Origin of the sequence: Agrobacterium sp. 33MFTa1.1 (genome assembly GCF_004328495.1) — a bacterium.
Lineage (GTDB): Bacteria > Pseudomonadota > Alphaproteobacteria > Rhizobiales > Rhizobiaceae > Agrobacterium > Agrobacterium pusense.
The window spans coordinates 2197672-2428357 of sequence record NZ_CP036358.1 but is presented as its reverse complement, the minus strand read 5'-3'; the positions used below and the strand labels follow the sequence as shown (position 1 = coordinate 2428357).

At 59.2% G+C, this 230686-nt stretch carries 204 protein-coding genes and 3 riboswitches (1 of these 207 cut by a window edge); of the genes, 123 read left to right on the top strand and 81 right to left on the bottom strand.

What is annotated here, in order from left to right:
- Together EYD00_RS12130 and cobO are read right to left on the bottom strand one after the other, a co-directional pair.
- On the bottom strand, positions 1-1389 hold the 5' portion of the coding sequence (locus EYD00_RS12130; protein WP_004444181.1) for a cobyric acid synthase. It extends 69 nt beyond the left edge of the window; 1389 of the gene's 1458 nt are visible here — the first part of the coding sequence; the start codon lies at positions 1387-1389; its stop codon lies off the left edge, out of view.
- Between the two features lies 1 nt (position 1390).
- On the bottom strand, positions 1391-2008 hold the full coding sequence (cobO, locus tag EYD00_RS12125; RefSeq protein WP_004444179.1) for a cob(I)yrinic acid a,c-diamide adenosyltransferase: 618 nt from the start codon (positions 2006-2008) through the stop codon (positions 1391-1393).
- 132 nt (positions 2009-2140) lie between these two features.
- Positions 2141-2357, top strand: a riboswitch (cobalamin riboswitch).
- 118 nt (positions 2358-2475) lie between these two features.
- Here cobO and EYD00_RS12120 point away from each other — a divergent pair.
- Genes EYD00_RS12120 through EYD00_RS12090 form a run of 7 tightly spaced genes read left to right on the top strand, consistent with a single transcriptional unit; the run spans position 2476 to position 10791 of the window.
- On the top strand, positions 2476-2901 hold the full coding sequence (locus EYD00_RS12120; protein WP_004444176.1) for a DUF1636 family protein: 426 nt from the start codon (positions 2476-2478) through the stop codon (positions 2899-2901).
- On the top strand, positions 2898-3935 hold the full coding sequence (gene cobW, locus EYD00_RS12115; RefSeq protein WP_004444173.1) for a cobalamin biosynthesis protein CobW: 1038 nt from the start codon (positions 2898-2900) through the stop codon (positions 3933-3935). Before EYD00_RS12120 ends, cobW begins: the two co-directional genes overlap by 4 nt.
- A gap of 2 nt (positions 3936-3937) precedes the next feature.
- Entirely contained in the window at positions 3938-7288 is a 3351-nt protein-coding gene (gene cobN / locus EYD00_RS12110) for a cobaltochelatase subunit CobN (protein ID WP_004444170.1), read from the top strand.
- Positions 7288-8640 carry a precorrin-3B synthase gene (gene cobG / locus EYD00_RS12105; protein ID WP_004444168.1) on the top strand — a complete coding sequence of 451 codons (1353 nt, stop codon included), beginning with the start codon at positions 7288-7290 and terminating at the stop codon, positions 8638-8640. Before cobN ends, cobG begins: the two co-directional genes overlap by 1 nt.
- A complete protein-coding gene (locus EYD00_RS12100) occupies positions 8637-9269 on the top strand; it encodes a precorrin-8X methylmutase (protein ID WP_004444167.1) in 633 nt (210 codons plus the stop codon). The genes cobG and EYD00_RS12100 overlap by 4 nt, the downstream gene beginning before the upstream one ends.
- The gene (locus EYD00_RS12095; protein WP_004444165.1) at positions 9266-10033 is read left to right on the top strand and encodes a precorrin-2 C(20)-methyltransferase; all 768 of its coding nucleotides are present in this window, start codon (positions 9266-9268) and stop codon (positions 10031-10033) included. Before EYD00_RS12100 ends, EYD00_RS12095 begins: the two co-directional genes overlap by 4 nt.
- On the top strand, positions 10030-10791 hold the full coding sequence (locus EYD00_RS12090) for a precorrin-3B C(17)-methyltransferase (RefSeq protein WP_004444163.1): 762 nt from the start codon (positions 10030-10032) through the stop codon (positions 10789-10791). The genes EYD00_RS12095 and EYD00_RS12090 overlap by 4 nt, the downstream gene beginning before the upstream one ends.
- Here EYD00_RS12090 and EYD00_RS12085 read toward each other — a convergent pair.
- Entirely contained in the window at positions 10758-11540 is a 783-nt protein-coding gene (locus EYD00_RS12085) for a cobalt-precorrin-6A reductase (RefSeq protein WP_004444161.1), read from the bottom strand. The genes EYD00_RS12090 and EYD00_RS12085 overlap by 34 nt on opposite strands.
- On the opposite strand from EYD00_RS12085, the gene EYD00_RS12080 reads away from it, so the two are divergent.
- Genes EYD00_RS12080 through cobM form a run of 3 tightly spaced genes read left to right on the top strand, consistent with a single transcriptional unit; the run spans position 11539 to position 13984 of the window.
- Positions 11539-12798 carry a bifunctional cobalt-precorrin-7 (C(5))-methyltransferase/cobalt-precorrin-6B (C(15))-methyltransferase gene (locus tag EYD00_RS12080; protein ID WP_004444158.1) on the top strand — a complete coding sequence of 420 codons (1260 nt, stop codon included), beginning with the start codon at positions 11539-11541 and terminating at the stop codon, positions 12796-12798. The two genes, EYD00_RS12085 and EYD00_RS12080, sit on opposite strands and share 2 nt — an antisense overlap.
- Entirely contained in the window at positions 12792-13214 is a 423-nt protein-coding gene (locus EYD00_RS12075) for a cobalamin biosynthesis protein (protein WP_004444156.1), read from the top strand. Before EYD00_RS12080 ends, EYD00_RS12075 begins: the two co-directional genes overlap by 7 nt.
- Positions 13211-13984: a precorrin-4 C(11)-methyltransferase gene (cobM, locus tag EYD00_RS12070; protein WP_034500022.1), complete on the top strand. Its 774-nt coding sequence runs from the start codon at positions 13211-13213 to the stop codon at positions 13982-13984. The genes EYD00_RS12075 and cobM overlap by 4 nt, the downstream gene beginning before the upstream one ends.
- Here the strand turns inward: cobM and EYD00_RS12065 are convergent.
- Positions 13939-15069, bottom strand: coding sequence for a cobalt-precorrin-5B (C(1))-methyltransferase (locus EYD00_RS12065; RefSeq protein WP_004444153.1), 1131 nt, complete (start codon positions 15067-15069; stop codon positions 13939-13941). The two genes, cobM and EYD00_RS12065, sit on opposite strands and share 46 nt — an antisense overlap.
- Before the next feature lie 57 nt (positions 15070-15126).
- On the opposite strand from EYD00_RS12065, the gene cobA reads away from it, so the two are divergent.
- From cobA to EYD00_RS12050, 3 genes are all read left to right on the top strand, one after another.
- Entirely contained in the window at positions 15127-15915 is a 789-nt protein-coding gene (gene cobA, locus EYD00_RS12060; protein ID WP_004444150.1) for a uroporphyrinogen-III C-methyltransferase, read from the top strand.
- A complete protein-coding gene (locus EYD00_RS12055; RefSeq protein ID WP_004444146.1) occupies positions 15912-17228 on the top strand; it encodes a cobyrinic acid a,c-diamide synthase CobB in 1317 nt (438 codons plus the stop codon). The genes cobA and EYD00_RS12055 overlap by 4 nt, the downstream gene beginning before the upstream one ends.
- 198 nt (positions 17229-17426) lie before the next feature.
- Positions 17427-18674 (top strand): cytochrome-c peroxidase, encoded by a 1248-nt coding sequence (locus EYD00_RS12050; RefSeq protein ID WP_004444144.1) that lies wholly within the window; start codon positions 17427-17429, stop codon positions 18672-18674.
- On the opposite strand, the gene leuB is transcribed toward EYD00_RS12050, so the two are convergent.
- From leuB to EYD00_RS12035, 3 genes are all read right to left on the bottom strand, one after another.
- Positions 18655-19767: a 3-isopropylmalate dehydrogenase gene (leuB, locus tag EYD00_RS12045; protein WP_004444142.1), complete on the bottom strand. Its 1113-nt coding sequence runs from the start codon at positions 19765-19767 to the stop codon at positions 18655-18657. The two genes, EYD00_RS12050 and leuB, sit on opposite strands and share 20 nt — an antisense overlap.
- 270 nt (positions 19768-20037) lie before the next feature.
- Positions 20038-20643 carry a 3-isopropylmalate dehydratase small subunit gene (gene leuD / locus EYD00_RS12040; protein ID WP_004444140.1) on the bottom strand — a complete coding sequence of 202 codons (606 nt, stop codon included), beginning with the start codon at positions 20641-20643 and terminating at the stop codon, positions 20038-20040.
- 161 nt (positions 20644-20804) lie between these two features.
- Positions 20805-21035 carry a hypothetical protein gene (locus tag EYD00_RS12035; RefSeq protein ID WP_004444139.1) on the bottom strand — a complete coding sequence of 77 codons (231 nt, stop codon included), beginning with the start codon at positions 21033-21035 and terminating at the stop codon, positions 20805-20807.
- 110 nt (positions 21036-21145) lie between these two features.
- Between EYD00_RS12035 and EYD00_RS12030 the strand changes: the two genes are divergently transcribed.
- Both EYD00_RS12030 and EYD00_RS12025 read left to right on the top strand, forming a co-directional pair.
- The gene (locus EYD00_RS12030) at positions 21146-22057 is read left to right on the top strand and encodes an HpcH/HpaI aldolase/citrate lyase family protein (protein WP_004444137.1); all 912 of its coding nucleotides are present in this window, start codon (positions 21146-21148) and stop codon (positions 22055-22057) included.
- Positions 22054-22260, top strand: a complete 207-nt coding sequence (locus tag EYD00_RS12025; protein ID WP_003505258.1) for a DUF1737 domain-containing protein — start codon at positions 22054-22056, stop codon at positions 22258-22260. Before EYD00_RS12030 ends, EYD00_RS12025 begins: the two co-directional genes overlap by 4 nt.
- A 19-nt stretch (positions 22261-22279) precedes the next feature.
- On the opposite strand, the gene EYD00_RS12020 is transcribed toward EYD00_RS12025, so the two are convergent.
- Positions 22280-22720, bottom strand: a complete 441-nt coding sequence (locus EYD00_RS12020; protein ID WP_003520258.1) for a metallopeptidase family protein — start codon at positions 22718-22720, stop codon at positions 22280-22282.
- Positions 22721-23053: 333 nt separating this feature from the next.
- On the opposite strand from EYD00_RS12020, the gene rplU reads away from it, so the two are divergent.
- The 14 genes from rplU to EYD00_RS11950 all read left to right on the top strand — a co-directional run bounded on the left by rplU (position 23054) and on the right by EYD00_RS11950 (position 35240).
- Positions 23054-23368 (top strand): 50S ribosomal protein L21, encoded by a 315-nt coding sequence (gene rplU / locus EYD00_RS12015; protein ID WP_003492690.1) that lies wholly within the window; start codon positions 23054-23056, stop codon positions 23366-23368.
- A gap of 40 nt (positions 23369-23408) precedes the next feature.
- Positions 23409-23678 carry a 50S ribosomal protein L27 gene (gene rpmA / locus EYD00_RS12010; protein ID WP_004444127.1) on the top strand — a complete coding sequence of 90 codons (270 nt, stop codon included), beginning with the start codon at positions 23409-23411 and terminating at the stop codon, positions 23676-23678.
- A 131-nt stretch (positions 23679-23809) separates the two neighbouring features.
- The gene (locus tag EYD00_RS12005; protein WP_004444125.1) at positions 23810-24442 is read left to right on the top strand and encodes a GNAT family N-acetyltransferase; all 633 of its coding nucleotides are present in this window, start codon (positions 23810-23812) and stop codon (positions 24440-24442) included.
- Positions 24439-25032, top strand: a complete 594-nt coding sequence (locus EYD00_RS12000; protein WP_004444123.1) for a GNAT family N-acetyltransferase — start codon at positions 24439-24441, stop codon at positions 25030-25032. The genes EYD00_RS12005 and EYD00_RS12000 overlap by 4 nt, the downstream gene beginning before the upstream one ends.
- Before the next feature lie 169 nt (positions 25033-25201).
- Positions 25202-26269 carry a GTPase ObgE gene (obgE, locus tag EYD00_RS11995; RefSeq protein ID WP_004444121.1) on the top strand — a complete coding sequence of 356 codons (1068 nt, stop codon included), beginning with the start codon at positions 25202-25204 and terminating at the stop codon, positions 26267-26269.
- Positions 26266-27435, top strand: a complete 1170-nt coding sequence (gene proB / locus EYD00_RS11990) for a glutamate 5-kinase (RefSeq protein WP_004444120.1) — start codon at positions 26266-26268, stop codon at positions 27433-27435. Before obgE ends, proB begins: the two co-directional genes overlap by 4 nt.
- Positions 27428-28714, top strand: coding sequence for a glutamate-5-semialdehyde dehydrogenase (locus EYD00_RS11985; protein ID WP_004444117.1), 1287 nt, complete (start codon positions 27428-27430; stop codon positions 28712-28714). The genes proB and EYD00_RS11985 overlap by 8 nt, the downstream gene beginning before the upstream one ends.
- Positions 28715-28756: 42 nt before the next feature.
- Positions 28757-29341 carry a nicotinate-nucleotide adenylyltransferase gene (locus tag EYD00_RS11980; protein ID WP_044459702.1) on the top strand — a complete coding sequence of 195 codons (585 nt, stop codon included), beginning with the start codon at positions 28757-28759 and terminating at the stop codon, positions 29339-29341.
- A 69-nt stretch (positions 29342-29410) separates the two neighbouring features.
- On the top strand, positions 29411-29899 hold the full coding sequence (rsfS, locus tag EYD00_RS11975; RefSeq protein ID WP_004444112.1) for a ribosome silencing factor: 489 nt from the start codon (positions 29411-29413) through the stop codon (positions 29897-29899).
- A 158-nt stretch (positions 29900-30057) separates the two neighbouring features.
- Complete coding sequence (rlmH, locus tag EYD00_RS11970) at positions 30058-30540, top strand: 23S rRNA (pseudouridine(1915)-N(3))-methyltransferase RlmH (protein ID WP_004444109.1); 483 nt, start codon at positions 30058-30060, stop codon at positions 30538-30540.
- A gap of 159 nt (positions 30541-30699) precedes the next feature.
- Complete coding sequence (locus EYD00_RS11965) at positions 30700-32097, top strand: murein hydrolase activator EnvC family protein (RefSeq protein WP_034500115.1); 1398 nt, start codon at positions 30700-30702, stop codon at positions 32095-32097.
- Complete coding sequence (locus EYD00_RS11960) at positions 32087-33415, top strand: S41 family peptidase (RefSeq protein ID WP_004444102.1); 1329 nt, start codon at positions 32087-32089, stop codon at positions 33413-33415. Before EYD00_RS11965 ends, EYD00_RS11960 begins: the two co-directional genes overlap by 11 nt.
- Positions 33416-33477: 62 nt before the next feature.
- On the top strand, positions 33478-34671 hold the full coding sequence (locus EYD00_RS11955; protein WP_034500116.1) for a divergent polysaccharide deacetylase family protein: 1194 nt from the start codon (positions 33478-33480) through the stop codon (positions 34669-34671).
- A gap of 56 nt (positions 34672-34727) precedes the next feature.
- Positions 34728-35240 carry an RNA pyrophosphohydrolase gene (locus EYD00_RS11950; protein ID WP_004444097.1) on the top strand — a complete coding sequence of 171 codons (513 nt, stop codon included), beginning with the start codon at positions 34728-34730 and terminating at the stop codon, positions 35238-35240.
- 32 nt (positions 35241-35272) lie between these two features.
- On the opposite strand, the gene bfr is transcribed toward EYD00_RS11950, so the two are convergent.
- From bfr to EYD00_RS11930, 4 genes are all read right to left on the bottom strand, one after another.
- Entirely contained in the window at positions 35273-35764 is a 492-nt protein-coding gene (bfr, locus tag EYD00_RS11945) for a bacterioferritin (RefSeq protein ID WP_004444094.1), read from the bottom strand.
- Positions 35730-36041 (bottom strand): (2Fe-2S)-binding protein, encoded by a 312-nt coding sequence (locus tag EYD00_RS11940; protein ID WP_004444092.1) that lies wholly within the window; start codon positions 36039-36041, stop codon positions 35730-35732. Before EYD00_RS11940 ends, bfr begins: the two co-directional genes overlap by 35 nt.
- Before the next feature lie 266 nt (positions 36042-36307).
- Positions 36308-37033 carry an acetoacetyl-CoA reductase gene (phbB, locus tag EYD00_RS11935; RefSeq protein ID WP_004444090.1) on the bottom strand — a complete coding sequence of 242 codons (726 nt, stop codon included), beginning with the start codon at positions 37031-37033 and terminating at the stop codon, positions 36308-36310.
- Between the two features lie 157 nt (positions 37034-37190).
- Positions 37191-38372: an acetyl-CoA C-acetyltransferase gene (locus tag EYD00_RS11930; protein WP_004444087.1), complete on the bottom strand. Its 1182-nt coding sequence runs from the start codon at positions 38370-38372 to the stop codon at positions 37191-37193.
- A gap of 243 nt (positions 38373-38615) precedes the next feature.
- Between EYD00_RS11930 and phaR the strand changes: the two genes are divergently transcribed.
- Entirely contained in the window at positions 38616-39191 is a 576-nt protein-coding gene (phaR, locus tag EYD00_RS11925; protein WP_004444083.1) for a polyhydroxyalkanoate synthesis repressor PhaR, read from the top strand.
- A 57-nt stretch (positions 39192-39248) separates the two neighbouring features.
- On the opposite strand, the gene EYD00_RS11920 is transcribed toward phaR, so the two are convergent.
- Together EYD00_RS11920 and EYD00_RS11915 are read right to left on the bottom strand one after the other, a co-directional pair.
- Positions 39249-40625, bottom strand: a complete 1377-nt coding sequence (locus EYD00_RS11920) for an MFS transporter (protein ID WP_004444081.1) — start codon at positions 40623-40625, stop codon at positions 39249-39251.
- Positions 40626-40729: 104 nt separating this feature from the next.
- Positions 40730-45490 (bottom strand): NAD-glutamate dehydrogenase, encoded by a 4761-nt coding sequence (locus tag EYD00_RS11915; protein WP_004444080.1) that lies wholly within the window; start codon positions 45488-45490, stop codon positions 40730-40732.
- A 541-nt stretch (positions 45491-46031) separates the two neighbouring features.
- On the opposite strand from EYD00_RS11915, the gene EYD00_RS11910 reads away from it, so the two are divergent.
- Positions 46032-46601, top strand: a complete 570-nt coding sequence (locus EYD00_RS11910) for a CarD family transcriptional regulator (RefSeq protein ID WP_004444078.1) — start codon at positions 46032-46034, stop codon at positions 46599-46601.
- A 71-nt stretch (positions 46602-46672) separates the two neighbouring features.
- On the opposite strand, the gene EYD00_RS11905 is transcribed toward EYD00_RS11910, so the two are convergent.
- A complete protein-coding gene (locus tag EYD00_RS11905; protein ID WP_064263777.1) occupies positions 46673-47176 on the bottom strand; it encodes a L,D-transpeptidase family protein in 504 nt (167 codons plus the stop codon).
- Positions 47177-47359: 183 nt separating this feature from the next.
- Here EYD00_RS11905 and EYD00_RS11900 point away from each other — a divergent pair, with 183 nt between their 5' ends.
- Positions 47360-48043 carry a response regulator transcription factor gene (locus tag EYD00_RS11900; RefSeq protein ID WP_004444073.1) on the top strand — a complete coding sequence of 228 codons (684 nt, stop codon included), beginning with the start codon at positions 47360-47362 and terminating at the stop codon, positions 48041-48043.
- Positions 48044-48165: 122 nt separating this feature from the next.
- Positions 48166-48621, top strand: coding sequence for a cyclic nucleotide-binding domain-containing protein (locus EYD00_RS11895; RefSeq protein WP_004444071.1), 456 nt, complete (start codon positions 48166-48168; stop codon positions 48619-48621).
- Positions 48622-48653: 32 nt separating this feature from the next.
- On the opposite strand, the gene EYD00_RS11890 is transcribed toward EYD00_RS11895, so the two are convergent.
- From EYD00_RS11890 to tesB, 6 genes are all read right to left on the bottom strand, one after another.
- Positions 48654-49457 carry an exodeoxyribonuclease III gene (locus EYD00_RS11890; RefSeq protein WP_004444069.1) on the bottom strand — a complete coding sequence of 268 codons (804 nt, stop codon included), beginning with the start codon at positions 49455-49457 and terminating at the stop codon, positions 48654-48656.
- A gap of 160 nt (positions 49458-49617) precedes the next feature.
- Positions 49618-50343, bottom strand: a complete 726-nt coding sequence (locus tag EYD00_RS11885) for a LolA family protein (protein WP_006698306.1) — start codon at positions 50341-50343, stop codon at positions 49618-49620.
- A 47-nt stretch (positions 50344-50390) separates the two neighbouring features.
- Complete coding sequence (locus tag EYD00_RS11880) at positions 50391-53054, bottom strand: DNA translocase FtsK (RefSeq protein WP_004444062.1); 2664 nt, start codon at positions 53052-53054, stop codon at positions 50391-50393.
- A 273-nt stretch (positions 53055-53327) separates the two neighbouring features.
- Complete coding sequence (locus EYD00_RS11875; protein WP_004444059.1) at positions 53328-54674, bottom strand: ammonium transporter; 1347 nt, start codon at positions 54672-54674, stop codon at positions 53328-53330.
- Between the two features lie 29 nt (positions 54675-54703).
- Complete coding sequence (locus EYD00_RS11870; protein WP_004444057.1) at positions 54704-55054, bottom strand: P-II family nitrogen regulator; 351 nt, start codon at positions 55052-55054, stop codon at positions 54704-54706.
- Between the two features lie 211 nt (positions 55055-55265).
- Positions 55266-56150, bottom strand: a complete 885-nt coding sequence (gene tesB, locus EYD00_RS11865; RefSeq protein ID WP_004444049.1) for an acyl-CoA thioesterase II — start codon at positions 56148-56150, stop codon at positions 55266-55268.
- An 86-nt stretch (positions 56151-56236) separates the two neighbouring features.
- Here tesB and EYD00_RS11860 point away from each other — a divergent pair, with 86 nt between their 5' ends.
- The 4 genes from EYD00_RS11860 (at position 56237) to fdxA (ending at position 61911) form a co-directional block, all read left to right on the top strand.
- Positions 56237-57451 carry a ubiquinone biosynthesis hydroxylase gene (locus EYD00_RS11860; protein WP_004444046.1) on the top strand — a complete coding sequence of 405 codons (1215 nt, stop codon included), beginning with the start codon at positions 56237-56239 and terminating at the stop codon, positions 57449-57451.
- A 458-nt stretch (positions 57452-57909) separates the two neighbouring features.
- Positions 57910-60993: a helicase-related protein gene (locus tag EYD00_RS11850; RefSeq protein WP_004444043.1), complete on the top strand. Its 3084-nt coding sequence runs from the start codon at positions 57910-57912 to the stop codon at positions 60991-60993.
- 4 nt (positions 60994-60997) lie between these two features.
- Positions 60998-61414, top strand: coding sequence for an RNA-binding S4 domain-containing protein (locus tag EYD00_RS11845; RefSeq protein ID WP_004444041.1), 417 nt, complete (start codon positions 60998-61000; stop codon positions 61412-61414).
- 158 nt (positions 61415-61572) lie between these two features.
- A complete protein-coding gene (gene fdxA / locus EYD00_RS11840; RefSeq protein ID WP_004444038.1) occupies positions 61573-61911 on the top strand; it encodes a ferredoxin FdxA in 339 nt (112 codons plus the stop codon).
- A 64-nt stretch (positions 61912-61975) separates the two neighbouring features.
- Here fdxA and holA read toward each other — a convergent pair whose 3' ends face one another.
- From holA to leuS, 3 genes are read right to left on the bottom strand one after another with little or no spacing between them, the layout of a single operon-like run.
- Positions 61976-63013 (bottom strand): DNA polymerase III subunit delta, encoded by a 1038-nt coding sequence (gene holA, locus EYD00_RS11835; RefSeq protein ID WP_004444036.1) that lies wholly within the window; start codon positions 63011-63013, stop codon positions 61976-61978.
- Positions 63014-63024: 11 nt separating this feature from the next.
- Positions 63025-63570 (bottom strand): LPS assembly lipoprotein LptE, encoded by a 546-nt coding sequence (lptE, locus tag EYD00_RS11830; RefSeq protein ID WP_006698300.1) that lies wholly within the window; start codon positions 63568-63570, stop codon positions 63025-63027.
- On the bottom strand, positions 63563-66193 hold the full coding sequence (gene leuS, locus EYD00_RS11825) for a leucine--tRNA ligase (protein ID WP_034500045.1): 2631 nt from the start codon (positions 66191-66193) through the stop codon (positions 63563-63565). Before leuS ends, lptE begins: the two co-directional genes overlap by 8 nt.
- Before the next feature lie 191 nt (positions 66194-66384).
- Here leuS and EYD00_RS11820 point away from each other — a divergent pair, with 191 nt between their 5' ends.
- Positions 66385-67044, top strand: coding sequence for a YggS family pyridoxal phosphate-dependent enzyme (locus EYD00_RS11820; protein ID WP_004444031.1), 660 nt, complete (start codon positions 66385-66387; stop codon positions 67042-67044).
- Between the two features lie 57 nt (positions 67045-67101).
- Here EYD00_RS11820 and EYD00_RS11815 read toward each other — a convergent pair whose 3' ends face one another.
- Entirely contained in the window at positions 67102-67803 is a 702-nt protein-coding gene (locus EYD00_RS11815) for a DUF1013 domain-containing protein (RefSeq protein WP_004444027.1), read from the bottom strand.
- A 230-nt stretch (positions 67804-68033) separates the two neighbouring features.
- Between EYD00_RS11815 and acs the strand changes: the two genes are divergently transcribed.
- Complete coding sequence (acs, locus tag EYD00_RS11810; protein ID WP_004444026.1) at positions 68034-69986, top strand: acetate--CoA ligase; 1953 nt, start codon at positions 68034-68036, stop codon at positions 69984-69986.
- 101 nt (positions 69987-70087) lie between these two features.
- On the opposite strand, the gene EYD00_RS11805 is transcribed toward acs, so the two are convergent.
- The 6 genes from EYD00_RS11805 to EYD00_RS11780 form a co-directional block, all read right to left on the bottom strand.
- Positions 70088-71095, bottom strand: a complete 1008-nt coding sequence (locus EYD00_RS11805) for a TRAP transporter substrate-binding protein (protein ID WP_004444024.1) — start codon at positions 71093-71095, stop codon at positions 70088-70090.
- Between the two features lie 39 nt (positions 71096-71134).
- Positions 71135-72412 (bottom strand): TRAP transporter large permease, encoded by a 1278-nt coding sequence (locus tag EYD00_RS11800; protein ID WP_004444023.1) that lies wholly within the window; start codon positions 72410-72412, stop codon positions 71135-71137.
- A gap of 4 nt (positions 72413-72416) precedes the next feature.
- Entirely contained in the window at positions 72417-72947 is a 531-nt protein-coding gene (locus EYD00_RS11795; protein ID WP_004444021.1) for a TRAP transporter small permease, read from the bottom strand.
- Between the two features lie 21 nt (positions 72948-72968).
- Positions 72969-74129, bottom strand: a complete 1161-nt coding sequence (locus EYD00_RS11790) for a fumarylacetoacetate hydrolase family protein (protein WP_004444019.1) — start codon at positions 74127-74129, stop codon at positions 72969-72971.
- Between the two features lie 195 nt (positions 74130-74324).
- On the bottom strand, positions 74325-75041 hold the full coding sequence (locus tag EYD00_RS11785; RefSeq protein ID WP_004444017.1) for a FadR/GntR family transcriptional regulator: 717 nt from the start codon (positions 75039-75041) through the stop codon (positions 74325-74327).
- 119 nt (positions 75042-75160) lie between these two features.
- Entirely contained in the window at positions 75161-76606 is a 1446-nt protein-coding gene (locus tag EYD00_RS11780; protein WP_004444014.1) for an FAD-binding oxidoreductase, read from the bottom strand.
- Between the two features lie 200 nt (positions 76607-76806).
- Here EYD00_RS11780 and denD point away from each other — a divergent pair, with 200 nt between their 5' ends.
- From denD to EYD00_RS11760, 4 genes are all read left to right on the top strand, one after another.
- Entirely contained in the window at positions 76807-77793 is a 987-nt protein-coding gene (gene denD, locus EYD00_RS11775; protein WP_004444012.1) for a D-erythronate dehydrogenase, read from the top strand.
- On the top strand, positions 77790-78692 hold the full coding sequence (locus EYD00_RS11770) for an NAD(P)-dependent oxidoreductase (protein WP_004444009.1): 903 nt from the start codon (positions 77790-77792) through the stop codon (positions 78690-78692). Before denD ends, EYD00_RS11770 begins: the two co-directional genes overlap by 4 nt.
- Before the next feature lie 9 nt (positions 78693-78701).
- Complete coding sequence (locus tag EYD00_RS11765) at positions 78702-80486, top strand: IlvD/Edd family dehydratase (RefSeq protein WP_004444006.1); 1785 nt, start codon at positions 78702-78704, stop codon at positions 80484-80486.
- 110 nt (positions 80487-80596) lie between these two features.
- Positions 80597-81571, top strand: coding sequence for a threonine ammonia-lyase (locus tag EYD00_RS11760; protein ID WP_004444004.1), 975 nt, complete (start codon positions 80597-80599; stop codon positions 81569-81571).
- Positions 81572-81582: 11 nt separating this feature from the next.
- Here EYD00_RS11760 and EYD00_RS11755 read toward each other — a convergent pair whose 3' ends face one another.
- Positions 81583-82686, bottom strand: a complete 1104-nt coding sequence (locus EYD00_RS11755; RefSeq protein WP_004444001.1) for an NAD(P)/FAD-dependent oxidoreductase — start codon at positions 82684-82686, stop codon at positions 81583-81585.
- Positions 82687-82913: 227 nt separating this feature from the next.
- Here EYD00_RS11755 and EYD00_RS11750 point away from each other — a divergent pair, with 227 nt between their 5' ends.
- Positions 82914-83057 carry a hypothetical protein gene (locus tag EYD00_RS11750; RefSeq protein ID WP_004443999.1) on the top strand — a complete coding sequence of 48 codons (144 nt, stop codon included), beginning with the start codon at positions 82914-82916 and terminating at the stop codon, positions 83055-83057.
- Positions 83058-83133: 76 nt separating this feature from the next.
- Here the strand turns inward: EYD00_RS11750 and EYD00_RS11745 are convergent, their stop codons facing one another.
- Positions 83134-84312, bottom strand: a complete 1179-nt coding sequence (locus EYD00_RS11745) for a M20 aminoacylase family protein (protein WP_004443996.1) — start codon at positions 84310-84312, stop codon at positions 83134-83136.
- A 564-nt stretch (positions 84313-84876) separates the two neighbouring features.
- Here EYD00_RS11745 and EYD00_RS11740 point away from each other — a divergent pair.
- Entirely contained in the window at positions 84877-93372 is an 8496-nt protein-coding gene (locus tag EYD00_RS11740; protein WP_034500048.1) for a glycoside hydrolase family 94 protein, read from the top strand.
- A gap of 524 nt (positions 93373-93896) precedes the next feature.
- Here EYD00_RS11740 and EYD00_RS11735 read toward each other — a convergent pair.
- The gene (locus EYD00_RS11735; RefSeq protein ID WP_004443992.1) at positions 93897-95663 is read right to left on the bottom strand and encodes a glucan ABC transporter ATP-binding protein/ permease; all 1767 of its coding nucleotides are present in this window, start codon (positions 95661-95663) and stop codon (positions 93897-93899) included.
- 334 nt (positions 95664-95997) lie between these two features.
- Between EYD00_RS11735 and EYD00_RS11730 the strand changes: the two genes are divergently transcribed.
- The 6 genes from EYD00_RS11730 (at position 95998) to EYD00_RS11705 (ending at position 104528) form a co-directional block, all read left to right on the top strand.
- On the top strand, positions 95998-96735 hold the full coding sequence (locus EYD00_RS11730) for a helix-turn-helix transcriptional regulator (RefSeq protein WP_004443990.1): 738 nt from the start codon (positions 95998-96000) through the stop codon (positions 96733-96735).
- A gap of 105 nt (positions 96736-96840) precedes the next feature.
- Positions 96841-100302 carry a pyruvate carboxylase gene (pyc, locus tag EYD00_RS11725; protein WP_004443988.1) on the top strand — a complete coding sequence of 1154 codons (3462 nt, stop codon included), beginning with the start codon at positions 96841-96843 and terminating at the stop codon, positions 100300-100302.
- Positions 100303-100424: 122 nt separating this feature from the next.
- Complete coding sequence (locus EYD00_RS11720) at positions 100425-101204, top strand: DeoR/GlpR family DNA-binding transcription regulator (protein WP_004443986.1); 780 nt, start codon at positions 100425-100427, stop codon at positions 101202-101204.
- 33 nt (positions 101205-101237) lie between these two features.
- The gene (locus EYD00_RS11715) at positions 101238-102428 is read left to right on the top strand and encodes an MFS transporter (RefSeq protein ID WP_004443984.1); all 1191 of its coding nucleotides are present in this window, start codon (positions 101238-101240) and stop codon (positions 102426-102428) included.
- Between the two features lie 120 nt (positions 102429-102548).
- On the top strand, positions 102549-103799 hold the full coding sequence (gene ispG / locus EYD00_RS11710; protein WP_004443981.1) for a flavodoxin-dependent (E)-4-hydroxy-3-methylbut-2-enyl-diphosphate synthase: 1251 nt from the start codon (positions 102549-102551) through the stop codon (positions 103797-103799).
- A gap of 66 nt (positions 103800-103865) precedes the next feature.
- Positions 103866-104528 carry a YiaD family glycine zipper/OmpA-like lipoprotein gene (locus EYD00_RS11705; protein ID WP_004443979.1) on the top strand — a complete coding sequence of 221 codons (663 nt, stop codon included), beginning with the start codon at positions 103866-103868 and terminating at the stop codon, positions 104526-104528.
- A 31-nt stretch (positions 104529-104559) separates the two neighbouring features.
- Here EYD00_RS11705 and EYD00_RS11700 read toward each other — a convergent pair whose 3' ends face one another.
- Complete coding sequence (locus EYD00_RS11700; RefSeq protein WP_004443976.1) at positions 104560-105474, bottom strand: polyprenyl synthetase family protein; 915 nt, start codon at positions 105472-105474, stop codon at positions 104560-104562.
- 174 nt (positions 105475-105648) lie between these two features.
- On the opposite strand from EYD00_RS11700, the gene mtgA reads away from it, so the two are divergent.
- Positions 105649-106359 (top strand): monofunctional biosynthetic peptidoglycan transglycosylase, encoded by a 711-nt coding sequence (mtgA, locus tag EYD00_RS11695; RefSeq protein WP_034500053.1) that lies wholly within the window; start codon positions 105649-105651, stop codon positions 106357-106359.
- Between the two features lie 15 nt (positions 106360-106374).
- On the opposite strand, the gene EYD00_RS11690 is transcribed toward mtgA, so the two are convergent.
- The gene (locus tag EYD00_RS11690) at positions 106375-107394 is read right to left on the bottom strand and encodes an aldose epimerase family protein (RefSeq protein WP_004443970.1); all 1020 of its coding nucleotides are present in this window, start codon (positions 107392-107394) and stop codon (positions 106375-106377) included.
- 76 nt (positions 107395-107470) lie between these two features.
- Positions 107471-108397: a homoserine O-acetyltransferase MetA gene (metA, locus tag EYD00_RS11685; protein WP_004443968.1), complete on the bottom strand. Its 927-nt coding sequence runs from the start codon at positions 108395-108397 to the stop codon at positions 107471-107473.
- Between the two features lie 84 nt (positions 108398-108481).
- Positions 108482-108558, bottom strand: a riboswitch (SAM riboswitch).
- 89 nt (positions 108559-108647) lie between these two features.
- Between metA and EYD00_RS11680 the strand changes: the two genes are divergently transcribed.
- From EYD00_RS11680 to EYD00_RS11645, 7 genes are all read left to right on the top strand, one after another.
- Complete coding sequence (locus EYD00_RS11680; RefSeq protein ID WP_004443967.1) at positions 108648-109301, top strand: thiamine diphosphokinase; 654 nt, start codon at positions 108648-108650, stop codon at positions 109299-109301.
- 4 nt (positions 109302-109305) lie between these two features.
- Entirely contained in the window at positions 109306-111132 is a 1827-nt protein-coding gene (locus EYD00_RS11675) for an ABC-F family ATP-binding cassette domain-containing protein (RefSeq protein WP_004443966.1), read from the top strand.
- 87 nt (positions 111133-111219) lie between these two features.
- Positions 111220-111612, top strand: a complete 393-nt coding sequence (locus tag EYD00_RS11670) for a VOC family protein (protein WP_004443965.1) — start codon at positions 111220-111222, stop codon at positions 111610-111612.
- A 45-nt stretch (positions 111613-111657) separates the two neighbouring features.
- A riboswitch (TPP riboswitch) is annotated at positions 111658-111768 on the top strand.
- A 37-nt stretch (positions 111769-111805) separates the two neighbouring features.
- Positions 111806-112819 carry a thiamine ABC transporter substrate binding subunit gene (gene thiB / locus EYD00_RS11665; RefSeq protein ID WP_004443964.1) on the top strand — a complete coding sequence of 338 codons (1014 nt, stop codon included), beginning with the start codon at positions 111806-111808 and terminating at the stop codon, positions 112817-112819.
- Between the two features lie 19 nt (positions 112820-112838).
- Positions 112839-114479 (top strand): thiamine/thiamine pyrophosphate ABC transporter permease ThiP, encoded by a 1641-nt coding sequence (gene thiP, locus EYD00_RS11660; RefSeq protein WP_004443962.1) that lies wholly within the window; start codon positions 112839-112841, stop codon positions 114477-114479.
- Positions 114476-115192 carry a thiamine ABC transporter ATP-binding protein gene (locus EYD00_RS11655; protein WP_004443960.1) on the top strand — a complete coding sequence of 239 codons (717 nt, stop codon included), beginning with the start codon at positions 114476-114478 and terminating at the stop codon, positions 115190-115192. The genes thiP and EYD00_RS11655 overlap by 4 nt, the downstream gene beginning before the upstream one ends.
- A gap of 254 nt (positions 115193-115446) precedes the next feature.
- Positions 115447-116961, top strand: a complete 1515-nt coding sequence (locus EYD00_RS11645) for a M48 family metalloprotease (RefSeq protein WP_034500057.1) — start codon at positions 115447-115449, stop codon at positions 116959-116961.
- Positions 116962-117012: 51 nt separating this feature from the next.
- Here EYD00_RS11645 and leuC read toward each other — a convergent pair whose 3' ends face one another.
- On the bottom strand, positions 117013-118422 hold the full coding sequence (leuC, locus tag EYD00_RS11640; RefSeq protein ID WP_004443956.1) for a 3-isopropylmalate dehydratase large subunit: 1410 nt from the start codon (positions 118420-118422) through the stop codon (positions 117013-117015).
- Between the two features lie 413 nt (positions 118423-118835).
- Here leuC and EYD00_RS11630 point away from each other — a divergent pair, with 413 nt between their 5' ends.
- Positions 118836-120113, top strand: coding sequence for an MFS transporter (locus EYD00_RS11630; RefSeq protein WP_004443953.1), 1278 nt, complete (start codon positions 118836-118838; stop codon positions 120111-120113).
- 47 nt (positions 120114-120160) lie between these two features.
- On the opposite strand, the gene EYD00_RS11625 is transcribed toward EYD00_RS11630, so the two are convergent.
- From EYD00_RS11625 to rplS, 3 genes are all read right to left on the bottom strand, one after another.
- Entirely contained in the window at positions 120161-120994 is an 834-nt protein-coding gene (locus EYD00_RS11625; RefSeq protein ID WP_004443951.1) for an amino acid ABC transporter permease, read from the bottom strand.
- Positions 120991-121788, bottom strand: coding sequence for a transporter substrate-binding domain-containing protein (locus EYD00_RS11620; RefSeq protein WP_004443949.1), 798 nt, complete (start codon positions 121786-121788; stop codon positions 120991-120993). Before EYD00_RS11620 ends, EYD00_RS11625 begins: the two co-directional genes overlap by 4 nt.
- Positions 121789-121911: 123 nt before the next feature.
- Complete coding sequence (rplS, locus tag EYD00_RS11615) at positions 121912-122451, bottom strand: 50S ribosomal protein L19 (protein ID WP_003505101.1); 540 nt, start codon at positions 122449-122451, stop codon at positions 121912-121914.
- A gap of 265 nt (positions 122452-122716) precedes the next feature.
- Between rplS and EYD00_RS11610 the strand changes: the two genes are divergently transcribed.
- Entirely contained in the window at positions 122717-123463 is a 747-nt protein-coding gene (locus EYD00_RS11610; RefSeq protein WP_004443948.1) for a sulfite exporter TauE/SafE family protein, read from the top strand.
- On the opposite strand, the gene trmD is transcribed toward EYD00_RS11610, so the two are convergent.
- The 5 genes from trmD to ffh form a co-directional block, all read right to left on the bottom strand.
- Positions 123445-124143, bottom strand: a complete 699-nt coding sequence (gene trmD, locus EYD00_RS11605; RefSeq protein WP_004443947.1) for a tRNA (guanosine(37)-N1)-methyltransferase TrmD — start codon at positions 124141-124143, stop codon at positions 123445-123447. The two genes, EYD00_RS11610 and trmD, sit on opposite strands and share 19 nt — an antisense overlap.
- Before the next feature lie 3 nt (positions 124144-124146).
- On the bottom strand, positions 124147-124713 hold the full coding sequence (gene rimM / locus EYD00_RS11600) for a ribosome maturation factor RimM (RefSeq protein ID WP_004443945.1): 567 nt from the start codon (positions 124711-124713) through the stop codon (positions 124147-124149).
- A 120-nt stretch (positions 124714-124833) separates the two neighbouring features.
- Positions 124834-125211 (bottom strand): 30S ribosomal protein S16, encoded by a 378-nt coding sequence (rpsP, locus tag EYD00_RS11595; protein ID WP_004443943.1) that lies wholly within the window; start codon positions 125209-125211, stop codon positions 124834-124836.
- A gap of 33 nt (positions 125212-125244) precedes the next feature.
- Positions 125245-125562 (bottom strand): chorismate mutase, encoded by a 318-nt coding sequence (locus tag EYD00_RS11590; protein ID WP_003505091.1) that lies wholly within the window; start codon positions 125560-125562, stop codon positions 125245-125247.
- 11 nt (positions 125563-125573) lie between these two features.
- Complete coding sequence (ffh, locus tag EYD00_RS11585; protein WP_004443941.1) at positions 125574-127145, bottom strand: signal recognition particle protein; 1572 nt, start codon at positions 127143-127145, stop codon at positions 125574-125576.
- A 325-nt stretch (positions 127146-127470) separates the two neighbouring features.
- On the opposite strand from ffh, the gene EYD00_RS11575 reads away from it, so the two are divergent.
- From EYD00_RS11575 to EYD00_RS11545, 7 genes are all read left to right on the top strand, one after another.
- Positions 127471-128541 (top strand): MBL fold metallo-hydrolase, encoded by a 1071-nt coding sequence (locus tag EYD00_RS11575; RefSeq protein WP_004443939.1) that lies wholly within the window; start codon positions 127471-127473, stop codon positions 128539-128541.
- Between the two features lie 110 nt (positions 128542-128651).
- Positions 128652-129551 carry a diaminopimelate epimerase gene (dapF, locus tag EYD00_RS11570; RefSeq protein WP_004443937.1) on the top strand — a complete coding sequence of 300 codons (900 nt, stop codon included), beginning with the start codon at positions 128652-128654 and terminating at the stop codon, positions 129549-129551.
- Complete coding sequence (gene mtaB, locus EYD00_RS11565) at positions 129548-130822, top strand: tRNA (N(6)-L-threonylcarbamoyladenosine(37)-C(2))-methylthiotransferase MtaB (RefSeq protein WP_004443934.1); 1275 nt, start codon at positions 129548-129550, stop codon at positions 130820-130822. Before dapF ends, mtaB begins: the two co-directional genes overlap by 4 nt.
- A 32-nt stretch (positions 130823-130854) precedes the next feature.
- Positions 130855-132291: a signal recognition particle-docking protein FtsY gene (ftsY, locus tag EYD00_RS11560; protein ID WP_004443931.1), complete on the top strand. Its 1437-nt coding sequence runs from the start codon at positions 130855-130857 to the stop codon at positions 132289-132291.
- A gap of 2 nt (positions 132292-132293) precedes the next feature.
- On the top strand, positions 132294-132944 hold the full coding sequence (locus tag EYD00_RS11555) for a septation protein A (protein WP_004443928.1): 651 nt from the start codon (positions 132294-132296) through the stop codon (positions 132942-132944).
- Positions 132941-133537 (top strand): DUF2585 domain-containing protein, encoded by a 597-nt coding sequence (locus tag EYD00_RS11550; protein ID WP_004443925.1) that lies wholly within the window; start codon positions 132941-132943, stop codon positions 133535-133537. The genes EYD00_RS11555 and EYD00_RS11550 overlap by 4 nt, the downstream gene beginning before the upstream one ends.
- A gap of 122 nt (positions 133538-133659) precedes the next feature.
- Complete coding sequence (locus tag EYD00_RS11545) at positions 133660-134841, top strand: GGDEF domain-containing protein (protein WP_034500065.1); 1182 nt, start codon at positions 133660-133662, stop codon at positions 134839-134841.
- Positions 134842-134855: 14 nt separating this feature from the next.
- Here EYD00_RS11545 and EYD00_RS11540 read toward each other — a convergent pair whose 3' ends face one another.
- The 5 genes from EYD00_RS11540 to ccmA all read right to left on the bottom strand — a co-directional run bounded on the left by EYD00_RS11540 (position 134856) and on the right by ccmA (position 137974).
- A complete protein-coding gene (locus tag EYD00_RS11540) occupies positions 134856-135461 on the bottom strand; it encodes a DsbE family thiol:disulfide interchange protein (protein WP_004443920.1) in 606 nt (201 codons plus the stop codon).
- Positions 135458-135631, bottom strand: coding sequence for a heme exporter protein CcmD (ccmD, locus tag EYD00_RS11535; protein ID WP_004443917.1), 174 nt, complete (start codon positions 135629-135631; stop codon positions 135458-135460). The genes EYD00_RS11540 and ccmD overlap by 4 nt, the downstream gene beginning before the upstream one ends.
- 3 nt (positions 135632-135634) lie before the next feature.
- Positions 135635-136396 (bottom strand): heme ABC transporter permease, encoded by a 762-nt coding sequence (locus EYD00_RS11530; protein ID WP_004443916.1) that lies wholly within the window; start codon positions 136394-136396, stop codon positions 135635-135637.
- Between the two features lie 74 nt (positions 136397-136470).
- Positions 136471-137130 (bottom strand): heme exporter protein CcmB, encoded by a 660-nt coding sequence (ccmB, locus tag EYD00_RS11525; protein WP_004443913.1) that lies wholly within the window; start codon positions 137128-137130, stop codon positions 136471-136473.
- 202 nt (positions 137131-137332) lie between these two features.
- The gene (gene ccmA / locus EYD00_RS11515; protein ID WP_034500067.1) at positions 137333-137974 is read right to left on the bottom strand and encodes a heme ABC exporter ATP-binding protein CcmA; all 642 of its coding nucleotides are present in this window, start codon (positions 137972-137974) and stop codon (positions 137333-137335) included.
- A 268-nt stretch (positions 137975-138242) separates the two neighbouring features.
- Here ccmA and acnA point away from each other — a divergent pair, with 268 nt between their 5' ends.
- The 3 genes from acnA (at position 138243) to EYD00_RS11500 (ending at position 142648) form a co-directional block, all read left to right on the top strand.
- Positions 138243-140936 (top strand): aconitate hydratase AcnA, encoded by a 2694-nt coding sequence (gene acnA / locus EYD00_RS11510; protein ID WP_004443908.1) that lies wholly within the window; start codon positions 138243-138245, stop codon positions 140934-140936.
- Positions 140937-141125: 189 nt separating this feature from the next.
- The gene (locus EYD00_RS11505) at positions 141126-141866 is read left to right on the top strand and encodes a DUF1223 domain-containing protein (protein WP_004443905.1); all 741 of its coding nucleotides are present in this window, start codon (positions 141126-141128) and stop codon (positions 141864-141866) included.
- A 389-nt stretch (positions 141867-142255) separates the two neighbouring features.
- Positions 142256-142648: a DUF2794 domain-containing protein gene (locus EYD00_RS11500; RefSeq protein ID WP_004443903.1), complete on the top strand. Its 393-nt coding sequence runs from the start codon at positions 142256-142258 to the stop codon at positions 142646-142648.
- 114 nt (positions 142649-142762) lie between these two features.
- Here EYD00_RS11500 and EYD00_RS11495 read toward each other — a convergent pair whose 3' ends face one another.
- From EYD00_RS11495 to EYD00_RS11485, 3 genes are all read right to left on the bottom strand, one after another.
- A complete protein-coding gene (locus EYD00_RS11495; protein ID WP_006698258.1) occupies positions 142763-143500 on the bottom strand; it encodes a Bax inhibitor-1/YccA family protein in 738 nt (245 codons plus the stop codon).
- A gap of 218 nt (positions 143501-143718) precedes the next feature.
- Positions 143719-146280, bottom strand: coding sequence for an ABC transporter permease (locus tag EYD00_RS11490; protein ID WP_004443900.1), 2562 nt, complete (start codon positions 146278-146280; stop codon positions 143719-143721).
- Positions 146277-146987, bottom strand: a complete 711-nt coding sequence (locus tag EYD00_RS11485) for an ABC transporter ATP-binding protein (protein ID WP_004443899.1) — start codon at positions 146985-146987, stop codon at positions 146277-146279. The genes EYD00_RS11490 and EYD00_RS11485 overlap by 4 nt, the downstream gene beginning before the upstream one ends.
- Positions 146988-147079: 92 nt before the next feature.
- Here EYD00_RS11485 and EYD00_RS11480 point away from each other — a divergent pair, with 92 nt between their 5' ends.
- Positions 147080-147730: an arylesterase gene (locus EYD00_RS11480; protein WP_004443897.1), complete on the top strand. Its 651-nt coding sequence runs from the start codon at positions 147080-147082 to the stop codon at positions 147728-147730.
- Positions 147731-147798: 68 nt separating this feature from the next.
- The gene (gene thpR / locus EYD00_RS11475) at positions 147799-148392 is read left to right on the top strand and encodes an RNA 2',3'-cyclic phosphodiesterase (protein WP_004443895.1); all 594 of its coding nucleotides are present in this window, start codon (positions 147799-147801) and stop codon (positions 148390-148392) included.
- Here thpR and EYD00_RS11470 read toward each other — a convergent pair.
- Entirely contained in the window at positions 148326-148802 is a 477-nt protein-coding gene (locus EYD00_RS11470) for a low molecular weight protein-tyrosine-phosphatase (protein WP_004443893.1), read from the bottom strand. The genes thpR and EYD00_RS11470 overlap by 67 nt on opposite strands.
- A gap of 58 nt (positions 148803-148860) precedes the next feature.
- On the opposite strand from EYD00_RS11470, the gene EYD00_RS11465 reads away from it, so the two are divergent.
- The 7 genes from EYD00_RS11465 to EYD00_RS11435 all read left to right on the top strand — a co-directional run bounded on the left by EYD00_RS11465 (position 148861) and on the right by EYD00_RS11435 (position 154679).
- Positions 148861-149166, top strand: coding sequence for a 4a-hydroxytetrahydrobiopterin dehydratase (locus EYD00_RS11465; RefSeq protein ID WP_004443891.1), 306 nt, complete (start codon positions 148861-148863; stop codon positions 149164-149166).
- Between the two features lie 51 nt (positions 149167-149217).
- Positions 149218-149598 (top strand): YkvA family protein, encoded by a 381-nt coding sequence (locus EYD00_RS11460; RefSeq protein WP_004443888.1) that lies wholly within the window; start codon positions 149218-149220, stop codon positions 149596-149598.
- Positions 149599-149894: 296 nt separating this feature from the next.
- Entirely contained in the window at positions 149895-150398 is a 504-nt protein-coding gene (locus EYD00_RS11455) for an invasion associated locus B family protein (RefSeq protein WP_003523183.1), read from the top strand.
- Positions 150399-150664: 266 nt separating this feature from the next.
- Entirely contained in the window at positions 150665-151837 is a 1173-nt protein-coding gene (gene rlmN / locus EYD00_RS11450) for a dual-specificity RNA methyltransferase RlmN (RefSeq protein ID WP_077987047.1), read from the top strand.
- 108 nt (positions 151838-151945) lie between these two features.
- Complete coding sequence (locus EYD00_RS11445; protein WP_004443882.1) at positions 151946-152899, top strand: ABC transporter substrate-binding protein; 954 nt, start codon at positions 151946-151948, stop codon at positions 152897-152899.
- Positions 152900-153006: 107 nt separating this feature from the next.
- Positions 153007-153888, top strand: a complete 882-nt coding sequence (locus tag EYD00_RS11440) for an ABC transporter permease (RefSeq protein WP_004443879.1) — start codon at positions 153007-153009, stop codon at positions 153886-153888.
- A complete protein-coding gene (locus EYD00_RS11435; protein WP_004443876.1) occupies positions 153885-154679 on the top strand; it encodes an ABC transporter ATP-binding protein in 795 nt (264 codons plus the stop codon). Before EYD00_RS11440 ends, EYD00_RS11435 begins: the two co-directional genes overlap by 4 nt.
- 38 nt (positions 154680-154717) lie before the next feature.
- Here the strand turns inward: EYD00_RS11435 and EYD00_RS11430 are convergent, their stop codons facing one another.
- Positions 154718-155365, bottom strand: coding sequence for a LysE family translocator (locus EYD00_RS11430; RefSeq protein WP_004443874.1), 648 nt, complete (start codon positions 155363-155365; stop codon positions 154718-154720).
- Positions 155366-155508: 143 nt separating this feature from the next.
- Positions 155509-156363, bottom strand: coding sequence for an SDR family NAD(P)-dependent oxidoreductase (locus EYD00_RS11425; RefSeq protein WP_004443871.1), 855 nt, complete (start codon positions 156361-156363; stop codon positions 155509-155511).
- Between the two features lie 313 nt (positions 156364-156676).
- On the opposite strand from EYD00_RS11425, the gene EYD00_RS11420 reads away from it, so the two are divergent.
- On the top strand, positions 156677-157900 hold the full coding sequence (locus EYD00_RS11420) for an argininosuccinate synthase (RefSeq protein WP_004443869.1): 1224 nt from the start codon (positions 156677-156679) through the stop codon (positions 157898-157900).
- A gap of 53 nt (positions 157901-157953) precedes the next feature.
- On the opposite strand, the gene EYD00_RS11415 is transcribed toward EYD00_RS11420, so the two are convergent.
- The 3 genes from EYD00_RS11415 to EYD00_RS11405 all read right to left on the bottom strand — a co-directional run bounded on the left by EYD00_RS11415 (position 157954) and on the right by EYD00_RS11405 (position 160164).
- Entirely contained in the window at positions 157954-159150 is a 1197-nt protein-coding gene (locus EYD00_RS11415) for a multidrug effflux MFS transporter (protein WP_004443867.1), read from the bottom strand.
- 5 nt (positions 159151-159155) lie between these two features.
- The gene (locus EYD00_RS11410) at positions 159156-159614 is read right to left on the bottom strand and encodes a MarR family winged helix-turn-helix transcriptional regulator (RefSeq protein WP_004443866.1); all 459 of its coding nucleotides are present in this window, start codon (positions 159612-159614) and stop codon (positions 159156-159158) included.
- 133 nt (positions 159615-159747) lie between these two features.
- Positions 159748-160164: a hypothetical protein gene (locus EYD00_RS11405; RefSeq protein ID WP_034500082.1), complete on the bottom strand. Its 417-nt coding sequence runs from the start codon at positions 160162-160164 to the stop codon at positions 159748-159750.
- A 171-nt stretch (positions 160165-160335) separates the two neighbouring features.
- On the opposite strand from EYD00_RS11405, the gene EYD00_RS11400 reads away from it, so the two are divergent.
- The 4 genes from EYD00_RS11400 to ppa all read left to right on the top strand — a co-directional run bounded on the left by EYD00_RS11400 (position 160336) and on the right by ppa (position 165776).
- A complete protein-coding gene (locus EYD00_RS11400) occupies positions 160336-162396 on the top strand; it encodes a M3 family metallopeptidase (RefSeq protein ID WP_004443862.1) in 2061 nt (686 codons plus the stop codon).
- Between the two features lie 150 nt (positions 162397-162546).
- On the top strand, positions 162547-164370 hold the full coding sequence (gene typA, locus EYD00_RS11395) for a translational GTPase TypA (protein WP_004443860.1): 1824 nt from the start codon (positions 162547-162549) through the stop codon (positions 164368-164370).
- Between the two features lie 209 nt (positions 164371-164579).
- Positions 164580-165086: a GNAT family N-acetyltransferase gene (locus EYD00_RS11390; protein WP_004443858.1), complete on the top strand. Its 507-nt coding sequence runs from the start codon at positions 164580-164582 to the stop codon at positions 165084-165086.
- 156 nt (positions 165087-165242) lie between these two features.
- A complete protein-coding gene (gene ppa, locus EYD00_RS11380) occupies positions 165243-165776 on the top strand; it encodes an inorganic diphosphatase (protein ID WP_004443856.1) in 534 nt (177 codons plus the stop codon).
- A gap of 6 nt (positions 165777-165782) precedes the next feature.
- Here the strand turns inward: ppa and EYD00_RS25910 are convergent, their stop codons facing one another.
- Both EYD00_RS25910 and EYD00_RS25905 read right to left on the bottom strand, forming a co-directional pair.
- Positions 165783-166088 (bottom strand): DUF167 domain-containing protein, encoded by a 306-nt coding sequence (locus EYD00_RS25910; RefSeq protein WP_004443852.1) that lies wholly within the window; start codon positions 166086-166088, stop codon positions 165783-165785.
- Positions 166085-166375, bottom strand: a complete 291-nt coding sequence (locus EYD00_RS25905) for a YggT family protein (protein ID WP_004443850.1) — start codon at positions 166373-166375, stop codon at positions 166085-166087. The genes EYD00_RS25910 and EYD00_RS25905 overlap by 4 nt, the downstream gene beginning before the upstream one ends.
- 244 nt (positions 166376-166619) lie before the next feature.
- On the opposite strand from EYD00_RS25905, the gene EYD00_RS11370 reads away from it, so the two are divergent.
- The gene (locus EYD00_RS11370; RefSeq protein ID WP_034500086.1) at positions 166620-167852 is read left to right on the top strand and encodes an MFS transporter; all 1233 of its coding nucleotides are present in this window, start codon (positions 166620-166622) and stop codon (positions 167850-167852) included.
- A 115-nt stretch (positions 167853-167967) separates the two neighbouring features.
- On the opposite strand, the gene EYD00_RS11365 is transcribed toward EYD00_RS11370, so the two are convergent.
- The 6 genes from EYD00_RS11365 to hemC form a co-directional block, all read right to left on the bottom strand.
- The gene (locus EYD00_RS11365) at positions 167968-168699 is read right to left on the bottom strand and encodes a glutamine amidotransferase (protein ID WP_004443845.1); all 732 of its coding nucleotides are present in this window, start codon (positions 168697-168699) and stop codon (positions 167968-167970) included.
- Positions 168689-169177 (bottom strand): tellurite resistance TerB family protein, encoded by a 489-nt coding sequence (locus EYD00_RS11360; RefSeq protein ID WP_004443844.1) that lies wholly within the window; start codon positions 169175-169177, stop codon positions 168689-168691. Before EYD00_RS11360 ends, EYD00_RS11365 begins: the two co-directional genes overlap by 11 nt.
- Before the next feature lie 14 nt (positions 169178-169191).
- Complete coding sequence (locus EYD00_RS11355) at positions 169192-170808, bottom strand: heme biosynthesis protein HemY (protein WP_004443842.1); 1617 nt, start codon at positions 170806-170808, stop codon at positions 169192-169194.
- A 4-nt stretch (positions 170809-170812) separates the two neighbouring features.
- Positions 170813-172258, bottom strand: coding sequence for a COG4223 family protein (locus EYD00_RS11350; protein WP_004443840.1), 1446 nt, complete (start codon positions 172256-172258; stop codon positions 170813-170815).
- A 73-nt stretch (positions 172259-172331) separates the two neighbouring features.
- Positions 172332-173072 carry a uroporphyrinogen-III synthase gene (locus EYD00_RS11345; RefSeq protein ID WP_004443839.1) on the bottom strand — a complete coding sequence of 247 codons (741 nt, stop codon included), beginning with the start codon at positions 173070-173072 and terminating at the stop codon, positions 172332-172334.
- Positions 173073-173076: 4 nt separating this feature from the next.
- Entirely contained in the window at positions 173077-174006 is a 930-nt protein-coding gene (hemC, locus tag EYD00_RS11340; RefSeq protein ID WP_004443838.1) for a hydroxymethylbilane synthase, read from the bottom strand.
- 73 nt (positions 174007-174079) lie between these two features.
- Between hemC and tsaD the strand changes: the two genes are divergently transcribed.
- From tsaD to EYD00_RS11315, 5 genes are read left to right on the top strand one after another with little or no spacing between them, the layout of a single operon-like run.
- Complete coding sequence (gene tsaD / locus EYD00_RS11335; protein WP_004443835.1) at positions 174080-175177, top strand: tRNA (adenosine(37)-N6)-threonylcarbamoyltransferase complex transferase subunit TsaD; 1098 nt, start codon at positions 174080-174082, stop codon at positions 175175-175177.
- The gene (locus tag EYD00_RS11330) at positions 175177-176160 is read left to right on the top strand and encodes an NAD(P)H-dependent glycerol-3-phosphate dehydrogenase (RefSeq protein ID WP_004443833.1); all 984 of its coding nucleotides are present in this window, start codon (positions 175177-175179) and stop codon (positions 176158-176160) included. Before tsaD ends, EYD00_RS11330 begins: the two co-directional genes overlap by 1 nt.
- A gap of 17 nt (positions 176161-176177) precedes the next feature.
- On the top strand, positions 176178-176471 hold the full coding sequence (locus EYD00_RS11325; RefSeq protein ID WP_004443827.1) for a YciI-like protein: 294 nt from the start codon (positions 176178-176180) through the stop codon (positions 176469-176471).
- 6 nt (positions 176472-176477) lie between these two features.
- Entirely contained in the window at positions 176478-176921 is a 444-nt protein-coding gene (locus EYD00_RS11320) for an EVE domain-containing protein (protein WP_004443825.1), read from the top strand.
- 7 nt (positions 176922-176928) lie between these two features.
- Positions 176929-177573: a class I SAM-dependent methyltransferase gene (locus tag EYD00_RS11315; RefSeq protein ID WP_004443822.1), complete on the top strand. Its 645-nt coding sequence runs from the start codon at positions 176929-176931 to the stop codon at positions 177571-177573.
- On the opposite strand, the gene EYD00_RS11310 is transcribed toward EYD00_RS11315, so the two are convergent.
- On the bottom strand, positions 177574-177942 hold the full coding sequence (locus EYD00_RS11310; RefSeq protein ID WP_004443820.1) for a hypothetical protein: 369 nt from the start codon (positions 177940-177942) through the stop codon (positions 177574-177576).
- A 305-nt stretch (positions 177943-178247) separates the two neighbouring features.
- Between EYD00_RS11310 and sdhC the strand changes: the two genes are divergently transcribed.
- The 16 genes from sdhC (at position 178248) to EYD00_RS11230 (ending at position 195235) form a co-directional block, all read left to right on the top strand.
- Positions 178248-178640 carry a succinate dehydrogenase, cytochrome b556 subunit gene (gene sdhC / locus EYD00_RS11305; protein ID WP_004443817.1) on the top strand — a complete coding sequence of 131 codons (393 nt, stop codon included), beginning with the start codon at positions 178248-178250 and terminating at the stop codon, positions 178638-178640.
- Between the two features lie 12 nt (positions 178641-178652).
- On the top strand, positions 178653-179033 hold the full coding sequence (sdhD, locus tag EYD00_RS11300) for a succinate dehydrogenase, hydrophobic membrane anchor protein (RefSeq protein WP_004443814.1): 381 nt from the start codon (positions 178653-178655) through the stop codon (positions 179031-179033).
- Positions 179034-179040: 7 nt separating this feature from the next.
- Positions 179041-180882, top strand: coding sequence for a succinate dehydrogenase flavoprotein subunit (gene sdhA / locus EYD00_RS11295; protein WP_004443812.1), 1842 nt, complete (start codon positions 179041-179043; stop codon positions 180880-180882).
- A gap of 15 nt (positions 180883-180897) precedes the next feature.
- Positions 180898-181677 (top strand): succinate dehydrogenase iron-sulfur subunit, encoded by a 780-nt coding sequence (locus EYD00_RS11290; RefSeq protein WP_004443810.1) that lies wholly within the window; start codon positions 180898-180900, stop codon positions 181675-181677.
- 204 nt (positions 181678-181881) lie between these two features.
- The gene (locus EYD00_RS11285; protein ID WP_004443808.1) at positions 181882-182424 is read left to right on the top strand and encodes a protease inhibitor Inh/omp19 family protein; all 543 of its coding nucleotides are present in this window, start codon (positions 181882-181884) and stop codon (positions 182422-182424) included.
- Positions 182425-182516: 92 nt separating this feature from the next.
- Positions 182517-183680, top strand: coding sequence for a cell division protein ZapE (gene zapE, locus EYD00_RS11280; protein ID WP_004443806.1), 1164 nt, complete (start codon positions 182517-182519; stop codon positions 183678-183680).
- A gap of 178 nt (positions 183681-183858) precedes the next feature.
- Positions 183859-184821 carry a malate dehydrogenase gene (mdh, locus tag EYD00_RS11275; RefSeq protein ID WP_004443804.1) on the top strand — a complete coding sequence of 321 codons (963 nt, stop codon included), beginning with the start codon at positions 183859-183861 and terminating at the stop codon, positions 184819-184821.
- A gap of 33 nt (positions 184822-184854) precedes the next feature.
- Positions 184855-186048 (top strand): ADP-forming succinate--CoA ligase subunit beta, encoded by a 1194-nt coding sequence (gene sucC, locus EYD00_RS11270; RefSeq protein ID WP_004443803.1) that lies wholly within the window; start codon positions 184855-184857, stop codon positions 186046-186048.
- A gap of 17 nt (positions 186049-186065) precedes the next feature.
- Entirely contained in the window at positions 186066-186968 is a 903-nt protein-coding gene (gene sucD / locus EYD00_RS11265; RefSeq protein WP_004443802.1) for a succinate--CoA ligase subunit alpha, read from the top strand.
- 176 nt (positions 186969-187144) lie between these two features.
- Entirely contained in the window at positions 187145-190141 is a 2997-nt protein-coding gene (locus tag EYD00_RS11260) for a 2-oxoglutarate dehydrogenase E1 component (RefSeq protein ID WP_004443801.1), read from the top strand.
- 53 nt (positions 190142-190194) lie between these two features.
- Positions 190195-191421, top strand: coding sequence for a 2-oxoglutarate dehydrogenase complex dihydrolipoyllysine-residue succinyltransferase (gene odhB / locus EYD00_RS11255; protein WP_004443800.1), 1227 nt, complete (start codon positions 190195-190197; stop codon positions 191419-191421).
- A 70-nt stretch (positions 191422-191491) separates the two neighbouring features.
- A complete protein-coding gene (locus tag EYD00_RS11250) occupies positions 191492-191905 on the top strand; it encodes an MAPEG family protein (protein ID WP_004443796.1) in 414 nt (137 codons plus the stop codon).
- 13 nt (positions 191906-191918) lie between these two features.
- Positions 191919-192560, top strand: coding sequence for a LysE family translocator (locus EYD00_RS11245; protein WP_004443793.1), 642 nt, complete (start codon positions 191919-191921; stop codon positions 192558-192560).
- 66 nt (positions 192561-192626) lie between these two features.
- A complete protein-coding gene (lpdA, locus tag EYD00_RS11240; RefSeq protein ID WP_004443790.1) occupies positions 192627-194033 on the top strand; it encodes a dihydrolipoyl dehydrogenase in 1407 nt (468 codons plus the stop codon).
- Between the two features lie 127 nt (positions 194034-194160).
- Complete coding sequence (locus EYD00_RS11235) at positions 194161-194661, top strand: cytochrome b (RefSeq protein WP_004443788.1); 501 nt, start codon at positions 194161-194163, stop codon at positions 194659-194661.
- Positions 194662-194740: 79 nt separating this feature from the next.
- The gene (locus tag EYD00_RS11230; RefSeq protein ID WP_004443786.1) at positions 194741-195235 is read left to right on the top strand and encodes a DUF2867 domain-containing protein; all 495 of its coding nucleotides are present in this window, start codon (positions 194741-194743) and stop codon (positions 195233-195235) included.
- Here EYD00_RS11230 and EYD00_RS11225 read toward each other — a convergent pair.
- Entirely contained in the window at positions 195213-196307 is a 1095-nt protein-coding gene (locus EYD00_RS11225) for a TraB/GumN family protein (RefSeq protein WP_004443784.1), read from the bottom strand. The genes EYD00_RS11230 and EYD00_RS11225 overlap by 23 nt on opposite strands.
- Positions 196308-196388: 81 nt before the next feature.
- Positions 196389-197336 (bottom strand): tyrosine recombinase XerC, encoded by a 948-nt coding sequence (locus EYD00_RS11220; protein WP_081859601.1) that lies wholly within the window; start codon positions 197334-197336, stop codon positions 196389-196391.
- Between the two features lie 121 nt (positions 197337-197457).
- Between EYD00_RS11220 and EYD00_RS11215 the strand changes: the two genes are divergently transcribed.
- The 8 genes from EYD00_RS11215 to fdhD all read left to right on the top strand — a co-directional run bounded on the left by EYD00_RS11215 (position 197458) and on the right by fdhD (position 206584).
- Complete coding sequence (locus tag EYD00_RS11215) at positions 197458-199674, top strand: primosomal protein N' (protein WP_004443777.1); 2217 nt, start codon at positions 197458-197460, stop codon at positions 199672-199674.
- An 81-nt stretch (positions 199675-199755) separates the two neighbouring features.
- Positions 199756-200142 (top strand): AGROH133_08824 family phage infection protein, encoded by a 387-nt coding sequence (locus tag EYD00_RS11210; RefSeq protein ID WP_004443775.1) that lies wholly within the window; start codon positions 199756-199758, stop codon positions 200140-200142.
- Between the two features lie 260 nt (positions 200143-200402).
- Positions 200403-200969: a F0F1 ATP synthase subunit delta gene (locus tag EYD00_RS11205; RefSeq protein WP_004443773.1), complete on the top strand. Its 567-nt coding sequence runs from the start codon at positions 200403-200405 to the stop codon at positions 200967-200969.
- Positions 200969-202498, top strand: a complete 1530-nt coding sequence (atpA, locus tag EYD00_RS11200) for a F0F1 ATP synthase subunit alpha (protein WP_004443771.1) — start codon at positions 200969-200971, stop codon at positions 202496-202498. Before EYD00_RS11205 ends, atpA begins: the two co-directional genes overlap by 1 nt.
- Before the next feature lie 31 nt (positions 202499-202529).
- Positions 202530-203408 (top strand): F0F1 ATP synthase subunit gamma, encoded by an 879-nt coding sequence (locus EYD00_RS11195; RefSeq protein WP_004443770.1) that lies wholly within the window; start codon positions 202530-202532, stop codon positions 203406-203408.
- A gap of 23 nt (positions 203409-203431) precedes the next feature.
- Positions 203432-204886, top strand: coding sequence for a F0F1 ATP synthase subunit beta (gene atpD, locus EYD00_RS11190; protein WP_004443768.1), 1455 nt, complete (start codon positions 203432-203434; stop codon positions 204884-204886).
- Positions 204887-205015: 129 nt separating this feature from the next.
- Positions 205016-205426: a F0F1 ATP synthase subunit epsilon gene (locus EYD00_RS11185; RefSeq protein ID WP_004443766.1), complete on the top strand. Its 411-nt coding sequence runs from the start codon at positions 205016-205018 to the stop codon at positions 205424-205426.
- Between the two features lie 342 nt (positions 205427-205768).
- Positions 205769-206584, top strand: coding sequence for a formate dehydrogenase accessory sulfurtransferase FdhD (gene fdhD, locus EYD00_RS11180; RefSeq protein ID WP_081859602.1), 816 nt, complete (start codon positions 205769-205771; stop codon positions 206582-206584).
- Between the two features lie 46 nt (positions 206585-206630).
- On the opposite strand, the gene EYD00_RS11175 is transcribed toward fdhD, so the two are convergent.
- The 5 genes from EYD00_RS11175 to EYD00_RS11155 form a co-directional block, all read right to left on the bottom strand.
- Positions 206631-208397, bottom strand: coding sequence for a methyl-accepting chemotaxis protein (locus tag EYD00_RS11175; RefSeq protein WP_004443763.1), 1767 nt, complete (start codon positions 208395-208397; stop codon positions 206631-206633).
- A gap of 323 nt (positions 208398-208720) precedes the next feature.
- Complete coding sequence (locus tag EYD00_RS11170; RefSeq protein ID WP_003504949.1) at positions 208721-209197, bottom strand: chemotaxis protein CheW; 477 nt, start codon at positions 209195-209197, stop codon at positions 208721-208723.
- Between the two features lie 166 nt (positions 209198-209363).
- Positions 209364-213524, bottom strand: a complete 4161-nt coding sequence (locus tag EYD00_RS11165) for a translocation/assembly module TamB domain-containing protein (protein WP_034500095.1) — start codon at positions 213522-213524, stop codon at positions 209364-209366.
- A 45-nt stretch (positions 213525-213569) separates the two neighbouring features.
- Entirely contained in the window at positions 213570-215495 is a 1926-nt protein-coding gene (locus EYD00_RS11160; RefSeq protein WP_004443756.1) for an autotransporter assembly complex protein TamA, read from the bottom strand.
- Between the two features lie 174 nt (positions 215496-215669).
- Positions 215670-215921: a YMGG-like glycine zipper-containing protein gene (locus EYD00_RS11155; protein WP_004443753.1), complete on the bottom strand. Its 252-nt coding sequence runs from the start codon at positions 215919-215921 to the stop codon at positions 215670-215672.
- Between the two features lie 369 nt (positions 215922-216290).
- Between EYD00_RS11155 and hemA the strand changes: the two genes are divergently transcribed.
- Positions 216291-217508 carry a 5-aminolevulinate synthase gene (gene hemA / locus EYD00_RS11150; RefSeq protein ID WP_004443751.1) on the top strand — a complete coding sequence of 406 codons (1218 nt, stop codon included), beginning with the start codon at positions 216291-216293 and terminating at the stop codon, positions 217506-217508.
- A 33-nt stretch (positions 217509-217541) separates the two neighbouring features.
- Here hemA and dxr read toward each other — a convergent pair whose 3' ends face one another.
- Positions 217542-218735, bottom strand: a complete 1194-nt coding sequence (gene dxr / locus EYD00_RS11145) for a 1-deoxy-D-xylulose-5-phosphate reductoisomerase (RefSeq protein ID WP_004443749.1) — start codon at positions 218733-218735, stop codon at positions 217542-217544.
- 187 nt (positions 218736-218922) lie between these two features.
- Here dxr and EYD00_RS11140 point away from each other — a divergent pair, with 187 nt between their 5' ends.
- The gene (locus EYD00_RS11140; RefSeq protein ID WP_004443746.1) at positions 218923-219621 is read left to right on the top strand and encodes a phosphatase PAP2 family protein; all 699 of its coding nucleotides are present in this window, start codon (positions 218923-218925) and stop codon (positions 219619-219621) included.
- A gap of 17 nt (positions 219622-219638) precedes the next feature.
- Positions 219639-220787, top strand: a complete 1149-nt coding sequence (locus EYD00_RS11135; protein ID WP_502685806.1) for an FAD-dependent oxidoreductase — start codon at positions 219639-219641, stop codon at positions 220785-220787.
- 26 nt (positions 220788-220813) lie between these two features.
- Here EYD00_RS11135 and EYD00_RS11130 read toward each other — a convergent pair whose 3' ends face one another.
- The 4 genes from EYD00_RS11130 to EYD00_RS11115 are packed head-to-tail and all read right to left on the bottom strand — an operon-like array spanning position 220814 to position 224710.
- Positions 220814-221737 carry an ROK family protein gene (locus EYD00_RS11130; RefSeq protein ID WP_004443741.1) on the bottom strand — a complete coding sequence of 308 codons (924 nt, stop codon included), beginning with the start codon at positions 221735-221737 and terminating at the stop codon, positions 220814-220816.
- Between the two features lie 3 nt (positions 221738-221740).
- The gene (gene nagA, locus EYD00_RS11125) at positions 221741-222913 is read right to left on the bottom strand and encodes an N-acetylglucosamine-6-phosphate deacetylase (protein ID WP_004443738.1); all 1173 of its coding nucleotides are present in this window, start codon (positions 222911-222913) and stop codon (positions 221741-221743) included.
- A complete protein-coding gene (locus tag EYD00_RS11120; protein ID WP_004443735.1) occupies positions 222910-223932 on the bottom strand; it encodes an SIS domain-containing protein in 1023 nt (340 codons plus the stop codon). The genes nagA and EYD00_RS11120 overlap by 4 nt, the downstream gene beginning before the upstream one ends.
- A 25-nt stretch (positions 223933-223957) precedes the next feature.
- Positions 223958-224710 carry a GntR family transcriptional regulator gene (locus tag EYD00_RS11115; RefSeq protein WP_004443733.1) on the bottom strand — a complete coding sequence of 251 codons (753 nt, stop codon included), beginning with the start codon at positions 224708-224710 and terminating at the stop codon, positions 223958-223960.
- A gap of 440 nt (positions 224711-225150) precedes the next feature.
- Between EYD00_RS11115 and EYD00_RS11105 the strand changes: the two genes are divergently transcribed.
- The 5 genes from EYD00_RS11105 (at position 225151) to EYD00_RS11085 (ending at position 230653) form a co-directional block, all read left to right on the top strand.
- Positions 225151-226332 (top strand): Gfo/Idh/MocA family protein, encoded by a 1182-nt coding sequence (locus EYD00_RS11105; RefSeq protein WP_004443731.1) that lies wholly within the window; start codon positions 225151-225153, stop codon positions 226330-226332.
- Positions 226333-226343: 11 nt separating this feature from the next.
- The gene (locus EYD00_RS11100) at positions 226344-227228 is read left to right on the top strand and encodes a carbohydrate ABC transporter permease (RefSeq protein ID WP_004443728.1); all 885 of its coding nucleotides are present in this window, start codon (positions 226344-226346) and stop codon (positions 227226-227228) included.
- A complete protein-coding gene (locus EYD00_RS11095) occupies positions 227225-228082 on the top strand; it encodes a carbohydrate ABC transporter permease (protein WP_004443724.1) in 858 nt (285 codons plus the stop codon). Before EYD00_RS11100 ends, EYD00_RS11095 begins: the two co-directional genes overlap by 4 nt.
- 38 nt (positions 228083-228120) lie before the next feature.
- Positions 228121-229353, top strand: a complete 1233-nt coding sequence (locus EYD00_RS11090; protein ID WP_004443722.1) for an ABC transporter substrate-binding protein — start codon at positions 228121-228123, stop codon at positions 229351-229353.
- A gap of 187 nt (positions 229354-229540) precedes the next feature.
- Positions 229541-230653: an ABC transporter ATP-binding protein gene (locus EYD00_RS11085; RefSeq protein ID WP_004443721.1), complete on the top strand. Its 1113-nt coding sequence runs from the start codon at positions 229541-229543 to the stop codon at positions 230651-230653.
- Positions 230654-230686 lie beyond the last annotated feature (33 nt).

Here is a 230686-nt window from a genome sequence, read left to right as displayed (position 1 = left end):
AACCGCATCCACCTGCGCATCATAGTTCAGGTCGGTGCCGCACCCGCCGAGACGCTCCAACCATGCGCCGCGCTGGCTATCATGAGCAAAGAGGCCGTGAATATAGGTGCCGAAGACACGGCCGTCGGGTGAGATGCTTCCATCGTAATGCCCGTCGATCGTCGAAAACACCAGATTGCCTGCTGCTCCCGTGGTCTCCCCGACATGCATTTCGTAGCCGGATAAACCAACACCATCAAAGCTCACGCCTTGAACGGAAACGAGTCGCTTGTCACCCGTCAAAACCGTCTCGACATCAAGCAGGCCGAGCCCGTCCACAGTCGCAGGTGATCCCTCGATACCGTCAGGATCCGCAACGGTTTTTCCGAGCATCTGGTAGCCACCGCAAAGGCCGAGAACGTAGCCGCCGCGGCGCACATGCGCCTTTATGTCGATGTCCAGACCCGCATCTTTCAGCACGGCGAGATCGGCAATGGTGGATTTTGAACCGCACAGCAAAACCAGCCGGCAATCGGCGGGAATGGTCTCGCCCGGCCGCACGCGGATCAGTTCCACGTCCGGCTCCATGTCCAGAGGGTCGAGATCATCGAAATTGGAAATGTGCGGCAGGATCGGCACGGCGATGCGGATCTTTGCGCCGGGTTTTCGCTCAGCCGGGCCGGAAAGACCGAGCGCGTCCTCAGCCGGCAGTTTCGTGGCATCGGAGAAATGCGGCAGAAGGCCTATCGAGGCCCAGCCTGTCCTTTTCTGAATTATCCGCATGCCGTCCGAAAACAACGCGGGATCACCGCGAAATCGGTTGACGATGAAACCTTCGATCATCGCCGCATCGTCAGGTTCGAGGACGGCTTTGGTACCGACAAGGCTGGCGATGACGCCGCCGCGGTCAATATCGCCGATGAGGATCACAGGCGCGTCAGCAGCTCTCGCAAACCCCATATTGGCGATATCATTGGCACGCAGATTGATTTCGGATGCGCTGCCCGCCCCCTCCACCAGCACCAGATCGGCCTGTTGTTTCAGGCGGTTGAAGCTATCCAGCACGCGCGGCATCAACCCGGCTTTCAGGTGCTGGTAATCGGCTGCCCTGGCATTGCCGGCGATTTTGCCCTGAACCACCACCTGTGCCCCGGTCTCGCTCTGCGGTTTCAGAAGAACCGGATTCATGTGGACAGAGAGGGGTACGCCAGCGGCCCGCGCCTGCAGCGCCTGTGCTCGGCCGATCTCGCCGCCGTCGGCGGTAACGGCCGCATTATTCGACATGTTCTGTGGTTTGAACGGCATGACGGATAGGCCGCGCCTGACGAAGGCGCGGGCTAGACCGGCCACCATCAGCGATTTGCCGACATCCGAGCCGGTTCCCTGAAACATCAGAACCCGTGCGGCCATGTCAGAATTCTATCCCTGGCTGTGCTTTCACGCCCGCCTTGAAATGATGCTTTACCAGCGTCATCTCCGTCACCATGTCGGCGGCGTCGATCAGCGGTTGCTTGGCATTGCGGCCGGTGACGATGATGTGCAGATCGGGCCGGCGGCTGGCCAGCGTCGTCACGACCTCGTCAAGCGGCAGGTAATCATAACGCAATGCGATATTCAGTTCGTCGAGTATCAGCAGGCCGATCGTCTGGTCAGCCATCAGTGTCACGGCTTCTTCCCACGCCTTCGCGGCAGCGGCAACATCGCGCTTCAGATCCTGCGTATCCCAGGTGAAGCCTTCCCCCATGGTACGCCACACCACCTTGTCACCGAACAGAGCCAGCGCCTGCTGTTCGCCGGTCGACCATGCACCCTTGATGAATTGCACGACGCCGACCCTGCGCCCGATGCCGAGCATACGCAACGCAAGGCCGAAGGCGGCCGTGGACTTGCCCTTGCCGGGGCCGGTATTGATCATCAGCAGACCTTTTTCGATGGTCTTTGCCGCGACTTCGGCATCCTGCACCGTCTTGCGGTTGACCATTTTCTGCCGATGGCGCTCGGCTTCGTTGTCGCTGATGTCGCGTGTCATCGCATATTCCTTCTTCACTCCAGCAGCCGGGAACTTATCCCTGCCCTTCGGAGCGGCGACTATACCCAATTTGCCGCACCCGGCAATGCGCGAGCCACGGGGGGCGGCATTGACCCCAAAGCCCGTTCGGCCTAAGGGTAAGGAACTGACGGTCTTTCCCCGGCAACGGGAAAAGCTAAGAGGGAACACGGTTCCACCCTGAAACGGGTCATTCCGTGGCTGCCCCCGCAACTGTAAGCGGCAAGCCCGCACCGTAAAGCCACTGGACCAGAGAGACGGTTCGGGAAGGCGGTGTCCGGGCGCTCATCGAGCCGCAAGCCAGGAGACCTGCCGCTTCAGGAAAAACGTCTACCGGGCGGGGTGCTCCGGTCAGTCGATGACGTCGAACAGCCGGTCTGTGCCTGTGCGCATACCGTTTTCGATATCCGCACCCCGAAGAATTTGACTCGGCGCGAGAACGATACGGTTTGGATATTTCAGCGACATCTTCATTTGCTGGTGGAAACGCGCAGGATGAAACGGCGTCCGGTGTGGTCGTTTTCGTTTGCCGAAGCTGTCGCGACGAAGCTGATCCCAGTGCCGAGCCACGTGCCGGCTCACGTCTTGCCGAGGCCGTCACCGCAGAGGCGGAAGCGTCCGGCATCGCGGTCCGTTCCGTCAATTGTCTCGCCAACTGCAAACGTGGCCTCAGTGCCGTGCTGCGCAGCGCCAATGGCTGGTCCTATGTGTTTGGCGGGCTGACACCCGACGATGCAGGGGACCTGCTGACCGGCGCGCGGCTTCTTTCTGCGTCTTCAGATGGCCTGATGCCCTGGCGCGGCCGCCCCGAACCATTAAAGCGCGGCATGGTGGCGCGCATTCCCCCATTCGATTTTACCGAGGAGAGATCATGAACAACCATCTGGACCGCGTTCCCTGCACCATCGTCACCGGTTTTCTGGGGGCGGGAAAAACGACGCTGTTGCGTGGTCTTCTGGAAAAGCTGGACGGCAAGCGGCTCGCAATCATCGTCAATGAATTCGGCGATATCGGTATCGACGGCGAAATCCTGAAAGGCTGCGGCATTGAAAGCTGCCCCGAAGAAAACATCGTCGAACTGGCCAACGGCTGTATCTGCTGCACGGTGGCTGACGATTTCCAGCCCGCGATCGAACAAATTCTCAGCCGCCAGCCGAAGGTGGAGCATATCCTGATCGAGACCTCTGGTCTTGCCCTGCCTAAGCCGCTGGTCCAGGCTTTCCAATGGCCGGCCATCAAGAGCCGCGTGACCGTGGACGCCGTCGTGGCCGTGGTGGATGGCGCCGCCCTTGCTGAAGGAAAGGTCGCGCACGACATGGAGGCGCTCGCTGCTCAGCGGGCCAATGACGAGGCGCTTGATCACGATGATCCGGTTGAGGAAGTTTTCGAGGACCAGGTCGCCTGCGCCGATCTCATCGTTCTCACCAAGGCCGATCTCCTTGATGAAGCCGGCCTCGACAAGGCGAGGGCGCATGTGCTCGAACATCTGCCGAAGGCGGCGAAGATCGTTGTGGCCTCCAATGGCGCCATCGACCCCGCCGTGCTGATCGGTCTTGGTCTTGCCGTTGAAGAGGATATCGAAAACCGCCGCACCCACCATGACGGTGAACTGGACCATGAGCACGACGATTTCGACAGCTTCGTCATCGACCTGCCGGCCGTAGCCGATCCGGAAGCACTGGCGGCGCGCATTGCCGAAACGGCTGCGGCTGAAAACGTCCTGCGCATCAAGGGCTTTGTCGAAGTTTCCGCCAAGCCCATGCGTCTGCAGGTGCAGGCGGTCGGAAGCCGGGTCAATCATTATTACGACCGCCCCTGGGCAGCGGGCGAGCAGCGCCGCAGCCGACTGGTCATTATCGGCGAAAAGGGCATCAATCGCGAAAAGATCGAACAGATGCTGGCCGCCTGACGATGCATATTCTTGCCACCACATCCTCGTCTCTTGACGATCTGATCGAGCCGGTTGACCTCAACCAGCCTCGATCGGATGTGGTGATGCTGTCGTTTTCGACAAGCGATCTTGCCGGGCTTGAGCAGGCGTGGCGACAGGCGGACAGTGTGCTCCCCAGCCTGTCCGCCGCAAACCTCGCCGAGCTTCGCCATCCCATGTCGGTTGACCTGTGGATCGAAAAGACGGCGGAGCATGCCACGGTCATCCTTGTCCGAATCCTCGGTGGAGCGGAACGCTGGCGTTATGGAGTTGATCAGCTTTCCAGCATGGCGCGCCGACGTGGGATAAAGCTTCTGCTTCTGCCCGGCGAATGCAGTGAAAGGGACGAAAAGCTCGAAGCGGCGTCGACCGTGGACACACACATCCTGGCATCCGTCCTTTCCTTTTTCCGCGAAGGTGGAAGAGAGAATATGGGTCGCCTTGCCGGTGGCCTCGCCGCTCTGGCAAGAGATGACGCATGGCCGATGATAGAAGCTGAGCCATTGCCGAAAGCCGGCTTTTATCGGCCGGGGGTGGGGGTGTTGGGGCAAATGGAGGCCTGCTCTGGCTTCCCGGCTGCCGCGCCCGTTCTGCCTATTGTCTTTTATCGCTCCATGTTGCTGGCTGCGGATGCAGCGCCGGTGGATGCGCTCTTTCACGCGCTTTGCGAGCGCGGTTTCTCCCCGGTGCCGATTTTTGTCAGCGGCCTGAAGGATGGCGACGCCCTTCGCTTTCTCGAAAAGGCGCTGAGGGATATTCAGCCGGCTGCCATCCTTGCTGCGACGGCCTTTGCCAGTCAGAGCGATGCCGATGGCCATACGCTGTTCGATCGGCTTGGCGTTCCCGTTTTCCAGGTCGCCATGGCGACGACCCGCCGCGACGGCTGGGCGGCGAATGCGCGTGGACTAAACCCGTCCGATCTTGCCATGCATATTGTGCTGCCTGAACTGGATGGCCGGATTTTCGCAGGCGTGATTTCCTTCAAGCAGCCTCGGACCGATGGCGGTATCAGTCTCGTAAACATGCCGGAGGCGGATTGTGTCGAACAGGTGGCAAGCCGCATCGCGGCCTTCCTGCGTTTGAAAAATACCTCGCCGGAGGAGCGGCGCATTGTCGTTCTGATGCCGGATTATCCGGGTGCAGCCCCGGGTCGAACCGGTTATGCCGTTGGTCTGGATGTGCCGCAAAGCGTGCTCGAAATGCTGCGAGATCTTGCTGATGCCGGCTATTGCGTCGAAGATATTCCTGAAACGGCAAGGGCGCTGCTCGATCGCCTTGAGCAGCAGAAAGCGACGATCGATCTTGCGGACTATCGAGGTTTTCTTTCGGGTTTGCCTGACGATGCCGCGGCCTCCTTGAGTGCGACATGGGGAGCTGCGGAAAGTGATGAAGCTTTCGCCGATGGCGGGTTTCGTTTTCGCGTCGCGCGTTTCGGCCAGGTCTTCGTGGCGCTTGCGCCGGACAGGGGGCGCAATGAGGACCGCCGGGTTGACTATCACGATCCCGCCCTGCCTCCGCGCCACGCGCTTGTTGCCTTCGGCGCATGGATGCAGCGCGTGGCATCCGCCCATGCCATCGTGCATGTGGGCGCGCACGGTACGCTGGAATGGCTGCCGGGCAAGACAGTGGCGCTTTCCCGCAAGTGCTTTCCGGAAATTGTCACTGGTCCGCTGCCGGTGATTTATCCGTTTATCGTTTCCAATCCCGGTGAGGCGGCGGTGGCGAAACGGCGCATTGCAGCCGTCACCATCGGCCATATTCCGCCGGTGCTGGTTAATGCCGGGCTTTCGCCGGAACAACTGGCGCTTGAACAGCTGGTCGACGAATATGCGCAGGCCGATGGGCTCGATCGGCGACGGCGCGACCGGCTGGCGAAGCTGATCATTGAAAAAGCGCAGGAAACCGGGCTTGCAACCGAGGCCGGCGTGAATACGAAGGACGATGCCGACGCCGCCCTCTCACGCATCGACGCCTTTCTCTGTGATCTCAAGGATTTTGCGATCAAGGACGGCCAACACATTTTCGGCCGATGCGCCGAAGGTGAGGCTGATCCTCTGAGACTTCAAAGCGCCCGGGCCGAGAAGGCGGCCTTGCTTGCCGCACTCGATGGCCGGCACGTTGCTCCCGGTCCTTCCGGCGCACCGGCACGGGGCCGGATCGATGTACTTCCCACGGGCCGCAATCTTTATGCAGCGGATCCGCGCACGATGCCGACGCCCACCGCTTTTGAACTCGGGCGCATGGCCGGCGAAGAGGTGCTCCGTCATCATCTGCAGAGCCACGGGGATTGGCCGAAACATCTGGTGTTCGATCTCTGGGGAAGTGCCAGTCTTCGCAACGGCGGCGAGGATGTGGCGCAGGCGCTGCACCTGATGGGAGCGCGGCCGATTTACGACGCCGGCACCGGCCGCGTGACCGGCATCGAGGTGCTGCCGCCGGCCAGCCTCGGCCGTCCACGCGTTGATGTGACGTTCCGCATTTCCGGCCTGTTTCGGGATATGTTTCCTGCGCTGATCGCGCTTCTCGATGCTGCCGCCAAGGCCGTGGCGCGGCGTGAAGAAGCGCCGGGCGACAATCCGCTTGCGGAAGAGGCGGCTCTGCTCGGTCATATACCACCGCGGATTTTCGGCTCTGCGCCCGGCACCTATGGTGCCGGTATTGAGGAGAAGCTCGCCAGCGGCAAATGGGACGAACGCGAGGAGCTGGGTAAAGCCTACTTAGATGCGGCAAGTCACGCATTCGGGGGTGCGGACGGGCTGGAGATTTTCGAGGATGCCGGATTTGCGCAGGCGGTGCGCCGGGCTGATCTTCTGGTTCACACCGGCGATGATCCCGGCCGCGATCTTCTGGACGGTTCTTCCGATGTCGCTTTCATTGGCGGCTTTTCCGCTGCCAAGGCTGCACTTGGAGGCGTTGCCGATATCGTGGCGCTGGATACGACCGATCCGGCGCGCCCACGGGCAAGATCGATGACACAGGCCCTGACGCGGGTGGTGCGGGCCCGGGCCGTCAATCCGCGCTTCATCGAAGGCCAGATGCGACATGGTCCACGCGGTGCGGCGGAGTTTGCCGAGGCGGTGGACCGGCTGGTCGGCTTTGCCGAAACCACCAATGCGGTGTCGTCATCGTTGATCGAAGCCCTTTACGATGCCTATTTCGGCAATGAAGCGGTGCGCGATTTCATCCTGCGCGAAAACCCGAAGGCAGCGCGGGTGATGGCGGAACGTTTCTTGTCCGCCCGCCGCCGCGGCCTGTGGCACAGTCGCCGAAACGCGGTGGATGCGGAGCTTGAAATGCTGCTTTTGCCCCGTCCGGAAAGGGTCGGCGCGTGATGACGGCCTTATTCAATCCCGTTCAGCCAGTCAGCCGCCGCGGTGCATGCCCGGCTCTCTCTGCACCCATGCCCACCGGCGATGGTCTCCTGTCACGGATCGCATTCGAAGAGGATATCACGCCCCTTGAGATGAAGAGGCTTTGCGATCTTTCGGATTTCCATGGCAATGGCTTGATGGACATTACCGCCCGGGGCAGCCTGCAATTTCGCGGTCTGTCGCCCGAGAGCGCGCGCTTTCTGGAAAAAGAGGTTCTGGCGCTTGGTCTACCGCTTCGCGATGGGCTGGCGGTTGAGGTTTCGCCCTTATCCGGTCGCGACGAGACGGAAATTGCCGATGGCCGTTCTCTTGCAGACGAGATTCGCCGGGAGGCAAAAGCGCTGGGGCTTGCTGAAAAACTCGCCGCCAAAATGTCTGTGGTGATCGACGGTGGCGGATATGTCTCCATGGGAGATTTGCTCGCTGACATCCGCCTGAAAGCACAGCGTCTGGAAGGGCAGGTCTTCTGGCGCCTGTTTGTGGGCGGTCCGGAAAGCAGCTCGGTGGATGCGGGGCTGGTTGGCGCCGGCGCCGCAGCTGGTGTCGTCCTTGAATTACTCGCGCTTCTGGCAAAAAAAGGTCCGCTCGCCCGCGGTCGCGATCTGGATCGGAAGATGATTGAAGCGATCTGCGGTGATCATCTGGTGGATTGGGCCGGAAGCGAGGCATCCCCGTCCTTCGTGCCTTTGGGTTTGATGGCCGCAGGCGGGGCCGGTTTTGCTGCAGGCGTCGCGCCTGCCTTCAGTCAGATCAAAGCCGCTGATATAGCGCGTCTCTGCGAAACGGCCGCCATGCTCGGTATTCAGTCTCTTCGGCCAGCGATAAATCATAGCCTGCTGTTTTTCGGTTCCCAGCGCGCGTGCGGCGCACTACTTGCAAGTGCCGGAACATCGGGTTTCGTCACGGCTGCCGGCGACGGGCGATCTTCCATAGCAGTCTGTCCCGGCGCTCCCGGTTGCGCGTCGGCCTTTTATCCTACTCACGAACTGGCTTCCTTTGCGGCAGGCGCTTGCGCCCCGCTGCTCGACGGTTCCGTGACCCTGCATATTTCCGGATGCGGCAAAGGCTGCGCCCATCCCGCGCCGTCGCTTCTGACCTTTTCAGGTTCCGATAATGGCATGGCTTTTTCGATTTTTGGCCGCGCCGGTGATTCGCCGGACGGCATTTTACCCTTTGCACAACAAAGAGCGGCGCTTTCGCGGCTTGCCCGTCTTTATGAAAAAGAACATAAGCCCGGGGAAAACGCCGCTGGCCTGTTTGCCCGTCTGGGCAGGCAGGCAATTGTCGCGGCGCTTCGACAGGATGACCGATGACCGACTATGACTATATTCGCGATGGCAATGCGATCTATGAGCGCTCCTTCGCCATAATACGCGAGGAAGCGGATTTGTCCGCTTTTGCCGAGGATCAGGCGGACATCGCCATTCGCATGATTCATGCCTGCGGGCTGGTTGAGGCCGCCGCCCATTTCCGTTTCTCCCCGGATTTTGTCTCTGCCGCGCGTGGCGCACTCCTTGCGGGCAAGCCCATCCTTTGCGATGCGGAAATGGTCGCCCATGGTGTGACGCGCGCGCGCCTGCCAGCCGCCAATGCGGTCATCTGCACACTTCGTGATCCGCGCACGCCCGACATTGCGAGGTCCATCGGCAATACACGTTCGGCCGCCGCGCTTGATCTCTGGGCGGAGCACATGGACGGTGCTCTGGTGGCGATCGGCAACGCGCCAACAGCCCTGTTCTATCTTCTGGAGATGCTCGAAAAGGGCGCGCCTCGCCCCGCCGCCATCATCGGCATGCCGGTCGGTTTCGTCGGCGCAGCGGAATCGAAGGATGCGTTGGAAGTCAGTACGCTCGGCATTCCCTACGCCATCGTCAAGGGACGCATGGGCGGCTCGGCCATGACGGCTGCCGCCGTCAACGCTGTTGCGAGGGCGGGCCTGTGAGCGCGGCTCTTTTTGAACATCGTAAGGGGAAACTCGTCGGCGTCGGCACCGGTCCCGGCGATCCTGAACTGCTGACGCTGAAAGCGGTGCGCGCCATCGAGGCAGCCGACGTTCTGGCTTTCTTCTGCAAAAAGGGCAGTAGCGGCAACGGCCGTGGTATCGTCGAGGCCTTTATCCGTCCGGGCACGCTTGAAATGCCGTTGGTTTACCCCGTCACGGTCGAAAGCGACAAGAACGGTGAGAATTATCGCGATGCGATCGCCCGATTTTTCGATCAGTCGGCGAAGGACATTGCAGCACATCTCGAAGCCGGCAGGAATGTTGCCGTGCTCTCGGAGGGCGATCCGCTGTTCTATGGCTCCTATATGCATCTGCATCTGCGGCTTGCGCCGTCCTATCAGGCGGAAGTCGTAGCCGGCATCACCGCCATGTCCGGCTGCTGGTCCATGGCTGGGCTGCCGCTGGTGCAGGGAGACGATATTCTGAGCGTGCTTCCTGGAACGCTTGCAGAAGATGTTCTTTCTGACCGTCTTTCCGGCACGGACGGGGCGGTCATCATGAAAGTCGGGCGCAACCTGCCCAAAATCCGCCGTGCACTGGAAAAGGCCGGCAAGCTCGAACAGGCGCTTTATGTCGAGCGCGGCACCATGGCCAACAGCCATGCAGTGCGGCTCATCGAGCGGGATGCTTCGCCTGCGCCTTACTTTTCGCTGGTTCTTGTACCTGGCTGGAAAACGAGGCCCGGCGCGGGTGAAGCACCATGACCGGCAAGCTCGTCGTCGTCGGACTGGGTCCCGGTAATGCTGCACAGGTGACGCCGGAGGCGCTTGCGGCTGTCGCGGCATCCGACGATTTTTTCGGCTATATTCCTTATCTCGACCGGCTGTCGCTTGGTCCCCACCAGCGCCGCCATGCCTCCGACAATCGTGAGGAAATCTCCCGCGCTGAACAGGCCCTTCGGCTTGCGGCCGAAGGTGGCAGGGTCTGCGTGGTTTCCGGTGGTGATCCCGGTGTTTTCGCCATGGCGGCGGCCATCTGCGAGGCAATCGAAAATGGTCCATCCGAATGGCGCGATATCGATGTTTCCGTCGTGCCGGGCGTGACGGCGATGCTGGCGGTGGCGGCAAGAGCGGGTGCGCCGCTCGGGCATGATTTTTGCGCCATTTCACTGTCGGACAATCTCAAACCCTGGGGAATCATCGAGAAACGACTGATCGCGGCGGCGCAGGCGGGTTTCGTGATGGCCTTCTATAATCCTGTCAGCAAGGCGCGGCCGCATCAGCTCGGCACGGCGTTTGACCTGCTGCGGGTGCATCTGCCCGGATCGGTGCCGGTGATCTTCGGCAGGGCGGCAGGCCGCCTGGATGAGCGCATACGGGTCGTGCCGCTATCGGAGGCGTCGAGCGACATGGCAGACATGGCGACCTGTGTCATTGTCGGTTCGGAAGAAACGCGTTTGATCGAACGTCCCGGAAAAGAACCGATCGTTTATTCGCCTCGTTTTTCGAAAAGAGAAAACTGATGGTGGATGGCGGTGAGCGCAGTCGCTATATCCGGCACCGTTACGCTTGTGGCGGCCGTGTCGTGCGACTGCCTCGGCCGCTCGATCATGATAACCGGCAGATGGAGTTGTCTGGCCGCTTCGATCTTGCCGTAACTTGCTGCGCCACCCGAGTTTTTCGATATCACGACCTCAATGCGGTTTTCTTCCAGCATACGGATTTCGTCCTCCGTTGCGAAAGGACCGCGTGCAGTGATGTAACGCGCATCCGGCAACTTCAGCGGCGGTTCCACGGGATCGACGCTGCGGATGAGATAGTTGTGCTGGGGCGCGGCCTCAAAAGGAAGAAGCTCCTGTCGACCGAGCGCCAGAAACACGCATCTGCCTTGGCCGCCAAGCGCGACGATCGCCTGATAGATGCTCTCGACACTTTGCCAGTTATCGCCCGGCTGAAGCTGCCAGGCAGGACGCGAAAGCCTGATGAGCGGAACGCCTGCTCGCTTCGACGCCTCCACGGCATTGGCGGAAATTCTGGCGGCATAGGGATGGGTCGCATCCACCAGAATATCGAAATTCCCGGCGCGGATGAAATCCGCCAGCCCCGCCGCACCGCCGAAGCCGCCACTGCGCATGGGTACGGGCTGTTCCACCGGGGAGATCGTGCGCCCTGCCATGGAGAGCAGGATACGATAGCTGGAATCTTCGCCCAGCCGGCCGGCCAGGAGGCGGGCATCGGTCGTGCCGCCAAGAATGAGTATGGAGCGTGTCATGACCTCTGAATATTCCGGAACGGGCAAGGCTTCCACCGAAAAGGAAGCAACGCGCTGGCTTTCCATCGTCGGCATCGGCGAGGACGGGCTTGACGGGCTCGGTAAAAATGCGCTGCGGGCAATCGAGGCCGCCGAAATTGTCTTTGGCGGCAAACGTCATCTGGACCTGGCCGCTGCGGCCATTCAGGGCGAGGCGCGGGCCTGGCCCGTGCCATTCGACGTGGAGATGAGGGACGTTCTGGCGCTGCGCGGCAGGAGGATTTGCGTGCTGGCATCCGGTGATCCATTCTTCTACGGTGTGGGCGTCACGCTTCTGAGAAACGTCCCTGTCCGAGAGGTTGCATCGTATCCTTCGCCTTCGGCCTTTTCTCTCGCGGCTTCCCGGCTCGGCTGGCCGCTGCAATCGGTCGAGTGCGTTTCGCTGCACGGCCGACCCATCGACCTTTTGCGGCCGCATCTCCATCCCGGCACCCGCATCATAGCGCTGACGTCGGACGAGCGCGACCCGGTTTTGATCGCAAAATTGCTGTCTGCCTCCGGTTTCGGCCGGTCGGAATTCACTCTGCTCGAGGCTTTGGGAGGAGAACGGGAAAGATCGCGCCGCCTCCCGGCGAGCGATTTCGCCGTTAAGGACGTCAATGCTCTGAATGTCGTGGCAATTGACGTTGTTGCGGATCAAGGCGCACGTATCCTGCCCTTTGCGCACGGACTTGACGATGGCCTGTTCGAACATGACGGGCAGATCACCAAACGCGAAATCCGGGCTGTGACCCTGTCGTCGCTGGCGCCACGCCGCGGCGAACTGCTTTGGGATATCGGTGCGGGTTCCGGCTCGATCGGCATTGAATGGATGCTGTCGCACCCCTCGCTCCGTGCCATTGCCATAGAGCAGCATCCAGCAAGGGCGGAACGCATAACGTTTAATGCCGACGTCTGCGGTGTTCCCGGGCTTGAGGTCATGATCGGTTCCGCTCCCGACGCTTTTGAAGGGTTACCCCGTCCGGACGCAATCTTCATTGGCGGCGGCGGCAGTGAAGCGGGTGTATTCGATGGGGCCGTGGAGGCATTGAAATCCGGGGGACGTCTGGTCGCCAATGCCGTGACGTTGGAAATGGAGGCAGTTCTGCTGGCCGCGCATGCGAGGCTCGGCGGTTCGATCGTAAGACTGGATGTGTCGCGGGCGGCTGCTGTCGGTTCAATGTCGGGGTGGCGTCCGGCTATGCCGGTGACCCAGTGGAGCTGGGTGAAGCCATGGTGATCGTGGCTGGCATAGGCTGCCGTAAGGGAGCGACGGCGGGGATGATCATCGCTGCCTTGCGCGCTGCCGAGCAGGATTTTGGCGTCAAGGCCGACCGTCTGGCAACTGCGCCACTTAAATCGCGGGAAGCCGGCCTTGCGGAAGCGGCGAAAACCCTTTCCCTGTCGCTCGAAATCGTCGCGCAGCACCGGCTTGACGCGGTTATCTCGAAAACGCTGACGTTTTCACGCGCAAGTTTCGAGCGGTCCGGTTTGCCGAGCGTGAGCGAAACCGCGGCGCTTGCGGCAGCGGGAGAGAATGCAAGACTGGTCGCGCCGCGGCTCGTACACGGCGATGTGACGGTGGCCATCGCAACCGCTGACGGTGCCGCCCCAGAGGATGGCGGCTGCGCGATCGAACATGGAGAACACGAATGACGGTTCATTTCATCGGTGCCGGTCCGGGCGCCGCCGATCTCATTACGGTGCGCGGGCGCGATCTTATCGCGGCGTGCCCGGTCTGCCTTTATGCCGGCTCGCTGGTTCCGAAGGCGCTGATCGACTATTGCCCGCCGGGCGCGCGTATTGTCGATACGGCCGCACTTTCGCTGGATGAGATCGAGGCGGAATTCATCGCGGCAGCAAGGGAAGGCAAGGACGTTGCACGGTTGCACTCCGGCGACCTTTCCGTCTGGAGCGCAATGGGCGAACAGATCCGCCGGCTGGAGCAGCTGGGGCTCGATTACAGCGTGACGCCCGGGGTTCCTTCCTTCGCCGCCGCCGCGGCAGCCTTGCAACGCGAACTGACGGTGCCGGAAGTGGCGCAGAGCCTTGTGCTGACGCGGATTTCCGGGCGTGCATCGAAGATGCCCGATGGTGAGACGCTGCAGGCTTTCGGCGCGACGGGCGCGACGCTTGCCATCCATCTTGCCATTCATGCCATCGGCAGGGTCGTGGAAGAATTGACGCCGCTTTATGGTTCCGATTGCCCCGTCGCCATTGTCGTGCTGGCGTCCTGGCCGGATGAGCGGGTCATTCGCGGTAGCCTGTTCGATATCGAAGGCAAGCTTGCGGCCGAGCCTGTCGAGCGCACGGCGCTGATCTTTGTCGGCCGTGGTTTGGCCTCGACGGATTTTCGTGAAAGCGCACTCTACAGTGCAGACTATGTACGCCGCTTCCGGTCTCCAAAGGAGGATGCGGCGGGCTGATGCGACGGGGTGGAGGCGGTGCGTCCCTTCAACGCGCCCTGGCGATCGAAAACCAGGATATCCAGTGCTATGGTCGGCGTCCTCAGCGCCGCCGCCGCGGTCACCCAGGCTTTTTCCGCAACGATCGCGCCAAGATCGATAGCGTTGCGATCGGCCAGCTGGAAAGCATGGGCGACGGTGTTGGCGCTGCGAATGGCGTCAGCGAGTTCCCCATCGCCACCTGCCTCCCCTGCCAGCGCCGCCAGCGCATCGAGATCGGCAAGACCTTTTTTGGAGTGCACGTCGAGCATCCCCTGGGCGAGCTTCGTCATCTTGGCGACGCCACCAGCAATCGTTACCCGTTCGACCGGGTGGCTGCGCAGATATTTCAACATGCCGCCGATGAAATCCCCCATGTCGATCAACGCGGTCTCGGGCAGTTCATACAGCGCCTGTCCCGCTTTTTCAGAGGTGTTCCCGGTAGCGCCGAGCACATGAGTGCAGCCGGTCGCACGCGCCACGTCAATGCCTCGCCAGATGGAGTGGATCCAGGCCGAGCAGGAAAAAGGGATAACGACGCCCGTGGTGCCGAGAATGGAGATACCTCCGAGAATGCCGAGTCTGCCGTTGAGGGTTTTTTCCGCAAGTTTCTCGCCGTCCCGAACGGAAATTTCAACTTCGAAATCAGTCTCCGCACCAGCCACCTCGTGAATGGCGGTTTCGATCATCTTGCGTGGCACGGGATTGATGGCGGGTTCTCCTGGCGGCAGGGGCAGTCCGGGCCGCGTGACGGTGCCGACGCCCATGCCGGCCTTAAAGGTGATACCGCTTCCCGGTTGACCGCGCCGCACCGTGCTTTCGATCAGCGCGCCGTGGGTAACATCAGGGTCATCGCCTGCATCCTTGATGACACCTGCGCGGGCGAAGTTTTCACCCTTTTCCTCGGTCGCGAGGGAAAATGCGGGCCTCGCGCCGCTTGGAAGTTCGACCTCGACAGGGTAAGGAAACTCGCCGGTCAGAAGGGCGGCGCAGGCCGCCTTCGTGGCGGCTGCCGCGCAGGTGCCCGTGGTCCAGCCGCGGCGAAGGGTCTTTCCATCCGTTTCCATATGAATTCCTATAGCCGGGACGGCTTTTTCCGTCATCGTTAAAAAGCAGCCAAGAGAATGTCGATACCGCAGATTTTGAACAGTATTGCCGCAAAAAGTCCGGCCTTCGAAGCGGGGCACGTCTGGCTCGCGGGCGCAGGGCCGGGCGATGTGCGTTATCTGACGCTCGAAGTGGTGCTGGCACTCTCCCAGGCCGAGATCATCGTGCGTGATGCGCTGGTGAGTGACGATGTAGTGGCGCTCGGTCCCCAGGCGGAGATCGTCTTTGCCGGCAAGCGCGGTGGCAAGCCCTCTGCGACGCAGGACGATATTACCGCCTCGCTGATCGATTTCGCCCGGCAGGGAAAAAAGGTGCTGCGGCTGAAGGGCGGCGATCCCTTTATTTTTGGCCGTGGCGGCGAAGAAGCGGAGGCGCTGGTTCGTGCCGGCGTTCCGTTTCGCATATTGCCGGGCATGACATCTTCGCTGGCGGCGCTGGCTTCTGCGCGTATTCCAGCCACGATGCGTGGGATCAGTCGCGCCGTGACGCTCGCCACCGGTCATGCGGCGGGCACGGAGGAGGACCTGGACTGGCTGGCGCTGGCAAAAACACAGGAGCCCGTCGTCGTTTATATGGGTCTGAAGAATATCGGCGCAATTGCAAAGCTTCTGATGCAGGGCGGACGTGCGGCAACGACGCCGGTCGCTGTCATCATGTCGGCGACAACTGAACAAGAGCGCATCTTTATTAGCAAGCTGGAAAGCATAGCTGGCGATGCAATGCGGGAAAATTTCGAAGCGCCGGCCTTGATCGTCATCGGAGAGATTGTGTCGATGCGCGAGCGGCTGGGAGTTTCGCAGGCATGACGGCGCGGGCGATCATCATCGGCGCAGCGCGCTCGGGATCCGGCAAGACCAGCGTGACCATCGGCCTGCTGCGGGCTTTTGCCCGACGCGGCATCAAGGTACGCGGCATCAAGACGGGACCCGATTACATAGACCCGGGTTTCCATGCCTTCGCCACCGGCTCGTCAGGTCTTAATCTGGATAGCTGGGCAATGAGGCCAGAGCTGCTGCTGCACCTGTTTTCACAGCACACGCAAGACGCCGATCTCATTCTGATCGAGAGCGCGATGGGCCTGTTCGACGGCATTCCGGTGGCGGAAAACCGTACCGGTTCGGCTGCGGATCTGGCACGGCTATTCGGCATTCCCGTGCTGCTGGTCCTCGATGTGTCCGGTCAGTCGCAGACCGCCGCCGCCGTTGCTCACGGTTTTGCCCATTACGATCCCGCCGTAACCATGGCGGCGGTGGTGCTGAACCGGGCCGGCAGCGAAAGGCACAGGCTCCTGTGTACGGAAGCCATCGAAAAAATCGGATTGCGGGTTGCCGGATGCGTGCTGCGCGACCCCTCCCTCATCCTGCCGGAACGTCACCTGGGTCTCGTGCAGGCGAGCGAACATCCGGAAATCGATGCACATATCGAAAGGCTCGCGGACGCGATGGAAAAATCCATCGATCTCGATGCCGTGTTGTCTCTTGCTGCACCGGTCGAGCTGCCTCCGGGTTCGAAAGCAGCAGCCATCGCGCCGCCCGGCCAGCGCATTGCGCTGGCGGAAGATGCAGCTTTTACCTTCCTTTACCCGCATCTCAAGAAGCACTGGCATGCATCCGGCGCCGAAATCGTGCGTTTTTCTCCGCTCGCCGATGAGGCTCCGGATGGGCGCTGTGATATCTGCTGGCTGCCCGGCGGGTATCCCGAGCTTTTTGCCGGAAAACTCGCGAATGCCGCTGTTTTCAAGGCCGGCATCACCCGCTTTGCCGCGACAAAGCCCGTGCATGGCGAGTGCGGCGGTTACATGGTGATGGGGGCGGCGCTGGAGGATGCCGATGGGGTGACCCATGCCATGACAGGTCTGTTGTCGCATGCCACCAGCTTTGCCACGCGCAAGATGAATCTCGGCTACCGGCAGGCAACAATTGCGGTGAATGGTCCGCTCGGATCGGCAGGGGAAGTTCTGCGCGGCCATGAATTCCATTATGCGCGGGTCATCGATCCCGGCCAAGACGCGCCTTTTGCTGAGATAGCCGACGGGCAGGGTCGCCCGCTCGGGCCTTCGGGCGGCAGGCGAGGCCTCGTTTCGGGCACGTTTTTCCACGCCATTGCCCGGGGCGTTTGATCCCGGTGCGGCAAAGTGGAGCAAGCTGTGAAAGTTTGTAGGCTCCGACCGTGAGAAAGTGTTATAGGGTCCTCTCAGAGGGCATGGAAAGACGGAAATACTTCCGGCGCTCCATGTTCCGTGAAGTCCGGCCGGAAGCCGTTCTGTCTGCCGCGGCCCGGATCTGCTATCGCGCATTTATCTCGAGCGTGCCTACCGATGACGAAACCCGGATTTTTTCTCTCCGCCGCTATGGCTGCATCCGTTCTGCTCGCTCCTTTCGGTGTCGGGTTCGATGGCGTGGCTGCTCATGGCGGCGAAGATTATGCGACGCTGGAAAAGCTCGGCGCGGCGCTCTTTGACGATCCCAATCTTTCCATGAACAGGACGATGGCCTGTTCCACCTGCCATATGCAGTCAGCCGGTTTTTCCGATGGACGGGAAAACGACAAGGTTGGGCGCGATGTTTCGCTCGGCGATGACGGTTTCTCACTGGGCGACCGCAACGCGCCGACCGCGGCCTACGCCCGGTTCTCACCGCCTTTCGGCAGGAATGCGGCGGGAGAGTATGTGGGTGGCCAGTTCTGGGACGGCCGCGCCTCGCTGCTGGAGGATCAGGCAGGTGGACCGCCGCTCAACCCCGTCGAAATGGGTATGCCGAACAAGCCCTCGGTCGTGAAGCGACTCAAGGAGAATCCGGATTATGTCGCGGCGTTCGGCACGCAGTTTGGCAAGGATGTTTTTGAGAACGACGACACCGCCTATGCCGCAATGACGAAGGCGCTGGCGAGCTTTGAGCGATCGGACGAGTTCTCGACCTTCGATTCCAGATATGACCGCTTCCTGCGTGGCGAGGAAAAGCTGACTGATCAGGAAGAGCTGGGGCGGGTTCTTATCTCCTCGACGCAATTCACCAATTGCAATACCTGCCACGAAATCCGGGGCGCCAAGGGTCTGGAAGACGGCCTCTTCACCAACCACAAATATTTCAACATCGGTGTGCCCGCCAATACACCTGTCCGGGCCGTAAATGGCTCGAAGCCGGGCGCAGTCGATCTTGGTCTTGCGCAGAATCCGATCGTCGCCGGTGATCCGGCTGAGCGCGGCAAATTCAAGGTGCCGACGCTGCGCAACGTCGCCGTGACCGGCCCTTACATGCACAATGGCGTGTTCAAGGATCTGCGCACGGTCGTGCTGTTTTACGTGAAATATAAGAGCAAGAAGCCGAGCCGTCAGATCAATCCTGAAACCGGCAGGGCCTGGGACGCGCCTGAGGTGCCTGAGAATATCGCCATGGCGGAACTGACATCAGCGCCGGCGCTGGACGACAAGCGGGTCGACGCCATTGTCGCGTTTCTGAAGACACTGACCGACAGGCGCTACGAGCATCTTCTTACGAAGGAAAACGGGCAGACGGCTATGCCGCCTGCCCAGCCTGTATCAAGCCTTACGCCGAAAGCGCCTTGAATTCGACAAGAACCGCATCACCCATTTCGGACGTGCCGACTTGGCGGCTGCCTTCTGCCATGATGTCGGCGGTTCGGATGCCCTTGTCGAGCACGTTTGCAATCGCTGTCTCGAGTTTCGTTGCCTCATCCACCATGTTGAACGAGTAGCGAAGGCACATGGCGAAGGACGCGATCATGGCGATGGGGTTGGCGATGCCCTTGCCGGCAATGTCAGGCGCCGAGCCGTGGACCGGCTCGTACATCGCCTTGCGTTTGCCGGTCTTGGCGTCCGGTGCGCCAAGCGAGGCGGAAGGCAGCATGCCAAGCGAGCCGGTGAGCATGGCGGCGACGTCGGAAAGCATGTCGCCGAAGAGATTGTCGGTGACGATAACGTCGAACTGCTTGGGTTTGCGCACCAGCTGCATGCCGCCGGCATCCGCCAGCATATGCTCCAGCTGAACATCCCTGTACTTTGCGGCATGGGTTTCGGTGACCACCTGGTTCCACAGCACGCCCGACTTCATCACGTTGCGCTTTTCCATCGAGCAGACGCGGTTGTCGCGGGTGCGGGCCAGCTCGAAAGCGACACTGGCGATCCGCTCGATCTCGAAGGTGTCATAGATCTGGGTGTCGATACCGCGCTTCTGGCCGTTGCCGAGGTCGATGATCTGCTTTGGTTCACCGAAATAAACGCCGCCCGTCAGCTCGCGAACGATGAGGATATCGAGACCTTCGACAAGTTCCGGCTTCAGGGAGGAAGCGGCGGCGAGTGCCGGGTAGCAGATGGCGGGACGCAGATTGGCGAAAAGTTCAAGATCCTTGCGCAGGCGAAGAAGGCCGGCTTCCGGGCGATGCTCATAGGGAACGCCATCCCATTTCGGGCCGCCGACGGCGCCGAAAAGGATAGCATCGGCGGCGAGCGCCTTTTCCATGTCCGCATCGGAAATCGCAACGCCATGGGCGTCATAGGCGGAACCCCCGACCAAGCCTTCGGAGACTGTGAAACCGGCACCTTCAGCGCTGTTCATATAGTCGATCAGCTTGCGGACTTCGGCCATGGCCTCAGGGCCGATACCATCACCGGGCAGAAGGAAAAGCGAACGAACTGTCATAGGAACCCTCCTTGGGCGGCGCGCCGGAAAACATCCAGAAGGGTTTTCGATGGCGGCGAGCACGGCGTCAAACTCGTTCCGTCCTGCATCTGCAAGGTCTTATTGCAGCCAGACGGGATCGGGGGCTTCTTATCTCTGCCTCAGGGGCTTTTCAAGCAAAGCAAAAGCCGATCCGGTACGGTTTTGTACGGGATCGGCTTTTTAGTCTTTTACCTTGACGCATTTTCCTGACGGGCCCGCTTGTGCGAATGCCCGACGTAGAAAGTGGGATCAGGCCCAGGGCCGCGCGGAGGCGTTGGTCTTTTCGAAGGTATCGATTGCGCCGCGATGTTCCAGCGTCAGGCCAATATCGTCGAGGCCATTCAGCATGCAGTGACGCTTGAACTCATCGATCTCAAAACTGATCGTACCGCCGTCGGGACCGCTGATCTCCTGACGTTCAAGATCGATGGAAAGAACGGCGTTTGATCCGCGCGATGCGTCGTCCAGCAGCTTTTCCAGGTTCTCCGGGCTGACGACAACCGGAAGAATGCCGTTCTTGAAACAGTTATTGTAAAAAATATCCGCAAAGCTGGTGGAGATCACGCAGCGGATGCCAAAATCGAGCAGCGCCCAGGGTGCGTGTTCGCGCGATGAGCCGCAGCCGAAATTATCGCCGGCGACGAGGATCTGGGCGTTCTGGTAGGCGGGCTTGTTCAGCACGAAATCGGGACTGGGCGAACCGTCTTCGAGATACCGGGATTCAGCGAAAAGGCCCTTGCCGAGACCGGTGCGCTTGATGGTCTTCAGATAATCTTTCGGAATGATCATATCGGTGTCGATATTGACGACCGGCATGGGCGCGGCAACGCCTGTCAGCTTGGTGAATTTTTCCATCTGTCGCTTCCCGTGTTTCCCTGAACAAAATCTGGCTCTGGCTAAAGCCGGCCGGAGTTAACTTGGGAAATACTGCAAAAATGGTCGCTTTAGAAGCGCAAACCCGCATTCATCGGTACGCCTTGCGCGCACCGCCGGTGCTTTTTCCGAATTCATCGACCTCAGAGATCGATAATCGTACCCTTACCATCGTTCCAGACGCGCATGTCGCGCTGACCGCGGGGCTTCACAGGGATCGGAGCCGGCTTCAGACGCGCGGACAGGAGGCGGGATGCGCTGAGAACCGCGAGCACGCCAATGAAAGCGACCGTAAGCGACGCCGTGAAAAGAGCGGCCATGGCCAGAATTGCAATGCCGGATGCGGCGATGAAAAACGAACGTATGCCTTGCATGATCCAAACCTTTCTTTCCAGACGAATGTGGGCCTTCTTCTTCCGGCTTGCAAGAGGATTCAGTGGATTGTCGGCTTGCAGATGTCACAAAAGCTTGACACAAGTGCGGCATGGTCAGTTTTTCCGAAAATATTCCTGTCCGACCGCGCCGTTCGCTGCTGTCCGTCCCCGCGATCAACGTCCGGGCACTGGAGAAAATTCGCGATCTCGATTGTGACGGGGTGATCCTCGATCTGGAAGATTCGGTAGCGCCCGACATGAAGGGCAAGGCGCGGGAGAATCTGAAAACCTTGTTTTCGGAAGCCCCTTTTTTCGGCGGCGAGACCATTATTCGCATCAATCCCCTCTCCACGTCTGAGGGGAGGGCGGATCTGCAGCTTGTTCTTTCCTGTCGGCCGAACGCAGTCTTGCTGCCGAAGGTGGAACAGCCGGCGGATATCAATGACGTGGCTGATCTTCTGGCCGAAGCAGATGCGCCCGAAGCCCTGAAAATCTGGGCGATGATCGAGACGCCGCTCGGTGTCCTGAACGCCGCCTCGATTGCAGACGCGGCCCACACGCCGGATGCACGGCTGGCGGCTTTTGTCATCGGACTGAACGACCTCCGCAAGGAAACGCGCGTTCCAGCGCTGACAGACCGCATGTATCTCGTACCCTGGATGATGCAGGTTGTGCTTGCCGCCCGTGCGTACCGTCTGGAAGTCATCGACAGCGTTTCAAACGACTTTCGTGACATCGAGGCCTTCGAAGCTGAATGCGAACAGGGGCGCGCCATGGGGTTCGATGGCAAGATGTTGATCCATCCTGCTCAGATCGAGCCGGCTAACCGGCGTTTCGCCCCGGACGAGACTGCGGTCGCGGAAGCGCGTGAGATCATTGCGGCTTTCGCAAAACCGGAATATGCGAAATTGAATGTCATCAACATGAATGGTCGGATGACAGAACGGCTGCATGTAAACCAGGCCGAAAGGCTGGTCGCCATGGCCGATATCATCGCACAAAGAAAGGTAAAAACGACGTGAAGGTCTATCGTTTCATCACCGGACCGGACGACGCGAAATTCTGTCACCGGGTTACCGAGGCGCTGAACAAAGGCTGGGAACTCGCGGGTTCGCCAAGCTATGCCTTTAATGCGGCAAGTGGCGTCATGCATTGCGGCCAGGCCGTGACCAAGGTGGTCGAGGGCAAGGAATACCATCCCGACATGAAGCTCGGCGAGCAGTAAGCAGTCATGGCCGCCCCGATCAGCGATCGGCGGCGGCCTCGTCGGCGCTTTCTTCAATCCGCTCCATGTCGTCATCAGACAGGCCGAAATGATGGCCAATCTCGTGGATGAGGACATGAGTGATGATATCACCCAGTGTTTCCTCGTTCTCGGCCCAGTAGTCTAGAATGGGACGTCGATAAAGCGTGATACGGTTTACCATCTCGCCCGTTTCCATGGTGAAACGTTCGGAGATGCCCCGGCCCTCGAAAAGCCCCAGGAGATCGAAAGGGGTTTCGAGCGCCATGTCTTCGAAGACATCGTCGGTCGGGAAATCGGCGATCTCGATGATGAGATCTTTCGTCAGTGCGCGAAATTCTTCCGGCAGGTGGCCATAGGCCTCGATCGCAAGCGATTCGAAGGCGGAAAGTGTCGGCGCATGGCGGTCCCGCCAATCGTCGGTCTGGTCTATGCGGGCCATTTCTGCTCCTTGTTGGAAGGCCCATATAAACACTTGCTGGACAAATTTCGAGACCTGACTGCCGCGCCTGCCGAAAAAGCATGAAATTCTTGGCGTTACAGTTACTTTTCAAGCCGTCTTCATCTTGACATAAACCGGCGTCTCGCGTAATCGGCACCCAAATTGATGGCGTAGTGCGCCTTCTTTTAAATACCGCCCTCAAAAAGGCGGCTTCACCGGCAGACATTCAAAGGGACATCCTGTCCCGACGGGTTTCTACCAAATTCCGACTGATAAAAAGACGGCCAGCTTGCTTAGGCGGGCAGAGCCGGAACGAACATGAAAGGATAAAAAATGTTCGCAGTCATCAAGACCGGCGGTAAGCAGTACCGCGTAGCGGCCGACGCCGTGCTGACCATCGAAAAGCTGGAAGCAGAGGCAGGCGCAACTGTAGAATTCACCGAAGTTCTCGTTGTTGGCGAAGGTGCCGACGCCAAGTTCGGTGCTCCCTTCGTCAAGGGTGCCATCGTCAAGGCGGAAGTTGTCGAGCACAACCGCGGCAAGAAGGTCATCGCCTTCAAGAAGCGTCGTCGTCAGAACTCCAAGCGTTCGCGCGGCCATCGTCAGCATCACACTGTCGTCCGCATCACGGACATCGTTGCTGCCTGATCGGCGCGACACGGGAAACAAGGTTTAAAGGAGAACTCCAATGGCACACAAAAAAGCTGGCGGTTCCTCGCGTAACGGTCGCGATTCCGAATCCAAGCGCCTTGGCGTAAAGAAGTTCGGCGGCGAAGCTGTCATTCCAGGCAACATTATTCTGCGTCAGCGCGGCACGCAGTGGCATCCCGGCGCCAATGTTGGCATGGGCAAGGACCACACGATTTTCGCACTGACCGCAGGTAACGTGAACTTCCGTACGAAGGCCAATGGCCGCGTATTCGTATCCGTGGCACCGAAAGCGGAAGCCGCAGAATAAGCCGGTAAGCGTCATATGCAGCCGGTGTCCCATCGACCCGGCTGAGGCGTATCAGGTTCAGTCAAGAAAACAGGGGAGATGGGGCACCACCCAACTCCCCTTTTTCTTTAACCCCAAGGAGGGACTGAACCATGCAAGCTGAATTGTTGAGGGTTGACCAATCACGGTCACCCGAGGAACGGCCGAGGCCCGATCGGTCGAGGAGCGATTGCCCCGTTTTACTGTCGCAGAGGCTGGTTTTGCGCAAGCCTCACGAAGAAGACATCGACGCCCTTGCCCATCTTGCCAACAATGCCAATATCGCGACCATGGTATCGCGTATGCCGCACCCCTACACGGCCAAAGACGCCGCGGATTTTGTGCGACGCTCCAAAGCTGGCGAGATTGGCAAGTGCGTCTATGCGATTACCCGCATGGACAATGGCGAGTTTCTGGGCTGCTGCGCGCTCGAACCCCAGGAAGACGAAAAGACGCTGGAGATCGGTTACTGGCTGGGGGAACCCTACTGGAACCGGGGATACATGACCGAAGCGGCGCATGCGCTGATCGACATGGCCTTTCGTACGCGTGAGATCGACCAGATCGATGCCCGTTGCCGGGTCACCAACATCCCGTCGCGCCGTGTCATCCAGAAGTGCGGTTTCCAGTTCCAGGGCTCCGGCATGGTCGGTTCGCTGGCGCTCGGTGGCATGGTGCCGGTCGAATGGTACAGGCTGGACCGCAAGACCTGGGTTTCGCTGAAGAGCTGGGGGGACATGGGATGAGCACGCTCGAACTGAGCCGCCGCCGGGCGGCCCCTGCGATAGCGCCGCCAGGCCCCTGCCCCGTGATCGAGACATCGCGTCTGGTGCTGCGCCCACAGCGCCTTTCCGATGCCGGCAGCATTGCGGAATCGCTTGGCGATTTTGCGGTAACGAAAATGCTGGCCCGCGTTCCCGCGCCTTACCACAAGCAGGATGCGCTGGAGTGGCTGGTGTTGCGCACCTCCGGCACCCTGCCTGACTGGGATTTCGCCATCACCAGCGGTGACGACACGCTGATTGGCGTCGTCTCGGTGGAATTGCGGCATGGCGAGTGGCATTTGGGCTACTGGCTCAACCGCTTCTACTGGGGCAAGGGTTACATGACCGAGGCGGTGGCCGCCGTCGTCGAGCGGTTCTTTCGCCGCATGCCGGGAGTGACCCTTCACTCCGGCGTGTTTGCGGATAACCCCGCCTCGCTGCGTGTGCAGGAGAAGCTCGGCTTCCGGGTGACCGGTTGTCACCAGATTTACGCCACGGCGCGTGCCGCCATGGTGGCGCATATCGACACGATGGTCACGGCTGAAGATTTCATTAAGCCGCATCGCATTTGAGGAGCATTACAAGGCCGGTTTGATCCAGACCGGCCTTGTCTCGCGCATGAGCTTCCCGCACGATAGTCTTTGACCTTGTGAAGAAGCGCTTGTATTCGAAACGACGATATTTTTGTTTGGCGCAGCACGATTGGTTGTTGTGCCCGCAAACCGACAGAACGGCAGTCCGATGAAATTTCTCGATGAAGCAAAAGTCTATATCAAGTCCGGTGATGGCGGCGCGGGTGCCGTGTCGTTCCGGCGTGAAAAATTCATCGAATTCGGCGGCCCTGATGGTGGTGATGGCGGACGCGGCGGCGACGTCTGGGTTGAGGTGGTCAACGGTCTCAACACGCTGATCGACTTCCGTTTCCAGCAGCATTTCAAGGCCTCGATCGGCCAGCACGGCATGGGCAAGACCCGCACCGGCGCCAAAGGTTCCGACGTGGTGCTGCGGGTGCCTGTTGGCACGCAGATTTTTGAGGAAGACAACGAGACGCTGATCGTCGACCTCACCAAGGAGGGCCAGCGCTTTCGCCTGGCCGCGGGCGGCAATGGCGGTTTCGGCAATGCCTATTTCAAATCGTCCACCAATCAGGCACCGACGCACGCCAATCCGGGTCTTCCGGGTGAAGAAAAGACGGTCTGGCTTCGTTTGAAGCTGATTGCCGACGCTGGTCTCGTTGGCCTGCCTAATGCGGGCAAGTCTACATTCCTTGCAACCGTGACGCGCGCGCGGCCAAAGATTGCCAACTATCCGTTCACCACGCTGCATCCGAACCTTGGTGTCGCGACCATCGATGGCCGTGAATTCGTGCTGGCCGATATTCCCGGATTGATTGAAGGTGCGCATGAGGGGGTCGGCATCGGTGACCGTTTCCTCGGCCATGTCGAGCGCACCCGCGTGCTTCTGCATCTCGTTTCCGCGCAGGAAGAGAAGGTCGGCAAGGCCTACAAGACCGTCAAAGCTGAACTCGATGCCTATGGTGGCGGACTGACAGACAAGCCGGAAATCGTCGCGCTGTCACAGATCGACGTGCTGGATGAAAAGGAACTGAAAAAGAAGGCCAAGGAACTGGAAAAGGCCTGCGGCCGTCCGCCGCTTCTTCTGTCCGCTGCCGCGCATATCGGCATGACGGAAGCCCTTCGCGCCCTTCGCGACATCATCGTGTCGGCAAGCAATGGCGGCGAAACCGCCCTTCCCGATCGGTCCATGCCGCATGAGAGCGAGGTCGAGGAAGAGGACGACCGCCTATGAGCCTGACGCGCAAGCCGCTGGGCAGCCACCACCGGATCGTCATCAAGATCGGATCGGCGCTTCTGGTGGACCGCAAAAGCGGCCTGAAGAAAGACTGGTTGGATGCCATCTGCGAGGACATCGCGGCGCTGAAGAAAAACGGTGCGGATGTTCAGGTGGTGTCTTCGGGCGCTATCGCTCTTGGCCGCACCGTGCTCGGCCTGCCTTCGGGCGCGTTGAAGCTGGAAGAAAGCCAGGCGGCGGCGGCTGTCGGCCAGATTGCGCTGGCGCGGGCATGGTCGGAAAGCCTGTCGCGGCATGACATTGTTGCCGGCCAGATTTTGCTGACGCTCTCCGACACCGAAGAGCGTCGCCGTTATCTCAATGCGCGCGCCACCATCAACCAGCTTCTGAAGATCGGCGCTATTCCGATCATCAATGAAAACGACACGGTTGCGACTACCGAAATTCGTTATGGCGATAATGATCGTCTGGCGGCGCGCGTGGCGACCATGACGGGCGCCGATTTGCTGGTTCTGCTGTCGGATATTGACGGCTTGTACACAGCTCCGCCGCATCTCGATCCGGACGCCAAATTCCTTGACACGATTGCGGACATCACCCCCGAAATCGAAGCCATGGCGGGCGGTGCAGCTTCCGAGCTTTCGCGCGGCGGCATGCGCACCAAGATCGATGCGGGCAAGATTGCCACCGCTGCCGGCTGTGGCATGATCATCGCGTCAGGCAAGACGCTCAATCCGCTCAAGGCCATCGAAAACGGTGCGCGCTCCTCATGGTTCGCGCCATCCGGGACTCCGGTGACGGCACGCAAGACCTGGATTGCCGGGCAATTGCAGCCCGCTGGCGAAATCCATGTGGATGCCGGCGCGGAAAAGGCCCTTTATGCCGGTAAAAGCCTGCTTCCCGCTGGCGTGCGGCAGGTCAAGGGCAATTTCGGGCGCGGCGATGCCGTTGCCATCATCGGCTCGGAAGGCCGTGAGGTCGCGCGCGGTCTCGCGGGTTACGATGCGGAAGAGGCACGTCTCATCATCGGCCACAAGTCCAATGAGATCGAGGCGATCCTCGGTTATGTCGGACGGGCGGCGATGATCCATCGCGACGACCTCGTCATGACCGGGGCCGCCGTGAAAGTTAAGAGTGCAGAGAAGGATGAGGTCCATGCCTGAACAGGCCGTGAAGCAGAGCCATGATATTGACGCGCTGATGATGACCATTGGCGCTCAGGCGAAAGCTGCTTCACGACCGTTGTCCATCGCTGGCGCGGACCAGAAGAACCGTGCGCTGCTTGCCATGGCCTCCGCCATTGAAGCCTCGAAAGAGGCGATCCTTGGTGCTAACCGCAAAGATCTAGCCGCGGCGGATCAGGCTGGTCTTGCGCCCTCCTTCATTGACAGGCTGACGCTCAATGATGACCGGATTGCCGGTATCGCGGAAGGCATTCGTTCCGTCGCGGCGCTGCCCGATCCGGTCGGCGAAGTCATCGCCGCATGGGACAGGCCCAATGGCCTGAAGATCGAGCGCGTGCGCACGCCGCTTGGCGTCATCGGTGTGATTTACGAAAGCCGCCCGAACGTGACGGCGGATGCCGGCGCGCTATGTCTCAAGGCGGGTAATGCCGTGATCCTGCGCGGCGGCTCGGATTCGCAACATTCATCGCGTGCTATCCATGCCTGCCTCGTGGAAGGTCTGAAGATCGCGGGTCTTCCCGAGCATGCCATTCAACTGGTACCGGTGACCGACCGCGCCGCCGTCGGCGCGCTTCTCAGCGGCCTGAATGGCACGGTTGACGTTATCGTGCCGCGCGGCGGCAAGAGCCTCGTGGCCCGGGTACAGTCGGAGGCCCGCGTGCCGGTTTTCGCGCATCTTGAGGGGATCTGCCACATCTATGTCGATAAATCCGCTGATCTCGACATGGCGAAACGCATCGTTGTCAACGCCAAAATGCGCCGTACCGGCATTTGCGGGGCGGCCGAAACGCTGCTGGTGGATGCTGCTGCCGTTTCCACGCATTTGCAGCCGCTCGTCAAGGCTCTGATGGAAGTCGGTTGTGAAGTGCGCGGTTCGCAGGCCGTACGCGAAGTGATGGCGGGTCTCGCGCCGGCAACGGAAGAGGACTGGCGCACCGAATATCTCGATGCAATCATTTCGGTCGCCGTGGTGGATGGCATTTCCGGTGCGATCGAACATATCGGCACCTACTCTTCCAACCATACCGAGGCCGTTATCGCCGAGGATGCCGAGGTGGTGGCGCGATTCTTCAACGAACTTGATTCGGCCATTCTGCTGCACAATGCCTCGACCCAATTTGCCGATGGCGGTGAATTCGGCATGGGCGCTGAAATCGGCATCGCCACCGGCAAGATGCATGCGCGAGGCCCCGTCGGCGTCGAGCAGCTTACCTCGTTCAAATACCGTGTGCATGGCACCGGCCAGACACGGATCTGATATTTGCCGGCCGATAAGCGCCTCGACAGACGTTATCTCACCATGCCGCATGTGGAGCGCGGCATGGTTGTCGGGCTGTTCGGCGGTTCTTTTAATCCGCCGCATGCCGGTCACGCGCTTGTTGCAGAGATTGCGCTGCGCAGGCTCGGTCTCGATCAGCTGTGGTGGATGGTGACGCCAGGCAATCCGTTGAAAAGCCGCTCAGAGCTGGCCTCTCTCGAAGATCGCATCGCTGCCTGCGAAAAGCTCGTTCACGATCCTCGCATCAAGGTCACGGCTTTCGAAAAATCGCTGGGCATAAGCTATACCGCTAATACGCTCGCCAAGGTGAAGGCGAAAAATCCGCACGTGCGCTTCATCTGGGTTATGGGTGCCGATAATCTCAAGAGTTTCCATCACTGGCAGAAATGGCGCACGATTGCTGAGACTTTCCCGATTGCGGTGATCGACAGGCCGGGTTCGACGCTTTCCTACCTCTCCTCCACCATGGCCCAGGCCTTCAGCCAGGCGCGGATCGATGAGGACGATGCCGGTGTTTTATGGAAAAAACCAGCGCCCGCCTGGGTTTTCATTCATGGACCGCGTTCCACGCTCAGCTCCACCGCGCTACGTAACGGCCGCAAATGACACGGCCGATCACAAATGATGTATGTGACGGCCGTCTAAGGCTCCATATCTTGAAAAGTTAATGCTTTGATGCCACCTTCATTGTGTGACGCAGAGAATCGCGTCGCGCAGTGCCTGTTTTGTCATTCTTGGAAAGGAAAAACTCTGACAACAGTACACGCCAAGGGAAGAGCATTCGTTGCTATCCCGAAGGGCCAGGACAGTGGCGCCGATGCCGCCGGCCATGCCCTCGACACCGTCCTCGCGAGCCTCGAGGACTCCAAGGCTGAAGATATCGTCTCTCTCAACATTGCCGGAAAATCGGCGCTTGCGGACTACATGGTTGTGGTTTCCGGGCGGTCGAACAGGCATGTCTCGGCGATTTGCGAGCATCTTCTGAAAGACATGAAGGATGAAGGGTTCGGAAACGCCCGCGTCGAAGGTCTTGAGACCGGCGACTGGGTGCTCATCGATACCGGCGATATCATCGTTCATGTGTTCCGACCGGAAATCCGCGCTTTCTACAACATCGAAAAAATGTGGGCGACGCCGGACATGCCGGAAGAGACACTGCATTGATGCGGTGAGCCTTTTGAGCGAAGGCATCGTTTTTGCCGAAGATCGCCTGTGACTTCGGAGCGATGCTTCTGGCCGGAAATCAGGTCGGCCGCATAGGAATCCGCGCGCTATGCTGTTAAGAGCGTGGCCCGTTGGGCTACGACACGTGCAGGTTTGCGATGCGGATTTCAATTTTTGCGGTGGGACGGCTGAAATCCGGCCCCGAAAAGGATCTTGCGACCCGTTATATCGAGCGCCTCGCCAAGACTGGCCCGGCGGTCGGGCTGGAATTTTCGCGGGTAATCGAAGTCGCGGAAAGTCGTGCATCAAACGCAGAAACCCGCAAGCGCGAAGAGGCGGCGATGCTGGAAAAGCATCTTTCCGATGGCGCAGTGCTCATCTTACTCGATGAGCGTGGCAAGGCGCTCGACAGCCCGGCCTTTGCGTCCTTTTTCGGTGATCTGCGCGACAGCGGCAAGCGCGAACTTGTTATCGCCATCGGCGGGGCCGATGGTCTCGATCCCGGCCTTTATGACAGGGCGACAGCCGTTCTCAATCTCGGCAAACTGACATGGCCGCATCAGATTGTCCGCATCCTGATTGCCGAGCAGCTTTACCGCGCCGTTACCATCCTATCCGGTCACCCCTATCACCGGGTATGACGCGTGGACGGATGCGGGTGCCGTCGCAATTTCAACATGAAGCTCGGCGACACGGCTGACATGGGCATGGTCGTCGGCCGCCCCTTACAGGCCTCTTGGAAGATCGCGGTAAAATCCCTAATATCGGCGCTCCCTGCTTCGGCATCAAAGAAAGTTCAGATGGACAAGAAGTCTCCAGGAAAACGGCACGCGGCCCTTGCGGGCGCGGTTCTCGCTGCTTTCGTTGTGGGGATCGGTCCGACCTATTCGCGCGATGATGCAGGCGCCGTTCCCACCGAGAATGGCGATTTATCTCCAGATGAGTTGCAGTCGCTGGAGAAGCGTCGTGACCAGAACCGTCAGGATCTGGAGGAGCTGGTCGACAGTATCGGACTTTCCGAGGACAAAACAAGGAAGCTCGAGGAGAGCATTGCATCCCTCAATCAGGACAGCGCCCGTATCCGGGAAGAGTTGATTGCGTCGGCTGCGAGACGCAAGGCGCTGGAAACCAAGATCAGCGATGGTGAGGATCGCCTGGCCAAGCTTTCGGTGCGCGAGGACGGCGTCAAGGCGTCTCTACGGGAGAGGCGCGGTGTACTGGCTGAGGTTCTGGCCGCGTTGCAGCGCATGGGCAGAAATCCGCCGCCCGCCCTGCTCGTTTCGCCGGAGGATGCGCTTGCTTCCGTTCGCAGCGCCATTCTTCTTGGCGCCGTTGTGCCCGGCATTCGCGGTGAAACGGACAAGCTGGTCGCCGCTCTCAAAGAATTGACCGATCTCAGACAGGCAATCGCTCGCGAAAAAGACGATCTTACGGGTATGATGACGGCAAGTCTTGAAGAGGAAAAACGCCTCGACCTGCTGATTGCCGAAAACGACCGCAAGAATTCCCAGACGGCGGCGGAGCTGGAGGCGGAGCGCAAGCGGTCCGAAGAACTTGCGAGCAAGGCGACGAGCCTCGAAGGGCTGGTCAGTTCGCTTGAAGGCGAAATTACCTCGGTACGGGAGGCGATGGAAAAGGCGCGTGCGGAAGAGCAGCGTCTGGCCCGTCTTTCGGAGGCGGAACGCGAAAAGCAGCGCGCCGCGGCCGAGGCTGGAATGCCCGATAAAAACCGTATTGCGCCCGCATATCCCTTCGCGAGTTTGAAGGGAAAGCTGGAGTTTCCGGTGGCGGGCGAAGTGCTGCGGCGCTTCGGCGATGCGGATGGTACGGGCCATTTTTCCAAGGGAGTTGTCGTCGCGAGCGGCCCGGAGGCCATCGTGACGGCGCCTGCGGACGGTTTCGTGGTATTTGCCGGCGATTTTCGCAGCTACGGTCGCATGGTCATCCTCAATACCGGCGATGGGTATCACGTGGTCATGACGGGCATGGATAATGTAAGAACCCGGCAGGGCATGTTCGTGTTCTCCGGAGAGCCGATCGCCTCCATGGGGGCAAAAAGAGTAGCGAGTGCAGCAGCATTGGCGCTGGAAACCGACAGGCCAACGCTCTACATTGAGTTCAGGAAAGATGGTGTACCGGTTGATTCCCAACCGTGGTGGACCGCAAAAAATACCGGAAGGGCGCACAATGATTCGTAAGGTTTCGCTTCTCCTTATCGGTGGGCTTATGGGCGCCACGGCGATGAGCGTGATTTATTCGGCGAGCATGCCGGCACAGGCGGCCGGGCCTTCGACCTATAAGGAGCTGTCGATCTTTGGCGACGTGTTCGAACGCGTGCGTGCGCAATATGTGACGCCGCCGGATGACGAGAAGCTGGTGGAAAATGCCATTAATGGCATGCTCAGCTCGCTCGACCCGCATTCAAGCTTCATGAATGCGAAGGACGCTAACGACATGCGCACCCAGACCAAGGGTGAGTTCGGCGGCCTCGGCATTGAAGTGACGATGGAAAACGAACTGGTCAAGGTCATCTCTCCGATGGATGATACGCCAGCATCCCGCGCGGGCATTCTTGCGGGCGACTTCATCTCCGAAATCGATGGTACGCCGGTTCGCGGACTGAAGCTGGAGCAGGCGGTCGAAAAGATGCGCGGCGCAGTCAAGACGCCCATCAAGCTGACCGTCATCCGCCAGGGCGCCGACAAGCCGCTTGAAATTACCGTTGTGCGCGACGTGATTGCCGTTCGCGCGGTCAAGTCGCGTGTCGAGGGCGACAATGTCGGTTATCTGCGCGTCATCTCCTTTACCGAGAAGACCTACGACGATCTTGAAAAGGCGATCAAGAAGATCAAGGCGGATGTTCCTGCCGACAAGCTGAAGGGTTACGTGCTCGACCTGCGCCTCAACCCGGGCGGTCTGCTCGATCAGGCGATCAATGTCTCCGACGCCTTCCTTGAGCGTGGTGAGGTCGTTTCAACCCGTGGCCGTAACCCCGACGAGACCCGCCGCTTCAACGCAACGGCCGGCGATCTGACCGACGGCAAGCCGGTGATCGTGCTCGTCAACGGCGGTTCGGCTTCGGCGTCTGAGATCGTTGCCGGCGCTCTGCAGGATTTGCGTCGCGCGACCGTTGTCGGCACGCGCTCCTTCGGCAAGGGTTCGGTTCAGACGATCATTCCGCTCGGCGAGGCCGGTGCGCTGCGTCTGACCACCGCGCTCTATTACACGCCGTCTGGCAAATCGATCCAGGGAACAGGTATCGAGCCCGATATCAAGGTAGAGCAGCCTTTGCCGCCGGAATTGCAGGGTCGCGTCACGGCAGAGGGCGAATCCAGTCTCTCCGGGCACATCAAGGGTCAGAGCGAAACGGACGAAGGTTCGGGTTCTTCGGCCTATGTTCCGCCGGAGGCCAAGGACGACATCCAGCTTAACTATGCGCTTGACCTGTTGCGTGGCGTCAAGACGGATCCGTCTTTCCCGCCCAACCCGGAAAAGGCTGTGGTCAACAAGCAATAAGAGCGTTGTGCCGGCTTCCGGCACTCCATCTCGATTGACAAACCCTCTGGATGGATCGTTCATTGCCTTCGGACCTGCGAAAACCGCTTCTGGGTCGTCAGAAAAAAAGCGCCGGTATCAACCGGCGCTTTTCCGTCATTATGGTTCTGGCGGCGCTTGCGGTTCTTTCCATCGGCGGACTGTCCGTCTACACGGCGCTCTCGCCCGCCAATCTGCAGAGGACGGCGACCGGGCCGGACCTTGAACTGACGCCTGCGCAAAACAAAGCTGAACCATCCGTACCGGACGGGGAGGCCGAAACGGCTGGTCTGCAACCGGAAAGTGGCCGATCTGGCGCGAACATCAATCGTGCGACCATGCCCGATGGTAATGTTGTCTCAGTCTATTCTCCTCGGCCCCGTGATAATGACGGGCCCGTGTTGATGAGCGGCCAGACCTATGGCCAGGACCCGCGGATGGCCACGCGGCCCAACGAGGAATTGCTCGAGGATACGGCCTTTGGCAGGTTGCCAGTGGTGGGCGCCGACGGATTGCGACCGATGGAGCAATATGCGCGGCCCTGGTCGGGAGCGCGGGGCACGCGGGTGGCGATCGTGGTCGGTGGTCTCGGCCTCAGCCAGACAGGCTCGCAAAAGGCGATACGGGAACTGCCGCCGGAGGTGACGCTTGGCTTTGCCGCCAGCGGCAACAGCCTTCAACGCTGGATGCAGGAAGCACGCCGTGAGGGGCACGAAATTCTTCTCCAGATACCGCTGGAGCCCTTTGGTTATCCCGGCACCAATCCCGGCCCGGATACATTGATTGCCGCCGATCCCGCCAAGGTAAACCTCGACCGGCTGCATCGATCCATGGCCAAAATCACCAATTATACCGGCATCATGAATTATCTCGGCGGGCGCTTTCTCGCCGAGCAGGCGGCGCTGGAGCCGGTGATGCGTGATATCGGCAAACGTGGTCTGCTATTTCTGGACGATGGTTCGTCAGCGCAGTCCCTGAGTGGCGGGATTGCAAAGGCCATCTCTGCCCCCCAGGGTTTTGCCGATATTCTGCTCGACGGCGAAGTGACCGAAGCTTCCATCTTGCGGAAGTTGGACGAATTGGAGCGGGTCGCGCGCCGCAATGGTCAGGCGATCGGGGTGGCTTCTGCTTTTGATGAAAGCATTGCGGCGATCTCGCGGTGGTCCCGGGAAGCGGCGGGCCGCGGTATCGAGATCGTCGGCGTTTCCGCCCTTGTTTCGGAGCCGGCGGGGCAGTAAACCTTGCCTGCGGCCATTTCCGCGCCCTTGTGGCGCTCAGACAATGCGGGAAACCCATGACAATCAAAGCAGAAGATTTGCCCTATCGTCCCTGTGCGGGGATGATGGTTCTGAACGCCGAAGGCCTGGTGTGGGCCGGCCGGCGCATCAAGGAAGGCAATTCCGAATATGATGGCTCGCCGCATTTGTGGCAGATGCCACAGGGGGGGATTGATGAGGGCGAGCGGCCTCTGGCCGCGGCCATTCGCGAGCTTCACGAAGAGACGGGAATGAAAACGGTGCGGCTGCTGGCGGAAGCGAGCGACTGGATCCACTACGATCTTCCGCCGGAACTGATCGGCGTCGGATTGAGAGGTAAATATCGCGGCCAGGCACAGCGCTGGTTCGCATTCCGGTTCGAAGGCGACGAAAGCGAAATCCAGATCGATCCGCCACCGACGGGGCACGCAGCCGAATTCGATGCCTGGGACTGGAAGCCGATGGAGAGCCTGCCTGAACTCATCGTTCCGTTCAAGCGCGGCGTCTACGAGAAAGTGGTTGCCGAATTCCGGCACCTTTCCGACAAATAAAAAAGGCGGCCGCCGGCCGCCTTTTCCGTATTTCAGTGGTCTTCCGCTTCGTTGGCGGAATCCGCATTGAGCTGGCCGTATTTTTCTTCGCCGATCTTGCCGAGCAGTTCGAGCTGGGTCTCGAGGAAGTCGATATGACCCTCCTCGTCGATCAGCAGCGTTTCGAACAGCTTCATCGAAACGTAGTCACCGGCCTCATGACAGATATCGCGGGATTTCTTATAAGACGCTCTTGCATCATATTCACCAGCAAGGTCGGCTTCGAGCACTTCCTTGACATTCTGTCCGATACGCAGGGGAGCAACGGTCTGGAGGTTGGGATGGCCCTCCAGGAAGATGATCCGGTCGATAAGCTTGTCTGCGTGCTGCATCTCTTCGATGGATTCCGCACGCTCCTTCTTGGCAAGCTTGGTGTAACCCCAGTCATTCAGAAGCCGGTAATGAAGCCAATACTGGTTTACTGCACCGAGTTCGAGAAAAAGGGCTTCGTTAAGCCGCTCGATGACTCTTTTGTCGCCTTTCAATGTCCGCTCTCCTGTTCTCTTCGTGGAATCGCTTCAGGCGGGACATAAAATCAAAAACATCGGCCTCAGTCGAGTGCCGACGGGCGTGATATTCTTCCGTGGTTTTGATAATCAGGTCGACAACGGTCGGAAAACAGCCACAGCAGCGACCTCGCTTTTCCATGGCATGATACACTTTTGCGGGAACGATAAGCTGCCAACAGTCCTCATCGAGGAGCTCGTTGATAACGTCCTTGATCTCATGATCGGTGATGTAATTGCAGCTGCAAACCAGCATGATGGACTGCCTGTATGACGCAACACGTTGTTTTCGTTCTTAAACCAAAACAGGACAGCGAATGTCAAGAAAAACCTCTTTTCAAATTCATAACGATTTTCTAGACTCGTTCTAAACTATACGAAAAATGTCGCATTTTCATTGGTTTAGCTGTCTCTTTTTTACGTCCTGTCCCGCTCAAGTTTTCGTGCGCGCCAAAATGTGCTGTCACGATATCACGAGAAGTTTACTGATCTGAGCCGGCCGGAGCAGCAGGCGTGTAAATGTCAGGCGAAATATTGACCGCCATTGGCCGTCATTGTGGAACCGGTGATAAAGCCAGCCTCGTCCGAGACGAGAAACAGGACACAACGCGCGATCTCCTCCGGTTCCCCAAGCCGTCCGATGGGGATTTGTGGCACGATCCGCTCGGCCAGAACCTTCTCCGGGATCGCTCTCACCATTTCCGTGCCGATATAGCCGGGGCAGATGGCGTTGACGGTGATATTGCGGCTTGCGCCCTCCTGCGCGAGCGCCTTGGTGAAGCCGATATCGCCGGCTTTCGACGCGGAGTAATTGACCTGGCCCGCCTGACCCTTCTGTCCATTGATGGAGGAAATATTGACGATGCGGCCGAAACCGCGCTCCCGCATGCCCGGCCAGACGGGGTGGGTCATGTTGAAGACGCCGGTGAGGTTCGTATCGATGACATCACGCCACTGCTGCGGTGTCATCTTGTGAAACATGGCGTCACGGGTGATGCCGGCATTGTTGACGAGGATTTCGACCGGCCCGAGGGTTTCCTCCACCTTCGCGATACCGTTGACGCACGCGTCGTAGTCGCGCACGTCCCACTGGAACGCAGGAATGCCTGTCTCCGTCTGGAATGTCTCCGCCCGGTCCGTCGTGAAGGCATAGTTGACGGCCACCCGATAGCCGGTTGCCTGCAGGGCGCGGGCGATGGCGGCACCTATACCGCTCGTCCCGCCGGAAATCAAAGCAACCCGGCTCATCTAGGCCTCCATGACCTGTCATTGAAGCGCCTGCAGTTGTGCAGGTGCTTGTTCGTCGTGCTCAACCGCCACAGAAATGCGGCCAATGGGAGGCCGCTTCTATCCTATTGTCCGCTGAACCGGAATTGCTTTTTGGCAAGCGAGGGCGGCCCGCGCGTCAGAGCGCCTCGATGCACATGGCTACACCCATGCCGCCGCCGATGCAGAGTGTCGCAAGACCCTTGGACACGTTACGGCGGCGCATCTCGTAAATCAGGGTGTTCAGGACGCGGGCGCCCGAAGCGCCGATCGGATGGCCGATGGCAATCGCTCCGCCGTTGACGTTGACGATATCAGGATCAAGGCCAAGCTCGCGCACGACGGCACAGGACTGGGCTGCAAACGCTTCGTTGGCTTCGATGAGGCCGATATCGCCTACCGACCAGCCGGCCTTGGCCAAGGCCTTGCGGGAGGCGGGAATGGGGCCGGTGCCCATGATCTGCGGATCGACGCCCGCCGTCGCCCAGGAGGCAATACGGGCTAGTGGCTTGATGCCGCGCTTTTCTGCTTCCTGTTCCGACATCAAAAGCGTGGCGGCTGCGCCGTCGTTCAGACCTGAGGCGTTACCCGCCGTCACGGTGCCGTCCTTGTCGAAGGCAGGGCGCAACTTGGCCATCGTTTCCAGCGAGGCGCCGGCGCGGATATGTTCATCGGCGTCGATGACGATATCGGCCTTGCGACCCTTCACGGTGAAAGCGACGATTTCGTCCACGAAACGTCCGGCAGCCTGTGCGGCTTCAGCCTTGTTTTGCGATGAGACCGCAAACTGGTCCTGCTCATCCCGGGAGAGTTGCCACTGGCGGGCTATGTTTTCAGCGGTGATGCCCATGTGATAGCCGTAAAAGGCGTCGGTCAGGCCGTCCTTCAGCATGGTGTCGATCATCTTGAAGTCGCCCATTTTCACGCCGCCACGCAAATGGGCGCAGTGAGGTGCCATGGACATGGATTCCTGACCGCCGGCGATGACAATGCCCGCATCACCCGTCAAGATTTGCTGCATGCCGAGGGCCACGGCGCGCAGTCCCGAGCCGCAGAGCTGGTTGAGGCCGAAAGCGGTCGCTTCCTGCGGAATGCCTGCCTTCATTGCCGCTTGCCGCGCCGGGTTCTGCCCTTCGCCCGCGGTGAGCACCTGACCGAGAATGACTTCATCAATTTCGTTCGCCGCAACGCCGGCACGTTCAAGCACGGCACTGATAACGGTCGCGCCGAGTTCGTGGGCTGGCGTATTGGCAAAGTGGCCATTGAAAGAACCGACGGCGGTGCGCGCAGCGCTGGCAATCACGATTGAAGGCAGGGTCATTTGTTTTCTCCTCACTTGCGGGCGGAGACTGGCAAAGCTTTCAATCCAAGTCAAATGACGAAAGTTGCTTTAAAAGATATTGCTAAATCACGTTGGAATCTTGCTAAAAATTGCTGCGCAAAAAACAAACTGTTGCGATGCACAAAACATTTGTCAGACAGCGCATTTTGCGCATACACTTTGCGCCGGGAAGAGCAATAACACCAAAAAACAAAAAAATACCATCATCGCGAGGAGGCGGGCATGGCGAAACACGACGGCGAAACGATCATTAAAAAATACGCCAATCGGCGGCTCTACAATACGGGCACCAGCACCTATGTGACGCTTGATGATCTGGCGCAGATGGTCAAGCGTGGTGAAGACTTCAAGGTTCAGGACGCGAAGTCATCCGAAGACATCACGCACGCCGTGCTGACGCAGATCATCGTCGAACAGGAGGCCAAAACCGGCAATACGCTGTTGCCGACGGCGTTTCTGCGTCAATTGATCTCCTATTATGGCGACCAGATGCAGATGGTCGTGCCGACATTTCTCGAACATTCCATGAAGACCTTTTCCGACCAGCAGAGCCAGATGCAGGAGCATATGGCCAAGGCTTTCGGTGACGGCTCGCTCGCCCGCAATTTTCAGGCGCCATTGCAGATGATGGAAGAGCAGATCCGCCGTAATACGGAACTGTTCCGGCAGGCGATGCAGGGTTTTACGCCTTTTGCAATGCCACAGGCGCCGAAAGAGGCCCGCAAGCCGAATGCATCCGAAATCGATGAGCTGAAGGCGCAGCTGCGCGCATTGCAGCAAAAGCTCGACCAGCTCTGAGCCAGCGCCAACTGGCCGATGCTCGACTTTAACAAGGCGTCGGCCTCACTTGCGCCTTCAGCCTGCCGTTCGTTCGGGCACGCGCAGTAGCATCATGAAACCGGCTCCGAGAAAGACGATCAGCGTTGCCATGCCAATGTGGGCGGAGCCGCTGAGAGTGGTAGCTATGGAAAATGACAGTGTCGCCATGAAGCTCGTGGCGCGACCGGAAAGCGCATAGATGCCGAAATAGCGGCCGGCTTCCGCTACGCTGATGTTGCGGGCAAGATAGGAACGCGATGAGGCTTGAACAGGGCCGAAAGCAAGCCCGATCAGCACCCCATAAAGCAGGTAGGCCTTTTCGGCTGCTGTCGCGAAGAAACTGTCATTGTCATCCGTGGAAAGTTGAAGCAATCCGAATAGGGTTGAACCTTTTTGTGTGGAAACGATGCCAATGGTCGCAAGCAAAAGAAGCACCAGACTTATGAGTACGGTGTTGCGCGACCCGAGGGTTTGATCAACACGCCCTGCGGCAAAGCATCCGACGATGGCGACGACATTCAGAAGGATGCCAAAGAGACCAGTTTCAATTGTCTCCCACCCGAACATTCCCGCCGCGAATGCGCCTCCCAAGATTACGACGCCATTCACGCCATCCTGATACAGCATGCGCGCGATCAGAAACCGTAGCAGCATGGGGCGGTGACGAAGCTCGCGAAGTGTCGTCTTTAACTCCCGAAGTCCGGAGTGGATTGCGGCCCCGAAAGGCAGACCCTTGTTAGAGTCCGGGGTCAATAAGAACATTGGCAGAATGAATATCAGGTACCAGAGTGCAGCAATTGGTCCGGTTATTCTCGCGTCCTGCCCGGAGGCGGGGTCGAGGCCGAAAAGAGGCGTGATTCCCACGAGCGTCAGTCCGGTCTTGGGGTTTGCCGCCAGCAGGGTGACGACCGCAATCAGCACCACCATGCCGCCGAGATAACCGAGGCCCCAAGCGAGATTGGAAATGCGCCCCACATTTTGCGGGTTGGTGAGCCGCGGCATCATGGAATCGTTGAAGACGATCGAGAATTCCGCCGCGATGGAGGCGAGGATCATGCAGATAACGGGCAGAATGACCGGCGATCCCGGTGCCGCGTACCAAAGGAGACACAGGCTGACGATCTTGATGACGGCAAAAAAGGCGATCCACGGCTTACGTGCGCCGGACTGGTCGGCAATGGAGCCGAGGATAGGGGAGAAGAGGGCGATGATGATCGACGAGACCGTCGCCACATTGCTCCATGTCGCCTGGGCCGCAATGGGATCGTCGGTGAGGCGGGCGACGAAATAGGGCCCGAAAACGAAGGTTGTGACAACCGTGAAAAACGGTTGCGCCGCCCAGTCGAACATCACCCAGCCCCAGATGCCGCGTTTGGTAACGACTGCTTGCGCATTTGGGGCAGGGCTAGTCATTCATCGTCCTATCGGAAATTGGGAAATACGGCGCGATGCCGGTGCATCGTCTTGTCTGGCGCCATCCGGGTGGTGACCCGGATGGCGTTTTTAAAGGCGGCCAATCAGCGTGCCTGAACGATATCGCCAAGCAGGCCCGCCGCCACGGTGAGCCGCGCGAGGTTTGTATCGCCGCTCTCGCTGAGTGCGCCGAGTTCGGAGACGATACGATTGACCCGCACGCGATCCGCCGCATACCAGGCCTGAACCGGATCCTTTTCCCTGGCATATTCTGTCAGGGCGGAGATAACGATCCGGCGTCTCGATGAGGAAATCTGGTCCTGGCTGCGCAGGAGAGCCAGGCTCTCGTAGTGATCCGCCGGTGTGATGCGCTGGCTGGCATCCAGCAGGCGCGCGACACGGAAGGTCGAGGAGACGGTGGCGTAGCTTTCAGCGGCGCGCGCGAGCGTTGTGCCCGCACTCTCGGCGATGCGCATGATTTCAGGCACATAGACGAGCAGCGAGAGCGTATCGAGTTCCTCCAGAAGAGCGGAAGGAACCCCGTCGATTTCCGTGATGCCGAGTTCGCGGCGATATTTCGCCGCTGCCGGTGACAGCGTCTTGATCGCGGTTTTCAGGCGCTCGATTTCCGTCGCCATGTCGCCCGGGGTCGCACCCGCGCTCCGGGTTTGCAGATAGAGCCTGCTCGCATCCGTGAAGATACGCGTGATCGTGGCATAAAGCCCATTCTGAACTTCGCCCCCGATCTGGCCGTCAAGCGCATCGACCTCGCTCCACAGTCGTTTGAGACCGAAGCCATCTTCAACGATTACCGCTGCCTTGACGACATCGGCCGCAAGCAGACCACTTGCATCGGCAAGTTTCTGCACGAAGCCGGGGCCGCCGCGATTGACCACGGCATTGGCAAGTGCGGTCGCGACGATTTCGCGATGCAGGCGATGCGATTTGATATCATCGGCATAGTTCTTCTGCATCTTGGCCGGAAAATAATCGACCAGCAGATGCTGGAGATAGGGTTCGTCGGGAAGCGTGCTTGCCACCAGTGCATCAAATAAAGTGAGCTTGGCATAGGACAAGAGCACCCCGATCTCCGGCCGGGTCAGCGGTTTGCCGGTGGCGTATCTCTCGCTGAACTCGGCATTGTTGGGCAGGGTTTCGACCTTGCGGTTCAACTGCCCGGTTGCCTCCAGTGCGCTCATCAGGCGGCCGAGTTCTTCCCGGTTTGAAAGGCCCAGCCGCTCGGTCAGCGAGATCGCCAGCGATTGCAGATAGTTGTTGCGCAATACCAGCTGCGCCACCTCAGGCGTCATGGAGGCGAGAAGCTGGTTACGCTTCGGCATCGTCAGGCGACCGCTATTGACGGCGGAGGCGAGTGCGATCTTGATATTGACCTCGACGTCGGAGGAGTTCACGCCTGCCGAGTTGTCGATGGCGTCGGAATTGCAGCGCCCGCCCGAAAGCGCATAGGCGATGCGCCCCTTCTGGGTGATACCGAGATTGGCGCCTTCGCCGATGACCTTGGCGCGCACCTCCGTGGCGTTGACGCGGATGGGGTCGTTTGCCCTGTCGCCCACCTCGGCATTCGTTTCCACCGCCGCCTTGATGTAGGTGCCGATGCCGCCGAACCAGAGGAGATCGGCCGGGGCCTTCAGGATGGCGGTCATGATTTCGAACGGTGTGGCGACTGATTTGTCGATGCCGATGGCCGCCACAGCTTCCGGAGTCAGCGTCACCGATTTTTCTGAGCGCGAAATGATCATCGCGCCGGCAGAGAGAGCCGAACGGTCATAATCCTGCCAGCTGGAACGTGGCAATTCGAACAGCCGCCTGCGCTCGGCGAAGGATTTGTCGGTATCGGGATCCGGATCAATGAAGATATCGCGGTGGTCGAAGGCGGCGATAAGCCTGATCTTCTCCGACAGCAGCATGCCGTTACCGAAGACGTCGCCGGACATATCGCCCACACCCGCCACCGTGAAGGGTGTGGTCTGGATGTCGGTGTTCATCTCCCGGAAATGGCGCTTCACCGTCTCCCATGCGCCACGCGCGGTGATGCCCATCTTCTTGTGGTCGTAACCGGCCGAACCGCCCGATGCGAAAGCATCGTCCAGCCAGAAGCCGGCTTCATGGGCAAGGCCGTTTGCCGTATCGGAGAAGGTGGCCGTTCCCTTGTCGGCGGCGACGACGAAATAGGGGTCGTCACCATCGAGCCGCAATGTGTCAGCCGGCGGCACGATGGCGTCGTCGACAATATTATCGGTGATGGACAGCAGTGTGCGGATATAGGTCTTATAGGCCTCGCGGCCGGCATTGAAGACCTCGTCGCGGGAGCCGCCGGCGGGCAGGTTCTTGGGGAAGAAACCGCCCTTGGCGCCGACGGGCACGATGACCGCGTTCTTCACCTGCTGCGCCTTGACAAGACCGAGCACCTCCGTGCGGTAATCCTGGCCGCGATCCGACCAGCGCAGACCACCGCGTGCAACCTTGCCGAAACGCAGATGCACGCCTTCGACCTCGGTTCCGTAAACGAAGATTTCGCGGAAGGGGCGCGGATCGGGCAGGCCGTCCAGATGTTTGGGATCGAATTTGAATGCCAGAATGTCACGCGGCGTGCCGTCGGCATTTTTCTGGAAGTAATTGGTGCGCAGGGTTGCATCGATGGCGTTGACGTAACGCCGGAGGGTGCGGTCCTCATCGAGATTGGGAACGCCGCTCAGGGCTGCTTCGATTGCCTTATGAATTTCCGCGAGTTTCTTCAGCCGCTTCTTCTCTTCGATGGATGGATCGAAGCCGGCCTTGAACAGCGCGAAAATATTCCTGGAGATGTCAGGATATTTATAGAGCGTTTCGGAGATATGTTCCTGCGAATAGACGATTCCGGTCTGGCGCAGGTACCGTGCGTAGGCGCGCAGCACCGAGACTTCGCGCACCGTGAGACCGCAGGCAAGGATCAGGCGGTTGAAGTTGTCATTGTCCACCTTTCCTGAAAAAGCAGCAAGGAAAGCTTCTTCGAGTTTCTGTCCGTAATGCGGCAGGTCGAGTGTCGTGCTGGCCGCGACCGACAGTTCCATGTCGTGCAGCACGATGTCGTGCTTTTCGCCATCCGCCACGACGCCGATATCGAAAGTGCGCTCGCTGATGACATTAAAACCAAGATTTTCGAGCAGCGGAACACGTCGTGAAAGCGGAAGATGGCCTTCGCGGTGGAAAATCTTCAGGGATAGCGTTCCCGCCGGCTGGCCTTCCTGCTGATAGAATTCAATGCGGACCGGGTCGCCTTTCACGGCGGCCAGAATATCAGGCATGTCGCCGATCGCCTCTTCGGGCGTGAAAGCTTCCTGATAGGCCTGATCCACTTCCAGCACCGGTGCGCCCGGTTCGGACAGGGAGACGAAGTGATCTATCCAGCGTGCCGCAATATCGCTGACGGCATCTTCGAGCTTGTCCTGGGCGATGCGGGGCGTCTTGCCTTCCGTGCGGCCAACAATGAAATGGACGCGGGCAACGGCGCCTTCGGGGAAGGCGGGATAATAGGCGGAGATATGCCCGTCATAGACCCTGCTCAGATAATCGCCGATCTTCTCGCGCACATAGGAATTATACTCCTCGCGCGGAACGAAGATGATGGCCGAAACGAAGCGGTCGAAACGGTCTATACGTGCGAGCACGCGCACACGCGGACGGTCGCTGAGCTCCATGATCTGCTCGATGAAGCGGATCAGAAGGTCGGTTTCGATCTGGAAAAGATCGTCACGCGGATAGGCTTCCAGCGTGTTCTGCAGGATGCGGCCCGAATGGCTGTTTGGATCGAAGCCGAAATGCCGCTCGACTTCCGCGACCTTGGCGCGCAGCAAGGGAATTTGCTTGACCGAACGCGTATAAGCAGTTGCAGTGAAAAGGCCGACGATGCGCAGCTCACCAACGACATTGCCGTCCTCGTCGAAGCGCTTGATACCGATATAGTCCATATAGGCGCGACGATGCACGATGGACTTCACATTAGCCTTGGTAACGATGAGGAAATCCGGGCCATCGAGGAAGGCAAGGATTTCCGGTGTCGTCGTCACGGCATTCTTGCCGAGGCGCAGCACGCGGACATCCGGGTCGCTGAGGCTGCCGAGGCCGACGCCGTCACCGCGCTCGATCTTCGCGTTCTTCCCCTTGCCGGAATAGGTGTAGTCACGCATGCCTAGGAAGGTGAAATTGTCGTTGCGAAGCCAGTTGAGGAATTCGACCGCCTCCGTCCGTTCGGCCTTGCGCCGCGACGAGCCGCGTTTCGACAGTTCATCCAACGCCTCGTCTAGCTTCGCCAGCATGGGCCGCCAGTCGCGATAGGCCGATTCCACCTGCTTCAGAACGAAGCGAAGCCGCTCTTCCAGAGCCGAGGCTCCCTGCTGCGAAAGCGGTGCTATGTGCAGCTGGATAAGACTTATATTGCCGGCCGGATCATCATCGGGCTCGGCAAGGCGGTAACCACCCTTCGCATCATCGTCTCGGACGAGGATCGGGTGCACGGCAAGATAAAGACCACGATAACTGCTGGTGACTTCGCCCATAACAGAATCGTAGAGGAAGGGCATGTTGCGGCCGATAATGGTCAGAACCGTTACCGGCACGTCCCGCGGGGAAACACCCTCGACTTGGGAAATGCTGATATGAGGGGTGTCCCCGGTCCATCGCGAAAGCGCCTGGAAACTGTGGGCGGCACTCGCCGCCAGCATCTCGGCGGAATAATATTCTATATCGTCGACACTTGCCCTTCCATAAAGAATACCAGGATCAAGAAATTCGACATTTTCGGCAATTGCCTGCTGGCGCGCTTTTTCGATCTGTTTTTCGCGTTTTGGATTGTTTCTGTAGCCCATTTGACGTGGATTCCTCCAAAAATCACACTTTAATATAAAAAAGCATCGCCAATTTGCGGATTTTGCCTTTTCAGTCGAATCGGATATTGGCGTGGAATTACGAAGAGTTTAAGAGGCTATCGTGTTTCTTCAGGCGGTAAGTGAAATTTTTTTGCTTCTTTTCTCGCGAGGCTCAGTTTAGAAGCATACGACAGTATTTTTGCGGCTAATTTTTAAGCGGTTCTTGAGCCGCAATGTGATGTTGCGGCCACGGTTGAAGCAAATTATTGATTTGCGCCTATTTTTGTGGTACACCAACAACACTGATCCACAGCGCGGCATTTGTGTGCCCAAAAACACCACGAAAGCAACACCTCTTTTGCACGCGGTTTCCGTGACATATCGAGCGTTTACGTTATCGAACCCCGCGAGGCGGGAAGGTGTATTTTTGCGTGCACGGCTGGACCAGTGCGGAATCACCTGACGGTTCCCCCGTCTCATCAGGGCCTGACCGACCCAACCCCGGCATCCCCGGGTATGTAACAGGGAGTTTTTAGAACGAATGACGACCCAGCAGAAGAAATCTCCAGCACATCACGGCTTTAAAACCGGTGAAGCGATTGTGTATCCCGCTCATGGTGTCGGTACCATTTCTGCCATCGAGGAACAAGAAGTCGCCGGCATGAAGCTTGAGCTTTTTGTCATTGATTTCGAAAAAGACAAGATGCGTCTTAAAGTTCCCGTCGCCAAAGCCGTCAGCATCGGCATGCGCAAGCTTTCCGAAGGCGATTTTGTCGAGCGGGCGCTGAAAGTGGTGCAGGGCAAGGCACGTGTGAAGCGTACCATGTGGTCGCGCCGTGCGCAGGAATATGATGCGAAGATCAACTCCGGCGATCTCATCGCGATCGCGGAAGTCGTTCGCGATCTCTACCGCGCGGAAAACCAGCCTGAGCAGTCCTATTCCGAGCGCCAGCTTTACGAAGCCGCTCTCGACCGCATGGCGCGCGAAATCGCCGCTGTCAACAAGATGTCCGAAACCGAGGCTGTTCGCCTGGTGGAAGTCAACCTTGCCAAGGGCCCCAAGCGCGGCAAGGCTGTCGAAGAAGACGATTCTCAGGACGAAGCCGCGTAATCGCCGGCCTCTTCCTTCTAAAAAAACCCGCCTTTATGGCGGGTTTTTTGTTGTCCAAGTGCCGGCTTAATTCACAAGATGCGGATTTTCGTGCCTTCGCGCAGATGCGGCAGGACGCGCCGCATGTCGCGGGGATGCAGTGCGACGCAACCTGCTGTCGGTTCATATCCCGGCCGAATAATATGCATGAAAATTGCCGAGCCGCGGTTGCGGCTTCTTGAGGTGACGTTCCAGTCCAGCACGAGACAGACATCGTAAAGGCCATCTGTGCGCATCATGTCCTCGTGGCTCGGCGCGAAAGGTGCCTTGACCAGCCTGTTATAATTGGGGTTGCCGGGCTCATCACACCACAGCATCGATTTCCGCGTGCGTTGCATCGGCAGGGCAGTCGTGATGGCGGACATGCGGTCGCCGCGATAAAAGCCATGCAGCAGGCGGGTCACGGAAATCGGCGACTTTCCGTCACCTTCCCGTTTTCGTGCAGTCCGGCCATTGCGCCCGATGGCAGCCGGAAATGTGAGATGGCCGAGCTGAACGATGGCCCGGTTGATTTTCAAAGGAGCTGGCCGAACCATGAGCGTTGATGCGCGTTTACGTTGTTCTACGGGACGTTTGCTCATGTTTTTCACGAGATTTTGCTTTGCAGGTTATTTAACGTGAAGTCATAGCACTTCATCATGTGATGGCAATGGGTTGACCTTTTACCGGCAAACCGCTGAATTGGCTGACGATTAAAGTAAGAAAGGCTGAGAATCCGAATGACGGCTCGCACTATCCTTCTCGTGGACGATGACGACGATCTTCGGGAGACGCTGACCGAGCAATTGTCTCCCTATGAGGAATTCTCGCTGTTGAGCGGGGCAAACGCCGCACAGGCGATGCAGACCGCCAAAACTTCGCAGGTCGATCTACTCATCATGGATGTCGGCCTTCCCGACATGGATGGCCGCGAAGCCGTGAAGCTTTTGCGCAAGGGCGGCTTCAAGGCGCCCATCATCATGCTCACGGGTCACGATACGGATTCCGACACGATCCTCGGCCTTGAGGCTGGCGCCAATGACTATGTGACAAAGCCTTTCCGCTTCGCCGTGCTTCTCGCGCGCATCCGGGCCCAGTTGCGTCAATATGAACAGAGCGAGGATGCGGTCTTCACCGTTGGTCCTTATCAGTTCAAGCCCAGTCAGAAGCTCCTGACGACCGAAGACGGCAAGAAAATCCGGCTGACGGAAAAAGAGGCCGCGATCATTCGTTATCTCTACCGGGCAGGCAGCACGGTCGTGACGCGTGACGTCCTGCTGGAAGAGGTCTGGGGTTACAATTCCGGGGTCACGACACACACGCTCGAAACGCACGTTTATCGCCTGCGTCAGAAGATAGAGCGGGATCCTTCCAATGCGGAGATTCTCGTAACCGAGAACGGTGGTTACAAGATCGTCCCCTGACATGCCCCCCCGGGGAAGTCCCCCCCGAGTTGTTGAGCATTGCTCTAGCACCTTGTGTTTTGAAGGCCGATATTGGAAAACCGCTATAGCAATGCAGGCGGTTTTCCGGAGTAACAATCGACATGGCCTTGACCGACGATATCATGCTGCTGGGGCAAGTGCCGTTGTTTGCGGGCTTCAGTGATGATCAGCTGCGGCTCATCGCCTTCGGCGCAGAGCGCCGGCGTGTCGCGGCGGGACAGACCTTGTTTCGCGAACACTCCCCCGCCGAATGCGCCTTTGCGGTGACGTCAGGTCATTTCGAGCTTTTTTCAGCCGGACGGGACGGCAAGCCCGTGCTGCAGGCTACGCCCGGAAAGGGCGCCCTGCTTTCGGAACTTGCGCTTTTTACCCTTTGCGAAAGAAAATTTACTGCCGTGGCTGCGGAAGATTCCGAAGTCATCCGGATAACGCGCATTCTCTTTCACCGCCTGGTGGAAGAGTTTCCTGAGGTCGCCGACATCGTTTCGGCGCGCATTCGCGACAATATCGCGTCTCTGGCCGCCGGTGCGGCCCGTTTGCAGAACCGCTTCATGTGACCGCGCGCCAGATCACCGCGTCCGGCATTGGTTCAAAACCGGAAATGGGCGGTGACTGGAACGTGATCGGATGGTCGGTTCCAGCCGCGGGCTTCCCGCAATATCTCGATCCTGTCAAGCGACGGGCCGAGATCCTGAGACGACCAGATGTGATCGAGGCGGCGGCCGCGATCAGCCGCTTCCCAGTCCTTGGCGCGGTAACTCCACCACGTATAGATTTTTTCCGTTGCCGGCACATTCAGCCGCATCAGATCAAGCCAGTTGCCCTTCTTCATGATGTCCAGCATACCCTCGGTTTCCACCGGCGTGTGGCTGACGATCTTGAGAAGCTGCTTGTGCGACCAGACATCGTTCTCGAGCGGCGCTATATTGAGGTCGCCGACGAGGATGGAAGAAGTGCCCGGCACGCCATCGGCACGCAATGCCTTCATTTCCTCAATGAAATCCAGCTTGTGGCCGAATTTCGGATTGATTGAGCGATCGGGTTCGTCGCCGCCTGCCGGAACATAAAAATTATGGAGCCGGATGCGGCGCGATCCCACCTGGACAATCGCGGAAATATGGCGCGCGTCGCCAATTCCGCAGTAATCCTGCCGATGATCTTCCGTCAGCGGGATTTTCGAGGCGATGGCGACACCATGATAGCCCTTCTGGCCGTGAATGATCACGTGCTCGTAACCCAGCGCCTTCAACGGCTTCATCGGAAACTCGCCATTCGGGCATTTCGTTTCCTGCAGGCAAAGAATGTCGGGTTTGTAACGTACCAGAAACTGCTCAACGATCGGCATTCTGAGCCTGACCGAGTTGATGTTCCAGGTGGTTATCGAAAACGACATGCATGTGCTCCGCTTTTACTGCCGCGAGCCGCTTGGCCCAGGACATGTTTCCGGGGCGCAGGCTTATAACATCGTGACGAAAACGGGAATGTATTTTAGCGGTAAAATGAAAAAGGCGGCCTGAGAGCCGCCTTCACACAGCATACATCGACAGGGAGCGTCAGCCGCGCTTGCGTACTTCTTCATAATTGATGTTGAAGACGCGTTCATCGAGGTTCACGCCGGTCTGAACGTTGAAGATCATGACGGTCGTGTCCTTGTTCTGGGCGTCCGTCGTGGTCCATTGCCGCAGATCGAACGTCTTCGGGTCGAACATCAGCGTGATGGTGGAATCGCCAAACACGCTCTTGTCACCGAGGACGATGGTGGTCAGGTCAGATTCTTCCTTCACATCCCGGACCTTCTGGTTGCTGAGATCGATCTTGTCGGAGAGAAGCAGGCTGAGCGGAGTCTTCGACAGTGGATAAAGATCCCATGTCTTCAGCTTCATATTGCCGATGACGACATTCTTGCCGTCGGAGATGACGCGCATCGGCGAGGGGTCTTCATAATTGAAGCGGAGCTTGCCTGGCCGTTCGATGTAGAACTTGCCGCCGGTCTGTTCCCCGCGCGGGCCGAACTGCACGAATTCACCCATCATGGTTTTTACCGACGAAAAGTGGTTCGCGATCTTCTGTGCCGTTGCGGTATTGCCGGCTGCCTGGGCAAAGGCGTCGAGCGGCGAGATGCCAGCGATCACGGCAGCCATGGAAAATGCCGTCAGCACCCCACGCCGCGTCACGCCATTTTGCGCTGCGCTTGCATTGGCCGTTTCGCCGGTGGTCAGGTCGTTCATTCTGTTCTCCTTCATCGCAGCGATTGTCCGCGAAAAACGCGGCGGCTTCATGACGTGAAAGCGTGTAATAACGCTTCTCGACGCCGCTTGGTTGCGGATTATCGCTCGATGATATCTGCTTCCGTGGGAACGAGGATTTCGCGTTTTCCGGCGTGGTTGGCGGGGCCGATAATGCCTTCCTGCTCCATGCGTTCGATCAGCGATGCCGCGCGGTTGTAACCGATGCCGAGACGACGCTGCACATAGGATGTGGAGGCTTTGCCATCGCGAAGTACGACGGCCACGGCCTGATCGTAGGGGTCCTCGGAATCCGAGAAGCTGGCGCCGCCGGCCGGGCTTGCGCCAGCGCCGTCCTCGTCTTCTTCTTCGGTAATCTCTTCGAGATACTCAGGCGACCCTTGTGTCTTCAGATAGGAAACGATCTCTTCCACTTCATTGTCGGAAACGAAGGGCCCGTGCACACGCTGGATGCGTCCGCCGCCCGCCATGTAAAGCATATCACCCATGCCGAGCAGCTGTTCGGCGCCCTGCTCTCCAAGGATCGTGCGGCTGTCGATCTTCGAGGTGACCTGGAATGAGATGCGTGTCGGGAAGTTGGCCTTGATCGTGCCGGTGATGACGTCGACCGAAGGACGCTGGGTGGCCATGATGACATGGATGCCGGCAGCACGCGCCATCTGCGCCAAACGCTGCACCGCGCCTTCGATATCCTTGCCGGCCACCATCATCAGGTCGGCCATCTCGTCGATGATGACGACGATATAGGGCAGGGGCTTCAGATCGAACTCTTCCGTTTCGTAGATTGCCTCGCCGGTCTGGCGGTCGAAACCGGTCTGCACCGTGCGGGTGAGGATTTCGCCCTTGTCGAGCGCCTGCTGCACGCGGCTGTTGAAGCCGTCGATATTGCGCACGCCGATCTTGGACATCTTCTTGTAGCGTTCCTCCATCTCGCGCACCGTCCATTTGAGCGCGACGACCGCCTTTTTCGGATCCGTGACGACGGGAGAAAGCAGGTGCGGAATGCCGTCATAGATCGACAGTTCCAGCATTTTCGGGTCGATCATGATCAGGCGGCACTGTTCCGGTGACATGCGGTAAAGCAGCGACAGGATCATGGTGTTGATGGCAACGGACTTGCCCGAACCGGTGGTGCCTGCAACGAGCAGGTGCGGCATCTTGGCGAGATCGGCGATGACGGGTTCGCCGCCGATGGTCTTGCCGAGCGCCATGGCAAGCTTGGCTTTGCTGTTTTCGAAATCGCGGCTGCCGATCAGTTCGCGCAGGAACACGGTTTCGCGGGTCTGGTTCGGCAGTTCGATGCCGATGGCATTGCGGCCGGGAACAACGGCCACGCGGGCGGCGATCGCGCTCATGGAGCGGGCGATATCATCCGCGAGGCCGATGACACGCGACGATTTGATGCCGGGGGCCGGTTCCAGCTCGTAAAGTGTGACGACCGGGCCGGGGCGGACATGAATGATTTCACCCTTGACGCCGAAGTCTTCAAGAACCCCCTCGAGAAGACGGGCGTTCTGCTCGAGCACCTCTTCGCTTAGCGTATTGTCGCGAACAATGTTCTTGGGCTCCGCCAGAAGATGAACGGTAGGAAGCTGGAAACCGTCTGCGGCGATGAAAGAGGCCTGTGCTTCGCGTGCCACACGCTCACTGGGCTTCGGGCGTGCCGAAGGAGCGGTTATTTTCGTCTGTCCGCGTCCCGGCGCCTGTCGGGCAGTGAATTTCTGGTCGATGTCGTCATCGGAAAGGATGCCACTTGGCAGGCGGGCCTCGTCAGTACCGAAGGACGGCTCGCCGTCCCCATCGTCTTCATGACTGGGCGCGATGGAGGGAGGAGACATCTGGCGACGCGATGCAGTTCGTTCTTCGAAAGAGGGTTCCGCGCGCTGGTCGAGACGGTTGATCGCCGTCTTGAGGCGCGACGGCTCGTTTAGCGTGCCGAATTCATACTCGTTGAAATCATAGGGATGTTCGAATTCGTCATGCAGCGATTTCGACTTCAGGCCGAACAGGCGACGAAAACGGGCCTGGGTGATGTACCAGTAGTGCGTCAGTGCGCCGAAGGCGAGAATATTGGCGAAGAAACCCTCGCCATCATCCTCGTCGTCCTCTTCCGCCTCGCGGACGGCGCGGGCCTTGCTGACGGCCGGTCCGGGTTCTTCACGCTCCAGTTCATCGTCCAGACCGCCGACAATGCCGGCGGCAAACAGCATGAGCCAGGTAGCCGGCGCGGCGAATATTACCCCAAGTATCGTCGCAACGGTGCCCGTGGGATAAGCGCCGATGAATAGGGCGGGAAAACGAAGGATCATGTCGCCGATCACGCCGCCGATACCGTTCGGCAGCGGCCAGGTGACGGGAGCCGGAAAGCAGCCGAGGGACGCAGCGCAGACGATCGCGCCCGCGATCCAGGCCACGAGGCGGGCGGGTATGCGCTGCAGCTTGCGGCCGGCGATCAGGGCGATCGCCCATGCAATGACCGGCAGCAGGGAAATGATGGCCGAAAGCCCGAGGAACTGCATAACGATATCCGCGAAGATCGCGCCGCCGTAGCCCAGGAGATTGGTTGGTTGGTTTCCTGTGGCATAGGACAGGCTCGGATCCGCCACATTCCACGTCGCGAGCGCGGCGATACCGAGTGCAATCGTGGCAAGCAGAGCGAAACCGGCCAGAGCCATAATCTGCCGCACGAAAAACGCCGTCAGCACAAAACGTGTGTGACGACCATCGAATGTCGGAGAATGCATTCTGCCCATGTCCCTGAACCCGTCATTTTTTGGTTTCGGCGAGATCCGGCACACGGCCTGATCCCGGATTGACAGGGAAAACTAACCGCCAGCTGGTTAATGTCGTGTTAACCATGCGGTTTTTTGAGGATGCCAGAGCGTTTTAGGGTGAGCGTTTGAGCGGATTTCAGCTTTGAAGCGGTTGCGCAACGGCAGATTGGCGGCAAAGAAAAAGGCCCGTCGAAACGGGCCTTTCTTTTGGGAATGGGGATGGAGAACCCCATTTTCCCGGTATCAGGAGTGGTAAGCGGCTTCGCCGTGGGTGGCGAGGTCCAGACCTTCGCGCTCGGCTTCGACCGGGACGCGGAGCCCGACGATCACATCGACGATCTTGTAAAGGATTGCAGAGACGATGGCGCACCAGACAATGGTGATGGCGACGGCCACGAACTGCGTCCAGAGCTGCGAGGCGATGGAGAATTCGGGCTTGCCGGTGCCGCCGAGTAGCGGCGAGGTGAAGATGCCGGTGCCGAGTGCGCCGATGATGCCGCCGATGCCGTGAACGCCGAAGACGTCAGCGGTATCGTCGTAACCGAACTTGTTCTTCACCACGGAGACGAAGAAGTAGCAGATCGGCGAGACGATGAGGCCGAGAACGATGGCACCCATCGGGCCAACCGAGCCTGCAGCAGGTGTGACGGCAACGAGGCCGGCGATCATGCCCGACGCGGCGCCCAGCATGGATGCCTTGCCACGGGTGAAGCTTTCAACCAGCGACCAGGAAACAATGGCGGCTGCGGTTGCGAGGAAGGTGTTCATGGTTGCGAGAACCGCACCACCCGATGCTTCGAGGTTGGAGCCGGCGTTGAAGCCGAACCAGCCGAACCACAGCATGGCTGCACCGACGAGTGTCAGTGTCATGGAGTGAGGAGCCATCATGTCCTTGCCGAAGCCGGTGCGCTTGCCGACCATGATCGCGCCGATCAGGCCTGCGATACCGGCATTGATGTGGACGACCGTGCCGCCGGCGAAGTCGAGAGCGCCCATGCCGAAGATCAGGCCGTTTGCGTCCCAGACCATATGGGCGACCGGGAAATACACGAAGGTGGCCCACAGGATGGTGAAGAGGATGACGGCGGAGAACTTCACGCGTTCCGCGAAGGCACCGATGATCAGCGCCGGGGTGATGGCCGCAAAGGTCATCTGGAAGGCGATGAAGGTATATTCGTAGATCACGACGCCCTGCGAGAAGGTTGCCGAGGTGCTGTCAAGCGAAACGCCCGACAGGAAAAGCTTGCCGAAGCCGCCGAAATAAGGGCCGGTGCCGCCGCCGAAGGCGAAAGAGTAACCGTAGATGACCCAGATGAGCATCATGACGGCGGTGATGACCGTGCACTGCATGAGAACGGAGAGCATGTTCTTCGTGCGGACAAGACCGCCGTAAAACAGCGCCAGGCCCGGAAGGATCATGAAGAGCACGAGGATGGTGGCGACATACATGAAGGCTGTGTCGGCCTTTTCCGGAACAGGCGCTGCGGCTGCGGCCGGCGCTGCATCCTGGGCAAAGGCGATGGCCGGGGCCATCAGGGCCGTCGCTGTTGCGCCCAGCTTGCCGAGCGTCAAAAACTTGTTGAGTTGCATAGCTAGAAAACTCCCCTGTCAGCCGTGCTTCAAAGCGCTTCTGTGTTGGTTTCGCCGGTACGGATGCGCACGGCCTGTTCAATTGAGTAAACGAAGATCTTGCCGTCGCCGATCTGCCCGGTCTTTGCCGCAGATGCGATCGCTTCGACGGCCTTGTCCACGACGTCGGATGGAACAGCGATCTCGATCTTTAGCTTGGGAAGGAAGCTCACCGCATATTCCGTGCCGCGATAAATCTCGGTATGTCCCTTCTGGCGCCCGTAACCCTTTACTTCGGTCACGGTCAGGCCCTGGATGCCGACGCCGGTGAGTGCTTCACGCACTTCATCCAGCTTGAACGGCTTGATAATGGCCATCACAATTTTCATCTGGTTTCCCATCCTTTGTTTGTCCTCGGCACGGAGCCGACTCTCCTGCCGCTGGCAGATCAGTAACAGCGACTGCGGACATACATTCAAAGGGCGTGCCAGTTTTGAGTGTGTAACTAACTTATTGAAATGTAATGTTTATATGACGGACGTCTGAAAAAGGGGCATTTGTCGGCGAATTTTGCGTCTATAAAATGTGCGATTTTTAGAAAACGCACTTTATTTAATCATTTGCCCTTTTGCGGATCAAACCTTCCTGCGCCACGGAGGCGACCAGTTCACCCTGTCTGGTGAAAATATTGCCACGGGTCAAACCACGCGCGCCCGAGGCGCTGGGGCTGTCCTGTGTATAGAGCAGCCAGTCATCCAGCCGGCAGGGACGATGAAACCACATGGCGTGGTCTAGGCTTGCCACCTGGATCGAAGGATCGAAGATCGTCGTGCCATGGGCATAGAGCGAGGTGTCCAGCAGCGTCATGTCGGAGAGATAGGCGAGAATGGCGGATTGCAGGCGCGGATCGTCAGGTACGCTTCCAACGGCACGGACCCAGATATCCTGCTGCGGCTCCAGCTTTTCTTTTGAGATGTAGTGGGTCAGCGAGACCGGCCTGATCTCGATCGGCCGCTTGTTGCTCCAGTAGTTTCGGATCGAAGCGGGCGCCTTTGCGAGGAAAGCCGCCTGCATCTGTTCCTCGCTCATCAGTTTTTCAGGCGGCGTCACATCAGGCATCCTGATCTGATGGGTAAAACCGTCCTCGAATATCTGGAACGACGCCGACATGGAAAAAATAGCTTTGCCGTGCTGGATGGCGACCACGCGACGGGTGCAGAAACTGGCGCCATCGCGGATACGCTCGACCTGGTAGACGATGGGCACCAGCGGGTCGCCGGGACGCATGAAATAGGCGTGCAACGAATGCACGAAGCGATCGTCATCCACGGTTCTTTGCGCGGCGATCAGGGCCTGTGCAATGACCTGACCACCAAAAACCCGTTGCCAGCCGATCTGCGGGCTTTCGCCCCGGTAAAGGTTCTCTTCCAGCTTCTCAAGATCGAGCGTGGCGATGAGATTTGCCATCGGGTCTGACGATTGCAAGGGATGCGACATTTTTTCGGCCTGCTCCGGCTGTAGGAAGACGTCACATGGTCTATAGTGCGCCGATGATGCATGCACAAGATTTGAGGAGAAGCGCGATGCTGGACGTTGTGGTGGCAGGCGGCGGATATGTCGGTCTTTCCGTTGCTGTGGCAATCAAGCAGGCGGCCCCGCATCTGAATGTGCAGGTAATTGAAGCCGCTCCTGAGGATGTCTGGGCAAAGGATGTTCGCGCGTCCGCCATTATCGCAGCGGCTACCCGCATGCTCGATGTTTTCGGCATCTGGAACGAGATCGAGCCGGAAGCCCAGCCGATCCACAAGATGATCGTTACCGATTCGAAAACCGCCGATCCGGTACGTCCCGTGTTCCTGACGTTTGACGGCGCGGTGGAAGAGGGCCGGCCCTTTGCCCATATGGTTCCAAACGTCGCTTTGGTAGGCGCGTTGCGGGGCCTTTGCGCACGCCTGGGCATAGAAATCCGCCACGGCCTCAGTGTTTCCGATTTTACAGCAGGACCGCAGTCGACGGCTATTCACCTTTCCGACGGATCGACGCTCGAAGCGCGATTGCTGATTGCCTGTGATGGTGTTCGCTCGGCTCTTCGGGATATGGCTGGCATCAAGACGGTGCACTGGGCTTACGATCAGTCAGGCATCGTGACGACCGTTGAGCATGAGCGACCGCACGAAGGCTGCGCCGAGGAGCATTTCCTGCCATCCGGACCCTTCGCCATTCTGCCGTTGAAGGGAAACCGGTCTTCGCTTGTCTGGACCGAACGCACCGCCGATGCCGACAGGCTTGTGGCCGCCGACGACCTGGTGTTCGAGGAGGAGCTTGAGCGCCGGTTCGGCCACAAGCTCGGCACGATCCGCCCTGTCGGTCCCCGGCGCGCCTTTCCGCTGGGTCTCACTTTGGCACGGTCCTTCGTCGCGTCGCGTTTCGCGCTCGCCGGTGATGCGGCCCACGGTATTCACCCGATCTCGGGTCAAGGCCTCAATCTGGGTTTCAAGGATGTGGCGGCTCTGGCCGAAACCGTGGTTGAAGCTGACCGTCTCGGCCTCGACATCGGCTCCCTCAATGTTCTGGAGCGGTATCAGTCCTGGCGCCGGTTCGACACCTTGCGGATGGGGGTGACCACGGATGTGCTGAACCGGCTGTTCTCCAATGATGTCGGTCCCATTCGCATCATGCGCGATTTCGGTCTCGGCGTGGTGGATCGTTTGCCGGGTCTCAAATCCTATTTCATCGGCCAGGCCGCCGGTACCACGGATGCAAATGCGCCGCGTTTGCTCACCGGTGAGGCACTCTGATCTCGGCTTGTGGTGCTGGCTTCGGAACGGCTTTTCGGGGATTGGCGCTTGACAGCCGATTCCCGGATTTTCCGACCGGCGGTTTTACCGTAATGCCGAATCCGGCCAAGGACTTATCCGGATTCATAATCTGGTAGAGGCCGTGACTTCGCCAACCAGATATTGCGGAGAACAAAAGCTGAATCACGAGGAGTCAGCGATTCGTATTCGATTCGTTCGCAGACTGTTCCGCAGCCGAATCGATTTCATTTTCGCCGGATTCTTTTTTCTTGTTCAACTATCTGAATCGAAATGGAAAATTTCGTTGACTGGTCGCCTTGTAGCACTTTGCGGGTGAGGCCTATTGCCTTTGTCGGCAGGCGTTGCCATGTGTGGTGCGTGCGGCCCATACCGTTGATGTGGGTGGCACGCCAAGCAGATGAAGTCGATTCGCGGATAGTACGTTGAATTTTCGCCCCATGATCCTGAGCGGCCGCGGTGTCACGGCCGTTCTCGGCCCCACCAACACCGGCAAGACCCATTACGCGATTGAGCGTATGGTGGCGCATGGCAGCGGTGTCATCGGCCTGCCGCTGCGCCTTTTGGCGCGCGAGGTCTATACCCGTCTGGTCGAAAAGGTGGGGGCGCCCAATGTGGCGCTGATAACCGGCGAAGAAAAAATCTCACCCCCAAAAGCCAAGTATTCCGTTTGCACAGTGGAAGCCATGCCGCGCGAAACGACGGCCGCCTTCGTTGCAATCGATGAGGTGCAGCTGGCAGGCGATCTCGAACGCGGGCATATCTTTACCGACCGGGTTCTGCATCTGCGCGGTCGGGAGGAAACGCTGCTGCTGGGGGCGGGCACGATGCGCCCGATCCTCGAAAAGCTGCTGCCGGGAATTACCGTGGTGGAGCGACCGCGTCTGTCGCAGCTTTTTTATGCCGGCCAGAAGAAGATAACCCGCCTGCCGCAGCGCACGGCGATTGTCGCTTTTTCCGCCGATGAGGTCTATGCCATTGCCGAACTGGTGCGCCGCCAGCGGGGCGGCGCGGCCGTTGTGCTAGGCGCGCTTTCGCCCCGCACGCGCAATGCGCAGGTGGGTCTCTATCAGTCCGGCGATGTCGAATATCTGGTCGCGACGGACGCTATCGGCATGGGCCTTAACCTCGATGTCGATCACGTCGCTTTCGCGCAGGACCGAAAATTCGACGGTTATCAATTCCGCAATCTCAATCCGGGCGAAATCGGCCAGATCGCCGGCCGCGCCGGCCGCCATCTTCGTGACGGCACCTTCGGGGTGACAGGCCGTGTCGACCCGTTCGATGACGAACTGGTGGAGCGGATCGAGACGCATCAGTTCGATGCGGTGAAGGTGTTGCAGTGGCGGACGAAAAACTTCGATTTTTCCTCTATCGCCAATCTGCGTGCGAGCCTTGACGCTGCGCCGGCGATCCAGGGGCTTTCGCGCGCCCTGCCGGCCATCGACCAGCAGGCGCTGGAGTATCTGTCCCGTTATCCCGAAATCATCGACGTGACGACGACCGATGCACGGGTGGAAAAGCTCTGGGAGGCCTGCGCGCTTCCGGACTATCGCCGTATCGCCCCGGCGCAGCATGCGGATCTGATCTCCACGCTCTATTTCGACCTCGTCAAGCGCGGGACGGTGAACGAGGATTTCATGGCCGAACAGGTGCGTCGCGCCGACCGCACGGATGGAGAGATCGATACCTTGTCTGCGAGGATTGCGCAGATCAGAACATGGACTTATGTATCGAACCGCCCAGGATGGCTTGCCGATCCGACACACTGGCAAGAAAAGACTCGGGAAATCGAGGATCGATTGTCCGATGCGCTACATGAAAGGTTGACGAAACGCTTTGTTGATCGCAGGACATCTGTGCTCATGAGGCGCCTGAGAGAGAATGCGATGCTTGAAGCTGAAATCAGTGTAAATGGTGATGTCTTCGTAGAAGGTCATCACGTCGGCCAATTGGCCGGGTTCCGGTTCACGCCGGTGCCGGGAATGGAAGGGCCGGATCAGAAGGCCGTGCAGGCTGCGGCGCAGAAGGCGCTCGCGCTCGAATACGAGGCGCGTGCCGCGCGTCTGCACGCCAGTGGAAATGGCGATCTCGCTTTGAGCTCCGATGGTCTGGTTCGCTGGCTGGGCGAGCCGGTTGCCCGTCTTTCGGCCGGCGACAATATCATGAAGCCGCGGGTGATCCTGCTGGCCGACGAGCAGTTGAGCGGTAATGCCCGTGATCACGCGCTCGCGCGGATCGAGCGTTTCGTCAACCACCAGATCGCAACCGTGCTGAAGCCGCTGGATGATATCTCCCGTGCGGAAGACCTTCAGGGTCTCGCAAAGGGTCTCGCTTTCCAGCTGGTCGAAAATCTCGGCGTGCTGTTCCGTCGTGACGTCGCGGAAGACGTGAAGTCGCTGGATCAGGACGCGCGTGCTTCCATGCGGCGTTACGGCGTGCGTTTCGGCGCCTATCATGTCTTTTTGCCTGCGCTCCTGAAGCCTGCTCCGGCAGAACTTGTGACGCTGCTATGGGCCTTGAAGAATGATGGTCTTGGCAAACCGGGTTATGGCGACCTTATTCCCGTGCTGGCTGCAGGCCGCACCTCGGTCGTTACGGATGCCAGCTTCGAGCGCATGTTCTACAAGCTTGCCGGTTTCCGTTTCCTCGGAAAGCGCGCGGTGCGTATCGACATTCTCGAGCGTCTGGCCGATCTCATCCGTCCGCTGCTGCAGTGGAAGCCCGGCCAGCAGCCGCGCCCCGAAGGCGCTTATGATGGCCGTCGTTTCACGACGACGACCGCGATGCTTTCCATTCTCGGCGCAACGCTCGATGACATGGAAGAAATCCTCAAGGGCCTCGGTTACCGTGCCGATCAGGTGACGGCGGAAGAGGCGCAGGCCTTCCTCGCCAGCCAGGCAGGCGCCACTGTGCCGGCTGCCCCGGAAACGACGGCGGGCGAAGAGGATAGCGCTGAGACCGAGCAGGACGAGCCGGCTTCCGAAGAGCAGGCCTCCGAAGCGGTTGCTGTTGTGGAAGGCGACGTTACCGAGGCGCCCGTCGCGGAAGCCGCCGGTGAAGAGGCTGCTGCAAATGAAGCGGCTCCGGCGGAAAGCGGTGAGGCCGCCGAGCCGAAGCCCGTGCTTCTGTGGCGTCCGGGTGGCCGCAATGAAAACCAGCGTGGTGAAAACCGTCGTCCCGGCAATCGTGGCCAGGGTCGTGAGCAGACAGCGCGCGAGCAAGGCGAGCGACGCGGCGAAGGCCGCCGTGACAATCGCGACGGGGCAAATCGCGATGCAGCCAATCGTGGCGGCGAGGGCGAGCGCAAGCGTGACGGCGGCCGTCCCGATCGAGGCAACAACCGCAATAATGATCGTCATGATCGTGGCGAGCGCAAGGACAGGCCGGAGCGCAGCGACCGTGGCGGAAAGCCGCAGGGCCAGCAGCGTTTCGAGGCCAAGCCACCGCGCAAGGAAAAGCCGCTGGACCCGGATTCGCCTTTCGCAAAGCTCGCTGCCCTCAAGGAGCAGCTGAAGAAGTAAGCCTATGGGAAACAGCGAGCAGCCACTGGAAAGCACGCGTCAGCGTCTAGACAAGTGGCTGTTCTTTGCCCGCATGGCTAAATCCCGTTCGCTCGCCCAGAGCTACGTTCAGTCGGGACAGGTGAAGATCAATGGCGTCGTCGTCCGCCAGCCCAGTCATGCGGTGAAGCCCGGCGACAGGCTGGAAATAAGCTTCGAGCGGATGGACAGGGTCGTGGTGGTGAAGTCGGGCGGGACGCGGCGCGGCCCCTATGAAGAAGCCAGACTTCTCTATGACGATCAGACGCCGCCAAAGGAGCCTTCCGACAGGCTGACACTCCTTGAGCAGGCAATGCGCCAGCCGGGCAGCGGACGCCCGACGAAAAAGGAGCGCAGAGCGCTCGACAGGTTTCTGTCCGACAGCGACGGCAGTACAGATTAGAATAAACCTCCAAGTCAGCACCGTTTTTCAGAATTGTTTATCCTTGCTATCTGCAGGCAAAGGCATTACGTCACTTGCGAAATTGCCCTGTCTGAATTCCGGGCGACGGCTTGTGTTCCGAAGCCCAAAGACCCGGCCTGCATATTCTGGAGTTCATCATGACATATGTCGTGACCGACAATTGCATCCGCTGCAAATATACCGATTGCGTTGAGGTCTGCCCTGTCGACTGCTTTTACGAGGGCGAAAATTTCCTCGCCATCAATCCCGACGAATGCATCGACTGTGGTGTGTGCGAACCGGAATGTCCTGCCGAGGCCATCAAACCCGATACGGAGCCGGGTCTCGACAAGTGGCTGAAGCTCAATGCGGAATATGCCGCGATCTGGCCGAACATCACCATCAAGCGCGACCCGATGCCGGAAGCCAAGGAAATGGATGGTGTCGAAGGCAAGCTGGAGCTTTATTTCTCTGCTGAGCCCGGCAAGGGCGACTGACCGCAGATTTGCGACGGTCTTGCACCAACATGTGAAAAGCCCTCGTCTGCACGAGGGCTTTTGTTTATCCGCCGCGGCCGGATTGCAGCGTGGTGGATAATAGTGTCAGTAGGGCCACGCTTTCCTCCAGACTTTGGCGCTGGCGGCTTTGCAGGATGGCCGCCTGTAGTCGGTTCATCTCGCGGGCGATCGCCGCTGGCTGCCATGTGCGCAGCGCTCTTTCGATGACCGGTTTCCGGCGAAAATGGATATGACGTCCGAGCGTCTGCATGACCTGACCGGCCTGCTGCTTTTTCTCGTCCATCTCGGCGCGCATCTGATCGAGCAGCTGGAATTGCTTGAGGCACCCCTGAAGCACGAGGAAGATCGGCGTCTTGGAAGAAATGATCTTCTGGGTGGCATGGAAAAACGCGTTTCTGTCACCCTTCAGGATGGCGTCAACGGCGTCATCGGCTGAAACCGTACTGGCATCACCGATGATGGCCAGGACATCGTCTTCCTCGATTACCTCTGCGCCGCGGCAATAAAGTGCCAGCTTGCGGATTTCGTTTCGTGAAGCGATACGGTCGCCCCCCAGCGATTCGATAAGCCGTTGCCGCGCGGCAGGCGCGATACGCAAATTGTCGCCCGAAAGTTCCTGGTCTATCAACGCGTTCAGTGCGCGCGCATCGTCCGCGTAACAGGGAATGGCTGCGATGGATCGAGCCGGTTCCGCGATCTTGCGCAGCCCCGTGCCCTTCTTGATGTCACCTGCTTCGATGATGAGAAAGCTCGCTTCCGGCGGCGTTTCCGCCAGAATCTGGAGGGCATCCACCAACGCCTTTTCAGCTGACGCGCCCTTGACCCAGACAAGTTTCTCGCCGCCGAAAAGACCAATGGCGTTCACCTCGTCCAGCAAACGCCCCGGGTCGCCCTGGAGATCGGACGCAGTCAATTTCAGCGACGCAAAAGCGTCGTCGGGATCTATCCCCGTCTTTTTGGCGATGAGGGTTGCGCGTTCTGATACGAGACCACGATCCGGCCCGTAGAGTACGAAAACGCGAAAGCGCTCCGCCGGATTCTCGGCGAAGCGCTCAAATTCATGGGACTTTATCTCCGCCACGGCCGCCGCTCTCAGCGGCCGAGGGTGGCGGCGATGTCGGTGCGGATGATTTCGGCAAGTTCGCGCGCCGCACGGTTTTCGGCGTCGCGGGTCGCCCGGATCTTGGCGAATTCCTGCTGTGGCAGATCCACCTGCGCCGTCACGCTGCGGCGTGCGGAGCGCAGAATCTGACCGTCGGAAATGCGCGTCAGCACGTATTGGCCGCTCATGATGACACGGCCTGGATACGGCCCGTCGTAATTGTTGTTCGTCCGTGTGGTTAGGTCGTAATTCTGCACCTCTGTCGAGGAAGCGCTCGAGCTGACCGAAACCTTGACGTTATATTGCGCCGTCGTCGGCTGCCCAGCGCCGCCAGCCAGAAGGAAGATTAGCTGGTTGCGAACTTCCTGTCCAACTCTGCCACCGATATCGGAGACGCTGACGGCCGCCAACCTTTCCTTGGTCCCGGAAGCCTCGCCATAGAGCGGGCGCACCTGGCAGCCCGCCAGAAGACCAGCCATCATCACGACGGAAATTGCTGCCGCGACGCGGCTCCATCTCGAAAAAACGTCAGACAACAATGTTCACAATCCTCTGCGGAACCACGATGACTTTCTTGGGCTCGCCGCCGGCAAGAAGAGATTTGACGGCATCCAGAGCAAGGGCAGCCGCGCGGACCGCATCTTGATCCGCATCGCGCGCGATTGTCAATTCGCCGCGCTTCTTGCCATTGACCTGCACGGGCATGACCACGTCGTTTTCCTCGACCAGCGAAGGCACGAAGGTCGGCCATGACGCCCCAGCCACCAGGCCTTCATTGCCCAGCGCCGCCCAGCATTCTTCCGCCAGGTGTGGCGTCATGGGGGCGATGATGCGGATCAGGATTTCGACGGCGTCACGCGCTGCTGCCTTGACGTCGTCGGATTTGCCGCCCGCAGCGACATCCGCAAGCGGACCGGCGAGCGCGTTGACCAGTTCATAGATGCGGGCAATGGCCTTGTTGAAGGCGAGCTTGTCCAGATCTTCCTGAACAGCCTTCAGCGTCTTGTGGGCCGCCTTGGAGGCCGCCAGCCCTTCACCCTCGGTTGCAGGCTTCGGCCTGACGGATTTCAGCTCCTCGGCAGCTTCACCGATGATGCGCCAGACGCGTTGTACGAAGCGGTTCGCGCCCTCGACGCCCGATTCGGACCAAATCACATCACGATCCGGCGGCGAGTCCGACAGGACGAAAAAGCGTGCGGTATCGGCGCCGTACGATGCGATGATATCATCAGGATCGACCACGTTCTTTTTCGACTTCGACATCTTCTCGATCGAGCCGATCTTCACCTCTTCACCGGATGACAGCAGGAAGGCGCGGCGTGTGCCGTCGGTTTCCTCAATCCGCAGATCTGCAGGTGGCACCCATTCGCGTGCAGTGCCTTCACCACGGCTGTAGGTCTCATGAACCACCATGCCCTGGGTGAACAGACCCTTGAACGGCTCCTTGACATCGACATGACCTGTTTCGCGCATCGCACGGGTGAAGAAGCGCGAATAGAGCAGGTGCAGGATCGCGTGCTCGATGCCGCCGATATACTGATCCACAGGCAGCCAGTGGTTGGCGACCTTCGGGTCGGTCGGTGCGTCTTCCCAGGGTGCCGTGAAGCGCGTGTAATACCAGCTGGAATCGACGAAGGTGTCCATCGTGTCGGTTTCACGACGCGCGTCATGGCCGCATTGCGGGCAGGCGACGTGACGCCAGGTCGGATGCCGGTCCAGCGGGTTGCCGGGCACGTCGAAGGTCACATCGTCGGGCAGCTTGACGGGCAGGTCCTTTTTCGGGACCGGCACGACGCCGCAGACTTCGCAATGAATGACCGGGATCGGGCAGCCCCAGTAACGCTGGCGGGAAATGCCCCAGTCGCGCAGACGGAAATTGACCTTGCGCTCGGCCTGAGGCGCGTTGTCCAGCGTCTGCGCCGACAGCTTCTGCACGACTGCCTCGAAGGCATCCGTCGTTTTCATGCCATTCAGGAAGCCGGAGTTAATCATCACGCCGTCGTCGGTGTAGGCGGTGTCATCGACCGTGAAGCTTTCCGCATCCGGGCCCTCAGGGGCGACGACCGCCACGACCGGCAGGCCGTATTTGCGGGCGAAGTCCAGGTCGCGCTGGTCGCCGGAAGGGCAACCGAAGATCGCGCCGGTACCGTAATCCATCAACACGAAATTGGCGACGTAGACCGGCAGTTCCCAGGTCGGATCCAGCGGATGGACGACTTTGACGCCGGTATCGATGCCTTTCTTTTCAGCCGTTTCCAGCGCGGCCAGAGAGGTTCCATGGCGGCGGCATTCATCGCAGAATTCGGCGATCGCAGGATTTTTTTCCGACAGTTCTTTCGCCAGCGGATGGTCGGCGGCAATGGCCAGGAAGGAGGCGCCGAACAGCGTGTCGGGGCGTGTGGTGTAAACCGTGATGTCAGAGAAGCCTTCCGGTGCCGTGTCAGCAACAGTCTGCCAGCGCAGCGACAGGCCTTCGGAACGGCCGATCCAGTTCTTCTGCATCAGGCGCACTTTTTCCGGCCACTGATCCAGCGTGTCCAGCTCGTCCAGCAGGTCCTGGCTGAAATCGGTGATGCGGAAGAACCATTGCGTCAGCTCGCGCTGTTCGACCAGCGCACCGGAGCGCCAGCCGCGGCCGTCGATGACCTGCTCATTGGCCAGAACGGTATGGTCGACCGGGTCCCAGTTGACCTTCGACTGCTTGCGGTAGACCAGACCCTTTTCCATGAAGTCAACGAACAGTGCCTGCTGGCGATGATAATATTCCACATCGCAGGTCGCGAATTCGCGGGTCCAGTCCAAGGACAGGCCCATGGATTTCAGCTGACCGCGCATGGTGGCGATGTTCTGGTAGGTCCAATCTTTCGGGTGAACCTTGTTCTGCATGGCGGCGTTTTCGGCCGGCATGCCGAAGGCGTCCCAACCCATCGGGTGCAAGACGTTGAAACCGCGGGCGCGCTTGTAGCGGGCGACGACGTCGCCCATGGCATAGTTGCGGACATGGCCCATGTGGATGCGACCCGACGGATAGGGGAACATCTCCAGAACGTAATATTTCTCACGCGGATCGCTGTTGTCTGTCACGAAGACCTTGTCTTCGTTCCATTTTTGCTGCCAGCGCGGCTCGGCGTCGCGAGGATTGTAACGTTCGATGGCCATTGTCTAAAATTCCGGGTATCGAGGGGAAAAATGTGCGCTGACCTTCACCATGAAACGACCGGGGCGTCAAGTTTGGCGGGGCGTTCGGCGGTGCAATCTTGGCCAGCGTGCCTCAAATGGTGCTAAAGGCGCTTGGCATCAAGGGATTCGGCGTCTAGTTAGCGGTTCGAACGGTTAAAAAAGGTCTTGTGATGGAAATCGAAGCACGACTTCAGGATGTCAGGCAGCGCATTGCGGATGTGGCGGAAAAATCCAACCGCAAGGCGGCAGATGTTGCCCTCGTCGCGGTATCGAAGACCTTCGAAGCGGAGGCGATCCAGCCGGTCATCGATGCCGGCCAGCGCGTGTTCGGAGAGAACCGCGTGCAGGAGGCGCAGGGCAAGTGGCCGGCGCTGAAAGAGAAGACTGATGGCATAGAACTGCATCTGATCGGCCCATTGCAGTCCAACAAGGCTGCGGACGCCGTGGCATTATTTGACGTCGTCGAAAGCGTCGACCGCGAAAAGATCGCCCGTGCGCTTGCCGAGGAATGCGGCAAACAGGGCCGCAAACTTCGTTTTTATGTGCAGGTCAATACCGGGCTTGAGCCGCAAAAGGCGGGCATCGATCCGCGTGAGACCATCGCTTTCGTGGCATTTTGCCGGGACGAGTTGAAATTGTTGGTCGAGGGGCTGATGTGCATTCCGCCGGCAGATGAAAATCCTGGTCCGCATTTTGCGCTGCTGGCGAAGCTTGCCAAGCAATGTGGCCTGGAAAAACTCTCCATGGGCATGTCCGGGGATTTCGAAACGGCCGTCGAATTCGGCGCGACCAGTGTTCGTGTGGGCTCGGCGATCTTCGGCACGCGATAAGGCCATAAACAAAAAACCCGGCGCTGAGGCCGGGTTTCAAGCATTCGAAAACGTCGATCAGTACTGATCGTCCTCGTCTTCGTCCTTCTGCGTGGATTTCAGCGAGGAGAGCTTCTTGAAGACCGCATCGGCGTCGATCTGTTCGTCTTCTTCGCGCTGGAAGTTGTAATCCAGGCCTTCCGTTGCCGTCGCCGGCTGCAATGTGTTGTCCAGCTCTTCGGCGGTCGGCAGCGGACGGCCACGCGAGGCGCGTTCAACTTCGAGGTCGAGATCGATCTGGCTGCAGAGGCCGAGTGTGACCGGGTCCATCGGCGTCAGGTTTGCCGAGTTCCAGTGGGTGCGGTCGCGGATTTGCTCAATGGTCGACTTCGTGGTGCCGACGAGACGCGAAATCTGCGCATCCTTCAGTTCCGGGTGGTTGCGAACGAGCCAGAGAATGGCGTTCGGACGGTCCTGACGCTTGGAAACCGGCGTGTAGCGCGGGCCGCGACGCTTGGATTCCGGCACGCGCACCTTCGGCTCGGAAAGCTTCAGCTTGTGGTTCGGGTTGCCTTCGGCGCGGGCGATTTCATCGCGGGAAAGCTGTCCGGTGGCGATCGGGTCGAGGCCCTTGATGCCCTGCGCGGCTTCACCGTCGGCAATTGCCTTGACTTCAAGCGGGTGCAGTTTGCAGAACGTGGCGATCTGATCGAACGACAGCGCGGTGTTGTCAACCAGCCATACAGCCGTTGCCTTTGGCATGAGCAATTGTTGAGCCATAGATACAGTCCTTCTGTCCGTCCGCGCCGGTGTCGCGGGCGTGGTATCAACCACTGATTTCCGGGATATTGCCGCTCTATAACCGGATTGCATCATAATTGCAATTCTTTGCGAAACAAATGACCTTTGTCTAATTGCCGTGTGCAATTGACCTGCTATGAATTCAACACATGCCTGAGGTGGGAGTCTCGGGCCGCGTCAGAAGCCATACCCGGTTCCAGGAGGAGTTCATGTCTGCCAAAATCTACCCGGTGCTCAAGTCGGCGAAAGCCCGCACGCTCATCGACAATGAGCGTTACCAGAAATGGTACCAGGAGAGCGTCGAGGATCCAGAAAAATTCTGGGACAAGCATGGCCGTCGGATCGACTGGTTCAAGCCTTACACCAAGGTCAAGAATACGTCCTTCAAGGGCAGGGTGCCAATCAAGTGGTTCGAGGACGGCCTCACCAACGTCTCCTACAACTGTATTGACCGGCATCTGAAGACGCATGGCGAGCGCACCGCGATCATCTGGGAAGGCGATAACCCCTATATCGACAAGAAGATCACCTATAACCAGCTTTATGATTACGTCTGCCGTCTGGCGAATGTGCTGAAGAAGCACGGCGTCAAGAAGGGCGACCGCGTCACCATCTATATGCCGATGATACCGGAGGCAGCCTATGCGATGCTCGCCTGTGCGCGCATCGGGGCGATCCATTCGGTCGTTTTCGGCGGTTTCTCGCCGGAAGCGCTGGCGGGCCGCATCGTTGACTGCCAGTCGACCTTCGTCATTACCTGCGATGAAGGTGTGCGCGGCGGCAAGCCGATACCGCTGAAAGAAAATACCGACAAGGCGATCGATATCGCCGCCAAGCAATATGTCATTGTCAACAAGGTTCTGGTCGTTCGCCGAACCGGCGGCAAGACCGGCTGGGCGCCGGGCCGCGACATCTGGTACCACCAGGAAATCGCCACGGTGAAACCGGATTGCCCGCCTGTGAAGATGCGCGCGGAAGATCCGCTGTTCATCCTCTATACGTCGGGCTCTACCGGCAAGCCAAAGGGCGTGCTGCACACCACGGGCGGCTACCTCGTCTATACGTCGATGACGCATGAATATGTCTTCGATTACAAGGATGGCGAGGTCTACTGGTGTACGGCCGATGTCGGCTGGGTCACGGGACACTCTTATATAGTCTATGGACCGCTGGCCAATTGCGCGACGACGCTGATGTTCGAAGGTGTTCCCAATTTTCCGGATCAGGGCCGTTTCTGGGAAGTCATCGACAAGCACAAGGTCAACATCTTCTACACGGCGCCGACAGCGCTCAGATCGCTGATGGGTGCGGGTGACCAGTTCGTCCAGCGCTCGTCGCGCTCCAGCATCCGTCTTCTCGGCACCGTGGGCGAGCCGATCAACCCGGAAGCATGGGAGTGGTATTACCATGTTGTCGGTGAGGACAAGAGCCCGATCGTCGATACATGGTGGCAGACGGAAACCGGCGGCATTCTCATCTCGCCGCTGCCGGGTGCGACCGATCTGAAACCCGGCTCGGCGACAAGGCCGTTCTTCGGTGTGCAGCCGCAGCTTGTCGATGCCGAAGGCAATGTGCTGGAGGGGCCGGCAGACGGCAATCTCTGCATCATCGACAGCTGGCCGGGCCAGTCGCGCTCCGTCTATGGCGATCATCAGCGCTTCATCGACACCTACTTCTCCACCTACAAGGGCAAGTATTTCACCGGTGATGGCTGCCGGCGCGATGAGGATGGTTATTACTGGATCACCGGCCGCGTCGATGACGTGCTGAACGTTTCCGGTCATCGTCTTGGCACGGCCGAGGTGGAATCGGCGCTGGTGTCGCATCATCAGGTTTCGGAAGCGGCCGTGGTCGGTTATCCGCATCCGATCAAGGGGCAGGGCATCTATTGTTATGTCACGCTGATGGCAGGCCAGAACGGCGACTATGCGCTGCGCGAAGAGCTGGTAAAACACGTGCGCAACGAGATCGGACCGGTTGCGACACCCGATAAGATCCAGTTCGCGCCCGGCCTGCCGAAGACCCGTTCCGGCAAGATCATGCGGCGCATCCTGCGCAAGATCGCCGAGGATGATTTTGGTGCGCTGGGAGATACGTCGACGCTCGCTGATCCTGCTGTCGTCGAGGACCTCATCGCCAACCGGCAAAACCGCACGGCGTGAACTGAGAGGCTGCTTCGGCAGCCTTTTTCTATTGACTGTCCTCACAAACAAAAACACCCGGAGGCGAACCTCCGGGTGTTTTTCATCGTAGGCTGTAACGCTTACTGGCCGCGGATCTTCTTGAGGTCCGCCAGAACGGCGTCAACGACGTCGGCGCCGATTTCAGCCTTGTGCTTTTCGTAAACGACCATCGACTTTTCGCGGATACGCGCCTGCTCTTCGGCAGACAGCGAGTTCACCTCGAGGCCGGCAGCCTTGATCTTTTCCAGCGACTTCTGGTTCAGTTCGCGGATGACCTTGCGCTCTTCGTCACGACCCACGACTGCGCATTCGCGCAGGGCTGCCTGTTCTTCCGGCGTGTAGCTGTCGAAGATCGGCTTGGAGAAGAGGAAGAGGAACGGCGTGTAAGCGTGGTTCGTCTCCGTGATGTACTTCTGCACCTCGTAGAACTTCGAGGTGTCGATCGTCACATAGGGGTTTTCCTGGGCATCGATCGCGTTGGTCTCAAGCGCCGAGAAGACTTCGCCGAAAGCCATCGGCGTAGCGTTTGCACCGAGGTTCTGGAAGGTGTCGAGGAAGATGTTGTTCTGCATCACGCGGACCTTGAGGCCCGAGAAATCTTCCCACTTGTTGACGGCATGCTTGGAGTTCGACAGGTTGCGGAAGCCGTTTTCCCAGTAAGCGAGGTTTACGAGGCCCTGTTCTTCCAGCTTCTTGTTCATCATGTCGCCGAAGGCGCCGTCCATGACGGCATCGGCTTCCTTGGCATTGGCGAAGAGGAATGGCAGGTCGAAGACGCCCAGCGACGGGATGAGACCGACGAGCGGCGAGGACGACGTGACGACCGCTTCCTGAACGCCGGAGCGCAGGGCCTGTGTCGCCTGAAGGTCACCGCCGAGAGCGCCACCCCAGAATGCCGTCAGTTTCAGCTTGCCGCCGGACTTGTCGTCGAGGCAGGCCTGCATGGCCTTGATGCCGTTGCCGACGGGATGATCCTGGTTGATACCGTTCGAAACGCGGATGTTGCGGCTGTTGAATTCGGCCATTGCCGGCGCTGCCGCGCCGACTGCGAAGGCGATTGCCGTGGTGGTCAGAAGAAGCTTTCTCATAATATCCTCCCTTGGACTGTGGTCGAGAAAAAGTTTCACTTAACGTAGGTACTGCAGAGGCACGAGGACGATGTCCGGGAAAATCACCAGCAGCGCCAGCACGATGGTTTCGGCGACGAGGAAGGGCCAGACACCGATCGTGACCTTGCCGAGCGGGATGCGGCCGACGCCGCTGACGACGTTCAGCACCACGCCAACCGGCGGGGTAATCAGGCCGATGGCGTTGTTGATGATGAAGAGAACACCGAAATAGACCGGGTCGATGCCCGCCTGCTTGATGATGGGCATCAGAACTGGCGTCAGGATCAGGATGGTCGGCGTCAGGTCAAGCGCGGTGCCGACGACGAAGACCAGCACCATGATGACAGCCATCAGCAGCATCGGACGGTCGATCAGCGGCTCGATGTAACCGGCAACTTCGTTCGGAATGTTTGCCGCCGTAATGAGCCATGCGGAGACGAGGGCCGCGCAGACCAGGAACATGATGATCGAGGTGCTCTTCGCGGCGCGCAGCAGCACGTGGAACAGGTCAGCCGGCTTCAGTTCGCGGTAGATCACCATGCCGACGAAAAGCGCATAGGCGGCAGCCACGACGGCGGCTTCCGTCGGCGTCATGATGCCGGCCTTGATACCGCCGAGGATGATGACGGGCATGCCGAGCGCCCAGCCGGCGCGGGCCGTGGCTGTAACGCGTTCCTTGGCCGTGGTTTTCGGCAGCGGCTTGACGTCGTCCTTGCGCACCACGATCAGCCAGGCGACGATCAGTGAGATGCCCATCAGAATACCGGGTACGATACCGGCAAGGAAAAGCTGGGTGATCGAAACGTTAGCGGCGACACCGAAGACGATGAACGCCATGGACGGTGGAATGACCGGGGCGATGATACCGCCGGCTGCGATCAGGCCGCCGGAGCGCGGAATATTGTAACCGGCCTTCGCCATCATCGGGATGAGGATTGCGGCGAGGGCTGCGGTATCGGCTGCGGCCGAACCGGAGATGCTGGCCATGATGATGGCAGCGACGATGGCCACGATGCCGAGGCCGCCCCTGATGTGGCCGACCAGCGCGATCGCAAAGTCGATGATGCGGCGGGACAGGCCGCCGGAATTCATCAGTTCGCCAGCGAGGATGAAGAAGGGGATGGCAAGCAGGGTGAAGGTGTCTGCGCCCGAGATCATGTTCTGCGCGATGATAGCGGTGTTGAACATGCCCATGTACCACATGAGCACGACGCCACAGAACATCAGCGAGAAAGCGACGGGAACGCCAATGGCCATGGCTCCCAGAAGAGAGCCGACAAAAACGAAAAGTGTCATGGTATCAGCGCTCCGAAAGCTGTTCGATCGTCAGGTTCTCGCCCGCAAACTGGGCGATTTCGTCTTCCGTCACGCGGCCCGTCAGAAGGCGGTACAGGCGTTCCAGCGCGATCACGAACATCAGGCCACCCGTGAACATGCCGATGCCATAGACCCAGATCATGGAGAGCTTGGTGACCGGGGCGTGCATGCTGGCGTTGATGCCGGACTGTTTCCAGGTGCCCCAGAAGAAGATGGCGGAACAGGCCAGAATGATGATGTTCGAGATGATCATGCAGACGATGCGGGCGCGGCGCGACAGAAACATCACGAGCGTTTCAATGCCCATATGGCTGTTCTCGCGGAAGGTCAGCACCGCGCCGAGGAAGGTCAGCCACACGAAGAAATAGCGTGACAGCTCTTCCGAGACATTGATGCCGGAATTCATCGTGTAACGCATGACGACGTTGACGAAGACCATGATCGACATGCCGGCAAGCAGCGCGACGAGAATGATTTCGAGAATCCGGTAAAAAAGATTGATGGTCTTTTGCATTTTCCCCTCCCGAAGAAATATCTAGAGCAGCCCTCGTTTCGCCAGGTTGCGCATCAGTGCCGCGGTGCCGAACGTCCATTCCGGGCATTCGTCAGTCGTCGTGACCCAGTTGATCAGCTTACCGAGCTTGGGCGTGGAGATTTCGACACGGTCACCCTTTGAATGGGTGAAGCCGAGACCTGGGCCATGGCGGTCCTTTACCGGCGCGAACATCGTGCCAAGGAAAAAGACTGCGCCGTCAGGATATTGGTGGTTACGGTTCAAGAGCTGCGAAGCGAGGTTTTCCGGCGTGCGGCTGATCGCCTCCATGGGGCTGACGCCCGTCATGGTGAAACCATCCTCTCCTTCGACCAGAAGCGAAATCTGCGCCTTCTTCACATCTTCAATGCTGAAGTTGCCATCGAACAGGCGGATGAACGGGCCGATTGCGCAGGAGGCATTGTTGTCCTTAGCCTTGCTGAGCAGCAGGGCGGAGCGGCCTTCGAAATCGCGCAGGTTGACGTCGTTGCCGAGCGTCGCGCCGACAATGTGACCGTCAGAGGTGATGGCCAATACCACTTCCGGCTCAGGGTTGTTCCACTGCGATTTGGGATGGACGCCGATCAGGGCACCGCAGCCGACGGAGGCCATGGCCTGCGCCTTGGAGAAGATTTCCGCATCCGGGCCGATGCCCACTTCCAGATATTGCGACCAGAGGCCCATTTCCTGGAGCAGTTTTTTCACCTCGGCGGCTTTTTCTGAGCCGGCCTCAAGTCCCTTGAGATTGTCGCCAAGAACAGGCGCCAGCCGTCCGCGAATTTCCTGCGCACGCAGCGGATCGCCCTTGGCCTGTTCCTCGATCACGCGTTCCAGCATGCTGTCGGCGAAGGTGACACCTGCAGCCTTGACGGCCTGAATATCGTTGGGAGCGAGGAGATCGCCAGCTGAGCCGTCCAGAAACGCGTCCAGCGCGCCTAAGGCGACGAAAGTACCGGTGTCCTTGAGCTGCTCCACCAGGTCGGTCTTCTCCAGAAGCTCTGACATGGTTGGAGAAACAGACGTGAGGTCATAAAGCACGCCATCCTTGAGGAGGACGGGGCAGGGGCCGCCTTCGCTTTTCGACCAGACGCGGCCGACGAGCAAAGCGTTTTCATAATCCTCAGGCAAAATTGCGGTAGCGTCGATCGACCTTACGCCGGCCATGTATATCCTCCCCTTTCAGACTTCCGACAGGCCGCCTCCTGCGGTCTTATTGTCTGGATGTCTGACAACCTAATCTTATTCTTCTTAGTATGACTTTTCGAGCGAGTCTAGCGGTCTCACGGACAAATTTATCATGTATCGCTCATGAAGCGCGGAAACCTGTCCTATAGCTTGACTGCCAGTGACTTTTTCCAGTCAAAATATATCCAGCTCCAGATTGACGCGGCTCGCCGCACCAATCAGATGCTTGCGCATCGCGCTCTTGGCCGCGGGCGCATCAGCTTTTTCCACGGCCTCGTAAATTGCCACATGTTCGGCAATCGTTACCTCGAGAATTTCCCCAAAAACCGCCCGGGAGAAAGCGATGTTGATGGCGGAACTGATGCGCTCCGCAATGAAGCCGAGGAACATCAGGAAATATTCGTTTTGTGTGGCCTCAGCCAGAATACGGTGGAAGTCCAGATCGGCGGCAACGCCTTCCGTCGACCAATCGTCGGCGGTTTTCATCTTTTCCAGTGCCGCGGCCAGTCGCGCCAACTGCTGCGGGCTGCGATGCAATGCCGCCAGCCCTGCTGCTTCTATTTCCAGCGGCATGCGAAGCTGGAAAAGATCGCGGAAGTTCTCCGGATCGTTCAGCCGGGAGCGCTCGATACGGATGGACAGTCTCTGCCGGGGATCGGTGACGAATGCGCCCACGCCCTGCCGGGTTTCGACGAAACCTTCATTGCGCAATTGTGCTATCGCCTCGCGGATGACAGAGCGGCTCACCCCGAAGGTTTTTGCCAGCACATGTTCAGTCGGCAGCCTGTCGCCCGGCCCGAGTTTCGAATCGTTGATCTCGCGTGCGATCTCTGCGGCGATGCGGCCGGGGAGATGGTCATTGCGATGTATCTGATTGAACTCCAGCGTCATGGTTGCTCCCGTTCCACAGAAACGATTGGTTCGTTTTTCCCGCTGCAGACGACTTCCTCCTTCGCCGTCAGCGGGGTTTTTTAAGGCGGCGTTTTTCAGCCGCCTCTGCCGTACCTTGATTAGCTATCCGGTTGCAGGGTTATCTGGCAACCGGGATTCATCCGCAAATCAGGGTCGAAGGTGTTTTTCAGGCCAGTGATCATCCGCCGCTGCACGTCAGATAGCCGGCTTTCGAAATCCGAGCGTTTCAACCGGCCGATGCCGTGCTCGGCGCTGATGCTGCCGACGTAACGGTCGAGGACGTCATTGACGAGCGTTTTGGACTTGTAGATGAATGCTTCGCGCTCTTCCGGCGTCGAGCCGTTCGGCGGCAGTACGTTGAGGTGAACGTTTCCGTCTCCCACATGGCCGTAGGAAACAGCGAGGCACTCCGGCAGTTTTTCCGCCAGTTCCGCTTCAGCTTCGGCCACGAAAGCCGCGAGTTTTGACAGCGGTACGGAAATATCGGTGCGCATATGGCTGCCGCGCAGCGCCTGGCCTTCGTTCATGCCTTCGCGGAATAGCCAAAGAGATTGCGCCTGCGCCCGTGACGATGCGATGACGCCATCCAGCACCAGCCCGTCTTCCATGACGCCTTCGAGGAAGCGGCCCATCAGGTCTGCCGTGTCGACCAGGCCGGAGCCTGAAATTTCCATCAGCACATAGGCCGGGTAGTCACCGGCGATCGGCATTTTAAGGTCGGGGATTGCCTCGATCGCCAGCGTGAAGGCGACCGGCGGCATAAATTCGAAGGCAGACATCAGGTCGCAGCATTCGCGACGGGCGCGACGGTAAAGCTTGATGGCATCGTCAAGCGAATTGAGGCCGAGCAGCGCCGTTTCGACATGTTCCGGATTAGGGTAGAGCTTGACGGCAACGGCGGTGATAATGCCGAGCGTTCCTTCCGCACCGATGAAAAGCTGCTTCAGGTCGATGCCGCGATTATCCTTGCGCAGCGTCGACAGCCCATTCCAGATAGTGCCATCCGGTAGCACCACTTCGAGACCCAGGACCAGTTCGCGCGTCATCCCGTACCGCAGCACATTGATGCCGCCGGCATTTGTGGAGACATTACCGCCTATACGGCAGCTACCCTGGGCCCCAAGTGATAGCGGGAAGAACATACCCTTGTCCTGCACCGCGTCCTTGAATTCCGAGAGAATGCAGCCCGCTTCCACGACGGCGGAAAAATCATCGCTGTCTATGGTGCGGATGGCGTTCATGCGCTCGAGGCTAAGAACGACCTGGCGTTTAGGCGCATCGGGAATGCCGCCGAGTACAAGACCGGTATTACCGCCCTGAGGGATGATGGCGAGTCCGAGTTCGGCGCAGGCGCGCACCGTATCAGATACTTCCTCCGTCGACCGGGGACGGATCACGGCTACAGCCGAACTGGTGACGTCGCCATGCCAGTCCCGGCAATAACGCAGCATGTCCTCCGGCGACGTGAGCACCAAAGCCTCGCCCAACCTGTTCTTCAGCGAGAATCGCAATTCCCCGATATCGTGTTCGCTGACGATCGTCATTCCACCCTCTCCGCTCAATCCGCCCTGAAATGTCCGGGCAAGGCTTCTTCGCCCTTGCTTTTGCCGGTTTGTGAAAAAATACTATTTTCAACTCGATCATATAAGGTTATCAGACAACCTTACAAGCTAATTTATCGGTCGGTTGGCTGATGATGTTTTTTCGGTCTCGGGAGAACGACCGGGACAAAGAGGAGGAAGACATGCATATCGCAATTATTGGCGCCGCTGGCATGGTGGGCCGCAAGCTGACGCAGCGTCTCGTCAAGGAAGGGTCACTGGGTGGCAAGGCGGTGGAGAAATTCACGCTTATCGACGTGTTCCAGCCCGAAGCGCCCGCCGGTTTTTCCGGTGCCGTCGATGCGCGCGCGGCCGATCTTTCCGCACCTGGCGAAGCCGAAAAGCTGGTCGAAGCCCGTCCGGATGTCATCTTCCACCTTGCCGCCATCGTCTCCGGCGAAGCCGAACTCGATTTCGACAAGGGCTACCGCATCAATCTCGACGGCACGCGTTATCTCTTCGATGCCATCCGCCTTGCCAACGGCAAGGATGGCTACAAGCCGCGCGTGGTCTTCACCTCCTCGATCGCCGTCTTCGGTGCGCCGCTTCCCTATCCGATCCCGGACGAATTCCACACCACGCCGCTGACCAGCTACGGTACGCAGAAGGCTATCTGCGAATTGCTCCTGTCCGACTACAGCCGCCGCGGTTTCTTTGACGGCATCGGCATTCGCCTTCCCACCATCTGCATTCGTCCCGGCAAGCCGAATGCGGCTGCCTCCGGCTTCTTCTCCAATATCCTGCGTGAGCCGCTGGTTGGCCAGGAGGCGGTTCTGCCGGTGCCGGAAAGCATTCGCCACTGGCACGCCTCGCCGCGTTCCGCCGTCGGTTTCCTTATTCATGGCGCCACGATCGACGTCGAAAAGGTCGGCCCGCGCCGCAACCTGTCGATGCCGGGCCTCAGCGCCACCGTCGGCGAACAGATTGAGGCACTGCGCAAGGTGGCGGGGGAAAAGGCCGTCGCCCTCATCCGTCGCGAGCCGAACGAGATGATCATGCGCATGTGCGAAGGCTGGGCACCCGGTTTCGAAGCCAAGCGTGCCCGCGAACTGGGCTTTACGGCGGAAAGCTCCTTCGAAGAGATTATTCAGGTTCATATTGAGGACGAACTGGGAGGTTCACTGAAATGAGTGGCGGCGGGGAGGAGAAGAAGCGCTCGGTCGCCTTTATCGGCACCGGCCTGATGGGAGGGCCGATGGCCCGGCGCCTGCTGGGTGCGGGCTTTTCGGTCACGGTCTGGAACCGCAGTGTCGATAAGGCCGAGGCTCTTGTTGCCGATGGCGCGGTCGTCGCGGCATCGCCGGCAGATGCAGCCAAGGGCGCCGATATTGTCATCACCATGCTGAGTGACGGCAAGGCCGTGGGCGAGGTGCTGTTCGAGGCCGGTGTGGCCGAAGCGCTGAAAAAGGGGGCTGTCGTCATCGACAGCAGCTCGATTGCGCCGCCGATCGCGCGTGAACACTCCTCCCGGCTTCAGGCGCTTGGCATCCATCACGTCGATGCACCGGTTTCGGGCGGTGTGCCGGGCGCGACGGCCGGTACGCTCGCCATCATGGCCGGTGGAGACGAGGCGCTGATCGCGGATCTTGCTGATGTCTTTGCACCGATGGGCCGGCTCACCTATGTGGGTCCCTCGGGTGCCGGCCAGCTCTGCAAGCTCGCCAACCAGCAGATCGTCGCCATTACGATCGGCGCGGTTGCCGAAGCGATGATGCTGGTGGAAGCGGGAGGAGCCTCTCGCGAAGGTTTCCGCAATGCCATACGTGGCGGCTTTGCCGAAAGCCGGATACTGGAATTGCATGGCGAACGCATGGTGAAGCGCAATTTCGTGCCGGGTGGTCCATCCAAATTCCAGCTCAAGGATCTGAATGGCGTGTTGGCAACCGCGAAGGACCTGTCGCTTACCCTGCCGCTTACGCAGCAGGTGACGCGGGAATTCGACGACTTCGTCGGTGACGGCGGTGCCGATATCGATCACAGCGGCATCCTGCTTTACCTCGAAAAACTCAACAACCGCGAACAGGGCTGAGGCAGGCTTATGAGCGACGAGAAGACACCCATGCGCCGGCTGCGATCGCAGGACTGGTTCGACAATCCTGATCATCTCGACATGACGGCGCTCTATCTGGAGCGCTTCATGAATTATGGCGTAACGCCGGAAGAACTGCGTTCCGGCAAGCCGGTGATCGGCATCGCCCAGAGCGGCAGCGATCTTACGCCCTGCAACCGCGTCCATGTGGAGTTGGTGAAGCGTGTGCGCGACGGCATCCGTGATGCGGGCGGTATTCCTATCGAATTCCCGACCCATCCGATGTTCGAAAACTGCAAGCGCCCGACGGCAGCGCTCGACCGCAATCTTGCCTATCTCAGCCTCGTGGAAGTGCTTTACGGTTATCCGCTCGACGGTGTCGTGTTAACGACGGGCTGCGACAAGACCACGCCCTCGGCATTGATGGCGGCAAGCACGGTCGATATCCCGGCCATCGTGCTCTCCGGCGGACCGATGCTCGACGGTTATCATGAGGGCGATCTGGTCGGTTCCGGCACTGTGATCTGGCGCATGCGCCGCAAGTATGGCGCTGGCGAAATCACCCGGGAGGAGTTTCTGCAGGCGGCGCTGGAATCCGCGCCATCGGTCGGGCATTGCAACACCATGGGCACGGCGTCGACCATGAACGCCATCGCGGAAGCGCTTGGCATGTCGCTTACCGGCTGCGGCGCAATCCCCGCCGCTTACCGTGAACGCGGCCAGATGGCCTATCGCACCGGCCGCCGCGCCGTTGAACTGGTTGTTGAGAATATCAAGCCCTCGGACATCATGACGCGCGAAGCCTTCCTGAACGCGATCCGCGTTAACTCGGCAATCGGTGGCTCCACCAATGCTCAACCGCATCTCGCGGCGATGGCGAAACATGCGGGCGTTGAACTCCGTGAAGAGGACTGGCAGGTTCACGGTTACGATATTCCGCTGTTGGCCAACATACAGCCGGCCGGCAAATGGCTCGGTGAGAAATATCACCGAGCCGGCGGCACGCCTGCCATCATGTGGGAGCTTCTGCAGGCGGGCAAGCTCGATGGAAGCTGTCGGACCGTGACCGGTAGAACTGTGGCGGAAAATCTGGAAGGTCGGGAATCGACCGACCGAGATGTGATCCTTCCTTACGACAAGCCGCTGAAGGAACGGGCAGGTTTCCTGGTTCTCAAGGGCAATCTGTTTGATTTCGCCATCATGAAGACGAGCGTGATCTCGGCGGAGTTCCGGCAGCGTTATCTCAATGAGCCGGGCCACGAGGGAATTTTCGAGGGCAGATGCGTGGTTTTTGACGGTTCGGAAGACTATCACGCCCGCATCAATGATCCGTCCCTTAATATTGATGAGCGTACCATTCTCGTCATTCGTGGTGCGGGGCCGCTTGGCTGGCCGGGTTCGGCCGAGGTCGTCAACATGCAGCCGCCGGACGCGCTTTTGAAAAAAGGAATCACCAGCCTGCCGACGATCGGTGACGGCCGGCAATCGGGAACGGCGGACAGCCCGTCCATTCTCAACGCCTCGCCCGAAAGTGCGGCCGGCGGTGGCCTGGCGTGGCTTCGCACGGGCGATGTGATCCGCATCGACTTCAACAAGGGCGAGTGTAACGTGCTGGTGCCGGATGAGGAGCTTGCAGCCCGCAAGGCAGACGGCATTCCGGCTGTTCCCGCGGATGCGACGCCCTGGCAGCGCATTTATCGTCAGTCGGTAACGCAGCTTTCGGACGGCGCGGTTCTCGAAGGCGCCGCGGATTTCCGCCGCATTGCCGAGAAGATGCCCCGGCACAATCATTGATCACACGACCAGAATCCCCGGCCACGTCCGGGGATTTTTCTTTTCAGGCGGTTTCGTAAATGCGTGCGACCTCATAAGGTGCCTGCACATCCGCATTATAGGGGCAGGACATGACCGATATTTCGATGATAGAAGCCGCGCGGGAGCGCATCGGCACTCAAGCGGTTCGCACGCCGCTTCTCTCATCACCTTTTCTGGACGAGATTGCCGGGCGAAAGCTCTTCGTAAAAGCTGAATGCCTGCAAAGAACGGGTTCCTTCAAGTTTCGTGGCGGCTGGTCGGCCGTCTCAGGCCTGCCTGCGGAGGTCCGCGCCAAAGGCGTCATCGCCTTTTCCTCCGGTAACCATGCGCAGGGCGTGGCGCTTGCCGCCAGCCTCCACGGCGTTCCCGCCGTCATCATCATGCCGATGGATGCACCGAAGATCAAAATCGACAATACCCGTGCTTATGGCGCGGAGGTGGTGCTTTATGACCGCGCGAATGAGGATCGCGATGCCATTGGGGACCGCATTTCGCGCGAGCGCGGGTTGACGCTGATCAGGCCTTATGACGAACCGCTGGTCATTGCCGGGCAGGGGACGGTGGGGCTGGAGATTGCTGAACAGGGCGCGGAACTGGGTATCGATTCAGCCGAGATCCTGGTGCCGTGCGGCGGCGGTGGCCTTACATCCGGCATATCCCTTGCGCTTGCAGCGAAAGCACCGAACTATAAGGTCAGGACTTCGGAACCGGAGCGGTTCGATGATGTGGCACGCTCTCTTGCCTCGGGCAAGATCGAGCGGAACGCCACGACCTCGGGTTCGATCTGCGATGCGATCGTTACGCCGCAGCCCGGTAACATCACCTTCCCGATCATGGTTGGGCTTTGCGGGAAAGGCATCGCCGTGACCGAAGAGGAAGCGCTGCGGGCAATGGTTCTCGCCTTCAACCGGCTGAAGATCGTCGTTGAGCCCGGTGGGGCGGTGGCCCTGGCGGCGGCCCTCTTCCATGGCGATGAACTGGAGAGTGAAACGGTGATCGCAGTCGCTTCCGGCGGCAATGTCGATCCGGAGGTCATGACGGGTGCGCTGTCCCGTTTCGGCTGAGCGGGTTGGGATCAAGCCCCAAGCCGCGCCGCGACCTCGTTGGCGATGGCCAGCGAGGCAGTAAGGCCGGGGCTTTCGATGCCGAAGAGATTGACGAGACCGTTGACGCCATGCGTTTCCGGCCCGTCAATGCGGAAATCCATAGCGGGTTCGTCCGGACCTGAAATCTTCGGCCGGATTCCAGAATAGGCCGGGATCAGCGCATGGTCGGGAAGGCGCGGCCAATAACGCCGTATCGCATCATCAAAACCTTCCATGCGTTGGGGATCGACGGCGTAATCGATGGCGTCCACCCACTCCACATCCGGGCCGAAACGAGCCTGGCCAGCAAGATCGAGGGTGAGATGTACGCCAAGGCCATGAGTATGAGGTGCCGGATAGATGAGCCTTGAAAAGGGTGACTTGCCGGCCAGCGAAAAATAGCTGCCCTTGGCGAAACGCGCCTGCGGGATACCATCCTCCGGCAATCCCTCTATCTTTCTTGCCACCATCGGCGCAACAAGTCCGGCGGAATTGATGAGCAGCCGGCACGTCAGGCTGGTGGGCTCCGCGCCGCCGACGTGGATCCGAAAACCATCGCCCGCCACTTCCGCCCTTTCGAAGGGGGCGTTGACGGCCATGGCTGCGCCGTGATCCTGTGCGTCTCCGAACAGCGCCAGCATGTATCCGTGACTGTCGATGATACCGGTCGAAGGTGAGGTAAGGGCTGCAACGCAGGTGAGCGCGGGTTCGAGTAAAACCGCCTGTCGTTCATCAATCAGCTCAAGATCGTTACATCCGTTGGCCTTGCCCTTCTCCTGGAGAGTGGCGAGCATGGCCGTCTCTTCATGGCTCGTGGCGACGATAAGTTTGCCGCAGCGGCGATGAGCAACGCCGTGGCTCTGGCAGAAAGCATAAAGACGCTCCTTGCCCTCCACGCAAAGTCGGGCCTTGAGGCTTCCAGGCGGGTAATAAAGGCCTGCGTGGATGACTTCGCTGTTGCGGGAGGAAGTGACCGAGCCAAATTCCTTTTCGCTTTCCAGGATGACGACGGAGTGGCCGCGCATAGCGAGTTCTCGCGCTGTCGCCAGGCCGATCACACCGGCTCCAATGATGATGGCGTCGATATCTGTCATGGTATTTTCCGTGTCCGCATTGCCTTCAGACGGAAAGCGCCCCGTCGCGCTGATGCCGCGCAATGGGTAGATTGATGCTTGCCGTCCGGCAAGTTGCAATCCGTATTTTTCCCGATGCACCTATCTTATGGAATATTATCTCTACTGAAACAGTGGGGAATAAAGCTATTCTACCAGTGAAATAAGCAATGCCCGCTTTGAAGGGCCGAGCAGGAAGGGAGTGTACAATGTCTTATTCCAAGGCAGGAAAAGTAAAAGACTTTGTTTCGCAGCCCCAGTCGCCGCGCAACTGGAAAGATTCGGTTCATGCGGCTCTCGTCGGCGTCTGCATGGCCTTTGTCGCTGCCGTCATATTCGGTCTCGTTCCCTGATCCTCCCGATCTTCTGATCAGGTAATTTGAGAACAAAAGGCCGGTCGCTCCTCCGACCGGCCTTTTTCATTCCCATTCACGACTTCAGGTAATCTTCCGCAAGATCGACCCAGAAAGCGGTTCCGATTGGCAGGATTTCGTCGTTGAAATCAAATTTTGGATGGTGCAACGGCGGGTCGTTGTCGGTTCGTGCGGTGCCGAGGAAGAAATAACAGCCCGGCCGTTTCTCCAGCATGTAGGCAAAGTCTTCCGCGCCCATCGATGGGCGCTGCATTTCTGCGACCTTTTCAGGCCCGGCAAAACGGCGGGCGAGATCGGCGACATAATCCGTTTCCGCCCTGTGGTTGACGGTTGCATTATAACCGCGCTCGTAATCGATTGTCACGCTCATGCCGTAGCTGGCCGCCTGGCCTTCGGCTATCGCCCGAATGCGCTTTTCCAGCTCATCGCGCACGCCCGGATCGAAGGAACGGATGGTCAGTAGCATTTCCGCCGTTTCGGGAATGACGTTGCTGGCAGCACCGGCATGGAAGGCGCCAACGGTGACGACCGCCGACAGCTGCGGATGGATGTTGCGTGAAACCACCGTTTGCAGCGCCATGATGATGCTTGCCCCGGCAACGATAGGGTCAGCGGCATCCTGCGGTTCGGCACCGTGGCCGCCATAACCGTTGACGGTGATCTTGCACTCGTCGACCGCGGCAAGGATCGGTCCGTCGCGCAGCACGAAGTGCCCGAAGGGCAGCCCAGGGTCGTTGTGGAGTGCAAAAACCGCATCGCAGGGAAAGCGGTCGAACAGGCCGTCCTCGATCATGATGCGGGCGCCGCCGAAATTTTCCTCCGCCGGCTGGAAGATCAGATGCAGTGTTCCGTTAAAATTCCTGCGTTCGGCTATGATCTTCGCTGCGCCGAGAAGCATGGCAGTATGGCCATCATGGCCGCAGGCATGCATCACGCCCTGATTGGCGCTCGCATACTCCGCCCCCGTTTCTTCGTGGATCGGCAGGGCGTCGATATCGGCTCGAATGCCAAGCGTGCGCGTGCTGTCACCATTGCGCAGCGTGGCGACAACGCCAGTGCCGGCGAGCCCGCGCGTTACCTCGTACCCCATCGCCAGCAATTGTTCGGCAATGAAATCCGAGGTCTTGAACTCGGAGAGGCCTATTTCAGGGTGACGGTGCAAGTGGCGGCGGATTGCCACCACATCCGGCATATGATTGGCAAAAGACGTCATGGTGGCGGTCTGTCTGGTCATTTTCGAAGTCCCGGGTTTCGCCGTTTATTACGGCGCTTTTTCAAAATGACATAGCAGCATATGCATGGGCATGTAAGGGGCGCCGCAGGCACTCAGACGGCCTGAAATTCAGCGCTTGCATCGGGTCGCGACAGGTGGCATGGAACTATTGATGTCCTGGGGCATTAGCGTCTTTCGGATGTAGCGCGAACCGTTCCGGTTTCGTGTTGCCCTTCAGGTTATCAACGGGGGACCATCGGGCGTTGCGCGCACAAATTTCGCCGTCGGGGAGGGTGCGAAATCCGGTCGGAACGGCGTTGCCGGGCCGCAGGATGAGATCTTTCTGTCACCGGAAGCTCCCTGCACGCGCTGATCTCAAGCCCCGCAAACAGATTGCAGACATTGTGCAGCAGTATGCGGCGCCTTCCTGCCGGACGGTCCTCTCATCCAGGCGTCCGGTCCGGTTCACCGAAGGTTCAGGATAAGTCATAAATATAGCGTGGCCGATTTTCGTGTGTGTTCCCGCCACGGACGAAATGCCGGTCAAGTCGAACAAGTCTCCATAAAGTTCAGAATACGAGCCCGATGTCATTTCATATCACCCCGACCGCCGCCGCCCGTGATTCCGAGACGAAGCAGATCGATCATAATGATTCGATCCGCGCGTCCTATATGACGGTCGAGGAACTGCATGATGCGGGCGCCGCGCTTTCCCGCGATGGCACCGACAGCCTTCCCGGCTTCATGGAGTTCGATTTCTTCGAGCGTCATCGCGAGAATGAAAAGGAAATCCTCAGGGTCTATCGCACAACGGCGGTCGACGCGGAAAATGGCGCGACGATAACGCCAGCGGCGGAATGGCTTCTCGACAACCACTACGTCATCGAAGAGGCGATCCAGGAAGTCCGCCGTGATTTTCCGCGCAAGTTCTATCGCCAGCTGCCGACAATGACGGTGGGCGGCGTGACGATCCCGCGAGTCATGGCGCTCGGCTGGCTTTATGTCGCCCACACCCACAGCACGGTATCGCGCGAAAACATGACGGCGCTGGTGGATGGCTACCAGACCTCGAAGACGCTGCAGATCGGTGAATTGTGGGCGCTGCCATCGATCATCCGTTTTGTCCTCATCGAAAATCTTCGCCGCATCTCCATCCGTGTGGAGCGTTCGCGCCGCATGCGCCAGAAGGCGAATGAGGTGGTCGACGAGATCATCCGTCTGAACGATGCGGAAGCGTCGGCAGCACTTCTCAAGCAGGTCGATTCGCTGGTCGATGACCCGACTTTCGCGACGCAGTTCCTTTATCGCCTCCGAAACGGCTCGCAGACATCGGGTTTTGCCGTCGCATGGCTTGAAGAGCGTCTGCATGCCGCCGGCACCGACGCCGAAAACGTCATGATGTCGGAGCATAATCGCCTTGCCTCCGGCAACGTGACGATGGGCAACATCGTCAAGAGCCTGCGCGAGATCGATGATACCGAATGGTCGGTGTGGTTCGAGGAAGTCAGCCATATCGACAAGGTTCTGCGCGAAGAAACCGATTACGAAACGCTCGATTTCGGCTCGCGGAACACCTACCGCAATACCATCGAACTTCTGGCGCGTCGTTCTCCCAAGACCGAAGTTGAGGTCGCCCGTGCCGCTGTCGAAATGGCGCGTACCGATATGCCCGCAGAGGCGGACGAGACGCATCCCGTCAATGTCGGCTCCGTGCTGGTGGGTCAGCGTCGTTTCGAGCTCGAAAAGGCGCTGGGATACCGGCCCCTGGTATCGCAGCGTATCGTCCGGGCGATGCGGAAGTTCAACTGGCTGGCAATTGCAGCGCCGGTGCTTCTCATCACCGCGGTCGCCATGCTGGCGGTCGGGTGGTTCCTCGCCGAAGCGGGCATGCCCTGGTATGTTGTCACCGCTTTCCTGCTGATGTTCGCTCTGCCCGCCTCGGAGGGCGCGACCGGCCTCTTCAACACCCTTGTCACTTTCTTCGTGAAACCGTTCCGGCTGGTCGGATACGAGTTCAAGAATGGAATTCCCGAGGACGCGCGCACATTGGTCGCCGTGCCCTGCATGCTGACCAGTCGCGACAGCGTTGACGAGATGATGCGCAATATCGAGGTGCATTATCTCGCCAATCCGCATGGTGAGATCTATTTCTCGCTGGTGAGCGACTGGCGCGACGCGCAATACGAGCAGTCCGAGGATGATCTTGAGATACTCGAATATGCCAAGCGCGAGCTGGCAACACTAAACAGCCGCTACGCCTTTGACGGCAAGACACGATTTTACCTTCTGCATCGCCGTCGCATCTACAATCCGGCCGAAGGCTGCTGGATGGGCTGGGAGCGCAAGCGCGGCAAGCTGCATGAGCTGAACATGCTGCTGCGCGGCGACAAGGACACGACGTTCCTCGGCGGCGCGAATATCATTCCGGAAGGTGTGAAATATGTCATGACGCTGGACGCCGATACGCGCCTGATGCGCGATGCGGTGACGAAGCTGGTCGGCAAGATGCACCATCCGATCAACCGCCCCAGGATCGATCCTGAATCCGGTCGGGTGGTTGAAGGTTATGGTCTGCTGCAGCCGCGCGTCACACCTTCCCTGACCACGGGCAAGGATGCTTCGGTTTTCCAGCGTGTCTTTTCCATCAACCGCGGTATCGATCCCTACGTCTTCACGGTTTCCGACGTTTACCAGGACCTGACCTCCGAAGGCACCTTCACCGGTAAGGGTCTTTACGACGTGGATGCTTTCGAGGCGGCGCTGAAGGGCCGTATCGAAGAAAACTCCGTCCTCAGCCACGACCTGCTTGAAGGTTCGTTTGCGCGTTGCGCGCTGGTAACCGATGTGGAACTCGTCGAGGACTTCCCGACGCGCTATGAGGTGGAAGTTTCGCGTCAGCATCGCTGGGCGCGTGGCGACTGGCAGCTGCTTCCCTATATTCTCGACCGCGCCCGTGGCGTCACCGCTATCGGACGGTGGAAGATGGTCGACAATCTGCGTCGCTCACTGACGCCGATCGCCTGGTTCTTCGCCTCGATCCTCGGCTGGTATTTCATGGATCCGCTCGGGGCGCTGATCTGGCAGATCCTGCTGATCTTCTCGCTCTTCGTTGCACCGACGCTTTCGCTGCTTTCCGGCCTTGTGCCGCGTTCGACAGACATCGTGCCGCAGGCGCATTTCCACACCATCTGGTCTGAAATCCGCGCCACCAATGCGCAAGTCGCACTGAGAATCGTCTTCATCGCCGATGCCGCCTGCATGATGACAGATGCGATTGCGCGTTCGCTCTACCGCCTGCTCGTCAGCCACAAGCTGATGCTGGAATGGCGCACCGCCGCCAGTATCCAGTCCAGTGCGCAGGGCAGCATCATCGATTATTATCGTCAGATGTGGCACGCCCCCGTTGTGGCGATGCTCGGCCTTCTGTTTGCGGCGCTGCCGGGCGACAATGCCTTCCTGATCGGCATTCCCTTTACGCTGCTGTGGGTGCTATCGCCCGCCGTTGCCTGGTATGTCAGCCAGTCAGCCGAGACCGAAGACCGGCTGTTCGTTTCCGAGCACGTCTCGTTCGAACTACGCAAGATTGCGCGCCGTACCTGGCGTTATTATGAGACCTTTGTGACACCGCAGGAAAACCACCTGCCGCCGGACAATTTCCAGGAGACGCCGGAGCCGATCGTTGCCTCGCGCACGTCTCCCACCAATATCGGCGTCTATCTGCTCTCCGTCATCTCCGCGCGTCAGTTTGGCTGGATCAGCTTTGCCGACACGCTGGAGCGCATCGAGAACACGATCCAGACCGTCGAGAAGATGGAAAAATATCGTGGCCATCTCTACAACTGGTATCACACCGATACCTTGCAGACGCTTGGACCGCGTTATGTTTCGGCGGTGGACAGCGGTAATCTCGCCGGCCATTTGATTGCGGTTTCTTCCGCCTGCCGCGATTGGGCGGAAGCGCCGTCGGCCCATCTTCAGGGCAACCTCGACGGTATCGGCGACGTGGCCGGCATTCTGCGCGAAACGCTGAAGGCCTTGCCGGACGACCGCAAGAACCTGCGGCCGCTGCATCGCCGTCTCGAAGAGCGTATCATCGGCTTCTCGAACGCGCTGGCATCCGTCAAGCGCGAGCACGAATTCGCCTCCATTCGCGTCATCAACTTGGCGGTGCTTGCGCGTGACATTCAGAAGCTCGCCACCAATGTCGACCACGAGGTGAAGTCCACACAGAGCACCGAAGTGACGCGTTGGGCGCAGTTGCTGGTCGAGTGCTGCGAAGCCCATATTTCCGACAGCGCTATCGACCTTACCAATGTCGAGCCCTTGCGCCAGCGTCTCGCTTCGCTGCGCGACCGCAGCCGCAATCTCGCTTTCTCGATGGATTTCACGTTCCTTTACCGCAAGGATCGCCGCCTTCTGTCCATTGGCTATCGCGTCGAAAGCAAGGAGCTGGATGAGGCCTGCTATGACCTTCTGGCGTCGGAATGCCGTCTGACCAGCCTCTTCGCCATCGCGAAGGGCGATCTGCCGACTGAGCACTGGTACCGCCTTGGCCGTCAGGTCGTGCCGATCGGTGCGCAGGGCGCGCTGGTGTCCTGGTCGGGCTCCATGTTCGAATATCTGATGCCGCCGCTTGTGATGCAGGAGCGTCAGGGGGGTATCCTCAACCAGACCAACAACCTGATCGTCAAGGAACAGATGAATCACGGTCGCCGTCTCGGCACGCCATGGGGCATTTCCGAAGCGGCGTTTAATGCCCGCGATCACAACATGAACTACCAGTACACCAACTTCGGTGTGCCGACGCTGGGCCTCAAGCGTGGCCTTGGCCAGAATGCGGTGATCGCGCCCTATGCATCGATCCTCGCCAGCCAATACGATCCGGATGGTGCACTTGAAAACCTCGACAAGCTGCGCAAGCTTGGCGCACTTGGCCAATACGGTTTCCACGATGCGGTGGATTTCACGCCAACGCGTGTGCCCGATGGCAAGGTCTGCGCGGTGGTCTACAACTATTATGCCCACCACCATGGCATGTCGATTGCGGCCGTCGCCAACGTCGCCTTTGACGGCGTGCTGCGCGAGCTCTTCCATTCCGATCCGGTGATCGAGGCGGCTGAACTGCTGCTGCAGGAAAAGGCGCCGCGCGAAGTGCCGGTCATGAGCGCCAAATACGAGCCGGAGACCCCCGGCAAGGAACAGGCCGACCTGCTGCGGGCGGAAGTGCGTTCCATTGCCGATCCGGCGGTACGCGACCGTGAGGTGGTGTTCCTGTCGAATGGTCACTACTCGACTATGCTTACCTCGACGGGTGCAGGTTATTCGAAATGGAACGGGCAGGCGATTTCCCGCTGGAAGGCCGATCCGACCGAAGACCGCTGGGGCACCTTCATCTTCCTGCGCGACACCACCAACGGGCAATGGTGGAGTGCGACTGCGGAGCCGCGTGTCTTCGAGGGTGAAAAGACCAAGACAGTCTTCACCGACGACAAGGCCGAGTTCCACAAGACCACCGGCGACCTGCAGAGCGTTGTCGAATGCATCGTCGCCACCGAGCACGATGCAGAAGGCCGCCGCGTCACCCTGCTCAATGTCGGTTCCGAGGATCGCTATATCGAAGTGACTTCCTATATGGAGCCGGTCATTGCGTCTGAGGATGACGACAACGCCCATCCGCTCTTCTCGCGCATGTTCGTGCAGACGGAGATCGGCCGGCGTGGCGACGTCATCCGCGCCTGGCGCAACCGTCGCAGCCCGAACGAGCCGGGCACCGTCATTGCGCATCTGGCCGCCGATAATGCCGGCCCGTCGCGCCCGACGGAATTCGAGACGGATCGCGCCAAATTCATCGGTCGTGGCCGTTCGCTGCGCGAAGCGGCGGCTTTCGATGCCGGTGCGACGCTTTCCAGCACTGACGGCTTCACGCTCGACCCCATCCTGTCGCTGCGACGCACCGTGCGCGTGCCGGCAGGCAAGAAGGTGAGCGTGATCTTCTGGACGATTGCCGCGCCGAGCCGCGAGGAAGTCGACAAGGCGATCGACCGTTATCGTCATCCGGACGCCTTCGCGCATGAACTCGTTCATGCCTGGACGCGCACACAGGTGCAGATGCGCCATGTGGGCGTCACCTCACAGCAGGCGGCCGCCTTCCAGCATCTCGGCCGATATCTGACCTATCCCGACATGCATCTGCGGGCGGATTCGGAAACGCTGAAAACAGGACTCGCGTCACAGCGCGCCTTGTGGCCGCTTGCGATTTCCGGCGATTTCCCGATTTTCAGCCTGCGCATCAACGACGATATGGACATGGACATCGCCCGTGAGGCGCTGAGTGCCCATGAATATCTGCGTTCGCGCGGCGTGATCTTCGATCTCGTTATCGTCAACGAACGGGCCGCATCCTACGCGCAGGACATGCAGCATGCGCTGGATCATATTTCCGAAGCACAACGCCGCATCAATCCCGCCGATGGCGGTCGCCCGCACGTCTTCTCCGTGCGCCGTGACCTGATGGATGAAGAGACGTGGAGCGCGCTTCTGGCCGCTTCCCGCGTTGTACTCCATGTGCGCAACGGCAAGATCGTGAACCAGATCAACCGCGCGGTATCGCTGTTTGCGGCCCATCGTGGTCCCGATGGCACAAGCGACGCCGCACAGGCCCGTCTGCCGGTCCCGGCTTTCCCGGTTGCGGAGCCGGTCGAAGACGCGGGCGATCTCGATTTCTGGAACGGATTCGGCGGCTTCGCCAGGAACGGACAGGAATATGTGGTGCGTCTCCATGGTGGGCAGTCCACCCCGCATCCGTGGATCAACGTCATCTCGAACGAGAATTTCGGCTTCCATATTTCGGCCGAAGGCGCAGGTTTCAGCTGGAGCCGCAATTCGCGCGATTATCAATTGACACCGTGGAGCAATGACCCTGTCATCAACCGGCCGGGCGAGGCCTTCTATGTCGCCGATGTGGACACAGGAAAGCTCTATACGCCGTGTGCCGCGTTGTCGCGTGATCCAGAAGCCATGTTCGAAACCCGTCACGGCCTGGGTTACTCCATCCTGACCGGCGTTGCCGACACACTTGAAGTCGAGGTGACACAGACCGTCGATCGTGAAAAGCCGGTCAAGTTCTCGCAGGTCATCGTTCGCAACAAAGGCTCTAAAAGCCGCCGGCTGAAGGTTTATGCCTATGTCGAATGGGTGCTGGGCAATAACGGACAGAAATCAGCGCCGTTCATTCTGAGCAGACATGATGCGGGCAACAACGCAATCTTCGCGTCGAACCCCTACAGCATCGACTACAGCGCACGCACGGCGTTCCTGACGCTTGATACGGAGGCGAGCGGTTTCACTACCAGTCGTCGGGAATTCGTTGGCCGCTTTGGTTCGGCACAGGCCCCGCAGGCGATCGTGTCGGGTAACGCACTCAGCGGCAGCACCGAGGTTGACGGCGATCCCTGTGCGGCGCTGATGCAGGAAATCCACCTTAAGCCCGGCGAAGAACGGCACATGACCTTCATTCTGGGCGATGCCGATAATGCGGAAGAGGCCGAGGCGCTGGTGAAGGATGTCCGCCGTGTGGATTTCCAGTCCGTGCTGGAGGAAAGCAAGGCGTTCTGGACCGGTTTTACCGGCCAGTTACAGGTGTCCACGCCGGATGCCGGCTTCAACCACATGGTCAACAATTGGCTGCCCTACCAGGCGCTGGCGTGCCGCATTCTGGCGCGCACGGCCTTCTATCAGTCGAGCGGCGCCTTCGGCTTCCGTGACCAGCTTCAGGATACTCTGGCGTTCCTGCTCTACCAGCCGGATCTCGCTCGCAAGCAGATCCTGCGCGCAGCCGGCCGGCAATTCCCGGAAGGCGACGTTCAGCACTGGTGGTTGCCGCTGACAGGCGCCGGTGTCCGCACCACTATCTCGGACGACGTGGTATGGCTTGCTTATGCGATCAACCAGTATGTTTCGGCGACCGGCGATATCACCATTCTGGATGAGAGCATTCCCTTCCTGAAGGGGCCGGCGCTGATGCCCGGCCAGCACGACGCTTTCTTCCAGCCGGAAACCAGCGACAAATCCGCGACGCTCTACGAACACGCGGCGCTGGCGCTCGATCTTGCCATTCATCGCACCGGGGAGAACGGCCTGCCGCTGATCCTCGGCGGTGACTGGAACGACGGCATGAACCGCGTCGGCGTTGGCGGCAAGGGTACCAGTGTCTGGCTCGGCTGGTTCCTTTCCGGCGCCTTGCGCGATTTCATTGAAATTGCGGAAAAGCGCGGTGATACGGATCGGGCCGGCAGATGGGCCTCGCACCGCGAAAAACTGCGCAATGCGCTCGAAACCGCGGGGTGGGATGGCAGCTATTATCGTCGCGGCTATTTCGACGACGGCACGCCGCTGGGTTCCGCCGGAAGCGAGGAATGCCGGATCGATTCGCTCGGCCAAAGCTGGAGCGTTCTCTCCGGCGAAGGCGAAGAGACCCGGTCGCGGCAGGCAATGGATGCGGTCATGGAGCATCTGGTGGATGAAAAGACCGGCATCATCCGGCTATTCACGCCGCCATTCTCGCGCGCGCCGCACGATCCGGGCTACATCAAGGGATATCCGCCAGGTGTGCGCGAAAATGGCGGACAATATACCCACGCGGCGACCTGGGTGGTTCTGGCGCTTGCCAAGCAGGGCAGGGCGCAGGAGGCCTGGAACTGCTTCAAGCTGCTCAACCCGGTCAACCACGCGCTCGATGCGGCAGCGTCGGAAACCTATCGGGTCGAACCCTATGTGGTGACCGCGGATGTATACGGTGAAGGCGCTTATGCGGGCCGTGGCGGCTGGAGCTGGTACACCGGCTCGGCCGGCTGGCTCTACCGTGCGGCTGTCGAGGGTATTCTCGGCATCACCCGCACTGACGGCAGGCTGCATATTTCACCGTCGCTGCCGGAGGACTGGAGCGGTTTCTCGGTGAAGATCACGCTCGACGGCAAGGCTAGAGACATTGCCGTCAGCCGCAAGCCTGGTACGGCGGAGATTTCGGTGTCTGTCGATGGCAAGGACTTGGCGGCCGGCGAGAGGGTGATCCCCTTCGACTGAGACGGGCGGGCCTTCGGTTTGCTTTTTAAGTCGGGCTCCTGCGGTGACGCAGGGGCCCGAATTTTGTTGTGAGATTCCCCCGCCTTCGATGTTGTTTGGCGTCTGGGGCATGGCGCCTATACGGCGATACAGGGCCGGCAAGAACGCTCAATGGGCGGTCAATGCGAAGCAAGGCACGATGGCAGCAAATCGAGACCGATAGACCATTTCACATATTCCGACGCATGAAGGGCAGATGCTGTACAGAGACTTCTTGGTCCCCCGTGGCTACAGCATCACCCGTGAGGCGATGGATGCATCGCAGACAGCGCGATGGGGAATAGAGTTTTCCAAGCCGCAAGCTCCGAACGAGATCGACCGAGGAATAGGAGCTTCGCAGCACAACGGCTGCAAAAATTCGGTGGTGAATATGACGATTGGGGGACTGAGGTAGAAGCTTCGTGATGTCCCGATATTTTCGAAGCAGACAACGAAAAAGGGCGGACACGACAGTGCCCGCCCTTTTTGCATTCCATTCCTGAGCCTCAGGAGGCTATCGCTTTTGGCCGGGGCTGCTGGCCTTCGTCTTCCGTCAGCAGGCCGCTGGTGCGCAGCAGCGAGGTAAAGCGACCGCCGCGTTGGCTTAGCTCATCGAAGGTGCCCTTTTCGATGATCCGGCCCTGATCGAGGAACAGGACGAGATCGGCATCGCGGACAGTGGAAAGGCGATGGGCGATGATGAAGGTCGTGCGGTTCTTTCTCAGCGCATCCACTGCGGCCTTCACACGGGCTTCGGTTTCCACGTCGAGTGCACTGGTTGCCTCGTCGAGAACCAGAATGGGGGCGTTCTTCAGGATCGCACGGGCGATGGCGATACGCTGGCGCTCGCCGCCGGACAGACGGTTGCCGCGTTCACCAACCTGGGTCAGATAGCCGTTGATGCGGCTGTCGATGAAATCCGTCGCCGCTGCGGCCGCCGCTGCTTCCACCACTTCGGCATCGGTGGCCGACTCACGACCAAGGCGTATATTTTCGCGGATCGAGCGGTTCAGCAGGCCGGCATCCTGAAACACCGTGGCGATGGAGTTGCGGAGCGAATTTTTCGTCACCGTCGAAATATCGGTTCCATCGATCAGGATCTGGCCGGAATCGGGATCATAGACCCGCTGCAGCAGGTTGATGAGCGTCGTCTTGCCGGCACCTGTCGGTCCGACGATCGCGATCGTCTCGCCGGCCCTGGCCGTAAACGAGACATCGTGAACGCCCTGCTTGGTGTTGGCAAAACCGAAATTGACATTGCGGAATTCCACGGTGCCGGAGACATTCGACAATTCACGGGCATCGCCCGGTTCTTCCCGTTCCTTGACGGAATCCTCGAGGACGAAGAAGTCCTCAAGCTTGGCGCGGGCTTCGAAAATCTGCGTCACGAACTGGCGCATCTGGTCCAGACGGCCTATCAGGAGATTGGCGAAACCGATGAAGGCGATGACATCGCCGACGCGCAGCTCGCCGTTCTTCACCAGCACGGTGCCGATCACGAGAATGATCATCATCGAAACGGTGGAGGCCGTGCGGTTCAGAGCGCTCGCAAAGGCCCACCAGTCGAGCACGGGATATTGCGCACTTAGCAGCTTTTCGGTGAAGGATTTCAGCGCTTTGGTTTCAGCCTCGATGCGGTTGTAGCTGTGCAGCACGGAAACGTTGCTGATGGAATCGCTGACATGGGCAAAAACGCTGTGATAATGCTCTTCGACCGAAGCCTGGCCATCCTTGGTGCGGCCCATCACCCATTTGCCGATGAACCAGTAGACGATGCCGAGGCCAATCAGCACGAAGCTGAGGCGCAGGTCCATGGACATGGCGGTGGGCACAAGCAGCACCAGCGCAACGAAGGTCGCGAGATGGGTGCGCATGAATTCCAGCCATAGGCCGAAGAGCGTTTCGCTGGCGCGCAGGAGGGTGTGCAGGGCATTGGACGTGCCGCGCTGATGGTGCCAGGAAAGCGGCATCGAGATGATGCGCCCGAAGGCTTCCGTCAGGAGCGAAGCGCGCCGGCCGTGCGCCAGCCGGTCGGCTTCGCGGGCGACGGCTACGTAAGCCACGGTGTTGAAGACGCCGAACCCCGCCCATAATATGAGAATCGACGTGACATTGGAGCCAGAAGAAATGGCGTCGATGATCCGGCCGAACAGCACGGGTTCGGCAATGGTGATCGCTGCAAGAATGACGTTGGCGATGACGACGACAGCCACACGCCATTTATGAACGGTCAGATAGCGCAGAGCGCGTGTGTAAACCTGAAACAAGGTCAAATTTTCAATCCAGTCCGGGCGTCTTTTCGAGCGGTTGATTGTTCGGCCTCAATACGATGCTACTTTAGCAAGGTTGCATGAGACGGCGAATTTTGTGTAATTATCGCTCTTTCTGTCTGAATGGCGGCTTAACAGATTGGCCGTCCATGCGAACCGAAAAAACCTCCCGGTGTTCCCGGGGCCTGCCGTCACAAGATTTCGCATCTTCGTTTCAGGGATTGCTAACGACGATATGTTCAATCTCACCCGACCGGCGCCCGAGTAACATGACGTCATCGCGGGACCATGTCCTTCGTGTCATCCCCTTCAAGCCAAGTCCGGACCATGTGTCTTTATGCATGATATTCTTCACTTCATCTCTGCGTGTTACCAGGCGGGAAACGCCGAACGTGTGCGTTCAGAATTTGCAACGCTCATTCGGGAATATGGTTTCGAATATTTCCTTGTCAGCAGACGCATGACCGGCGAGCTGGCCTCCACCGGCCAAATCCTTGCGCAACATTTGCCGGAAGGCTGGATAGAGGTCTACAGGGCCAAGAAATACAACCTCGTCGATCCCGTCCGCAAAGTCATCGGCATGGTGCACAAACCCTTTCATTGGAAAGAGGCGCTGGAGGGGCTTCCCCGCGCCATGCATCGGAAAAGGGCGAGCGTGTTTTTCCACGATGCCGGCCGTTACGGCTTGCAGGGCGGTTATGCTTTTCCCGTGCATGGACGGGCGGGATTCATAGGTGCCGTGTTCATAGGTGGACAGGACCGGCAATTGCCCTCCTTGCAGGTGGAACTGCTCGATGCAGCGACCCGGGCGGTCTTCTGGCGCCTTCTCGATCTTTCAGGTCAGGCCCATGATCTCAGCAATATTCCAGACGGTTCCGCTCTTGAGCTGACACGGCGTGAGACGGAAGTGCTGGCGCTGATGGCGGATGGCATGACATCGGCGGAGATCGGCCGCAAGCTATCCATCTCCAACCATACGGTCGACTGGTATATAAACGGGATTCAGCGTCGTTTCAGCGCCAAGAACCGGCAGCACACCGTCGCACTCGCGTTCCGCCATGGCTTGCTGAGCTAGCGCAAACAGAACAGTTCTCGCCGGAATTGCCCTTTCCAAGACGGGGTTTTGCTGCTTAATTCCGCAGTGCAGCAGAATTTTGTTTTGGCGTGTGGGGAGACCGTCTTGAAAATATCGAAAATACTTGTTGCCAACCGATCCGAAATTGCGATCCGCGTTTTCCGGGCAGCCAACGAGCTCGGGATAAAAACCGTTGCGATTTGGGCGGAAGAGGACAAGCTGTCTTTGCACCGCTTCAAGGCGGACGAGTCCTATCAGGTCGGCAGGGGGCCGCATCTCGCCAAGGATATGGGACCGATCGAGAGCTATCTTTCGATCGAGGAGGTTATCCGCGTTGCGAAGCTCTCCGGAGCGGACGCGATACATCCCGGTTACGGTCTTCTGTCTGAAAGCCCCGAATTCGTGGAGGCCTGCAACAAGGCGGGCATCACCTTCATCGGACCGACGGCGGATACGATGCGCCAGCTCGGCAACAAGGTCGCCGCCCGTAATCTGGCGATTTCGGTTGGCGTTCCCGTTGTTCCCGCCACCGACCCGCTGCCGGACGACATGGCGGAAGTGGAGCGTATGGCCGAGGAGATCGGTTATCCCGTCATGCTCAAGGCCTCCTGGGGCGGTGGTGGCCGTGGCATGCGCGCCATCCGTAAAAAGGAAGACCTTGCCCGCGAGGTGACGGAAGCCAAGCGCGAGGCCAAGGCCGCCTTCGGCAAGGACGAAGTCTATCTCGAAAAGCTGGTCGAGCGTGCGCGCCACGTCGAAAGCCAGATTCTCGGCGACACGCACGGCAATGTCGTGCATCTGTTCGAGCGTGATTGTTCGATCCAGCGGCGTAATCAAAAGGTCGTCGAGCGTGCGCCCGCGCCATATCTGAGCGAAGCACAGCGTCAGGAACTGGCCGCCTATTCCCTGAAGATTGCCGCCGCGACCAGTTATATCGGTGCAGGCACGGTCGAATATCTGATGGATGCCGACACCGGCAAATTCTACTTCATCGAGGTCAATCCGCGCATTCAGGTGGAACATACCGTTACGGAAGTCGTCACCGGTATCGATATCGTCAAGGCACAGATTCACATTCTGGAAGGCGCCGCCATCGGCACGCCGGAATCCGGGGTGCCGAGGCAGGAGGATATCCGCCTGAATGGCCACGCCCTTCAGTGCCGCATTACGACGGAAGACCCGGAACACAATTTCATTCCGGATTATGGCCGTATCACCGCTTATCGCTCCGCTTCAGGCTTCGGTATCCGTCTGGACGGCGGCACGTCCTATACTGGCGCTGTCATCACCCGCTACTATGATCCGTTGCTTGTGAAGGTGACGGCCTGGGCGCCGCGGCCTGACGAGGCGATCAACCGTATGGATCGCGCTTTGCGCGAATTCCGTATTCGCGGCGTGGCGACCAATCTCACATTCCTAGAGGCCATCATCGGCCATGACAGTTTCCGCAACAATACCTATACAACACGCTTCATCGATTCGACGCCCGAGCTTTTTGCCCAGGTCAAACGGCAGGACCGCGCTACCAAGCTTTTGACCTATCTCGCCGATGTGACCGTGAACGGCCACCCGGAAACCAAGGGACGCGCAAGGCCCTCGGACAAGGCGGCAAAGCCCATCGTGCCCTATATCGATGCGCCGACGCCCGACGGCACCAAGCAGTTGCTGGACAAGCTCGGCCCGAAGGGTTTCGCAGACTGGATGCGCAACGAAAAGCGGGTACTCGTCACGGATACGACGATGCGCGACGGACATCAGTCGCTGCTTGCGACCCGTGTCCGTACCCATGATATCGCCCGCGTCGCCAGCGCCTATGCCAAAGCGTTGCCACAGCTTCTGTCGCTGGAGTGCTGGGGCGGTGCGACATTCGACGTTTCCATGCGCTTCTTGACCGAAGACCCGTGGGAGCGTCTGGCGCTGATCCGCGAAGGTGCTCCCAACCTGCTGCTGCAGATGCTTCTGCGCGGGGCAAACGGCGTCGGGTACAAGAACTACCCGGATAACGTCGTGAAGTATTTTGTCCGTCAGGCCGCAAAGGGCGGCATTGATCTTTTCCGTGTCTTCGATTGCCTGAACTGGGTGGAGAATATGCGGGTCTCGATGGATGCCATCTCGGAGGAAAACAAGCTCTGTGAAGCGGCCATCTGCTACACCGGAGACATCCTCAATTCAGCGCGTCCGAAATACGACCTGAAATATTACACCAATCTCGCCCAGGAACTGGAACGCGCAGGCGCGCATATTATTGCCGTCAAGGATATGGCCGGCCTGCTGAAACCGGCTGCCGCCAAGGTTCTGTTCAAGGCGCTGCGGGAAGAAACGGGTCTGCCGATCCATTTCCACACCCATGATACGTCAGGAATTGCGGCAGCGACGGTTCTTGCCGCCGTGGATGCGGGTGTCGACGCGGTCGATGCCGCGATGGACGCCTTCTCCGGCAATACGTCGCAGCCGTGCCTTGGTTCGATCGTGGAAGCGCTTGCCGGGTCGGAACGCGATACGGGCCTCGATACCGAATGGATTCGCCGCATTTCCTTCTATTGGGAGGCCGTGCGCAACCAGTATGCGGCTTTCGAAAGCGATCTCAAGGGGCCGGCGTCGGAAGTCTATCTGCACGAAATGCCGGGTGGTCAGTTCACCAACCTCAAGGAACAGGCGCGTTCGCTGGGTCTCGAAAGCCGTTGGCACGAAGTGGCGCAGGCTTATGCCGATGCCAACAGGATGTTCGGCGATATCGTCAAGGTGACGCCGTCTTCGAAAGTCGTCGGTGACATGGCGCTGATGATGGTCAGCCAGGATCTGACAGTGGCCGACGTACAGAATCCCGAGCGCGAGGTCTCTTTCCCAGAGTCCGTGGTTTCCATGCTGAAGGGCGATCTCGGACAATCGCCCGGCGGTTGGCCGGAAGCCCTGCAGAAAAAAGCGTTGAAGGGCGAAGCGCCCTATACCGTTCGTCCGGGTTCACTATTGGCGGATGCCGATCTCGATGCCGAACGGAAGACCATCGAGACCAAGCTGGAGCGCAAGGTCGATGATTTCGAGTTCGCATCCTATCTGATGTATCCGAAGGTATTCACGGATTTCGCGCTCACCGCCGAAACCTATGGTCCGGTCTCGGTGCTTCCCACCCATGCCTATTTCTACGGAATGGAGGATGGCGAGGAACTGTTTGCAGATATCGAGCGCGGCAAGACGCTGGTCATCGTCAATCAGGCTTCATCCGGCGTTGACGACAAGGGCATGGTGACGGTGTTTTTCGAAATCAATGGTCAGCCGCGCCGTATCAAGGTGCCGGATCGGACGCATGGTGCTTCCGGCTCTGCCGTGCGCCGCAAGGCCGAACCTGGCAACGCGTCGCATGTCGGGGCACCGATGCCGGGTGTCATCAGCCGCGTCTTCGTCAATCAAGGCCAGGAGGTCAAGGCTGGCGATGTGTTGCTCTCCATCGAGGCGATGAAGATGGAAACGGCGCTTCACGCCGAGCGGGATGGCAAGATCGCGGAAGTTCTGGTGCGCCCGGGCGACCAGATCGATGCGAAGGATCTACTGGTCGCTTACGCGGAATAAATACAGTCGTCGATCGAACAGTTAGACGCCCGCCTTCCCGGCGGGCGTTTTTTATTGCGTTTCCCCGAAAACTCGAATATGCATGTTCATGCACGTTTATTCCTGTTTATGCATGAGTCTGTATGAGTGATCATTTCGTCAGCGAGCGGCAGGCGCTTATCCTCGAACAGTTGCGGCAGAACGGCCGTGTGCTGGCGCAGGACCTCGCTCAAAACTTTGGCGTTTCTGAAGACACGGTTCGCCGCGACCTGCGAGAGATGGCGGCCCGTGGGGAATGCATGCGCGTTTATGGCGGCGCCCTGCTCTCGGATAGCAAGACGGTGCCGCTGAAGACGCGGATCGCCGAGGATGCGGACCGCAAGGCTCTGCTGGCCCGCGCCGTTGTCCCGCTTCTCAAGCGGGGCATGGTCGTTTTCATCGATGCCGGTTCGACGAACCTCGCCATTGCCAGGGCGATCCCGGCTGGTCTCAATGTAACGGTGGTGACGAATACGCCCGCCATTGCCGCCGAACTCACGGGGCGGGCGGATATCGATCTTGTGCTGATCGGTGGCAAGGTTGATCCCGCCGTTGGTGCGGCAATCGATGCAATGGCGCTGCGGCAGCTCGAATTGATGCGACCCGATCTCTGTGTTCTCGGGGTCTGTGGTGTCGCGGTCGAGACCGGCCTGTCGGCCGATGTCTTCGAGGATGCCGTTTTCAAGCGGCTCGCCTGCAGCGCCAGCCAGCGGATTGTCGCTGCAATCACCACCGAGAAGCTGGGGCATAAGGCAGCGTTCCACGTGCATGATTTTTCCCCGCCGCTTTCCCTTGTGCTGGAACGGGATGCCGACCGCGTGTTGGTCGAGGGCGTGTCCAGCCGAGGCGTAGACGTTTATTGCGGCGACGATGCCGTCGCCTGATTTTCCCATGGTCAAGTCTGAAGGATATAGCCGATGAATGGCCCCACCACATTTTCGCAGACGGGTGCACGCTCGTCCTATCTGACGCGTCATCGTATCGGCGTTTCCCTGCTGTTCTTGATGAACGGGTTCATGATGGGATCATGGGCGCCCAAGATTCCCGAATTTGCGGCGCGTCTTTCCCTTAGTGAAAGCGCGCTTGGTCTCATCATCCTGGTCTTCGGTATCGGCTCGCTGGTTTTCATGCCGATCGCCGGCTCGCAGATCGCCCGTTTTGGCTCCCGGACGGTCAGTCTCGTGACCGCGGCGATCTTTCTGCCCACACTGCTTTTCATTTCCTGGGCGGGAACCGTCTGGGCCGGGGTAATCGCGGTTTTCCTGTTTGGCGGCCTAACGGGAGCGATGGATGTCGCCATGAATGCCAATGCGGTAGCGGTTGAGCGCGATATGCGCCGCGCCATCATGTCATCCTGCCACGCTTTCTGGAGCCTCGGCGGCCTCATCGGGGCCGGTCTCGGCGGTTATCTCATCACGGCCATCGGCGTGCAGGGGCATGCCATTGCGCTGACGGTCATCGCATTCGTGCTGCTGATCGTGGCATGGCCGCGTGTGCTTGCAGATCGTCCGCACCCGGAGGAAGAGCGCCCGAAAGGCGGCCTGCCGCTGACGCCGCTGCCGTGGATCATCGGCCTGATGGCCCTTTTCTCGATGATCCCGGAAGGCGCAATCCTCGACTGGGGCGCTCTTTATCTGCGCAACGAGCTCGGAGCTTCGGTGTCACAATCCGGCTTCGCCTTTGCGGCTTTCTCGATGACCATGGCGGCCATGCGTTTTGCCGGCGATCTGGTGCGCGACCGCTTCGGGGCTGTGACGACCCTGCGCTTCTGTTCGGCCATGTCGATTATCGGTCTTCTTATCGCCGGTATTGCGGGAAATTCCACCATCGCGATCGTTGGCTTCGCGATTGCGGGCATCGGCATCTCCAACATGGTGCCCATTGCCTTCTCGGCGGCGGGCAATATGCCGGGCCTGGCACCGGGAATCGGCCTTTCGGTCGTCACCACCATGGGTTATTCCGGCATTCTGGTGGCGCCATCGGCGATTGGCTTCATTGCGGAACATACCGGTCTCGCCAGCGTCTTCCTGTTTCTCCCGTTACTGCATGTGGTGGTTCTGCTACTTTCGCGGCTCGCCCGTCATGCCGACGGTGCGGGCAAGGAATAGGCGTATCGAATTTTGCCATGATTGCGGTAAAGTAGAAGCTCCAGCGCGTTGGGTGTTGACAAGAAGTCCCCCTTGTTTCACCTCAATTGCAAGACCTTGCCGCAAGCTCCAGAGACCGCCATGACGTCACATGCCGATTACGACCCGAAGCCCCGCCGCGCCTCCGTCGCCGTAGACGTCGGCGGCGTCATCGTCGGTGGCGGCGCACCCGTCGTCGTGCAGTCGATGACCAATACCGATACGGCTGATATCGACGCCACCGTCAGCCAAGTGGCGGCGCTGTTCCGGGCCGGTTCGGAAATCGTCCGTATCACCGTAGACCGTGATGAGAGTGCGGCCGCCGTGCCGAAAATTCGCGAACGGCTGCTGCGTCTTGGGATGGATGTGCCGCTGGTCGGTGATTTTCATTATATCGGCCACAAGCTTCTGGCCGACCATCCGGCCTGCGCCGAAGCGCTGGCGAAATACCGCATCAATCCGGGCAATGTCGGTTTCAAGGACAAGAAGGACAAGCAGTTCGGCGAGATCGTCGAAACGGCGATCCGTTACGACAAGCCCGTTCGCATCGGCGTCAACTGGGGATCTCTGGATCAGGAATTGCTGACTACGCTGATGGACAGGAACAAGGAAGAGGGCTTTCCGCTTTCCGCCCGTCAGGTCACGCGGGAGGCCATTGTTCAGTCGGCGCTGATTTCCGCCGAGCTTGCCGAAGAGATCGGCCTGCCGCGCAACCGTATCATCCTCTCGGCCAAGGTCAGCCAGGTGCAGGACCTGATTGCCGTCTATTCGATGTTGTCTGAACGCTCCGACCACGCCCTCCATCTCGGTCTCACGGAAGCCGGCATGGGTTCAAAGGGTATCGTCGCCTCGTCCGCCGCCATGGGTTATGTGTTGCAGCATGGTATTGGCGATACGATCCGCGTTTCGCTGACGCCTGAGCCGAATGGCGACCGCACCCGCGAGGTGCAGGTGGCGCAGGAATTGCTGCAGGTCATGGGTTTCCGTCAGTTCATTCCGGTGGTTGCGGCATGTCCCGGCTGCGGGCGTACCACGTCGACGGTATTTCAGGAACTGGCCCAGAACATCCAGAACGATATCCGCAAGAATATGCCGGTCTGGCGTGAAAAATATCCCGGCGTCGAGGCATTAAATGTCGCCGTCATGGGTTGCATCGTAAATGGTCCCGGTGAAAGCAAGCACGCGGATATCGGCATTTCGCTGCCCGGAACGGGCGAAAGCCCGGCGGCGCCGGTCTTCATCGACGGAGAGAAAGCTCTCACTCTGCGTGGCCCCAACATAGCCGCTGATTTCGAAGCGCTTGTGACCGATTACATCGAAAAGCGTTTTGGCCGGAAAGACGCAGCGGAGTAACGAGTAGCGTGAAAAGGCCGCAATTCCACTGTCATACCTCCTGACCCTTTCGGAGCATCAAAACACATGATCAAAAAAATCGCGATCGTCGCCCTTTGCGGCACCTATCTTTCCGCCTGCACCACCACCGATCCCTATACGGGCGAGCAGAAAATGTCGAACACGGCCGGCGGCGCGGGTATCGGCGCTGTTGTCGGTGCGCTCGGCGGTCTGGCTGTGGGCGGTTCGCCGGTCGGACGCCGTAACGCTGCCCTGATCGGTGCCGGCATCGGCGCGCTCGCTGGCGGCGCCATCGGCAATTACATGGATGGCCAGGAAGCGGAACTCCGCGCGCAGCTTCAGGGGACCGGCGTTTCGGTGACCCGCCGTGGCGACAGCATTGTTCTCAACATGCCGTCGAATATCACCTTTGCCACGGATCAGGATCAGGTCATTCCGCCCTTCTATCAGACGCTCGATTCCGTTGCGATCGTGCTGAACAAGTTCAACCGCACGCTGATCGACATCAACGGCCATACCGACTCGACCGGTAGCCTCGCCCACAATCAGGGGCTTTCGGAACGCCGCGCCGCGTCGGTCGCCAACTATCTCGGCGCACGCGGTGTCGATCAACGACGCATTTCAACACTTGGCTTTGGGCCTTCGCAGCCCATCGCCTCGAACGCAACGTCTGATGGTCGCGCCCAAAACCGCCGTGTGGAAGTGTTGATTTCGCCGCTCAAGGGCTGATCGACTTGAGAGGCTGAGCGGGAAAACCCACTCAGCTTTTTCGTTCTGCGATAAATCTGGCGGCCGCGATGAGAATCGCGGCCTTTTCGCCATAGGGAGCCAGGAGTTCGCTGGCCTCTGCCACCTGTTCCTGAAGTTTGCGACGCGCCCAGTCTTGGCCGCGCAGCGCCACCAGCGTTCCCTTGCCGCGTGCGGCATCCTTGCCGGTCGCCTTGCCCATGGTGGCGGCGTCGGCCGTCAAATCCAGGAGATCGTCTGCAAGCTGGAAGGCGAGGCCGATTTTTTCTCCAAAGAGGCGTAGCCTCTGCCTTTCGCAATCATCGCTACCGGCGATGATTGCGCCCGCCTCGCAGGCGAAGCGCAGCAGTGCGCCGGTTTTCATAGCCTGCAATGTAATAATGCCGGTTTCGTCCGGTGCGTTCTTTTCCGCGGCGAGATCAAGCGCTTGCCCGCCGGCCATGCCGCCGATGCCCGCTGCGCGGGCAAGCGAAAGCACGAGCGCGGCCTTGCGCCCGGCCGCGAGCGGATTTTCTTCCGATGCAATGATATCAAAGGCCAGCGTCAGCAGGCTGTCGCCAGCGAGGATGGCGGTCGCCTCGTCGAATTTGCGATGCACCGTTGGCTGGCCACGACGCAGGTCGTCGTCATCCATAGCCGGCAGATCGTCGTGAACCAGCGAATAGCAATGGAGGCATTCCAGCGCGGCACCGGCAAAAAGCGCAGCTTCTCCATCTCCGCCGAGGAGTGCGGCGCTTTCGATGACGAGGAAGGGCCGCAGGCGTTTACCGCCGTTCAGCACGCCGTGGCGCATGGCCTCGAGCAGGTTCTGCGGACGCGCGATCTCATCCGCGCGTGTCTCGCCGGAGAGCAGGCGGCCAAGCAGGGCTTCGGTCCTGGCGGCGTTCTCACGCAGCCGTGTTTCGAAATTCGTCATCTGAGCGTCCATGCCGCGCTCTTTGGCACGCCGAGCGAATGCAGGCAAACCTTTTCGTGATTCCCCAACTCAACTGTCGCGCCGGACTCGCCTTGAAGACGGCAATGGACTATGAAAGGCTTCAATTGGCGTGGGGTGCGGGGACGGATAGTGAGCAGTACGCCTGAAAGCGACGCAGATTACGCCATGCTGGCGGAAGACCGGAGCAGTCCGAAGGTGGATTTTCGCACGTTGGCCAAGCGCATCATCATGACCTTGCTGGCATTGCTCATCCTGCCTTATCTGCTGATTCCGGTTTATGCGTTGCCCTTCATCCGGCCCGTGTCGACGCTGATGCTTGCCGATCTGGTGACGCTGCAAGGCTATGACAGGCGCTGGGTGCCACTAGAGGATATTTCGCCGCGCCTCGTGCAATCGGTGATGATGTCCGAGGATGGGCAATTCTGTTTTCACGGCGGGGTTGACTGGAACCAGATGCAGTCCGTGGTCAGCAATGCGCTCGACGGGGCCGCGACGCGCGGCGCCAGCACCATCCCGATGCAGACGGCCAAAAACCTGTTTTTATGGAACGGTCGTTCGTTTCTGCGCAAGGGACTGGAATTGCCGCTGGCGATTGCCGCCGATTTCGTCTGGTCAAAAAAGCGGATGATGGAGATTTATCTCAACGTCGCCGAATGGGGACCGGGTATTTACGGCATCGAGGCTGCCGCCCAGCACCATTTCAAGGTGCCGGCCGCCAAGCTCAGTTCCCGACAGGCCGCACTTCTGGCCGTTTCGCTTCCCAATCCCATTGATCGTGTGGCCAGCAAGCCGGGGCGCGGGTTGCAGAGGCTCGCCGGCCTTATCGAGCGCCGCGCCCGCGCCTCGGGCAGCTATGTCGGCTGCGTGCTGGATTGATACCAGCGCGCCGCTTCAGCCCTTCTTGAAAATATAGTCGGTTTCCTGGCGCAGCGTCTCGCCCGGCCGTAGGATGGCATGCGGAAAATCAGGGTGGTTGATGGCATCCGGCCAGATCTGTGTTTCCAGGCAGAAACCGGCAAAGGGACCGTAGTGACGGCTATCGAGGCCCGGAACGGGAACGTCCAGTTTGAAAGCCGAATAAAACTGCACACCGGGTTCGGTGGTGTGAACCTCTAGAGCTATATCGGAGGCTGGAGAATAAGCGCGGGCGACCTTGCGCTTGGCGCGGCGCTCGGGCGAAAGGCAGAAATTATGGTCGTAGAGAACCTGCTCACCATTTTCGCTGCGCCGCATCGGCGTCGGGTGGCGAAGGTCGAAGACGGTGCCTTCGACGGAACGGATTTCGCCGGTCGGTATCTGCTTGTCGTTGGTGGGCAGGTAAAAGTCAGCCGCGATGCTGATCTCATGCCCAAGTGCGGTGTCGGCGCCATCGAGATTGAAATAGGAATGCTGGCACACATTGGCGATGGTCGGCTTGTCGGTCACCGTTTCATAGACCACCGACAGCACGCCGCCGTCACGGATCGTGTAGGTGGCTGTGACCGTGCAGTTGCCGGGATAACCGGCACGGCCATCGGGGTCGATGATCTGCAGAACCGCGTGGCTTTCGCCGTGTTCCATCAGCATCCAGTTGCGTTTGCCCATGCCGTCGCTGCCGCCGTGCAGGTGGGTTACGCCCTTTTCATTCAGCTCCAGCTGGTATTCGTGACCGTCGATCGAAAATCTGCCATTGCCGATGCGGTTGGCGTTACGGCCGGGTGTGGCGCCGAAATAGGAGGAATATTTATAATCCTCGAATTTGGCGAAGCCGAGAACAAGCGGCGGCTGGTGACCCTCAAGGCGCAAATCCTGGATGACGGCACCCCAGGTAATGACCTTCGCTGTAAGCCCACCTTTCGAAATGGTGACACGCTCGACCTTTTCGCCCGTTGCCGTGAAACCAAAATTCTCCCGTGCTGCCCCGTCGCTCATAACATCATTCTCCCGGTTGCCATGAATTGCCGGGCGGACGTTGCGTCATTTCCCGGCAATTCGCAATCCCGCAAATTCAGGCCGCCAGCTGGCCGATGGCCTCGAGTTCATACGGTGTGGTCTGGTATATCTCGTTGATCCAGTTTCCGAAAAACAGATGGGCATGACTGCGCCAGCGGTTAAGGGGCGCGAGTTCGGGATCGTTATGCGGAAAATAATCATGCGGCAGCTTGATCGGCACGCCGGCGTGAACATCGCGGAAGTACTCGTCCGAAAGCGATGTCGAATCATATTCGACATGATTGAACATATAGAGACGGTTGCCTGCCTTCTCATGTACCAGACATACACCCATTTCCTCCGACTCCATGAGGATTTCGAGTTCCGGATGTTTTTCGATGTCGGCGCGGCGCACTTCCGTCCAGCGTGACACGGGAACCTGGAAATCGTCCGAAAAACCATTGAGGTAGATCGACGAGGGGCAAAGATTGCGGTGGCGGTAAACACCGAAAGCCTTTTCCTTCAGCTCGTATTTAGGCACGCCGTGGAAGTGATAGATGGCGGCCATCGCGCCCCAGCAGACGTTGAGGGTCGAATGGACATTGGTCCGCGTCCACTCGAAAATCTTTTGCATTTCATTCCAGTAGGTGACGTCCTCATAGTCCAGCAGCTCAATGGGAGCACCGGTGATGATGAAACCGTCGAACTTGCGGTGACGCACCTCTTCCCACGTCTCGTAGAAGGAGAGGAGATGTTCTTCCGGCGTGTTCTTGGCGCGATGACCGCCGATGCGCACAAGCGACAACTCAACCTGAAGCGGCGAGGCGCCAACGAGGCGCGCCATCTGGATTTCCGTCTTGATCTTGTTCGGCATGAGGTTGAGAAGCCCGATCTGGAGCGGGCGGATATCCTGCCGGATGGCCGCCGTTTCGGTCATGACCCGCACGCCCTCGTGAACGAGGGTCTCAAAGGCGGGAAGCGTATCGGGAATCTTGATCGGCATGTCGAACTCTCTTTTCCGGATCACGTAAAGAACGTTGCGAAAACAAAAAAACCGGCAGCGGAAATCGCGACCGGTCCCAGGAAATTGCCTTTTTCCTCGACCCTTTAGCGACTTCTTTAAAGTGGCTGCAAGCCGGTCGGCAAATCACCACTAAGGCGTTTCATAATCCCGAAGCCGACGAAAATCAATATGGACGGTTTTCGGAGGCTTTCGGCTTTCCATTTTCGGCCGAGGTGCGATAAGGCAGGGCATGGATAAAGCGCACTTCACCATTCTGCTCGGCGGCGATGTTACGGTTACTGATCGTCTCAGGGACGTGGTCGCGGGTAGCCGCGTGATCGCGGCTGATGGCGGCATGCGCCACGCACGGCCGCTTGGCCTCACACCGGAGTTGTGGGTCGGGGATTTCGATTCCGCCACCAAAGAGTTGCTGGATGCCTGGCCCGGTGTGACACGGCAGCCTTACCCGGCAGCAAAGGCGGTGACCGATGGTGAGATAGCGGTCTCGGAGGCGCTCGCCCGCGGCGCCGGTACGCTGGTGCTTGTCGGCGCGCTCGGGGGTGCACGAAGCGACCATGCCCTCCAGCACCTCCTTTACGCCGTCGCGCTTGCCGAACGTGGTCTCGATGTTTCGCTCACCTCCGGCGAGGAAGAGGCCCGGCCGCTGCTTCCGGGCTCGCTTGATGTCTCTCTACCCGCAGGCTCGCTTTTCTCGGTGGCCGGCTTCACAGCCCTGGAGGGGCTGGATATCGGCAATGTGCGTTACCCGCTGGAGGATTTCGCGCTTGCTTTCGGTTCCTCCCGCACTATTTCCAATGTCGCGAATGGCGGCCCTGTGCATTTTTCGCTTAAAAGCGGAAAAGCCATCCTGCTTGCCCGCCCTTATGATCTGACCGGAGCCTGACGCCTTGGCACCCCCTATTTTGAAACTCGATGACATCAAGCTGACCTTCGGCGTTACCCCGCTGCTGGACGGCGCCAATCTCCAGGTGGAGCCGGGCGACCGCATCTGCCTTGTCGGACGCAACGGTTCCGGCAAGTCCACGCTGATGAAGATCGCAGCGGGCCTTGTCGAGGCCCAGTCGGGCGAGGTTTTCCGTCATCCCGCTGCAACCATCCGTTATCTGGAACAGGCTCCGGATTTTGCCGGTTACGATACCGTTCAGGCCTATGCCGAGGCGGGGCTCGGGCCTGGCGACGATGCCTATCGGGTTACTTATCTTCTCGAGCATCTCGGGCTTACGGGTCAGGAAAATCCGGCAAACCTTTCCGGTGGTGAAGCGCGCCGCGCCGCGCTTGCCCGTGTCATGGCGCCGGAGCCCGATATTCTGATGCTGGACGAACCCACCAACCATCTGGATCTGCCGACAATCGAATGGCTTGAAAGCGAACTCCAGCAGACGCGCAGCGCGCTGGTGCTGATTTCGCACGACCGTCGTTTTCTCGAACGGGTTTCGACCTCGACCGTCTGGCTCGATCGCGGCCAGTCCCGCCGTCTCAATCGTGGTTTTGCCCATTTCGAGGAATGGCGTGACAAGGTGCTTGAAGAGGAAGAGCTTGAACAACACAAGCTCGGCAAGGCCATCGAGCGCGAAGAACACTGGATGCGGTATGGCGTGACTGCAAGGCGCAAGCGCAACATGCGCCGTGTCGGTGAGCTTCAGGCCATGCGGGCGGAATATCGTGGGCACAAGGGGCCGCAGGGGACGGTGCAGGCGACCGTCACGGAAGGCCGGGAGTCCGGCAAGCTGGTCATCGAGGCGGAGGCTATCACCAAGGCTTACGGTGAGCGCATGATTGTCGCGCCGTTCTCATTGCGGGTGCATCGCGGCGATTGCATCGGTCTCGTCGGACCGAATGGCGCGGGCAAGACAACGTTGCTGAAGATGCTCACCGGCCAGCTTGAACCAGACAGCGGCTGGGTGAAGCTCGGCACCAATCTCGAGATCGCAACGCTTGACCAGAAGCGCGAGGAGCTCAATCCCAACGATACGCTCGCACATTATTTGACCGACGGCCGGGGCGACAATCTTCTCGTCAATGGCGAGGTGAAGCATGTCACGGGTTATATGAAGGACTTTCTGTTCCAGCCGGAACAGGCCCGCACACCCATCCGCAACCTTTCCGGCGGCGAGCGTGCAAGGCTCATTCTGGCGCGTATTCTCGCCCGGCCGACCAATCTTCTGATTCTCGACGAACCGACAAACGATCTCGATATCGAAACGCTCGATCTGTTGCAGGAGATCGTTGCCGGGTTTTCCGGCACGGTCATCCTTGTCAGCCACGACCGTGATTTTCTTGACCGTACGGTCACCTCCACCATCGCGCCGGCCAATCCCGATCAACCGGACGGACGCTGGATCGAATATGCCGGTGGCTATTCGGATATGATGGCGCAGCGCAAGGGAGCTGCGGAAGAGAAACGAAAAGCTGAGAGACAGGAAAAGGCGAAAGCCGCACCTTCAGCCCCGTCTTCGCAGGAGCCTGGAAAGGCCAAGGCCAAGCTTTCGTTCAAGCAGAAATTCGCCCTCGAAAATCTCCCCAAGGAGATGGAGAAGGCGCAGGAAGAGATCGCAAAACGCGAGCAGCGCATGGCCGACCCGGAACTCTTCGCCAAGGATCAGGCGGCCTTCAACAAGCTGGCGCAGGAAATGGAAAAGCTGCGCGAAAAACTTGAGGCCATGGAAGAGGAGTGGCTGGAGCTGGAGATGCTGCGCGAGGAACTGGAAGGCTGAGCCGATCTTTCCGGCCGCACCGCCATCCGCCTTTGACAGGACGGCGGAAATGCCGTTTGCTGTCCCTGTTCGGAGGAGTTCAACACCATGCGCATGATCTTCGTCAACCTGCCCGTCAAGAATATCGAGACATCGAGAGCCTTCTTCACGACGCTGGGTTTCACCTTCAATCCGGAATATTCCGATGACCGCACGCTCTGCATGATTGTCGAGGAAAACATCTTCGTCATGCTCCTTCAGGAAGAGCGTTTTCGTGATTTCATCAACGGCGACATCGCCGACGCCAAGCGGAGTACCGAGGTACTGACCTGTCTTTCCGCCGGAAGCCGGGAGGAAATCGACCGTATGATCGAGGCCGCGCTCGCGTCAGGCGGCAGCCGCTGGAAACCCGTTCAGGATCACGGATTCATGTATGCAGGTAGTTTTCAGGATCCCGACGGCCACGTCTGGGAACTTGTGCACATGGCGCCGCAGGGTTGATGGCAGCCATCTTGCCAAGATGGGTCTGCGGGACTACACCATTATCTTGATCTAACGGGGTGTCTTTCGCGCCTGGGCGCAAAAGGCTGAGAGGCTTGCCAACCCGAAGAACCTGATCCGGTTCATACCGGCGGAGGGATTAGACGGCTTTCATGCAGGCGGCTATTTCCCTCCTCGTTTTGAGGAGATATTCGTGCGCCGTCGTCTTTTTGTAAATTCCATCATTGCCGTTTCCATGCTTCTGCCCGGGTTCGCCGTTGCGCAGGAAAAACCGGAACTGACGGTCTACACCTATGAGAGCTTCGTTTCTGAATGGGGTCCCGGTCCCAAAATAAAGGACGCTTTCGAGAAGGTGTGCGCTTGCACCGTCAATTTTGTCGGCGTGGCGGACGGCGTGGCGCTTCTCAACCGGCTGAAATTAGAAGGTGCGGGGTCCAAGGCGGATGTCGTCGTGGGACTTGATACAAATCTGGTCGCGGAGGCGAAACAGACCGGCCTTTTCGATGTCAGCGGCGTTGATGCATCAGCGGCCAAGGTACCCGGCGGCTATGAGGACGATGTGTTCGTTCCCTATGATTACGGCCATTTTGCTATCGTCTATGACACCCAGACGCTGAAAAGCCCACCAACGAGCCTCAAAGAACTCGTGGAAGGCGACCCTGCCCAGAAGATAGCCATTCAGGACCCGCGCACCTCGACGCCGGGACTGGGGCTGCTTCTGTGGGTGAAATCGGTTTATGGCGACCAGGCGCCGGAAGCCTGGGCAAAGCTCAGGAAGCGGATCCTTACCGTTACGCCGGGCTGGTCGGAGTCCTACGGGCTCTTCACCAAGGGGGAGGTGCCGATGGTGCTGTCCTACACGACTTCGCCCGCCTATCATATGGTCGCCGAAAAGTCCGATCGTTATCAGGCCGCAGCTTTCTCCGAAGGACATTATATCCAGATCGAAGTGTCAGGCCTTCTCAAAAACGCGCCGCACAAGGATCTCGCAAAGCAGTTTCTCGCATTCACCCTCACCTCCGGTTTTCAGGATACCATTCCCGAAAACAACTGGATGATGCCGGTTGCGGCAACCTCCGCCCCCCTGCCGGAGGCCTTTTCCAGGCTCGTCGTGCCGCAGAAGACTTTCCTGATGCAGCCGGAAGAGGTCGCGAAAAACCGCAAGGCATGGATAGACGAATGGCTGACGGCCATGAGCATGAATTGAAGAAGAGGCGCGTCCACGCATGATGCTGCGTCGCGATTACCGGCGGTCAATCATTTTCGGGACGGCGGCTTTTGCCGCCGTTTTCCTGTTCATGGCGCTCGCCGTGTTTGCGCTTCTGTCCTTTGATGCGGGTGCATCCGCTTCCGGCATTTTGGACCCTTATACATTGCGTATTCTGCGCTTCACGGTTTATCAGGCGACGCTCTCCACCCTTCTTTCCATCATTCTTGGTCTTCCCGTGGCCTTGGCACTCTCCAGGCAGCGGGAGTTTCCGGGAAGGATCTGGATCATCCGGTTGATGGCAGTGCCGATGGGGCTGCCGGTGATCGTCGGCGCCTTCGGTATCATTACCATCTGGGGGAGGCAGGGTGTCCTGAATACGCTTCTTGTTTTCGCCGGCGCGGAAGAACCTTTCAGCATTTATGGTCTTTCCGGCATCCTCATTGCCCATGTGTTTTTCAATCTCCCGCTTTCCGTCCGGTTGTTGCTGGCCGGGCTGGAGCGTATTCCGGGCGAATATTGGCGCATGGCGGCGAGCCTCGGCATGGGGCCGATCTCGGTTTTCCGTTTTGTCGAATGGCCGGCCGTGTCCCGGCTTGTTCCGGGTATCGCCGGCCTCATCTTCATGCTTTGCGCCACCAGTTTTACGCTCGTGCTCCTTTTGGGCGGCGGGCCGGCGGCGACCACCCTGGAGGTCGCAATATACCAGGCGCTGCGGTTCGATTTCGATCCGCAGCGGGCGATCGCGCTCTCGGTTCTGCAGATCGTCCTCACCGCGGCCCTGCTCGGCCTTCTGGCCTTCCTGCCGTCGCCGGAAGCGGAAATCGCTTCACTTGGCCGGCCTGTGCGCCGTTTCGATGCGGGTCGGGCGGCGGCCCGCCTGTGGGATGGTCTAATCATCGTTTCTGCGGTGCTTTTGATCGGGCTGCCGCTGGTCGCCATTGTGTTCTCGGGCGTCCAGGCAGACCTGCCGCGCCTCATCACAGCACCGGTCTTTCTGCGCGCGGCGGCGACAAGTCTTGGGATTGCCGCGTTCTCGGCAATTTTCGTGATCATCGTCAGCATGGCGATCATCCGCGCACGTCAGGCGGTCAGCGCGAAACGGCGGGCCGCGCGGCCTCTTCACCTCTTGTCCAGCGTTCTCGGCGCGGGATCGTCTCTGGTTCTGCTGGTTCCGCCCGTGGTGCTCGGAAGCGGATGGTTCCTTCTCTTGCGGCCTTTCGGTGACGTCGCTGTTTATGCCCCGGTTCTCGTGGCGCTCATCAACATGCTGATGGCCCTGCCGCTTGCCATGCGGGTGCTGGAGCCGGCCGTCACCAGTCATTTTCTCCGCACCGGCCGACTTTCCGCCAGCCTCGGGCTTCAGGGTCTGCCGCGGCTGCGGTTCGCCGATCTGCCCGTCCTGTGGCGGCCGCTGGCCATGGCATTTTCCTTCGCGATGGCCCTGTCGCTTGGCGATCTCGGCGCGGTTGCCCTGTTCGGTTCAGAGAATTTCGTCACCTTGCCGTGGCTCGTCTATAGCAATATGGGCAGCTACCGGACCAACGATGCCGCCGGTTACGCCTTTCTTCTCGGTGTGGTCTGCCTCGTGCTTGCTGCAACCGGCATGTCGCGACATTCGCAACCGGAGCGGGTAAAAGCGGCGGAGGCGATGACATGAAGGGCGACGATTTCGCAGTGCAGCTTGACAGGGTCAGGCTGCGGCTTGGAATGCAGGATTTCGACCTCGACTGTGCGTTTCCGCAGGGGCAGGTCACCGCTGTCGTCGGTGCATCCGGTTCGGGAAAATCGACACTGCTTAACCTCGTTGCCGGTTTCGAGTTGCCGGATTCCGGCCGCGTGATGATCGGCGGACGGGACGTGACGACGCTCGACCCTTCCGAAAGGCCTGTCTCTTCGATCTTTCAGGACAATAATCTTTTTGCCCATCTCGACGTTTTTACAAATATCGCGCTTGGTATAAGCCCCACGCTCAGATTACACGCGGAAGACCGGCAAAGGATAAATATTGCGCTTGCGCGCGTTGGTCTTTCGGGTTTCGACAAGCGTTTGCCGGGCACGCTCTCCGGAGGAGAAAGGCAGAGGGCGGCGCTTGCGCGCGCATTGGTCAGGAAGAAGCCCGTCATGCTGCTCGATGAACCTTTCGCCGCACTTGATCCAGGGCTACGGGCGGGCATGAGTTCTCTGTTGCTTGACTTGCATAAAGAAACAAATAATGCGGTGATTATTGTGAGCCATCACCCGGAAGACATAAAAAGATTAGCGCGGTGGGTGGTTTTTCTTGATCGTGGCCGTGTCGTTTTTGCCGGAGCGACAGCGGATTTCTTTGCCACACAAAATGTGAAGGCCGTGGACAGTTTCCTGAACGGGTGACCGCCTTATTTTCGACGCGCGCCGCTGGCAATCGCTTTAGATGACTTCAATGGCGCTAATTTGCACTTGCCAGTTTCAAGTTGTTGCCCGAGAAAAGATGAGAATTATTGCGTTCTTCAGGAATATTCCGGATTTGATGGATCAATTTTACCGTCTCGGCATTCATCGCCCGTTGGGGCGAATCTGTTATTCTGGTCTGCAATTAACGGATGATCAGGAACGTTAAGGGGCAGGCATAGAGAATGAAAAATAGCATGACTGCACAGCGGAGGCTCTTCTCCGGTTCAGGCCTTCGCCGTTCCGGCCGGCTCGCTGCGGCGTGGTCCGCGCTGACCGCTTCTGCCGTGTTGCTGTCATCGTGCCAATCTCTTTTCAGCCCGGCCTACCAGTCCACATTGCGTCCCTCGGACAATCCGCAGACGGTGGAAGAGGTTCAGAAGAACGATCCGCGCGCGCAGATGGGCGCACGCGAACATCCACGCATCGTGGCAAGCTATGGCGGCGAATATCGTGATGCCAAGACGGAGCGGCTTGTCGCCCGGATTGCCGGAGCGCTGACGGCCGTCTCCGAAAATCCGCAGCAATCCTACCGCATCACCATTCTCAATTCGCCCGCCATCAACGCATTTGCGTTGCCCGGGGGATATCTCTATGTGACACGCGGGCTTCTGGCACTCGCCAATGACGCCTCGGAAGTGGCGGCCGTGCTGTCGCACGAAATGGGTCACGTCACCGCCAACCACGGGATCGAACGTCAGCGCCGCGAAGAAGCGGAAGTGATTGCGAGCCGCGTGGTTGCAGAGGTCCTGTCCAGCGATCTCGCCGGCAAGCAGGCGCTTGCCCGTGGCAAGCTGCGGCTTGCAGCTTTTTCGCGCCAGCAGGAGTTGCAGGCGGATGTGATCGGGGTACGCATGCTTGGCGAGGCGGGTTACGATCCTTACGCATCGCCGCGCTTTCTTGATTCCATGGCGGCCTATGCGCGGTTCTCTTCGGCCGATCCGGAAAACGACCAGAGCCTCGACTTCCTTTCGAGTCACCCCAATACACCACAGCGCATCGAGCTTGCGCGCCGGCATGCCCGTGCCTTCGGCCAGGAAGGCCAGGTCGGAGATCGTGGCCGAGACTGGTTTCTCGATGGTATAGACGGGCTGCTTTACGGCGATAGCCCGCAGGAAGGTTATGTCCGCGGCCAGACATTCCTGCATGGAACGCTCGGCATTCGTTTCGACGTGCCGGAAGGGTTCGTGATCGACAACAAGGTTGAGGCTGTCCTGGCGACAGGGCCGGGCGAGGTCGCAATCCGTTTCGACGGCGTCGCCGATCCGAAACAGACGAGCCTTGCCAATTACCTGACGAGCGGCTGGGTCGCCGGCCTGCTGCCTGAAACGGTAAAGGAAACGCAGATCAACGGACTGGAGGCCGCGACAGCCCGGGCAAGCGCGGATAAATGGGATTTCGACGTCACGGTCATCCGCGTCGGCCAGCAGATATTCCGGTTCCTGACCGCGGTGCCGAAGGGCAATACGCAACTCGATTCCATCGCCAATACCTTGCGCACCAGCTTCCGCAAGATGACGCCGCAGGAGATCGCCTCCCTGAAGCCGCTAAGAGTGCGGGTGGTGACGGTGAAGCCGGGTGAAACCGTGGCCACGATGGCGGCGCGGATGATGGGAACGGAGCGGAAGCTCGACATGTTCCGCATGATCAATGCGATGGGCGCCACGGCCACGATTCAGCCCGGGCAAAGGGTAAAGATCATCTCTGAATAACAAAAACCCCGGATAGCCCCGGGGTTTTATGTTCAGGCCTTCACCCGGCGATCACTGCCACTCACGAACGTCAACAAAATGACCCGCAATGGCTGCCGCCGCCGCCATGGCGGGGGAGACGAGGTGGGTACGGCTCTTATAGCCCTGACGGCCTTCGAAATTGCGGTTCGAGGTGGACGCGCAGCGTTCGCCGGGTTTCAGGCGGTCGTCATTCATGGCAAGGCACATGGAGCAGCCTGGCTCGCGCCATTCGAAACCGGCTTCGAGGAAAATCCTGTCCAGACCTTCCTTTTCCGCCTGTTCTTTCACGAGACCGGAGCCGGGCACGATCATGGCCGAAACGGTGGGAGCGACTTTACGGCCGTCAACGATCTTCGCCGCCGCGCGCAAATCCTCGATGCGGCCATTGGTGCAGGAGCCGATGAAGACGCGGTCAATGGCGATATCGGTAATGCGCGTGCCGGGCTTGAGGCCCATGTAGTCAAGCGCACGCCACTTGGAGGCGCGCTTGTTTTCTTCATCGATATCATCTGGATTGGGAACAATGCCTTGAACAGAGGTTACATCTTCCGGAGAAGAGCCCCAGGAGACGATAGGCGGAAGATTGGCCGCATCGAGGATGACGACCTTGTCGTAATGGGCGCCCTCGTCGGATTTCAGAGTCTTCCAGTAGGCGATCGCCTGTTCCAGCGTTTCGCCCTTCGGCGCACGCGGCTTGTCCTTGATGTATTCGAAGGTCGTTTCGTCAGGCGCAATCAGGCCGGCGCGGGCGCCGCCCTCGATGGTCATGTTGCAGACCGTCATGCGACCTTCCATGGAGAGCGAACGGATCGCCTCACCAGCAAATTCGATGACATGGCCGGTGCCGCCGGCGGTGCCGATCTCGCCGATAATGGCAAGGATGATGTCCTTGGCGGTAACGCCCTCGGGGATTTTGCCATCGACACGCACCAGCATGTTCTTGGCTTTCTTCTGGATCAGCGTCTGTGTGGCCAGAACATGCTCTACTTCGGAGGTGCCGATGCCATGCGCCAGTGCGCCAAATGCGCCGTGGGTGGAGGTGTGGCTGTCGCCGCAGACGATCGTCATACCCGGCAGGGTGAAACCCTGTTCGGGACCGACGATGTGAACGATGCCCTGGCGCTTGTCGCGTTCGGAATAATATTCAACGCCGAAGTCCCTGGCGTTCTGCGCCAGCGCTTCCACCTGAATGCGGCTTTCTTCGTTCTTGATGCCTTCCAGCCGGTCGGCGGTGGTCGGCACGTTATGATCGACCACAGCGAGCGTGCGGGCCGGCGAATGCACCGGACGGCCGGCGATGCGCAGACCTTCGAAGGCCTGGGGGCTCGTCACCTCATGAACGAGGTGACGGTCGATATAGAGAAGACAGGTTCCATCCGGGTCGCGATTGACGACGTGGTCGTCCCAGATCTTGTCATACAAAGTGCGGGGTGCGCTCATGGCTCTGTGCCTTGTCATGGAAAAGGATAATAGGGTTCAGTAAGGCGGTGGACAGCGGTGCTGTCAGGCGAGCCTAAGTCGGCTGGTGAGCGCCCCGGAAACGCGCGCAAAGAAGCGTGCCGGCAGACGCTTGTGGTCCTGCAGCACATACACATTCTGAGCGAGACATCCGAATTTAGATCCCATGGCAACTTTCATAGCAGATCGATGGTTTTACGGCAACATGAATGCGCAGGAGACAGGCTGAAGGACAGGATCGTGCCAACACTATGCACTGCATCACGGCGAGACGGCCTGCCCAGCAACGCTTTGCGGTTGTTATGATGCAACGCAACTTGCCTATTTTGCAGCGCACATATAGATGGGTTCCCTTATCATTTGCATTCGACGAGAAATCGAAGGGAGGAAAGCATATGGTATCCGAAAAGGCCCTTATCTCGAAGATCACCTGGCGGCTCATGCCGTTTCTTGGCCTTCTCTATCTCATCGCCTATATTGACCGACAGAATGTCAGCTATGCCAAGCTGCAGATGGTCGATGCGTTGAGCCTCAGCGAATACGCCTATGGTCTTGGCGCGTCGCTGTTCTTCATCGGCTACTTCATCTTCGAAGTGCCGAGCAACCTGTTCCTCAACCGCTTCGGCGCCAGCAAATGGTTTGCCCGCATTCTGGTTTCCTGGGGGGCCGTCACCATTGCGCTTGCCTATACGCAGAACGCTACGATGTTTTACATCCTGCGCTTCCTGCTCGGGCTTTGCGAGGCGGGCTTCTTCCCGGGTGTGCTGTTCCTGATGACGCTCTGGTTCCCGCGCGATTATCGCGGCCGCATGATCGGTCTGTTCATGATCTTCAGCGCGCTTGCCAATGCCATCGGCGCGCCGCTCGGCGGCATGTTGCTCGATCTCGACGGTTTCCTCGGTTATGCCGGGTGGGAATGGGTATTCCTTGCCACTGGTATTCCGGCTGTGATCGCTGGCATAGCCACCTTCTTCTATCTGGATGATACGCCCGAAAAGGCCAAGTTTCTGTCGCAGGACGAGAAGGACTGGCTGAAGAACCGGCTTGCCGACGAGAACAAGGGCATGGAAGAGCATGCGGAAGATGGCTTCAAAGCCCTGATCAATCCGCGGGTTCTGTTCATGTCGCTCTGCTATGTTGGATTTCCGCTGGCCGCCTATGGTCTCAGCTACTGGCTTCCAACCATCGTGAAGAGCTTTGGCGTTTCCAACACCGCGAACGGTTTCATCAACATCATCCCCTGGGTGATCGTTGCCGTTGCCTTGTTCGTCGTGCCTCTGGCGGCCGATAAGGCGAAGAACAAGACGCCCTATATCGTTGGTCCTGCCTTTATCGGCGCGTTTTGCCTGCTGATGTCGGCATTGCTGAGCGACCCGGTGTTGCAGTTCGCTTTCCTCTGCATCGCCGCTGCAGGTATCTTTGCAGGCCAGCCGGTGTTCTGGAGCCTGCCCGGCCGCTTCCTCAAGGGAGCGGGCGCTGCTGCGGGTATCGCCGCCATCAATTCGGTCGGCAATCTCGGTGGCTTCGTGGCGCAAAACGTCGTGCCCTGGATCAAGGATCAGACCGGCAGTACCATTGCGCCGATGTTCTTCCTTGCCTTCTGCCTCGCGCTTGCCGGTGTGCTAGTCATCATCGCCACCCGCAAGATGGGCAATCAGGCTCAAACCGCCTGAACCAAAAGAGAGGGATAGCCGGATTGCTTCCGGCTGTCCCCTTTCCCTCATCCTTGTTTCGAGCGCATTGCCTTATCAATCCGCCGCAATATCAGTGACAGGCCTATGGTCAGGATCAGGTAGATATAGGCGACGATCGAATAGGTCTCGAAAAACCGGAAAGAACCGGCGGCATAGACTTTTCCCATTTGGGTGATGTCGGTGACGCCGAGCACCGAAACAAGTGAGCTGTCCTTCACCATCGACACGAAATCGTTCGACAGCGGCGGAAAGATCGTCCGGGTCGCCTGTGGCAGAGTGATCAGCCTGAAGCGCTGATAGCGGCTGAAACCGAGGGCCTTTGCTGCCTCGATCTGCCCCTCCGGAACGGCCTGTATGCCGGCGCGGAAAATCTCTGCAATGAAAGCCGCATAACCGATGGTCAGTGCGATGATCGCCCGCCAGATCAACGATACGTCCCGCACAAGCAAAGGCTCCACCCATCCCTGTGACACAAGCGGAGCAGTCAGCCCGTTATAGAGCGCCACCAGGCCTGGCGTTCCCACAAAAGCGATGTAGAAAAGCAGAACGATGATCGGTATGCCGCGAACCACTTCGATGTAAAACCGTGCCACTTGCCGTGCCACGATATTATCAGCCATTCCGACGAGGGCGATGCAAAGGCCGAGCAATGTTGCCAGCATAAAGGCCGTGAGCGTGACGGAAACCGTGATGCCGACACCTTTTGCCACGGTGCTGAACACCTGCGTGTAAATGCCATTGACAGCGATCATCGCGGCAAGGGCAATGCCGATCACGAGGATCGCGAGCAGCCACCAGGGAAAATCCTCGCTCGTGCTGTTCTGCGTGTTCCGCTTTGTTGTGGCGTCGTGCAGCGTCATTCGCCAAGCTTGTAGTCGAGGAACCACTTCTTATCGAGTGCGGCGAAGGTGCCGTCCGCCTTCAGCGCCGCGATCGCGGCATTGACAGGGGCAACGAGATCGGAACCTTTTTTGAAGATGAAACCGAAGTCATCGCCGCCAAGCGGACCACCGATCAGTTTGAGCGTGCCGTTTGACGCATCGACATAACCCTTGCCGGCAACGCCATCGGTGAGCACGAGGTCGACATCGCCTGTTTTCAACGCCTGAACGCTGGCGCCGAAGGTTTCCATCAGACGAAGGCGCGGATTTTGCTCGTTGCCATCCAGAACATCGTAAACGGCCGTGTAGAAGGGCGTGGTGCCGGCCTGTGCGCCAACGAGACCTTTATCGAAGGCGGCGAAACTCTTTGCGTCGGTAAAGCGGTTTTCATCTGCCCGCACCAGCATGAACATTTCCGAACGCATATAAGGGACGGAGAAATCCACTTTTTCCCTGCGGTCGTCCTTGATGCTGATTCCGGTCATGCCGATGTCGTATTGCCCCGCAGAAACTGACTGGATCATCGCGTCCCAGGAAATGTTCTGATATTCGACCTTGAAATTCAGCCGTCTGGCGATCTCTTCCATCGCATCATATTCCCATCCGATGGCTTTTCCGCTTTTCGGGTCGACGAATTGCAGCGGCGGATAGGCATTTTCCGTGACCACGACGACGGTGCGTCCCTCAAGATCCGGCAGATCGACGGCGCCGGCGAGTGCAGGCGTCATGGCCAATACGGCGAGGGCGGCGAGAAACGGGCGTCTGGCGATCATGAAAGGCTCCGGAGCGATTTTTCTCAAATTGCACGCTTGCCGGAGCGAGAGCAAGACATGTGAGCGCAACAAAAAAGGCGGTCCCAAGACCGCCTTTTCCGTAAATCCAGTAAACTGGAAATCTTATTCTGCTGCGGTTTCTGCAGCCTTTGCTGCTTCTTCTGCTGCCTTGGCTTCAGCAGCTTCGGCTGCTGCCTTTTCGGCGGCGAGAGCCTGTGCTGCTGCTACCTTTTCAGCTTCCAGACGTGCCTTTTCTTCGGCAGCTGCCTGGCGCTCGGACTCGTTCAGCTTACGGGCGCGCGTACCGGTGTTTTCAACGATACGTGCAGCCTTGCCGCGACGGTCGCGCAGATAGTAGAGCTTCGCACGACGAACCTTACCGCGGCGAACGATTTCAACGCCTTCGACCAGCGGCGAGTAGATCGGGAATACGCGCTCTACGCCTTCGCCGTAGGAGATCTTGCGAACGGTGAAGCTTTCGGAAAGGCCGCCGCCGGAACGGGCGATGCAAACGCCTTCATAAGCCTGAACGCGGGTACGGTTACCTTCGGTAACGCGCACGTTGACGCGCAGCGTGTCGCCCGGAGAAAACTCAGGCAGGGTGCGCTTTGCTTCGATCTTGGCAGCCTGTTCGGCTTCCAGCTGCTGAATGATATTGGTCATGTTAACCTCTGATTTCTTCTGAAACAGCCAGAGCGCTCAACGGTTGCCTGTCGGTCGATGCCTTCAGGCCATGCCTTGCGGCAGGAGCGGGTTCGCCATTCTTTGCTTGCGGTTAAAGGGGTAAACCCCAATTCCACGCGGGCACATACACGAGGATGCACCGTTTGTCATCCCTTCATGACAATTTTTATCAATCCTTCGCCGCGCTCCGACAGTTGCGAAGCGGCTTTCGGCCGGATATGGCATGAAAACCTTGGGAGGGGCCATGTCCATATTCATCGTTCTCATGCTGTTTGCAACCGGCTTTCTGTCAGGTGTCGTCAATGCGATTGCCGGCGGCGGCACATTCCTGACCTTCGGTGCGATGACGCTGGCCGGCCTGCCGCCGATTGTCGCAAACGCCACGTCGGCGATCGTGCAGTTTCCGGGCTACGTCACGTCCGTCATCGCCTATGGGCCGGAGATACGCGCCCATTGGCGCGAGGCGATCCTTCTGTCGGCTGTTTCCGTCGTCGGTGGGCTGGGTGGATCGCTCCTGCTTCTGTCGCTCGACAACCCCTCCTTTCGTCAGCTGGTTCCATGGCTGCTTCTCGCCGCCACCGCCGTTTTTGCCGCCGGCCCGTGGCTCAGGCCGAAGACAAGCACCGAGCGCTCTCCCGGCAATCTGCCGAGCCTCGTCTTCCAGGGGCTTGCCTCCATCTATGGCGGCTTTTTCGGCGCTGGAATGGGCATCATGATGCTTGCCATCCTCGGAATAACTTCGGGCGGAAGCTATCATCATCTGAACGCTTTGAAGAACCTGCTGTCGGTGGTGATCGCGGTCATCGCGATTACGATCTTCGTCAGCGGCGGTGTTGTCTCCTGGTGGGCGGCGCTCATCATGTTTCCCGCGGCAGCGCTTGGCGGCTATGCGGGCGTGCACACGGCACGGCGGGTGCCGCAGTGGGTCATTCGCTGGCTGGTGATTGCGGTCGGGCTGGTGCTGACGGCTTATTATTTCGTCTCGACCTGAGGCTTCTCAAGAAGGTCGGGCCGCCTTTCCTTCGTCAGCTTAAGCGCCTGTTCATGACGCCATTTGTCGATGACAGCGTGATTGCCGGAGGTGAGAACGGCGGGGATATCGCGGCCTTCCCAGACCTGCGGGCGGGTATAATGAGGATGTTCCAGCAGCCCGCCCTCGAAGCTTTCATGCACGCCGGAAAGGTCATTGCCCATGACGCCCGGCAGGATGCGGACGACGGCGTCCAGCAGCGTCAGCGCCGCCGGCTCACCGCCGGAGAGGATGTAATCGCCGATCGACACCTCCTCCAGCGCGCGCGCCTCGATCACCCGCTGGTCGACGCCTTCAAAACGGCCGCAGACGATGATTGCGCCGTCACCCGCCGCAAGTTCGCGCACACGGTTCTGGGACAAAGGCTTGCCGCGCGGGCTCATCAGCAGGCGCGGGCGCGTGTCACCATCGGAAACGTGGTCGATGGCCGCGGCCAGGACATCGGGTTTCAGCACCATGCCGGCGCCGCCGCCTGCGGGCGTGTCATCGACGCTTCTGTGCCTGTCGGTGGCGAATTCGCGGATCTGCACGGCGTCCAGAGACCATTGTCCCCGCTCCAGCGCCTTGCCGGCCAGCGAATATCCGAGATGTCCCGGAAACATTTCCGGGTAAAGCGTCAGCACGGTAGCCTTGAAGGTCATCGGTTACTTCTTGCCGAACGGCGGTACGCCGGTTTCGTCCTTGTCGTCGGGATTGTCGATCAGGCCGGCGGCCATCGGATCGATAAGAATGCGTCCGGCTTCTAGGTCGATCTCCAGCACCGCCGCCTCTGAAAAGGGAATGAGGGCCGGGCGACGGCCCGCACCCTTCAGCTCCAGCAGATCACCCGCGCCGAAATCATAGACCGCACTGACGGCGCCATAACTCTTGCCTTCGGCATCAACCGCCTCCAGCCCTTCGAGATCGGCATAATAGAATTCGTCGTCATCAAGCTCGTCGTCGGGCAGATTGTCGCGTTCGATGAAGAGTTCGAGCCCGTTCAGGCTTTCGGCCGTATTGCGGTCGTTGACGCCCCTGAAGCGCACAATGACAACGTTCTTGCCCTCGCGAATTTCCAGAATTTCAAAAATGCGGCCATCGGCGCTGACCAGATTGCCGTAATCGCCGAGCGCCAGCGGGTCATCGGTATATGTGCTGACACGGACTTCGCCACGCAGACCCTGCGCGCCACCGATTTTTGCCATGAGTATCGGGTTTTCCAGCTTTGCCATCGGGCCGTCCGTCTTCTGGTATTGGTTGCGTCAGCTTTAAGGTCTGTTGACGCCAAAATAAACAAAAAACGGGCGGCGTGGAAATCCACGCCACCCGTTCCTCAAAAGTTTCCGTGCAGATTATTCTGCAGCAGAGGCTTCCGCAGCCGCAGCGGCTGCATCTTCAGCCTTCTGCTTCTTTTCAGCAACGCGTTCCAGAGCGCGCTTGCCCGGCTTTGCCTTTTCCGGGTTGCTGCGAGCGGCGCGCTCGGCAAGGCCGGCTTCGGCGAGGAAGCGCAGAACGCGGTCGGTCGGCTGTGCGCCCTTGGCGATCCATTCCTTGATGAGGTCAGCCTTCAGCTCAACGCGCTGCGGGTTGTCCTTGGCAAGCATCGGGTTCCAGGAACCGACCTTCTCGAGGAAGCGGCCGTCGCGGGGCGAACGGGCGTCAGCAACAACGATCTGGTAATACGGGCGCTTCTTGGAGCCACCGCGTGCGAGACGAATTTTCAGTGCCATGTCATTTACTCCTTAGGATGGCTTGTCCGCCTTTCAGGCGGTCTTTTCTGTGCCGCCATGTTCGGCGGCGATTGCTTCATGATGCCGGATGACTTCCTTGATGATGAAGTTCAGGAACTTCTCGGCGAAATCCGGGTCCAGATTGGCGTCCTTTGCCAGGTGGCGAAGGCGTTCGATCTGGTATTCCTCGCGCGCCGGGTCTGCCGGCGGCAAATTGTACTTTGCCTTCAGCACGCCCACCGCCTTGGTACAGCGGAAACGTTCGGCAAGAATGTGAACCAGTGCGGCATCGATGTTGTCGATCGACTGGCGGTATTCGGAAAGCTGGGCTTTCACCTCTGTATTGTTCATTGGCGTCCCCCTCACTTCTTTTTCGGAAAGCCGGGAAGGCCCGGCATGCCGCCAAGACCCGGCAGCTTTGTGCCTCCGAGGCCCGGCAATCCGCCCGGCAGACCGCCAAGGCCGGGCATTCCACCCGGCTTGCCGAGGCCGGCGGCTTCCGCCTGCTTCTGGAGCGCTTCAAGCTGCTTCGGATCGATGTTGGACAAATCAGGCATGCCGCCGCCCATCATGCCACCGAGACCCATCTTGCCGGCAAGGCCGCCCATCATCTGCTTCATGATGCCGCCTTTGCCCTTGCCGCCCATGGCTTTCATCATGTCGGCCATGCCGCGATGCATCTTCAGAAGCTTGTTGATTTCGGCGGCATCGGTGCCGGAACCGGCGGCGATGCGCTTCTTGCGGCTGTGTTTCAGAATATCCGGATTGGCGCGCTCCGCCTTGGTCATGGAGGAGATGATGGCAATCTGGCGGTCGAACATCTTGTCGTTCATGCCCGCTGAAGCCATCTTGTCCTTCATGCCGGCCATGCCGGGCATCAGACCCATGATGCCGCCCATGCCGCCCATCTTTTTCATCTGGGCAAGCTGGTCGGCGAGATCGTTGAGGTCGAACTTGCCCTTGGCCATCTTCTCGGCCATGGCGCGGGCTTTTTCCGCATCGATGTTTTCGGCGGCCTTTTCGACCAGCGAGACGATGTCGCCCATGCCGAGAATACGGTCGGCGATACGGCGCGGGTGGAACTCGTCGAGTTCGTTCATGCGCTCGCCGATACCGATCAGCTTGATCGGCTTGCCGGTGACGGCGCGCATGGAGAGGGCCGCACCGCCGCGGCCGTCACCGTCCATGCGGGTGAGAACAAGGCCGGTGATACCGACACGCTCATCGAAATTTCGCGCCAGATTGACGGCGTCCTGACCGGTCAGAGAATCCGCGACCAGCAGGATTTCATGCGGGTTGGACTTCTTCTTGATGTCGGCCATTTCCAGCATCAAGGGTTCGTCGATGTGTGTGCGGCCGGCGGTATCGAGAATGACGACGTCATGCCCGCCGAGCTTTGCGGCCTGCACGGCACGTGCGGCAATATCCGTCGGCGACTGGCCGGCAATGATCGGCAGCGTGTCGACGCCGGTCTGGACGCCGAGCTGGCGAAGCTGCTCCTGTGCGGCCGGACGACGCGTGTCGAGAGATGCCATCAGCACCTTCTTCTTGTCGCGGTCGGTCAGGCGCTTGGCGATCTTGCCGGTGGTTGTGGTTTTACCCGAGCCCTGCAGACCTACCATCATGATGACGACGGGGGCGGCCGCATGAAGGTCGATCGAGACGCCTTCGGTGCCGAGCATTTCGACAAGCTCGTCATGGACGATCTTGACGACCATCTGGCCGGGCTTGATGGATTTCAGAACGGCCGCGCCGACGGCCTTTTCACGCACTCTGTCGGTGAAGGAACGTACGACTTCCAACGCCACGTCCGCTTCCAGCAGCGCACGGCGAACCTCGCGCAGGGCGGCGGCAACATCGGCTTCCGTCAGCGCGCCACGGCCGGTCAGTCCATTCAGAATGGAACCAAGGCGGTCCTGGAGGTTTTCAAACATCGTTTCTTCCTTCTTCGTTCCGGGTTTCCGAAACGTCGGTGCTTTCGCTGGCAAAAACAAGACGCAAAGCCAAAAAGCACCCGAGGGCGCATCGCGCTGTCGGGTGTTGACCTCCGGGATCTCTTTATACCTTTTCGGGTCCCGGTCGGCGGCTTGGAGTCGTGAAACTGCCAGCTGATGGGCGGGATAAACAGGAAAGCGCCGGAAAAGTCAAGGCAGCGTTGGTTTCCGCCCGACAAAGCCTGCATTTCATCTTTGCGTGATCGGTCGTCGGCCGCCAGAGGCGGTGCTTGAACGGCGCCATTCTGCTCCCTATACATTTGTCATGAACCGTCGAAAATTTTTCCGTTTTTCCGCTGTTGGCCTGCTCGCTCTGGCGGGCGGCGGCCTTTATGCCCGTCGTTCAAGCGCCAGCGCCTATTATAGCGGCCCCATCTCCGATCATTTCGACGGGATACGCTTTTTCAATCCCGGTGGTACGCCACCCAGCAACTTCATGGGTCTGCTGAAATGGCGCTTCAATGGTGAACGCGCCAAGTGGCCGGAAAGCTATGCGAGCCCGTTTCCGTTTGCGAAACCGGACAGCCGGGTCGAGGGTAAAGACATGCGTGTCACCTTCATCGGCCATGCTTCCTTTCTTATCCAGACAGCGGGCCTGAATATTCTCGTCGATCCCGTGTGGTCTGAGCGCACGAGCCCGTTCAGCTTCGCCGGGCCCAAGCGCGTCAACCCGCCCGGTATCCGTTTTGAGGATCTGCCGCCCATCGATCTGGTGCTGGTAACGCATAATCACTACGACCATCTGGATATGGAGACGCTGAAGCGCCTGCATGTGGCGCACAAGCCGCTTTTCATCACGCCGCTCGGCAATGATGCCATCATCCGTACCGGCGTTCAGGCGGCGCGCATCGAGGTGGGCGACTGGGGGGATGTGATCGATGCCGGTACGGTGAAAATTCACTTCGAGCCGTGCCATCATTGGTCGGCGCGTGGTCTGAACGACCGGCGCATGGCACTCTGGGCGGCGTTCGTCATCGAAACGCCGGGTGGGAAAATTTACCATATTGGCGATACCGGCTTTCACGAGGGCCTCAATTACCATGCCGCGCGCAAGAAGCATGGCGAGTTTCGTCTCGCCAACCTGCCCTTCGGCGCCTATGAACCGCGCTGGTTCATGAAGGGCCAGCACCAGAACCCGGCGGAAGCCGTGGAAGGCATGAAGCTTTGCGGTGCGGCGCATGTCTGCGGCCACCATTGGGGTACGGTACAGCTCACCGATGAGGCGGTGGATGCGCCGCTTGTGGCCCTCAAGGCAGCGCTGACCGAACACGGGGTGGAGGAGAGCCGTTTCCGGCCGATGCGCCCCGGACAGGTTTTCGACGTGCCTTCCGCCTGACAGCCGCCCCGTTTGCGACGCAACAGTCTGGTAATTTGCCGGTGTTTCCGCCATATAGGGCGAAAGCACGGGAAAATCCCGTATGAAAAGCGGTTTTCAGGTTTAAAGCGATGGCGAACACGGTCGAATTTGCGAAGATGAACGGGCTTGGCAACAAGATCCTGGTTGTCGATATGCGCGGCCGAAAGGATATGGTCACGCCAGAGGCAGCAATTGCCCTCAATGCCGATCCTGCCACCCAGTTCGACCAGATCATGGCCATCCACGATCCGCGTATCGAGGGAACGGATGCCTATATTGACATCCTCAACTGCGATGGCACCAAGGCGCAGGCCTGCGGCAACGGCACGCGTTGCGTGGTGCAGGCGCTGTCGTCCGAAACCGGCAAGACCAGCTTCACCTTCCAGACGGTCGCCGGTATCCTGAATGCCGTCGAGCATGAAGACGGCATGATATCGGTCGATATGGGGCTCCCGCGTTTCCGCTGGAGCGACATTCCGCTTTCGGAAGAGTTTCACGATACCAGCCGCATCGAGTTGCAGATCGGGCCGATCGACGCGCCGATCCTGCATTCGCCCGCTGTGATGTCGATGGGCAACCCGCACGCCGTATTCTGGGTTGATCGTGATCCAATGGAGTTCGATCTCGAACGCTTCGGCCCGTTGCTCGAAAACCATCCGGTGTTTCCGGAAAAGGCCAATATCACGCTGGCGCAGGTGATTTCAGACAGCGCGCTTCGCACCCGCACCTGGGAGCGCGGCGCCGGGCTAACGCTTGCCTGCGGGTCGGCCGCCTGTGCTTCAGCTGTTTCCGCTGCCCGCACCGGCCGCACCGGCCGAACGGTCAGCATCGATGTCGCCTCAAGCCCGATCCGCGTGCCGCTGACCATTGACTGGCGTGATGATAACCACGTCATCATGACCGGCCCGGCCGAATGGGAATGGTCAGGTTCTGTCGATCCCATTACCGGCTTGTGGGCGCGGGATGCGGTCGAGTGGGGGGCTGTATGAGCGGGGTCGAGGTCATAACCTTCGGCTGTCGTCTCAACACCTATGAATCGGAAGTGATGCGGGCGGAGGCCGAAAAGGCCGGGCTTAACAATGCCGTGCTGGTCAATACCTGCGCGGTGACCGGGGAGGCGGTGCGTCAGGCCCGCCAGGCGATCCGCCGCGCCCGGCGCGACAACCCGTATGCGCGCATCATCGTCACCGGCTGCGCCGCCCAGACTGAGAAGCAGACCTTTGCCGACATGCCCGAGGTGGATGCCGTGCTGGGCAACGAGGAAAAGCTGAAAAGCGCTTCCTATCGTTCGCTTCCGGATTTCGGCGTTTCGGCGGAAGAAAAGCTGCGCGTCAACGATATCATGAGCATCAAGGCGACCGCACCGCAGATGGTCAAGCACATAGACGGGCACGTGCGGGCGTTCATTCAGGTGCAGAACGGCTGCGACCATCGCTGCACCTTCTGCATCATTCCCTATGGACGCGGCAATTCCCGTTCTGTGCCGATGGGTGCGGTGGTGGATCAGGCACGCAGGCTGACGGAGAGCGGTTATCGCGAGATCGTGCTGACCGGCGTGGATGCGACCAGTTACGGCGCCGATCTGCCGGGTGAGCCTTCTCTTGGTTATCTTGCCAAGACATTGCTGAAGCAGGTGCCCGATATCCTGCGCCTGCGCCTTTCTTCCATCGACAGTATCGAGGCCGACCACCATCTGATGGATCTTATTGCCGATGAGCCGCGTTTTATGCCGCATCTGCACCTGTCCCTCCAGCATGGCGACGACATGATCCTGAAACGCATGAAACGCCGTCATTCACGTGCCGATGCTATCCGCTTCTGTCACGAAGTGCGGGCGCTCAGGCCCGATGTGGCCTTCGGCGCGGATATGATCGCCGGTTTTCCGACCGAGACGGAGGAGATGTTCGAGAATGCCGCAACGCTGGCGGAAGAATGCGGCATTTCCAACCTGCATGTCTTTCCCTACAGCCCGCGTGCCGGCACGCCCGCCGCACGCATGCCGCAGCTGGACCGCGCGCTTGTGAAGGAGCGGGCGGCGAGGCTTCGCGTGCGGGGGGAGTCGCTTAAGGTGGCGCATCTGCAAGGAATGGTTGGTTCGGTGCAGACTATTCTTGTTGAAAACAACGGTTTTGCCCATACGGACAATTTCACGCTGGTGGCGGCACCTGATCTTGCCCCGCGCACCCTTGCGCGGGTTGCGATTACCGGCCACAACGGCAAACATCTGAATATGAGGCTTCTAGCCGCAGATGCGGCCTGAGGCAGCGCAAGAAAAGAGACACGGGAACAACCATGGCCCTCGGCTTCATCAAAAAAGTCTTTTCGTTCGGCAAGGACAAGGCCGAAACGGAAGAGCGGCCACAAGAGAATGCTGCGCTTGAGCGCGGCAATGAAAACGCCTCTTTCGAAGCGGCGCTGAACGACGCCGAAGCGCATGATGCTGTCGACAGGGACCCTGTTTCCGAACTGGAGATAGAGACGGCCGGCGGCCCGGCCCCCGACGAGGCGGAAGATCTAGCCTCCTCCGGCGAAAATGAAGACGAGGACGCGCCGCTTCTCCCCGGTGCCGAGCTTTCCGGCGATATGGGCCTGGTGCCATTGTCGTTGCTACAGGCGGAAGCCGCTGCCGAGGAGCAGGTCGAGCCGACTCCGGACACTGCCGACGTCGTGCTGGATGCCGATGCGATGGATGCGCTGCTCGACGAGGCGGAAGCCGCTACCGCGCCTGAACCCATTGCGGTTCCACCATCTCTGCCAAAGGGCTTTTCGTCCGCGAGTGAGCGGCAGGAGCCTGCGCTTGCCGCACCTGAGGTGAAACTGACATGGTTCCAGCGCCTGCGAAACGGGCTTGCCCGCACGTCTTCGCAGCTAACCACACAGATTTCGGCGCTTTTCACCAAACGCAAGCTGGATGAAGATACGCTCGACGAGCTGGAAGATCTTCTCATCCAGTCCGATCTTGGTGTCGAGACCGCCATGCGCATCACCGGCGCCCTGTCTTCGGAGCGTTACGGCAAGGATGTGAGCGGTGAAGATGTGGCGCGCATCATGGCGGGCGAGATCACCAAGGTTCTGAAGCCTGTTGCCAGACCTTTGGAACTCGATCTCTCGCACAAGCCGCATGTCATTCTCGTCGTGGGTGTCAACGGTACGGGCAAGACGACGACCATCGGCAAGCTCGCCGCCAAGCTTTCTGGCTCGGGCCTCAAGGTGATGCTGGCGGCCGGCGATACTTTCCGCGCGGCAGCGATTGAGCAGTTGAAGATCTGGGCCGACCGCACCGGCTCGGACTTCATCGGCACCAAGCTTGGGGCAGATGCCTCGGGTCTGGCTTACGATGCCTATGAGCAGGCTCGGGCGCAGAAAAGCGATGTGCTCATCATCGATACCGCTGGACGTTTGCAGAACAAGACGGAACTGATGGCGGAGCTGGAAAAGATCGTGCGCGTGCTCGGCAAGCTCGATCCGGATGCGCCGCACACCGTGCTACAGACACTGGATGCGACAACGGGCCAGAACGCCATGAACCAGGTGGAAATATTCCGCAATGTTGCGGGCGTTTCGGGCCTGATTATGACAAAATTGGATGGCACGGCGCGGGGCGGTATCCTCGTCGCCATCGCTGCAAAACACAAGCTGCCGGTCTATTTCATCGGCGTGGGTGAAGGTGTTGACGATCTGGAGCCCTTCGAGGCGGAAGATTTCGCCAAGGCCATTGCGGGAGTTTGAGTATGGATATTGAAAGCAATTCCAAGGAAAGCGAAAAGATGGTGGCGGAAATCAGCCCGCTCCTGAAATTCGTGCTTGAGCTTGGCCCGCTCGTCGTTTTCTTTTTCGCCAATTCCCGCGGCGAATGGCTTGCCACCACTTTTCCGGTTCTAACAGAGTTCGGTGGCCCGATCTTCATCGCCACCGGCCTGTTCATGATCGCGACAGCGATTGCGCTCTCCGTTTCCTGGGTGCTGACGCGCAAGCTGCCGATCATGCCGCTGATTTCAGGCATCGTGGTCTTCGTGTTCGGCGCTCTGACGTTGTGGTTGCAGAACGACACTTTCATCAAGATGAAGCCGACCATCGTCAACACGCTGTTTGGCGTCATTCTGCTGGGCGGCCTGTTCTTCGGGCAGTCGCTGCTCGGTTACGTCTTCAATTCCGCCTTCAAGCTTACGGATGAGGGCTGGCGCAAGCTGACGCTGCGCTGGGGCATCTTTTTCCTCTTTCTGGCGGTGCTGAACGAGGTTGTCTGGCGCATGTTCTCCACAGACACCTGGGTGGCCTTCAAGGTCTGGGGCACCATGCCGATCACCATCATCTTCACCATGGCGCAGATGCCGCTTGTGATGCGCCATTCTGTCGAGCCGCTTGGCAAGGACGAAAAATGACAGTTGCGGAGATGCCGGCTTCCCGTTCGCGTTCGCTTAGATGGTTCGGCGTGGCCGCCGGGCTGCTTCTCCTGCAGATCATCATTCTCTACGCCATGGGCCGCATTCCGATTTGTGAATGCGGTTATGTTAAGCTGTTCGAGCCTGGCGTGAATACACCGGGCAACTCCCAGCACATCGCTGACTGGTACACCCCGTCACATATCATCCACGGCTTCCTGTTCTACTGGTTTGCGTGGCTGCTGTTCCGCAACAAGCCGCTTTCCATGCGGCTTTCCCTTGCGGTGCTGGTAGAGGCCGCGTGGGAAATTCTTGAAAACTCGCCCATCATCATCGATCGCTACCGAACCGCGACGATGGCGCTGGGGTACACGGGCGACAGTATCCTGAACTCGGCGATGGACACGGTTTTCATGGCGTTGGGTTTCTTCTTCGCCGCCCGTGCGCCGGTGTGGCTAACGGTGGTGGTCGCCATCTTCTTCGAGATATTCACCGGCTGGCTGATCCGCGACAACCTGACGCTCAACGTCGTCATGCTTGTCTGGCCTGTTGAAGCCATAAAGGAATGGCAGAACGCGCTCCCGCAAATGTGAACGGGGTTCGCGGACGTTGCAGTCCGAACGGCCCTGGAATCGCGCGATATATGCAGGCTTTCTTAAGGGCATTGCGGTAACATCCGGGTTCAAAGGCTCGTCTCTCCCTCCGGCAGAACCCATTGCAAGACAATTTCGCCTATCTTCTTCCCTTTATCATGCTGACATTCGGCGTGGTGTTTCTGTTCCTGCAGAGGACCGGGCAGGCTTCCGCCCGCTACTGGGGTATCGGATATCTTTCGGCGGCCTTTGCTTTTGCAACACCGCTGGTGCTTGGCGGGCTGCCTTTTGAAGTTCAGGCGATCCTTTCGAATCTGTTGTTCTTTTCCGCCTTCTTCCTCTATGGCCACGCGTTGCTCACCCATTTCGGGCGGCCGCTCTATACCAAGGCGCGGCTGTCGATCGTCGTGGTTGCGGTGTTGCTGGTTTCTTTCCATGTTTTCATCACGCCCGATCTGAAACGCGAACTCGTCATCGGCGATCTCGTTTGCGCCCTTTTGCTCGCAATCCCGGTCTGGCTCGTGCGAAAGCGCCCGGCTGCGCTTGCCGACAGGCTGATGGTGGGAATCGCCTGTCTTGTGGTGGTGGAGACGCTGGTGCGCATCGGCTTGCTGCTGGTGATGACGCCGGGAGGCTCGATGATCGAGCTCAGCGAGTTCTTCGAGTCGGATTATGCTTTCTACATGCAGCTTGCTGCGAGTATTTTTGGTTTCCTGCTCGCGCTTTCGGTGCTCGCGAGCCAGATTTCCGTCACCGTGGACCGGCATCAGCACGCGGCGGAGCATGACCCCCTGACGGACGTGCTGAACCGCCGTGGCTTCGACCGGCGTGTGCCCGACTTTCGCAATGATACGCCTGATGGCGCGGTGATTGCCTGCGACATAGACCATTTTAAGCGTATCAATGATGTCTACGGCCATGCGGCCGGAGATATCGTCCTCATCGGCCTTTCCGATCTTCTCACAAAAAATGCACCCGAGGATGCGCTGGTAGCGCGTTTCGGCGGCGAGGAATTCGTGGTGTTCCTGCCCGGTCAGACGGCTGCTGCGGCCAGCCAGCTTGCCAATGGCATGCGGACAGGCCTGTCGTCACTGGATTGGCGCAACCGGGGTGTGACCAGTCAGATCACGGCGAGCTTCGGTGTTTCGGCGGTCGCGAGGGGCGATCATTCCATTCACGACGCCATCAAGCGTGCTGATGACAGTCTTTATGCCGCAAAACGCGGCGGTCGCGATCAGGTGGTGCTGGAAGGCATGCGTCTGCCGGCTGAAGGCCCGCCTCTGAGGGTCGTTAACAAGGCGTGATGCCTTACGAGCGGTTATTTCCCGGCTGCGGCCGCAATGGCCGGTCGCAGGTCGCGCTCGACGCTGCGGGCATCGAAGGGGCCGACCTTTTTGTAAAGGATCGTGCCGTCCGCGCCGACCAGGTAACTTTCGGGAATGCCATACACACCCCAGTCAATCGCCGCCTTGCCGCTGGGATCGATACCTATGGCAGCAAAGGGGTTGCCGAGCTCGCCGAGGAAACGCAGGGCATTGTCCGGCTTGTCCTTGTAATTGATGCCGACGACAGTGATGCGGTCGTCTTTCGCCAGTTCCTGCAACAGCGGATGTTCCTGCCGGCAGGGAATGCACCAGGAAGCGAAGACATTGACCAGCGTCAGCTTGCCCTTGATGGCGGCATCCGTCAGTGCCGGCAGGTGCGAACCTTCCAGCGGCGGCAGCGACAGGGTCGGCGCCCTGGTACCGATCAGCGCTGACGGTATGGCGCTGACATCCAGTCCGTTGACATCCTGATCATATAGCATCTTGCCGGCAACGAGGGCAAAGCCGCCGAACAGCAGCAAGGGAAGAAGCGCCAGCGCGTAACGTGCGCGGCCAGACGACCTGGATTTTGATGTGTCATTCTGGTTAGTCTGCGTCATTTGCCGTCACCAGCGGAACCGGCTCTTGCCCTGCGGCGCACACCGGATGCTTCGAGTTCCTTCAGTTCCCGCTTGCGTGCCTGGCCGTCAACGACGACCCAGGCGATGAGACAGAGAACGACAAGGCCGGTCGCCGCATAGGACATGCCGATATAAAAGGCGTGTGTCATCCCTCAACCCTCTCGGTTCGCCATGCGAGCGGCAAGCCGGCGTTGCGCGGCCACGCGGCGGCGCCAGATTTCATTGCGCATGGCGGCGATATGCAGGGTGAAGAACAGCAACGTGAAACCGATCGCCATGGTCAGAAGCGGCCAGAGAAACTCCGCGTCGATGGCGGAGCCGCCCATCCGGATGACGCTTGCCGGCTGGTGCAGCGTATTCCACCACTCGACCGAAAACTTGATGATCGGAATATTCACGAACCCGACGAGGATCAGCACCGCGCTGACGCGGGCGGCTCTGGATGGATCGTCCATGGCGCGGTTGAGTGCGATGAGCCCGAGATACATCAGGAAAAGCACGAAAACGGAGGTCAACCGCGCATCCCACACCCACCAGGTTCCCCACATAGGCTTGCCCCAGAGCGAACCGGTGATAAGTGCGATGAGCGTGAAGGCCGCGCCAATGGGGGCTGCGGCCTTATGGCTGACATCGGCTATCGGATGACGCCAGACGAGGGTGCCGATAGCGGATATTGCCATGACCGAATAACACATCATGGCCAGCCAGGCGGACGGAACGTGCACATACATGATGCGCACCGTGTAACCCTGCTGGTAATCTCCTTCCGAGGTGAAGGACATGTAGAGGCCGGCCGCCAGCACCAGCGCGGTCAAACCGGCGAGCCATGGCAGGATGCGTGTCGCCAGCGCCAGAAACCGCGTGGGATTGGCGAGATCGCTGAACTTGGTGATGGAGAAAGTCTGCTCGTTCATGCCGTTTGTGTAACCCGAGAATGGCCGCCCCGCAATTGATCCCTGTCAACAGGGTATCGTGCGTTGCGGTTTCCTCAATCCATAACATTGCGCAGTGCCAAAGCGGCAAAGAAAGGGCCGGTCACGGCTGAAAATAACGTGATCGCGCAGAGAATGAGAAAGGGTGGCAGGAAAGGCGCCGGGTCCTGCACTGCCGCGTAGGAAGCGCTGACACCGAAGATCAGCACCGGAATGGCGAGCGGCAGGACAAGGATGGAGACCAGAAGGCCGCCGCGTGGCAGGGCAACGGCGACCGCCGCCCCCACCGCGCCGATGAAGGTGATGGCGGGTGAGCCGACGAGAAGGGTGAGCATCACCGCGCCGATTGCCACCTCGTCCATGTTCATGAACAGGCCGAGAAGGGGTGATGCCAGCACCAAGGGCAGGCCCGTTGATACCCAGTGCGCCAGGCATTTGACGAAGACGGTCAGCACCAGTGGCGTTTCCTGCATCAGGATGAGATCGAGGGAGCCGTCGTCGCGTTCGGCCTGGAACAACCGGTCGAGGCCGAGAAGGGCGGACAGAAGTGCGCCGATCCAGACAATGGCCGGGCCGATACGGGCAAGCAGGTTGAGATCGGGTCCAACGCCGAAAGGGATGACGGCAACCACTGTCATGAAGAACAGGACGCCGATCAGCGCGCCGCCGCCGGCGCGGATGGAGAGTTTGAGATCGCGGAGGAAGAGAGCGGTCATTGGGGTGGCCTCGGCGGGTGAAGTTTACCCCCCTCTGCCCTGCCGGACATCTCCCCCTCAAGGGGGGAGATCGACTCGCGGTTAGGTCTCGTCCAACTCAATGCTCGAGAATCGAGTGGCTGTAGCGCCTCTTGCCGATCTCCCCCCTTGAGGGGGAGATGCCCGGCAGGGCAGAGGGGGGTAGGCCGCCTGCACATCGCCATCACGCCCAAGCCTCCACACCCGCAAACCCCGTCATCTGCAATTCCCGCGCATTCGTTAGCCCCAAAGGCTGATGGGTTGCCGCCAGCACGATCCCGCCTTTTGCAAGATGACCTTTCACAAGGTCGGTAAACATGTCGTCTGCCGCCCTGTCGAGCGCCGCAGTCGGTTCATCGAGAATCCATACCGGCCGCCATGCGACAAGGAGCTTTGCCATCGCGAAGCGGCGCTGTTGACCGGCGGACAGGTAACCGAAAGGCAGGTGGGTAATGCCGGCAAGGCCGACACTCTCGGCCGCTTCGTCAATCGCTACGCCCGCCGCGCCATGAAAGTCTCTAAGGAAATCCTTCCAGAAGCGCAGGTTCTCGGAAACTGTCAGTTCCGTCTTCATCGCATTGCGATGGCCGAGATAATGGCACGCTTCCGAAGGTCGCATCTCGGCTTCTATTCCTTCGCCGGCTATCTTCACTTGCCCCCGCTCGGGTCGCAACAGACCGGCCACCGTGCGCAGCAGCGTCGATTTTCCCGAGCCGTTACGCCCGGTCAGCACCAGCGCCTCACCGTCGCTTAACTTGAAGGAAATGTTCATGAATATGAAATCTTCGCCGCGTCGCACGCCAAGATTTTCCGCCGTCAGATCCATGCTGCGTTCCGATTAAAATTTGCCGTTCGATCATAAAAAAATCGATTAGCGTCGTGGAATGGTCTGGCACGTTTGTCTGAAATTATCTATATGGGTGTCAACACGCCAGCGGCCGGCGTGAACATCATCTTGCGCCGGACTTGACGATTGCGAGGAGCAATTTTCACGTGCGGACAGCGGAAATGGTCGTACCCGCATCCTGATGTGCATGAGTGCATAGGTGTCCGCACGAACGTGTTGGCTATCAGTGTAAGCGGGGTTTTTATCCATGCCCAAATCACTCGACAGTTTCAAATGTCGTTCCGTTCTTACCGTCGATGGTAAGGACTATGTCTATTTCAGCCTGCCCAAGGCTGAAGCCAATGGCCTGAAGGGCGTTTCCAAGCTGCCCTATTCCATGAAGGTCCTGCTCGAAAACCTCCTGCGTTTCGAGGACGGCCAGTCCGTTACCAAGGAACACATTCTGGCGGTTTCCGAATGGCTCAACAACAAGGGCCTCACCGAAAACGAAATCGCCTACCGCCCCGCCCGCGTTCTCATGCAGGACTTTACCGGCGTTCCTGCCGTGGTCGATCTTGCCGCGATGCGTGATGGTATCAAGGCTCTCGGTGGAGATCCCGAAAAGATCAATCCGCTGGTTCCTGTCGATCTCGTCATCGACCACTCCGTTATCGTTGACGAATTCGGTACGCCGAACGCTTTTGCCCGCAACGTCGAACTTGAATATGAGCGCAATGGCGAGCGTTACCGCTTCCTCAAGTGGGGCCAGCAGGCATTCAAGAACTTCCGCGTTGTTCCCCCCGGCACGGGCATCTGTCACCAGGTCAACCTGGAATATCTCGGCCAGACCGTCTGGACCAAGGAAGAGGACGGCGAGACCATCGCTTATCCGGATACCTGCGTCGGCACGGATAGCCACACGACCATGATCAACGGCCTCGGCGTTCTCGGCTGGGGCGTCGGCGGTATCGAGGCTGAAGCGGCCATGCTTGGCCAGCCGGTTTCCATGCTTCTGCCTGAGGTCATCGGCTTCAAGCTGACTGGCAAGGTGAAGGAGGGCGTCACCGCGACCGACCTCGTTCTGACCGTCGTGCAGATGCTGCGCAAGAAGGGCGTCGTTTCCAAGTTCGTTGAATTCTTCGGCCCCGGCCTTGATTCAATGTCTTTGGCCGACCGAGCGACCATCGGCAATATGGGCCCGGAATATGGCGCGACCTGCGGCTTCTTCCCGGTTGACAGCGAAACCATCAATTACCTGACGATGTCCGGCCGTACAAAGGATCGTATTGCCCTCGTGGAAGCCTACTCCAAGGCCCAGGACATGTGGCGCACCGGCGACGGTTCCGATCTTGTCTTTACCGACACGCTCGAACTCGACCTCGGCGACGTTGTACCGTCCATGGCCGGCCCGAAGCGTCCGGAAGGCCGCCTGCCGCTCGAAACCATCGCGCCCAATTTCGCGACTGCTCTCGAAAATGACTACAAGAAGCCCGGCCAGCTTTCGAGCCGCTACGCGGTTGAAGGCGAGGACTTCGATCTTGGTCACGGCGATGTGGCAATTGCCGCCATCACCTCCTGCACCAACACGTCCAACCCCTCCGTCCTCATCGCTGCCGGCCTTCTCGCCCGTAACGCTGTCGCCAAGGGGCTGACCTCCAAGCCATGGGTGAAGACGTCGCTTGCACCTGGATCACAGGTGGTTGCCGAATATCTCGACAAGTCGGGCCTTCAAAAGGATCTCGATGCGATCGGTTTCAACCTCGTTGGCTTCGGCTGCACGACCTGCATCGGCAACTCCGGCCCGCTGCCGGCGCCGATCTCCAAGACGATCAACGACAAGGGCCTGATTGCGGCCGGCGTTCTCTCCGGTAACCGCAACTTCGAAGGCCGTATCTCGCCTGACGTGCAGGCGAACTATCTGGCCTCTCCGCCCCTCGTCGTCGCTTACGCTCTTGCCGGTACGGTCCAGAAGGACCTGACCAAGGAGCCGATCGGCAATGATAAGGACGGCAACCCGGTCTATCTCAAGGATATCTGGCCGACCTCGAAGGAAATTCAGGAGTTCATCCTGAAATACGTCACGCGCGAGCTTTACGAGACGAAGTACGCCGACGTCTTCAAGGGTGATGCCAACTGGCAGGCCGTTCAGGTGCCGCCGGGTCAGACCTATGCCTGGGACGACAACTCGACCTATGTCCAGAACCCACCCTACTTCGTGGGCATGGGCAAGACGGGTTCGGGTCTCAAGAACATCAAGGGCGCGCGCGTTCTCGGTCTCTTCGGCGACAAGATCACTACCGACCATATTTCTCCGGCCGGTTCGATCAAGGCGGCATCGCCTGCCGGTGCTTATCTCACCGAGCATGGTGTCGGCGTTGCCGACTTCAACCAGTACGGCACACGTCGTGGCAACCACGAAGTGATGATGCGCGGCACCTTCGCCAACATCCGCATCCGCAACCACATGCTCGGCCCGAACGGCAAGGAAGGTGGCTACACCATTCACTATCCGTCCAAGGAAGAGATGTCGATCTATGACGCGGCCATGAAGTACAAGGCTGAGGGCGTTCCGCTCGTCATCTTTGCGGGTGTCGAATATGGCAACGGCTCATCCCGTGACTGGGCGGCCAAGGGTACCAACCTGCTCGGCGTCAAGGCGGTCATCGCGCAGTCCTTTGAGCGTATTCACCGTTCGAACCTGGTCGGCATGGGCGTCGTCCCCTTCGTCTTTGAAGCGGGAACGTCCTGGGCGAGCCTCGACCTCAAAGGCGATGAAATCGTTGAGATCGACGGTCTCGAAGGCGAGATCAAGCCGCGTGAAAAGAAGATCGCCAAGATCACTTACAGCGACGGCACGGTGAAGGAAGTTCCGCTTCTTTGCCGTATCGATACGCTTGATGAAGTGATCTACATGAACAATGGCGGTATTCTGCAGACCGTTCTGCGCGATCTGGCTGCGTAAAGCTTCGACAATCGAAGGCGCCGGGAGGAATTCCGGCGTCTTTCCGTTTCAAGTCGCTTGTTTTGTGATTGTCGCTCACCCCTTCGTGACTTTCTATTGAAGGGCGTTAGACGTTATTTTCCGGTTTGCATCCCGGCGGGATTGATCGCATCAATTCGTCTGGATCTCTTCCGGACAAAGGTTTTTGTAATGCCGCTGAAATTCCCCCTGTCGATATGTCTTCTCGGCACGTTGCTCGTCACCTCCGCGCAGGCGCAGCAGGCGGTGAAGGGCGTCGTCGAATTGTTCACATCGCAGGGATGTGCATCCTGCCCCCCGGCGGATGAGGCCCTGCGCAAGATGATCCAGAAGGGCGACGTCGTCGGTCTCTCCTATCATGTCGATTATTGGAACTATCTCGGCTGGACGGATTCGCTCGCATCCAAGGAAAATACCGAACGGCAATACGGTTACATGCGTGCACTCGGCCGCAACGGGGTCTACACGCCGCAGGCCATTCTGAACGGCCGTGACCACGTAAAGGGCGCGGATGTGCGCGGGATCTATGACAGGCTCGACTCGTTCAAGCATGAGGGCAAGGGATTGAACGTACCCGTCTCGTCAAAATTTGCGGGTGATGAGGTGGAGATCGATATCGGTGCGGGCAGCGGCAAGGCCGATGTCGTCGTCGCATATTTTACCCGGGAGCAGACCGTGGATGTGCAGAAGGGTGAAAACCAGGGGAAAAAAATGTCCTACTGGCACAGCGTTTATGACGTGCAGACGGTCGGCATGTGGGACGGTTCGCCGATGACGGTAAAGCTGCCGGCGAGCGTGGTGGCCAAGGTAAAAAAGGGCGGCTGCGCCGTGCTGTTGCAGACGGCGAATGCAAGCGGTGATCCCGCGGCAATTGTCGGTGCAAGTATTTTATTGGGGAACGAAACGCCATAATCGCCGATCTGGCGATTGAAGATCCGGTCCGGGCACTGGGGGCTGGGGGTAAAGGGTCAATGCACCGGACCGGGTCATCTTGGTGCCTAGGCATCAATTGACAATGCGACTATTCCACCCAATTCAGGCCATGGTTTGACCGAAATACGGCAGGCGCCCGTAAAATGGGTGCCTAAATGGTTACCGTTTTTACCCTGCTTTTGCGCGGGACGGTTTGTCGGTGATGTTGGGGCAGATGCTCGTTGTCGCATTGTTTTTCTGCCTGCAGAGCTTTCGAAGCCGAGAAACCCCATCTGGTTCCTATCAGCGCCGTAAGTCGACAACACTTGCAATTTCGAGCCGCCAAGCTCACATTGATCTGATGATTTGGGTGGAATCGGAGGTACTGGATGACCGATCAACCGGATGTGCAGCAGGCTCAAACCGCTTCACGCGACAGTTCCACCGTTATCGATCTCCGTGAATACAAGAAGAACAAGGATCCATTGCCGGTGACCTTTCACCGCCGCGAGCTGGATGCGATTTTGCGCATTTATGGCCGCATGGTGGGAGAAGGGGAGTGGCGGGATTACGCCATCGATCATCTGAAGGAAAAAGCGGTGTTTTCCGTCTTTAAACGGTCGGGAGAAATGCCGCTCTACAGGATCGAAAAGAACCCCAGGCTGGCGGCGAAGCAGGGAGCTTACAGCGTCGTCAATGTGGATGGCCGCATTCTGAAGCGCGGCCACGAGCTGCCGCAAGTCCTCAAGGTTTTCGACAAGGTTTTGAAACTTATCGAATGAGCTCCAGTAACGTCAGTCTCCTGCCTTGACGGGCGATCAGGCGCATTGAGCGAAATGAGGTAATAAAAAAGGCGACCCTGAGGTCGCCTTTCTTTTTCCGTAGGACCCAATCCCTTAGTCGTCGCGGTTCCCGAGGAACTGCAGGAGGAAGGTGAAGAGGTTGATGAAGTCGAGATAGAGCGTCAGCGCACCCATGATGGCCTTGCGGCCAGCGACGGCAACATCGTCAGCATCGAAATACATTTCCTTGATCTTCTGGGTGTCGTAGGCGGTCAGGCCTGCGAAGATCAGCACGCCAATCGCGGAAATCGCGAACTGCAGCGCGGAGGATGCAAGGAAGATGTTGACGATCGAAGCGATGATCAGACCGAACAGGCCCATGATCAAGAACGAGCCCATGCCAGACAGGTCCTTCTTGGTCGTGTAACCGTAAAGCGAGAGCGCACCGAACGAAGCCGCGGTCACGAAGAAGGTCTGCACGATGCTCTGGCCGGTGTAGACCAGGAAGATCGAGGAGAGCGAAACACCCATCAGCGCGGCGTAAACCCAGAAGGTCGTCTGCGCAGCGGAAACGCTCATGTTCTGGATGCGGAAGCTAAGGAAGAAGACCAGTGCCAGCGGAGCGAGCATCACGACCCAACGAAGCGGCGACGCGAAAAGCAGCTGCTGGACAGCCGGATTGGAAGCGGCGAGCGTATAAGTGCCGAACGCGGCAACGCCGGTGATGACCAGAGCCAGCGCCATAAGGTTGTAAACCTTGAGCATATAGGCGCGAAGACCTTCGTCGATCAGCGCACCAGACTGTGCACGCGTCTGCGCCATGCGGTTCTGGTAGTTATTAAAGTCAGCCATTGTTTCCTCTTTTGAGCTCCGTAATTGCTACGGTGTCGGGATACCTCCCGGGCGCCGCTGCGGAGCTTCAGCAAGCCTGCTCAAGAATATGATGGCAGAACGTGTTCGATACAAGGCCTTTTCCCGCCGAAAAGACACCGTATGCGCGAAAAGCGCTCACGTTTTGGCGATCATTACAAAGAATTAATCGTTAAAGTTAAGCGGCGCACAACCGATGATCATTCACCGGCCTGTCTGAGAACAGGCGCTGCCTTCTGCCCGAGAATCCGCCAGGTGCCGATGAGGCCGATGCCCACAGTCATCACAAGGGCGACGACAAGGGTTCCGATTGCCACATCCGGCAGGAAGCTGGAGGGTAGCTTCATGATGCGGGCGATCACGAACCATGCGGAGACACCGCCGGCGAAAAGCGCGAAGACGGCGGTGGCGAGACCGAGGATCATGTATTCATAGGAGAAGGCGCGTATGAGCAGGCTTCGCGTGCCGCCCAGCGTTTTCAGGATGACGGCGTCATGCGTACGGGCGCGATTGCCGGCCGCAAGCGCGCCGGCGAGAACCAGGACGGACGCAATGAGCGCAACGGCTGCGGCGGCGCGGATCGCGGTCGCGAGCTGGCCGACAAGCCGGTTGACGACGTCGAGCGCATCCTTCACGCGGACGCTGGTGATCGTGGGATAAGTATTGGTGACGGCGCGCAATATGCGGCCTTCGTCGGCCGCAGTTGCGGAAGGATCGGCAAGTGTTGCCAGCCAGGCATGGGGCGCGCCGCGGAAAGTATTGGGCGAAAACACCATGACGAAGTTGATCGACAGGGATTCCCATTCGACATTGCGCAGATTGGCGATCTTCGCCGTAATGCTGCGGCCAAGCACGTTGACGGTAACGCTGTCGCCAATCTTCAGGCCCAGATCACCCGCCTCTTTCGCTGCGAAAGAGACCAGCGGTTCGCCGCTATAATCCGTTGCCCACCATGCGCCCTCCGTCAGCTTGGCATTTTCAGGAATGTTTTCGGAATAGGTGATGCCGCGGTCGCCACGCAGCACCCATCGCCCGGACGAGGGTACGTCCATTTTCGTCACGTCTTCTCCGTTGAGAGCGAGGATGCGGCCGCGCAGCATGGGCACTTCCGTCAGGGTGCCATGCGGCGCTTCCTGTTTGAGAAGATCGCGGAAGCCTTGCACTTCGCTGCCCTGAATATCGACGAAAAAGAAATTCGGCGCTTTCTCCGGCAGGCTGTCCGTTAGTTCGCGGCGCAGGTTGCCGTCGATCAGTGTCAGCGTCACGAGGAGGGTCAGGCCGAGGCCGAGAGAAAGAACCACCGAGGGGGTGAGTGCGCCCGGTCGGTGAATATTGCCGATCGCCAGTCTCAGCGCAGCCGAATGAACGCGCGGACTGCGCTTGGCTATGGCCTTTACGCCGGAGGCAACCAGCCGCAGCACTACGAAGGCAAAGGCAATGGCCGCGAGGAAGACCGAGGCTATGAAACGGTCTTCCGCCGAGAAGACAGCAAGGGCCGCAAGCGCCGCCAGAAGCACACCGGTCGCGGTCAGATAAGGCCAGGACGGCAAGCTTCCCTCCTCGAAACCCTGTTCGCGGAAGAGCGCCGTAGCCGGCACCTCGCGTGCCTGACCGAGTGGTACGATGGCGAAGGCGAGTGTCGTCAGGAGGCCGAACAGAGCGGCGAGACCGAGCGCGCCGGGATAGAAGGCAAGTTCTTCCGGCACTGGCAGCACGCCCTCCAGAAACCGCATGGCGATGAGTGGCGCAACGGCACCGACCATAAGCCCGATGACAATGCCGACGGCCGCAATGAAGGCGATCTGGAAGAGATAGGTCATGGTGACCACGGAGGCTGGCGCACCCAGGCATTTCAGCGAGGCGATGGTGGTGCGCTTGGAATCAAGAAATGCGCGAACGGCATTCGCGACGCCGACACCGCCGACGATCAGGGCAGTGAGGCCAACCAGCGTCAGAAACTGCGAGAACCTGTTGACGTTTTCGGTGAGCGACGGGGCAGCCCGGTCGCTGGTGCGGATCGACCAGCCGGCATCGGGAAAGGCCTTGTTGGCTGCATCGGTCATTGCCGCCCGTGCTGCAGGATCGTTCAGCTTGATCTTGTAAGCGTGTTCGACGAGACTGCCCGTCTGAACGAGACCAGAGGCGAAAAGGGCGTCGCGGCTGACCATCAGTCGAGGAGCAAAACCGAAACCATCAGATAGGGCATCCGGCTCATCGATCACGGTGCCGTTCAGTTTCAACGTCACATTACCGAGCAGAATCTCATCGCCGACCTTGATTCCGAGCCGTTCCAGCAGAAGCGGCGCGGCAATCGCGCCATAGGTGTCGTCATTTCCGGCCAGAAGCTCGCTCAGCGGCCGGTTCGGCTCGGCCACGAACGTTCCATAGAGCGGGTAGGAGCCGTCAATGGCCTTTACTTCCGTCAGGGTCTGTTCTGAGCCATTGGCGAGGCGCGCCATGGAGCGTAGACCGGTGGAAACCGCGACGGTGCCGAGACTATCGAGGTAAGCGCGCTCTTCTGCCGTCACTTCCCTGTTGCGCAGCTCAAAACGCACATCGCCTGCCAGTATGGACTGCCCCTCCGTGGCGATGGCGCTGGTGACCGCGCGCGAGACGGAATTGACGGCGGCGATGGCGCCGGTTCCAAGCGCGATGCAGGCGAGGAAGATGTAAAAGCCCCGCAGGCCGCCGCGAATTTCGCGCCGCGCGAGCCTTGCTGCGTTTCTGACATTTGCAAAAGACGAAAGAAAGATTCCGGTCATGCGGATACCGCCCGAGCCATCTGTGAGCGGGCGCTGTCGCCCTCGATTTCGCCGGAGCGAACCTTGATCTGCCGTGAGCATCGGGCCGCCAGCGAGGGATCATGGGTAACGAGGATCATCGTCATGCCGCGCTCGGCCTGTTTGGCAAACAGAAGATCGGCGATCTGTTTGCCCGTGTCGGTATCGAGGTTGCCGGTCGGTTCATCGGCTATCAATACGGCTGGCGACGGGGCGAGTGCGCGGGCGATGGCCACACGCTGCTGCTCGCCGCCGGAGAGCTGGCCGGGATAATGATTGAGGCGCTCGCCGAGACCGACAGCGACCAGTTCACGCTCGGCGATTTCGAACGGGTTCGGAACGTTTGCCAATTCCAGCGGCACTGCGACATTTTCCAGTGCGGTCATGTTGGCGATGAGGTGGAAGGACTGAAAAACGATGCCAATGTTGCGGCCGCGGAAATCCGCGAGCGCGTCCTCACCGAGCTCGTGCAGCGGCGTATCCGAAATGATGATTTCGCCGCTGTCGAGCCTCTCGAGCCCGGCAAGCACCATCAGAAGTGTCGACTTTCCCGATCCGGAGGGGCCGACGATGCCAACCGCCTCGCTCTCTCTGATTGAGAGATCGATGTTCTTGAGAACGTGGACGGAGGCGGCGGCACTGCCGAGCGTGAGGTCGGCTTTCTTCAGCTCTATGATGCTTTTCGTCACAATTCTCGTTCCTATATAGGGTGATGAAAACGGTCTGGCGGTCGATGCGGTCGGTTATTTCAGGCAATGGGAACCAAGTTAGGAAAGCCGTGATGAGATTTAAAGCTGCCCTGTTTCACTTCATCGTCATTTTCGCCACCGCCCTTTCCGCCACTGCTGGCTTCGCCCAGGAGAGGACATTGCAGCTGGTTGGCCTCGGCGACAGCCTGATGGCGGGTTATCAGCTTCCCCCGACTGACAGCTATACCGCACAGCTTGAAGCTGCATTAAAGGCCAGGGGGATCAATGTCGCCATCGCCAACGCAGGTGTGTCCGGTGACACTTCCTCAGGCGGTCTGGCGCGGGCGGAATGGTCTGTTCCCGATGGCGCTGACGGCGTCATTCTGGAACTGGGCGCCAACGACGCACTGCGGGGAATTCCGCCGGAACAGACCGAAAAGAACCTCGACACCATCATTTCCGGTTTTCAGAAGCGCAACATAGCCGTGTTGCTGGTCGGTATTATGGCGCCGCCAAATATGGGCGATGATTATGCAAAGCGCTTCAATCCGATATTCCCGAAGCTTGCGGAAAAATACAACCTGCCGCTTTATCCCTTCTTTCTGGATGGCGTGGTGACGGATGATGCGCTGAAGCTGGACGACAAGATGCACCCCAATACCAAGGGGGTGGTAGTGATGGTCGAAAAATCTTTGCCGGCTGTTGAAAGCTTCATCAAGACAATCGGTGCGCAAAAAAAATAAGCACTTGCGCCCGTCTGCATTGCGTGATTCGCTATGCTTGTTCTGCCAAGAGATTCGGGGAGCTCGCCATGCCGAGACTGTTTACCGCCCTCGAAATTCCGCGCAATGCGGCGATGAGCCTCTCATTGTTGCGCGGTGGTCTGCCGGGAGCCCGGTGGATCGATGTGGAGAATTATCACATAACCCTGCGTTTTATCGGTGACATCGACGGTCGTACCGCCGATGAGGTCGTTGACAGGCTGGACCGGATAGACCGGCCGGAATTCCAGCTCAACCTCACCGGAATGGGCTCCTTCGGCTCCAAGAAGCCGCATTCCATCTGGGCTGGCGTTTCTCCCTCGCCCGAAATGCATGCGCTGCAGGCGGAAATCGAGAGAATCTGCCAAAGGATCGGTCTCCCGCCCGATCCGCGCAAGTTCATGCCCCACGTCACGCTGGCGCGGTTGCGCTCCTCCCGCGTGGACGATGTGGTGCAGTATCTTTCCGGACGCGGCAACTTCCGCACCTCACCCTTTACGGTCGGGCGCTTTGTGCTGATGTCGTCGAAGGAATCGGTGGGTGGCGGGCCCTATATCGTCGAAGAGGTGTTTCCGCTTCACGAGGCGCGGTCCAGCTCGATCTTTTCGAGCAGCGATCTGCATCCCGCTAAAAGCATGTTGTAAACTGTGAGGAATCCGTCCTCGGCCCCGTAGTAGGGATCGGGGACGTTCTCGCGATGCCCGGCGGCATATTCCATGAAAAGATGGATTTTGTGGCGGTGCCTTTCGGAGCTCAATCGCAGCAGGTTCGCCAGATTGTTTTCGTCCATGGCGAATACCAGATCGAAGGTCTCGAAATCCGCCGCAGCGACCTGTCTCGTCCGTTGAAGTGAAATATCGATACCGTGCCGGCGCGCCATGGCGATGGATCGCGGATCGGGCGCGTCACCCCTGTGCCATCCGCCGGTGCCGGCGGAATCGACGGTAAGCTGATGAAGCGCTGCGCTCTCGGCAAGGTTCCTCAAAATCCCTTCGGCCAACGGTGAGCGGCAGATATTGCCCATGCAGACGAAGAGAATAGCTGTATGTTTCATGGAATATGCGTCGATCCGGTCGTTGAAGCGTTAATGGGTTTAAAGCGGAGGCAAATTCATGAAATATCCCAGACTCGAGCCCGATGCCATCCGGCAGGCCCTGCAGAAACTGGAGGGTTGGTCCCTGCGCGAAGACGGGGCGGCGATCGTCCGTTCCTTCAAGTTTTCCAGCTTTGCGGAAGCCTTCGGTTTCATGGCTGAATCCGCTCTCGTCGCAGAGAGGCTCAATCATCATCCCGAATGGTCCAACGTTTATTCGCGGGTCAAGGTATGCCTCACGACCCATGATTCGCAGGGTGTGACGGAGCGCGATTTTCTTCTGGCCGAGGCCATGCAGAAGGCCGCTGCCGGCCGAGGCAATTGAACGCTCCGCCTTAAATCCCATATAATAGCCGTGACCGGAGGACCGTCGATCATGGATGATGTGAAAATCGGTGAAATTCTTCTGCCGGGTGAAACCGACAGGCAGCGTGAGCGCGAAGAGGTTGTTCGGACCAGGTTCTGGCCGAAGCTGAAACGTGTCATGTCGAAAGTGCCGTTTGCCCGCGATGCGGCCGCGGCCTATTACTGCGCGATCGATCGCGACACGCCGCTGCGCGCCAAGGGTATCATCCTCGCTGCGCTGGCTTATTTCATCATGCCTTTTGATGCCGTGCCGGACATGCTGGCCGTCGTCGGTTTTACTGATGACATAGCCGTCATTACCGCAGCGCTCGCGATGATCCGCGCCAATATCAAGATGGAACATTACGACGCGGCGGACGCCATGTTGAAGCGGCAGCAGGAGGCCGGGTAACGCCTCTGTGATCTGCCCGTTCGGGCGCGCCCGACGGGCGACAAATTCTTGCCTGAATTTATGTGTCATACACACGGAGGAAGGGTGTCGCACGCCCTTCTCCTCAGGGCGTCGGGAGTCGCCAATCTGTAACACTGCAAGACGTTTCCGGCATTTTATGCGTGTTGTTGACGGTTTGGTAACCGCTTCCCGACCACAATGAGAAAAGACGATCCGCACCTGAACGTGGCCGATCCAGACTCTGGGCTCGCCGATGCTTCGGGCCAATGGAAGACAATAACCCGGCAGGAAATTCTATGTTTGTAAGAAGTGTAGCAACCGCAGCGGCCATTTTGCTGACCAGCGTCGGCGTAGCATCTGCACAGTCGCCCACGCGCATCCAGCAGTTCAATGCTTGGGGTGCCTATTCGTACAAATCGGGCAACAGCACCGTCTGCTACGTTCTTTCCATTCCCACCGCCAAGGAACCGGCGAGCGTCGACCACGGCGATATATTCTTCATCGTCTCCCAGCGCCCGGGCCAGAACATCTCCTACGAGCCGCAGGCCATGGTAGGTTATCCGCTGAAGCAGGGTTCGAAGGTCAATGTGACGATCGACAACAAGAATTTCGTCATGTTCACGAAGGACAAGGCCGCCTGGGTTGAAAACGCTGCGGAAGAACCGGCTCTCGTGGCTGCCATGAAGGGCGGCAAGTCCATGACCGTCAAGGCAGTTTCTGGCCGTGGCACCGCGACCTCCTATTCCTATTCGCTGTCGGGTATTTCGGCTGCTCTCAAGCAGATCGAGAGCTGCAAGTAACGCTGACCCTTCATCGCGTTTGACAATGGCCGGTCCTCGACCGGCCATTTGCGTTTTTGCCAGTTTGATGCTAAAGGCGCGGCAATATTGACAGGCGGATGCGCGAAAAGTGCTCCGCCTTTGATTTTCTCGACATGCAGACGATTTTCCGCCTTCCCGACAGGCCGGTCGTGCGACGCATGGAACGATGGGATAACGTGATGTCCGTAATGCAAGCTCCTGCCGGTCTGGCAGTCAAAACCCCGCTGATCGCCAATAGCGATCTCATGTCCGGCAAGCCGTCGCTGATCGGCATGACCCGTGAGGAGATGGGTGAGGCGCTCGCGGAAATCGGTGTGCCGCAAAAGCAGGTGAAGATGCGCGTCAGCCAGTTGTGGAACTGGCTTTATGTGCGCGGCGTCTCCGATTTCGACAATATGACCAATGTCGCCAAGGAGCTTCGCGAGAAGCTGAAGGCGGCCTTCACCATCGCCCGACCTGAAATCGTCGAGGAGCAGATCTCCAATGACGGCACCCGCAAATGGCTGATGCGTTTTCCGCCGCGGGGCGCTGGTCGTCCCGTCGAGATCGAAACGGTTTATATTCCGGAAGAAGGGCGCGGCACGCTGTGCATTTCGAGCCAGGTGGGCTGTTCGCTGACCTGTTCTTTCTGTCACACCGGCACGCAGCGTCTGGTGCGCAACCTGACGGCCGAGGAAATCCTCTCGCAGCTGTTGCTGGCGCGTGATCGGCTCGGTGATTTCCCCGATGGTTCGACGCCGGTTGGCGCTTATGTGCCGAGCGAAGGCCGCAAGGTCTCCAACATCGTGATGATGGGCATGGGCGAGCCGCTCTACAATTTCGAGCATGTTAAGACCGCGCTTCTGATCGCCACCGATGGCGATGGCCTGTCGCTTTCCAAGCGCCGCGTTACACTCTCCACCTCGGGTGTGGTGCCGGAAATCTTCCGCACCGGCGATGAGATCGGCGTCATGCTGGCGATTTCGCTGCATGCGGTGCGTGATGAGTTGCGCGACATGCTGGTGCCCATCAACAAGAAATATCCTCTGAAGGAACTGATCGAAGCCTGCCGCAGATATCCGGGCCTCTCCAACGCCCGGCGCATCACCTTCGAATATGTGATGCTCAAGGACGTCAATGACAGTCTGGAAGACGCCAAGATGCTGGTGCAGCTTCTGAAGGGCGTTCCGGCCAAGATCAACCTCATTCCGTTCAACCCGTGGCCGGGCACGAATTACCAGTGCTCGGACTGGGCGCAGATCGAGAAGTTCGCCGATTTCATCAATCAGGCAGGTTATGCCTCGCCGATCCGCACGCCGCGCGGCCGCGATATCCTAGCGGCCTGTGGCCAGCTGAAGTCGGAATCCGAGCGCATGCGCAAGACCGAAAGGCTGGCTTTCGAGGCGATGATGATCGCCAACCACGGCGCAGACGACTGAATAAGCCGGTTTTGCCTCATAAAGCTGGGTTTCCGGCGGTTCTCCGATTGATTTCGGCCTGTCTTGTTCCTAAGAAGACGAAAACAGGGAACCAACAGGAGGATATCCATGCGCGCATTCATTCTGGCTCTCGCCGCTGCGAGCGCCATCGTTCTGCCGGCGAAGGCTGAAACCGTCACCGTTGCCGTGACCGCCATCGTCGAACATCCGGCACTCGATGCCGCCCGCGATGGCGTGAAGGCTGCCCTTGCCGAAGCGGGCTACAAGGAAGGTGAGAACCTCAAGTTCCTTTACGAATCCGCGCAGGGCAATCCCGGCACCGCAGCACAGATCGCGCGCCAGTTCGTTGGCGAGGCACCTGCTGTCATCGTGCCGATTTCCACGCCGTCTGCCCAGGCCGTCGTTGCCGCCACGCGCGACATCCCGGTTGTCTTCACGGCGGTTTCCGATCCGGTCGGCGCGCAGCTCGTCAAGGATATGCAGAAGCCGGGCCGTAACGTCACCGGCCTTTCCGACATGTTGCCGGTCGGCGAACATCTGGCGCTCATCAAGGAAATCTCGCCGAACGCCAAGTCCATCGGCTTCATCTACAATTCGGCCGAGGCAAACTCCGTTTCGACACTCGCCCTCTTGAAGACCGAGGCCGAGAAGGCGGGTCTCAAGGTTGTTGAATCCGTCGCCACCAAGTCGGCTGAGGTGCAGGGTGCGACCCGTGCGCTGGTCGGCAAGGCCGACGTGATCTACGTTCCGACTGACAACACCATCGTTTCGGCTTTCGAGGCTGCTGCCGGTGTTGCGTCTGAAGCCAAGATCCCGCTTTATGCCGCCGATACGGATTCCGTTGCTCGCGGTGCGGTTGCTGCCCTCGGCTTCAACTATTTCGACGTTGGCAAGCAGACCGGTGCCGTCGTTGTCCGCATCCTCAAGGGTGAAAAGCCGGGCGATATTCCGGCAACCGTTGCTGTTGGCACCGATCTCGTGATCAACAAGAAGGCCGCTGAAAAAGCAGGCGTCACCTTCCCCGAAAGCGTTACGAAGCGCGCTACCAAGGTCATCGACTGAACCGAAACCTGACTGAATAACGGGCGGCGGCAAACTCGCCGCCCGTTTTACGTGGCACGAGACGGTGCCCGTATCCGCCCGATGGCGGCAATAACAAGGACATTACCGTGAGCCAAATCGCCTTCTGGGGTGCCGTGGAGCTGGGACTGGTCTTCGCTTTCGTGGCGATCGGCGTTTACCTCGCTTTCCGGGTGCTTGATTTTCCTGACCTGACCGTGGACGGTTCGTTTCCGCTTGGCGCTGCCGTGGCAGCCGTGCTGATCATCGCCGGTCTGAATGCCTGGGTCGCGACGGCGATTGCGATGGTGGCCGGTGCGGCTGCCGGCATCGTGACCGCCACACTCAATGTGCGTTTCAAGATTCTGAACCTGCTTGCCTCGATCCTGACGATGATCGCACTGTTTTCGGTCAACCTGCGCGTGATGGGAAAGCCGAATGTCGCGCTGCTCAATCAGGACACGATGATATCGCCGTTTTACGGCCTCGGCCTTTCTGAATATCTGGTGCGGCCGCTCTTCGTCGGCGCTTTGGTGCTGATTGCGGTCATTCTCGTCTGGCGTTTCCTTGAAAGCGATGCGGGTCTTGCCATGCGCGCGACGGGTGCCAATGCCCGGATGGCGCGGGCGCAGGGCGTGAAGACCGGTAGCCAGATCTATCTTGGCATGGCGCTTTCAAATGCGCTTGTGGCTCTTGGTGGTGCGCTGTTTGCCCAGACCAATGGTTTTGCGGATGTGACTTCCGGTGTCGGCACCATTGTTGTCGGGCTTGCGGCCGTCATCATCGGTGAAACCCTGTTTGGCGCGCGCGGCATCCTGATCGCGCTGATCGGCTGTGTCTTCGGCTCCATCGCCTATCGTCTCGCCATCCAGCTTGCTCTGTCGAGTGATGTGTTGGGTCTCAAGGCGTCCGATCTCAATTTCGTAACGGCGGTACTGGTGGCCATCGCATTGATCCTGCCCCGACTGCGCCGTGGGGGAGCAACATCGTGATTTCGCTTTCCGACATCCAGGTCGTCTTCGGGCGCGGCACGCCGCTGCAGAAGCAGGCGCTGTCCAAGATAGACCTCACCATTGAGGATGGCTCCTTCGTCACGGTCATCGGTTCCAATGGTGCGGGCAAATCCACACTTCTCGGTGTTCTGGCCGGCGATGTGCTGCCCACGGCGGGCAGGGTGATGATCGGTGGCGCCGATGTTACCCGCAAGTCGACCGCCAGCCGGGCGGGGCGGGTGGCACGCGTGTTTCAGGACCCGCTGGCGGGCAGCTGCGGCGCGCTTACCATTGAGGAAAACCTCGCGCTGGCGGCATCACGTGGTGAACGTCGCGGTCTTTTGCCCGCGCTCGGACGTGGCCGGCGGGATTTTTTCAAGGAGCGTATCGCTTCGCTCAATCTCGGTCTGGAAAATCGTCTGAAGGACCGCATGGACCTTCTGTCGGGCGGCCAGAGGCAGGCGGTCTCGCTCGTCATGGCGACACTAGCAGGCTCGGACGTGCTTCTATTGGACGAACATACGGCAGCCCTCGACCCCGGCATGGCGGAATTCGTGATGGAATTGACCCGCAAGGTGGTATCGGAGCGCAAGCTGACGACGCTGATGGTCACCCATTCCATGCGTCAGGCGCTGGACTATGGCACGCGCACGATCATGCTGCATGCCGGTGAGATCGTGCTCGACGTTTCCGGCGACAGCCGCAAGGATCTTGAGGTGGAGGATCTGATCGACATGTTCCGCAAGATACGCGGCCAGAAGCTCGATGACGATGAGTTGCTGATTGGTTGATTCTAAAAAAGGCGCCGTAAGGCGCCTTTTGTTTGCCGTCAGCGCGCCTGCGTGAAGAAAATCTTCACGGCGAAAAGCGAAAAGACGCCGGCGATCGTATAATCCAGTCCGCGCAGAATCTTCCGATTGCGTTGCAGCCAGGCGGAGAGAACATCTGCGGCGATCACGATGCCGATGCCGATCGGCAGTGCGACGATGATTGACCAGATGCCGAGGAAAATCAGCTTGCCGGTCACATGCGGATCGGATGCGCTGACGAATTGCGGCAGGAAGGTCATGAAGAAGATGATGATCTTCGGGTTCAGCAGGTTGACCCAGATGCCGTTCAGCAGGGCGGATTTGAGGGAGGCCTGCGCTTTTTCGCCGGTGCCTTTGACCATCACGAAATCCGAGCCCTTGCGGATCGCCTGAATGGCGAGCCAGACAAGATAAGCGGCTCCGCCGGTCTTCAGGATCATGAAAGCCGTCGGCGAGGCGACGATGAGGGCGGCGACACCGAAGGCGACCAGCATCGTGTGCACGGTGATGCCGATATTGGTTCCTACCAGGGTCATGAAGCCCGCCGCCCGGCCTTCGCGCAGGGAGCGGCTGATCCAGAGCGTCATGTCCGGACCCGGCGTTACCGCCAGGAGAAGGATGGCGATGGTGAAGGCGATCAGTGTTGGCAGGCTTGGAACGAAATCCATCGCGGCACCCGTAAAGCTGGAGACGGCCGTTGTTTAACGTGATTGCGGATTTCTGCCAATGTTTTTGAGTGGCGGCCCTAGCGCAGTGGTGGATTAAACAGGGCGGGGCACCGCAATTTTCAGATCGCGGCGGCCCCTAGGCGTCAGTTCTTGAGGAAGCTGGTGAAGGCGGCGGAATATTCCGTGTGCCAGCGCGAGAGCGGCGGGCGGTTCTGGACGATATCATAGGCCGCCCAGAGAATGCGTTTCTCGTCCGTCGGGCGGTCAACCTCGCCATCCGGGCAGAGAATGTAGAAATCGCCCCGGCCGATGCTTTCGAGCATGAACTCGATGGTCTGTTCGCCGGTCCAGGCGCCTTCCGGTTTTTCCGTTCTGCCGTGGGCTGTAAGGCCTGTGAAGACGAAGCCGGGGATGAGGAGATGGGCGGAAACTCTACCATTTGGAACATTGCGCAACTCGTGTTGAAGCGCTTCCGTGAAGGTTTTGACGCCCGATTTCGAGACATTGTAGGCGGGATCGCCGGGAGGCGTGGTGATGCCCTGTTTCGAGCCGGTGTTGATGATGAGTGCCGGCTCACCATGTGCGATCATGCCCTGACCGAAGACACGGCTGCCATTCACAACGCCCATCAGATTGACGCTGATAATCTTTTCCCAGTTGGCCTGGGGACCGAAAATGGCGCTGCCAGGCTGGATGCCGGCATTGTTCATGAGGACGTGAACGCGCCCGAAACGCTGAATTACGGCGCGTTCCAGCGCCTCCAGCTCATCGAGTTTCGAGACGTCGGTCGGGATCGCAACGATTTGCGCCTCGCCGTCCCGGGCAAGTGCCAGAACGTCCGCATGCGCGGCGGCAAGTTTCTCGCCATCGAGATCGACGAGCACGACACTCATGCCGAAACCGGCGAATTTGCGGGCGGCGGCGAGTCCGATGCCAGAGGCCGCACCTGTTATGACGGCGACATTATCTTCCTTGAATGCGGGGTGGATGGTCGTCATAGGTTTCTCCTTCGCGTCGTTTCTGCTGTTTCCAGCGGTTTGCAACGTTGCCTGAACCTGAGTGGCTTCATTCACGGTTTTCAAGTCGATCGCGCCGCTTCATCATAAAGCGCGAATTTTCTAAATGCATGTGACAACGGCTTCGTTCCCCTCGGTGTAGCTGTCGTCACGTGCGTCACGCGTGTCCATCAATTGTTTTGTCGCTTATCTCACGGAAAAGCGCTTCACACATTTCGGGTTGCACTGTAAAAGTGCCGAAATCCCAAGGAAATGGCGGTGTCCCGATGCCGTCATCATGCAGATGGACATCACTATGGCACTCCCGAAAGACGTTAAGAAAGTCGTTCTCGCCTATTCCGGCGGCCTCGACACCTCGATCATTCTGAAATGGCTTCAGACGGAACTCGGCGCTGAGGTCGTTACCTTCACCGCCGATCTCGGCCAGGGCGAAGAGCTTGAGCCGGCACGCAAGAAGGCCGAGATGCTGGGCATCAAGGAAATTTTCATCGAGGACGTCCGTGAAGAGTTCGTGCGCGATTTCGTGTTTCCAATGTTCCGCGCCAACGCCGTCTACGAAGGCGTCTATCTGCTCGGCACCTCCATTGCCCGGCCGCTGATTTCCAAGCACCTGATTGAAATCGCCAGGAAGACCGGCGCCGACGCCATCGCCCATGGTGCGACCGGCAAAGGCAACGACCAGGTGCGTTTCGAGCTTTCGGCCTATGCACTGAACCCTGACATCAAGATCATCGCCCCGTGGCGCGACTGGACGTTCAAGAGCCGTACCGACCTCCTGAACTTTGCCGAACAGCACCAGATTCCGGTTGCCAAGGACAAGAAGGGCGAAGCGCCGTTCTCCGTCGACGCCAACCTGCTGCACTCCTCTTCCGAGGGCAAGGTTCTGGAAGACCCGGCGGTGGAAGCTCCTGAATATGTGCATATGCGCACTATCTCCCCGGAAGCCGCTCCCGACAAGGCAACCGTCATCAAGGTTGGTTTCCGAAAGGGTGATGCCTGCTCGATCAATGGTGTCGAGATGTCGCCTGCGACGCTTCTTGCCACGCTCAACAATTATGGCCGTGAAAACGGCATCGGCCGTCTCGATCTGGTCGAGAATCGCTTCGTCGGCATGAAGTCGCGCGGCGTTTACGAAACGCCCGGCGGTACCATCCTTCTTGCCGCGCATCGCGCCATCGAGTCCATCACGCTCGACCGGGGTGCTGCGCATCTGAAGGACGAGCTGATGCCGCGCTACGCCGAGTTGATCTATTACGGCTTCTGGTTCTCGCCGGAGCGCGAAATGCTGCAGGCCCTGATCGACAAGAGCCAGGAGCATGTGGAAGGCGAAGTGACGCTGAAGCTCTATAAGGGCAACGTCATGGTAACCGGCCGCGAGAGTGCCAAGTCGCTCTACTCCGACGCGCTGGTGACCTTTGAGGACGACCACGGCGCTTATGACCAGAAGGATGCTGCAGGCTTCATCAAGCTCAATGCGCTGCGTCTTCGCACGTTGGCAAAGCGCAATCTCAGCAAGTAATTCTGTTCTTGAAAAAATAACGAAACCCGCTGGTGGTGACACCGGCGGGTTTTTCATGTCGCTCTTCTGGAGACGATGCGGAAGCCGATGTAGCTGGCAACGGCCGTGAATTCCATCATGGGAATGATGACGCCGAAGCCGGTCAAAGGTGAACCGATGAGGGAGGCTGCAGCACCGCCGGCGAAGCCCGATCCCATCTGGATAAATCCCATCATGGCCGATGCCGAACCGGCGATATGTGGGAAGGGCGCAAGCGCTGCTGTCACCATCGAAGGGGTCAGCAGGGCGATGCCGACAGTTGCGACTGCAACGGGCCCCATGATCGAAAGGAACGATGGCGGCATCAGGAAAACTGACAATAAAATAAGGAGGCCGCCGGTTCCGGAAAAACAGAGGCCGATCACGACCGAGCGCCGGTCACCCAGTCGGGGTGCGATGTAACGCAGGGCAATCGAGCCGAAGAAGTAGGCGCCTGTCTGCATCAGCATGCCGATGCCGAAGGCGGTGGGTGTCATGCCGACCTCGTTGATAAGGATGAAAGTCAGCATGGTGGCCTGCGCATAAAGCGCGCCGATGGAACCACCGAGCACCAGTGCAGCCAGAAGGAAACGTGGCGCGCTGAGCAGCGTGCCATAGGCCGACAGGAGCCGCCTGGGCCGGATCAGGCTCCTGTCCGGAACCGTTGTTTCCCGCAAAAAAATCACGACGGATAAAATGGCGATGGCTCCGAGCCCGACCATCAGAAAAAACACGGATTTCCAGCCGAAAGCCGCGAGTGAAAGTCCACCGATCGTCGGTCCGAGAGCAGGGCCGACCGCCAGCATGATACCAATGAGATTCATGATGCTGGAGGCTTCGGCGCCGGTAAACTGGTCGCGCACCACGGCACGCGCCACCGTCATACCGACCGAAGCACCGATGCCCTGAACCAGCCGGGCGAAAAGCAGCACTTCGATCGTCGGCGCGGAAATGGCCACCAGGCCGCCGCCCAGAAAGATCAGGAGGAAGACGATGCTTGCCTTTCGCCGACCGAAGGCATCCGATGCCGGCCCGGCGAGCAGTTGCGCCAGCGCGAACCCGGCAAAATAGAGGGACAGGCTGAGCTTGACGGCGGACTGGTCAGTGGCAAAAACCCGCGTCAGTTCCGGCATGGCGGGTGTGTAAATCGCCATGGATATGGGCGCAAGCGCCGTCAAAAACGCACCAAGCATCGCCGTGCGTTTCGTGGACATGATCGGTTTTGGCGACATGGTGATCAGCCGTTCTGCCCCGGTTGTTCCGGCTGCAGATTGTCACGAAGGGTTTGCAGAAAGTGGCGGAACAACGCCACCTCCTCGTCATTCAGGCCCTGGGTAGCGTGGCGGACGAGTTCATCTATTTCCTGCCGCACGGCTTCCAGCATGTCGGCTGAGGATTTGGTCAGCACAATACGCTTGGAGCGTCTGTCCTGTGGGTCCTGCTGCCGCTCGATGAGATTGAGGGACTGCAACTTATCAAGATAGGCGCAGATCGTCATGGGTTCTATTCCGAGGCGAGCGGCGATGTCTGACTGTTTGCTGCCGTCAACGACAGCGACCGTCAGCAATGCGCGCGCCTCGCCGGGGGTCAGGCCCAGTCCGGCCTCGGATATACGGCGCTCAAAAGCACTGTTCAGCAGGCGTGCACCGCTGTTCAGCAGAAATGCCAATGAATCTCTTTCGCGTTTCGTGCCCATGCTTCGCCTTTTCGTAAGTCAGCCTTACTAAAATCCGGGCGATAATCAATGGTACACAAATCATATTACCGAAAATCGAGTAAACTATATGTCACTTCCATTGCGGTGTGCCCCGCAACGCGGTTCAGGGCCGTCACGCCAAAGCAAAAAAAGACAGAACGTCCTGCATTTTTTCAACCTCGTCTGCGGTGCCGATGGAACGGGCAATTTCAGCTCGGTCGGAAAAATAGGTCAGGAAGTCGAATTCCGTGTCCTCGGTCACATCAGCTATGTCGATGACCTCACCGCTGGCACTAGGGGTTTGTGCCGGAAGTTCGGACGAAAGGGTGTCCTGGCTGATTTTTCCCGCATGGTAATAATCTCGGGCGATTTCGCGCAGGTCGCGCGGGCTGATGCGGGTAAAATCTATCCCTCTTACCGTCTCTTCAAAGCCTGAGGCTGCATCGGATTTTCCGGCCTTGCCGAAATCGGCAATGCCCACGGATCTTGCGTTTCTGGAATTGTCCCTGAAAAGGAAATTATTAGAGGACCTTAAAGAATAAATCTCCATAATACATATCTCCGTCATGGGATATTATTTAAAGAAGCAGACCATGATGTCGTCATATCGGTCAATACTTGGAAATGAAGGCGAGTGCGTATTCCACACCAAATTCCGATATTGAATTGGCGGCGGCGGCGTGCCCATATGGCTAAACCGGAATTGTACGAGGAACATGAAATGCCATCTGAGACCGCGCTTTATCCCGCACTCGTTCACTGGAACGGTCACAATGGTCTGCCAAAATTCGATGCAGTCAGGGATGAGGATTTCGCTCCGGCCTTTGACGCCGCACTTGGTTCCCATGAGCAGGAGATCGATGCGATCGCAGCCAATGTTGAGGCGCCGACATTTGCAAACACTGTAACTGCGCTTGAGGTCGCGGGTGACGATCTTTCACGCATTTCGGCGCTGTTCTGGAACAGGGCAGGAGCGAACACCAATGGCGTGATCCAGGCGCTGGAGCGGGAGATTGCTCCGAAAATGTCGCGGCACTATTCTAAGATCGGCATGAACGCGGCTCTGTTCAAGCGCATCGATACCTTGTGGGAAAAACGCGAGACACTTGGGCTGACGGGTGAGGAAAACCGTGTTCTCGAACGGCACTGGAAGGGTTTCGTGCGCTCCGGCGCGAAATTGCCGAAAGACCGGCAGGAGCGGCTGGCGGCGATCAATGAGGAGCTGGCCGGTCTCGGTGCAAAGTTCGGGCAGAATGTACTGGCGGATGAAAAGAACTGGAAGCTCTTGCTTTCCACGGAAGAGGAACTTGCCGGCATTCCCGGTTTTCTGCGCGACGCAATGGCGGGTGCGGCCCGTGAGCATGGCGAGGATGGCATGTTCGCCGTCACCCTTTCCCGTTCCATCATCGAGCCCTTCCTGACATTTTCCGAACGTCGAGACCTGCGTGAACAGGCGTTCAGGGCATGGGCGGCGCGCGGTGAAAACGGCGGCGAGACCGACAATCGAGAGATCGTCCGCCGCACGCTTGAACTGCGCGAGGAGAAGGCGAAGCTTCTCGGTTATGCGAATTTCGCCGCCTATAAGCTTGACGACACGATGGCAAAGACGCCCGATGCCGTGAACGGCCTTCTGGGGCAGGTCTGGGAAAAGGCCGTTCGCCGCGCGGGTGAGGAGGAGGCTGAGCTTGCCGCCATCATCGCCGCGGAAGGCAAAAACCACGACGTTCTGCCATGGGACTGGCGACATTACGCCGAAAAGCTCCGCGCTCAGAAATTCAATTTCTCCGAGGCGGAACTGAAACCTTATCTGCAGCTGGAAAAGATCATTGAAGCCTGCTTCGATGTGGCCGGGCGGCTGTTTGGAATTCGTGCCGTCGAGGTCAAGGGTGTCGCCGCCTATCACCCGGACGTCCGGGTTTTCGAGATCCGCGACGACCAGGGCGATCTGAAGGCCATGTTCCTCGGCGATTATTTCGCGCGGCCCTCCAAGCGATCAGGCGCATGGATGAGTTCGTTCCAATCGCAGCACAAGTTGCCGCTGAAAAACGGTACGGTCGGAGAAATCCCGATCATCTATAATGTCTGCAACTTCGCCAAACCGGCCGAAGGTAAGCCCGCGCTTCTTTCGCTTGACGATGCGCGTACACTCTTCCACGAATTCGGCCACGCGCTGCATGGCATGTTGTCCGATGTCACCTACCCTTCGGTGTCGGGAACGGGCGTATCGTGCGATTTCGTCGAATTGCCCTCGCAGCTTTACGAGCACTGGCTGACTGTGCCGGAAATCCTGGAAAAATACGCCCTGCATTATGAAACTGGTGCGGCAATGCCGAAGGCGCTGCTGGACAAGGTTCTGGCCGCACAGACCTTCAATGCCGGCTTCAGCACGGTGGAGTTTACCTCTTCGGCGATTGTCGACATGGCGTTCCACACGCGCGACAGCGTCGACGACCCGATGGCCGTGCAGGGTGAGGTTCTTTCAACGCTCAACATGCCTAAATCCATCGTCATGCGCCATGCGACACCGCATTTTCAGCACGTTTTCTCCGGCGACGGTTATTCCGCTGGATATTATTCTTACATGTGGTCGGAAGTGCTGGATGCCGATGCCTTTTCCGCCTTCGAGGAAACCGGCAATGCCTTCGATAGCGATATGGCGCGGCGGCTGAAGGACAACATCTACTCCGTCGGTGGTTCCGTGGATCCCGAGGAAGCCTATCTCGCCTTCCGCGGCAAGATGCCGAGCCCGGACGCGATGCTTTCGAAGCGCGGTCTCCTATAAGAGACTGTCATATTTCTGAGCTAGAAGCTGAGCGCAGGGGGCTTATGACATGAGCCCCCCTTTCGCATTTGCAAAAAAAAGGTTATGAGCGCGCCAAACTAAATTGGCGTTTCTCATCAATATAGCGCCCAACCTCAGAGATTTTGAACAATGGCACTTCGCAACATCGCGATCATCGCGCACGTTGACCATGGAAAAACGACGCTTGTTGACGAGCTTCTGAAGCAATCCGGTTCGTTCCGTGAAAACCAGCGCGTGATGGAACGCGTTATGGATTCCAACGACATCGAAAAAGAGCGCGGCATCACCATTCTCGCCAAGGCGACCTCGATCGAGTGGAAAGATACCCGCATCAACATCGTCGACACCCCCGGCCACGCCGACTTCGGCGGTGAAGTCGAGCGTATCCTGTCGATGGTGGACGGCGCCATCGTTCTCGTTGACGCTGCCGAAGGCCCTATGCCGCAGACGAAGTTCGTGGTTGGCAAGGCGCTGAAGGTCGGCCTTCGCCCGATCGTCGCCATCAACAAGATCGACCGTCCGGATGCCCGCCATGAGGAAGTCGTCAACGAAGTCTTCGACCTTTTCGCGGCTCTGGATGCAACCGACGAGCAGCTCGACTTCCCGATCCTCTACGGCTCGGGCCGTTCCGGCTGGATGAACGTCAATCCGGAAGGCCCGACTGATGAAGGTCTTGCGCCGCTCCTCGATCTCGTCGTCAAGCACGTGCCGGAGCCCAAGGTCGAAGAAGGTCCGTTCCGCATGATCGGCACGATCCTCGAAGCCAACAACTTCCTCGGCCGCATCATCACCGGCCGTATCGCTTCCGGTTCGATCAAGCCGAACCAGGCGGTCAAGGTTCTCGGCCAGGATGGCAAGCTGATTGAAAACGGCCGCATCTCCAAGATTCTTGCTTTCCGTGGCATCGAGCGCACCTCGATCGAAGAAGCCCATGCAGGCGACATCGTCGCCATCGCAGGTCTCTCCAAGGGCACCGTCGCCGACACCTTCTGTGACCCTGCCGTCATGGAGCCGATGCAGGCGCAGCCGATCGATCCGCCAACCGTTACCATGTCCTTCATCGTCAACGATTCGCCGCTCGCCGGCACCGAAGGCGACAAGGTGACGAGCCGCGTCATCCGCGACCGTCTGTTCAAGGAAGCTGAAGGTAACGTTGCGCTGAAGATCGAAGAATCCGCCGACAAGGATTCCTTCTTCGTATCTGGCCGTGGCGAATTGCAGCTGGCGGTTCTGATCGAAAACATGCGCCGCGAAGGTTTTGAGCTTGCCGTTTCGCGTCCGCGCGTCGTCATGCACAAGGATGAGAACGGCCAGCTGATGGAGCCGGTCGAAGAAGTTGTCATCGACGTGGATGAGGAGCATTCCGGCGTCGTCGTGCAGAAGATGTCCGAGCGCAAGGCCGAAATGGTCGAGCTTCGCCCCTCCGGCGGCAACCGCGTCCGTCTGGTGTTCTTCGCGCCGACCCGTGGTCTGATCGGTTACCAGTCGGAACTCCTGACCGACACGCGCGGTACGGCCGTCATGAACCGCCTGTTCCACGACTACCAGCCTTACAAGGGCGAGATCGGCGGTCGCGTCAACGGCGTTCTGCTGTCGAACGAGTCGGGCGAAGCTGTTGCCTATGCTCTGTTCAACCTCGAAGATCGCGGCCCGATGATCATCGATGCCGGTGAGAAGGTTTATGCAGGCATGATCATCGGCATTCACAGCCGTGACAACGACCTCGACGTGAACGTGCTGAAGGGCAAGAAGCTCACCAACATCCGCGCCGCCGGCAAGGATGAAGCCGTGAAGCTCACCCCCCCGATCAAGTTCACGCTGGAGCGCGCACTTTCCTGGATTCAGGATGACGAACTCGTTGAAGTCACGCCGAAGTCTATCCGTCTTCGCAAGCTCTATCTCGATCCGAATGACCGCAAGCGTTTCGAAAAGGCAAAGCTTGCTGCCAGCTGATCGGTTCGATCCCTGTTTCGAAAACCCGGCCTTGCGCCGGGTTTTTTTATGCATTCTTTTTTATGTGTGCATGAGTCGAAAGGAGCTTTGCCAAAGGTTAAGGATGCGTTAATTTTTTCTGGTCGTCCACATGAATAGGCTGTGGGTAAGCTTGCCGGCGTTAACCTTTATGACTGGTAAGTTTCAGTGGCCGGGGCCAGAATCGCGTTATGAAAACGTTATCCATCGATGTTCGCCGTGCTGAACCGCAAGATGCGCGCGCCATATCCGAGGCGCACCGTCTGTCGTGGCAACAGGCCTATGCCGGGCTTATCCCGCATCGGCCGTTGACGCAGATGCTCGAGCGCCGTGGCGAAATCTGGTGGAAAAAGGCAACCAAGGGTTCCGCAACCATGCTGGTGGTTGAAGTGGCGGGCGTTGTTGCCGGCTACGCGACGCTGGGCCTAAGCCGGGCGCGCGGACTGCCGCATGACGGCGAAATTTATGAACTCTATCTCCGTCCGGAATATCAGGGCATCGGCCTCGGATCACTGCTTTTTACGGAAGCGCGCCGGTTGCTGACCTCGCTTGGCTGCAACGGTATTGTCGTCTGGTGCCTTGAGGACAGCGATGTAGCCAATCGCTTTTTCCGCTCGCATGGCGGGCGCGACATTGCCGAAGGAATGGAAGATTTCGGTGGCAAATCACTTCGCAAGGTCGGTTTCGTCTGGAACTGACGGCGCAAATTCCGGGATTGTCGTTTCGCGTCCGGTCGTGACCGCATCGCTGACACCCAATTTATCCATTATGCCTTATATGCCCACAGCCGTGTTGCAATGCGCAGACTTTCCCAGTATCGAAAACCAAATCCAACCCGCGAATGAGGGAAGCGAATGCGTATCGATGCAATTTCCGTAGGCAAAAATCCGCCGGAAGACGTTAATGTTATCGTTGAAGTGCCGGTCGGTGGACACCCGATCAAGTACGAGATGGACAAGGATGCCGGTGCGCTGATCGTTGATCGCTTCCTCTACACGCCGATGACCTATCCGGGTAACTATGGTTTCGTACCGCACACCCTGTCCGACGATGGCGATCCGATCGACGTTCTCATCTGCAACACCCGCCCGCTGGTACCGGGCTGCGTCATCAATGTTCGTCCCATCGGCGTGATGATCATGGAAGATGATGGCGGCAAGGACGAGAAGATTCTGGCGGTTCCGGTTCCGAAACTGACCCGTCGTTACGACAAGGTCAATAATTACACCGATCTTCCGGAAATCACGCTGAAGCAGATCGAGCACTTCTTCGAGCACTACAAGGATCTGGAGCCCGGCAAGTGGGTGAAGATGGGCGGCTGGCAGGATGTTGACGTTGCCAAGAAGCTGATCGTCGAAGCCATCGAGCGCTACAAGGCGCAGGGCTGATCTGGTCTAAAGCTTCTTGAATCGGTCTTCAAAATCCTCCGGGTCGGTGTCGATCCGGAGGATTTTTTTGCGCGCTGTTTCGCCCGAAACGAAGCTGATGGCGGTTTTGGGTACGCCAAGTTTCTTTGCCAGCAAAACAGTCAGGGCCTTGTTCGCCTTACCGCCTTCCGGCACGGCGCTGACCCGGGCCTTTAGCTGCGCGTTTCCGTCCGCATCCAGCTCCACGCCATCAATCGCGTCCCGCCCGCCATTCGGTGTGAGGCGAACGGAGAGCCGGATATGATCACCGTGTTTTTGCCAGCAGCCGTTCACGCGAACATCGGGTACAGCGTGTTCCACATGAAGGAGCGGATGAAGAAGATGATCAGGAGCACGATGATCGGCGAAATGTCGATGCCACCGAGATTGGGCAGAACGCGACGGATGGGGCGCAGAACCGGTTCCGTGACATTGAACAGAAAGCTGCCGATGGCGTTCACGAACTGGTTGCGGGAATTGATGACGTTGAAGGCGTAAAGCCATGAAAAAATGGCGCTGCCAATCAGCACCCAGGTATAGAGGTTCAAGGCCAGATCGATGGTCTGAAACAGGGCAAGCATCAATATCTCCGTATCTTGGTTGCAAGACATTTAGACATTCGTCGCTGAACCGGCAAGTGTTGCGCCGAATCGTAATCATCACCGGTTAGATCCACCTGCTGTGATCGTGGTCTAACTCATAACCGGGCGGCAGGATTTCACGCAAAAACCGCTCACACTTTGCGCGATCGCGATGGTGAGGGCTGGTGATTCCTGTCATATCGCTTTATTGCCATCACACATTTTCTTCGCGAGCACCCAGCCGATGTCTCTTCCTTCTGCCGAAAACCGTTTCGGTGCATTCCGGCATTCATCCTATCGACGTTTCTTCAGCGCCCGGTTTTTTTCGGCCTTTGCCATACAGATCGTCAGTGTTTCGGTTGGGTGGCAAATGTATGAAGTGACCGGCAATGCCTTTTATCTCGGCCTGATCGGTCTTTTCCAGTTTCTGCCGTCCCTTCTTTTGATCCTTGTTACGGGAACGGTTGCCGACCGTCACAATCGCCGGCGTATTATGGCCATATGCCTGATGGTTGCGGCGCTCTGTGCCGTCGCTCTTCTGGCGCTGACACTCACGCACAGCTTTTCCCCTTGGCCGGTATTCGCCATTCTTGTCGTCTTCGGCATAGAGCGCGCTTTCATGGGACCGGCGGTCCAGTCGCTGGCGCCCAATCTCGTGCCGGTAGAGGATTTGCCGAACGCCATCGCCTGGAATTCTTCTTCCTGGCAGATGGCCTCCATTCTCGGTCCCGTTGCCGGCGGCCTGCTTTATGGTCTCGGCGCCTCCGTTGCCTACAGTGTGGCGCTCGTGCTTTTTATCGTCTCCGCAGGACTTGCGGTGGCGATCCGCAAGCCGGAACAACGCGGCCCGGCAAAGGCGATCAGCCTCGAAACCATGCTCGCCGGGTTTAAATTCATCTCGCAGGAAAAGATCGTCCTCGGTGCAATATCGCTCGATCTCTTCGCGGTGTTGCTGGGTGGCGCGGTTGCATTGATGCCGATCTTTGCCAAGGAAGTGCTGACGCTCGGCCCGTGGGGCCTCGGGCTTCTGCGCGCGGCGCCCGGTATCGGCGCCATCACCGTCGCCGTTATTCTGGCATTCAAGCCCATTCGTCACCATGCCGGCCTGCTGATGTTCGCTGGCGTTGGCCTTTTCGGCGTTTCAACCGTGGTCTTCGGACTTTCGCAAACCGCGTGGCTGTCCATCGCCGCGTTGGTAGTCATGGGCGCATCGGACATGGTATCGGTCTATGTGCGAGAAAGGTTGATCGCGCTTTGGACACCGGATGAGGTACGCGGGCGTGTGAACGCGGTGAACATGGTCTTCGTCGGCGCATCGAACGAACTGGGTGAGTTTCGTGCCGGTACCATGGCTCATGTTGTGGGTGCCGTTCCAGCCGTTGTCATCGGCGGGGCTGGCACGCTCGCCGTGGCGGTCATCTGGGCGCTCGGCTTTTCCAAGCTGCGCAAGATCGACAATCTCGACGCGCCGCACTGACAGCGATGGGTCTCAGATCGTCTTGGCTTTTCTTCGAAGCGCAAAAACGATCCAACTTTTTGTTTTCACGGATTATCCGGACGTAAAGCCGCAGCGCATCTTTACCGGAAATGCTCTAGCGCTGCGCCTTGCCCTCAAAAACCAGATCGAGAAAATTGCTGAGCCATGCCCTGAGCGGCGTATCAAACAGCATGCGGCCTTCCAGATGCTGGCTGCCCACCTGGGCATTGGGCATGCCGAAACGCTGCGCGCCGTGCACCACCCAGCTATGCATCATGGCACGTGTCAGTTCGGCGTGAAACTGCAGGCCCCAGGCATTTTTTCCATATCGATAGGCCTGGTTGGGGTAGGTCTCGCCCGATGCCAGAAGTTCGGCTCCACGCGGCAGCTCAAAGCCTTCGCGATGGAAGTGATAGACCATCTTCGGCCAGTGCGGCATCAGAAGCCGCCCATGTTCGGTGGCATGGAGCGGATACCAGCCAATCTCCACCTTGCCGTCCCTGTCGGCTTCCACCCTGCCGCCCAAATGTTTGGACAACATCTGCGCACCGAGACAGATGCCGAGAAAAGGCTTGTTTTCCTTCAGCGGCACTTTCAGCCAGTCGATTTCGGCTTTGACATAATCATGCGGATCATTGGCGCTCATCGGGCCGCCGAAAATGATGGCTCCGGCGTGTTTTTCCAGCGTCTGCGGCAGGTCATCGCCGAGCGCGGGACGCCTTACATCGAGACGATACCCTTTTTCCACCAGCATCTGGCCGACGCGACCGGGCGTGGAGCGTTCCTGATGCAGGACGATGAGCAGCGAAGGTTGTTGTTTCTGTTGCCTGGAGGGGTCAAACAGCATCGTCTTCGTTTTCGCTTTCTTCAGCGGGTCCGGACCTCGTGGCGGCCTGCTGACGTTGCAGGACCCTGTCGCGCACGGAAACACCCAGCAGATCCGCGACACGCCAGATCACATGGTCTTCCATCTCGCTTCGTTCGCCGTCAGCGTAAACAATATCCCATAATATGCCAATAAGCTCCACGCGCTGATCTTCATCCAGGTGGCGACGGATATCGGTAGTAAAGCGGTAATAATCGACGGCTTCCTTGCCGGCCTCCTGGCCGGCGGCGAGCAGGGCATCAAGCTTGCCGCCGTCGAGATGATAATATTCATGCAGAATTTCGCGAAGACGATCACGCTCGCTTTTCGAGATGGTGCCATCGGCTTCCATGACCTGAAAACAGAGGGCGGCTACCGCCACCCTCAGATCATCGGGACTGAAATCACCTGCCTGCGGGCCGACGAGGTTCTGAATAAACGACTGTATTTGCTGGAACATCGATAGCCTGCTCGTCAGAAGAGTTTGAGCCGTGTCTTGGGTTCGGCTTCCGCGCCGGATTTCTTCACACCCGGATCATCTGGCGCACCGCCGAAAAAGGGCACTGCTTCGGCCTTTTCATTCGCCGCTTCGGTTTCCACCGGCGCTTCGATCGTGACGGGCTTTTTCTCCGTCGGAGCCGAAACACTCGGTTTTACCTCTATGGGCTCAGCCGAAGCCCGCTTTGGCTCCGCACGGGTCTCGGGCGCGGTTTCCACGACGACCGTCTTTACCGTCGGTTCGGTCCTTGCGGGTGCTGCGGCAATCGCGTTTTCGATTGTCAGATCTTCAACAGGGCCTTCCAGCTGCCCGAAAGGCGCTTTCCATTCGAAGGCATCGAGACGACCCGTGACAGGCGAGACCGGCAGCCATTTTTCAGAGACGATACCGTCGGCGACCCATGCCGGATCACGCGGCGCGCGCAGTGCCTGCGCCATCCAGTAGCGCACACGGCCCTGATCCCCGGTTTCGGCCTCCTCGATATCGGCCATCAAGAGGAAAATGCTTTCGCGCGGCTCGATCCGGGCGGCGGCCTCGGCCTTCGCCCGGGCCTTGGCGAATTCCTTGGCGTCGAGCGCCGCCTGCGCCACGGCAAACAGGGATTCGATGTTGTTGGGCTTCAGACTTTCAAGCCGCTCTGCCCGCTTCAGACGGTCGATGGCGGTATCGCCGCTGCGGGCGCGTACGTAAAGTTCGGCGATCTGCGGATGCGGATCGTTTTTCCAGACGGGTTCAAGGATCGCGGCGGCCTTGCGCAGATTGTCTTCGCGCAGGTAGGACTTCGCCGCGATAAGCGCTGCCGGCACGAGGCCTTTTGCAAGCTTGAGAGCGTGCTTCGCGTCCTCGCGCGCACCTACCGGGTCGCTTTCCAGTTTCTCGCCGGCCTTGGCAGTGAGAAGCACGGCTTTCAGCCGCTCCGCCTCGCCGCGTTCGATGACGCTGGCCGCCTTCTGCTGATCAAGCAGACGGATGGCATCGTCCCACTGCCCATTGCGGCATCGGTTTTCCAGCGTCGCCTGTGCCGCCCATGGCAGATAGGGTGCTTTTTCCGCGGCGTCCTCGGCATATTGCTGGGCGGCTTCGTAAGCGCCCTGACGACGTGCCTCGATATAGAGGCCGCGAAGGCCGAGTTCACGCGTTTCGGGATCACGCGCCATGGCCTCGAACTTACGGCGCGCCTCATCATATTTGCCTTCGATGAGATCGGCCTGTGCATCGAGCAGGTGAATTAGCGGCTCCTGATCGGCACTCAGTAGTCCCTGCGTGCGGGCCGTCATCTTCCGTGCAAGAATGGCATTGCCAGCGCCAGCGGCGATGAGGCCAGTGGAGAGCGCCTGATAACCGCGGTCGCGCTTGCGCGCGCGGAAATAACGACGGGCGGCATTAGGCGAAGTCCATACGGCGTTGACGATCCACCAGAGCAACATGGCAGCAGCGATGAGCGCCGCGATGATGGAGGCTGCGACCATCAGGCTCATTTCGATCAGCTGACCTTGCCAGACGATGGAAAGGACGCCCGGCCTGTCAGCCAGCCAGGAGAAACCGAAGCCGAGAGCCAGAACGATAACGGCGAAAGTCAGAATTCTGGTCATGCCCTTACCCCTGCCTGCCGGTGCTGGTGATGGCGCGGTTCAACGTGCCGCCCACCAGATTTTCGACCTCGACGCGCGCATCCAGAGATTTCTTGTAATCAGCGGATGCCGTCTTGGCGGCATCCGGAAGACCGTTCCACTCAAGTGCCGCGCCCTGAAGATCGCCATTGCGCAGCTTGTTTTCCACGCGTGCGATCCTGGCTTCGGGGGTTTCGCCTTCGATGTTTCCGACGGGTCGCACCTTCACCAGCGAAAAGGCGCTTTCGGTCAGGCGTTCCATGATGCCCTGATTGGGGTCAGGCTGGTTTATGGCTGAGAGCATCGCATTGGCGACATCGGGGAACTTCTGCATCAGCTCCGAGCGTGATGGTACGCCGGTTGCGGCGAAGGATTGCAGCGATGCGATGGCCGGATCGTCGGGCGTTACCTTGGACAGGGTATCGAGTTCCGTCAGGAACGGTCCACCGCGATCGATCGCGGCCTTCAGCGCGGCCGATGCTATAGCGCGGGCGACTTCGATATCGTCGCGCGGCTCGTTGATCTTGGCTTCAGCATCAGCGAGACGGCGTGTCAGTTCCGCTGTCGCCGAAGTCTGCGCAGACCGTTCCGACTGGAGAGCCGCTTCGAGGGCGGTGATTTTCTCTGACAGCCCATCGACCTGCGAGGCCTCCCCCTTCACGCCTTCAAGGGTTGCGATGCGCTGTTCCAGCGCCGAGGTGTCGGAGGCTGGCGCATTGGCAAGCTGCTGGCGCAAGCTGTCCAGATCGGTTTTAAGGGCAGCGATTTCCTCGCTTCCCGCCTTGCCTGCATTAAAGGAGGGCAGGATGCCTGCATATTGCATGCTGCCGGCGGCGGCGAGCGCCACAAGGCCGCCGACGATACCTGCCGCGATCAGGCCCGAGGTCGCCGCCTGTTTGCTTTCGACCCGCTGCGGTATGGAGGGCTTTGCCGGTCCTGAGGACGAGGTCGCGGTCGAAGGCTTTGCCGTGGTGGCGCCGCCGGATGCGCTGGTGGAGGCTGTGGATCCGGAGGCAGGCTTTGCTGTTGCAGCCGCGGCAGCGGTCGTCTGGGCGGTGCCTGTCGAAGATTTACTATCGGCTTGAGGCGGAGCGGAGGAGGGCGAGACAGGCGCTTTCTGTCCGTTATCCAGGTTCTCCGCCTTCGGTGTCGCCGCCACGGCGTCCGCTTTCCCGACATTGGGCTCGGGCTCGAGAGGGGGTCTCTTTGGCTGATCCCATATCGGTGCGGCATTGCCTGTTGCGGTTGCTTCCGATCTGATATCCGAAACTGCGGAATCCGCTGCGGTCTCCGGGGTTTTGTCACCGGGCTTTTTGTCGGTCTCGGCGGCATCCACGTCGGCGGAAACTGCTTTCACGTCTTTGGCGTCCAGGTCGATCGTGACCGGTTCGGCTTTGGACTTGGAGTGGCGTGGCGGCTTTCCCGATACCATGACAACCTCATTTCTGCCTGCAGTACTCTAAACCTAGTCAGTGACGGCGGCAAAGGAAAGAGGCGAGCTCGAATTAGGTTCCAGAGTTGCGGTGCAGAAGTTCAAACATCGCAGCCTCGTTCGGCTCTTTGGCAGCAACGGCGTTGACGCGGAAGATTTCCGGAACGAGAGAAAACACGTTGCGGCTGATGCAGATGAATTGTGTTCTCGCCAACGCCTTTTCGTATTTTTCCGTCGATACATGATGGAAAAATGCCCGCGCCGCTTCCGATGAATAAAGCAGGACCACATCCGCCGCGTTTTTCACCAGGGCCGTTTCGAGCACAGTTTCAGGAACGTTGCAGGGCAGCATCTCGTAACAGTCGACCGTTTTGAAGGCAATGCCGGCGGCGGCAAGGCCTTCCTCGAAGACGGCGCCACGGGGTCGGCCGGCGAGATAAAGCAGGGGTTCTTTCTCGGAAAACAGGGCCGCGCGTTCAGTCACCAGCGCGTTCAGACTTACGGCATCGCCGGAAGCGGTGAGAATGTGTTTGAAACCGATTTTTTCCGCCGCTTCAGCCGTTGCCCTTCCGACGGCGAACAGCGGTTTTGACAGATTGGGAACCAGCCGGTCTCGTGATGTCTCCAGTGCCCGCAAAGCCTCTGCGCTGGTCACGGCGATGGCCGCCATTGGGTGCGACAGCGCCGAGACGGCGCGCTCGTGATGATGGACGGGATAGAACAGCGGCAGTAGCGCCGGCGTGTGGCCGAGCGCTTCGAGTTTTGCGGCCGTCCTTTCGCCCGAACGCTGCGGCCGGGTGACGACGATCCGCATTGGCTCAGCCCCAGCCTTCGAAGAAACTGCTGCCTGCCTTGGCGCGTACCTTTTCGCCGGCCTGTTGGCCCAGCCTCGCCGCATCCCTGCGGTTGCCGGAGATTTCGATGCCATGGCTCGTCTGGCCATCGGGGGTGAGGATGAGGCCGTAAAAATGCAGTTCCTCGCCGTCACAGGTGGCATAACCGGCAATCGGCGTGCGGCAGGAACCGTCAAGCGCCGCGAGAAAGGCGCGCTCACAGCTCACTGAATCATGAGTGGGCCTGTCGTTTATGGGCGCGAGCAGTTCGTCCATGCGCGTATCGCCGATGCGGCTTTCCACGCCGATTGCGCCTTGGGCTGGAGCGGGAGGGAACTCCTTCGGGTCAAGAATTTCCGTCGGAACGTTGTCCTTTCCGAGCCGCTTCAGGCCCGCAAGGGCAAGAAGTGTCGCGTCCGCCTGGCCTTCCTCCAGCTTACGCAGCCTCGTATCGACCTGACCGCGAAAAATGATCACGCTCAGATCCGGCCGCAGGCGACGGATCAGCGCCTGGCGACGCAGGGACGCGGAGCCGACCACGGCGCCATGCGGCAGTTCGAGCAGCTTCGGCGCGGTGCGGCCGATGAAGGCGTCGCGTATGTCTTCACGCGGCAGGAAGGCGGACAGATAAAGGCCTTGCGGCAAAACGGTCGGCATGTCCTTTGAGGAATGCACGGCCATATCGAGTTCGCCTGACAGGAGCTGGCTTTCCAGTTCTTCGGTAAACAGGCCCTTGCCGCCGATTTCGGACAAGGCGCGATCGGTTATCCGGTCGCCCTTGGTGGATAGCACGACAATTTCGAACATGTCTTCCGGCAGACCATGCGCCGCCATCAGCCGGTTGCGCGTCTCATAAGCCTGCGCGAGCGCCAGCGGGCTGCCGCGCGTGCCGATTCGGAAAGGTTTTGTTTGCATCCGCGTCTATCCATTGTTACCGGAGTTGTCTTAGACCAACTCCGCGCATAATCGCAATGAACGAACAGATGTGATGACCCCCTTTCTTCGTATCCTCGGCATAGAGACAAGCTGTGACGAAACCGCTGCATCCATTGTGGTTCGGCATGCAGATGGGCGCGGCGAGATCGTCTCCGACGTCGTTTTGTCGCAGCTTGAGGAACACAGCGCCTATGGCGGTGTGGTGCCGGAAATTGCCGCACGGGCCCATGTCGAGGCGCTGGATACGCTTGTGGAAGAAGCGCTGGAGCAGGCAGGCGTGACCCTTGCCGACGTCGATGCCGTTGCTGCTACCTCCGGCCCCGGGCTGATCGGCGGCCTGCTGGTGGGCTTGATGACGGGCAAGGCCATCGCAAAAGCAGCAGGCAAGCCGCTTTATGCGATCAACCATCTGGAAGGACATGCACTGACGGCGCGCCTCACCGATGGTCTATCTTTTCCCTATCTGATGCTGCTCGTGTCCGGTGGCCATACTCAGCTGGTGCTGGTGCGTGGCGTTGGCGATTATGAGCGCTGGGGCACCACCATCGATGATGCGCTCGGCGAGGCCTTCGACAAGACCGCGAAACTTCTCGGCCTGCCCTATCCCGGGGGCCCTGCGGTTGAGAAGGCGGCGGCAAAAGGCGATCCCGACCGCTTTCCGCTTCCTCGTCCGATGGTCGGCGAGACCAGGCTCGATTTTTCCTTTTCCGGCCTGAAAACGGCGGTACGGCAGGCGGCGACCGCGATCGCGCCGCTGTCCGAGCAGGACATTGCCGATATCTGCGCATCGTTCCAGAAAGCGGTCTCACGCACACTCAAGGACCGGATTGGCCGTGGTCTTGCCCGTTTCAAGCAGGAGTTTCCGCATATGGAAACCCAGCGTGCCCTGGTCGTCGCAGGCGGCGTTGCGGCCAATCAGCAAATCCGCCAGACGCTGCAGTCGCTTTGCGATACCCATGGCTTTCGTTTCGTTGCGCCGCCGCACCGGCTCTGCACCGATAATGCAGCCATGATCGCATGGGCCGGGCTGGAGCGAATGGCCGACGGCCGAGAAGCCGATCCGCTGGAAATCCCGCCGCGCTCGCGCTGGCCGCTCGACGGCAGTGCGGAGACATTGATCGGTTTCGGTAAAAGGGGAGCCAAGGCCTGATGCAGCGGGAGAAAATCGTCGTCATCGGCGCCGGCGCCTTCGGAACTGCGCTTGCCGTCGTCATCGCGCTGGAAAACCGGCACGACGTGATCCTGATCGGCCGCGATCCATCCCTGATGGCCGACCTCAGGAGCGACCGCGTACATGAGGCGGCGCTGCCTGGCGTCGAACTGCCGGATGTGCTTGAATTTTCCGCCGAGCCGGATGTTCTGACCAGTGCCGGCATCGTCCTCTTTGCGATGCCTTCGCAGGCTCATGCCGATGCGGCTCGTCATTATCGTCCTTATCTGGCTAATGACTCGATCGTCGTTACCTGCGCGAAGGGTATCGACCGGAGTTCCGGTCGGCTGCTCACGGAACTTCTGGAAGCGGAATTGCCCCGTCATCCGATCGCGGTTCTCTCCGGTCCGGGCTTCGCGGCCGATATTGCTCGAGGTCTACCGACGGCCATGGCGATTGCGGCGGAAGATGCAACAATAGCCGAGCGGCTTGCGACTACGATCTCCGGCAAGACCTTCCGGCTTTATGCCTCGACAGACCGCATCGGCGTGCAGCTTGGCGGCGCACTGAAAAATATCCTCGCCATTGCCGCCGGCATCGTTGAAGGCGCGGGCCTCGGCGATTCCGCCCGGGCGGCGCTGATATCGCGCGGGCTTGCCGAAATGTCGCGCCTCATCGTTGCCATGGGCGGCAAGGCCGATACGGTACGCGGCCTCTCTGGTCTTGGCGATCTGGTGCTGACCGCCACCAGCCACCAGTCGCGCAACCTGCGTTTCGGCATCGCGCTTGGCCGAGGTAACGGTAAGGACATGTCCGGCGGGCTGGTAGAGGGTGCCTTTGCGGCTGCCGTCGCCGCCCGGCTGGGAGAAAGTCACACCGTGGACATGCCCGTTACCGAAGCGGTGGCCGCTATCATCGACGGAAATCTGGATGTGGCGAGCGCCATGCAACAATTGATGACACGGCCCATCACAACCGAATAAGGCATAAGGAGACGAAAATGCTGTTCGCTTTTATCTGCAAGGACAAGCCCGGCCACCTGAACGTGCGCATGGAAACGCGCCCGGCGCATCTGGAGCATCTGAACAGGCTCAATTCCGAGGGCACGCTGAAGATCGCCGGGCCTTTTCTCGACGCCGAAGGCAAGCCGAATGGCAGCCTCGTCATCGTGGAAGCCGCCGATATCGATGCGGCCAAGGCTCTTGCCGAAGCCGATCCCTATGCAAAGGCTGGCCTGTTCGAAAGCGTGGACGTGAAGCCCTATAACTGGGTCTTCAACAATCCGGGAGCTTGAGCGGGCATGGCGAATTATTGGCTTTACAAGTCCGAGCCGTTCAAATGGTCGTGGGAGATGCAGAAGGCCAAGGGCGAGGCTGGCGAAGAGTGGACCGGCGTGCGCAATTATCAGGCGCGCAACAACATGCGCGCCATGAAGATTGGCGACAAGGGCTTCTTTTACCACTCCAATGAGGGACTGGATGTTGTCGGCATCGTCGAAGTCTGTGCGTTGTCGCATCCGGACTCGACCGCCGAAGGTGATCTGAAGTGGGATTGTGTCGACATCCGCGCCGTCTGCGATATGCCGCAGCCGGTTTCGCTAAAGGATGTTAAGGCCAATCCGAAGCTGGCGAATATGTCGCTTGTCACCTCCATGCGGCTTTCCGTGCAGCCGGTGACGGAAGAGGAGTATCTTGAGGTCTGCCGCATGGGCGGGCTCGCAAATCCTCCGAAATCCCCGGATTGAAGCGTCGGTGAGGACCGATCCCGAACGCTTCATCCTCGACAATACCGGCATCATGCATCCGCCTCATGTGCCGGAACTCTCCCTTCATCTCGCGACCGAAGCGCATGAGCTCTGGCTGAAGACGGAAGAGGAACTGGAGCAGATTGGCTTGCCGCCGCCTTTCTGGGCTTTTGCCTGGGCCGGCGGGCAGGGTCTTGCCCGTTATGTGCTCGATCACACGGAAAGCGTAAGCGGCAAGCGTGTGGTGGATTTTGCCAGCGGCTCCGGGTTGGTTGCCATAGCTGCTGCAAAGGCCGGCGCTGCGACCGTGCTTGCCGCCGATATAGATCCGTGGACGGAAACGGCTGTTCGTATGAATGCAGGCCTGAATGGGGTTGATATCGGCTTTACCCATGCCGATCTGATCGGCCGCGCCATTGAGGCTGATGTCCTGCTGGCAGGAGATGTCTTTTACGACCGGGCCTTTGCGGATCTCCTCGTGCCATGGTTTATAAACCTGACTGACCGGGGCGTCAGCGTTCTCGTTGGAGATCCAGGCAGGGCCTACCTGCCGAAACAGCGTCTTGAGGCCCTCGCGACCTATCAGGTTACCGTCAGCCGTGCGCTGGAAGACAGCGAAGTGAAGAAGACCACCGTCTGGCGCTTCCTCTGATCAGGGGCGAATAATGCAGACACCGTGCTGGTAAACGCAGGCATCATCCGCATTATCGGTATTCACGGTAATGATTTTTGCTCTGGGCGCCGGCAATAAACGGGGTCCGGTCGTGGCAATCTGCGGCGATATTTCGCTGCCAGTCGCGAAATAATTGCCGTTGCCTCGAACTCTTAGTGCGGAAATGCTTCCGACATAGGTGCCCCCAGGCAGCGTGGACGGCAGGCCGTCGGTTGAAAAGCTGACTTGCGATTGACTGTGACGATAGGAATTCTGACTATGAAAATCGCCCGCCAAAGAGGGCAGCGCGTAAGTTGAAATCCCGCCTGAAACGATCATGACCAAGGCAACGATTCGGTGCTGTAACATGAGCTTCATGCTCCGGTTTTTTGAGTTAACCAATCGTAAATTACACCTTTTCGGAATTACGTAAAGGTAAATATTTTGAGGGCGTAAATCTTGGAAACGCTCGATTTTTTATTTTCATGCAAAAAAATTCCAAAAAAAATCCGCGAACCAATCGATTAAATTGGAATCCGCCATGAAATGTGCTTGTGGTGATGCGCCCATGTGATTAAACGTCGCGGTTGGTGCAATGCACATTCTTTCGTCATGTGCTGTTGCTTGGGGGCGTCCTGTCTTGTGGACGCACGGGAAAACGCCGCGAGGTTCTGATGGCGAATGTGACAAATAACCGGCCTCTGTCGCCGCATCTTCAAATTTACAAGCCGATTCCGACGATGGTGGCCTCCATCATCCACCGCGTAACCGGCGGCGCGCTCTATTTCGGTACGCTTCTGGTCGCCTGGTGGCTTATCGCGCTGGCATCCGGTCCAGCTTATTATGACTGGGTCAGCTGGGCGATGGGCACCATCATCGGCAAGATCGTTCTCGTCGGCTACACCTGGGCGCTGGTTCACCACATGATCGGCGGCCTGCGCCACCTGATGTGGGACCTCGGGCACGGCTTCGAGAAGCACTTCACCACCAAGCTGGCAAAGGCCTCCTTCGTGGCGTCTATCTGTCTGACCGCGCTGATCTGGGTCATCGTCCTGATCGTGCGCTGAGGAGATACTTACATGGATATGCGTACACCTCTCGGGAAGGTTCGCGGTCTCGGCTCCGCCAAGGAAGGCACCGACCATTTCTGGCGCCAGCGCCTGACGGCCGTTTCGAACATTCCGTTGCTGACCTTTTTCGTTGTCTTTCTGATCAAATATGCCGGCGCGCCCTATCCGGAAGTCGTCGCTGCGCTTTCCAACCCGCTCGTCGCTGTCATCATGGCTCTGGTGCTGGTCTCCGGTCTCATCCACATGAAGCTCGGCATGCAGGTCATCATCGAAGACTACATTCACGCCGAAGTTCCGAAGCTCGTTCTTCTGATGCTGAATACATTTTTCGCGATCCTCATCGGTGGCCTGTCTGTCTTCGCCATCCTGAAAATCGCATTCGTAGGATAAGTTCGTCATGGCTTCGATCAGTTCACCTTCCCAGAATGGCAAGGCCTACACCTATGTCGATCACTCCTATGACGTGATCGTGGTGGGCGCCGGCGGCGCCGGTCTGCGCGCTACACTCGGCATGGCCGAACAGGGTTTCAAGACCGCCTGCATCACCAAGGTTTTCCCGACGCGCTCCCACACCGTCGCAGCGCAGGGCGGCATCGCCGCATCGCTCACCAACATGACGCCGGACTGTTGGCAGTGGCACCTTTACGACACCGTAAAGGGCTCCGACTGGCTGGGCGATGTCGACGCGATGCAATATCTCGCCATGGAAGCGCCGAAGGCGGTCTATGAGCTGGAGCATTACGGCGTGCCTTTCTCGCGTAACGAAGAAGGCAAGATCTACCAGCGCCCCTTCGGCGGCCACATGCAGAATTACGGTGAAGGCCCACCGGTGCAGCGCACCTGTGCCGCCGCCGACCGTACCGGTCACGCCATTCTGCACACGCTTTATGGCCAGTCGCTGCGCAACAATGCGGAATTCTTCATCGAATATTTCGCGCTCGACCTCATCATGGCGCCGGATGGCCGCTGCACCGGCGTCGTTGCCTGGAACCTCGATGACGGCACGATCCACCGCTTCGCTGCCAAGATGGTCGTTCTGGCGACCGGCGGTTACGGCCGCGCCTATTTCTCGGCGACGTCTGCCCACACCTGCACCGGCGACGGCGGCGGCATGATCGCCCGTGCGGGCCTGCCGCTTCAGGACATGGAATTCGTGCAGTTCCACCCGACCGGTATTTATGGCGCGGGCTGCCTCATCACCGAAGGCGCGCGCGGCGAAGGCGGCTATCTCGTCAACTCCGAAGGCGAACGCTTCATGGAGCGTTATGCACCTTCGGCAAAGGACCTTGCCTCGCGTGACGTTGTCTCCCGCTGCATGACGATGGAAATCCGTGAAGGCCGCGGCGTCGGCAAGAACAAGGACCACATCTTCCTGCATCTCGATCATCTCGATCCTGCGATCCTGCATGAGCGTCTTCCGGGTATTTCCGAAAGCGCCAAGATCTTCGCCGGCGTTGACGTGACCCGGGAGCCGATCCCGGTCCTGCCGACGGTTCACTACAACATGGGCGGCATTCCGACCAACTATTGGGGTGAAGTGCTGAATGCCGATGCCAACAACCCGGAACGCATCGCGCCCGGCCTGATGGCGGTCGGCGAAGCCGGTTGCGCCTCGGTTCACGGCGCCAACCGTCTTGGCTCCAACTCGCTGATCGACCTCGTGGTCTTCGGTCGTGCCGCCGCCATCCGCGCCGCTCAGGTCATTAATCGTGACGAGGCGATTCCCGCTCTCGATACGGCTGCCTGCGACAGGATCATGGAACGCTTTGACAGCCTGCGTTATGCCAACGGCTCGACGCCGACGGCGGTGCTGCGCGACAAGATGCAGCGCGCCATGCAGGACGATGCGGCCGTGTTCCGCACACAGGAATCGCTCGAAAGCGGCTGCCGCCGTCTCTCGGCGATCTGGAAGGAACTGCCCGACGTCAAGGTCACCGACCGTTCGATGGTCTGGAATTCCGACCTGGTCGAAACGCTCGAGTTGCATAACCTCATGGCCAATGCCATCACCACGGTCTACGGCGCGGAAGCGCGCAAGGAAAGCCGTGGTTCGCATGCCCGCGAGGATTTCGTCGACGGTCCGTTCGGTGGTCGCGACGACGTGAACTGGCGCAAGCATACGCTTGCCTGGGTCAGCCCCGAAGGCGACGTGAAGCTCGACTATCGCCCGGTTCACACCGACCTGATCGCCGACGGCATCGATCCGAAAAAGATCGAGCCGAAGGCGCGTGTCTACTGATTTGAGGAACTGGATATGGTTGAACTTGCTCTCCCCAAGAATTCCCAGATCAACGAAGGCAAGGTCTGGCCGAAGCCGGATGGTGCCAAGAATGTGCGCGAATACCGCGTCTATCGCTGGAACCCGGATGACGGCCAGAACCCGCGCATCGACACTTTCTATATTGATGTCGATGATTGCGGACCGATGGTTCTCGATGCGCTTCTTTACATCAAGAACAACATCGACCCGACGCTGACGCTACGCCGCTCCTGCCGCGAAGGCATCTGCGGTTCCTGCGCGATGAACATCGACGGCACCAATACGCTCGCCTGCACCAAGGGCATGGACGAGATCAACGGCACGGTGAAGGTTTATCCGCTGCCGCATATGCCTGTCGTGAAGGACCTTGTTCCTGACCTGTCGAACTTCTACGCCCAGCACCGCTCGATCGAGCCCTGGCTGAAGACGGTTTCGCCCACACCCGCCAAGGAATGGAAGCAGAGCCATGAGGATCGCCTGAAGCTGGACGGTCTTTATGAGTGCATTCTCTGCGCCTGCTGCTCCACGTCCTGTCCCAGCTACTGGTGGAATGGCGACCGTTATCTGGGTCCGGCCGTTCTGCTGCAGGCCTATCGCTGGCTGATCGACAGCCGCGATGAGGCGACCGGCGAGCGTCTCGACAATCTCGAGGACCCGTTCCGTCTCTACCGCTGCCATACGATCATGAACTGCGCGCAGGCTTGCCCGAAAGGCTTGAACCCGGCCAAGGCGATTGCGGAAATCAAGAAGATGATGGTTGAGCGCCGCGTCTGAGGACGAATCGCCGACCGCAGAGATTTATCGGGCCGCGGTCTCGACCGTGGCCCTTTTTTCAACCCGGCGTGGGAAAATTCGGTAAAAATTGACCGAAATGGTAATTATCCCGGCCATCGCTTGCGCAAGATAAGGCTTTGGTAATAATTCAGCCTTCTTGTTTGGTCATCGTCTTTCCGGAAGCGAGAGAATCGGGAGCTTGATATGCAATTCAGATATGTGGTGACGGGCCTTGCGGTTGTGATGAGCCTTGCCGGTTGCCAACGTACCTCCTACGATTACAACAACAACGCCAGCAACAATCCCGGTTATACGCCGCCCCTGCAGGCGCAGCCGGTGCCCTCCGTTCAGTCTGGCGCCCTGCCGCCGCCCGGTGGTGCCAATGGCAGCCAGTTCCCGTCGGCGCCTGCTTCGGCGACACCCGGCGGCACCAATGTTGCATCCGCTGCTCCACCGGCAACAGCTCTCGACGTGACCAAGGAATCCATGGTCGGCAACTGGCGCGTTTCTAATGGCGGGGCCAATTGCGATATGTTCCTGACGCTCACCAACCTGGGCAGCGGATCGCGTGGCGGCACGCGTGGTTGCTCCGGCGAGCTGACGGCGATGGGGTCCTGGGAAGTATCCGGCAAGATGGTCGTCTTCAAGAATCGCTCGGGTGACACTATCGGCCGCGTCTACAAGAGCGCAGACGCACGCTTCGACGGCACGACCAATAGCGGGCAGCCGCTCAGCCTCAGCCGATGAGTCGTTCCGGTGCAGCCGGAACGTTCATTCTGCTCTAAGCCATTCCATTCGTCGCGGGTTCCGTGCTGCATCCGCGACCGGGGCGTCTTTTCATGAAGCCATTGCCTGATTACAATCATAGTGTCGTTGAACAGCTCAACGCATTGACGGCAGCTGGCACCTTGCAGGCCGATGCCGCCCAGCTTGGTGTGGCGGCCCATCTCGACAGAATTCTCGCCGATCTGAAGGCCCGCAAGCCTGCCAAGAAGAAGAGCGCGCTCGGCTGGATGTTCGCACGCAAGGCCGGTCCAGCAACGACGGTGAAAGGGCTTTATGTCTATGGCAGTGTCGGCCGCGGCAAGACGATGCTGATGGACATGTTTTACGAAATGGCGCCCGTTTCTTCCAAGCGGCGTTGCCATTTTCATGAATTCATGGCGGATGTGCATAATCGTGTGCATGCGCACCGGCAGAAGCTGAAGAATGGCGAGACCAAACAGGCCGATCCGATTCCGCCTGTCGCCGCCCAGCTTCTGGCGGAGGCCGAACTCCTGTGTTTCGATGAATTTACCGTGACGGATATTGCTGATGCGATGATCCTCGCGCGGCTATTCAGCGAGCTCTTCGCCAATGGCTGCACATTGGTGACGACCTCCAATGTCGTTCCGGACAATCTCTACAAGGATGGTCTCAATCGCGGCCTGTTCCTGCCCTTTGTCGAGCTGCTGAAGAAGCATGTGGAGGTGGTGACGCTGGACAGTCCCACCGATTATCGGATGGAGAAGCTGGAAAGCCTGCCGGTCTATGTGACGCCGCTTGATGGCGCGGCCGATCAGGCGATGGATATGGCGTGGCGGCACATGACCGGCGGGCACCTTGTTGCACCAACCGAGATACCCATGAAGGGTCGTTCCATCCTGGTGCCGCGCGCCAGCGGCCGTGTGGCGCGTTTTTCCTTTTCCGACCTTTGCGAGAAGCCGCTCGGGGCTTCCGACTTCCTTGCCATCGCCAATCGTTTCGACACGGTCTTCATCGACCACATTCCATTTTTGAACGCGGACAAACGGAACGAAACCAAGCGTTTCATCATCCTCATCGACGCGCTTTATGATCACAGCGTCAGGCTGTTCGCGTCGGCAGCCGCTATGCCGGAAGACCTGCTCGGCAAACGCAAGGGAACGGAAGGTTTCGAGTTCGATCGCACCGCCTCGCGTCTGTTTGAAATGCGTAGCGCCGATTATCTGGCGCTTCATCAAGAAAAACGGCAGAAAGTTTGACACTTTCGTGACGCATTTTCTTACGTTTACGTAAGAAAATATTGATCTAAACGATTGAAAATACTCAGCAGAAAAGAATCTGTTGCCTATTTTGGCCAATGGGTCTAATCGGAGTGCGACAATTTGGCTGCCGGTTTGGCGCGGTGAAATTGAATTGAAGCTCAAGAGGAAGCATTCGATGGCTCGCAAAAAGATTGCACTTATTGGTTCTGGCATGATCGGCGGCACGCTGGCGCATCTGGCCAGCCTGAAGGAACTGGGCGATATCGTCCTCTTCGATATTGCTGACGGCATCCCGCAGGGCAAGGGCCTGGATATTGCCCAGTCCGGCCCGGTTGAAGGCTTCAATGCAAAGCTCACCGGCGCATCCGATTACGCTGCCATCGAAGGCGCTGACGTCTGCATCGTCACCGCTGGTGTTGCCCGCAAGCCCGGCATGAGCCGCGACGATCTTCTCGGCATCAACCTCAAGGTCATGGAACAGGTCGGCGCCGGCATCAAGAAATATGCCCCGAACGCTTTCGTCATCTGCATCACCAATCCGCTCGACGCCATGGTCTGGGCGCTGCAGAAGTTCTCCGGCCTGCCGAAGAACAAGGTCGTCGGTATGGCCGGCGTTCTCGACAGCGCGCGTTTCCGCCTCTTCCTCGCCGAAGAGTTCAACGTTTCGGTTGAAGACGTCACCGCCTTCGTTCTCGGCGGCCACGGCGACACCATGGTGCCGCTCGCCCGTTACTCCACCGTTGCTGGCGTTCCGCTGACCGATCTCGTAAAGATGGGCTGGCTGACGGCCGAGCGTCTCGAAGAGATCATCCAGCGCACCCGTGACGGCGGCGCCGAAATCGTTGGTCTCTTGAAGACCGGCTCGGCCTATTACGCCCCGGCTGCCTCGGCAATCGAGATGGCTGAATCCTACCTCAAGGACAAGAAGCGCGTTCTGCCCGCCGCTGCCCACCTTTCGGGCCAGTATGGCGTAGACGACATGTATGTCGGCGTTCCCACCATCATCGGTGCAGGCGGTATCGAGCGCATCATCGAGATCGAACTCAACAAGGAAGAAGAAGCTGCCTTCCAGAAGTCCGTCGGCGCTGTCGCTGGTCTCTGCGAAGCCTGCATCAACATCGCTCCGTCGCTGAAGTAACAACTTCAAGCGGTTCCAAACAGGGATTATTCCATGAATATTCACGAATATCAGGCCAAGGCTCTTCTGAAGGGCTACGGCGCGCCGGTTGCCGAAGGCGTTGCCATTCTCAAGGTCGAAGAAGCCGAAGCTGCCGCAAAGCAGCTTCCGGGCCCGCTCTATGTCGTCAAGAGCCAGATCCATGCTGGCGGCCGCGGCAAGGGCAAGTTCAAGGAACTCGGCCCGGACGCCAAGGGCGGCGTTCGTCTGGCCAAGTCCATTGAAGAAGTCGTTTCCCACGCCAAGGACATGCTCGGCAACACGCTGGTAACGGCGCAGACGGGCGATGCCGGCAAGCAGGTCAACCGTCTCTATATCGAAGACGGCGCTGATATCGCTCGCGAACTCTATTGCTCGCTGTTGGTAGACCGTTCGGTCGGCCAGGTTGCCTTCGTGGTTTCCACTGAAGGCGGCATGGACATCGAAGCCGTCGCCCACGACACGCCTGAAAAGATCCACACCATCGCCATCAACCCTGAAAAGGGCGTTTCCGATGCCGACGTTGCTGCGATCTCCAAGGCGCTTGAGCTTGACGGCGTTGCAGCCGAAGATGCCAAGTCGCTCTTCCCGATCCTTTACAAGGCCTTCAGCGAGAAGGACATGGCTCTCCTCGAGATCAACCCGCTGATCGTCATGGAAAATGGCCATCTGCGCGTTCTCGACGCCAAAGTTTCCTTCGATGGCAACGCCATGTTCCGCCATGACGACGTCAAGGCGCTGCGCGACGAAACCGAAGAAGACGCCAAGGAAATCGAAGCCTCCAAGTGGGACCTCGCTTACGTCGCCCTCGACGGCAACATCGGCTGCATGGTCAACGGCGCTGGCCTTGCCATGGCGACGATGGACATCATCAAGCTTTACGGCAAAGAGCCGGCAAACTTCTGCGACGTCGGCGGCGGCGCCGGCAAGGAGAAGGTTGCGGCAGCTTTCAAGATCATCACTGCCGACCCGAAGGTCGAGGGCATCCTCGTCAACATCTTCGGTGGCATCATGAAGTGCGATGTCATTGCCGAGGGCGTTATCGCCGCGGTGAAGGAAGTCGGTCTGCAGGTTCCGCTCGTTGTTCGCCTTGAAGGCACCAATGTCGAACTTGGCAAGAAGCTTCTGAACGAATCGGGCCTTGCGATTACGGCTGCTGACGATCTGGACGACGCAGCCAAGAAGATCGTCGCGGCGATCAACGGCTAATTGAGGGACCGGAAATAATGTCTATTCTCGTTAATAAAGACACCAAGATCCTCGTTCAGGGTCTGACCGGCAAGACCGGTACCTTCCACACCGAACAGGCGCTTGCCTATTACGGCACGCAGATGGTCGGCGGTATTCATCCGAAGAAGGGTGGCGAAACCTGGACCGGTTCCAAGGGCGAAACCCTGCCGATCTTCGCAACGGTTGCCGAAGGCAAGGAAAAGACCGGTGCAGATGCATCCGTGATCTATGTTCCGCCGGCAGGTGCAGCAGACGCGATCATCGAAGCCATCGATGCGGAAATTCCGTTCATCACCTGCATCACCGAAGGCATCCCGGTCATGGACATGGTCCGCGTCAAGGCTCGCCTCGACCGTTCGAAGTCCCGGCTGCTCGGCCCGAACTGCCCCGGCATCCTGACGCCGGAAGAATGCAAGATCGGCATCATGCCGGGCTCCATTTTCCGCAAGGGTTCGGTCGGTATCGTTTCGCGCTCTGGCACGCTGACCTATGAAGCCGTGTTCCAGACCTCCAACGAAGGCCTCGGCCAGACGACGGCTGTCGGCATCGGCGGCGACCCGGTCAAGGGCACCGAGTTCATCGACGTCTTGGAAATGTTCCTCGCTGACGACGCCACGCAGTCGATCATCATGATCGGCGAAATTGGCGGTTCGGCTGAAGAAGATGCGGCGCAGTTCCTGATCGACGAAGCCAAGAAGGGCCGCAAGAAGCCGATGGCCGGCTTCATCGCGGGTCGTACGGCTCCGAAGGGCCGCACCATGGGCCACGCCGGCGCTGTCGTTTCCGGCGGCAAGGGCGATGCGGAATCCAAGATCGCTGCCATGGAAGCAGCGGGCATCAAGGTTTCGCCTTCCCCGGCGCGCCTCGGCAAGACGCTGGTTGAAGTCCTCAAGGGCTGAGACCACATGAAACCGGTAACGGGCGGCGCGGCTTCAAGCTCGCGCTGCCCGATGCCGCAAGAAGACAGACAGACGGCATACCGCCCCGGCGGCAGACAGCAATAATCAAAGCGGCAGGCCGGTCGAACGGCCCTAACGGCATCGAGGAGGCGGACGGACAAGTCCGCAAGAACACAATGGCAAGGCAAGAAGCGAACGAGCAGTTTCAGATCACGTCGTTTCTGGACGGCGCGAATGCAGCCTATATCGAGCAGCTCTATGCCCGGTACGAAGAGGACCCCTCTTCCGTGTCGCCGGAGTGGCAGAGCTTCTTCAAGGCACTGTCCGATAATCCGGAAGATGTGAAGAAGGCGGCCAAGGGCGCCTCCTGGAAGCGTGCCAACTGGCCGATCCCGGCAAATGGCGACCTGGTTTCCGCACTTGATGGCAACTGGGCCACGGTCGAAAAGGCCATCGAAAAGAAGGTTCAGGCAAAGGCTGAGGCCAAGAGCGCCGATACCGGCAAGCCGGTCAGCGAAGCCGAAGTGCTGCAGGCGACCCGTGACAGCGTTCGCGCCATCATGATGATCCGCGCCTACCGCATGCGCGGCCACCTGCATGCCAAGCTCGATCCACTCGGTATTGCCGTTGCCGTCGAGGACTATAACGAGCTTTCGCCGAAGTCCTACGGCTTTGAAGAAAGCGATTACGACCGCAAGATTTTCATCGATAACGTGCTCGGCCTCGAATATGCGACCGTGCGCGAGATGATCGATATTCTGGAGCGCACCTATTGCTCCACTATCGGCGTCGAATTCATGCACATGTCCAGCCCGGAAGAGAAGGCCTGGATTCAGGAGCGCATCGAAGGTCCGGACAAGGGCGTTGCCTTCACGGCCGAAGGCAAGAAGGCGATTCTGTCAAAGCTGGTCGAAGCCGAAGGTTATGAGCAGTTCCTCGACGTGCGTTTCAAGGGCACCAAGCGTTTCGGCCTCGATGGCGGTGAATCGCTGATCCCGGCGCTCGAGCAGATCATCAAGCGCGGCGGCCAGGAAGGTCTCGAAGAAGTCGTTCTCGGCATGGCCCACCGCGGCCGCCTGAACGTTCTGACCAACGTCATGGGCAAGCCGCACCGCGCCGTATTCCACGAGTTCAAGGGTGGTTCGTTCAAGCCAGACGACGTCGAAGGTTCGGGTGACGTGAAGTATCACCTTGGTGCCTCCTCCGACCGCGAGTTCGACGGCAACAAGGTTCACCTGTCGCTGACGGCCAACCCGTCGCATCTTGAAATCGTCAACCCTGTCGTCATGGGCAAGGCCCGTGCCAAGCAGGACCAGCTGGCCAAGGTGTGGGAAGGCGATGTCATTCCGCTTTCCGAGCGCGCCAAGGTTCTGCCGCTGCTTCTGCACGGCGATGCCGCTTTTGCGGGCCAGGGCGTGGTTGCTGAAATTCTCGGCCTCTCCGGCCTGCGCGGTCACCGCGTTGCCGGTACCATGCACTTCATCATCAACAACCAGATCGGCTTTACGACGAACCCGGCCTTCTCCCGTTCGTCGCCCTATCCGTCCGACGTCGCCAAGATGATCGAAGCGCCGATCTTCCACGTCAACGGTGACGATCCGGAAGCTGTGACCTATGCGGCCAAGGTTGCCACCGAATACCGCATGAAGTTCCACAAGCCCGTCGTCGTGGACATGTTCTGCTACCGCCGCTTCGGCCACAACGAAGGCGACGAGCCGGCGTTCACGCAGCCGAAGATGTACAAGGTCATCCGCGGCCACAAGACCGTCGCGCGCATCTATGCCGACCGTCTGATCGCCGAAGGCCTGCTCAGCGAAGGCGAATTCGAAAAGATGAAGGCCGACTGGCGCGCCCATCTCGAGCAGGAATTCGAGGCGGGGCAGTCCTACAAGCCGAACAAGGCCGACTGGCTGGACGGTCAGTGGTCCGGCCTGCGTGCCGCCGACAATGCGGATGAGCAGCGTCGCGGCAAGACCGGCGTGCCGATGAAGCAGCTGAAGGAAATCGGCAAGAAACTGTCGACCATTCCCGAGGGTTTCAACGCCCACCGAACGATCCAGCGTTTCATGGAAAACCGCTCGCAGATGGTCGAGACCGGCGAAGGCATCGATTGGGCGATGGCGGAAGCGCTTGCTTTCGGTTCGCTCGCCGTCGAAGGCCACAAGATCCGCCTCTCCGGTCAGGATTGCGAACGCGGCACCTTCTCGCAGCGCCATTCGGTTCTCTACGATCAGGAAACCGAAGAGCGTTACATCCCGCTCGCGAACCTCGCGCCGACGCAGGCCCGTTACGAAGTCATCAACTCGATGCTTTCGGAAGAAGCCGTCCTTGGTTTCGAATATGGTTACTCGCTCGCCCGTCCGAATGCGCTGACGCTCTGGGAAGCCCAGTTCGGCGACTTCGCCAACGGCGCACAGGTGGTGTTCGACCAGTTCATCTCGTCGGGTGAACGCAAGTGGCTGCGCATGTCCGGTCTGGTCTGCCTTCTGCCGCATGGTTACGAAGGCCAGGGTCCGGAACATTCGTCCGCCCGTCTGGAGCGCTGGCTGCAGATGTGCGCGGAAGACAACATGCAGGTTGCCAACTGCACGACGCCGGCAAACTATTTCCACATCCTGCGCCGCCAGGTGAAGCGCGACTTCCGCAAGCCGCTGATCCTGATGACGCCGAAGTCGCTGCTGCGTCACAAGCGCGCGACCTCTTCGCTGGCCGAGCTTGCAGGCGAGTCCTCCTTCCACCGTCTCCTGTGGGACGATGCTGAAGTCATTAAGGACGGCCCGATCAAGCTGCAGAAGGATTCGAAAATCCGCCGTGTCGTCATGTGCACGGGCAAGGTCTATTATGATCTGCTGGAGGAACGTGAGAAGCGCGGCATCGACGATATCTATCTGCTGCGTATCGAACAGCTCTATCCGTTCCCGGCCAAGGCGCTCATCAACGAGCTGTCGCGCTTCCGCAATGCGGAGATGGTCTGGTGCCAGGAAGAGCCGAAGAACATGGGTGCGTGGTCGTTTATCGACCCTTACCTGGAATGGGTCCTGGCGCATATCGACGCCAAGTACCAGAAGGTCCGTTACACGGGCCGTCCGGCTGCCGCCTCTCCGGCGACCGGCCTGATGTCCAAGCATCTGGCGCAGCTTGCTGCGTTCCTGGAAGACGCGCTGGGAGAGTGAGAACTCTCCCGCATCGCCCCGCAAAAAAGACACCTGAATAACGGAACTAGATCATGGCCACTGAAATCCGCGTACCAACCCTCGGCGAATCCGTCAGCGAAGCGACCGTCGGCACCTGGTTCAAGAAGGTCGGCGACACCGTCAAGGCCGACGAACCTCTCGTTGAACTGGAAACCGACAAGGTTACCGTCGAAGTCCCGGCGCCTGCCTCTGGCGTTCTGACTGAAATCGTTGCGCAGAACGGCGAGACCGTTGGGCTCGACGCGCTTCTCGGCCAGATCGCCGAAGGTGCTGTCGGCGCTGCGACCTCCGCACCGGCTGCCGAACCGGCAAAGCCTGCTGCTGCCGCGGCCGCCGCTCCGGCCCCCGCTGCTTCCGCCGCCAGCGCCATGCCGCCGGCACCTGCCGCTGGCAAGCTGCTTGCTGAAAACAACCTGTCTGCCGATCAGGTCGACGGTTCCGGCAAGCGTGGCCAGGTGCTCAAGGGTGATGTGCTCGCTGCTGTCGCCAAGGGCGTTTCGGCTCCGGCCGCTCCGGCTCCTGCTGCTGCACCGCGTCCGGTTTCCGCCGAACAGGATCAGGTTCGCGAAGAGCGTGTGAAGATGACGCGCCTGCGTCAGACCATCGCCAAGCGCCTCAAGGACGCGCAGAACACCGCCGCCATGCTCACCACATACAACGAAGTGGACATGAGCGCGGTTATGGACCTGCGTAACCGTTACAAGGACGTGTTCGAGAAAAAGCATGGCGTCAAGCTCGGCTTCATGGGCTTCTTCACCAAGGCCGTGACCCACGCGCTGAAGGAACTGCCTGCCGTCAACGCCGAAATCGACGGCACGGACATCATCTACAAGAACTATTGTCACGTCGGCATGGCTGTCGGCACGGACAAGGGTCTTGTCGTTCCGGTCATCCGCGATGCCGACCAGCTTTCCATCGCCGGCGTCGAAAAGGAACTCGGCCGTCTTGCGAAGGCGGCGCGCGATGGTTCGCTCGGCATGGCCGACATGCAGGGCGGCACCTTCACCATCACCAATGGTGGCGTTTACGGCTCGCTGATGTCTTCGCCAATCCTCAATGCACCGCAGTCGGGTATTCTCGGCATGCACAAGATCCAGGAGCGTCCGGTCGCCATCGGCGGTCAGGTCGTCATTCGCCCGATGATGTATCTGGCGCTCTCCTACGATCACCGTATCGTTGACGGCAAGGAAGCCGTGACCTTCCTCGTTCGCGTCAAGGAAAGCCTCGAGGATCCGGAACGTCTGGTTCTTGATCTCTAATCGCTCTTGCTTTTCGTTTCAGCGGGGCTTCAAGTGAAGTCCCGCTGGAAGTCTAACAGGGAGAGCAGACGTGCAGCCGACATTTCTAGCCGCCTCGCCTTTTTTGCCGCTTGTCGGTCTGAGCGTCCTTCTCCTCGTCGTGCACGTCATGTTGCAGGGGATGACGGCGACCAAGGAATTCGGGCTTGAATGGAATGCCGGCCCGAGGGATGGCAGCCGAGAGCAGCAGGGCAGGCTTTCCGGCCGTGCGTCACGCGCGTCTGCGAATTTCCGGGAAACATACCCGGCTTTTCTGGCGCTCGCTTTCGGGGTCATCATGGCGGGTGATCCTGCCGGTCTGGCGCTCACTGGCGCCTGGATCTGGCTGATCTGCCGGGTGATCTACATTCCGCTCTATCTGGCGGGCGTCCCCTATATACGGTCTTTCGTCTGGCTGGGGTCGATGCTCGGGCTGGCACTCATGTTTTTCGTGCTGATGTTCTGAAGGCTGCTTTACGATGCATCAATATCTCATCGAACTTGCATCCCTGATGGCGATTTTCTCCTTCGCGATCGTGTCGCCTGGCGCCGATCTCGCCATGGTAATGCGTCAGGCGATGGTGCATGGGCGCAAGCAGGCCATCATCACCAGCTTCGGCGTCGGGACATCGCTGATGTTCCATGTCACCTATACGATCCTCGGCCTTGGCCTGATCATTTCCCAGTCGATCTATCTCTTCAACATCGTCAAATGGCTGGGTGTCGCCTATCTGATTTATATCGGCATCAAGGCGCTGCGCGCTGGCAAGACCGAATTGCCCGCTGCCGAAGGTGAAGGCGTTCAGGCGAAAAGCAGTCAGACGGCGCTGAAGGCGTTTACGCTCGGTTTTGCGGCCAATGCACTCAACCCCAAGCCGGTGTTTTTCTTCCTGTCGATCTTTTCGACGGTGGTTCACGCCCACACGCCCGTTGGCATCAAATTCGGATACGGTCTCGTCATGGCAAGCTGCCTCATCCTTTGGTTCGTTGGCGTCAGCCTGTTCATGACGACACCACGAATGCGCGCCGCGTTTCAGCGCGCCAGCCAATGGATCGACCGCACCAGCGGGGTGGTTTTCATCGCCCTCGGTATAAAACTCGCAACGGAAAAAGCGGCCTGAGTTTCAGGTCAAACGGAAGCTGGGCAATGATCCGATATCTTGCCCCTATAAAGCAGGAACCAGAACATGGCATATGATGTAGTTGTAATCGGCACCGGCCCCGGCGGTTATGTTTGCGCGGTCAAGGCGGCGCAGCTGGGCCTCAAGGTCGCTGTCATCGAAAAGCGCGCGACCTATGGCGGCACCTGCCTCAATGTCGGCTGCATTCCCTCCAAGGCGCTGCTGCACGCGTCCGAAACCTTCGCACATGTTGCCCATGGTGTCGACTCGCTCGGCATCGAAGTTGCAGCGCCCAAGCTGAACCTTGAAAAGATGATGGGTCACAAGGACGGCGTGGTGAAGGCCAATGTCGATGGCGTTGCCTTCCTGTTCAAGAAGAACAAGATCGATGCTTTCCAGGGCACCGGCAAGGTTGTGTCGGCCGGCAAGGTTTCCGTCACCAACGACAAGGGCGAGACACAGGAAATCGAAGCAAAGAATATCGTCATCGCCACGGGTTCTGACGTTGCCGGCATTCCGGGTGTTCAGGTTGATATCGATGAAAGCGTCATCGTGTCCTCCACCGGCGCAATCGCTCTCTCCAAGGTTCCGGAAAAGCTGATCGTTGTCGGCGGCGGCGTCATCGGCCTTGAACTCGGTTCGGTCTGGTCGCGTCTCGGCGCCAAGGTTACCGTCGTCGAATATCTCGACAACATTCTCGGCGGCATGGATGCCGAGGTTTCCAAGCAGGCGCAGCGTCTGCTCGCCAAGCAGGGCCTCGATTTCAAGCTCGGCGCAAAGGTAACGGCTGTTGAAAAAACCGCTGCCGGCGCCAAGGTCGTGTTCGAGCCGGTCAAGGGCGGCGCTGCCGAAACGCTGGAAGCAAACGTCGTGCTGATCTCCACCGGCCGCAAGCCCTACACCGAAGGTCTCGGCCTTGCCGAAGCTGGTGTCGTGCTCGACAGCCGTGGCCGCGTTGAAATCGACGGCCACTACAAGACCAATGTCGATGGCATCTATGCGATCGGCGACGTGGTGAAGGGCCCGATGCTGGCGCACAAAGCGGAAGACGAGGGTGTTGCGCTTGCGGAAATCCTTGCCGGCCAGCGCGGTCACGTGAATTACGACGTCATTCCGGCAGTCGTTTACACGCAGCCGGAAGTGGCTTCCGTCGGCAAGACCGAAGAGGAACTCAAGGCCGCCGGCGTCGCTTACAAGGTTGGCAAGTTCCCCTTCACCGCCAATGGCCGCGCCCGCGCCATGCAGGTGACGGATGGTTTCGTGAAGATCCTTGCCGACAAGGAAACCGACCGGGTTCTCGGCGGTCACATTGTCGGCTTCGGCGCTGGCGAAATGATCCACGAGATCACCGTACTGATGGAGTTTGGCGGTTCCTCGGAAGATCTCGGCCGTACCTGCCATGCGCACCCGACCATGTCGGAAGCCGTGAAGGAAGCGGCGCTGGCAACGTTCTTCAAGCCGATCCACATGTGATCGGCATTTGAGCCCGACGCTCGAATATTAAATTTCCGTCATCTGCTGAACCCCGGCTTGCCATGCAGGCCGGGGTTTCTCATACTCGCGCTAAAGCCTGTCTAACCTTTTGATAAAAGGCAATAAAATGGCGCATTCCACTCAAGTTTCCTTCTCCATTCCGCAGCGTGTCATCCATTGGACAATGGCGCTTCTGATTTTCTTCAACCTCTTGTTTCCCGATGCCATGGCCCATGCCTACCGGCTGATGCGGCGGGGTGAAACAGTGACGCCAGATCAGATTTCTTCTGCCAATATCCATGCCTATGTCGGCTTCGCCGTGCTGTTTCTTGCGGTACTGCGCCTCTGTCTGCGGTTGATCCAGGGCGTTCCGTCACATCCGCCTGAAGAGCCGCGTTTCGCGCATATTGCCGCCAAGATGGCGCATTTTACGCTTTACGCGCTGTTCTTCATCCTGCCACTCTCCGGCATCGCCGCCTATTACTTTGGCGTAGGCGCGGCAGGAGAGCTGCACTCCGGCCCGTTCAAGGTGCTGATGTGGGTTTTGATCGCGGGCCATGTCGCGGCTGTCCTTGTTCACCAGTTCTATTGGCGCACCAATCTCCTCCGGCGCATGACACACGGCTGAGCGGCGGTTTGTCACGTTCCCCCTGCCGCGTAAAAACGGCATGTTTCCCTTGTTGCAAAGGAGTGGCTGGGGATCAAAAATGCCAAATATTGAAGATATATTGCCACGTGCCGATTGGTACGATTGCTTTCAGGGTGAATTGACAACGCCGGTAACGTCATCGCTCGATATGAGCAGGCTTTTTCTGGAGCATCCTCCGGCATGGATCAGCGGCCTGATGTCGCTTCGAAACGGTATCGTTTCGATGGTTGGTTTAAAAACGGTCGAGCTGGCGGCGGGCAGTTCGGCGGGCGGGTTCCCGGTCATCACCTCCACGCCAGAGCGAACAGTCCTCGGCTTTGATGACCGCCACCTCGATTTTCGCATCGTCATCGATCTCGAAGATGCGGCAGACCGCCAGCTGGCGAGCGTCACCACCATTGTCCGGCGCAAGAACCTGTTCGGTCGGTTTTATCTTCTTCTCGTTGGTCCGTTTCACCGCCGCATCGTGCCTGCGACGATGCGACCGTTCTGCGCCTCTATCCGGCCCGTCGAAACAGGAACTGTTCCGGTCACTCAACCCGCGTCAGCGTGAAGCCTTTCGCGCGCAGCAGTTCCACGAGGCCTCCTTCGCCCGGCAGGTGCAGCGCGCCGACGGCCATGAAGACATTACCCTTGGCAAGCTCATTGGTGGAGCGGTCCGCCATCACATGGTTGCGATCGGTGATGATGCGCTGTTCGAAAGCGGCGTAGCCTTTATCGTTGTCGGCGGCCTTCTTGGGATCCAGACTTTTCAGCATCGGCATGGTCATGCCGATGTCGCCCGCGACGTAAAGATCGGTCATGGTCGTCATCACGTCATCCATGCGGTCGCCAAGCTCAAGCGTTTCGATAAGCGCCTGCAGATGAAATTCCATCGGCAGTTCGGACATGGCTGTCAGTTGTTCGACCATGGTCTCCAGCCCGACGAGGCGCTTTCCGTTCGCAACCGCATCTTCGGCAAGCTTCTTGTCGAGAAAGGAAAGGCCCGTTGCCTTGCGGGCAAACTCGCAGGCGGGAAGGGCAACGAAGCTCGAGAGCATCCAGGGCTTCATGCGCGACACGGCATTGAGTGGAATGCCGCGCTCCTTCAGGCCCTTTTCAAGGCGCGCGACATTGTCGGGCGGCAGGATGTCGGTGATCGATTTGCCGTCCAGAAACATGGTGAGTTCGGGCTTGCCCAGCAGGGATGCCGCTATTTTCTTGTCATCAAGGATCTCGTCCGATTCCACGATGACAGTCGCTGCCTTCTCAAAGGCGGCGCTGGCGGCGGCCGGCATCTCTAGAACGCGCGGATCGGTCACATGCATGGTGCCGAGAAGATAGGATGGGGCCGTATCTGCCTTTTCGATGCGCCAGAAATTGCCCTTGCCGTTCGGGATCGCTGCCGCTTCCTGTTCGATCTTGGCGAAGGCTTCAGGATCGGTCTTGCGCATGTCAACGAGAATGTCGCTGCCCGCGCAGGTGATCGTCTGCTCGGCGGCTTCCGCCTGGCTGAGCGACAGTAGAGTCACGAGCAGGATGGCAACGGCGGTGACATGCAGGGCGGCCAGCAGCCAGAGCAGCGCGTCGCCGGTCTTGCCCATCAGCGTGGCGGTGAGATTTTGAGGCTTTATCAGGCTGTGCATCGGTCCAATCCGGTTCTTTTTCGCTTATAGAACGGCGGTTTGGACGTCTGGTTAATGCCTATGGTTAACCATTTTCCTGCATCATGCACGTGGGTGAGCGTTGTCGTAGATCTCCAACAGTCTCGCCGTATCGACGCCGGTATAGACCTGTGTGGTGGAGAGGCTGGCATGGCCGAGCAGTTCCTGAATGGTGCGCAGATCCCCACCGCCGGCCAGAAGATGGGTGGCGAAGGAATGGCGCAACGCATGCGGGGTGGCGTTTTCCGGCAGGCCGAAAGCGCCGCGCAGCTTCTGCATTTCACGCTGGATGATGGCAGGCTGAAGCTTGCCGCCGCGTGCCCCGAGGAACATCGGTTCGTCCGCCGACAGGGCATAGGGGCAGAGCTTTTTGTATGTATCGACCGCTTCCGTCACCACTGCGAGCAGCGGCACGATCCGCGTCTTGTTGCCCTTGCCGGTGATGCGCAGGCTGCGCGCGCCGGGTGGGAAATCGGCCGGGGTAAGACCCAGTGCCTCGGAAATGCGCAGGCCACAGCCGTAAAGCAGCGACAGGACCGCAGCGTTGCGGGCGGCAATCCAGGGTTCTTCGTTCAACTGTGCCTCGGCCGTGGTGATCTTCAGCGCCTGACGGTCGGTCAGCGGCTTTGGCAGAGATTTCGGCTGTTTTGGCGCGCGCATTGCGGTGGCGCCGGCGGCATTGACGAGTCCCTTTTTCTGCAGGTGGTGCAGTAGCGAGCGCAGGCCCGCCAGATGCCGCCCAAGCGACCGCGCGCCGGCGCCCTCCTTGCGTCTATTGGCCAGAAAGGCGCGAAGATCAACGGGGCGCAGATCGGCAATATCGATTATGGAGGCTGGTTTGCCGATGTAGCCGGTCAGGAACGTCAGGAACTGACGCGTATCGCGCTCATAGGCCTCGACGGTGTTGTCGGAGAGGCGGCGCTCGCCTGCAAGCGCCTTCAGCCAGGCTTGGCGCTCGGCGAGCAGGTCGGGTTCGGCAAATGTCAGGATTTCGGTCACGCGGCGCTCCATTCCACAATTCGAAACTATGCGCTTATGGTCAACATTTGGTTAAGAGGTGGACTTTGCGTGACGCGGCCACTACATCCGGGCGGTTTCCTTTTTCCTGTCGCCGGGGCATGGTCGCCACATCATGGCAAAAGATTCGTCCGATCTGTTTGGGGCTCTGTTCGACCCGCCGTCGCCCACGCGCACGGTGCCCGTTCTTGTGCCCATGCCGGCACCCGGGCCCTATAGCTACGCCGTGCCTGAAGATATGGTGGTGGAAACTGGTTCCGTCGTTCAGGTGCCGCTTGGCCCCCGGCAGGTGTTCGGCGTGGTGTGGGACGAAACCGGGGAGAAAGCTGTCGATCCGAAGAAGTTGCGGCCCATTACCAAGAGTTTCGAGTGCCCGCCTATGAAGACGGAAATGCGCCGCTTCGTGGACTGGGTCGCCGCCTATACGCTTTCTCCGCCCGGCCTCGTGGCACGCATGGCGTTGCGTGCGCCCGCCGCTTTCGATCCCGAACCGATGATCGAGGGGCTGCGGCTGACCGAAGGTAGGCCGGAGCGCCTGACCCCCGCCCGCGAACGGGTGATGGAGCTGGCGGCCGAAGCGCACGGCTGGACGAAGAGCGGGCTTGCCCACGCTGCAGGTGTTTCGACAAGCGTCATCGACGGGCTTGTCAAACAGGGCGTGTTCGAGACGATATTCCTGCCCGCGCCGCCAGTGGTGCCCGAGCCTGACCCCGATTATGTCGAGCCGCGTCTGGAAGGCCCTCAGAGACAGGCGGCATCGGAGATTCTCGAGGATGTGCGCAAGGGTGGATTTCATGTTTCCCTGATCGATGGCGTGACCGGCTCCGGCAAGACCGAGGTCTATTTCGAGGCCGTGGCCGAGACGCTCAGGCAAGGCAAGCAGGTCCTCATCCTGCTGCCCGAAATCGCGTTGACGGCGGCGTTTCTGGAGCGTTTCCAGGATCGTTTCGGCGCCAAGCCGGCCGAATGGCATTCGGACCTGTCGCCGCGTATGCGCGAAAAGGTCTGGCGGCAGGCAGTGACCGGCGAGGTGAAGGTGGTGGCTGGGGCACGTTCGGCGCTTTTCCTGCCGTTCGACAATCTTGGTCTTATTATTGTCGATGAGGAGCACGACCCCGCTTACAAGCAGGAAGATCGTGTCTTCTATAATGCCCGCGACATGGCGGTGGTGAGGGCGCGTATCGCCGAATTCCCCGTCGTGCTGGTTTCGGCCACGCCTTCGGTGGAAAGCCAAGTCAACGGCAGTTCGGGGCGTTACAACACCATTCACCTGCATACGCGTTTCGGCGATGCGGCAATGCCCGATCTGCATCTTGTCGATATGCGCCGCCATCCGCCGGAAAGGGGAGGGTTTCTGTCACCCGTTCTGCTGCGCGGAATCGGCAAGACGATCGAGAAGGGCGAGCAGGCGCTGCTGTTCCTCAATCGACGCGGTTATGCGCCGCTGACGCTGTGCCGCGTCTGCGGCCATCGTTTTCAGTGCCCACAATGTTCCAGCTGGCTGGTGGAGCATCGTTTCCGCAATCAGTTGCAGTGCCATCAGTGCGGCCATAACGAGCCGACGCCCGACCATTGCCCGGAATGCGGCACCTTCGATCATCTCGTGGCCTGCGGGCCGGGGGTTGAGCGCATCGCCGAAGAGGTGGAGAAACATTTCCCCGATGCCCGCACCATCGTGCTCTCTTCCGATCTCATGGGCGTCAAGCGGTTGCGGTTGGAGCTGGAGGCGATCGTCAAAGGCGAGGCGGATATCGTCATCGGCACGCAGCTCGTCGCCAAGGGGCATAACTTCCCGCTGATGACGCTCGTTGGCATCGTCGATGCCGATCTCGGCCTTGCCAATGGCGACCCGCGTGCGGCGGAGCGAACCTTCCAGCTGCTTTCGCAGGTGACGGGTCGCGCCGGACGGACGGGGCGCAAGAGTCATGGCCTGCTCCAGACCTATCAGCCGCAGCATCCGGTTATGCAGGCGATCGTCTCCGGTGACGCCTCGGCTTTTTACGAGAGGGAGATCGTGGAGCGCGAAAAGGCTGTCCTGCCGCCCTTCGGACGGCTTGCCTCGATCATCGTATCAGCCGATACGCGCGCAGAGGCGGAGACACATGCGCGTGGATTGCGGGCTGCGGCCCCGCAGGTAACCGGCATCATGCTGCTTGGCCCGGCGGAAGCGCCGCTCGCGCTCATCCGCGGCCGCCATCGCTTCCGGTTGCTGGTGCACGGGCGACGCAACTCCGACATGCAATCGTTCCTGCAAACGCTTCTGGCAAATGGCCCTAAAGAGCGCGGCAGCGTGCATGTTCAGCTGGATATCGATCCGCAAAGTTTCCTTTGAACTTTAGCAAAGAAGGGCTTTTTCCTGCTGTCATGACCGTGTCATAACGCCAGCGGGAAACAGAATGATTTGGGGAACGATATGGAGTTTTATTTTCCGACCGAGTTCGGCGAACAATTGGCCTTCGGCGCGGCGGTGGTATCAGCCATCATCGGGCTGTTTTTCATGTTCGCACCCGGCTTGACGCTTCGCGCTTTCGGTCTGCTGCCCGCCGGCGAACGTCGGGATGGCTATGCGCTGGTGCGCTCGTCGCTTGCCGGCTTTTATCTGGGCCTCGGCGCCGCCGCCCTGCTTCTCGCCCAGCCCATGGTCTATCTCGCCTTCGGTGCGGCATTCGGCCTCAGCGTCTTCGGCGGGATACTCTCCATCCTCTCGGATGGTGGCGCAACCATGCGGAATCTCTTACTTCTGGTTGTGCACTTTCTGCTCGCCGCACTCTCGTTGAGCTACGTGTTCGGGCTGGTGTGAAGCCGGGTTTTTGCCTTTTGTGCCGCACAGGCACCGCATCCTGAGCGAAATCGGAAAATTTAACGCATTCCCCCTTGCCCAAACGGCGCTTTCCGCTATTACGCGTGTTGCGAGTCCCGGCATCCTATGCTAGACGGACCGCGAAATTGGGAAAAGGCAGGGGGGAATTCCGGTCTTTTTCGGGGAAATTGAAACGATTTCAAGAATTTGATGCGGTGGAGCCCCATCGCTGATGGTCTTGGACGATTAGCAGGGAAAAAGTGCCCGTGGCAGAGACCTCCCAGGGAACATCCGGTGTAGCGGAAAGGTATGCGTCGTCGCTTTTCGAGCTTGCTTTGGAAGCGGGTACGGTCGAAGCGGTTCAGGCCGAACTGGACAAGTTTGGCGCACTTCTCGACGAAAGTGACGATTTGAAGCGTCTGGTTGCGAGTCCGGTGTTCTCCGCCGAGGACCAGTTCAAGGCAATCACCGCTATTTGCGAAAAGGCCGGCATCACCGGTCTTGCGCTGAATTTCCTCAAGGTTGTTGCGAATAACCGCCGTCTCTTCGCCGTTCCCGGCATGATCCGCGCCTACCGCACCATTGCTGCCGCCCATCGCGGCGAAATTACCGCCGAGGTCACCTCGGCACATGCGCTCGACGAGGCGCAGGAAACTGAACTGAAGGCGGCGCTGAAGAGCGTTACCGGCAAGGATGTGGCGGTTTCCGTTACCGTCGATCCCTCGATCCTCGGTGGTCTGATCGTCAAGGTCGGCTCCCGCCAGATCGATACGTCTCTTCGCACCAAACTTTCCACCCTTAAGCTTGCACTGAAAGAGGTTGGCTGATGGATATCCGCGCCGCGGAAATTTCCGCAATTCTGAAAGATCAAATCAAAAATTTCGGCAACGAGGCGGAAGTCTCGGAAGTCGGCCAGGTGCTTTCCGTCGGTGACGGTATTGCTCGCGTTTACGGTCTCGACAATGTTCAGGCTGGTGAAATGGTCGAGTTTCCGGGCGGCATCCGCGGCATGGCGCTCAACCTCGAAGCCGACAATGTCGGTGTGGTTATCTTCGGTTCCGACCGTGACATCAAGGAAGGCGACACCGTAAAGCGGACTGGCGCTATCGTTGACGTTCCCGTTGGTCCGGAACTGCTGGGCCGCGTCGTTGACGCGCTCGGCAACCCGATCGACGGCAAGGGCCCGATCAACGCCGCCAAGCGTTCGCGCGTTGACGTCAAGGCTCCCGGCATCATTCCGCGCAAGTCGGTTCACGAGCCGATGTCGACCGGCCTCAAGGCCATCGATGCGCTCATCCCGGTTGGTCGCGGCCAGCGCGAGCTTGTCATCGGCGACCGCCAGACCGGCAAAACCGCAATCATTCTCGACACGATCCTGAACCAGAAGGCCATTCACGACAATGGTCCTGACGGCGACAAGCTTTATTGCGTCTACGTCGCTATCGGTCAGAAGCGTTCGACCGTTGCCCAGTTCGTGAAGGTTCTGGAAGAGCGCGGCGCGCTACAGTACTCGATCATCGTTGCTGCGACCGCTTCCGATCCGGCTCCGATGCAGTACCTGGCACCGTTTGCCGGTTGCGCCATGGGCGAATACTTCCGCGACAACGGCAAGCACGCCCTCATCGGTTACGACGATCTTTCCAAGCAGGCCGTTGCTTACCGTCAGATGTCGCTTCTGCTGCGCCGTCCTCCGGGCCGCGAAGCTTATCCGGGCGACGTTTTCTACCTCCACTCCCGTCTTCTCGAGCGCGCTGCAAAGCTCTCCGACGAAATGGGCGCCGGCTCGCTGACAGCTCTGCCTGTCATCGAAACCCAGGGTAACGACGTTTCGGCCTTTATTCCGACCAACGTGATCTCGATCACCGACGGCCAGATCTTCCTTGAAACCGACCTGTTCTATCAGGGTATCCGTCCGGCTGTTAACGTCGGTCTGTCGGTTTCGCGCGTTGGCTCTGCCGCCCAGATCAAGGCGATGAAGCAGGTTGCCGGCTCGATCAAGGGTGAACTCGCCCAGTATCGCGAAATGGCCGCCTTCGCCCAGTTCGGTTCGGACCTCGATGCCTCGACGCAGCGCCTGCTGAACCGCGGTGCACGCCTGACCGAACTTCTGAAGCAGCCGCAGTTCTCGCCGCTCAAGACGGAAGAACAGGTTGCGGTGATCTTCGCCGGCGTCAACGGTTACCTCGACAAGGTTCCGGTCGCACAGGTCGGCAAGTTCGAGCAGGGTCTGCTCTCCTACCTCCGGTCGGAAGGCAAGGCGATCCTCGACACCATCCGCACGGAAAAGGCTATCAGCGACGATACCAAGGGCAAGCTCAAGGGCGCTCTTGATAGTTTCGCCAAGTCTTTCTCTTAAATCAGGGCTCTTTTACTCGGACGGATAACGGATGCCTTCACTAAAGGATCTGAAAAACCGCATTGCCTCCGTAAAGGCGACGCAGAAGATTACCAAGGCGATGAAAATGGTCGCCGCGGCGAAGCTTCGGCGCGCCCAGGAAGCTGCGGAGGCCGCCCGGCCTTATTCTCAGCGCATGAGCGCCGTTCTTGCCAACATCGCGAATGCGGTCGAGGCGGACGTTGCTCCGGCGCTGATGACCGGCACCGGCAAGAACGACGTGCATCTGCTCGTCGTCTGCACGGCTGAGCGTGGTCTTTGCGGCGGTTTCAACTCGCAAATCGCCCGTTTTGCCCGCGATCACGCCCGCAAGCTGATTTCGGAAGGCAAGACGGTCAAGATCATCACGGTCGGCAAGAAGGGTTACGACGCCCTGCGTCGCGAATTTGCAGCCAACATCATCGAGCGCATCGAGCTGCGCGACGTGAAGAAGGTTGGTTTCGAAAATGCCGACCAGATCGCGAAGAAGGTGATCTCGCTCTTCAACGCCGGTGAGTTCGATGTCTGCACGCTGATCTATTCGGAATTCAAGTCCGTCATCAGCCAGATCCCGACCGGCCTGCAGCTCATTCCGGCCGCAACGCCTGTTGTGGAAGAGGATGCAGCAACGCAGAACGCTGTCTATGAATATGAGCCGGATGCGGCTTCTATTCTGGAAGACCTTATTCCGCGCAACATTTCGGTTCAGGTTTTCCGGGCTCTGCTCGAAAACGTTGCCGGTGAAATGGGCGCCAAGATGAGCGCGATGGATAACGCAACGCGCAATGCCGGTGAGATGATCAACAAGCTGACGCTGTCCTACAACCGTCAGCGTCAGGCTCAGATCACCAAGGAACTCATTGAAATCATTTCGGGCGCGGAAGCGCTCTGAGGTAAGGAAAGAGGGTAAGGATAATGGCTAAGGCAGCTACCCCCAAGAAAACCGCAGCGGTGAACGGCGCGGGCAAGGTTACCCAGGTTATCGGCGCTGTTGTCGACGTGGCGTTCGAAGGCGAACTGCCTCCGATCCTGAACGCGCTCGAAACCGAGAACAACGGCAACCGCCTGGTTCTGGAAGTCGCGCAGCACCTCGGTGAAAACGTCGTTCGCACGATCGCCATGGACTCGACCGAAGGTCTGGTTCGCGGTCAGAGCGTTTCGAACACCGGCGCTCCGATCTCCGTTCCGGTTGGTCCGGAAACGCTCGGCCGTATCATGAACGTCATCGGCGAGCCGGTTGACGAAGCTGGTCCGATCGTGACCGCTTCCAAGCGCGCCATCCACCAGGACGCTCCTGCTTACGTCGAACAGTCGACCGAAGCACAGATCCTCGTCACCGGCATCAAGGTCGTCGACCTTCTGGCTCCTTACGCCAAGGGTGGTAAGATCGGCCTGTTCGGCGGCGCCGGCGTTGGCAAGACCGTTCTCATCATGGAACTCATCAACAACGTTGCCAAGGCACACGGTGGTTACTCGGTATTCGCCGGCGTTGGTGAGCGTACCCGTGAAGGTAACGACCTCTACCACGAAATGATCGAATCGAACGTCAACAAGCTCGGTGGCGGCGAAGGCTCCAAGGCTGCGCTGGTTTACGGCCAGATGAACGAACCGCCGGGCGCCCGCGCTCGCGTCGCTCTGACCGGTCTGACGATCGCTGAAAACTTCCGCGACGAAGGCCAGGACGTTCTGTTCTTCGTGGACAACATCTTCCGCTTCACTCAGGCTGGTTCGGAAGTGTCGGCTCTGCTCGGCCGTATTCCTTCGGCCGTGGGTTATCAGCCGACGCTGGCAACCGACATGGGCCAGATGCAGGAACGCATCACCACCACGACCAAGGGTTCGATCACCTCGGTTCAGGCCATTTACGTCCCCGCCGACGACTTGACCGACCCGGCTCCTGCTACCTCGTTCGCCCACCTGGACGCCACGACGGTTCTGTCGCGCTCGATCGCTGAAAAGGGCATCTACCCGGCCGTTGACCCGCTCGACTCCACCTCGCGCATGCTCGATCCGATGATCGTCGGCGAAGAACACTATGAAGTGGCTCGTAAGGTTCAGTCGACCCTTCAGCGCTACAAGGCTCTTCAGGACATCATCGCCATCCTCGGCATGGACGAACTGTCGGAAGAAGACAAGCTGACGGTTGCCCGCGCCCGTAAGATCGAGCGCTTCCTGTCGCAGCCGTTCTTCGTTGCCGAAGTCTTCACCGGTTCGCCGGGCAAGCTCGTTGCGCTCGAAGATACGATCAAGGGCTTCAAGGGCCTGGTCAATGGTGAATATGACAGCCTGCCGGAAGCTGCCTTCTACATGGTCGGTTCGATGGAAGAAGCCATTGAAAAGGCCAAGAAGCTGGCTGCCGAAGCTGCCTGATCATGAATTGGCGGGCGCGTGGTTCAGCCGCGCGCCTTGCCGACAATGGTGGCGAAACCGATAAGGCTTTGTCGGCGTTGTAACAGACAAGTCCGTGACGCCCGCGTAATTGAAAAGAAGTGAATAGCCATGGCTGACAGTTTCAAATTCGATCTCGTTTCCCCGGAGCGTCTGCTCGTTTCCGAAACGGTTACGGAAGTCGTCATCCCGGCCACGCTGGGTGAAATGACCGTTCTGGCCAACCATGCGCCGACGATGACCACGATCAAGCCGGGTCTGGTAACGGTGAAGTTCGCTTCTGGTGAAACGCATAAATATGTCGTCTTCGGTGGCTTCGCCGATATTCTCCCGACGGGCTGCACGCTTCTTGCCGAATCCGCTGTTTCGGCCGATGACATGTCTCCCGACACGTTGCAGCGTCGCATCGATGCGGCCAAGGCCGAAATCGAAGAAGGCAATCATCACCACGAGCATCTGACGAAGCTTGAAAAGCACCTTTACGAACTGACGAACCTGCATGAGGTTCTCGTCGCTGCTTGAAAGCACCGGGCGGGTTCGAAAGAATGACTGCCCACAAAAAATCCGAACCAGAAAGCGGCCGTCTCGGTCGCTTTTTTGTTTTGACCTGCTGCTTAACGGGTCAGCGAGTACGATTGCCTTCGTCCTCCTCAGCCTGCCCACATAAGCTTCAAAATCACGTTGACCGGTGCATCAATTATTCGTCTACGGAACATGAGTCTAGCAAAGGCGCGCTTCAACGATTGCGTTTCAACCGGGCAGCCTCGGAAACCGATTCCGATTTTCAGAGCTTTCGGTTAGATGTGATATCCCGAAGAAATGCTGCTCGGGTGCGCAACACGAAGCAGATTTGGTGATGGAGGAGTGATCGGCGTGTCGGCAAAAGCGAGCTACAGAGGGGTCGCGAGAACCGCGTTGCGGTCAGGGACCCTGATCGAGGGCGATAGAGCGGTGCCCGAGGAAGTGCCGGTTGCTTTTTCCTATGGTGGCAGCACCCATGCCGTGCTGATGGCCAGCCCCGCAGATCTTGTCGATTTTGCAGTCGGATTTAGTCTGACGGAAGGCATCATATCCACACGGGCGGAAATCCGGTCAATCGAGGTGATCGAGGCGGGGCAGGGCTTCGACGTTCAGGTGGATTTGCAGGATGCCAATGCGGATGCGCTCAGGGCGAGACGGCGGCATATGGCAGGCCCTGTCGGCTGCGGTCTTTGTGGCATCGAATCGATAGAACAGGCGGTCCGAGTGGTCCCGGTCCTGAGCGGCTCTGAACTCTCCGTCTACGGGGATGATATTGTTGCTGCGATGAAAGCACTGAATGAAGCGCAAAGCCTTAATCGCGAAACGAGAGCGGTTCACGGCGCGGGTTTCTACAATCCTCAAAAGGGGCTGCTTGCTGTTCGTGAAGACGTCGGTCGCCATAATGCGCTCGACAAGCTTGCAGGTGCAGTTGTCAATGCAGGCCTGCCGCCGAATGCTGGCATTGTGGTTGTGACCAGCCGCCTGTCGGTAGAAATGGTCCAAAAGACCGCCATCCTTGGCAGTCCCATTCTGGCGGCGATTTCCGCGCCCACCGCGCTCGCCATCGAAACCGCTGAAAGCTCGGGTATCACCCTTGTCGCACTCGTGCGGGGTGAAGATTTTGAGATCTTCACCAGGGCGGATCGTATCATTTTATGACGTAGAGGCCGCCGCTACCGACGGCCTTCAGACTTCAAAGAGACCCTTAGAACTCCGCCCATTCGGCTGCTGCGTTTCCATGAGACCTTGGTAAAGCAGCATATCGCGGTTGCGGCACCGGCAGCCTGGTGAGGACGGCTGGCTTGTCGACGGGGCGTGCGGGTGACGCGTCGTGCGCGACTCTGAACTGCCGCAGCAATTCATGCAGATTTTCCGCTTCTGTAGCGAGCCCGTGGCTGGCGGCGGTGGTTTCTTCTACCATCGCAGCGTTTTTCTGGGTGGCCTGATCCATAACGTTGACGGCCTGATTGATCTCCCTGAGACCGTTCGCCTGTTCGCGGGATGCTTCAACGATGGCCGAGACATTAGTGTCGATCTCGCCCATCTGCGACTGGATGTCCCGCAGGGCGTCGCCGGTTCTGCCCACCAGATCCACGCCGTTGGAGACCTGCTCGCGAGAGGTGTTGATGAGGGATTTGATCTCCTTGGCGGCAACGGCGGATCGCTGTGCGAGTTCCCGGACCTCCTGTGCGACGACGGCGAACCCCTTGCCCGCTTCCCCGGCGCGCGCTGCTTCAACGCCCGCATTGAGGGCCAAGAGATTGGTCTGGAAAGCGATGTCGTCTATAACGCCAATGATATTGGTGATCTCGCCCGAGGACCTCGAAATCGCATCCATGGCGGAAATTGCCTGCTGAACGATGTCGCCGGAATGCTCGGCATGTTCTCTTGTCCGCAGCACCAGTTTACCGGCCTCACCTGCGCGGTGGCTTGCATCGGTTACGGTGGTGGTGATCTCCTCCAGCGCCGCAGCGGTCTCCTCCAGTGAGGCGGCTTGCTGTTCGGTGCGTTGCGAGAGCTGATCGGCGGCGATGCGGATTTCGCCGGATCCGGATGCGATTGTCGAGGCATTATGCGCGATCGTCTGCATCGTGGCCTGCAGCTTGGCGACGACCTCGTTGAAATCTGCCCGCAGTTTTTCCATGCTGGGCACGAAGCTGTTGTCGAGGCGTTGTACAAGGTCGCCTTCGGCCAGCGCCCGCAGGGCATCTGCAAGCATGCGAATGGCGCTCATGCGCGGTGTGACGTCGGTGGCAAATTTCACCACCTTCACCACTTTACCGGTTTCATCGACAACCGGATTATAGGCGGCCTGGATCCATATTTCCTTGCCGTTCTTCCCGTAGCGGACAAACTCGTCCGAGATGAATTCGCCTGATGCCAGTCGTTGCCAGAAATTTGCATAGGCGGGCGAGGCGGCATAGGCAGGATCACAGAACATGCGGTGGTGCCTGCCCTCGATTTCCTTGAGGTCATAGTTCACCGCAGCGCAGAAGTTTGGATTGGCGGTGATGATCGTACCGTCAGGAAAGAACTCAATGGTGGCTTGCGAGCGGGAGAGCGCCTCCAGTTTGCCCGCATCTTCCGCGGCCGTGATCTTTTTTGCGGTGATATCTGTTGCGATCTTGACCACTTTATAGGGCTTGCCCGAACGGAAAACCGGGTTGTAGGAGGCCTCGATCCAGATCACCGAGCCGTCCTTGCGGATACGGCGGAATTCCCTGGCCTGAAACTCGCCCCGGGCGAGAGAGTCCCAGAATTCCTGATAGGCGCGAGACGCGGCAAGCTCGCTGTCGCAGAATATGCGGTGGTGCTTACCGACGATCTCGGTGAGATCGTAACCCAGTGCCGCGCAGAAATTCTTATTTGCGGTGAGGATATTACCTTTGAGATCGAATTCGATGACCGCCTGCGATCTTGATATCGCATCGAGCATATTTCTACTGTCTGCGCTTTTTCCTAACCCCAGCATTACAAGTCCCCCAAAGTCAGCCCACGGCGCGGCAAGCCGCAAAGAAGATGCGGTCCACGCCATATCACGTTGAACAACGAACAGGTTTTGCCGCCGAAGGCAGCAATGCAGGCACTTCTCTATGTTGGCCCTGGGTCAGGTATCCGCCCGCGTAATAGGCTTACCGGCGCGGTACTGATCTATGGCGATAATATTAGATATCTATAATATTAAAATGTTCTTATTTAATAAAATGCGTGAAAGAAAAAACAAAACCGCCGGCAGGTGCTCCGGCGGTCTGGATTGTTCCTTATCATTCTTCAGCGAGGCCTGCGCAGACCTTGTCAGGCCGCGAGATCTTCCGCTTCAGTGCCCTTGAACATTTTCGCAAGGTTCAGGAAGCAGATCATGCCATGTTCGTTGGCGATGATCCCTTCGGAATAGGACTTGTCGAAGGAGGCTGAAATTTCGGGAACCGGCTGGACCTGGTTTGCCGGGATCGTCAGAATGTCTGAAACGCGATCCACCAGCATGCCGATGACCATGTTATGCACTTCGGCCACTACGATTGCACTGCGCTCATTGGCAACGGTGCTTTTCATGCCGAGTTTGTGAGCCAGATCGATGATCGGGATAACAGAGCCGCGCAGGTTCATGACGCCGATGACGTCTTTCGGTGCGTGGGGAATGGGCGTCGAAGGCGCCCAGCCGCGGATTTCGCGAATGGTCGTCGTCTTCACGCAGAATTCCTGATCATGCAGGCGGAATGCGATGATTTCGAGCGTCTCACCGCCAAAATTGGTAGAGTTAATCATTGCCATCAGAATTCTTCCCAATGCTCGCTGTGGAGGCCGGCGCAAGTGCACCGACACTTGCAATGCGAATTTGGCGTTCTGCCTGGTGCCTGAACAGCCGGAAACAATATTTCCGTCTTCAATGGAAGATTCCTAGCATGAGATGGTTTCGCAAACCTAAATGCGAACCATCTCAATACTCTTTCTCGTAAAATATGCCTGCTGCGCCTTCGCCATCGCCGCCCGCTTCCCCGCGCAGCTTCACACCGCGTCCTACGTCGAGATTGATGATGGCTTTTGCGCCGGATTCGCCGCTTTGCTGCAGCTCCAGATAGGTTCTTTCGTTCAGGTATTTACCGGCGGAAACACGGGTCTGTCCTTCGGAATCGGTCGAAATATCAAGATCATCGACGCCGAGATTGCTTCTGAGCTTGTCGAACAGCGATGTGGAACGCCCGCCGGCCAGTTGAGCGGCGGCATCCGCCAACCGCGCGATCTGCAGCGCGGATAGTTTTGACATGGACTGGCCGAAGATCAGCTGTGCCATCACCTCATCCTGTGGCAGAGCGGGAGCCGAGGAGAACGCAAAGGTCGGATCGTTGGCAGTACCGGAAACAGATACGGTGATGGTCGTTGAACCAACTGTTGAGTCCGCCTTCATGTCGAGGACTGGAACGAGGCCGCCACCGAAACTGATATTTCCCGTCGTGAAATCAAGGCGGCGAGTGAGGATTTCAAGCCTGCCCCGACGCATTTCGAAGCCGCCGGAAATGACCGGAACCGCTGCCGTGCCACGGATCGTCAGATTGCCGGTCAGTTCTGCATCGATACCCCGACCGCGCACGAATATACCGCTCGGTGCATTGACCTGCAGATCGAGATTGATGGTGGACGAGCTCCCGCTTCCGCCCTGATCGGCTCCAAGCGCCTTGGCCTGCGCGCGTACCTTGGGTGGTGCGTTCTTGTGCTTGACGTCGATCTCCGTCAGTGAAGCCGGCAGCTTCTCCGGAATGGTGATGGCGCTTCTGTCCAGCGTCAGGTTGCCGCCCAGCACGGGGGAACTCAGCAACGGGCCTTTCAGCGTCAGCGTGCCGCTCACCACTGTCGTTACCAGCGTGCCGTCGTTGTAACCGGCGCGATTAAGCGTAATCGATATATCGGCAGGGAAACCCGAACCACCGGTTATGCCGACGCTGCCGGTTCCCGAGATCGTTCCACCGCCTGCCAGCCTGCCGGTCAATCGGGAGATGACGGCACGATCACGGTCGAAGGTGATGGTGGCGCCCAGATCGTTAATGGTGAGGTTTCGGCGCACGTCGGTCAGGCGCGTGCCATCAGTGGTGATGCTGCCGCTAATGACAGGTGCGGAAGCGCTGCCGGAAATCTTCACGTCGATGGCGGCGGTGCCATTCACATCGAGGCCCTGCGCTGCTGTTTGTGCCGCGACGGCTGAGAAAGGCAGTCTGCCGGAAAACGCCATCGAAAGCGGACGATTGCCGGCGATACCGAGCGAGCCGCCGCCTGAAAGCGCCATGCCGCCCTGACCGGAGACATTCGTGTCGATCTGCAGGGTGCCACCGGAAAATTGACCGTTCGCCTTGATGCCGAGGGCGGCGAGACCCGCCGCGCGCGTCTGCGCGACCTCGGCATTTACCCAGTTGAGATTATAGTCGACCGCAGGGTTCGATGCCGCACCCTTGGCCTTCACCGTGCCGGAGATGCTGCCCGCCGCATCCAGTCCGGTGGCAAAGGCATTTGCGAGACTTGCGGGCAGCGAACGGATATCGGCATTGATATCAAGCGTCGACCCGGCGGTGCCGTTGACCTCGACACGTCCTTCGCCCGTGATGATGGTCAAATCGGAGATCCGGGCCGTACCGTTCTGGATGGCAATGGTGGTGGGTTTTTCAAGGCGCACGGTAATGCCCTTGGGCGCGGCGGAAAAGGCGTCGAGTCTTACCGTCATGGGCGATCCGCCCGTCTCGGCGCTGCCATTCACCACCAGCGGTGCGTTGTCGTAACGCGCGTTGACGTTGAACTGCGTCGTTGTGCCGGAATGACCGATTGTGGCTTTCAGGTCAGATATCGCAGCCGCGCCGGCATTGACGGTATCGGCGTTGACCTTGCCGTTGATGGCGATTGCCTGAAGGTCGTCTATTGAAATATCGGCTGCCAACCCGGAGATCGTTGTCGTGCCCTGACGGATGCTGCTGCCATTGGCTTTGATCGTCGCGGCGATCCGGCCATTGGCGTTGCTAAGGGCGATGTCGCCGGCAATATCGCCATCCGCCTGCTGCGCAGCGAGAGCGGCGAGTAGCGCAAGGTCGGGAAAGTTGAAGGAAAGATTGCCGGATGGCAAAAACTGCTGCGAGAATTGCAGTTGTCCGTTCAAGATATTCCGGCCTACCGCCACGCGCAGCTCGGGAATCGCAGTGCCGTTTTCGGTTTGCACCAATTCGGCAATGGCATCGATCTTCTGTCGGTCAAGGCTGCCGCTGGCCGTAAGTTTCGCCTGAGGAGCGGCGGGATCGGCCTTGCCTGTCGCATTGACTTGCAACGATTCAAGCGTACGTCCGGCAAGGATTGCGCTCTCGGAAGTCAGGGTCACGTTGAAATCTGGCGCTGCCAGCGCGCCGGTGGCCTCGATCGCAAAATCGGCGACGCCCTTTGCCTGTGGCGTCAACTTTTCAAGAGCGAGAAATTTACCCGTCAGGCTGGCGCTCAATGCATCGTTTTCGAGGCCGGCATTGCCTGTCGCCTCGATCGTTCCCGACTTGACGACGAGGTTTTCAACGCTGGTGCGTCCACCGATGGTCACGTCGATATCACCCTGGAGGGAGATGGTGGTGTCGAACTTTTCCGCGAGAGCCGGTGGAAGGGTAGCGGGCAGTGCGAAGAGCTGCACGCTGGAGGTGAGGCGGTTGCCGGTAAGGTCAAAACTGCCGTTCAGTGTTCCGCCAACGCTGGCGCTTTCAAGCGTCGCGCTGTCAAAGCCGATGGCGGATGGGCTCAGGCGGAGCGGTGCATTGATGGTGAGCGGCGCACGCACCAGCCGATCAATATCCGGGCTGACAAAGGACGATTGCGCTACGGAGAGAGCGGTGGCGATTGTGCCGCTCCGGTCAGCGATATTGAGATCAGCGCTTTGCGCCGTCAGTTTGACGTCGTCCAGCCTGCCTTGCGGCAAAGAGAGGCTGCGCAGGGAAACGGTTGTGTCAAGATGTGCGGCGTCTGCCCCACCCTTTAACGAAAGATCGAGGCCGTTGATGAGGGCCTGCACCTCCCCATCGCTCAGCGGCCAGCGAAAATCGACGGGCCCGGCTGTGCCGATGAGGTTGGCGGCAAGGTCGTTCTGGCCGTTCGGATCAATGGTGCCGGAGGCCGTCAGCAGCAGGGTGCCGGTTTCCAGTGTACTGCTGCCGATTTCGATGCGCCCCTGTGGGGAAAGGGTGGCGTTTGCGTCGAGCTTCGTCTCACCGGCAAAAAGCTGCCGGAAGGCGGGCGGCAGAAGCAGATCGGGTTGGCCGCCACCCGCAACTTCGATGCGGCGGGTGCCATCCTCCGCGAGGAGGTGCCGGCCGGTGACGTTGACGACAGGGTTACCAGCGACGTTGCCGCGCATGCTGCCGGTCCAGTTTGAAAGCGGTCCTTCGCCGTTAAGGTCGATGGCGACCGCAGGTGTGCCGGGCAGAGACAGCAGCGTGGCAAGAAGTCCGCCCTCAGGCTCCCGCATCTCAGCTTTCAGCTTCAGGACATTTTCGTTGGGAAGAAATGCGATGTCGGCGTTAACGGCCGCATCCGGGGCATTCAGCCGGTGGGCCGTGAGCGACAGTCTGATATCGTCGCTGGCGGCCTTGAGGTTGCCTTCGGCCGTCAGTTCAAAGGGGCGGCCGAGAAGGGGCTGGCCGAGACGAATATCGGGAAAGCTGAAATTGTCGATCGCTATTTCAATCGGCAGAGAGGAACTGCCGGAGCTTTTGCTCATCGTTTCCTCCACCGGAACCGGTTGGCGCTGGACATCGATCGACCCCGCCGATACCCGGTCCGCATGGAAGGTGCCGGCAAGAAGCGAGAAGGGTGACCAGTCGACGGCGATCTGGTTCACGCGGGCATAAGGGCCCTGCCGATCCGAAAGAGTGACGTTGTCGAGCCTCAGATGCCCCGTCAAAAGCCCGCTGGGCGGAGAAATCTCGATTATCTGATCGGGTGTCGATACAAGCGATGAAATCTGCTTTGCGGCTATTCTCGCGCCCATCGGCGTAAAACCGACGAAAAAGGCTGCAAGCAACAGAAGTACCACGCCGCACAAGGCAGCGTAGCCCAGCCATTTCAGCAATCGAATCAACGTTTTCATAAAAGGTAATCTACACTCTGTTGCAAGGGTGTTCGACTGCGGCGTTTAAAAAGACTGACCGATGCCAGCATAAATGCCGAAACTGTTGCCGCCATCGTATTTGTCGAGCGGCGTGGCGACATCCAGACGCAGAGGCCCGAAGGGTGTCGCGTAACGCAGCCCGATGCCGGCGCCAGCCCGAATGTCGGAAAAGTCCGGGGTCACGTCTTCCGAGACCACACCCGCATCGATAAAAGGCACGATACCGATCGTGTCGGTGACCTTGATGCGGGCTTCAATGGAGCCAACGACATAGGAGCGACCGCCGGTCGCGTCGCCTGCCGCATTATAAGGCGATATTTCCTGATAGCTATAGCCGCGCACCGACCCGCCGCCCCCGGCATAAAAGCGGCGGGTGGTGGGGATGTCCTGCAGGTCGCTTCCGCCGACGAGCACGCCGCCCGACAGTTTTCCGGCCATGATCAGCCTGTCTTCCGCGCCCAGCCCCTTGTACCCGGTAATCGAACCTTCGAAAGAGGAGAAGAAGGTGCCGTTCAGGGCCTCATAGCTGGGCTTGGCGGCCACCGATGCACGAAAGCCTTCGGTCGGGTTGAGCTTGTCGTCGCGGGTATCGCGAACGAATTCCAGCGGAATGGACGTGGTAAGATATTCGTTCTTTCCGAAGGCGTCGTCTGTATCGGCCCACTGCACCTCCAGGCCCGCGGCAGCCGTGTCGGTATCGTTTAGTTCATAACTGAAACCGGCAGTCCCAGTCAGCGTCTTGGCTTCGTAGGTGTCCGGATGCTCGGTCTTGGCAATCAGGCTGGTCTTGAATGTCGTGCGGGGATTGAACATTCCGGGCTTCGTAAAGGTAATGCCCGCCGAATAGTCCATGCCTTCCACGCTCGATGCCTCTGCAATGCGCGAGACCGAGCCCTCGATGCGCAGCGATTCGGCCTGGCCGAACAGGTTTCTGTGGCCCCAGTAGCCCTGAAGACCAATGCCTTCGGTGGTGGAATATTGTGCGCCGACGCCGAAATAGCGGTGCTTGCCTTCGGACACTTCGATGGTCAACGGAATGGTGCCGTCGCGGGCGAGCGTTCCTGCCTCCTTGATCGTCAGGCTGGAAAAAACACCGAGCTGGCGCAGGCGATCGGCGGCCTTGCGCAGTTTTTCCGGCGAATAGGGCTCGCCGCCATTGAGGCGCGAATAGCGGCGGATGAAATCCCCATCGACGGTTTTTTCACCGGTGACGGTGACCGTGCCGAGTGGGGCGACGGGGCCGCCTTCGGCCGCCATGGTGATGTCGACAGTGTTTGTCGCGTGGTTTGCAACGGCCTCGCGTTTCGTCAGCTTGGCAAGCGGGCGGCCTTCGGCCTTCAGATCATCGATCAGCTTGTTGCCGGCGCGGATGATCGCCAGGGAGCCCGCATCGCCGCCCGTCGTCAGGCCGTATTCCTCGAGATCGCGGCCTGTGACGTCGCCTTCGAGACGGATATTGCCGAGTGTGAATTTGGGACCGGGCGTAACGGTTATGATCACGGGAACGGGCGCGCTATGGTCGAAAACCGGGTTGGGCGGCAGGTCGTCGACATTCCTCCCGGCCACGGTGACATTGACAATACCGCCATAGCGGGCGTTTTCATAAAGCGCTGCAATCAGCCTGTCCCTGTCGTCCCTTGCCTTTATCAGGAGTCCGAGATCGCCTGAGGCAGGCTTGTCCTTGTCGGCCAAAAGAAGGGAACTGTTTTCGAGGCTGTCCGTCAGGGATTTGTCGGCGTCGGGAGCGTTGAGCGTGACGGCATATTTGACGGGGTTGATAACCTCGACCTCCGGTTCTTCCGAACCCCACAGGCGCATGCCGAACAGTTTAAAGGCGAAGGCATCACGCGTAAAAGCCGGATACAGGGCGAACGTCACAGCAACCGCAAGCGCGGTGCCAGCTTTCCGATACGCAATGCCTGTCTTCGGGTTAGTTCGTGTTCTTCGCATAAGCTGCTTTATGGTTGAGCCTTTATTGTCGCCCTAACCCGTTTCCTCTCCGTTAACATTGCAATTTAATCATAAATAAACGGCTTTGAGGACCCTCGGCACATGTTTTGCAGCCCATAACGCAAAAAGCCCCGGATGACCGGGGCTTCTGTGCAACGGTATTTCGCGAAGCGATTAGCGGCAACGTGCCGTGTAACGCTGGCCGTACTGGTCGCGGTAATAGCAATAGCCCGGCTCGGAAGCGTTGCCAATCAAAGCACCACCGACGCCACCGATCGCTGCGCCAACGGCTGCGCCACGAACGTTGCCAGTGACCGCGCCACCGATAACGGCGCCGGAAACGGCACCAATCGAAGCACCCTTTTCAGTCTGCGTGCAGCTTGCAAGCGACAGGCCGACCAGCGCAAATATGATTGCCTTTTTCATGAAACTCTCTCCAACGTTACAATGAGCTCTTTGGCTCGGTAGGCGTCCCATATTTATCTGCGGCGACTGCTACCTCCGACCGCCACAGATAACTAACAATTCGATGTCGTTTAGGGAAGCCTCCACTTAAGGCATTCCTCCGAGCGTAAATCGATTGTGCCCCAAACAACGGCGCGGCGCAAAAAAGGTTCCAAAAATCCGCTTTTTTGATGTGAATCAATTTTGCGCTTTTCATGAGCGGCTATAAACGGTTTATTGGAATGGTTCAAAACAACGGCGAATTGACGCAGTGGCGGCTAAAATAGCCCGGAAGGGTTGACGGTCCCGGCAACGAGGCAGAGAACGAGCTGGTCAATTCTGGAGCATGGCATGGACTTCGAGGCATTTTTCACGACGGAACTGCAAAGCCTGCATTCTGAGGGACGCTATCGCGTTTTTGCGGATATCGAACGCCAGCAGGGCAATTTCCCCCGCGCGACCCGGTATAACGCCAATGGTGAACGCAAGGACGTTACTGTCTGGTGTTCCAACGACTATCTCGGCATGGGCCAGAACCCGAAGGTTGTCGAAGCCATGAAAGCCGCCATTGATCACTGTGGCGCGGGTGCGGGAGGCACCCGGAATATTTCTGGCACCAACCACTATCACGTCCTGCTCGAGCGCGAACTTGCTGACCTCCATGGCAAGGAATCGGCGCTGATCTTCACCTCAGGCTATGTGTCCAACTGGGCTACCCTCGGCACGCTCGGCCAGAAGATACCTGGCCTGATCATCTTTTCGGACGCGCTCAACCATGCCTCAATGATCGAGGGCATCCGTTATGGCCGTTGTGAGCGGGTGATCTGGAAGCACAATGATCTCGAGGACCTCGAGGCCAAGCTCCAGGCCGCTGATCCGAACGCGCCGAAGCTCATCGCTTTCGAATCCGTTTATTCCATGGACGGCGATATCGCGCCGATCAGGGAAATCTGCGATCTTGCCGATCGTTATGGCGCCATGACCTATCTCGATGAAGTCCACGCTGTGGGCATGTACGGCCCGCGCGGCGGCGGCATTGCCGAGCGCGAAGGCCTGATGGATCGCCTGACGATCATCGAGGGAACGCTCGGCAAGGCCTTCGGCGTCATGGGCGGTTACATTACCGGCTCCACCGCGGTCTGCGATTTCATCCGCTCCTTCGCTTCCGGTTTCATCTTCACCACGGCATTGCCGCCGTCGCTCGCCGCCGGAGCGATTGCTTCGATCCAGCATCTGAAGGCAAGCCCTTTCGAGCGGGCCCGGCATCAGGACCGCGTGCGGAAGCTGCGTGGACTTCTCGATGCGCGCGGCATTCCGCATATGGACAATCCAAGCCACATCGTGCCGGTCATGGTGGGCGATGCTGCCAAGTGCAAATGGATATCTGATATCCTGCTCGACAGTCACGGCGTCTATGTGCAGCCGATCAATTATCCGACGGTGCCGCGTAAGACCGAGCGTCTGCGCATCACTCCGACCCCACTGCATAGCGACGCGGACATCGAGCATCTGGTCGGCGCGCTGCATCAACTCTGGTCGCATTGCGCGCTGGCGCGTGCGGTGGCGTAAGGAAACTCTTCGGATAGGGAAATCGGGCCGCGTTTACGCGGCCTTTTCTTTGGTGGAGATGAGTTCGCCGGCATGGCGGCGAGCTTCCTCATCTGCCGCGAATACATCTTCGATCGTGCCAGCGCTGCGGCCGTCATCCATCCGGTCCATAACCGTTTCCACGATTTCCGCCATATCGAGGAAACCGATGGCCCCGTCGACGAAGGCGTGAAAGGCAGTCTCCTCGGCGGCGTTCAGGGCGGCACCCTGTAAGCCACCGCGCTCCAGCGCGGTTCGCGCCAGCCGAAGTGCCGGGAACCGTGCTTCATCCGGCGCCTCGAAATCGAGCCTCGCCAGTTTTGCGAAATCCAGCCGTTCGACGTTCAGCTGTCCGCGCTCAGGATAGGTAAGGGCGTAAGAAATGGCGGTGCGCATATCGGGAGATCCGAGCTGCGCGATATAAGAGCCGTCGCTGTAGCCAACCATCGAATGCACGATCGACTGCGGATGGACTATTACCTCAACCTGATCCGGCCTGAGATCGAAGAGATATTTCGCCTCGATCATCTCCAGTCCCTTGTTGAACATGGAGGCGCTGCCGATGGAAACCTTCAACCCCATTGACCAGTTGGGATGGGCGCGGGCGACGTCCGCCGTGACATTGGCCATTTCTTCGCGCGACCATGTGCGGAACGGGCCGCCGGAAGCCGTCAGGATGATGCGTTCCACAGCCTCTCTGTGATCGCCCGTGAGGCACTGGAAGATTGCGCTGTGCTCGCTGTCGACCGGGATCAGCCTGCCGCCACCCTGCTTGACCGTGCGTACAAAAACATCGCCCGCCGAAACGAGGCACTCCTTGTTGGCGAGGGCGATATCTGCGCCACGCCTGGCCGCAGTCACCGTGGGGGCCAGACCGGGGGTTCCGGCAATGGCCGCCATCACCCAGCCGGCATCCATCGAAGCCGCCTCTTCAAGACCGGATTTGCCTGCCGCGGTCTTTATGCCCGTTCCTGCGAGAGCGGACTTGAGGTCTTCGTATTTGTCGTCCTCGGCGGTGACGGCAAGCTCCGCGCCGAATTGTCGCGCCTGCTCCGCCAGAAGGGCGATATTCCCGGCGCCGGTCAAAGCCACGATCTCGAATTGGCCCCTGCCGCCCAGTTGACGGACCACATCCAGCGTATTGGAGCCGATCGAACCCGTCGAACCCAAGATCGTCAGCTTGCGGGGCATTTCACTGGCATTCGTCATTTTCAGTCCGTCGGTCCGTTGCTGGTCGCAATTCTTCGGGCGTGCCGTTCTCCCGAAGGTACTGCACGTTTTCGGGCTATATGCTTTAGCCTCTACCCGCGAAAACAAGCCATAACAAGGACAAAGCCAGCCTATTGTTTTTGCGGATGGCAAAGCCATATGCAAGAAAAACGATGAGAGGATATTGATGCGGCGTTTTCTCGTTTCCAGCGGATGGATTTTTGCGGCGAGCCTTGTGCTGGTTGCGGCCTTTGTCCCTTTTGATCCGCGCCTCTCGGAAAGCGCGCAGGCGTTGCCCGGTGCAGTGGTATCCTTTAATCGTGCGATTACCGATTTCGGAACTTTCCGCTGGATGCTTTATTCCACCGGCGCGCTGGCCATTCTCGCCTATGTCGCGGCGCGGGTTCTCAGCGCGCAAACCTATCATGGCCGGTTGCGGACAGCGTGGCGGCTTCTCTCCTATTTCTTTCTGACAATCGGGACCGCGAGCATTCTCGTTCATACGCTAAAGTTCCTGATCGGCCGGGCGCGGCCGGAGCTCCTTCTGGAAATGGGGGCGTATAGCCTCACACCCTTCACCGGAGACAATCTTTATGAGAGCTTTCCTTCCGGCCATTCCACGGCTGCCGGGGCGTTTTTCGGTGTCTTTGCCATGCTTATGCCGCGCTTTCGCTGGGCGTTTCTTCTGCTTGCCGTTGTGATTGGCGTCTCACGTGTCATTGTCGGCGCGCATTATCCGAGCGATGTGGCGGCCGGGCTGCTGCTCGGCATGTGGACGGCCATGGCCTTCGCCTTTATCTTCGCCAGGTCCGACATGTTGTTCCGGTTCGACGCACAGGGGTGGCCGCAACCGAAAAACGTGGCCTTACCTGCGCAAAAGACTTGATGGTGGTGGGGGATCGTATGGTTGCCGGGGGCCTTGACGCCGAAATGCCAGAGCGGAAGCGGATCATCACAAGGGTTGCCATTGCCGGCGCTGGCCCTGCCGGGCTCATGCTCGGGCTCCTCCTTGCGAGAGCAGGTATCGATGTCACCATCGTTGAAAAGCATGGCGATTTCCTGCGCGATTTTCGGGGCGATACCATTCATCCTTCCACTCTCGATATTGTTGAGCAGCTAGGCTTCATTCGGGAGTTTCTGGCGCTGCCGCATACGAGAGCGCAGAAACTTCATGCCGAGATTGCGGGTCAGACGGTCACCATCGCCGATTTTTCCCGGCTGCCTGCGAGAAACCGTTTCATCGCCTTCATGCCGCAATGGGATTTCCTTAGCTTTCTTGCCGGCAAGGCAGGGCAATATGAGAATTTCACGCTGCTCATGAATGCAGGTGTTTCCGGTCTGCGCGAGCGCGATGGCGTTGTTGCGGGTCTGTTGGTGGAAAGTTTCGGGCAGCCGACGGAGGTTCTCTGGATGAAACTATCCAGGCAGCCGGGCGATCCGGCGGAAACCATGGGGCATGCCGGCCCCCAGCAGGGTTTCGTCCTGATAGATCGCGGCGATTATTGGCAGTGCGGTTTTGTGGTCCGCCGCGGAACCTTCGCCGAGATGAAGGTTCAGGGTATCGCAGCGTTCCGCGATGCGGTGGCGAAAGTGTGCCCGCTGCCGCAGGAACGGCTTCTCGAACTTCAGACCTTTGAGGATGTGCATCTGCTGACGGTCAGGATCGACCGGTTGAAGCGATGGTGGAAGCCTGGCCTCATCTGCATCGGTGACGCGGCTCACGCCATGTCGCCCATTGGCGGCGTCGGTGTCAATCTTGCCATTCAGGATGCCGTTGCCGCCGCAAATATTCTCATTCCCGTTCTTGCGCAGGGCGAAAAGCCAGGCGAGCGGGAATTGATGGCCATCGAAGCGCGGCGCTCATTTCCGACAAAGGCGACACAAAAGCTGCAATTGATGATGCGCAGCAGCCGGAAGAAGGATCAAGGCGATAGCCGCAAGGCGAAAGGGCCCCCCGCTTTCGTGCGCATGATTGCCCGCGTTCCGCTTCTCGCCCATCTCGCCGGCCGTTTGATCGGCCTCGGTTTCCGACGGGAGAAGTTGACCCGTTGATCCTTCGGTGGCGTGCAAGCGTCCGCTCAGGCCTCTTCGATCACCCGTGCATGTTTAAGCCCGAGAACGGCCGAGCCGATCAGTCCCGGTTCAATCCTGCAGATGGCAGGTACGACAAGCGGCCGGGCGAAGCGACGGAGAATTCGGGCTCTGACCGCTTCATCCAGTGTGGCAAGCAGTTCCCTGGAGTTTGACAGGCCGCCGCCGACCGGCACGATGGTTGCCCCGGTGACGTTGATCACCATCGCCAGCGGCGAAGCGAGAATATCGACAAGGATATCGATGGTTCTTGCGGCGTCCGGGTTGCCGCCCAGCCAGGCTGCGATGATTTCCTCGCTGGTCATGTCCTGGCGGTGGAGATGCATATGAAGCTTTTCCATGCCGCGGGCGCTGCCAATGGCATCCACACAACCCGTGAGACCACAGCCGCATTCGAACCGAGGCAACTCCATCGGCGGGTTGCCGACCCGCGTCGCAGCCACGGGTCCGTGACCCCATTCGCCGGCGAAGCCACCCTCGCTGTTGATGAGACGGCCGTCGATCACCAGACCTCCGCCGACACCGGTTCCGAGGATGACGCCAAAAACCACGCGATGGCCCCGCCCGGAACCGATCTCCGATTCGGCCATCACGAAACAGTCGGCATCGTTGGAGACGATGACAGGAAGGCCCAGTGCCTGTTCCAGTTCGTCCTTCAGCGCGCGGCCATGAATACTTGGAATGTTGGCGACAGTGGCCCTGCCGGTGTCGGCATCGATGACGCCGGCAATCGACAGCGACACGCAGGCAGGTGTGCCGCCACTATTGTCGATGACGGATTTCAGGCCGGCAGCAAAGTCTTCAAAGCTGGTCTTTGGCGTCGGGATGCGCGGCACGGGGCGAATATCGTCAGGAGCGTAAGCAATCGCGCCCTTGATGGTCGTTCCGCCTATATCGAAACAAACGATCATGATTCAGCCTCCGGAGCGTGCGGCATCGTGGATCTTATCTCCGCCGATCCATGTCGAATGCATCTGAAGTTCAGATGTAAGCATGACAAAATCCGCATCGAAACCAGGCAGAAGCCTGCCTTTGCCAGAAGCGCCGATTGCCTCGGCAGGATAGGCGGACGCCATTCTCAAGGCCTCTTCCAGCGGCGCGTCCAGCTTTTCGTGCATGAAGCGAATGCAGGAGAGCATATCGATATCCGCCCCCGCCAGCGTACCGTCTTCAAGCGTCAGCCGGCCGCCGTTGCGATAGACACGCCTGCCATTCAGTTCAAAACCATCATCGTCGGTGCCGATAGTCGACATGGCATCAGTGACGAGGAAGATGTGGGCCGGGCCATTCTTTGCGCGCAGCGCAATGCCCATCGCGGCCGGATCGACATGGAAACCGTCGGCGATCAATCCACAATCGAGCTTGCCGTTTGAAAGTGCCGCCCCCACGAGCCCCGGCTCGCGATGACCGAGCGGGCTCATGGCATTGAAAAGATGTGTGACCATCGAAGCACCTGCTTCGGCATAGGCAGTCGCCATGTCGAGTCCTGTGTCCGTGTGGCCGAGACTGACGACGATGCCGGCTTCTGCCAGCGCCTTGACCTGTTCCAAGGTTACATTCTCTGGGGCAACGGTCGTCATCACGAAGGGGAGTTTTGCCTTGCATCCGGTCAGCACCGCCAGATCAGGCGCTTCCATTTTGCGGATCAGTGCCGGATCATGTGTGCCCTTGCGGGCAACTGAAAGATGCGGGCCCTCGAAATGCAGGCCGAGAAACCCGGGCACCCTTTCTCTTTGGGCGTCAATGCCCGCTTCGGCGGCTCGCAATGTGATATCCGGCCGGTCGGTGATGAGCGTGACCATCAGCGCCGTGGTGCCGAATTTCGCATGGGCGGAGCAGATCCGGGCTATTCCTTTCGCATCCGGCTGGTTATTGAACATCACCCCACCGCCGCCGTTGACCTGAAGGTCAATGAAGCCAGGCGTGATCAGCAATCCTGGCGCGTCGATGATCTCGGCTTCTGCCGGTGCGGACATGCGGCCACTGATGTCGCCGACACGGCCATCCACGGTCACGAGCACCCTGTCGTCGTGCCATGCGGCACCATCGAAAATGCGGGCGCCGACAAATGCCTTGATGCCGCTCATTGAGTTTCCGTCACCTTCTTCAACGCCACCGGCGCATCCGGGTTGAAGCCGCGCAGGCGCGACAATTGCTCGATGAAGCCGTAAAACGGCGCGATCAACAACAATGCATCGGTCAGCGGATGGTTGGTTTCCACGAAGGGCAGGGACTTGGCGGGGCTGCCTTTTGAGGATGTAACGAAAACATTGGCGCCCTTGCGGGAGAGATTTGCGGCAATTTCCGTCACGGAGGTCTCGGCGCGGTCACGGGCGGCAAAGGCGATCACCGGAAATCTCGGCGCGACCAGCGAAACCGGGCCATGCATGACTTCCGCCGACGAATAGGCTTCCGCGTGCAGTTCGCAGGTTTCCTTGCATTTCAACGCGGCTTCCGCGGCGATGGCGAGAGCAGGACCACGGCCAAGCATATAAAGCGATTCCTCACCCTTGACCGCCTCGCCGATGTGGCTCCAGTCAAGGGCGACGGCCCGGGCGAAATTCTGCGGCAGGGCGCTGATCGCCTTGGCAAGCAGGTTGTCTTCCGTCCATTCCGCAAGGATCGCGAGACCGGCAACGATGGAGTTGACGAAGGATTTGGTGGCAGCCACGGCTTTTTCCGGGCCAGCCTGTATATCGATCGCGTGATCGGCGGCATCGCCAAGCGCAGATGGCAGGGTGTTGACGAGCGAGAAAGTGAGCGCGCCGCCATCGCGCGCACTTTGCGCCAAGGCGACGATATCCGGGCTCTTGCCCGATTGCGAAACGGCAATGGCCGCCGCCCGTTCCAGCCGCAGCTTCGTCTGGTAGATCGAGGCGAGCGACGGGCCGAGCGAGGCGACCGGAAGCCCGGTCTGCAGTTCGATGGCATATTTCAGGAAATGGGCGGCGTGATCGGAAGATCCACGGGCGATGGTGACGATAACGGCCGGATCACGGGCCTTCAGCTTGGCGCCGGCTTCCTGGAAGTCCGAATTGGCATTGTCGAGCAGGCGGGCGACTGCATCGGGAATCTCGTCGATTTCCTGGCGCATCAGGGTTGTCATTGTTTCTGTCCTTGATCACTGGTGGTCACTCGGGGCCCATCGTCAGTTCGGCGACGAGGTCATAGGCGTCGCTGCGGTACAGCGCACGGGATATTTCCATAAGGCGCCCGCTTTCCAGATAGGCCATTCGCTGAACGGAAAGCGCTGCCGAGCCCGGCGGAACGCCAAGCAGCAGGGTTTCTTCATCGGTAAGGTTACGGGCAGAGATGCGCTGGATGGCGCGCACCGGGCGAATGCCACTTTTCTCAAGCTCAAGATAGAGCGAATTTTCGACCATTTGCGGGTCGGGCAGAATATCGCCTGGCAGGCTCGTGACTTCAAGCGCGATCGGCTGGTCATTGGCAAGGCGCAGACGGGTGAGCCGCGCCACCATGGCCGATTGTGAAAGGCCAAGCGCCATCATTTCGTCGCCGGTGGGGTGAAAGAGGCCTCTGTCCAGCCAGCGGGTGCTCGCCGTCATGCCACGCCGGCGCATGTCCTCCGTAAACGAAGTGAGCTTGGTCAGAGGCTGTTGCATGCGGGTGATCGGCTTGACGACAAAGGTACCGGAACCGTGCCGCCGGACGAGGAGGCCGTCGCGCACGAGGTCATCCACAGCCTTGCGCACCGTGACGCGGCTGACGCAGGCACTTTCCGCAATGTCGCGCTCTGGCGGCAAGGCATCGCCATGTTTCAGGCGGCCACCATTGATGGCGTCTTCAATCGTCTGGCGCAGCTTTAGGTAAAGCGGGCCGCCACCCGATTGCAGATCCTCCAGATTAAGCGCTGCCCCGTTCATCCATAACCTCTGTTACAATCCGATATGGCTGCTTCTGGCTATACCACACAAGTCGCGATCAGCAATACCAAAATAGAACCATTGGCGAACTCGTATTATTAATCGGAGCTTTTTTCGTTCTAATGCCTCAATTTAAGGCCTTATGATCGAAATTTCCGCATTAACCAAAAAAATTTTCTGATCATTGTAATTGCTCTAGACGATTGGCATTTTTTTGGTATTGTTTTGGCATCGGTTGTCGGTGAATAGCTGTTGCGCGTCCTGCCGGCCTGGAAGAATCGGTTTCATATCCGCGACTTGCCAGAGTAAATCGAATTTTGCTTGACCGTTTTGAAAACTAATTTCATCATGGTCGGAAATTATCGCAGATAACTGAATAGCCAGCGGAGAATTGGCTGAATCTGCGAAAATTATTTACTAATGAGCAGGGAACAAAGTTCATGAAGGTGGGAATTATCGGACTCGGATTCCGTCTCGGTTATCTGGGCTACGTTTTTCATGAGATCGACAAGGATTTCGAGATCGTCGGTTATGTCGATCCGGCGCCGGCGGGCTTGCCGGGTCTCAAGGAAAAGGGGATCTCGGCCGGCAAGGCTTACGACAGCCCCGAGGCCTTGATCGCCAATGAAAAATTCGATCTCCTGATGATCGGTTCGCCGAACCACATGCATCTCGACCATATCCGCATCGGTCTTGAGGCGGGTTGCACCATCTTCTCCGAAAAGCCGATCGTCGTCAGCATCGAGGAAAGCCTCGAACTTGCCCGGCTCCTCAACAAGCATGGTCACGAGCGGTTGCTGGTGGGTCTCGTTCTGCGATATTCGCCGCTTTACCGCGATCTGCGCGCCGCACAGGCTGAAGGTAAGCTTGGCGATGTCGTTTCCATCGAGGCTTCCGAGCATATTCCGCCCTATCACGGCGCATTCTTCATGCGCGACTGGCGGCGTTACGAGCACTATTCCGGCTCCTTCATGCTCGAAAAATGCTGCCACGATCTCGATCTCTACAATGGTGTTGTTGGCGCGCGACCCCGTTTCGTATCGAGCTTTGGCGGGCGCAAAAGCTTCACGCCGGCCAATGCGCCGCAGAATGATGGCATCAACGACATGGAGGTTTACCATCGCAAGCCGAGCGGCTGGATGGGATCCGACAAGGTTTTCGACAGCGACGGCGACATCATCGATTACCAGACGGCGATCGTCGAATATGAAAACGGCGCTTCGCTTGCTTTCCATACCAATCTCAACGTTCCCGATGATTTCCGCCGTTTCTGCGTCATCGGCGCCAAGGGCATGGCGGAGGGCGATTTCGTGCGCGGTTTTCTCAACGTGCATAATGCCCGCACCAATGAAAAGACCCTGGCCAAGACCTATTCGGCGGCAACCACGCTCTCGCAGCATTATGGTGCGGACGAGCAGATGGCGGAGGATGTCATCGCCCATGTCGTAGAGGGCGCGCCGCTTCCGGTTTCCGCGCTCGACGCAATCGAGGCCGGTATTCTGGCGCTTGCGATGGATGAAGCGCGTCATGGCCGCAAGGTGGTCGATCTGAAGCCGGTTTGGGAGGCATACGATCTGGCCCTGCATGGGCAGCCGAAATCCCCCGCCGTGAAAACGGCTTGAGGGGCGGCGCGATGGAAGCGAAACGCAGCGCTGTCGTCTTTGCCTGGCTCCTTCTTCTGCCGGCGCTTTTATACATCACGGTTATCGTTGCTTATCCGCTTGTCGATACCTTCATCCTCTCCTTTACCGATGCGTCGCTCAGAAAAACGACAAATTGGGTCGGCTTCATCAATTACGAGAAGATCTTCAACGCTACTTTTGCCGATGTCATCACGCGGACCTTTATCTGGACGTTCTTTTCCGTCTCGATAAAGATGATCATCGGCACCTTTGGTGCAGTGCTGCTGAACTCCGCCGTTCCCGGCCGGGCGCTGTTTCGCATCCTGACAATGCCGCCGTGGATCGTGCCGATGGCTATCGGCATCTTCATGTGGGGCTGGATGTATAACGGCCAGTTCGGCATGATTTCCGGCGTGCTGCAGAACCTCGGCCTGGTGGATGGTCCGGTCGCATTCCTCGCCTATGGCAGAACGGCATTCTGGGCAACGATCGTCACTGACGTCTGGATCGGCGTGCCGATGGTGACGCTCTATCTGCTGGCGGCCATCCAGGCCATCCCGCAGGATCTCTACGAGGCCGCTTGGACAGACGGGGCAAGCCGCCTCTACCGCTTCCGCCGCATCACGCTGCCGCTGATGCTGCCCGCGATGATTACCATGTCGATGATCTCGCTGATTTCGACCTTTAATTCCTTCGATATCATCTGGATCCTGACGCAGGGCGGACCGACCGGCCAGACCACGACCATGATCATCGACACGTACAAGACGGCGATCGGCTCTTACAAATATGGTGAGGGTGCCGCGCGCGCCGTGCTGATCTGCATCTTCCTGTCGATCTTCACCTATTTCTACTTCCGCATTACCAGCCGCATCTCGCAGGAGGCCAGCCGATGACCGACAAGAATGCGATGATCAACCGCTACAGGTGGTATGAAATTGTCGGGATTTATTGCGGTATCGCCGTGTTCCTGACCTTCGTGCTGGCGCCCTTCGTCGAAGGATTCCTGGTTTCGCTGAAACCGCTCAGCCTGCTGTTTTCCTCGCCCTACAAGTTCTGGCCGACAAACGGTTCCTTCGAGGCCTACCGCACGATGTGGGTCAGCGTTCCGGGCTTTGCCCGCTACGTCTTCAACTCGTTCTTCATTTCGACGATCTCCACGATCATCGTTCTGCTTCTGGTGGTGCCGGCGTCATATGCCTTCGCCCGGTTCCAGTTTCGCGGCCGCGGGCAATTGCTCGGTGCATTTCTGGCGATCAACATGTTCTCCGGCGCCGTGCTCCTGATCCCGCTTTACCGGCTGATGCGCAATATGGGTGTGCTGAACACCTATCTGGCGATGATCATTCCCGGAGCCGCTTTCCTGATCCCGACCGCGATCTGGCTTTTGCGCACCTATATGCTGCGTATCCCGCGGGAACTGGAAGAGGCGGCCTATGTGGATGGCGCAAGCTACTTCTACACCTTCCGTCGGGTGATCCTGCCGCTTGCGATGCCGGGTATCGCCGTGGTCTCCATCACAACCTTCATCGGCGCTTATGCGCAGCAGTTCATCTTCGCGCTCACCTTCAATTCCAAGACCGAATATATGCCGCTGCCCATCGGCCTCTTCGCCTATTTCGGTCGTCAGGAAGTCATCTGGAATGAGTTGATGGCGGCCAGCTTCGTCGGCATTGCGCCGGCCATGGTCGTGATCTTCTTCATGCAACGATATCTCGTCAGCGGGCTGACCGCCGGCGCGGTGAAATAAACAACAACCGGAACGACCACCAAAACGGGAGACTACCTATGGCACTGAAACATTACGGATTGGCGCTCTGCGCTTTCGCATTTGCCGGTTCCACTGCCCTTACCACGGTGACGGCGCACGCGGCCGACAAGGAGATCAGCTGGATCTATTGCGGCGACAAGATGGACCCGATCCACGAAAAATACATCAAGGAATGGGAAGGCAAGAACGAGGGCTGGAAGGTTGTGCCCGAGGTCGTCGGCTGGGCGCAGTGCCAGGACAAGGCGACAACGCTTGCCGCCGCCGGCACGCCCGTCGCCATGGCCTATGTCGGTTCGCGCACGCTGAAGCAGTTCGCGCAGAACGATCTGATCGTTCCGGTGCCGATGACCGAAGACGAAAAGAAGAGCTATTACCCCAACATCGTCGACACGGTGACGTTCGAGGACACGCAGTGGGGCGTTCCCGTCGCATTCTCGACCAAGGCGCTCTACTGGAACAAGGATCTGTTCAAGCAGGCTGGTCTCGATCCCGAAGTGCCGCCGAAGACATGGGCTGAAGAAATAGCCTTCGCCAAGCAGATCAAGGAAAAGACGGGAATTGCCGGTTACGGCCTCCCCGCCAAGACCTTCGACAATACCATGCACCAGTTCATGCATTGGGTTTATACCAACAACGGCAAGGTGATCGACGGCGACAAGGTCACGGTCGACAGCCCGCAGGTTGTCGCGGCGCTGAAGGCCTACAAGGACATCACGCCCTATTCCGTGGAAGGCCCAACGGCCTATGAGCAGAATGAAATCCGCGCCATCTTCCTCGATGGTAAGGTCGGCATGATCCAGGCCGGCTCGGGCGCCGCAACACGCCTGCAGGAAACCAAGATCAACTGGGGTATCGCGACCCTGCCGCTCGGCCCGGAAGCCAAGGGTCCCGGCACGCTGCTCATCACCGACAGCCTGGCGATCTTCAAGGGAACCGGGGTTGAAGAAAAGGCGACGGAATTTGCGAAGTTCATCACGTCGCCCGGCCCTCAGGGCGAATATGAGCTGCAGGGCGGCGCGGGCCTCACCCCGCTGCGTCCGTCTGCCAAGGTAGACGAATTCGTTGCGAAGGATCCCTTCTGGAAGCCGCTGATCGACGGTATCGCCTATGGTGGGCCGGAGCCGCTCTTCACGGACTACAAGGGTTTCCAGGACGTGATGATCGAGATGGTTCAGTCTGTCGTTACCGGCAAGGCAACGCCGGAAGATGCGGCAAAGAAGGCTTCTGGCGCTCTCGAGCAATATAAATAATCCGATTGCAACGGTTGCGGGCGTAATGCCCGCAACCGGTCCGTTTCGCCGTGAGATTGGTCGCCGCCCCCTGTGGCTGCTCTTTCTCGTGTTTTTCAACGGTTCCGGTCTGACGCGGTTTCCGCATCATTGTCCGGAACGTCTCTGAATGCGGCCAGATTTCGGCCGCTGACGGGAGAGGCAAGTCTTGGGTCAGCTTTATCTCAACAACGTCCGCAAGAACTATGGACATTTCGAAGTCATCAAGGGCGTTCAGCTCGACATCAGGGATGGCGAGTTCGTCGTTTTTGTCGGCCCCTCGGGATGCGGCAAATCCACTTTGCTGCGCATGATCGCCGGCCTTGAGGATATTTCCGGCGGCGACGTCGTCATCAACGGCGTGAAGGTCAATGAACTGCCGCCGGTCAAGCGTGGTATCGCCATGGTCTTCCAGTCCTATGCGCTCTATCCGCATATGACTGTTTTCGAAAACATCGCTTTTCCTTTGCGCGTCGAAAAGATGGAAGAGGGCAAGATCAAGGACAAGGTGGAGAGCGTTGCGAAGATTCTTCAGCTCGACCAGCGCCTGCAGCAGCGCCCCGGCATGTTGTCTGGCGGCCAGCGCCAGCGCGTTGCCATCGGTCGCGCCATCGTTCGTGAACCGAAGATATTCCTGTTCGATGAACCGCTTTCCAATCTTGATGCCGCCCTTCGCGCCGATATGCGCATCGAGCTCACCAATCTTCACAAGACGCTCAAGGCAACGATGATCTATGTCACACACGATCAGGTGGAGGCCATGACCATGGCGGACCGCATCGTTGTGCTGAATGCCGGCGAAATCGCCCAAGTGGGCGCGCCGCTCGAACTTTATCACAAGCCGGCGAACCTGTTCGTCGCGGGGTTCATCGGTAATCCGAAAATGAACTTCCTGAAGGTCACCTGCAAATCCGTCGGTCCCGAGGGTGTAACAGTGGCTTATGAGGGCCAGACGATCACCGTGCCGGTGGAACCTCGCGCTGCTCTGCAAGGCGCCCAGCTAACGCTTGGCATTCGCCCCGAACATACCGGCCTCGAGCCGGCGGACCTCAACATCAAGGTGGCTCCCAGTGTCATCGAGCGGCTCGGTGTGAACACGATTGCCTATGGCGTCGCGCCGACAGGTGAAAACTATTGCGCGCTGCTTTCCGGCTCCGCACCCGTGGTGGTGGACGAGCCCATCGTCACCGGCATCAAGGCATCGGATTGTCACCTGTTCGACGAAAGCGGCATTGCTCTCGAGCGGCGCGTCGATCTTTCCGTCCTCAAGCTGATACAATAACGGCTGGGAGTCGGGCCATGCACTCTGTCCTAA

Coding starts and splice junctions, on each gene's coding strand:
- cobO (WP_004444179.1), bottom strand. CDS start 2,008: ATGACACGCGACATCAGCGACAACGAAGCCGAGCGCCATCGGCAGAAA.
- cobW (WP_004444173.1), top strand. CDS start 2,898: ATGAACAACCATCTGGACCGCGTTCCCTGCACCATCGTCACCGGTTTT.
- cobN (WP_004444170.1), top strand. CDS start 3,938: ATGCATATTCTTGCCACCACATCCTCGTCTCTTGACGATCTGATCGAG.
- cobG (WP_004444168.1), top strand. CDS start 7,288: ATGACGGCCTTATTCAATCCCGTTCAGCCAGTCAGCCGCCGCGGTGCA.
- EYD00_RS12100 (WP_004444167.1), top strand. CDS start 8,637: ATGACCGACTATGACTATATTCGCGATGGCAATGCGATCTATGAGCGC.
- EYD00_RS12090 (WP_004444163.1), top strand. CDS start 10,030: ATGACCGGCAAGCTCGTCGTCGTCGGACTGGGTCCCGGTAATGCTGCA.
- EYD00_RS12080 (WP_004444158.1), top strand. CDS start 11,539: ATGACCTCTGAATATTCCGGAACGGGCAAGGCTTCCACCGAAAAGGAA.
- EYD00_RS12085 (WP_004444161.1), bottom strand. CDS start 11,540: ATGACACGCTCCATACTCATTCTTGGCGGCACGACCGATGCCCGCCTC.
- EYD00_RS12075 (WP_004444156.1), top strand. CDS start 12,792: ATGGTGATCGTGGCTGGCATAGGCTGCCGTAAGGGAGCGACGGCGGGG.
- cobM (WP_034500022.1), top strand. CDS start 13,211: ATGACGGTTCATTTCATCGGTGCCGGTCCGGGCGCCGCCGATCTCATT.
- EYD00_RS12065 (WP_004444153.1), bottom strand. CDS start 15,069: ATGGAAACGGATGGAAAGACCCTTCGCCGCGGCTGGACCACGGGCACC.
- cobA (WP_004444150.1), top strand. CDS start 15,127: ATGTCGATACCGCAGATTTTGAACAGTATTGCCGCAAAAAGTCCGGCC.
- EYD00_RS12055 (WP_004444146.1), top strand. CDS start 15,912: ATGACGGCGCGGGCGATCATCATCGGCGCAGCGCGCTCGGGATCCGGC.
- EYD00_RS12050 (WP_004444144.1), top strand. CDS start 17,427: ATGACGAAACCCGGATTTTTTCTCTCCGCCGCTATGGCTGCATCCGTT.
- leuB (WP_004444142.1), bottom strand. CDS start 19,767: ATGACAGTTCGTTCGCTTTTCCTTCTGCCCGGTGATGGTATCGGCCCT.
- leuD (WP_004444140.1), bottom strand. CDS start 20,643: ATGGAAAAATTCACCAAGCTGACAGGCGTTGCCGCGCCCATGCCGGTC.
- EYD00_RS12035 (WP_004444139.1), bottom strand. CDS start 21,035: ATGCAAGGCATACGTTCGTTTTTCATCGCCGCATCCGGCATTGCAATT.
- EYD00_RS12030 (WP_004444137.1), top strand. CDS start 21,146: ATGGTCAGTTTTTCCGAAAATATTCCTGTCCGACCGCGCCGTTCGCTG.
- EYD00_RS12020 (WP_003520258.1), bottom strand. CDS start 22,720: ATGGCCCGCATAGACCAGACCGACGATTGGCGGGACCGCCATGCGCCG.
- rplU (WP_003492690.1), top strand. CDS start 23,054: ATGTTCGCAGTCATCAAGACCGGCGGTAAGCAGTACCGCGTAGCGGCC.
- rpmA (WP_004444127.1), top strand. CDS start 23,409: ATGGCACACAAAAAAGCTGGCGGTTCCTCGCGTAACGGTCGCGATTCC.
- EYD00_RS12005 (WP_004444125.1), top strand. CDS start 23,810: ATGCAAGCTGAATTGTTGAGGGTTGACCAATCACGGTCACCCGAGGAA.
- EYD00_RS12000 (WP_004444123.1), top strand. CDS start 24,439: ATGAGCACGCTCGAACTGAGCCGCCGCCGGGCGGCCCCTGCGATAGCG.
- obgE (WP_004444121.1), top strand. CDS start 25,202: ATGAAATTTCTCGATGAAGCAAAAGTCTATATCAAGTCCGGTGATGGC.
- proB (WP_004444120.1), top strand. CDS start 26,266: ATGAGCCTGACGCGCAAGCCGCTGGGCAGCCACCACCGGATCGTCATC.
- EYD00_RS11985 (WP_004444117.1), top strand. CDS start 27,428: ATGCCTGAACAGGCCGTGAAGCAGAGCCATGATATTGACGCGCTGATG.
- EYD00_RS11980 (WP_044459702.1), top strand. CDS start 28,757: ATGCCGCATGTGGAGCGCGGCATGGTTGTCGGGCTGTTCGGCGGTTCT.
- rsfS (WP_004444112.1), top strand. CDS start 29,411: ATGCCACCTTCATTGTGTGACGCAGAGAATCGCGTCGCGCAGTGCCTG.
- rlmH (WP_004444109.1), top strand. CDS start 30,058: ATGCGGATTTCAATTTTTGCGGTGGGACGGCTGAAATCCGGCCCCGAA.
- EYD00_RS11965 (WP_034500115.1), top strand. CDS start 30,700: ATGGACAAGAAGTCTCCAGGAAAACGGCACGCGGCCCTTGCGGGCGCG.
- EYD00_RS11960 (WP_004444102.1), top strand. CDS start 32,087: ATGATTCGTAAGGTTTCGCTTCTCCTTATCGGTGGGCTTATGGGCGCC.
- EYD00_RS11950 (WP_004444097.1), top strand. CDS start 34,728: ATGACAATCAAAGCAGAAGATTTGCCCTATCGTCCCTGTGCGGGGATG.
- EYD00_RS11940 (WP_004444092.1), bottom strand. CDS start 36,041: ATGCTGGTTTGCAGCTGCAATTACATCACCGATCATGAGATCAAGGAC.
- phbB (WP_004444090.1), bottom strand. CDS start 37,033: ATGAGCCGGGTTGCTTTGATTTCCGGCGGGACGAGCGGTATAGGTGCC.
- EYD00_RS11930 (WP_004444087.1), bottom strand. CDS start 38,372: ATGACCCTGCCTTCAATCGTGATTGCCAGCGCTGCGCGCACCGCCGTC.
- phaR (WP_004444083.1), top strand. CDS start 38,616: ATGGCGAAACACGACGGCGAAACGATCATTAAAAAATACGCCAATCGG.
- EYD00_RS11920 (WP_004444081.1), bottom strand. CDS start 40,625: ATGACTAGCCCTGCCCCAAATGCGCAAGCAGTCGTTACCAAACGCGGC.
- EYD00_RS11915 (WP_004444080.1), bottom strand. CDS start 45,490: ATGGGCTACAGAAACAATCCAAAACGCGAAAAACAGATCGAAAAAGCG.
- EYD00_RS11910 (WP_004444078.1), top strand. CDS start 46,032: ATGACGACCCAGCAGAAGAAATCTCCAGCACATCACGGCTTTAAAACC.
- EYD00_RS11905 (WP_064263777.1), bottom strand. CDS start 47,176: ATGGTTCGGCCAGCTCCTTTGAAAATCAACCGGGCCATCGTTCAGCTC.
- EYD00_RS11900 (WP_004444073.1), top strand. CDS start 47,360: ATGACGGCTCGCACTATCCTTCTCGTGGACGATGACGACGATCTTCGG.
- EYD00_RS11895 (WP_004444071.1), top strand. CDS start 48,166: ATGGCCTTGACCGACGATATCATGCTGCTGGGGCAAGTGCCGTTGTTT.
- EYD00_RS11890 (WP_004444069.1), bottom strand. CDS start 49,457: ATGTCGTTTTCGATAACCACCTGGAACATCAACTCGGTCAGGCTCAGA.
- EYD00_RS11885 (WP_006698306.1), bottom strand. CDS start 50,343: ATGAAGCCGCCGCGTTTTTCGCGGACAATCGCTGCGATGAAGGAGAAC.
- EYD00_RS11880 (WP_004444062.1), bottom strand. CDS start 53,054: ATGCATTCTCCGACATTCGATGGTCGTCACACACGTTTTGTGCTGACG.
- EYD00_RS11875 (WP_004444059.1), bottom strand. CDS start 54,674: ATGCAACTCAACAAGTTTTTGACGCTCGGCAAGCTGGGCGCAACAGCG.
- EYD00_RS11870 (WP_004444057.1), bottom strand. CDS start 55,054: ATGGGAAACCAGATGAAAATTGTGATGGCCATTATCAAGCCGTTCAAG.
- tesB (WP_004444049.1), bottom strand. CDS start 56,150: ATGTCGCATCCCTTGCAATCGTCAGACCCGATGGCAAATCTCATCGCC.
- EYD00_RS11860 (WP_004444046.1), top strand. CDS start 56,237: ATGCTGGACGTTGTGGTGGCAGGCGGCGGATATGTCGGTCTTTCCGTT.
- EYD00_RS11850 (WP_004444043.1), top strand. CDS start 57,910: ATGATCCTGAGCGGCCGCGGTGTCACGGCCGTTCTCGGCCCCACCAAC.
- EYD00_RS11845 (WP_004444041.1), top strand. CDS start 60,998: ATGGGAAACAGCGAGCAGCCACTGGAAAGCACGCGTCAGCGTCTAGAC.
- fdxA (WP_004444038.1), top strand. CDS start 61,573: ATGACATATGTCGTGACCGACAATTGCATCCGCTGCAAATATACCGAT.
- leuS (WP_034500045.1), bottom strand. CDS start 66,193: ATGGCCATCGAACGTTACAATCCTCGCGACGCCGAGCCGCGCTGGCAG.
- EYD00_RS11820 (WP_004444031.1), top strand. CDS start 66,385: ATGGAAATCGAAGCACGACTTCAGGATGTCAGGCAGCGCATTGCGGAT.
- EYD00_RS11815 (WP_004444027.1), bottom strand. CDS start 67,803: ATGGCTCAACAATTGCTCATGCCAAAGGCAACGGCTGTATGGCTGGTT.
- acs (WP_004444026.1), top strand. CDS start 68,034: ATGTCTGCCAAAATCTACCCGGTGCTCAAGTCGGCGAAAGCCCGCACG.
- EYD00_RS11805 (WP_004444024.1), bottom strand. CDS start 71,095: ATGAGAAAGCTTCTTCTGACCACCACGGCAATCGCCTTCGCAGTCGGC.
- EYD00_RS11800 (WP_004444023.1), bottom strand. CDS start 72,412: ATGACACTTTTCGTTTTTGTCGGCTCTCTTCTGGGAGCCATGGCCATT.
- EYD00_RS11795 (WP_004444021.1), bottom strand. CDS start 72,947: ATGCAAAAGACCATCAATCTTTTTTACCGGATTCTCGAAATCATTCTC.
- EYD00_RS11790 (WP_004444019.1), bottom strand. CDS start 74,129: ATGGCCGGCGTAAGGTCGATCGACGCTACCGCAATTTTGCCTGAGGAT.
- EYD00_RS11785 (WP_004444017.1), bottom strand. CDS start 75,041: ATGACGCTGGAGTTCAATCAGATACATCGCAATGACCATCTCCCCGGC.
- EYD00_RS11780 (WP_004444014.1), bottom strand. CDS start 76,606: ATGACGATCGTCAGCGAACACGATATCGGGGAATTGCGATTCTCGCTG.
- denD (WP_004444012.1), top strand. CDS start 76,807: ATGCATATCGCAATTATTGGCGCCGCTGGCATGGTGGGCCGCAAGCTG.
- EYD00_RS11770 (WP_004444009.1), top strand. CDS start 77,790: ATGAGTGGCGGCGGGGAGGAGAAGAAGCGCTCGGTCGCCTTTATCGGC.
- EYD00_RS11765 (WP_004444006.1), top strand. CDS start 78,702: ATGAGCGACGAGAAGACACCCATGCGCCGGCTGCGATCGCAGGACTGG.
- EYD00_RS11760 (WP_004444004.1), top strand. CDS start 80,597: ATGACCGATATTTCGATGATAGAAGCCGCGCGGGAGCGCATCGGCACT.
- EYD00_RS11755 (WP_004444001.1), bottom strand. CDS start 82,686: ATGACAGATATCGACGCCATCATCATTGGAGCCGGTGTGATCGGCCTG.
- EYD00_RS11750 (WP_004443999.1), top strand. CDS start 82,914: ATGTCTTATTCCAAGGCAGGAAAAGTAAAAGACTTTGTTTCGCAGCCC.
- EYD00_RS11745 (WP_004443996.1), bottom strand. CDS start 84,312: ATGACCAGACAGACCGCCACCATGACGTCTTTTGCCAATCATATGCCG.
- EYD00_RS11740 (WP_034500048.1), top strand. CDS start 84,877: ATGTCATTTCATATCACCCCGACCGCCGCCGCCCGTGATTCCGAGACG.
- EYD00_RS11730 (WP_004443990.1), top strand. CDS start 95,998: ATGCATGATATTCTTCACTTCATCTCTGCGTGTTACCAGGCGGGAAAC.
- EYD00_RS11720 (WP_004443986.1), top strand. CDS start 100,425: ATGAGTGATCATTTCGTCAGCGAGCGGCAGGCGCTTATCCTCGAACAG.
- EYD00_RS11715 (WP_004443984.1), top strand. CDS start 101,238: ATGAATGGCCCCACCACATTTTCGCAGACGGGTGCACGCTCGTCCTAT.
- ispG (WP_004443981.1), top strand. CDS start 102,549: ATGACGTCACATGCCGATTACGACCCGAAGCCCCGCCGCGCCTCCGTC.
- EYD00_RS11705 (WP_004443979.1), top strand. CDS start 103,866: ATGATCAAAAAAATCGCGATCGTCGCCCTTTGCGGCACCTATCTTTCC.
- EYD00_RS11700 (WP_004443976.1), bottom strand. CDS start 105,474: ATGGACGCTCAGATGACGAATTTCGAAACACGGCTGCGTGAGAACGCC.
- mtgA (WP_034500053.1), top strand. CDS start 105,649: ATGCTGGCGGAAGACCGGAGCAGTCCGAAGGTGGATTTTCGCACGTTG.
- EYD00_RS11690 (WP_004443970.1), bottom strand. CDS start 107,394: ATGAGCGACGGGGCAGCACGGGAGAATTTTGGTTTCACGGCAACGGGC.
- metA (WP_004443968.1), bottom strand. CDS start 108,397: ATGCCGATCAAGATTCCCGATACGCTTCCCGCCTTTGAGACCCTCGTT.
- EYD00_RS11680 (WP_004443967.1), top strand. CDS start 108,648: ATGGATAAAGCGCACTTCACCATTCTGCTCGGCGGCGATGTTACGGTT.
- EYD00_RS11670 (WP_004443965.1), top strand. CDS start 111,220: ATGCGCATGATCTTCGTCAACCTGCCCGTCAAGAATATCGAGACATCG.
- thiP (WP_004443962.1), top strand. CDS start 112,839: ATGATGCTGCGTCGCGATTACCGGCGGTCAATCATTTTCGGGACGGCG.
- EYD00_RS11655 (WP_004443960.1), top strand. CDS start 114,476: ATGAAGGGCGACGATTTCGCAGTGCAGCTTGACAGGGTCAGGCTGCGG.
- EYD00_RS11645 (WP_034500057.1), top strand. CDS start 115,447: ATGACTGCACAGCGGAGGCTCTTCTCCGGTTCAGGCCTTCGCCGTTCC.
- leuC (WP_004443956.1), bottom strand. CDS start 118,422: ATGAGCGCACCCCGCACTTTGTATGACAAGATCTGGGACGACCACGTC.
- EYD00_RS11630 (WP_004443953.1), top strand. CDS start 118,836: ATGGTATCCGAAAAGGCCCTTATCTCGAAGATCACCTGGCGGCTCATG.
- EYD00_RS11625 (WP_004443951.1), bottom strand. CDS start 120,994: ATGACGCTGCACGACGCCACAACAAAGCGGAACACGCAGAACAGCACG.
- EYD00_RS11620 (WP_004443949.1), bottom strand. CDS start 121,788: ATGATCGCCAGACGCCCGTTTCTCGCCGCCCTCGCCGTATTGGCCATG.
- rplS (WP_003505101.1), bottom strand. CDS start 122,451: ATGACCAATATCATTCAGCAGCTGGAAGCCGAACAGGCTGCCAAGATC.
- EYD00_RS11610 (WP_004443948.1), top strand. CDS start 122,717: ATGTCCATATTCATCGTTCTCATGCTGTTTGCAACCGGCTTTCTGTCA.
- trmD (WP_004443947.1), bottom strand. CDS start 124,143: ATGACCTTCAAGGCTACCGTGCTGACGCTTTACCCGGAAATGTTTCCG.
- rimM (WP_004443945.1), bottom strand. CDS start 124,713: ATGGCAAAGCTGGAAAACCCGATACTCATGGCAAAAATCGGTGGCGCG.
- rpsP (WP_004443943.1), bottom strand. CDS start 125,211: ATGGCACTGAAAATTCGTCTCGCACGCGGTGGCTCCAAGAAGCGCCCG.
- EYD00_RS11590 (WP_003505091.1), bottom strand. CDS start 125,562: ATGAACAATACAGAGGTGAAAGCCCAGCTTTCCGAATACCGCCAGTCG.
- ffh (WP_004443941.1), bottom strand. CDS start 127,145: ATGTTTGAAAACCTCCAGGACCGCCTTGGTTCCATTCTGAATGGACTG.
- EYD00_RS11575 (WP_004443939.1), top strand. CDS start 127,471: ATGAACCGTCGAAAATTTTTCCGTTTTTCCGCTGTTGGCCTGCTCGCT.
- dapF (WP_004443937.1), top strand. CDS start 128,652: ATGGCGAACACGGTCGAATTTGCGAAGATGAACGGGCTTGGCAACAAG.
- mtaB (WP_004443934.1), top strand. CDS start 129,548: ATGAGCGGGGTCGAGGTCATAACCTTCGGCTGTCGTCTCAACACCTAT.
- ftsY (WP_004443931.1), top strand. CDS start 130,855: ATGGCCCTCGGCTTCATCAAAAAAGTCTTTTCGTTCGGCAAGGACAAG.
- EYD00_RS11555 (WP_004443928.1), top strand. CDS start 132,294: ATGGATATTGAAAGCAATTCCAAGGAAAGCGAAAAGATGGTGGCGGAA.
- EYD00_RS11550 (WP_004443925.1), top strand. CDS start 132,941: ATGACAGTTGCGGAGATGCCGGCTTCCCGTTCGCGTTCGCTTAGATGG.
- EYD00_RS11540 (WP_004443920.1), bottom strand. CDS start 135,461: ATGACGCAGACTAACCAGAATGACACATCAAAATCCAGGTCGTCTGGC.
- ccmD (WP_004443917.1), bottom strand. CDS start 135,631: ATGACACACGCCTTTTATATCGGCATGTCCTATGCGGCGACCGGCCTT.
- EYD00_RS11530 (WP_004443916.1), bottom strand. CDS start 136,396: ATGAACGAGCAGACTTTCTCCATCACCAAGTTCAGCGATCTCGCCAAT.
- ccmB (WP_004443913.1), bottom strand. CDS start 137,130: ATGACCGCTCTCTTCCTCCGCGATCTCAAACTCTCCATCCGCGCCGGC.
- ccmA (WP_034500067.1), bottom strand. CDS start 137,974: ATGGATCTGACGGCGGAAAATCTTGGCGTGCGACGCGGCGAAGATTTC.
- acnA (WP_004443908.1), top strand. CDS start 138,243: ATGCCCAAATCACTCGACAGTTTCAAATGTCGTTCCGTTCTTACCGTC.
- EYD00_RS11505 (WP_004443905.1), top strand. CDS start 141,126: ATGCCGCTGAAATTCCCCCTGTCGATATGTCTTCTCGGCACGTTGCTC.
- EYD00_RS11500 (WP_004443903.1), top strand. CDS start 142,256: ATGACCGATCAACCGGATGTGCAGCAGGCTCAAACCGCTTCACGCGAC.
- EYD00_RS11495 (WP_006698258.1), bottom strand. CDS start 143,500: ATGGCTGACTTTAATAACTACCAGAACCGCATGGCGCAGACGCGTGCA.
- EYD00_RS11490 (WP_004443900.1), bottom strand. CDS start 146,280: ATGACCGGAATCTTTCTTTCGTCTTTTGCAAATGTCAGAAACGCAGCA.
- EYD00_RS11480 (WP_004443897.1), top strand. CDS start 147,080: ATGAGATTTAAAGCTGCCCTGTTTCACTTCATCGTCATTTTCGCCACC.
- thpR (WP_004443895.1), top strand. CDS start 147,799: ATGCCGAGACTGTTTACCGCCCTCGAAATTCCGCGCAATGCGGCGATG.
- EYD00_RS11470 (WP_004443893.1), bottom strand. CDS start 148,802: ATGAAACATACAGCTATTCTCTTCGTCTGCATGGGCAATATCTGCCGC.
- EYD00_RS11465 (WP_004443891.1), top strand. CDS start 148,861: ATGAAATATCCCAGACTCGAGCCCGATGCCATCCGGCAGGCCCTGCAG.
- EYD00_RS11460 (WP_004443888.1), top strand. CDS start 149,218: ATGGATGATGTGAAAATCGGTGAAATTCTTCTGCCGGGTGAAACCGAC.
- EYD00_RS11455 (WP_003523183.1), top strand. CDS start 149,895: ATGTTTGTAAGAAGTGTAGCAACCGCAGCGGCCATTTTGCTGACCAGC.
- rlmN (WP_077987047.1), top strand. CDS start 150,665: ATGTCCGGCAAGCCGTCGCTGATCGGCATGACCCGTGAGGAGATGGGT.
- EYD00_RS11445 (WP_004443882.1), top strand. CDS start 151,946: ATGCGCGCATTCATTCTGGCTCTCGCCGCTGCGAGCGCCATCGTTCTG.
- EYD00_RS11430 (WP_004443874.1), bottom strand. CDS start 155,365: ATGGATTTCGTTCCAAGCCTGCCAACACTGATCGCCTTCACCATCGCC.
- EYD00_RS11425 (WP_004443871.1), bottom strand. CDS start 156,363: ATGACGACCATCCACCCCGCATTCAAGGAAGATAATGTCGCCGTCATA.
- EYD00_RS11420 (WP_004443869.1), top strand. CDS start 156,677: ATGGCACTCCCGAAAGACGTTAAGAAAGTCGTTCTCGCCTATTCCGGC.
- EYD00_RS11415 (WP_004443867.1), bottom strand. CDS start 159,150: ATGTCGCCAAAACCGATCATGTCCACGAAACGCACGGCGATGCTTGGT.
- EYD00_RS11410 (WP_004443866.1), bottom strand. CDS start 159,614: ATGGGCACGAAACGCGAAAGAGATTCATTGGCATTTCTGCTGAACAGC.
- EYD00_RS11405 (WP_034500082.1), bottom strand. CDS start 160,164: ATGGAGATTTATTCTTTAAGGTCCTCTAATAATTTCCTTTTCAGGGAC.
- EYD00_RS11400 (WP_004443862.1), top strand. CDS start 160,336: ATGCCATCTGAGACCGCGCTTTATCCCGCACTCGTTCACTGGAACGGT.
- typA (WP_004443860.1), top strand. CDS start 162,547: ATGGCACTTCGCAACATCGCGATCATCGCGCACGTTGACCATGGAAAA.
- EYD00_RS11390 (WP_004443858.1), top strand. CDS start 164,580: ATGAAAACGTTATCCATCGATGTTCGCCGTGCTGAACCGCAAGATGCG.
- ppa (WP_004443856.1), top strand. CDS start 165,243: ATGCGTATCGATGCAATTTCCGTAGGCAAAAATCCGCCGGAAGACGTT.
- EYD00_RS25905 (WP_004443850.1), bottom strand. CDS start 166,375: ATGCTTGCCCTGTTTCAGACCATCGATCTGGCCTTGAACCTCTATACC.
- EYD00_RS11370 (WP_034500086.1), top strand. CDS start 166,620: ATGTCTCTTCCTTCTGCCGAAAACCGTTTCGGTGCATTCCGGCATTCA.
- EYD00_RS11365 (WP_004443845.1), bottom strand. CDS start 168,699: ATGCTGTTTGACCCCTCCAGGCAACAGAAACAACAACCTTCGCTGCTC.
- EYD00_RS11360 (WP_004443844.1), bottom strand. CDS start 169,177: ATGTTCCAGCAAATACAGTCGTTTATTCAGAACCTCGTCGGCCCGCAG.
- EYD00_RS11355 (WP_004443842.1), bottom strand. CDS start 170,808: ATGACCAGAATTCTGACTTTCGCCGTTATCGTTCTGGCTCTCGGCTTC.
- EYD00_RS11350 (WP_004443840.1), bottom strand. CDS start 172,258: ATGGTATCGGGAAAGCCGCCACGCCACTCCAAGTCCAAAGCCGAACCG.
- EYD00_RS11345 (WP_004443839.1), bottom strand. CDS start 173,072: ATGCGGATCGTCGTCACCCGGCCGCAGCGTTCGGGCGAAAGGACGGCC.
- hemC (WP_004443838.1), bottom strand. CDS start 174,006: ATGCAAACAAAACCTTTCCGAATCGGCACGCGCGGCAGCCCGCTGGCG.
- tsaD (WP_004443835.1), top strand. CDS start 174,080: ATGACCCCCTTTCTTCGTATCCTCGGCATAGAGACAAGCTGTGACGAA.
- EYD00_RS11330 (WP_004443833.1), top strand. CDS start 175,177: ATGCAGCGGGAGAAAATCGTCGTCATCGGCGCCGGCGCCTTCGGAACT.
- EYD00_RS11325 (WP_004443827.1), top strand. CDS start 176,178: ATGCTGTTCGCTTTTATCTGCAAGGACAAGCCCGGCCACCTGAACGTG.
- EYD00_RS11320 (WP_004443825.1), top strand. CDS start 176,478: ATGGCGAATTATTGGCTTTACAAGTCCGAGCCGTTCAAATGGTCGTGG.
- EYD00_RS11310 (WP_004443820.1), bottom strand. CDS start 177,942: ATGTTACAGCACCGAATCGTTGCCTTGGTCATGATCGTTTCAGGCGGG.
- sdhC (WP_004443817.1), top strand. CDS start 178,248: ATGGCGAATGTGACAAATAACCGGCCTCTGTCGCCGCATCTTCAAATT.
- sdhD (WP_004443814.1), top strand. CDS start 178,653: ATGGATATGCGTACACCTCTCGGGAAGGTTCGCGGTCTCGGCTCCGCC.
- sdhA (WP_004443812.1), top strand. CDS start 179,041: ATGGCTTCGATCAGTTCACCTTCCCAGAATGGCAAGGCCTACACCTAT.
- EYD00_RS11290 (WP_004443810.1), top strand. CDS start 180,898: ATGGTTGAACTTGCTCTCCCCAAGAATTCCCAGATCAACGAAGGCAAG.
- EYD00_RS11285 (WP_004443808.1), top strand. CDS start 181,882: ATGCAATTCAGATATGTGGTGACGGGCCTTGCGGTTGTGATGAGCCTT.
- zapE (WP_004443806.1), top strand. CDS start 182,517: ATGAAGCCATTGCCTGATTACAATCATAGTGTCGTTGAACAGCTCAAC.
- mdh (WP_004443804.1), top strand. CDS start 183,859: ATGGCTCGCAAAAAGATTGCACTTATTGGTTCTGGCATGATCGGCGGC.
- sucC (WP_004443803.1), top strand. CDS start 184,855: ATGAATATTCACGAATATCAGGCCAAGGCTCTTCTGAAGGGCTACGGC.
- sucD (WP_004443802.1), top strand. CDS start 186,066: ATGTCTATTCTCGTTAATAAAGACACCAAGATCCTCGTTCAGGGTCTG.
- EYD00_RS11260 (WP_004443801.1), top strand. CDS start 187,145: ATGGCAAGGCAAGAAGCGAACGAGCAGTTTCAGATCACGTCGTTTCTG.
- odhB (WP_004443800.1), top strand. CDS start 190,195: ATGGCCACTGAAATCCGCGTACCAACCCTCGGCGAATCCGTCAGCGAA.
- EYD00_RS11245 (WP_004443793.1), top strand. CDS start 191,919: ATGCATCAATATCTCATCGAACTTGCATCCCTGATGGCGATTTTCTCC.
- lpdA (WP_004443790.1), top strand. CDS start 192,627: ATGGCATATGATGTAGTTGTAATCGGCACCGGCCCCGGCGGTTATGTT.
- EYD00_RS11235 (WP_004443788.1), top strand. CDS start 194,161: ATGGCGCATTCCACTCAAGTTTCCTTCTCCATTCCGCAGCGTGTCATC.
- EYD00_RS11230 (WP_004443786.1), top strand. CDS start 194,741: ATGCCAAATATTGAAGATATATTGCCACGTGCCGATTGGTACGATTGC.
- EYD00_RS11225 (WP_004443784.1), bottom strand. CDS start 196,307: ATGCACAGCCTGATAAAGCCTCAAAATCTCACCGCCACGCTGATGGGC.
- EYD00_RS11220 (WP_081859601.1), bottom strand. CDS start 197,336: ATGGAGCGCCGCGTGACCGAAATCCTGACATTTGCCGAACCCGACCTG.
- EYD00_RS11215 (WP_004443777.1), top strand. CDS start 197,458: ATGGCAAAAGATTCGTCCGATCTGTTTGGGGCTCTGTTCGACCCGCCG.
- EYD00_RS11210 (WP_004443775.1), top strand. CDS start 199,756: ATGGAGTTTTATTTTCCGACCGAGTTCGGCGAACAATTGGCCTTCGGC.
- atpA (WP_004443771.1), top strand. CDS start 200,969: ATGGATATCCGCGCCGCGGAAATTTCCGCAATTCTGAAAGATCAAATC.
- EYD00_RS11195 (WP_004443770.1), top strand. CDS start 202,530: ATGCCTTCACTAAAGGATCTGAAAAACCGCATTGCCTCCGTAAAGGCG.
- atpD (WP_004443768.1), top strand. CDS start 203,432: ATGGCTAAGGCAGCTACCCCCAAGAAAACCGCAGCGGTGAACGGCGCG.
- EYD00_RS11185 (WP_004443766.1), top strand. CDS start 205,016: ATGGCTGACAGTTTCAAATTCGATCTCGTTTCCCCGGAGCGTCTGCTC.
- EYD00_RS11175 (WP_004443763.1), bottom strand. CDS start 208,397: ATGCTGGGGTTAGGAAAAAGCGCAGACAGTAGAAATATGCTCGATGCG.
- EYD00_RS11170 (WP_003504949.1), bottom strand. CDS start 209,197: ATGGCAATGATTAACTCTACCAATTTTGGCGGTGAGACGCTCGAAATC.
- EYD00_RS11165 (WP_034500095.1), bottom strand. CDS start 213,524: ATGAAAACGTTGATTCGATTGCTGAAATGGCTGGGCTACGCTGCCTTG.
- EYD00_RS11160 (WP_004443756.1), bottom strand. CDS start 215,495: ATGCGAAGAACACGAACTAACCCGAAGACAGGCATTGCGTATCGGAAA.
- EYD00_RS11155 (WP_004443753.1), bottom strand. CDS start 215,921: ATGAAAAAGGCAATCATATTTGCGCTGGTCGGCCTGTCGCTTGCAAGC.
- hemA (WP_004443751.1), top strand. CDS start 216,291: ATGGACTTCGAGGCATTTTTCACGACGGAACTGCAAAGCCTGCATTCT.
- dxr (WP_004443749.1), bottom strand. CDS start 218,735: ATGACGAATGCCAGTGAAATGCCCCGCAAGCTGACGATCTTGGGTTCG.
- EYD00_RS11140 (WP_004443746.1), top strand. CDS start 218,923: ATGCGGCGTTTTCTCGTTTCCAGCGGATGGATTTTTGCGGCGAGCCTT.
- EYD00_RS11135 (WP_502685806.1), top strand. CDS start 219,639: ATGGTTGCCGGGGGCCTTGACGCCGAAATGCCAGAGCGGAAGCGGATC.
- EYD00_RS11130 (WP_004443741.1), bottom strand. CDS start 221,737: ATGATCGTTTGTTTCGATATAGGCGGAACGACCATCAAGGGCGCGATT.
- nagA (WP_004443738.1), bottom strand. CDS start 222,913: ATGAGCGGCATCAAGGCATTTGTCGGCGCCCGCATTTTCGATGGTGCC.
- EYD00_RS11120 (WP_004443735.1), bottom strand. CDS start 223,932: ATGACAACCCTGATGCGCCAGGAAATCGACGAGATTCCCGATGCAGTC.
- EYD00_RS11115 (WP_004443733.1), bottom strand. CDS start 224,710: ATGAACGGGGCAGCGCTTAATCTGGAGGATCTGCAATCGGGTGGCGGC.
- EYD00_RS11105 (WP_004443731.1), top strand. CDS start 225,151: ATGAAGGTGGGAATTATCGGACTCGGATTCCGTCTCGGTTATCTGGGC.
- EYD00_RS11100 (WP_004443728.1), top strand. CDS start 226,344: ATGGAAGCGAAACGCAGCGCTGTCGTCTTTGCCTGGCTCCTTCTTCTG.
- EYD00_RS11095 (WP_004443724.1), top strand. CDS start 227,225: ATGACCGACAAGAATGCGATGATCAACCGCTACAGGTGGTATGAAATT.
- EYD00_RS11090 (WP_004443722.1), top strand. CDS start 228,121: ATGGCACTGAAACATTACGGATTGGCGCTCTGCGCTTTCGCATTTGCC.